Source organism: Lwoffella lincolnii, from assembly GCF_002014765.1.
GTDB classification, from domain to species: Bacteria; Pseudomonadota; Gammaproteobacteria; order Pseudomonadales; family Moraxellaceae; genus Psychrobacter; species Psychrobacter lincolnii.
The window spans coordinates 115,343-346,028 of the sequence record NZ_MUYT01000004.1 but is presented as its reverse complement, the minus strand read 5'-3'; the positions used below and the strand labels follow the sequence as shown (position 1 = coordinate 346,028).

The 230,686-nt window shown below is 42.6% G+C and carries 189 protein-coding genes, 4 tRNA genes and 1 pseudogene (2 of these 194 cut by a window edge); 97 read left to right on the top strand and 97 right to left on the bottom strand.

Annotated elements, in window-relative coordinates:
- A protein-coding gene (locus tag B0682_RS03745; protein ID WP_078306725.1) for an NAD-glutamate dehydrogenase crosses the window boundary here: on the top strand, nucleotides 1-3,593 show its 3' portion. Its footprint begins 1,246 nt before the window's first position; 3,593 of the gene's 4,839 nt are visible here — the last part of the coding sequence; its start codon lies beyond the left edge, outside the window; the stop codon is at nucleotides 3,591-3,593.
- A gap of 121 nt (nucleotides 3,594-3,714) precedes the next feature.
- Nucleotides 3,715-4,965, top strand: coding sequence for a carboxynorspermidine decarboxylase (locus B0682_RS03740; RefSeq protein ID WP_078306724.1), 1,251 nt, complete (start codon nucleotides 3,715-3,717; stop codon nucleotides 4,963-4,965).
- A gap of 37 nt (nucleotides 4,966-5,002) precedes the next feature.
- On the opposite strand, the gene B0682_RS03735 is transcribed toward B0682_RS03740, so the two are convergent.
- The 7 genes from B0682_RS03735 to B0682_RS03705 all read right to left on the bottom strand — a co-directional run bounded on the left by B0682_RS03735 (nucleotide 5,003) and on the right by B0682_RS03705 (nucleotide 14,542).
- Nucleotides 5,003-7,165 (bottom strand): DNA primase, encoded by a 2,163-nt coding sequence (locus tag B0682_RS03735; protein WP_078306723.1) that lies wholly within the window; start codon nucleotides 7,163-7,165, stop codon nucleotides 5,003-5,005.
- Nucleotides 7,166-7,354: 189 nt separating this feature from the next.
- On the bottom strand, nucleotides 7,355-8,509 hold the full coding sequence (locus B0682_RS03730) for an outer membrane protein assembly factor BamD (RefSeq protein ID WP_078306722.1): 1,155 nt from the start codon (nucleotides 8,507-8,509) through the stop codon (nucleotides 7,355-7,357).
- A gap of 182 nt (nucleotides 8,510-8,691) precedes the next feature.
- Complete coding sequence (gene infA, locus B0682_RS03725) at nucleotides 8,692-8,916, bottom strand: translation initiation factor IF-1 (protein WP_078306721.1); 225 nt, start codon at nucleotides 8,914-8,916, stop codon at nucleotides 8,692-8,694.
- 119 nt (nucleotides 8,917-9,035) lie between these two features.
- The gene (truA, locus tag B0682_RS03720) at nucleotides 9,036-9,926 is read right to left on the bottom strand and encodes a tRNA pseudouridine(38-40) synthase TruA (protein WP_078306720.1); all 891 of its coding nucleotides are present in this window, start codon (nucleotides 9,924-9,926) and stop codon (nucleotides 9,036-9,038) included.
- A gap of 39 nt (nucleotides 9,927-9,965) precedes the next feature.
- Nucleotides 9,966-11,093, bottom strand: coding sequence for an asparaginase domain-containing protein (locus tag B0682_RS03715; RefSeq protein WP_240494840.1), 1,128 nt, complete (start codon nucleotides 11,091-11,093; stop codon nucleotides 9,966-9,968).
- 164 nt (nucleotides 11,094-11,257) lie between these two features.
- On the bottom strand, nucleotides 11,258-13,012 hold the full coding sequence (locus B0682_RS03710; RefSeq protein WP_078306719.1) for a FimV/HubP family polar landmark protein: 1,755 nt from the start codon (nucleotides 13,010-13,012) through the stop codon (nucleotides 11,258-11,260).
- A 27-nt stretch (nucleotides 13,013-13,039) separates the two neighbouring features.
- Nucleotides 13,040-14,542 carry a type IV pilus assembly protein FimV gene (locus tag B0682_RS03705; RefSeq protein WP_078306718.1) on the bottom strand — a complete coding sequence of 501 codons (1,503 nt, stop codon included), beginning with the start codon at nucleotides 14,540-14,542 and terminating at the stop codon, nucleotides 13,040-13,042.
- 337 nt (nucleotides 14,543-14,879) lie between these two features.
- Here B0682_RS03705 and B0682_RS03700 point away from each other — a divergent pair, with 337 nt between their 5' ends.
- Nucleotides 14,880-15,443, top strand: coding sequence for a hypothetical protein (locus B0682_RS03700; protein ID WP_143823256.1), 564 nt, complete (start codon nucleotides 14,880-14,882; stop codon nucleotides 15,441-15,443).
- 49 nt (nucleotides 15,444-15,492) lie between these two features.
- On the opposite strand, the gene accC is transcribed toward B0682_RS03700, so the two are convergent.
- The 5 genes from accC to B0682_RS03675 all read right to left on the bottom strand — a co-directional run bounded on the left by accC (nucleotide 15,493) and on the right by B0682_RS03675 (nucleotide 20,412).
- Complete coding sequence (accC, locus tag B0682_RS03695) at nucleotides 15,493-16,839, bottom strand: acetyl-CoA carboxylase biotin carboxylase subunit (RefSeq protein ID WP_078306716.1); 1,347 nt, start codon at nucleotides 16,837-16,839, stop codon at nucleotides 15,493-15,495.
- Between the two features lie 12 nt (nucleotides 16,840-16,851).
- Nucleotides 16,852-17,283 (bottom strand): acetyl-CoA carboxylase biotin carboxyl carrier protein, encoded by a 432-nt coding sequence (gene accB / locus B0682_RS03690; protein WP_078306715.1) that lies wholly within the window; start codon nucleotides 17,281-17,283, stop codon nucleotides 16,852-16,854.
- 199 nt (nucleotides 17,284-17,482) lie between these two features.
- Nucleotides 17,483-18,037 carry a hypoxanthine-guanine phosphoribosyltransferase gene (locus tag B0682_RS03685; RefSeq protein ID WP_078306714.1) on the bottom strand — a complete coding sequence of 185 codons (555 nt, stop codon included), beginning with the start codon at nucleotides 18,035-18,037 and terminating at the stop codon, nucleotides 17,483-17,485.
- Nucleotides 18,038-18,047: 10 nt separating this feature from the next.
- Complete coding sequence (locus B0682_RS03680; RefSeq protein ID WP_078306713.1) at nucleotides 18,048-18,722, bottom strand: hypothetical protein; 675 nt, start codon at nucleotides 18,720-18,722, stop codon at nucleotides 18,048-18,050.
- A gap of 247 nt (nucleotides 18,723-18,969) precedes the next feature.
- Entirely contained in the window at nucleotides 18,970-20,412 is a 1,443-nt protein-coding gene (locus B0682_RS03675) for an APC family permease (RefSeq protein WP_078306712.1), read from the bottom strand.
- A 273-nt stretch (nucleotides 20,413-20,685) separates the two neighbouring features.
- Here B0682_RS03675 and leuA point away from each other — a divergent pair, with 273 nt between their 5' ends.
- A complete protein-coding gene (gene leuA, locus B0682_RS03670) occupies nucleotides 20,686-22,458 on the top strand; it encodes a 2-isopropylmalate synthase (RefSeq protein ID WP_078306711.1) in 1,773 nt (590 codons plus the stop codon).
- 40 nt (nucleotides 22,459-22,498) lie between these two features.
- The gene (locus tag B0682_RS03665; protein WP_240494839.1) at nucleotides 22,499-22,849 is read left to right on the top strand and encodes a DUF4298 domain-containing protein; all 351 of its coding nucleotides are present in this window, start codon (nucleotides 22,499-22,501) and stop codon (nucleotides 22,847-22,849) included.
- A gap of 64 nt (nucleotides 22,850-22,913) precedes the next feature.
- On the opposite strand, the gene B0682_RS03660 is transcribed toward B0682_RS03665, so the two are convergent.
- Both B0682_RS03660 and B0682_RS03655 read right to left on the bottom strand, forming a co-directional pair.
- On the bottom strand, nucleotides 22,914-23,366 hold the full coding sequence (locus B0682_RS03660; RefSeq protein ID WP_078306709.1) for a threonine/serine exporter family protein: 453 nt from the start codon (nucleotides 23,364-23,366) through the stop codon (nucleotides 22,914-22,916).
- A 26-nt stretch (nucleotides 23,367-23,392) separates the two neighbouring features.
- Complete coding sequence (locus tag B0682_RS03655) at nucleotides 23,393-24,211, bottom strand: threonine/serine exporter family protein (protein ID WP_078307036.1); 819 nt, start codon at nucleotides 24,209-24,211, stop codon at nucleotides 23,393-23,395.
- A 341-nt stretch (nucleotides 24,212-24,552) separates the two neighbouring features.
- Between B0682_RS03655 and B0682_RS03650 the strand changes: the two genes are divergently transcribed.
- On the top strand, nucleotides 24,553-25,842 hold the full coding sequence (locus B0682_RS03650; protein WP_240494838.1) for a saccharopine dehydrogenase family protein: 1,290 nt from the start codon (nucleotides 24,553-24,555) through the stop codon (nucleotides 25,840-25,842).
- A gap of 181 nt (nucleotides 25,843-26,023) precedes the next feature.
- On the opposite strand, the gene folE is transcribed toward B0682_RS03650, so the two are convergent.
- Nucleotides 26,024-26,599, bottom strand: coding sequence for a GTP cyclohydrolase I FolE (folE, locus tag B0682_RS03645; protein WP_078306708.1), 576 nt, complete (start codon nucleotides 26,597-26,599; stop codon nucleotides 26,024-26,026).
- Nucleotides 26,600-26,867: 268 nt separating this feature from the next.
- Here folE and B0682_RS03640 point away from each other — a divergent pair, with 268 nt between their 5' ends.
- The 10 genes from B0682_RS03640 to B0682_RS03600 all read left to right on the top strand — a co-directional run bounded on the left by B0682_RS03640 (nucleotide 26,868) and on the right by B0682_RS03600 (nucleotide 38,604).
- Complete coding sequence (locus B0682_RS03640; protein WP_078306707.1) at nucleotides 26,868-27,677, top strand: enoyl-ACP reductase FabI; 810 nt, start codon at nucleotides 26,868-26,870, stop codon at nucleotides 27,675-27,677.
- Between the two features lie 159 nt (nucleotides 27,678-27,836).
- On the top strand, nucleotides 27,837-31,052 hold the full coding sequence (gene putA, locus B0682_RS03635) for a bifunctional proline dehydrogenase/L-glutamate gamma-semialdehyde dehydrogenase PutA (protein ID WP_078306706.1): 3,216 nt from the start codon (nucleotides 27,837-27,839) through the stop codon (nucleotides 31,050-31,052).
- Nucleotides 31,053-31,129: 77 nt separating this feature from the next.
- The gene (locus tag B0682_RS03630) at nucleotides 31,130-31,849 is read left to right on the top strand and encodes a 1-pyrroline-5-carboxylate dehydrogenase (RefSeq protein WP_078306705.1); all 720 of its coding nucleotides are present in this window, start codon (nucleotides 31,130-31,132) and stop codon (nucleotides 31,847-31,849) included.
- Nucleotides 31,850-31,933: 84 nt separating this feature from the next.
- Nucleotides 31,934-32,284 carry a hypothetical protein gene (locus B0682_RS03625; RefSeq protein WP_143823255.1) on the top strand — a complete coding sequence of 117 codons (351 nt, stop codon included), beginning with the start codon at nucleotides 31,934-31,936 and terminating at the stop codon, nucleotides 32,282-32,284.
- 269 nt (nucleotides 32,285-32,553) lie between these two features.
- Nucleotides 32,554-35,226: a DNA gyrase subunit A gene (gene gyrA / locus B0682_RS03620; protein WP_078306703.1), complete on the top strand. Its 2,673-nt coding sequence runs from the start codon at nucleotides 32,554-32,556 to the stop codon at nucleotides 35,224-35,226.
- A gap of 30 nt (nucleotides 35,227-35,256) precedes the next feature.
- Nucleotides 35,257-35,916, top strand: coding sequence for a glutathione S-transferase family protein (locus B0682_RS03615; protein WP_078306702.1), 660 nt, complete (start codon nucleotides 35,257-35,259; stop codon nucleotides 35,914-35,916).
- A 38-nt stretch (nucleotides 35,917-35,954) separates the two neighbouring features.
- Nucleotides 35,955-36,776 carry an exodeoxyribonuclease III gene (gene xthA / locus B0682_RS03610; RefSeq protein WP_078306701.1) on the top strand — a complete coding sequence of 274 codons (822 nt, stop codon included), beginning with the start codon at nucleotides 35,955-35,957 and terminating at the stop codon, nucleotides 36,774-36,776.
- A gap of 143 nt (nucleotides 36,777-36,919) precedes the next feature.
- Nucleotides 36,920-37,669 carry an orotidine-5'-phosphate decarboxylase gene (pyrF, locus tag B0682_RS03605; RefSeq protein ID WP_078307032.1) on the top strand — a complete coding sequence of 250 codons (750 nt, stop codon included), beginning with the start codon at nucleotides 36,920-36,922 and terminating at the stop codon, nucleotides 37,667-37,669.
- A 97-nt stretch (nucleotides 37,670-37,766) separates the two neighbouring features.
- Nucleotides 37,767-38,003, top strand: coding sequence for a metallophosphoesterase family protein (locus B0682_RS09610; RefSeq protein WP_240494837.1), 237 nt, complete (start codon nucleotides 37,767-37,769; stop codon nucleotides 38,001-38,003).
- Nucleotides 37,957-38,604, top strand: coding sequence for a metallophosphoesterase family protein (locus B0682_RS03600; protein WP_240494836.1), 648 nt, complete (start codon nucleotides 37,957-37,959; stop codon nucleotides 38,602-38,604). The genes B0682_RS09610 and B0682_RS03600 overlap by 47 nt, the downstream gene beginning before the upstream one ends.
- 22 nt (nucleotides 38,605-38,626) lie before the next feature.
- On the opposite strand, the gene B0682_RS03595 is transcribed toward B0682_RS03600, so the two are convergent.
- The 5 genes from B0682_RS03595 to B0682_RS03575 all read right to left on the bottom strand — a co-directional run bounded on the left by B0682_RS03595 (nucleotide 38,627) and on the right by B0682_RS03575 (nucleotide 45,521).
- Nucleotides 38,627-41,086 carry a site-specific recombinase gene (locus tag B0682_RS03595; RefSeq protein WP_078306700.1) on the bottom strand — a complete coding sequence of 820 codons (2,460 nt, stop codon included), beginning with the start codon at nucleotides 41,084-41,086 and terminating at the stop codon, nucleotides 38,627-38,629.
- Between the two features lie 243 nt (nucleotides 41,087-41,329).
- Nucleotides 41,330-42,877: an amidophosphoribosyltransferase gene (gene purF / locus B0682_RS03590; RefSeq protein WP_078306699.1), complete on the bottom strand. Its 1,548-nt coding sequence runs from the start codon at nucleotides 42,875-42,877 to the stop codon at nucleotides 41,330-41,332.
- A gap of 226 nt (nucleotides 42,878-43,103) precedes the next feature.
- A complete protein-coding gene (locus tag B0682_RS03585; RefSeq protein ID WP_158077854.1) occupies nucleotides 43,104-43,649 on the bottom strand; it encodes a CvpA family protein in 546 nt (181 codons plus the stop codon).
- Between the two features lie 63 nt (nucleotides 43,650-43,712).
- Nucleotides 43,713-44,771 carry a quinone-dependent dihydroorotate dehydrogenase gene (locus tag B0682_RS03580; RefSeq protein WP_078306697.1) on the bottom strand — a complete coding sequence of 353 codons (1,059 nt, stop codon included), beginning with the start codon at nucleotides 44,769-44,771 and terminating at the stop codon, nucleotides 43,713-43,715.
- A gap of 201 nt (nucleotides 44,772-44,972) precedes the next feature.
- Nucleotides 44,973-45,521 (bottom strand): DUF4870 family protein, encoded by a 549-nt coding sequence (locus B0682_RS03575; protein ID WP_078306696.1) that lies wholly within the window; start codon nucleotides 45,519-45,521, stop codon nucleotides 44,973-44,975.
- 297 nt (nucleotides 45,522-45,818) lie between these two features.
- Between B0682_RS03575 and B0682_RS03570 the strand changes: the two genes are divergently transcribed.
- The 3 genes from B0682_RS03570 to B0682_RS03560 all read left to right on the top strand — a co-directional run bounded on the left by B0682_RS03570 (nucleotide 45,819) and on the right by B0682_RS03560 (nucleotide 50,495).
- On the top strand, nucleotides 45,819-46,832 hold the full coding sequence (locus tag B0682_RS03570; RefSeq protein ID WP_078306695.1) for a 16S rRNA (uracil(1498)-N(3))-methyltransferase: 1,014 nt from the start codon (nucleotides 45,819-45,821) through the stop codon (nucleotides 46,830-46,832).
- Entirely contained in the window at nucleotides 46,829-48,574 is a 1,746-nt protein-coding gene (locus tag B0682_RS03565; RefSeq protein WP_078306694.1) for a GGDEF domain-containing protein, read from the top strand. The genes B0682_RS03570 and B0682_RS03565 overlap by 4 nt, the downstream gene beginning before the upstream one ends.
- A gap of 145 nt (nucleotides 48,575-48,719) precedes the next feature.
- Entirely contained in the window at nucleotides 48,720-50,495 is a 1,776-nt protein-coding gene (locus tag B0682_RS03560; RefSeq protein WP_078306693.1) for an acyl-CoA dehydrogenase C-terminal domain-containing protein, read from the top strand.
- A 66-nt stretch (nucleotides 50,496-50,561) separates the two neighbouring features.
- Here B0682_RS03560 and B0682_RS03555 read toward each other — a convergent pair whose 3' ends face one another.
- From B0682_RS03555 to yajC, 4 genes are all read right to left on the bottom strand, one after another.
- Nucleotides 50,562-51,950, bottom strand: a complete 1,389-nt coding sequence (locus B0682_RS03555) for an MATE family efflux transporter (RefSeq protein ID WP_078306692.1) — start codon at nucleotides 51,948-51,950, stop codon at nucleotides 50,562-50,564.
- A gap of 186 nt (nucleotides 51,951-52,136) precedes the next feature.
- The gene (secF, locus tag B0682_RS03545; protein ID WP_078306690.1) at nucleotides 52,137-53,360 is read right to left on the bottom strand and encodes a protein translocase subunit SecF; all 1,224 of its coding nucleotides are present in this window, start codon (nucleotides 53,358-53,360) and stop codon (nucleotides 52,137-52,139) included.
- Between the two features lie 10 nt (nucleotides 53,361-53,370).
- Complete coding sequence (gene secD, locus B0682_RS03540) at nucleotides 53,371-55,248, bottom strand: protein translocase subunit SecD (protein WP_078306689.1); 1,878 nt, start codon at nucleotides 55,246-55,248, stop codon at nucleotides 53,371-53,373.
- Between the two features lie 94 nt (nucleotides 55,249-55,342).
- A complete protein-coding gene (gene yajC, locus B0682_RS03535) occupies nucleotides 55,343-55,681 on the bottom strand; it encodes a preprotein translocase subunit YajC (RefSeq protein WP_078307030.1) in 339 nt (112 codons plus the stop codon).
- Between the two features lie 490 nt (nucleotides 55,682-56,171).
- On the opposite strand from yajC, the gene B0682_RS03530 reads away from it, so the two are divergent.
- The 3 genes from B0682_RS03530 to B0682_RS03520 all read left to right on the top strand — a co-directional run bounded on the left by B0682_RS03530 (nucleotide 56,172) and on the right by B0682_RS03520 (nucleotide 61,010).
- On the top strand, nucleotides 56,172-57,284 hold the full coding sequence (locus tag B0682_RS03530; RefSeq protein ID WP_078306688.1) for a CNNM domain-containing protein: 1,113 nt from the start codon (nucleotides 56,172-56,174) through the stop codon (nucleotides 57,282-57,284).
- 16 nt (nucleotides 57,285-57,300) lie between these two features.
- On the top strand, nucleotides 57,301-57,855 hold the full coding sequence (locus tag B0682_RS03525; RefSeq protein ID WP_078306687.1) for a YybH family protein: 555 nt from the start codon (nucleotides 57,301-57,303) through the stop codon (nucleotides 57,853-57,855).
- Between the two features lie 248 nt (nucleotides 57,856-58,103).
- The gene (locus B0682_RS03520; RefSeq protein ID WP_078306686.1) at nucleotides 58,104-61,010 is read left to right on the top strand and encodes a LysM peptidoglycan-binding domain-containing protein; all 2,907 of its coding nucleotides are present in this window, start codon (nucleotides 58,104-58,106) and stop codon (nucleotides 61,008-61,010) included.
- 78 nt (nucleotides 61,011-61,088) lie between these two features.
- On the opposite strand, the gene B0682_RS03515 is transcribed toward B0682_RS03520, so the two are convergent.
- Nucleotides 61,089-63,119 carry a UvrD-helicase domain-containing protein gene (locus tag B0682_RS03515; protein WP_078306685.1) on the bottom strand — a complete coding sequence of 677 codons (2,031 nt, stop codon included), beginning with the start codon at nucleotides 63,117-63,119 and terminating at the stop codon, nucleotides 61,089-61,091.
- Nucleotides 63,120-63,550: 431 nt separating this feature from the next.
- Here B0682_RS03515 and galE point away from each other — a divergent pair, with 431 nt between their 5' ends.
- Complete coding sequence (gene galE, locus B0682_RS03510) at nucleotides 63,551-64,546, top strand: UDP-glucose 4-epimerase GalE (RefSeq protein ID WP_078306684.1); 996 nt, start codon at nucleotides 63,551-63,553, stop codon at nucleotides 64,544-64,546.
- A 15-nt stretch (nucleotides 64,547-64,561) separates the two neighbouring features.
- Here the strand turns inward: galE and B0682_RS09340 are convergent.
- Nucleotides 64,562-65,518: pseudogene (locus B0682_RS09340) on the bottom strand (capsular polysaccharide synthesis protein).
- 172 nt (nucleotides 65,519-65,690) lie between these two features.
- The gene (locus B0682_RS03495) at nucleotides 65,691-66,113 is read right to left on the bottom strand and encodes a WlaTC/HtrL family glycosyltransferase (protein WP_240494835.1); all 423 of its coding nucleotides are present in this window, start codon (nucleotides 66,111-66,113) and stop codon (nucleotides 65,691-65,693) included.
- Nucleotides 66,114-66,290: 177 nt separating this feature from the next.
- Here B0682_RS03495 and B0682_RS03490 point away from each other — a divergent pair, with 177 nt between their 5' ends.
- The 4 genes from B0682_RS03490 to B0682_RS03475 are packed head-to-tail and all read left to right on the top strand — an operon-like array spanning nucleotide 66,291 to nucleotide 69,979.
- Nucleotides 66,291-67,103 (top strand): glycosyltransferase family 25 protein, encoded by an 813-nt coding sequence (locus B0682_RS03490; RefSeq protein ID WP_078306681.1) that lies wholly within the window; start codon nucleotides 66,291-66,293, stop codon nucleotides 67,101-67,103.
- Entirely contained in the window at nucleotides 67,104-67,940 is an 837-nt protein-coding gene (locus B0682_RS03485; RefSeq protein WP_078306680.1) for a glycosyltransferase family 25 protein, read from the top strand.
- A gap of 46 nt (nucleotides 67,941-67,986) precedes the next feature.
- A complete protein-coding gene (locus B0682_RS03480) occupies nucleotides 67,987-68,817 on the top strand; it encodes a glycosyltransferase family 25 protein (RefSeq protein ID WP_078306679.1) in 831 nt (276 codons plus the stop codon).
- Nucleotides 68,807-69,979, top strand: a complete 1,173-nt coding sequence (locus B0682_RS03475; RefSeq protein ID WP_158077853.1) for a glycosyltransferase — start codon at nucleotides 68,807-68,809, stop codon at nucleotides 69,977-69,979. The genes B0682_RS03480 and B0682_RS03475 overlap by 11 nt, the downstream gene beginning before the upstream one ends.
- On the opposite strand, the gene B0682_RS03470 is transcribed toward B0682_RS03475, so the two are convergent.
- The 8 genes from B0682_RS03470 to aspS form a co-directional block, all read right to left on the bottom strand.
- Nucleotides 69,976-70,746: a polysaccharide deacetylase family protein gene (locus tag B0682_RS03470; protein ID WP_078306677.1), complete on the bottom strand. Its 771-nt coding sequence runs from the start codon at nucleotides 70,744-70,746 to the stop codon at nucleotides 69,976-69,978. The two genes, B0682_RS03475 and B0682_RS03470, sit on opposite strands and share 4 nt — an antisense overlap.
- Before the next feature lie 64 nt (nucleotides 70,747-70,810).
- Complete coding sequence (locus B0682_RS03465; RefSeq protein WP_078306676.1) at nucleotides 70,811-71,845, bottom strand: hypothetical protein; 1,035 nt, start codon at nucleotides 71,843-71,845, stop codon at nucleotides 70,811-70,813.
- A gap of 3 nt (nucleotides 71,846-71,848) precedes the next feature.
- The gene (locus B0682_RS03460) at nucleotides 71,849-72,601 is read right to left on the bottom strand and encodes a hypothetical protein (protein ID WP_078306675.1); all 753 of its coding nucleotides are present in this window, start codon (nucleotides 72,599-72,601) and stop codon (nucleotides 71,849-71,851) included.
- 45 nt (nucleotides 72,602-72,646) lie between these two features.
- Nucleotides 72,647-74,242, bottom strand: a complete 1,596-nt coding sequence (locus tag B0682_RS03455; RefSeq protein ID WP_078306674.1) for a glycosyltransferase family 2 protein — start codon at nucleotides 74,240-74,242, stop codon at nucleotides 72,647-72,649.
- Nucleotides 74,239-75,561, bottom strand: coding sequence for a phosphoethanolamine transferase (locus B0682_RS09480; RefSeq protein ID WP_276206619.1), 1,323 nt, complete (start codon nucleotides 75,559-75,561; stop codon nucleotides 74,239-74,241). The genes B0682_RS03455 and B0682_RS09480 overlap by 4 nt, the downstream gene beginning before the upstream one ends.
- Before the next feature lie 282 nt (nucleotides 75,562-75,843).
- Nucleotides 75,844-76,602, bottom strand: a complete 759-nt coding sequence (locus B0682_RS03445) for a glycosyltransferase (RefSeq protein ID WP_078306672.1) — start codon at nucleotides 76,600-76,602, stop codon at nucleotides 75,844-75,846.
- Nucleotides 76,603-76,605: 3 nt separating this feature from the next.
- Nucleotides 76,606-77,541 (bottom strand): lysophospholipid acyltransferase family protein, encoded by a 936-nt coding sequence (locus B0682_RS03440; RefSeq protein ID WP_078306671.1) that lies wholly within the window; start codon nucleotides 77,539-77,541, stop codon nucleotides 76,606-76,608.
- Nucleotides 77,542-77,571: 30 nt separating this feature from the next.
- Nucleotides 77,572-79,377 (bottom strand): aspartate--tRNA ligase, encoded by a 1,806-nt coding sequence (gene aspS, locus B0682_RS03435; protein WP_078307028.1) that lies wholly within the window; start codon nucleotides 79,375-79,377, stop codon nucleotides 77,572-77,574.
- Nucleotides 79,378-79,807: 430 nt separating this feature from the next.
- Between aspS and B0682_RS03430 the strand changes: the two genes are divergently transcribed.
- From B0682_RS03430 to B0682_RS03415, 4 genes are all read left to right on the top strand, one after another.
- Nucleotides 79,808-81,586 carry a potassium/proton antiporter gene (locus B0682_RS03430; RefSeq protein ID WP_078306670.1) on the top strand — a complete coding sequence of 593 codons (1,779 nt, stop codon included), beginning with the start codon at nucleotides 79,808-79,810 and terminating at the stop codon, nucleotides 81,584-81,586.
- A gap of 242 nt (nucleotides 81,587-81,828) precedes the next feature.
- Nucleotides 81,829-82,806 carry a protease SohB gene (sohB, locus tag B0682_RS03425; RefSeq protein ID WP_078306669.1) on the top strand — a complete coding sequence of 326 codons (978 nt, stop codon included), beginning with the start codon at nucleotides 81,829-81,831 and terminating at the stop codon, nucleotides 82,804-82,806.
- A gap of 84 nt (nucleotides 82,807-82,890) precedes the next feature.
- A complete protein-coding gene (hrpA, locus tag B0682_RS03420) occupies nucleotides 82,891-87,213 on the top strand; it encodes an ATP-dependent RNA helicase HrpA (RefSeq protein WP_078306668.1) in 4,323 nt (1,440 codons plus the stop codon).
- Nucleotides 87,210-88,211 (top strand): ribonuclease HII, encoded by a 1,002-nt coding sequence (locus B0682_RS03415; protein WP_240494834.1) that lies wholly within the window; start codon nucleotides 87,210-87,212, stop codon nucleotides 88,209-88,211. The genes hrpA and B0682_RS03415 overlap by 4 nt, the downstream gene beginning before the upstream one ends.
- Nucleotides 88,212-88,215: 4 nt before the next feature.
- Here B0682_RS03415 and B0682_RS03410 read toward each other — a convergent pair whose 3' ends face one another.
- From B0682_RS03410 to B0682_RS03385, 5 genes are all read right to left on the bottom strand, one after another.
- On the bottom strand, nucleotides 88,216-88,587 hold the full coding sequence (locus B0682_RS03410) for a hypothetical protein (protein WP_078306667.1): 372 nt from the start codon (nucleotides 88,585-88,587) through the stop codon (nucleotides 88,216-88,218).
- A gap of 523 nt (nucleotides 88,588-89,110) precedes the next feature.
- On the bottom strand, nucleotides 89,111-89,629 hold the full coding sequence (gene pal / locus B0682_RS03400) for a peptidoglycan-associated lipoprotein Pal (protein ID WP_420845501.1): 519 nt from the start codon (nucleotides 89,627-89,629) through the stop codon (nucleotides 89,111-89,113).
- Nucleotides 89,630-89,828: 199 nt separating this feature from the next.
- Nucleotides 89,829-91,124 carry a phosphoribosylamine--glycine ligase gene (purD, locus tag B0682_RS03395; RefSeq protein ID WP_078306665.1) on the bottom strand — a complete coding sequence of 432 codons (1,296 nt, stop codon included), beginning with the start codon at nucleotides 91,122-91,124 and terminating at the stop codon, nucleotides 89,829-89,831.
- Between the two features lie 24 nt (nucleotides 91,125-91,148).
- Complete coding sequence (locus tag B0682_RS03390; protein WP_078306664.1) at nucleotides 91,149-92,246, bottom strand: alpha/beta fold hydrolase; 1,098 nt, start codon at nucleotides 92,244-92,246, stop codon at nucleotides 91,149-91,151.
- A gap of 121 nt (nucleotides 92,247-92,367) precedes the next feature.
- Complete coding sequence (locus tag B0682_RS03385; RefSeq protein ID WP_078306663.1) at nucleotides 92,368-92,532, bottom strand: rubredoxin; 165 nt, start codon at nucleotides 92,530-92,532, stop codon at nucleotides 92,368-92,370.
- Nucleotides 92,533-92,965: 433 nt separating this feature from the next.
- Here B0682_RS03385 and aceE point away from each other — a divergent pair, with 433 nt between their 5' ends.
- The 6 genes from aceE to B0682_RS03350 all read left to right on the top strand — a co-directional run bounded on the left by aceE (nucleotide 92,966) and on the right by B0682_RS03350 (nucleotide 101,531).
- Nucleotides 92,966-95,713 carry a pyruvate dehydrogenase (acetyl-transferring), homodimeric type gene (aceE, locus tag B0682_RS03375; protein WP_078306661.1) on the top strand — a complete coding sequence of 916 codons (2,748 nt, stop codon included), beginning with the start codon at nucleotides 92,966-92,968 and terminating at the stop codon, nucleotides 95,711-95,713.
- 93 nt (nucleotides 95,714-95,806) lie between these two features.
- Nucleotides 95,807-97,936 carry a 2-oxo acid dehydrogenase subunit E2 gene (locus B0682_RS03370; RefSeq protein ID WP_078306660.1) on the top strand — a complete coding sequence of 710 codons (2,130 nt, stop codon included), beginning with the start codon at nucleotides 95,807-95,809 and terminating at the stop codon, nucleotides 97,934-97,936.
- A 269-nt stretch (nucleotides 97,937-98,205) separates the two neighbouring features.
- Entirely contained in the window at nucleotides 98,206-99,174 is a 969-nt protein-coding gene (locus tag B0682_RS03365) for a glutamate/aspartate ABC transporter substrate-binding protein (RefSeq protein WP_078306659.1), read from the top strand.
- 88 nt (nucleotides 99,175-99,262) lie between these two features.
- Nucleotides 99,263-100,012 carry an amino acid ABC transporter permease gene (locus B0682_RS03360; protein ID WP_078307022.1) on the top strand — a complete coding sequence of 250 codons (750 nt, stop codon included), beginning with the start codon at nucleotides 99,263-99,265 and terminating at the stop codon, nucleotides 100,010-100,012.
- The gene (locus B0682_RS03355; RefSeq protein WP_078306658.1) at nucleotides 100,005-100,670 is read left to right on the top strand and encodes an ABC transporter permease subunit; all 666 of its coding nucleotides are present in this window, start codon (nucleotides 100,005-100,007) and stop codon (nucleotides 100,668-100,670) included. The genes B0682_RS03360 and B0682_RS03355 overlap by 8 nt, the downstream gene beginning before the upstream one ends.
- Before the next feature lie 132 nt (nucleotides 100,671-100,802).
- Nucleotides 100,803-101,531, top strand: coding sequence for an amino acid ABC transporter ATP-binding protein (locus B0682_RS03350; RefSeq protein WP_143823282.1), 729 nt, complete (start codon nucleotides 100,803-100,805; stop codon nucleotides 101,529-101,531).
- Nucleotides 101,532-101,645: 114 nt separating this feature from the next.
- On the opposite strand, the gene B0682_RS03345 is transcribed toward B0682_RS03350, so the two are convergent.
- Nucleotides 101,646-102,383 (bottom strand): TerD family protein, encoded by a 738-nt coding sequence (locus tag B0682_RS03345; RefSeq protein ID WP_158077851.1) that lies wholly within the window; start codon nucleotides 102,381-102,383, stop codon nucleotides 101,646-101,648.
- A gap of 285 nt (nucleotides 102,384-102,668) precedes the next feature.
- Here B0682_RS03345 and B0682_RS03340 point away from each other — a divergent pair, with 285 nt between their 5' ends.
- Complete coding sequence (locus B0682_RS03340; RefSeq protein WP_240494865.1) at nucleotides 102,669-103,970, top strand: solute carrier family 23 protein; 1,302 nt, start codon at nucleotides 102,669-102,671, stop codon at nucleotides 103,968-103,970.
- A 23-nt stretch (nucleotides 103,971-103,993) separates the two neighbouring features.
- Here B0682_RS03340 and thiH read toward each other — a convergent pair whose 3' ends face one another.
- From thiH to thiE, 4 genes are read right to left on the bottom strand one after another with little or no spacing between them, the layout of a single operon-like run.
- Nucleotides 103,994-105,127, bottom strand: coding sequence for a 2-iminoacetate synthase ThiH (thiH, locus tag B0682_RS03335; protein ID WP_078306654.1), 1,134 nt, complete (start codon nucleotides 105,125-105,127; stop codon nucleotides 103,994-103,996).
- Complete coding sequence (locus B0682_RS03330) at nucleotides 105,127-105,927, bottom strand: thiazole synthase (protein ID WP_078306653.1); 801 nt, start codon at nucleotides 105,925-105,927, stop codon at nucleotides 105,127-105,129. The genes thiH and B0682_RS03330 overlap by 1 nt, the downstream gene beginning before the upstream one ends.
- 1 nt (nucleotide 105,928) lies before the next feature.
- The gene (gene thiS, locus B0682_RS03325; protein WP_078306652.1) at nucleotides 105,929-106,141 is read right to left on the bottom strand and encodes a sulfur carrier protein ThiS; all 213 of its coding nucleotides are present in this window, start codon (nucleotides 106,139-106,141) and stop codon (nucleotides 105,929-105,931) included.
- Nucleotides 106,141-106,848, bottom strand: coding sequence for a thiamine phosphate synthase (gene thiE, locus B0682_RS03320; RefSeq protein ID WP_205760093.1), 708 nt, complete (start codon nucleotides 106,846-106,848; stop codon nucleotides 106,141-106,143). Before thiE ends, thiS begins: the two co-directional genes overlap by 1 nt.
- A gap of 283 nt (nucleotides 106,849-107,131) precedes the next feature.
- Between thiE and B0682_RS03315 the strand changes: the two genes are divergently transcribed.
- The gene (locus B0682_RS03315; protein ID WP_143823252.1) at nucleotides 107,132-107,668 is read left to right on the top strand and encodes a hypothetical protein; all 537 of its coding nucleotides are present in this window, start codon (nucleotides 107,132-107,134) and stop codon (nucleotides 107,666-107,668) included.
- Nucleotides 107,669-107,863: 195 nt separating this feature from the next.
- Here the strand turns inward: B0682_RS03315 and B0682_RS03310 are convergent.
- Nucleotides 107,864-107,940, bottom strand: a tRNA-Ile gene (locus tag B0682_RS03310).
- A 120-nt stretch (nucleotides 107,941-108,060) separates the two neighbouring features.
- Here B0682_RS03310 and B0682_RS03305 point away from each other — a divergent pair.
- The 3 genes from B0682_RS03305 to B0682_RS03295 all read left to right on the top strand — a co-directional run bounded on the left by B0682_RS03305 (nucleotide 108,061) and on the right by B0682_RS03295 (nucleotide 110,894).
- Nucleotides 108,061-108,136, top strand: a tRNA-Gly gene (locus B0682_RS03305).
- A gap of 322 nt (nucleotides 108,137-108,458) precedes the next feature.
- Nucleotides 108,459-109,388: a factor H binding protein domain-containing protein gene (locus tag B0682_RS03300; protein WP_158077850.1), complete on the top strand. Its 930-nt coding sequence runs from the start codon at nucleotides 108,459-108,461 to the stop codon at nucleotides 109,386-109,388.
- Between the two features lie 78 nt (nucleotides 109,389-109,466).
- Nucleotides 109,467-110,894: a surface lipoprotein assembly modifier gene (locus B0682_RS03295; protein ID WP_078306649.1), complete on the top strand. Its 1,428-nt coding sequence runs from the start codon at nucleotides 109,467-109,469 to the stop codon at nucleotides 110,892-110,894.
- Between the two features lie 69 nt (nucleotides 110,895-110,963).
- Here the strand turns inward: B0682_RS03295 and B0682_RS03290 are convergent, their stop codons facing one another.
- The gene (locus B0682_RS03290) at nucleotides 110,964-112,013 is read right to left on the bottom strand and encodes a class 1 fructose-bisphosphatase (RefSeq protein ID WP_078307018.1); all 1,050 of its coding nucleotides are present in this window, start codon (nucleotides 112,011-112,013) and stop codon (nucleotides 110,964-110,966) included.
- 306 nt (nucleotides 112,014-112,319) lie between these two features.
- On the opposite strand from B0682_RS03290, the gene B0682_RS03285 reads away from it, so the two are divergent.
- The 3 genes from B0682_RS03285 to B0682_RS03275 are packed head-to-tail and all read left to right on the top strand — an operon-like array spanning nucleotide 112,320 to nucleotide 115,762.
- Nucleotides 112,320-113,396, top strand: a complete 1,077-nt coding sequence (locus B0682_RS03285) for an aspartate carbamoyltransferase catalytic subunit (RefSeq protein ID WP_078306648.1) — start codon at nucleotides 112,320-112,322, stop codon at nucleotides 113,394-113,396.
- Nucleotides 113,397-113,428: 32 nt separating this feature from the next.
- Complete coding sequence (locus B0682_RS03280; protein WP_078306647.1) at nucleotides 113,429-114,550, top strand: SEL1-like repeat protein; 1,122 nt, start codon at nucleotides 113,429-113,431, stop codon at nucleotides 114,548-114,550.
- A gap of 51 nt (nucleotides 114,551-114,601) precedes the next feature.
- Nucleotides 114,602-115,762, top strand: a complete 1,161-nt coding sequence (locus B0682_RS03275) for a dihydroorotase (RefSeq protein WP_078307016.1) — start codon at nucleotides 114,602-114,604, stop codon at nucleotides 115,760-115,762.
- Here B0682_RS03275 and B0682_RS03270 read toward each other — a convergent pair.
- Nucleotides 115,754-117,502 (bottom strand): YihY family inner membrane protein, encoded by a 1,749-nt coding sequence (locus tag B0682_RS03270; protein WP_078306646.1) that lies wholly within the window; start codon nucleotides 117,500-117,502, stop codon nucleotides 115,754-115,756. The two genes, B0682_RS03275 and B0682_RS03270, sit on opposite strands and share 9 nt — an antisense overlap.
- Before the next feature lie 267 nt (nucleotides 117,503-117,769).
- Here B0682_RS03270 and wrbA point away from each other — a divergent pair, with 267 nt between their 5' ends.
- From wrbA to B0682_RS03255, 3 genes are all read left to right on the top strand, one after another.
- Nucleotides 117,770-118,408 (top strand): NAD(P)H:quinone oxidoreductase, encoded by a 639-nt coding sequence (gene wrbA / locus B0682_RS03265; RefSeq protein ID WP_420845500.1) that lies wholly within the window; start codon nucleotides 117,770-117,772, stop codon nucleotides 118,406-118,408.
- Between the two features lie 116 nt (nucleotides 118,409-118,524).
- A complete protein-coding gene (locus tag B0682_RS03260) occupies nucleotides 118,525-118,824 on the top strand; it encodes a BrnT family toxin (RefSeq protein ID WP_078306645.1) in 300 nt (99 codons plus the stop codon).
- Complete coding sequence (locus B0682_RS03255; RefSeq protein ID WP_078306644.1) at nucleotides 118,811-119,038, top strand: hypothetical protein; 228 nt, start codon at nucleotides 118,811-118,813, stop codon at nucleotides 119,036-119,038. Before B0682_RS03260 ends, B0682_RS03255 begins: the two co-directional genes overlap by 14 nt.
- Nucleotides 119,039-119,187: 149 nt before the next feature.
- Here the strand turns inward: B0682_RS03255 and B0682_RS03250 are convergent, their stop codons facing one another.
- A complete protein-coding gene (locus tag B0682_RS03250; RefSeq protein ID WP_240494833.1) occupies nucleotides 119,188-120,000 on the bottom strand; it encodes a DUF3108 domain-containing protein in 813 nt (270 codons plus the stop codon).
- 150 nt (nucleotides 120,001-120,150) lie between these two features.
- On the opposite strand from B0682_RS03250, the gene B0682_RS09475 reads away from it, so the two are divergent.
- From B0682_RS09475 to groL, 3 genes are all read left to right on the top strand, one after another.
- On the top strand, nucleotides 120,151-120,300 hold the full coding sequence (locus B0682_RS09475; RefSeq protein ID WP_158077849.1) for a hypothetical protein: 150 nt from the start codon (nucleotides 120,151-120,153) through the stop codon (nucleotides 120,298-120,300).
- A gap of 102 nt (nucleotides 120,301-120,402) precedes the next feature.
- The gene (gene groES / locus B0682_RS03245) at nucleotides 120,403-120,693 is read left to right on the top strand and encodes a co-chaperone GroES (RefSeq protein ID WP_078306643.1); all 291 of its coding nucleotides are present in this window, start codon (nucleotides 120,403-120,405) and stop codon (nucleotides 120,691-120,693) included.
- 65 nt (nucleotides 120,694-120,758) lie between these two features.
- Nucleotides 120,759-122,405, top strand: coding sequence for a chaperonin GroEL (gene groL / locus B0682_RS03240; RefSeq protein ID WP_078306642.1), 1,647 nt, complete (start codon nucleotides 120,759-120,761; stop codon nucleotides 122,403-122,405).
- A 131-nt stretch (nucleotides 122,406-122,536) separates the two neighbouring features.
- Here groL and yaaA read toward each other — a convergent pair whose 3' ends face one another.
- From yaaA to B0682_RS09765, 3 genes are all read right to left on the bottom strand, one after another.
- The gene (yaaA, locus tag B0682_RS03235; protein ID WP_078306641.1) at nucleotides 122,537-123,310 is read right to left on the bottom strand and encodes a peroxide stress protein YaaA; all 774 of its coding nucleotides are present in this window, start codon (nucleotides 123,308-123,310) and stop codon (nucleotides 122,537-122,539) included.
- Between the two features lie 43 nt (nucleotides 123,311-123,353).
- A complete protein-coding gene (gene purB, locus B0682_RS03230) occupies nucleotides 123,354-124,763 on the bottom strand; it encodes an adenylosuccinate lyase (protein ID WP_078306640.1) in 1,410 nt (469 codons plus the stop codon).
- A gap of 160 nt (nucleotides 124,764-124,923) precedes the next feature.
- Nucleotides 124,924-125,058, bottom strand: a complete 135-nt coding sequence (locus B0682_RS09765; RefSeq protein ID WP_078306639.1) for a transposase — start codon at nucleotides 125,056-125,058, stop codon at nucleotides 124,924-124,926.
- A 519-nt stretch (nucleotides 125,059-125,577) separates the two neighbouring features.
- Between B0682_RS09765 and B0682_RS03220 the strand changes: the two genes are divergently transcribed.
- The 3 genes from B0682_RS03220 to B0682_RS03210 all read left to right on the top strand — a co-directional run bounded on the left by B0682_RS03220 (nucleotide 125,578) and on the right by B0682_RS03210 (nucleotide 127,265).
- Nucleotides 125,578-125,943 carry a hypothetical protein gene (locus B0682_RS03220; protein ID WP_078306638.1) on the top strand — a complete coding sequence of 122 codons (366 nt, stop codon included), beginning with the start codon at nucleotides 125,578-125,580 and terminating at the stop codon, nucleotides 125,941-125,943.
- Nucleotides 125,944-126,050: 107 nt separating this feature from the next.
- A complete protein-coding gene (locus tag B0682_RS03215) occupies nucleotides 126,051-126,467 on the top strand; it encodes a hypothetical protein (protein WP_078306637.1) in 417 nt (138 codons plus the stop codon).
- A gap of 3 nt (nucleotides 126,468-126,470) precedes the next feature.
- Nucleotides 126,471-127,265: a hypothetical protein gene (locus B0682_RS03210; RefSeq protein ID WP_078306636.1), complete on the top strand. Its 795-nt coding sequence runs from the start codon at nucleotides 126,471-126,473 to the stop codon at nucleotides 127,263-127,265.
- A 41-nt stretch (nucleotides 127,266-127,306) separates the two neighbouring features.
- On the opposite strand, the gene mnmA is transcribed toward B0682_RS03210, so the two are convergent.
- Nucleotides 127,307-128,494 carry a tRNA 2-thiouridine(34) synthase MnmA gene (gene mnmA / locus B0682_RS03205; protein ID WP_078307010.1) on the bottom strand — a complete coding sequence of 396 codons (1,188 nt, stop codon included), beginning with the start codon at nucleotides 128,492-128,494 and terminating at the stop codon, nucleotides 127,307-127,309.
- Between the two features lie 217 nt (nucleotides 128,495-128,711).
- Between mnmA and ispF the strand changes: the two genes are divergently transcribed.
- From ispF to B0682_RS03175, 6 genes are all read left to right on the top strand, one after another.
- Complete coding sequence (ispF, locus tag B0682_RS03200; RefSeq protein ID WP_078306635.1) at nucleotides 128,712-129,203, top strand: 2-C-methyl-D-erythritol 2,4-cyclodiphosphate synthase; 492 nt, start codon at nucleotides 128,712-128,714, stop codon at nucleotides 129,201-129,203.
- Nucleotides 129,204-129,435: 232 nt separating this feature from the next.
- Nucleotides 129,436-130,608, top strand: coding sequence for an acyl-CoA dehydrogenase family protein (locus B0682_RS03195; protein ID WP_078306634.1), 1,173 nt, complete (start codon nucleotides 129,436-129,438; stop codon nucleotides 130,606-130,608).
- A 67-nt stretch (nucleotides 130,609-130,675) separates the two neighbouring features.
- Nucleotides 130,676-130,909, top strand: a complete 234-nt coding sequence (locus B0682_RS03190) for an AbrB/MazE/SpoVT family DNA-binding domain-containing protein (protein ID WP_078306633.1) — start codon at nucleotides 130,676-130,678, stop codon at nucleotides 130,907-130,909.
- 5 nt (nucleotides 130,910-130,914) lie between these two features.
- Complete coding sequence (gene mazF / locus B0682_RS03185) at nucleotides 130,915-131,250, top strand: endoribonuclease MazF (protein ID WP_078306632.1); 336 nt, start codon at nucleotides 130,915-130,917, stop codon at nucleotides 131,248-131,250.
- Nucleotides 131,251-131,289: 39 nt separating this feature from the next.
- Entirely contained in the window at nucleotides 131,290-132,690 is a 1,401-nt protein-coding gene (locus tag B0682_RS03180; protein ID WP_078306631.1) for an FAD-dependent oxidoreductase, read from the top strand.
- 40 nt (nucleotides 132,691-132,730) lie between these two features.
- Nucleotides 132,731-132,931, top strand: coding sequence for a PIN domain-containing protein (locus B0682_RS03175; protein ID WP_078306630.1), 201 nt, complete (start codon nucleotides 132,731-132,733; stop codon nucleotides 132,929-132,931).
- Nucleotides 132,932-132,945: 14 nt separating this feature from the next.
- Here the strand turns inward: B0682_RS03175 and B0682_RS03170 are convergent, their stop codons facing one another.
- Both B0682_RS03170 and B0682_RS03165 read right to left on the bottom strand, forming a co-directional pair.
- Nucleotides 132,946-134,259 (bottom strand): CitMHS family transporter, encoded by a 1,314-nt coding sequence (locus B0682_RS03170; RefSeq protein ID WP_078306629.1) that lies wholly within the window; start codon nucleotides 134,257-134,259, stop codon nucleotides 132,946-132,948.
- Between the two features lie 60 nt (nucleotides 134,260-134,319).
- Nucleotides 134,320-136,077 carry an L-lactate permease gene (locus B0682_RS03165; protein ID WP_078306628.1) on the bottom strand — a complete coding sequence of 586 codons (1,758 nt, stop codon included), beginning with the start codon at nucleotides 136,075-136,077 and terminating at the stop codon, nucleotides 134,320-134,322.
- Nucleotides 136,078-136,378: 301 nt separating this feature from the next.
- Here B0682_RS03165 and lldD point away from each other — a divergent pair, with 301 nt between their 5' ends.
- Nucleotides 136,379-137,533, top strand: coding sequence for an FMN-dependent L-lactate dehydrogenase LldD (gene lldD / locus B0682_RS03160; protein WP_078306627.1), 1,155 nt, complete (start codon nucleotides 136,379-136,381; stop codon nucleotides 137,531-137,533).
- A 121-nt stretch (nucleotides 137,534-137,654) separates the two neighbouring features.
- Here lldD and B0682_RS03155 read toward each other — a convergent pair whose 3' ends face one another.
- From B0682_RS03155 to B0682_RS03135, 5 genes are all read right to left on the bottom strand, one after another.
- Nucleotides 137,655-138,890, bottom strand: a complete 1,236-nt coding sequence (locus B0682_RS03155; protein ID WP_078306626.1) for a cytochrome-c peroxidase — start codon at nucleotides 138,888-138,890, stop codon at nucleotides 137,655-137,657.
- A complete protein-coding gene (locus tag B0682_RS03150) occupies nucleotides 138,859-139,860 on the bottom strand; it encodes a sterol desaturase family protein (protein WP_078306625.1) in 1,002 nt (333 codons plus the stop codon). The genes B0682_RS03155 and B0682_RS03150 overlap by 32 nt, the downstream gene beginning before the upstream one ends.
- Nucleotides 139,860-140,921, bottom strand: a complete 1,062-nt coding sequence (locus B0682_RS03145; RefSeq protein ID WP_078306624.1) for a hypothetical protein — start codon at nucleotides 140,919-140,921, stop codon at nucleotides 139,860-139,862. The genes B0682_RS03150 and B0682_RS03145 overlap by 1 nt, the downstream gene beginning before the upstream one ends.
- A 38-nt stretch (nucleotides 140,922-140,959) precedes the next feature.
- Nucleotides 140,960-142,249 carry a di-heme oxidoredictase family protein gene (locus B0682_RS03140; protein ID WP_158077848.1) on the bottom strand — a complete coding sequence of 430 codons (1,290 nt, stop codon included), beginning with the start codon at nucleotides 142,247-142,249 and terminating at the stop codon, nucleotides 140,960-140,962.
- 109 nt (nucleotides 142,250-142,358) lie between these two features.
- Nucleotides 142,359-143,735 carry an imelysin family protein gene (locus tag B0682_RS03135; protein WP_078306622.1) on the bottom strand — a complete coding sequence of 459 codons (1,377 nt, stop codon included), beginning with the start codon at nucleotides 143,733-143,735 and terminating at the stop codon, nucleotides 142,359-142,361.
- Nucleotides 143,736-144,055: 320 nt separating this feature from the next.
- Between B0682_RS03135 and B0682_RS03130 the strand changes: the two genes are divergently transcribed.
- The 3 genes from B0682_RS03130 to mnmG all read left to right on the top strand — a co-directional run bounded on the left by B0682_RS03130 (nucleotide 144,056) and on the right by mnmG (nucleotide 147,857).
- Complete coding sequence (locus B0682_RS03130) at nucleotides 144,056-145,174, top strand: RNA-guided endonuclease InsQ/TnpB family protein (protein ID WP_078306621.1); 1,119 nt, start codon at nucleotides 144,056-144,058, stop codon at nucleotides 145,172-145,174.
- A 239-nt stretch (nucleotides 145,175-145,413) separates the two neighbouring features.
- Nucleotides 145,414-145,749 carry a Grx4 family monothiol glutaredoxin gene (gene grxD / locus B0682_RS03125; RefSeq protein ID WP_078306620.1) on the top strand — a complete coding sequence of 112 codons (336 nt, stop codon included), beginning with the start codon at nucleotides 145,414-145,416 and terminating at the stop codon, nucleotides 145,747-145,749.
- Between the two features lie 209 nt (nucleotides 145,750-145,958).
- Nucleotides 145,959-147,857, top strand: a complete 1,899-nt coding sequence (mnmG, locus tag B0682_RS03120; protein WP_078306619.1) for a tRNA uridine-5-carboxymethylaminomethyl(34) synthesis enzyme MnmG — start codon at nucleotides 145,959-145,961, stop codon at nucleotides 147,855-147,857.
- A 113-nt stretch (nucleotides 147,858-147,970) separates the two neighbouring features.
- Here the strand turns inward: mnmG and B0682_RS03115 are convergent, their stop codons facing one another.
- The gene (locus B0682_RS03115) at nucleotides 147,971-148,360 is read right to left on the bottom strand and encodes a CZB domain-containing protein (RefSeq protein ID WP_078306618.1); all 390 of its coding nucleotides are present in this window, start codon (nucleotides 148,358-148,360) and stop codon (nucleotides 147,971-147,973) included.
- A gap of 463 nt (nucleotides 148,361-148,823) precedes the next feature.
- Here B0682_RS03115 and B0682_RS03110 point away from each other — a divergent pair, with 463 nt between their 5' ends.
- Complete coding sequence (locus B0682_RS03110) at nucleotides 148,824-149,861, top strand: AEC family transporter (protein WP_169832900.1); 1,038 nt, start codon at nucleotides 148,824-148,826, stop codon at nucleotides 149,859-149,861.
- 54 nt (nucleotides 149,862-149,915) lie between these two features.
- On the opposite strand, the gene B0682_RS03105 is transcribed toward B0682_RS03110, so the two are convergent.
- From B0682_RS03105 to B0682_RS03095, 3 genes are all read right to left on the bottom strand, one after another.
- The gene (locus B0682_RS03105; RefSeq protein WP_078306617.1) at nucleotides 149,916-150,923 is read right to left on the bottom strand and encodes an LLM class flavin-dependent oxidoreductase; all 1,008 of its coding nucleotides are present in this window, start codon (nucleotides 150,921-150,923) and stop codon (nucleotides 149,916-149,918) included.
- A 95-nt stretch (nucleotides 150,924-151,018) separates the two neighbouring features.
- A complete protein-coding gene (locus tag B0682_RS03100; RefSeq protein WP_078306616.1) occupies nucleotides 151,019-151,969 on the bottom strand; it encodes a LysR substrate-binding domain-containing protein in 951 nt (316 codons plus the stop codon).
- 50 nt (nucleotides 151,970-152,019) lie between these two features.
- Entirely contained in the window at nucleotides 152,020-152,409 is a 390-nt protein-coding gene (locus tag B0682_RS03095; RefSeq protein ID WP_078306615.1) for a type II toxin-antitoxin system HicB family antitoxin, read from the bottom strand.
- Between the two features lie 347 nt (nucleotides 152,410-152,756).
- Here B0682_RS03095 and B0682_RS03090 point away from each other — a divergent pair, with 347 nt between their 5' ends.
- The 5 genes from B0682_RS03090 to B0682_RS03070 all read left to right on the top strand — a co-directional run bounded on the left by B0682_RS03090 (nucleotide 152,757) and on the right by B0682_RS03070 (nucleotide 160,302).
- On the top strand, nucleotides 152,757-154,322 hold the full coding sequence (locus B0682_RS03090; protein ID WP_169832902.1) for an AmpG family muropeptide MFS transporter: 1,566 nt from the start codon (nucleotides 152,757-152,759) through the stop codon (nucleotides 154,320-154,322).
- A gap of 32 nt (nucleotides 154,323-154,354) precedes the next feature.
- Nucleotides 154,355-155,305, top strand: coding sequence for a peptide chain release factor N(5)-glutamine methyltransferase (prmC, locus tag B0682_RS03085; protein ID WP_078306613.1), 951 nt, complete (start codon nucleotides 154,355-154,357; stop codon nucleotides 155,303-155,305).
- Nucleotides 155,306-155,488: 183 nt separating this feature from the next.
- Nucleotides 155,489-158,254 (top strand): aminopeptidase N, encoded by a 2,766-nt coding sequence (pepN, locus tag B0682_RS03080; RefSeq protein WP_143823251.1) that lies wholly within the window; start codon nucleotides 155,489-155,491, stop codon nucleotides 158,252-158,254.
- 181 nt (nucleotides 158,255-158,435) lie between these two features.
- On the top strand, nucleotides 158,436-158,873 hold the full coding sequence (locus B0682_RS03075; protein WP_078306612.1) for an HIT domain-containing protein: 438 nt from the start codon (nucleotides 158,436-158,438) through the stop codon (nucleotides 158,871-158,873).
- 97 nt (nucleotides 158,874-158,970) lie between these two features.
- The gene (locus B0682_RS03070) at nucleotides 158,971-160,302 is read left to right on the top strand and encodes an adenylate/guanylate cyclase domain-containing protein (RefSeq protein ID WP_078306611.1); all 1,332 of its coding nucleotides are present in this window, start codon (nucleotides 158,971-158,973) and stop codon (nucleotides 160,300-160,302) included.
- A gap of 31 nt (nucleotides 160,303-160,333) precedes the next feature.
- On the opposite strand, the gene fdx is transcribed toward B0682_RS03070, so the two are convergent.
- From fdx to B0682_RS03035, 7 genes are all read right to left on the bottom strand, one after another.
- A complete protein-coding gene (gene fdx, locus B0682_RS03065) occupies nucleotides 160,334-160,672 on the bottom strand; it encodes an ISC system 2Fe-2S type ferredoxin (protein WP_078306610.1) in 339 nt (112 codons plus the stop codon).
- A 99-nt stretch (nucleotides 160,673-160,771) separates the two neighbouring features.
- The gene (gene hscA / locus B0682_RS03060) at nucleotides 160,772-162,712 is read right to left on the bottom strand and encodes a Fe-S protein assembly chaperone HscA (RefSeq protein ID WP_078306609.1); all 1,941 of its coding nucleotides are present in this window, start codon (nucleotides 162,710-162,712) and stop codon (nucleotides 160,772-160,774) included.
- A 151-nt stretch (nucleotides 162,713-162,863) separates the two neighbouring features.
- On the bottom strand, nucleotides 162,864-163,385 hold the full coding sequence (gene hscB / locus B0682_RS03055; RefSeq protein ID WP_078306608.1) for a Fe-S protein assembly co-chaperone HscB: 522 nt from the start codon (nucleotides 163,383-163,385) through the stop codon (nucleotides 162,864-162,866).
- Nucleotides 163,386-163,397: 12 nt separating this feature from the next.
- On the bottom strand, nucleotides 163,398-163,718 hold the full coding sequence (gene iscA, locus B0682_RS03050) for an iron-sulfur cluster assembly protein IscA (RefSeq protein ID WP_078306607.1): 321 nt from the start codon (nucleotides 163,716-163,718) through the stop codon (nucleotides 163,398-163,400).
- Nucleotides 163,719-163,816: 98 nt separating this feature from the next.
- Nucleotides 163,817-164,200: a Fe-S cluster assembly scaffold IscU gene (gene iscU / locus B0682_RS03045; protein WP_078306606.1), complete on the bottom strand. Its 384-nt coding sequence runs from the start codon at nucleotides 164,198-164,200 to the stop codon at nucleotides 163,817-163,819.
- A gap of 102 nt (nucleotides 164,201-164,302) precedes the next feature.
- Nucleotides 164,303-165,526, bottom strand: coding sequence for an IscS subfamily cysteine desulfurase (locus tag B0682_RS03040; RefSeq protein WP_078306605.1), 1,224 nt, complete (start codon nucleotides 165,524-165,526; stop codon nucleotides 164,303-164,305).
- Entirely contained in the window at nucleotides 165,523-166,053 is a 531-nt protein-coding gene (locus tag B0682_RS03035; protein WP_078306604.1) for an Rrf2 family transcriptional regulator, read from the bottom strand. Before B0682_RS03035 ends, B0682_RS03040 begins: the two co-directional genes overlap by 4 nt.
- Before the next feature lie 374 nt (nucleotides 166,054-166,427).
- On the opposite strand from B0682_RS03035, the gene B0682_RS03030 reads away from it, so the two are divergent.
- Complete coding sequence (locus B0682_RS03030; RefSeq protein WP_078306603.1) at nucleotides 166,428-166,538, top strand: MerR family transcriptional regulator; 111 nt, start codon at nucleotides 166,428-166,430, stop codon at nucleotides 166,536-166,538.
- Nucleotides 166,535-167,707, top strand: coding sequence for an RNA-guided endonuclease InsQ/TnpB family protein (locus tag B0682_RS03025; RefSeq protein WP_078306602.1), 1,173 nt, complete (start codon nucleotides 166,535-166,537; stop codon nucleotides 167,705-167,707). The genes B0682_RS03030 and B0682_RS03025 overlap by 4 nt, the downstream gene beginning before the upstream one ends.
- A 201-nt stretch (nucleotides 167,708-167,908) precedes the next feature.
- Here B0682_RS03025 and B0682_RS03020 read toward each other — a convergent pair whose 3' ends face one another.
- Complete coding sequence (locus B0682_RS03020) at nucleotides 167,909-168,616, bottom strand: hypothetical protein (RefSeq protein ID WP_078306601.1); 708 nt, start codon at nucleotides 168,614-168,616, stop codon at nucleotides 167,909-167,911.
- 537 nt (nucleotides 168,617-169,153) lie between these two features.
- Here B0682_RS03020 and B0682_RS03015 point away from each other — a divergent pair.
- Both B0682_RS03015 and B0682_RS03010 read left to right on the top strand, forming a co-directional pair.
- Nucleotides 169,154-169,429, top strand: coding sequence for an HU family DNA-binding protein (locus B0682_RS03015; protein ID WP_078306600.1), 276 nt, complete (start codon nucleotides 169,154-169,156; stop codon nucleotides 169,427-169,429).
- Between the two features lie 387 nt (nucleotides 169,430-169,816).
- Nucleotides 169,817-171,724 (top strand): SurA N-terminal domain-containing protein, encoded by a 1,908-nt coding sequence (locus B0682_RS03010; RefSeq protein WP_078306599.1) that lies wholly within the window; start codon nucleotides 169,817-169,819, stop codon nucleotides 171,722-171,724.
- 137 nt (nucleotides 171,725-171,861) lie between these two features.
- Here B0682_RS03010 and purH read toward each other — a convergent pair whose 3' ends face one another.
- The 5 genes from purH to mrcB form a co-directional block, all read right to left on the bottom strand.
- Nucleotides 171,862-173,427, bottom strand: a complete 1,566-nt coding sequence (gene purH / locus B0682_RS03005) for a bifunctional phosphoribosylaminoimidazolecarboxamide formyltransferase/IMP cyclohydrolase (protein ID WP_078306598.1) — start codon at nucleotides 173,425-173,427, stop codon at nucleotides 171,862-171,864.
- 471 nt (nucleotides 173,428-173,898) lie between these two features.
- Nucleotides 173,899-174,192 (bottom strand): helix-turn-helix domain-containing protein, encoded by a 294-nt coding sequence (locus B0682_RS03000; protein ID WP_078307004.1) that lies wholly within the window; start codon nucleotides 174,190-174,192, stop codon nucleotides 173,899-173,901.
- A gap of 111 nt (nucleotides 174,193-174,303) precedes the next feature.
- Nucleotides 174,304-175,350, bottom strand: coding sequence for a DUF3426 domain-containing protein (locus B0682_RS02995; protein ID WP_158077847.1), 1,047 nt, complete (start codon nucleotides 175,348-175,350; stop codon nucleotides 174,304-174,306).
- A gap of 110 nt (nucleotides 175,351-175,460) precedes the next feature.
- On the bottom strand, nucleotides 175,461-176,390 hold the full coding sequence (prmA, locus tag B0682_RS02990; RefSeq protein WP_078306596.1) for a 50S ribosomal protein L11 methyltransferase: 930 nt from the start codon (nucleotides 176,388-176,390) through the stop codon (nucleotides 175,461-175,463).
- A gap of 144 nt (nucleotides 176,391-176,534) precedes the next feature.
- Nucleotides 176,535-179,036: a penicillin-binding protein 1B gene (mrcB, locus tag B0682_RS02985; RefSeq protein ID WP_078307003.1), complete on the bottom strand. Its 2,502-nt coding sequence runs from the start codon at nucleotides 179,034-179,036 to the stop codon at nucleotides 176,535-176,537.
- Between the two features lie 342 nt (nucleotides 179,037-179,378).
- On the opposite strand from mrcB, the gene B0682_RS02980 reads away from it, so the two are divergent.
- A complete protein-coding gene (locus B0682_RS02980) occupies nucleotides 179,379-182,039 on the top strand; it encodes a heavy metal translocating P-type ATPase (RefSeq protein WP_240494862.1) in 2,661 nt (886 codons plus the stop codon).
- 37 nt (nucleotides 182,040-182,076) lie between these two features.
- On the opposite strand, the gene B0682_RS02975 is transcribed toward B0682_RS02980, so the two are convergent.
- Both B0682_RS02975 and B0682_RS02970 read right to left on the bottom strand, forming a co-directional pair.
- Nucleotides 182,077-183,408: a JmjC domain-containing protein gene (locus B0682_RS02975; RefSeq protein WP_240494832.1), complete on the bottom strand. Its 1,332-nt coding sequence runs from the start codon at nucleotides 183,406-183,408 to the stop codon at nucleotides 182,077-182,079.
- Between the two features lie 69 nt (nucleotides 183,409-183,477).
- Nucleotides 183,478-184,923 carry an L-serine ammonia-lyase gene (locus B0682_RS02970; protein ID WP_078307000.1) on the bottom strand — a complete coding sequence of 482 codons (1,446 nt, stop codon included), beginning with the start codon at nucleotides 184,921-184,923 and terminating at the stop codon, nucleotides 183,478-183,480.
- A gap of 234 nt (nucleotides 184,924-185,157) precedes the next feature.
- Here B0682_RS02970 and B0682_RS02965 point away from each other — a divergent pair, with 234 nt between their 5' ends.
- Nucleotides 185,158-185,751 carry an adenine phosphoribosyltransferase gene (locus B0682_RS02965; RefSeq protein WP_078306594.1) on the top strand — a complete coding sequence of 198 codons (594 nt, stop codon included), beginning with the start codon at nucleotides 185,158-185,160 and terminating at the stop codon, nucleotides 185,749-185,751.
- A gap of 339 nt (nucleotides 185,752-186,090) precedes the next feature.
- Here the strand turns inward: B0682_RS02965 and B0682_RS02960 are convergent.
- The 4 genes from B0682_RS02960 to B0682_RS02945 form a co-directional block, all read right to left on the bottom strand.
- Nucleotides 186,091-186,177, bottom strand: a tRNA-Leu gene (locus tag B0682_RS02960).
- A gap of 34 nt (nucleotides 186,178-186,211) precedes the next feature.
- Nucleotides 186,212-186,285, bottom strand: a tRNA-Cys gene (locus B0682_RS02955).
- Nucleotides 186,286-186,387: 102 nt separating this feature from the next.
- A complete protein-coding gene (gene metG, locus B0682_RS02950) occupies nucleotides 186,388-188,493 on the bottom strand; it encodes a methionine--tRNA ligase (protein ID WP_078306593.1) in 2,106 nt (701 codons plus the stop codon).
- 143 nt (nucleotides 188,494-188,636) lie between these two features.
- A complete protein-coding gene (locus B0682_RS02945) occupies nucleotides 188,637-190,049 on the bottom strand; it encodes a GntP family permease (RefSeq protein WP_078306592.1) in 1,413 nt (470 codons plus the stop codon).
- Between the two features lie 213 nt (nucleotides 190,050-190,262).
- On the opposite strand from B0682_RS02945, the gene B0682_RS02940 reads away from it, so the two are divergent.
- The 5 genes from B0682_RS02940 (at nucleotide 190,263) to rpiA (ending at nucleotide 195,118) form a co-directional block, all read left to right on the top strand.
- Nucleotides 190,263-191,675, top strand: coding sequence for a short-chain fatty acid transporter (locus tag B0682_RS02940; protein WP_240494831.1), 1,413 nt, complete (start codon nucleotides 190,263-190,265; stop codon nucleotides 191,673-191,675).
- A 91-nt stretch (nucleotides 191,676-191,766) separates the two neighbouring features.
- Nucleotides 191,767-192,468, top strand: coding sequence for a CoA transferase subunit A (locus tag B0682_RS02935; protein WP_078306997.1), 702 nt, complete (start codon nucleotides 191,767-191,769; stop codon nucleotides 192,466-192,468).
- Nucleotides 192,469-192,604: 136 nt separating this feature from the next.
- Nucleotides 192,605-193,234 (top strand): CoA transferase subunit B, encoded by a 630-nt coding sequence (locus B0682_RS02930; RefSeq protein WP_078306591.1) that lies wholly within the window; start codon nucleotides 192,605-192,607, stop codon nucleotides 193,232-193,234.
- Nucleotides 193,235-193,403: 169 nt separating this feature from the next.
- On the top strand, nucleotides 193,404-194,201 hold the full coding sequence (locus tag B0682_RS02925; protein WP_078306995.1) for a 3-hydroxybutyrate dehydrogenase: 798 nt from the start codon (nucleotides 193,404-193,406) through the stop codon (nucleotides 194,199-194,201).
- Between the two features lie 221 nt (nucleotides 194,202-194,422).
- A complete protein-coding gene (gene rpiA, locus B0682_RS02920) occupies nucleotides 194,423-195,118 on the top strand; it encodes a ribose-5-phosphate isomerase RpiA (protein WP_078306590.1) in 696 nt (231 codons plus the stop codon).
- A 16-nt stretch (nucleotides 195,119-195,134) separates the two neighbouring features.
- Here rpiA and B0682_RS02915 read toward each other — a convergent pair whose 3' ends face one another.
- The 4 genes from B0682_RS02915 to B0682_RS02900 form a co-directional block, all read right to left on the bottom strand.
- Nucleotides 195,135-195,926, bottom strand: coding sequence for an ABC transporter ATP-binding protein (locus B0682_RS02915; RefSeq protein ID WP_078306589.1), 792 nt, complete (start codon nucleotides 195,924-195,926; stop codon nucleotides 195,135-195,137).
- Nucleotides 195,927-195,928: 2 nt separating this feature from the next.
- Complete coding sequence (locus B0682_RS02910; RefSeq protein WP_078306588.1) at nucleotides 195,929-196,915, bottom strand: FecCD family ABC transporter permease; 987 nt, start codon at nucleotides 196,913-196,915, stop codon at nucleotides 195,929-195,931.
- Between the two features lie 95 nt (nucleotides 196,916-197,010).
- The gene (locus B0682_RS02905) at nucleotides 197,011-197,811 is read right to left on the bottom strand and encodes a heme/hemin ABC transporter substrate-binding protein (protein ID WP_078306587.1); all 801 of its coding nucleotides are present in this window, start codon (nucleotides 197,809-197,811) and stop codon (nucleotides 197,011-197,013) included.
- A 67-nt stretch (nucleotides 197,812-197,878) separates the two neighbouring features.
- Complete coding sequence (locus B0682_RS02900; RefSeq protein ID WP_078306586.1) at nucleotides 197,879-199,078, bottom strand: ChuX/HutX family heme-like substrate-binding protein; 1,200 nt, start codon at nucleotides 199,076-199,078, stop codon at nucleotides 197,879-197,881.
- 323 nt (nucleotides 199,079-199,401) lie between these two features.
- On the opposite strand from B0682_RS02900, the gene B0682_RS02895 reads away from it, so the two are divergent.
- Together B0682_RS02895 and B0682_RS02890 are read left to right on the top strand one after the other, a co-directional pair.
- Entirely contained in the window at nucleotides 199,402-201,624 is a 2,223-nt protein-coding gene (locus B0682_RS02895; protein WP_158077846.1) for a TonB-dependent receptor plug domain-containing protein, read from the top strand.
- Nucleotides 201,625-201,691: 67 nt separating this feature from the next.
- Entirely contained in the window at nucleotides 201,692-202,918 is a 1,227-nt protein-coding gene (locus B0682_RS02890) for an HmuY family protein (protein ID WP_240494830.1), read from the top strand.
- 38 nt (nucleotides 202,919-202,956) lie between these two features.
- Here the strand turns inward: B0682_RS02890 and B0682_RS02885 are convergent, their stop codons facing one another.
- Complete coding sequence (locus B0682_RS02885; protein ID WP_078306584.1) at nucleotides 202,957-203,406, bottom strand: DUF2254 family protein; 450 nt, start codon at nucleotides 203,404-203,406, stop codon at nucleotides 202,957-202,959.
- 41 nt (nucleotides 203,407-203,447) lie between these two features.
- Nucleotides 203,448-205,934, bottom strand: a complete 2,487-nt coding sequence (gene pdxA / locus B0682_RS09750) for a 4-hydroxythreonine-4-phosphate dehydrogenase PdxA (RefSeq protein WP_338044633.1) — start codon at nucleotides 205,932-205,934, stop codon at nucleotides 203,448-203,450.
- Nucleotides 205,935-206,208: 274 nt separating this feature from the next.
- Between pdxA and dnaB the strand changes: the two genes are divergently transcribed.
- From dnaB to B0682_RS02860, 3 genes are read left to right on the top strand one after another with little or no spacing between them, the layout of a single operon-like run.
- Nucleotides 206,209-207,714: a replicative DNA helicase gene (gene dnaB, locus B0682_RS02870; RefSeq protein ID WP_078306583.1), complete on the top strand. Its 1,506-nt coding sequence runs from the start codon at nucleotides 206,209-206,211 to the stop codon at nucleotides 207,712-207,714.
- Entirely contained in the window at nucleotides 207,704-208,615 is a 912-nt protein-coding gene (gene rsmA / locus B0682_RS02865; RefSeq protein ID WP_078306582.1) for a 16S rRNA (adenine(1518)-N(6)/adenine(1519)-N(6))-dimethyltransferase RsmA, read from the top strand. The genes dnaB and rsmA overlap by 11 nt, the downstream gene beginning before the upstream one ends.
- A 49-nt stretch (nucleotides 208,616-208,664) precedes the next feature.
- Nucleotides 208,665-209,534 carry a symmetrical bis(5'-nucleosyl)-tetraphosphatase gene (locus B0682_RS02860; RefSeq protein WP_078306581.1) on the top strand — a complete coding sequence of 290 codons (870 nt, stop codon included), beginning with the start codon at nucleotides 208,665-208,667 and terminating at the stop codon, nucleotides 209,532-209,534.
- A gap of 59 nt (nucleotides 209,535-209,593) precedes the next feature.
- Here the strand turns inward: B0682_RS02860 and B0682_RS02855 are convergent, their stop codons facing one another.
- The 4 genes from B0682_RS02855 to tusD all read right to left on the bottom strand — a co-directional run bounded on the left by B0682_RS02855 (nucleotide 209,594) and on the right by tusD (nucleotide 211,305).
- Complete coding sequence (locus B0682_RS02855) at nucleotides 209,594-209,941, bottom strand: TusE/DsrC/DsvC family sulfur relay protein (protein WP_078306989.1); 348 nt, start codon at nucleotides 209,939-209,941, stop codon at nucleotides 209,594-209,596.
- Between the two features lie 82 nt (nucleotides 209,942-210,023).
- Nucleotides 210,024-210,491, bottom strand: a complete 468-nt coding sequence (locus B0682_RS02850; protein WP_078306580.1) for a hypothetical protein — start codon at nucleotides 210,489-210,491, stop codon at nucleotides 210,024-210,026.
- Between the two features lie 98 nt (nucleotides 210,492-210,589).
- Entirely contained in the window at nucleotides 210,590-210,901 is a 312-nt protein-coding gene (locus B0682_RS02845; RefSeq protein ID WP_143823250.1) for a hypothetical protein, read from the bottom strand.
- Between the two features lie 11 nt (nucleotides 210,902-210,912).
- Nucleotides 210,913-211,305, bottom strand: a complete 393-nt coding sequence (tusD, locus tag B0682_RS02840; protein ID WP_078306987.1) for a sulfurtransferase complex subunit TusD — start codon at nucleotides 211,303-211,305, stop codon at nucleotides 210,913-210,915.
- Nucleotides 211,306-211,540: 235 nt separating this feature from the next.
- Between tusD and glnE the strand changes: the two genes are divergently transcribed.
- The 8 genes from glnE (at nucleotide 211,541) to msbA (ending at nucleotide 222,043) form a co-directional block, all read left to right on the top strand.
- Nucleotides 211,541-214,534, top strand: coding sequence for a bifunctional [glutamate--ammonia ligase]-adenylyl-L-tyrosine phosphorylase/[glutamate--ammonia-ligase] adenylyltransferase (gene glnE / locus B0682_RS02835; protein WP_078306578.1), 2,994 nt, complete (start codon nucleotides 211,541-211,543; stop codon nucleotides 214,532-214,534).
- A 149-nt stretch (nucleotides 214,535-214,683) separates the two neighbouring features.
- Nucleotides 214,684-215,616 carry a branched-chain amino acid transaminase gene (locus B0682_RS02830; RefSeq protein ID WP_078306577.1) on the top strand — a complete coding sequence of 311 codons (933 nt, stop codon included), beginning with the start codon at nucleotides 214,684-214,686 and terminating at the stop codon, nucleotides 215,614-215,616.
- Nucleotides 215,617-215,803: 187 nt separating this feature from the next.
- Nucleotides 215,804-216,676, top strand: coding sequence for a 16S rRNA (guanine(527)-N(7))-methyltransferase RsmG (gene rsmG, locus B0682_RS02825; protein ID WP_143823249.1), 873 nt, complete (start codon nucleotides 215,804-215,806; stop codon nucleotides 216,674-216,676).
- A gap of 45 nt (nucleotides 216,677-216,721) precedes the next feature.
- Nucleotides 216,722-217,543 (top strand): ParA family protein, encoded by an 822-nt coding sequence (locus tag B0682_RS02820; protein WP_078306983.1) that lies wholly within the window; start codon nucleotides 216,722-216,724, stop codon nucleotides 217,541-217,543.
- A gap of 53 nt (nucleotides 217,544-217,596) precedes the next feature.
- Nucleotides 217,597-218,715 (top strand): ParB/RepB/Spo0J family partition protein, encoded by a 1,119-nt coding sequence (locus B0682_RS02815; protein WP_078306576.1) that lies wholly within the window; start codon nucleotides 217,597-217,599, stop codon nucleotides 218,713-218,715.
- A 259-nt stretch (nucleotides 218,716-218,974) separates the two neighbouring features.
- Nucleotides 218,975-219,667 (top strand): MotA/TolQ/ExbB proton channel family protein, encoded by a 693-nt coding sequence (locus B0682_RS02810; protein ID WP_143823248.1) that lies wholly within the window; start codon nucleotides 218,975-218,977, stop codon nucleotides 219,665-219,667.
- Nucleotides 219,668-219,718: 51 nt separating this feature from the next.
- Entirely contained in the window at nucleotides 219,719-220,180 is a 462-nt protein-coding gene (locus B0682_RS02805; RefSeq protein ID WP_078306981.1) for an ExbD/TolR family protein, read from the top strand.
- Between the two features lie 159 nt (nucleotides 220,181-220,339).
- Nucleotides 220,340-222,043 (top strand): lipid A export permease/ATP-binding protein MsbA, encoded by a 1,704-nt coding sequence (gene msbA, locus B0682_RS02800; protein ID WP_411350838.1) that lies wholly within the window; start codon nucleotides 220,340-220,342, stop codon nucleotides 222,041-222,043.
- A 214-nt stretch (nucleotides 222,044-222,257) separates the two neighbouring features.
- Here the strand turns inward: msbA and rpsT are convergent, their stop codons facing one another.
- Nucleotides 222,258-222,524, bottom strand: coding sequence for a 30S ribosomal protein S20 (gene rpsT, locus B0682_RS02790; protein WP_078306574.1), 267 nt, complete (start codon nucleotides 222,522-222,524; stop codon nucleotides 222,258-222,260).
- 362 nt (nucleotides 222,525-222,886) lie between these two features.
- On the opposite strand from rpsT, the gene B0682_RS02785 reads away from it, so the two are divergent.
- Complete coding sequence (locus B0682_RS02785; RefSeq protein ID WP_078306573.1) at nucleotides 222,887-223,624, top strand: NAD-dependent epimerase/dehydratase family protein; 738 nt, start codon at nucleotides 222,887-222,889, stop codon at nucleotides 223,622-223,624.
- A 67-nt stretch (nucleotides 223,625-223,691) separates the two neighbouring features.
- A complete protein-coding gene (locus tag B0682_RS02780) occupies nucleotides 223,692-224,987 on the top strand; it encodes a tRNA nucleotidyltransferase/poly(A) polymerase-related protein (protein WP_078306572.1) in 1,296 nt (431 codons plus the stop codon).
- A gap of 122 nt (nucleotides 224,988-225,109) precedes the next feature.
- Here the strand turns inward: B0682_RS02780 and B0682_RS02775 are convergent, their stop codons facing one another.
- The 3 genes from B0682_RS02775 to B0682_RS02760 all read right to left on the bottom strand — a co-directional run bounded on the left by B0682_RS02775 (nucleotide 225,110) and on the right by B0682_RS02760 (nucleotide 228,551).
- Nucleotides 225,110-225,937, bottom strand: coding sequence for a tetratricopeptide repeat protein (locus B0682_RS02775; protein WP_078306571.1), 828 nt, complete (start codon nucleotides 225,935-225,937; stop codon nucleotides 225,110-225,112).
- A gap of 561 nt (nucleotides 225,938-226,498) precedes the next feature.
- Nucleotides 226,499-227,173 (bottom strand): 2-polyprenyl-3-methyl-6-methoxy-1,4-benzoquinone monooxygenase, encoded by a 675-nt coding sequence (gene coq7 / locus B0682_RS02765; RefSeq protein WP_078306570.1) that lies wholly within the window; start codon nucleotides 227,171-227,173, stop codon nucleotides 226,499-226,501.
- 46 nt (nucleotides 227,174-227,219) lie between these two features.
- Nucleotides 227,220-228,551 carry an MFS transporter gene (locus tag B0682_RS02760; protein WP_078306569.1) on the bottom strand — a complete coding sequence of 444 codons (1,332 nt, stop codon included), beginning with the start codon at nucleotides 228,549-228,551 and terminating at the stop codon, nucleotides 227,220-227,222.
- 210 nt (nucleotides 228,552-228,761) lie between these two features.
- On the opposite strand from B0682_RS02760, the gene B0682_RS02755 reads away from it, so the two are divergent.
- Nucleotides 228,762-230,686, top strand: the 5' portion of a protein-coding gene (locus B0682_RS02755) for an autotransporter assembly complex protein TamA (RefSeq protein ID WP_158077845.1). The gene runs 1,264 nt beyond the window's last position; only the first 1,925 of its 3,189 coding nucleotides appear in the window; the start codon lies at nucleotides 228,762-228,764; its stop codon lies beyond the right edge, outside the window.

The following is a 230,686-nucleotide window of genomic DNA, read 5'->3' as shown; positions in this document are numbered from 1 at the left end:
CTCGTGTTGATCATTATCAACGTTTTGTCTCTTGTTTGGTTTATATCCCAAGAGATAAATTTAACACCATGTTGCGTATTAAAGTCCAAAAAGCCTTGGTTGATGCCTTCGGTGGCACATCTTCAGGGTTTAGTACTCAGATGAAAGAAGCCTATCATGCACGGGTGCATGTGCATGTTCGAACCATTCCAGGGCGAATCAATCACGTGGACATCAGCAAATTAGAGCATAAGCTTAGCCTATTGATGCAAGATTGGTCAGATGGTTTTGCTAAGGCATTGCTTGATGATTTGGGTGAAAATCAAGCCAATGGTTTGCTTAATCGCTATAAATCTGTCATTCCTGCGGCGTATCAAGAAAATTTTGACCCACGCACGGCGGTAGAAGACATCAAACGCCTAAATGGGCTAAGTGATGATAACCCCATGCAGTGGCACTTATTCCAATCCACAGGTGATGCTGATAACGAGCTACATTTAAAGTTATATGGCACAGACCGTCCTGCCATTTTATCTAATGTGTTGCCAATTTTAGAAGATTTTGGTGTGGCAGTCATCTCTGCCAACACGTATGAGATTGCCACTCAACCGACACTGTGGATGCAAGAATATGCGTTACAATTACGCCATGTGGATACGGTGAATTTGTCAGTGGTACGTGGTCAGTTTGAAGACAGTCTACAACGTATTTGGCAAGAAGAAGTTGAAAGCGATCGCTTAAATGAGCTGATTTTGGTCAGTAAATTAGACACCTATGATGTGGTCGTGTTGCGTGCGTTATCACGTTATATGCTACAAGCAAAAGCCCCGTTTTCTTATGACTATATTGTGCAGACATTGGTGGCACATGCCTCCATCACCGTGAAGTTGGTAGAATTATTCCATGCTCGCATGTCGCCAGAGATGACAGAACGTGAGTCTGCCATCAAAGAAATTCAAGCCCATATTGATGAGCAATTAAAGCAAGTGAGCAGTTTGGATGAAGACCGCATCATTCACTGGTTGTTAGATTTACTTCATGCGATGTTGCGCACCAACTTTTATCAACGTGATGAAGCTGGTAAACGCAAAGACCGTTTGTCGTTTAAGTTTGCTGCCAATGCCATTCCACACCTGCCTGAACCTAAGCCAATGTTTGAAATTTATGTGTATTCACCCAAAGTAGAAGCGGTGCATTTGCGAGGTGGTAAAGTCGCTCGTGGCGGTTTACGTTGGTCAGACAGAATGGAAGATTTTCGCACTGAAGTGCTTGGTCTGGTCAAAGCACAAATGGTGAAAAATGCGGTTATCGTGCCAGTTGGCTCAAAAGGTGGCTTTATTGTCAAAACTCGTCAGGCAGGCATGGACAGAGAAGCGTGGCTAAAAGAAGGCATCGCTTGTTATCAGACCTTTATCCGAGGCATGCTTGACATTACCGACAACATTATCGATGGGCAAATTGTGCCACCAAATGACACCATGCGTCATGATGACGATGACCCTTATTTGGTGGTGGCAGCCGATAAAGGCACTGCCAGCTTTTCAGACATCGCCAATGCCTTAGCGGCAGAATATGATTTTTGGTTAGATGATGCCTTTGCATCTGGTGGTTCGGTGGGTTATGACCATAAAGCCATGGGCATCACCGCTCGTGGGGCATGGGAGTCTGTCAAGCGACACTTCCGCTTAATGGGTAAAGACATTCAACATACCGATGAATTCACTGTGGTGGGTATTGGTGACATGAGTGGCGATGTCTTTGGTAACGGCATGTTATTATCAGACAATACCTTGTTGCAAGCGGCATTTAACCACCTACATATCTTTATCGACCCCACTCCAGATGCCAAAATCAGTCATGCTGAACGTGAGCGTCTGTTTAATTTGCCACGCTCAAGCTGGCAAGACTATGACCCACAGCTGATTAGCCAAGGTGGCGGTGTGTTCTCAAGACAAGCCAAGTCCATCAGCATCACCGATGAGATGAAACAAGCCTTTGCCATTGAAGAAGACAGCTTAACCCCCAATGAGCTGATACATGCGTTACTTAAAGCCCCTGTTGATTTGATTTGGAATGGTGGTATTGGCACTTATGTCAAAGCCAGTAGTGAGACGCATGCTGATGTGGGTGACAAAGCCAATGACAGTTTGCGAGTCAATGGTGATGAAGTGCGTGCCAAAATTATTGGTGAAGGCGGTAATTTGGGGTGTACCCAATTGGGTCGTATCGAGTATGCTCAACATGGTGGACGCATTTATACCGATGCCATTGACAACTCAGGTGGGGTGAACTGCTCTGATCATGAAGTTAACATCAAAATTTTGCTGGGTGATGTGGTCAAGCAAGGCGACATGACCATGAAGCAACGCAATGAATTGCTTGAGTCCATGACCGACAGTGTTGCTGAATTGGTGTTACGCCAAAACTACCTACAACCACAGACCATTGAGTTAAGTGCCTATCAAGCGGTGGAACGCCTTAATGAACATCAGCGATTTATGCAAATGCTAGAAAGCAACGGTCGCCTTGACCGTACCATTGAACGACTGCCCAATGACACCGTGATGGCAGAGCGACAAAAATCAGGTAAGGGTCTGACCAATCCAGAGTTTGCCATACTGCTTGCTTATGGCAAAATGTGGGTATATGACAATCTGCTCACATCAGACTTACCCGATGAAGCTTACTTTACCAATGAGTTGCGTAAATACTTCCCTGATGTGTTGGACACGCCTTACTTTGAACAGATGACCGAACATCGTTTACACCGTGAAATCATCAGTACTTATCTCACCAATGGACTGGTTAATCGACTGGGCATCGAAAATGTTTTTCGCTTAACCGAAGAGACAGGGCAAGACGTCCCAACCATCACTCGAGCCTATGCCATCGCCCGTGATGTTTATGATGTGTATCACGCATGGCGTGTGCTAGAAGAGTTAGATAACCAAGTGGCTGCCCAAGAACAAATCAGACTTGAGTTAAAAATCCGTCAAGCACTCAAGCAGGGCATGGCATGGTTTATCAATGCCAATGGGCAAAAGCTGTCCATTACCGAGATGACCGATAAGTTCAAAGCCACTGTGCAACAATTATTGGCAGATGAAGAGCTGATGAATGTTCATTTTGCTAAGAGTTTGCAAGACAGCCGTGATGAGATGTTAAATGCTGGTCTCAGTGCTGAGCAAGCTGATGTCTTTGCCAAATTGCCAATTTATCCGTTTGCCTTAGATGTGGTTCAACTGGCACAGCAAGCAGACAGTGACATTCGCACAACCGCCCAAGTATATTTCGCTGTTTACGATGCTTTAAATGTGGGTTGGTTATACGCTCAAGTAGCGTCTTTGCCACAACAAAGCCATTGGGACAGACGTGCCAATAATGCGTTAATCCATGAACTCAACAAGACCATCAAGGCGATTGCTTTGCCACTGCTTGATGAAGACAATCCTGTCATTGCCATCAAACAATGGCAAGAGCAAAACCACGCAGAGCTTGAGCGTTTGCAACAAGCCAAAGATGACCTAAGCGGTACTGATGACGTAGGGCAGGTCAGTTTATCAGCGTTATCTGTGTTGTTAAGTGAGATGGGCAGTTTGAATTTATCATCTTGATAAAACGCTTTTTTAGAGAATGTGCCTAATCACTAAAATACCTAACTTAATGCCTATCTTAATGGATAGGCGTTTTTATTGAAATATTTGTTCATTGAATGCAACCTGTAAGGAAAATCCCATGTCCAGTCAAAAAATCATTGAATCAACAACACCCAACTTACCCACCCCTTATTATCTGATAGATGAACAAGCCATTGTCAACAATTTAACCATCATCAAACGCATTTGCGACCTATCAGGGGCAAAAGCATTATTGGCACTCAAATGTTTTGCCACTTGGGGGGTGTTTGATGCCATGAAACCTTATTTACATGGAACAACGTCATCATCACTCAACGAAGTGCGATTGGGGGCAGAAAAATTTGGCGGTGAAACCCATGCCTACAGTGTGGCGTACGCTGAACATGAAATCTATGATGTGGTGAGCCATGCTGATAAAATCATTTTTAACAGCTTCAGCCAGCTGAACGCCTTTCGTCATGTTGCTGATGAAAAGGGCATTCCCATTGGTCTGCGTGTCAACCCAAAAACCAGCAATTCCTCTTTCATCATTGCCGACCCTGCACGCCCATTTAGTCGTTTGGGTGAGCATGATGTGGATAAAATCATGTCAGTGATTAATGACATCAGTGGCATCATGATACATAACAACTGTGAAAATGATGATTTTCATGCTTTTTGTGCCAGTTTAGATGACATTGAAAATAAATTTTCTGATGTGTTGCCATGTTTGGATTGGGTGAGTTTGGGTGGTGGCATTCATTACATTGCTCAAGATTACCCTGTGGAAGCGTTTGCTAAACGGCTAAAACAATTTTCTGATGACTTTGGCGTGCAAGTTTATCTTGAGCCGGGAGAAGCAAGCATTCACAATGGTGCGTTACTGGTAACCAGCGTGTTGGACACCATGCACAATGGTAAGCCTTTGGCAGTGGTTGATGCCAGTATTGAAGCGCACATGTTGGATTTATTGATTTATCGAGAATCTGCCTCCTTGGTTGGTATCAATGACCAAAACATCAATTTATTCCCCATTAGCCAGCTGCAGGACAACAATGATGGCATAAATAATGATGGCATAAATAATGATGACACAAATGTTTCTGACAATAAGACCAATGACAGCAATACCATCATCTATGGTAAATCCTGCTTGGCAGGGGACATTTTTGGTGAATACGCATTGAATGACATTGAGCTAAAAACTGGTGATAAAGTTGCCTTTGGCAATGCCGCAGGCTATACCATGGTAAAAAAGAATTGGTTTAATGGTGCTGCCATGCCAGCGATTGTGATTAAGCGGTTGAATGGACAAATTGAAACACAACGACAATTCACTTATGAAGATTTTAAATCCAGTTTGTCTTGATTAAAGTTGAATGACAATGTAAAACTTTGTTATGGCATTAAAACTTTGTTACAGCATTAAAACTTTGTTGCAACATGGATAGCCAAGTTTTCAGCTGTTGGCGTTGTTTATTAATCAATTCACGAGCATATATGGACTGATAATCTTGCATTTGTTGTTCAAATATCGCATCTAACTGTTGATATAACAACTCTTGGAACAATAAGGACAAATCGCTCACCGTTTGTTGACTAAAACTGTGATAAAAATTTGCCCAATGTGGAATGATGTCAGCATACAAAGAAGATGGCAGGCTTGCCAGTAAATGATGAAAGGCGTGGTTGGGTGATGTGAACAGCACCTTGTTGTCTGACTGTGATAATCGCAACTCAATCAGTTCAACCAATTTGGGTAACGCCATGTCTTGTTTTGTGTCATTGTTGTCGTTTGGTTGGTCATCTTTTTGTCTGTCCTCTCTTTTTCTGCCAAAATCTCTCCATGTGGGCAGTGGCGGAATGGGCAAGTTGTTGTTGGTTAATTTGCTGATTTCATGGCTGATTTGCCGATAAGCATGGATATTAGATGTCCGCCAAATCTGCTCAAGCGATACCACATCTATGAGTTCAGGTTGGTAAAATAAGCACAGTTGAAGGTGGTGGTGAATTTGTAAAGGGCTATTAAAGTTAAGCAACGCATCTTTAACGGCTTTGTTTTGGTTGCGTCTGCCCGTTAACCGATAATAGATGTCGTTGTTGAGCAGATGGCGAAAACTACTGCCTTTGGGCAATAAAGCAGTCAGCTGTTTGACTTGAGACATCATCTTGGCTTTGCCTTCAGGTGATTCTGAGTCAATCTGCGTGCTAAGATAAGCAAACACATAATCTGAGAGTATGGTGGCATTGTCTATTTGCTCAACCATGCTGTCTTTGCCAAACATTTTGACATAACTATCAGGGTCATGCCCTTGTGGCAGTGTTAAAAATTTTAATGTCTGGGTGTCTTGTAAAATGGGCAAGCTTAGTTGTAGCGTTCGCCATGCCGCCGTTTGCCCTGCGGAATCACCATCAAAGCACAAGGTTAAAGTGTCGTTAAATTTGAGTAACCGCTGGATTTGTTTCTCATTGGTGGCAGTTCCCATTGAAGCCACTGCCCCATAGATGCCTGCTTGATACAAAGCAATCACGTCCATATAACCTTCCACCACCAACCAGCGACTGGCTTTTTGCTGACGTGATTCATAATAGCCATACAGTACTTGTTGTTTATGAAAGACAGGTGAATCAGAAGAATTGATGTATTTTGGCTTAATCTCGTTGTCTAATGCTCGCCCTGCAAACCCAATGACCCGTCCTTGATTATCACGAATGGCAAAAATGACCCGTTCTCTGAGCAAATCATAATCACGTCCGCCATCAGATTGGCGAATAAGCCCCAATATTTTCAATCCTTCTATGTCATCAGGAAACGCCTGTGATAAGTGTTGCCAACCACTTGGAGCATAGCCAAGCCCAAAGGTGGCAATGGTCTGCCAAGTGAGTCCACGACTGATAAAATAACGCTGAGCGGTGGGAGTTTGTTGTAATTGATGTTGATAAAACTGTTGTACCCGTTGTAACAGTTCATATAAATCACCATCGGCATGTTGGTTGGCGTGATCATCAGCAGAATGAACAAGGTTAGAATGGTGCCAATCGGTGAATGATGATGTGTCAATCAATGATGTGTCAGCCAAAGCATTCATTGCCAAGGTAGTATCCAGCAATGGCACATCATGATAAGGTGGCATGCCATGGTCATGATGTGTGATGCCATGTGTTTGATGATTGCCTACTTGCTTGGCTTGGTGGTTGCTTGCTTGCTTGGTTGGTTTGGTGGTTGACTGAGTGGTTGACTGATGACCACGGCGATAGCGGGTATGTTGTTTGTCATTTTCTGGAATGGTAATGCCTGTCTGTTTTGACAGCTCATGCACCGCTTCAATGAACGTTAAATTTTCATAATCCTTTAAAAAACTGATGGCGTTACCACTGACCCCACAGCCAAAGCAGTGATATAGATTTTTACTGGGATTGACATAAAAGGACGGCGTTTTTTCACCATGAAAAGGGCAACAGCCCTTAAACTCATTGCCTGCTTTTTTTAGTTGCGTGTGCCGACCGATGATGCCAACCAAATCTGCCTGACTGTTTAGCTGGTCAATGATATGATTGGGTATGTTCATGATGATCCATTGACAAGACGATAAAAGACAGCACTAAAGCGTCAATTGATGATTAACAGGTTCTAAAGCCATTAGACAATCATTGAAGATAGTCATTGACCAAAATGTTTGTGGTTTGATAAGACCACCATCATTTGGTGTTGCTATTAGGGTATTGTTATTTAAACATTGTTATTTGAACATTGTTATTTAGTTGGTGGTTGGCATCACAATCGGTTCAATGGCAACATCAGCCAGTGAGGGCATTGGAGTGGTGATTGCATTGTCTTGGTCAGTGTTTGCAGGGATAACATCATCATTGATGCGACGCTCATCTGCCAGACCAAAACGGATACCATGATTTGTGGCAGAGTTATTAAAGTCATTTGTCTTAGTGCTTTGTGTTGTTGTCATATTAGCACTGCTGGGCAGTTGTAGCTGTGATGCTTGACTGATGATTTGTTCTTTGGTGGCTTGTGTATGACTGCCTGTGGTTTGAGACTGTTGTGGTGTGTTTGCCTTACCCAGTTTGCCAAAACTGATTTTATTTAGCCAAGATTGTTTGGTGGCACTGGGCAGTAGCACTTGTCCTTGATGACCAAGCAAATTAGGATAGTTAATTTGTAATAAGGTTTTATAGTCTTTGGCGGTATCGGTCATGCCCAGTTGCTCATAGGCATATGCCATGGTGGCAATGGCATGAGGGACAGAACTGCTTTGAGGATAATACTGAAATACCCATTTGGCACGATTGGCGGCTGCCAAATAAGCTTCACGCTTAACATACCAATCTGCCACATACATCTCGTGAGCTGCCAGCTCATTATAAATATAAGTCATACGCTGAGCCGCATCAGGTGCATAAATGCTGTTGGGGTAACGGCTGACCAAGATTAAAAAATCATAAAATGCCGCTCGATAATAAGCAGTGTCACGTTGAGATTTATCCAGATTAAACACATTAAGCAATCCAGATTCGCCCTGCATGGTGGCGACACCCTTGACATACTGAGCATAATCGACTCTTGGGTGAGTGGGATATAACGTGATGAATTGATTGGCATAATCCGTTGCTTGTTCATATTCGCCCTGCTGATAAGACGCATATATCAAATCCAACAATGCTTGCTCTGCCAACCGCCCAGCAGGATAAAAGGTTCTTAGATTATTTAAGTTTTCTGAGGCATGATTGTAATTGCCTTTTTTAATCGCTTCACTGGCAATGCGATAATATTCTTCAGCACTATTTTCGGCAGTGGCAATGGCATCTGTTGATTTATTGAACCAAGATAAAGATTGGCAACCGCCAAGACTTAGTGCCAAACAAGTCAGCGTAACGGAACAAATGGCTTTCATATGAGACATGGTAACAATCCAGAGCAATCCAAAGAAAAGATGAACAAAACAATTCACCAACTTTAGCACAAGTTATCAATTTTAATCATCAACTTTAACATAAATTGGCTTTAAAAAACCACGCTTAAGGCGTGGCGATCATGTTGATGTGATTGTGCATGATGATGAAGTCAGCAATATAAAATCAGCAATCAGTTTTTACCACGATAGGTGATGCGACCTTTTGACAAATCGTAGGGAGTCATCTCAACCTTGACTTTATCCCCTGTCAAAATACGAATGTAGTGCTTACGCATTTTGCCAGATATGTGAGCGATGATTTCATGCCCATTGTCCAAACGAACTTTAAACAGTGTGTTTGGCAGAGTATCAATGACCTCGCCTTCAAATTCGATGATGTCGTCTTTTTTTGCCATAATGATGTCTTAATAAAAAATAAAGCCAAATTATACGCTTGTGGGGTGAGTTTTTCAAATGCTTTATTATGTCAAAACCATTATGTTAAAACCGTTATGTTAAAACCATTGTGGCAAACTTATTGTGGCAAACCTAGCCAAACAGGGGTTTTATCCATATTTGGCAGATGTTGTTGTAAATGCGGTGGATAAATGGCATCAATGAAATATAAGCCATCAGCCGCCGCTGTGGCAGGGGCTTGGGTACGGTCTTTGGCAGTGATTAAGGTTTCAATGGCATCGGTTGGCAATTCACCTTGACCAATGGCGAACAATGCCCCCATTAAATTACGTACCATGTGGTGCAAAAAACCATCTGCCTGAATATCAAATACGATAAATGCACCATGACAAAACAGCTTGGCATGGCTGACACAGCGGACAGGTTGGCGTGACTGACATGCCGCTGCTCGAAAACTGCTAAAATCATGCTGACCCACAAGACAATCGGTTGCTTTTTGCATAGCTGTGATGTCAAGTTGCTTGGTTAAATGAGTTACCTGTCCATAAAGCAGAGCAGGCGGGTATGGTTGGCATAAAGTAACATAACGATAACGTCTGGCTATCGCAGAAAAACGAGCATGAAATTCGGTTGGCATCGGTTGTATCCAGCGTAACGTGATGTCATTGGGCAGCAAACTGTTGATGCCCCGGAACCAGCCATATAACGGACGCTTGGCTCTTGTCTGAAAGTGTGCCACCATATTGCCAGCATGAACGCCAGCATCAGTGCGACCAGAGGCAACCACTTCAATAGGCTCATTGGCAATGCGACCAATGGCTTCTTCCACCACTTGTTGGATACAGATAACCTCTTGTTGGCGTTGCCAACCTCGGTATGCTGTGCCGATGAATTCTAACCCAATGGCATAGGTAAAAGATGTGTCTTGTGACTCTTTATCAAAGCTTTTAGGGTTGATGTTGTTTTGTTGGGTTTGTGTTGTGATGATTGTTGTTATGATTTCAGACATGGTGATTGCTGGCCTTTTATGAAATTTAACTGACGGTGATTAAACTTGACTGACCGTGTGTTGCCAACGTTGGCGACGACGTTTGGGCGAGTCGCAGGTCAACAGCAACCATAAAAGGCGAGCATAAATGGCTGGTAGTGTCAGACGACCACCACTGATGACATGACAATCAGCCAACCAACTGCCAGCGGCATAATTATCACTGACACCGCCCAGCAAAGCTTGACTGCTATTTATCACCATGATGCCTGCTTGATAAGCAAGATTTAACATCGTCTGCATGGCATGTGACTTTGGAAAATTACCTTCACCATAGCTCATTAAAATCACAGCCGTTGGTGTGTTGTTTTTTTCCGCTTGGGTGATGATGTGCCTTAACTGGCTGGCATGGATATTCATATGTTCATCAGCATGGTCATCAATATGGCTGGGTAGGGCATAGATAACTTGCACACAGCATGGCTTTTTTAAGAGTGATGACTGACCATTGTGGTTGTGGTTGATTTTGCCAATGTTTGATTGATGATGCTGTTCTAGCCACATGGTCTTTGTTGTCTGACTTAATCGGTCTTGATAACTGCTGGCAGGATAGCCCACCTTTTGATGACCACTAAAAGCCAACATGTCATGACTGTGCAGTTTTTGCACTGTTTGAGCAGGCCAGACATCGTTGCCAATGGCAACATAGACCCCTGCTTTATCTTTAAGCAGTTGTCCGATTGCCAAGTGAAAGTTATCCTTGGCATCAGATTGGGGATTGATGACATAATCTGTCAGTCGTGTGGGGTCGAGTAGCGGCCGCATACTGGCGGTTAATACCAAACGTATGTCAGAATTTGCAAAAGCTTCTGCCAAAAAAGCCCCCAAATAGCTTAAGGTATCTGTGCCTGTGATGAGTAAGAAATACCGCTGTCCTTGAGCATAATGCTTTAATATCAGGCGATAAAACGTGAGAAAGTCTGGAACATCAAATTGACTGCTGTCTTTGATTAGCGAATTGTCAACCATGTTTAACGTGATGTCTGTGGTATTTGGCATGATTTGATGGAGTATTGGTAAAAATGCCTTGGCGGATAAAGGAGCAAGCGGTTGCCCAAAGCTACCAAATGTGCCTCCAGCATAGATAACGTCAATATGACTGATGGAAGAAGACAAAGGTTTTTTCATGAATGACACCAGTAATCATCGAATAAAATTTTTCATAAACAATCACCATAATAACAACCACCATAATAAAAAAAGGCACAGACTTAAGCGTGCCTAATTTTTTACTTTAATCATGGTCTGGTAGTGCCACAATCGTGGTTATGGCCATACCAGACCAACAGTGGTTAGTTGATTTGTGCCAACAGCTCTTTGGCTTGATTTAAATACGGTTCATTGGCAGATTGAGTAATCTCATTTAACAGCCGACGAGCACTGTCATACTCACCAAGCTCAATATATTGCCCAGCCAAATCCATGGTGATTTGTGCGTTATCCAAGTCAGACACATCAAGTTCAGATAAATCCACTAAATTTGACTTATCTGATGCCACATTGGCATCATGGTCTGTGGGTGTTAAATCACTGATGCTAGGCTCTTGAGCTTTAACATCAGATTGAACGGGTGAAATATCAGCCGTATCAAAATCTAAATCCATGCCCAAGTCAAACGCTTGTCGATCATCGCTGTCTTGTTGGCTTGGTTGTTGGGGTTGCTGATTTAGCGGTTGGCTTGGCTGGGACGAATCATCTTGTGTTATCAGATCATCATCAAGTCCAAAATCACTTAAGTCAAACTCATTGCTAAGTTCTGTTGTGTCATCAAGATGTGTGGTGGGCGAATCAGAGGCAACTTTAGAAGCATCATCATCTAAACTGCCTAAATCAAAGTCCAAAGAGTCATCTAATGATGAATCATCTTCGTTACCTTGGTCAGTTGTCAGGGCATCAGCACTGATTTCACTAACATCATTCACAACCACTTCATTTGCATCTTGAATATTTGCATCTCGGACAACGGCAGATTCAGTGGCATCAACTTCTGTGTTCAAGTCAAAATCAGATTCAATATCAAAGCTTAAATCAGCAGATTCAACATCAGACACAAGATTGTCAGACACAACATCATCTTCTGATAAGTCAAATGACAAATCATCTGATGTGTCTAGAGTGTCAGTTAGAACGGTTAAATCATCGTTTGTGTCCGTCTGTAGGCTGGGTTGGTCTGATTGAGTGGCAGTGGCGTGGTCTTCTTCTGTGCTTTCTATGCCAAAATCAAAATCCAAACCATCATTCTCAGCTGTGGTAGGTGATGTGATTTGATCAGATGTGGGCTTGCTGTCATCTAAATCAAATGTTAAGTCGTCATCACCAGTTAAGCCTGCATCATCATTGGTGTCTAAATCTAAAGTAGACGTGGTGTCTAATAAATCGGCTTCTAAATCTTCTAAGCTAAACGCATTGTCGTTAAACGCATCGTCACTTGTTTGTGCCACCGTGGTTTGTGCCATGGGCTGTTGTGCCACAGGTTGCTCGTTGCCAAAGTCAAGGGCATTATCAATATTACCAGCATTAAAATCTAAAGGTGTGTCATCATCTGATGTGACAGATTGGACTGATGGCTCAGGTTTAGACTCAGATTGATGGCGTGTTTGTATCTCTGCGTCTATTAAAGATTTAAGGTGTTTGGCTTCACTGATGATGCCAGTATCACCAGATTGTTGAACTTGAGCATATGTCTGATTGAACTTGTTGATGTTGGAGGTCTGGGCATATAAATTGAGTAAATCAAGTTTAAGCTGAGTATTGTTAGGTTGGGAGTGTATGCCCCTAAGTAATTCGGCTTCAGCATCGTCAAAACGCTGTTGTGCCATCAACTGTTTAGCCACCACGCCAAACTGTGGCGATGGCACGTTTTGCTCGGCTAAATCCATGGGTGTTGGCTGATTTGCCATGGCAGAATCGGTGTGTTCTGTCTTTGATGGTAGAAGTGGTTCATCTTCGAACACATCAGCATCAGCTTGATTGCGACGCATCAACATAAAAACCAGTGCCAGAATAATGATTAAAACCACAATGGCAATAAGAGCGATGTTTTCCATAATAATTCCTATTTTATATGTCAATATTTATTGTTTAAGCTCTTTTAGCTTGGCTTCAAGCTGAGCAATTTTTTCATTTTGTACTTCAAGCTTTTTGGCATAGTCGCTAAATTTATGATTCAATCCATTGACCGAACGCACCGTACTGGCGGTTGATTGGCGAGTGTTTTTTAAACGACCAACAAGGTCTGTGGAAGGAGCATTGTTTGAACTGCTGGCTGATTGGTTGGTGATGCTGGGAGCAACCAGTGCCACACGGTTGGCAGCTTTGGCTGTATTTTTAGCTTGATAACGTTTCTTAGTGGTTGAAGAAGTGGTGCTGGATTTTTTGCCACCAGAAGCGGTTTGTTCATTAGCAAGCTGTTCTCGTTTTGCCGCCAATGCTTTTTCTAAGCTGTTTTGACTGGGGATAAACTCATAATCAGGTAAGATAATCTGTGCATTGGCAATGATGCGACTGGCTTTACCGTCGATAAAGGCATCAGGATTGTCCTGTTGGATTTGTTTCATCACTTGATAAACGCTGACATTGTTGCGTTTGGCAATGTTGTTAGAAATCATCCATAGATTATCATTGCGTTGCACGACATAGGTTTTGCGATGATGAGTTTCAGGATCATTGGCATCAACCAGTGAGTCAGTTGATGATGCTGTCGGTTGAGGCTGAGACTGTGCCATCACTGTGTCAGTCGCTGCGCCTGTCATATCAGTTGTGTCCACACCAAGAGCATTGAGTAGGATATGGTCTGATGCCAATTCACCGATTGGTGGCTCATCTAAAGTCGTAAAAGAATGGGTACGATTTGATGCCAATGTTGTGTTTGATGTTGTGTTTGATGCCAATAATGACGCATCATCTTTTAGCGTGTGTTTGGCTGTACCAGCATTTAAAGCTGAATCACTGCTGGCAACTATGTTATCATTAAAAACAACGTTATCATCAAGAACCATGTTACCATCAAAGTTACTATCAGCTGGAACATGGCTGATTGGCAAATTGACTTGGCTGGCATTGGTAACTTGGTAATCATCATACTGGTTATTATATTGGTTATGATGTGTGGACACATCAGACATGTCTGCCTGTATGTCCACTTGTGTTTTGGCTTGTTTTATATTAAGTTGTTTGACATCATTGGTTGCTACCAATAAAGTTTTTGGCAAAAAGGTATTTTGCCCCCTTTCACTCAAGTCTAAAACAATGTTTTGATATGGGTTTTGCACAGGTCTGGCAGAGGTGATGACCAATTTGCCCGAGGAGTCTGATGTTCGTACAAAATTCACATTCAAACGGTTGCTGTTTTCTAGCCCCATCTGCTCAAAGACTCGGTTGTCTGCAATTTTGGCAGAAAAGTCATCAGGGTTAATGTCTTTAATTTCAATAACCGCATTCAGTGGTTCGTATTGGGCGGAGTTGATTTGTGTTGAGCCGACCGTCACCGCATGGCTAATACCAGCACTGCCGATAAGCATAAAGGTCATCGCAGAAGAAAGTAAGGTTTTTTGTGTCGAAATCTGTTGCCAAGCCATGACAATCCCTTAATTAAAATAAGTTTTGGAAAAAAACAGCCACAATAATGTGTCATTTATATCAAAAATATGGCTTTATTGCCAGTTTCTTTCATTGATGACAACAAAAGATAAGATAAAAATCGCTAATATGTGCCAAAAAATACAGAGAAGCCCACAAATAACGAAAATAAACAACAAAAAGTTAAGCTGTTTTGGTCATCAAAATGCCATGAAAGTGCTATGATGGTTCTCTTATTAAAGTTTCTTTTTGTGTTGTGTTTGATTTATTTTACATTGGCTTGTTTTACGTTGGCTAGTATTGGTATTTTAAGGAAATGGTATGGAAACAATAAGCATGACGTCTTTAACACTGGCTGCCTTATTAAATGCAGGAATCAGTGGCTCTGGCACTCATTTAACTAAAGAAAATACATATATTTTGCCTAAAATAGCAGGGCAATGGCAAGCAGTATTAGATGAACAAGATGATAAAGTGGCTAAAATCCATGCCAATGCAAACATCAGCAGAACCAATGACAGCATGGACAATGACATCAAGATTCCTGATAAAACGATTGATGGTCATAATAATCATGACGGTCGCATTGCCACATGGCAAAAACCCAGCAAAATCTGTCGGGAGTTATATGCCTTTGATAGGGATAATTTTATGCGGACAAGCAGTGCCAATGAAGTGACTTATGGCAACTATGTGGTGCTAACGCATGAAGAGGGATTGCCAATATTGATATTAAAAACCATCTATGATAACAATGAAGTGGATTGCTCGGGCAATCAAGTTGACCAAACTGGTGAGCAAGTCATCGCCTATATTAAAGAAGATGGCAACACCATGCAGTGGTGTGGTGATAAACTGGGTGAGAAATGCCACATTCGTTTTGAAAGAGTGTTGCCTTAAATGCTTTTTTAACCGTAATTTGTTTAACCTACGCCATTTAACACGTCATTTAACCTGACTTATTTAACAAATGCTTTTCTAAATGGTGAATGTTCTGTGCTTCTTTTTTAAAGTTTTTATCTGCCAAAATCACATCTCGATGCAGTGGAATGTTGGTTTTGATGCCTTCAATAATTAATTCATCTAAAGCATGGACACATTTGCTGATGGCTTGCTGACGAGTAGGGGCATGACAAATGAGTTTACCAATCAAGGAATCATAAAAAGAAGGAATGGTGTAGTGTGGATAAAGGTGCGAATCAAAACGCACACCTGCACCACTGGGAGCAAAAAATCGCCCCACTTGCCCTGGTGATGGCATAAAGGTGTGGGGGTCTTCAGCATTAATGCGACACTCAATGGCATGTCCACGAATGTCTATCTCGCTTTGACGATAAGACAGCCCCAAACCAGATGCCACACGCAACTGCTCAACCACAATATCCACGCCTGTAATCATCTCGGTAACAGGATGTTCAACTTGAACACGGGTGTTCATCTCAATAAAGAAAAATTCGCCATTTTCATACAAAAATTCAAATGTGCCTGCCCCCCGATAGCCAATCTGCTGACAAGCTCGAACACAAGCTTGGAGTATCGGCTCACGAATGTCATCTGGAATGTCAGGGGCAGGTGCTTCTTCTAGCACCTTTTGATGACGGCGTTGTAGTGAACAGTCTCGGTCATATAGATGAATGGCATTGCCGTTGCCATCTCCCAACACTTGCACTTCCACATGGCGTGGGTTTTGTAAAAACCGTTCCATATACACGCTGTCGTCACCAAAACTGACCTCAGCTTCTTGCTTGGCAGCTTGTACTTGTCCGATGAGTTGGTCAAAGCGTTCGACAATACGCATGCCACGTCCACCACCTCCAGCAGCGGCTTTAATGAGTAATGGAAAACCGATTTGTTGGGCCTGCTCTTCGGCATTGTGTATGGTGATTGTTCCGACAGAGCCTGGCACAGTTGGTACGTTGGCTTGTTTCATCGCATGAATGGCAGAGATTTTATTGCCCATTAGGCGGATATGGTCAGGGTGTGGACCGACAAAGGTCAGACCTGTATTTTCGACTTGTTCGGCAAATTCGGCATTTTCAGATAAAAAACCATAACCTGGGTGAATGGCATCAGCTCCTGTGATTTCAGCAGCAGTCAGCAGTACATTGGTATTTAGATAGCTGTGATTGGCATTGGGTTTGCCAATGCAGACTGCTTCGTCAACAAATTTTAAGTGCATAAGATTGGCATCGGCGGTGGAATACACGCCAACGGTTTTGATTCCCAGCTGTTTACACGCTCTGACGACACGCAAGGCTATCTCGCCACGATTAGCGATGAGTAATTTTTTTATCATAATAAATGCCCATTAAGACTGGTATCGCACCACAGGTTGACCAAACTGAACCACATCGCCATTTTCTACCAAAATCTCAGCAATCACACCACTTTGTGTGGCTTCAAGTGGGTTCATGATTTTCATCGCTTCAATGATGCCCAAAGTATCACCTGCTTGGACAGTTTGCCCCACTTTGACAAATGGTGGCTCATTGGGACTTGGGGCGGAGTAGAACACGCCAACCATGGGCGAGTTTTCAACGTGTCCTGATTGCTTGGCAGAGCTTGGTTCTTGAGGTTGAGATGATGTTGGCAAGGCGGTGGGAACAGCACTGATGGTGGACGCAATCGGTTGGTAATAACGGGTCAAACTGACTTTGTCATCACCAGAGCAGACTTCTAAAGTCAATAAGTCTTTTTCTTCCATTAAATCAATTAATTGGCGAATGTGTTCGATGTCCATAATGACCTTTTTTTATCAATACCATATGTAACCATATGTATGGTGGTGAGTTAATTTAACCCAATATGTGACAGATATTGTAACAAAAATTTTCAAACACACCCATAGCAAAACCTTTTAAAATTTCAGTGAACAGTTGTTTTTATGTAACTGTCTTTATCCATAAACTATGGCGTTGTTGTGTTATTGTTGAAGTGATTCATTCTTTAATGGCATAAATTCCGGGTAAATGACGCAGATAGCCATGATAGTCCATGCCACAACCATAGACGTATCGATCTGCCACATCCAGTCCCACAAAGTCAACTGAAAAGTCTGCCACTTTACGGTTGTGTTGTTTGTTTAGTAGCACACAGCAGTTGATAGATGCTGGGTTTTCTTGTTTTAGTTCTTCCACCACCGCTTTTAAGGTGATGCCTTCATCGAAGATGTCATCAATCAGTAAAATGTGTTCCCCTGTGATGTCCACATCAGGCTTGTATTTCCACACCAAATCATTGGTGCTTTCATTGTTACGGTAGCGTGTGGCGTGCAGGTAGTGCATGCGATGATAAAAGGTAAGATGGGTAAGCAGTTGTCCTGCTGGTATCAGACCACCATTCATCACCACCATGACAATGGGGTTTAGACCGACATAATGTAGATTAAGCTGGGCTGCCAGACGTTCATAAGCAGCGGCGACCTCAATGCTACTGATGAGACATTCTGAATTACGTAAGGTTTTTTCAATGTCTTGGTTGCTGATTTGGGTCATGGTGTGAACCTTATTTTTGGACGATTAATTGTTGATAGTGATGATATAAGCGTTCGGTTGCTGTTTGGGGCATGTCAGGCATGATTTTATGAATGGCGATTTGAGCGCTTTTAGAAATGGCAGTTTCTGCAATGGGAATGGCACCTCGTTTGAGTAATCCTAAATGCAAGGTTTGGCCAAAATCATGCAAATAATGGTGCAAAGTGGCATTGATGATGGTTTCTGATGCGTTCTGTAGGTAGGTATGCGGGCGTTTGGCTTGGGTGATGGCGGTTTGGATTTTGCTAAAGTTATCATTGATAAGTTGAGCGTCTTCATGGGGTAATTCATATCCCACTCTCATCTGTTCATCATTATCAGTAAATAGGCTATGATTGACCATAAAGTGATAGCTGTCGATGACTTTATCATTGCTCTGCTTGCTTAAGATACTGCCAAGTAAGGTATCAACTGTGCCATGGACAGTTTTGACCACTTTTTCAAGGCGGTGTTTTCGCTCTGGATCTTGTATCAAGGTAACCAAATCATTGAGCAAGTTATCAATCAGTTCATGAGCGATGAGTTTGGTAACTTCATCACGGTGGGGATAATAGTCGGTTTTTATGTTGTTTTCGATGATGTGTTGGATTTCTTCAATTTTAGTTTTAAGCTGGTCGCTGGGCAAAAATCCAAAGTAGGTAGTCATGGAGTGTCTCTAAAGGCATAAAATGTGAAATAAAATAAATGGGCTAAAATAAGCCAATTATCAGTTAATAACAGATTAAATAAGTTAGTAATATATTATAAATTGGTTAATAAAAAATTAATAATAAGCCAACAACAAGACGTGATGGCTGCTTAATACGCCTTAGAGTAATGGCTTTTGTGTCAATCGTCAACTTGATTTGTTTTGCTGGGCGTTTTGCCAAAATAAAGCGACCTTTTTAAGCAGGTTAAGCAGGTTCATTAACTTTAGTTTGTTTGCTTGCTTGTTTGCCATAGACATACGCCATGCCCAACACCAACGCGCATATTGGCACACACACAGGCAAGAACATTGGGTTTTGTAGCCCACCGAACAACACAAATACCGAGCCAAGCGTTGCCAAAATAGGGGCAATCAGACCAAAAAAGAGGCTTTTTATCACCCCTTGTCGCCATAACTTAATCACCGCAAAATAAAGCACCACATACAGCACATAGCTTACGACAATGGCAATCTCTGAGATGTCCATGTTGCCTAAAATGCCTGTTTTCATGGTGATATAATGTGTCATAAACCAAAATAGGGCAATCGCCAGTGTGAACCAAGCTGAGTTATTGGGCAGTTGGGTTTTTGCTGATATGACGGATAAGCTTTTTGCTAAGGGAATGCGACCTGCCAACGCCAATGAATAGGGCAAACGAATGAAACCCAATACCAGACCGTTGACTGTTCCCATCACCGAGATTATCACAAATGCCAAAAATACCTTGCCTGCCGTTGCCCCAAATAAGGCTTGTGTTACCGCATCGACACTGGCATCACCCATACTCATCAACTGACCTGCTCCCAAATAGGCAGAAATTCCGACAAAATAAATCAAATAGCCCAGTAAAATCAAAATTGGTGCAACAATCAACGCAATCGGTAGGTTGCGTTTGGCATTTTTTAGTTCACCTGAAATGCTGGTGGCAACAATCCAACCATCAAATGTAAACGCAATCGGCCCGACTGCCCCAAGCCATGCTAATGTGGATACCGACGTCATGACATCATCATTAGCAACCACTTGCTGAGCGGTATGCAACATGGTGGTGGTGTCACCCTTAATAAAGGCGAGTATGCCAATACAAAATAACGGTATCAGCTTGATGACGGTCGATAATATTTGAAACCTACCTGCCCAACTGGCAGAAAACACGTTCATCATATAATTGATGATAAGCCATGCCAGCCCAATCACCATTTGTAGCTCAAGGCTGGCATTGTCTATCCCAAGCAGTAGCGATAAAAAGATGCCCACCACCCATGACACCACCACGCCGATGGTGGGAAAATACAAAAAAGTCTGAAACCAGCCCACCATGGTAGAAAATTCTGGGCCAACAAATTCATCAGCATAAGCGATGATGCCACCATGATTATCACTGCGACTGGCAAGCTGAGCGATGGTCAATGAACCAAAGATGATGGCGATGGCTGCTAAAACAAACACCACAATGCCAAGACTGACACTGCCACCCGTGTGTTGCAAAACGTTGTCTGCTTTAAAAAAAATGCCCGACCCAATGACAATGCCCACCAACATGGCAAGTGCGGTCATTAGATTATATTTGGGGGTAATTTGGACACTATTTGTGTGGTTATCTGTGTGGCTATCTGTTTGGTTATGGGGGGGGTTGATGGCAGGCATGGCACAAACTCAAAAAAAACTTAAAAAAAACAGCGACGAATATTAGCCGTTTAAGCCTTATTTTGCAACCGTTTAAAATGCCATCATATGGGGAATTTTAATGTTAGGGCATTTTGCCTAGCCTAATCTTAATATTGATAATTTATATCATTATCTTGATGAATTAAAAGGTAAATTACGAATGTCTACTCAGCCATTTTTGCTATTATGATTTTTATGATTATAATGGCTAATATAAACCTTACATAAACTAAGCACTTTTTAGGATTGATTATGACCACCAATGACACGGTCAATAAGACCACTGATGCCATCAATGATAAGCAACGTAAACCCCAAAAAAATACCGCTTTTGATTATCGTAAATATCAACCATTTGCCTTTGCTCCCAAGCTGACTGATCGCACTTGGGCGGACAAACAGCTGACCAAAGCCCCAATTTGGGCAAGTGTGGATTTGCGTGATGGCAATCAAGCTTTAATTGACCCCATGACCATTGAGCAGAAACTCAAATTCTTCAAACTGCTGGTTGATGTTGGGTTTAAAGAGATTGAAATCGGCTTTCCGTCAGCCGCTCAAGTAGAATATGATTTTACTCGCAAACTGATAGAAGAAGGGCATGTGCCTGATGATGTAACGTTGCAAGTGTTGGTACAGGCTCGTGAGCATCTCATTCGCCGAACCTTTGAGTCTTTGCAAGGGGCAAAACGTGCCATTGTTCACGTTTATAACTCGACCAGCAAGGTCCAACGTGATAAGGTATATCAAAAAAGCAAACAAGAAATCAAAGACATTGCCTTATTTGGTGCAACCATGCTTAAAGATTTGGCAAAAGAGTATCCTGATACAGAGTGGATATTTGAATACTCACCAGAGAGCTTTAGCCAGACTGAGACCGACTTTGCCATTGATGTTTGTGATGCGGTCTGTGAGATATGGCAACCAGAGCAGGGACAACAAGTGATTTTAAACCTACCTGGGACGGTAGAAGCCTCCACACCCAATGTCTTTGCTGACCAAGTGGAGTATTTTTGTCGTCACCTTAAGCATCGTGAGTATGTAACCATCAGTCTCCACACCCACAACGACCGTGGTACAGCAGTCGCTGCCAGTGAATTGGGGTTGATGGCAGGGGCGGACCGCATCGAAGGCACCTTACTTGGTAATGGTGAACGCACTGGTAATATGGACATCTTGGTGATGGCCATGAATCTATATAGTCAAGGTGTTGACCCAGAACTTGACTTTAGTAACATCAGCGAAATTGTTCAGGTGGTTAGCGAATGTAATCAATTACCTGTGCATCCTCGCCACCCTTATGTTGGTGAATTGGTGTTCACCGCCTTTAGTGGCTCACATCAAGATGCGATTAAAAAATCATTGGATTATAACGAGCAACACTTGGAACAAACGCAAGGCATCTGGGACGTGGCGTATTTACCCATTGACCCTGCACACATTGGGCGTGGTTACCAAGATGTGGTACGCATCAACAGCCAATCAGGCAAAGGCGGAGTGGCGTATATTCTACAACGTGAATTTGGCTTTAATCTGCCTCGTTGGATGCAAATTGACTTTAGTAAAGTGGTACAAATTGAAGCTGAAAAACAAGCTCGAGAGTTGCAAATTGATGAAATTTTATCCGCTTTTAAACGCACTTATTTGCATCAAGAGCGGTTGCGTTTATTGGATTATAGCGTCAGTAATAAAGGTGGTGATGTGCATTTTGTTGGGCAAGTGGACATCAATGGCACGGTGGTGGACATTCAAGGCACGGGTAATGGCCCACTGTCGTCATTCATTGATGGTATTGGCACGCATTTTAGTAAAGCCATTCATGTTACCAACTATTCCGAACACGCCATCAGCCAAAATCATCTGGACGATGGCAACAACAGCGATGAAAACAAAACCAATGCAGATGCGGTGGCGTATATTCAGCTGAGTATTGATGGACAGATTTACTCAGGCATTGGTACTTGTACCAGTACCGTATCTGCCATGCTAAAAGGAGCGTTATCAGCCCTGACTCAAATCACTCAATAATCACTTTTTTTATACTTCCTATTTTATTCACGGTATGCTTATGTCTTATGCTTCTAAACAACATCACACTGTGTTAAACCGACTCATCGAAATGCAACAATTAAATGATGACATTCAGGCTCAAACACAACAACTTAAAATCATGCTCAAACAAATCAAACAATTGCAAAAACAGCATGCTAGGTTAGATGAATTTTATCAAAAAGAGTATCAATCTCTTTGTTTGGCTTACCAAAATGGGGACATCAGTGAGCAAGATTTGGATTATGTGAACGAACAAGCAAAAACCAAAGGTTATTCTGTCTTAAGTGAAGATGGCATTTGGAATGTGTTGATTGATGCTGAACAAACACAAAGGGCATTGATTAAACAATTGGTAAACGCATTATGAACCATAAGTATTCTCAATTACTAATCATGACTAATCAGCCACACACAGCCAGCCACACAATTCACTACACAATCGGACGACGGCGATAAAACACAATGCTGGGAATGGACAAACCCAATACCAAGCCTGAAATGACGAATATCGCTTCAAAAAAATACCGCATCATCTGTTCAAATAACGCCATACTAAAGCCAGCATAACCAATCTGCACCATGCTTATCATGGCCTTATAAGCCACAATGCCGGGCATTAAACAGATGATGCTTGGAATAATCAGCGTCTTGGGCGGTAGAATGTACCGCCTGGACACCGCCACCCCCAAAAAACTTGCCACCATTGCCCCACAAAATGTCGCCAACACCAAATGCACATCATGGTTTACCAACAGCGTCTTTGTGCCAAAGCCACTGACTGTCAGTAGCAAACACACCCCAATAAAAGATTTAGGGACATTCAGCATTAATGTCCAACCCAAAGTAATCAGACATGCCAATATCAAAGCGGTCAAAAACGTCATGATAAATTACCTGCCATCATCTGTTATTATAATCCCCAATTTGGCAAGCCAAGCAACAATAATGCCATGACAATGCCCACACAAGCCGATAGCGTCAACATAGAAGCATACACATAACGACCGATGCCCATGCTGATAAATCCCTTTAATATGTCATACAACGCATTGATGATGGGAAAGCTTGGCACAAGAAGCAACACGCTAGATGCCACCGCCACCGCAGGGTCATCAGTAAATGGTAAAAAATAACTGCTTGCCCCCATCAATGATGCCACAAAAGCCGTCATAATCACCGCTATAAATGGATTAAAATGCCAGCGGGCGAGCATCAACCGACAACCCATCGCCAAAAAACCCGCCACAAACGTGATGGCAGTGATGGCAATATTACCACCATTGAGATGAGCAAAACTGGCACACGACCCCCCAACAAAGGTTGTTACCAACCATGGTGAATACACCTTGTGGTCAAGCTCATCAAAGCATAAGATGGTTTGGCTGATGCGTTCTTGTAGATGGTCAGTGGTTTTGTCATTAAAATCAGGTGTCAGCTGACGTTCTGCTTGACTGACAATGCGTTGAATTTGTATCAGCATATTGACATTGATGGCTTGGCTCACGGTGTCTCGGGTGGTGGTAATGCACCTTTGATTGTATACCGTCGTCAGAGTAATGGCATTAAAAGACAACGCACATTCCACACTGCCTACCCCCAACGCCAGCCCCAAGCGTTTGCTTAAATCCGTTACCAATAAAGACTCACCCCCATATTGCATTAGCAGCAACCCACAGCGGACACACAAACGAGTGATTTGTTGTTGCTGTTCGTATGCCATATAGGGCATGGATTTTGGCTTGTTTTGAGCAGTTGTCTTGTTGGCAGTTGTTTTGTTGCCAATCATGGTTGTCGCTAATGTTGTTTGGGGCAAATTTGAATGCGTTGGGGTTGAGTGTTTCAAGATAAACTCGCTCAAAATGATTTATGCTGATTATTTATGCTTATGATACATAAAGACACTTGAAATGTCGCCATCCATCACCATCATTAAGCATGACTCATTGAGGTGTGCCAGCACATCTCTTAAACTTAACGGGTGTGTCTGTTTTCCTTAGTCTTCCTTTTTAATGGACACACAAAATTCATCCGTGCCAATCACATACCAACGCCCACAGTCAAGGTTTGGTCATGATGGCACACCAAGGAGGATGCCCCATCATGACTGCTCATCAATCCCATAAAAAAAATGTACTCATCATCGGTGCAGGTGGTGTGGCACAAGTGGTTGCCCACAAATGTGCCATGAATAATGACATATTGGGCGAAATACACATCGCCAGTCGCACATTATCAAAGTGTGATGCCATTTACGATAGCATCGTAAAAAAAGACAGCTTTAAACTGCCTGCTGTCTTACACACGCATGAAATTGATGCCATGGACGTGTCTGCCCTAAAGGAGCTGATACAACAGCTGAACGTACAAATTGTCATCAACGTTGGTACGGCATTTATCAACATGACCGTATTAGAAGCCTGTATTCAAACAGGCGTGGCATACATCGATACCGCCATTCACGAAGACCCAAGCAAAATTTGTGAAGACCCACCTTGGTACGCTAACTATGAATGGAAACGCCGAGACCGCTGTGCTAAGCACAAAATTACTGCCATCTTGGGAGCAGGTTTTGACCCTGGTGTGGTCAATGCTTACGCCCGCATTGGTCATGACATGATGGATAAAGGGTCAGTTACTGACATTGACATCATTGATATTAACGATGGTAATCATGGTAAATATTTTGCCACTAACTTTGATCCTGAAATTAACTTTAGAGAATTTACAGGAACTGTGTATTCTTGGCAAGATGACCAATGGCATTCAAATAACATGTTTGAGGTTAAGCGTACCGATGATTTGCCTGTGGTTGGCATACAAGACAGCTACTTAAGCGGGCATGATGAAGTGCATTCACTATCTGCTAATTTACAAGTACCTAATATTCGCTTTTGGATGGGTTTTGGTGAGCATTATATGAATGTGTTCTCAGTACTCAATAATCTTGGACTGTTGTCAGAACAACCTGTGATGACCGCTGAAGGACAAGAAATTGTGCCATTAAAAGTGGTTAAATCGGTACTGCCTGATCCAAGTTCGCTTGCCCCTAACTACACAGGAAAAACGTGCATCGGTGATAAAATCAAAGGCAAAATCAATGGCAAACCTGCTGAAATATTTATTTATAATGTCTCTGACCACAAAGAAGCGTTTGAAGAAGTGGGCAGTCAAGCCATCAGCTACACCGCAGGCGTGCCAGCTGTCGCTGCTGCCATGCTGGTGGCAACAGGGGAATGGGACGTACAGCGTATGGTCAATGTTGAAGAGCTAGACCCCAAACCATTTATCAACTTGCTCAATGACATTGGTTTACCCACTCGGATTAAAGATGACCACGGAGATAGGGTATTGTCTTACTAAATGGGCGATATTTTGTGAATTTTTTCAGGATAAAACCCCACCATGTGGTGGGTTTTTTATGGTCAAGATTTTACACTGAATCCCAATAGACTTCTTTCACCCAAAAGGTATTGTTAATTTTGAGAATGTATTATGATTTTTGCAAGAGATTTATTATCCATCGATATTAAATCGGTTGTTATTAAATCGCTTGTTGTGTTGGCACAACCGCCAAAAACTCTTGACGAGCTGCCTTATCAGTCACAAAATCACCAAGCATCGCATGGGTGCGAGTGGTGGAATTTTGTTTGGACACACCACGCATCATCATGCACATGTGTGATGCGTCCATCACCACCGCCACGCCACGGCAGTCAGTCAGTTCATTGATGGCTTCGGCGACCTGTTTGGTTAGATTTTCTTGGATTTGTAAGCGTCTGGCGTACATGTCGATGATGCGAGCGACCTTAGATAACCCAAGTACCTTACCATTGGGTAAATAGCCCACATGTGCAACCCCATAAAATGGTAATAAATGATGCTCACACATTGAATAAAATTCAATGTTTTGTACCAGTACCAGCTCATCATTGTCGGTAGGAAAAATGGCGTTGTTGCTCACTTCTGTTAGGGTTTGGTTATAGCCTTGCGTCAGATAGTCAAATGCTTTGGCTGCTCTTACGGGGGTATCGATTAGCCCTGCTCGAGACAAATCTTCGCTGGTGGATTCAATTAATTGACTGTACAAAAACGCATTGGGGTGTTCGGTGTGTGTCATAAAATACCTAAAGCCAAAAATGACCTAAGCAAAACATCGCTTTGGTTAGCGACGAATTTTGATTGCCGACTAACAGGTCATCTTTTATGTTGCAAAAATTAAGTTTACAGTTGTGCATTTATTTGCCATTTGCACTATACTAAATGGCCGAATACTAAAATGGCTTAACCAAAACAGCTTATTATTTAAAACCTGCTATTTTTAAAACCTGCTATTTTTAAAACCTGCTATTTTTAAAACCTGCTATTATAGTCAAAAGGAAGAATTCATGCTATTACAAGGTAAACGATTTGTGGTAACGGGCATCGCCAGTAAACTATCCATTGCTTGGAGCATCGCCGAATCCCTACACCGTGAAGGGGCGTCGCTGATACTCACTTATCCAAATGACAAAATCAAAAAGCGAGTGGACATGGCGGCCGATGCTTTTGACGCAGATAAGGTGATTGAGTGTGATGTCGCCAGTGATGTGTCCATCACCGCTTGCTTTAATGAGATTGCCAGTCATTGGGGAGATGGCATTGATGGGGTGGTGCATGCCATTGGTTTTGCACCTGCCGACCAGTTAGATGGTGATTTTACTCATGTGACGACTCGTGAAGGCTCACAAGTGGCACACGACATTTCAAGTTATAGCTTTGTTGCGCTTGCTAAAGTTGCTCGCCCACTGCTTGCCAAGCGTCAAGGTTCATTGTTAACGTTGACGTATGAAGGCAGTATTTCGGTCTTGCCTAACTATAACGTCATGGGCATGGCAAAAGCCAGCCTTGAGGCAAGCGTTCGCTATTTGGCGGTGTCATTAGGTGGTGAAGGGATACGAGTAAATGCCATCTCAGCAGGTCCTATTCGCACCTTGGCAGCCAGTGGCATCAAATCTTTTCGTAAACTGTTGGACATTAATGAAAAAATTGCCCCATTACAACGCAATGTCAGTCAGCAAGAAGTGGGTAATGCGGCGTTGTTTTTGCTATCACCTTGGGCATCAGGCATTACAGGTGAGATTTTGTTTGTTGATGCAGGGGTCAATACCGTTGGTATGAGTGAGCAGTTGTTACAGTTGGCAGATACAGATGATTAGGGTGTATTGATGGGTTGTCTTTGTGGCTACAATTCCCTGCCATTACCCTACCATTGGCTCTATTTTTTCATCACAGACTTATGATAAGATAAGCCTGTGCATTATCTTTAAGCCCAGCATCACCCTATAATAGGGCAACCATTTTAATAAGGATAAACGATGAAATCTGCCCACCCATTAACCCCTTTTTTACCCAGCAATCCCATTGGCTTTAAACCCACAGAACTGCTCAATCCTGACCACATCAATCAGCAAAGTCATGCCTTATTTAAGTTGATATCACCGTTATACAGTGTCGATGAGTCGACATTCATGCGTGAATTGTTGCCACTTGCCAAGCCGTCTGATGCTGAGAAACAACAAATTGCCACCCAAACGCATCAATTGGTTGAGCATGTGCGTCAAAATGGTGATGCGGTCAAAATGGTTGATTCGCTGTTATTGGAGTACAGTTTAGACACCAAAGAAGGCATCTTATTGATGAGCTTGGCAGAAGCCTTAATCAGAGTGCCTGATAATGCCACCGCTGATGCACTTATCCGTGATAAGATGAGCGTGGCAGATTGGAAAAAACACCTAAAAGACGATAACGCTTTTATGGTCAATGCGTCAACTTGGGGCTTGATGATGACGGGTAAAGTGGTGAGTATCGATAAAGACACCACCGCCACAGGCTTTTTGGATAAAATGACCAAAAAAATGGGTGAGCCAGTCATTCGCAGTGCCATGCAAAAAGCCATGAAAATCATGGGGCATCAGTTTGTGTTGGGTGAAAGCATCGAAAAAGCCCATAAAAACAGCCAGTCGTATCGTAACAAGGGTTATACTTATTCGTTTGACATGTTGGGTGAAGCTGCCATCACTAACAAAGATGCTGAAAAGTATTTTAATGACTATTTGCATGCTGTCAAATCCGTTGCCAACATCAAAGTTAATGATGGCATGCCCAAGCCGTCCGTGTCTATTAAGCTGTCTGCTTTGCACCCACGTTATGAAGCCACCCAAGAAGCACAGGTATTAGGTTTGCTTAAGCAACGCTGTTTGCTCCTTATTGAAGCTGCCAAAGAAGTCAACGTGGATATTAGTATCGATGCTGAAGAAGCTGACCGCTTGGAGATATCTTTAAAATTATTTGAAGCCCTTTATACCGATGTCATCTTACAAGATTGGGACGGACTTGGCATCGTGGTGCAAGCGTATTCTAAACGTGCCATTGCCGTGTTGGCTTGGCTGGCAAGTCTTGCCAAAACGCATGGCAAACGCATTCCTGTGCGTTTGGTGAAAGGGGCGTATTGGGACAGTGAAATCAAATTGGCCCAACAAAAAGGCTTATCAGGCTATCCTGTGTGGACACGAAAAGAAGGCACAGACACCGCCTATTTGGCATGTGCCAGATTTTTATTATCAGAGCATTTGCAAGGGCTGATTTGGCCACAATTTGCCACACACAATGCCCATACGTTGGCATCAGTCATGACCATGAGTACGCATAAAAACTTTGAGTTCCAACGTCTGCATGGCATGGGTGATGCTTTATATGACCACATTTTACAAGCTTATCAAATCCCTGTCCGTATTTATGCGCCTGTGGGTGCTCACAAAGATTTGTTGCCATATTTGGTGCGTCGCTTATTAGAAAATGGGGCAAACAGCTCTTTTGTGCATCAGCTGCTTGATAAGTCTTATCCGATTGATAAGCTGACCGTACACCCCTTTGATAAGCTAACGGCACATGCCACTTTGCATAATCCCAAAATCCCACTGCCCATTGATATGTATCCTGACCGTCAAGCCAGTGTTGGGCCTAATATTTTCATTGAGTCGCAGTGGCAACCGTTTAAGCAAGCCATTGATGCGTTTGCCAAAACGCAATGGCAAGCCAATAGCTTGGTCAATGGCGAAGATGTTCAATCAAGCGACGATGTCATAACAATCACTGCTCCTTATGACCGTAGCCATCATGTTGGGCAAGCACGGTTTGCCAATGCTGATATTGCCAAGACCGCCATTGATGTGGCAGTGCAAGGGCAACAAGCGTGGGCAGAAACACCAATTGTCGAGCGTGCCAATATTGCCAGACAAGTGGCAACATTGTATGAAGACAATTATGCTGAATTTATGGCGTTGTGCCATCATGAAGCGGGTAAGACCATACAAGACAGCATCGATGAATTAAGAGAAGCGGTGGATTTTTGTCGCTTTTATGCCAACGAAATTGAACGCATTGGTGATGATGTCAATGAATTTGTTGATTTGACAGGACAACATCATCAGCAAAAACGATTTGCCTTAGGCACGGTGGTGTGTATTAGCCCATGGAACTTCCCATTAGCCATCTACACAGGACAAATCATCGCCGCTTTAATGGCAGGCAATACCGTGGTGGCAAAACCTGCTGAACAGACCAGCTTAATTGCTTATTTTGCCGCCAAGCTTATGCACCAAGCAGGCGTGCCAAAATCAGCGTTACAGTTGGTGTTGGGTGCTGGTGATGTGGGGGCAACGTTGACTGGCTCACCACAAATAGACGGGGTGATTTTCACTGGCTCTACTCAGACAGCTCAGCTGATTAACCAAAGTTTGCACAAATCAGCGTTAAATAATGACAAACCAAAACTGCCCGTATTAATCGCTGAAACGGGTGGTCAAAATGCCATGATTGTGGACTCCACCGCTTTGCCAGAGCAAGTGGTGCGTGATGCGGTGATGTCTGCCTTTGGGTCAGCAGGACAACGCTGTTCTGCTTGTCGCATCTTGTGTGTGCAAGATGAGATTGCTGATGGCATCATTGAGTTGTTACAAGGAAACATGGCAGAGCTGGTGGTGGGTGATCCAAGCCAAGTAACCACCGATGTGGGGCCTGTCATTGACATGGAAGCTCAAGAAAGTTTGCTGGATCATATTGAGCGTATGAAAAGTGAACCAACTGCCAAGCTGATTGCTCAAGCCAATGTCAATGCCCAAATCAATGCTCAAACCAACGCCACCACATCAACACAAAACGCATCAACACAAAAACAAGCAACGTTTGTGCCACCAACTGCCATTGAAGTCAGCAACATCGATGTCATTGGTGGTGAGCATTTTGGTCCGATTATGCACGTTTTACGCTATCGTAGTCAAGATTTGGACAGCCTTATCGACAGCATCAACGCCACAGGCTATGGGCTGACCATGGGTATTCATAGTCGCATCGAAACAGTTGCCGACCGCATCGAACGCCGTGCGTTGGTGGGGAATACCTACATTAACCGTAACCAAATCGGAGCGGTGGTCAATGTGCAACCCTTTGGTGGCACAGGGCTATCTGGCACAGGGCCTAAAGCAGGCGGACCACATTATATGGCTCGTCTGATGCAATGGCAAGCCAAGTAGTTTTATGACGTGTGTCATTAATACTTTATAATGTATGTTATTAAAAATTGACAGATAGGATAATAAAGAGAACGACCATGGCCCAATTTAAAATCAATCAAAGTAATGTAAGCGAAACATGGCGACTGATGAGCGTTCAGGCTCGTTCAGACATACTCAAGAATGCGTTTGAACCCCTGTCAGCATTGACTCATGATGACAAGGCAGCAATGCAAGTATTTAACCATTTGCTAGAGCAGGGCAAGCACCTTGATGATTCTGTGATGTTGGCAGGAGCGACAGGTGAGTCGAATGAGTTGTATATTCAAGCTCGTGGTAAAACCTTGGTGGTTGGTTGTGAATCTGCTCACCCCATGAGCATATTGGCACAGTTGCTGGCAGGACTGCTGACAGGCAATGAAGTGCATTTGCATGCCCCAACTCACCAAGATTTTTGTCAACAAGCGGTGGACATTTTGCATGGTGTGGGCATATCAGAAGATGTGCTGACCATTGCCAATGATTCACAGACTAAGGTACTGCTTCAGATGAACAACTTGGCTCAAGTTGCTGTGGCGGGCACACTCCTTGATGTTAAAGAAGTGGCAGCACAAGTGAGCCAAGCCGATGGCGTGTTGACGCAAGTGATAGCCTTGACGGACTTGGCAGGATTAAGCGATGTGTTTAACCCTGATTATCTGCATAGATTTACCACCGAACGAGTCAAAACCATCAACACCACCGCCATCGGTGGTAATGCCAGTTTGTTAGAAATGAGTGTTGAACAGACTGAGGTTGAACAGACTAAAACGGTCTGATAATGTTTTTATTTTTGAATTGATGGGGCGATGATGATGTCAAATTCTTTATTTATGACAGCCGATTGTAACCAATGTGAACTTATGGTAAAGAGCATCGAATGCACCGATAAAGCCAAGGCATTGCTTGCTCAATTCCCAAGCCCCATTGTCGGTCGCAACCGCCAATTTTTAACGTTGTTAAATTGTGCTGACGGTATTAGCCAGCAGGCCTGTACCGCCATCATTCGTAAGGTGGATTTTGGTTTGTTGATGGATAACGAACTAATTGACTTTAAAGAAGGGGCAGATATTGAATATCTGTTACAAATCATGCACAATCAGCTTGATAACGACAGTATTCAGCATGAGCCTGAGCCTGTTGGTGGCTATTTACAGGCTGACAATGATAATACCGTGCCAGAAGTACTGCGTCTGGCAGCTGGGCAGTTTTGATTAACGGTTTTGATAAACAGCTTTGATAAACAAGTGTCAGTGTGGGTAATTCTTTGCCACAGTCCATCTTAGTGATGGGCTTTTTTTATGTTTTGATGCCAGCATTTTGTAAAATCATCAGTTTATCAGGCGTGATAAGGTGAATTGTGTTAAAATGACTGGTCTATTATGTGCCGATGTTGTCAGATGTCGTTACGGTCAGATGATGATTTTGTTAGATGAAGTTGTCAGATAACATTGGTATCCGTTGCGATGTTTAAGGAGAATCTATGAGTGGTTCGGTCAGCCCCATTGCCATTGTTGATGAGTTAAAACAATCTTATATGGATTATGCGATGAGCGTCATCGTCTCACGGGCATTACCAGATGTGCGTGATGGGCTAAAACCTGTGCATCGCCGTGTCATGTATGCCATGCACGAATTGTCCAACGACCATAACAAACCCTACAAAAAGTCCGCTCGTGTGGTGGGCGATGTCATCGGTAAATACCACCCCCATGGTGATACGGCGGTGTATGATGCCATTGTGCGGTTGGCACAAGATTTTAGCATGCGGTATCCGATGGTTGATGGTCAGGGTAATTTTGGCTCAATTGATGACGACCCAGCCGCTGCCATGCGTTACACCGAAGTGCGCATGACCCAACTTACCCATCAGATGCTCGCTGACCTTGAAAAAGACACAGTGGATTGGGAAGATAACTATGATGGCTCTGAGCGAATGCCCAGTGTGTTGCCTGCCAGAGTGCCTAATTTATTGATTAATGGGGCAACGGGGATTGCTGTGGGCATGGCAACCAACATGGCACCGCACAATCTGACTGAGGTGATTAATGCTTGCCTTGCCTATGCTGAGAATTCACAAATCAGTAATGAAGAACTGATGACGCATGTTTTAGGTCCTGACTTTCCCACAGGGGGCATCATCTATGGACGAGCTGGCATCATTGATGCTTATCGGACGGGTAAGGGACGCTTACACATTCGTGGGCGTCATCACATTGAATCGATGGGCGAAACAGGGGCAAACAAAGATCGTAAACGCATCGTTTTTACCGAAGTGCCTTACCAAACCAATAAAGCCAAACTGATAGAACGCATTGCTGAATTGGTTCGAGATAAAAAGTTAGATGGAATCAGTGAAATTCGTGATGAATCAGATAAAGACGGTCTAAGAATCGTCATTGAGTTGCGTCGTGGTGAAGTGGCAGAAGTCATTGTGAATAATTTATTTTTACAAACGCCACTACAAACCAGTTTTAGCATCAATATGGTTGCTTTAGATAATGGTCAGCCTAAGATGATGACTTTGCGTGGCTTAATCTGTGCCTTTGTGCATCACCGTCAAGAAGTCGTTACACGCCGTACCATTTATGAATTATATAAATCTCGTGCCAGAGGGCATCTGTTAGAAGGTTTGACCGTGGCGTTGGCAAACATTGATGACATCATCGCCACCATCAAGACATCTGCCAGTCGCACCCAAGCCAGAGAAAATTTGCTTAACCAGACTTGGCAATCAGGCAACGTGGTTGCCATGCTAACCGCTGCTGGCAGCGTGGCGGTGCGTCCAGAATTTATCGAAGGCGAAGACCCTAACAAACCCTTTGGTTTGATTGACGAAGACTCACGCTATCGCCTATCACTTGAGCAGGTCAATGCCATCTTAGAGATGCAGCTGCATCGCTTGACAGGGCTTGAGCAGGACAGACTTACCGATGAATACCAAGACATCTTACAGCAGATTGTCAAACTTGAGCAGATATTGGCAGATTTTGATAAGCTGATGCAAGTCATCAAAGATGAGCTGATTGCCATACGAGATAATTTTGGTGATAAGCGTCGTACTGACATCGTTGAGTCTAAGGTAGATTTTAACCGTGAGGATTTGATAACAGAACAAACGGTGGTACTGACGGTCTCTCGCACAGGCTATGCCAAGACTCAGCCCATTGCAGATTATGTGGCACAAAAGCGTGGTGGCAAAGGCAAATCTGCCACCAGCATGAAAGAAGATGACGTGATAGACCATTTGGTGGTGACATCGACTCATGCCACGGTGCTTTGCTTTACCGATTCAGGGCGGGTGTTTAGTTTGCGAGGCTTTGAAGTACCCATTGCTAGCCGTGGCTCCCGAGGTCGCCCACTGGTCAACCTAATGCCATTAAATGCTGATGAAGCGGTTACCGCCATTTTACCCATACCACAGACCATTGATGATGTTGGCAGTCGTTTTGTATTTTTTGCCACCGCCAATGGTACGGTTAAGCGAGTGGCACTTGAACAATTTAGCAATATCCGCTCCAATGGTTTGATAGCCATTGGGTTAGAAGACAATGACAGATTGGTCAGTGTTCGCATCACCACAGGTAATCAGCACGTGATGTTGTTCTCTGCCAGTGGCAAGGCAATCCGTTTTGATGAAAATGACGTACGCAGTATGGGGCGTACTGCTCGAGGTGTGCGTGGCATGCGAATTGAGGACAATGATGCCATCAAGTCGTTGGTGGTCATCGAAGATGATGACGAAGAGCTGTTGATAGCGTGTGAAAATGGCTTTGGCAAACGCACTGTGGTGTCAGAGTTTAATGCTCAAAACCGTGGTGGTGGTGGGGTCATTGCCATTAAGACCAGCGTGCGGAATGGTAACTTGGTCAGAGCCACCAAAGTGCATGAAAATGATGACATCATCTTAATCTCAAACAAAGGCACTTTGGTACGCACCCCCGTCAAAGATGTGGCACAAGCAGGACGCAATACTCAAGGCGTGACTCTCATTCGTTTAACAGGAGAAGAAAAACTGGTTGCCATGGCACGAGTGGAATGTGATGATGAAGACGATATGGAGCTGAGTGAAGCACTTCAGGCTGATGGTCTGCTCACAGACAGCCACAGTACCGCTGACGATAATGTCAATGATGTCAACAATAGCCAACAATAGCAACGATGCCAATATACAGAGAGCCGATTGATGACGACTTTACATCTATATCATCTAAATAATTCTCGTTCATTTCGTATTTTATGGTTATTAGAAGAATTGGGATTGCCATATGAACTTACCCTTTATCAAAGAACGGCTGAATATTTAGCACCCAAGGCCTTGCAAAACATTCACCCAATGGGCAAAGCCCCCATTTTGCAAGTCGATGACAAAACATTGATAGAGTCGGGTTACATCATCGAATATTTGCTCAAATATTATGATGACAAAGGGCTTGCCCCTCACAATGACGATGATTGGAAGCATCATACTTTTTGGCTTCACTTTGCTGAAGCCACTGCCATGCCTGCTTTGGTGATGCGATTGGTGTTTAGCAAAGTTGCCACAGAATCACCATGGGTTATCAAACCAATGGCCAAAGCCATACAAAAACAAGTCGAACGCCGTATGATTACCAGCAATATCAATAAGGTTTGTCAATTGATGGAAGAACATTTGTTAAAACATGCGTGGTTTGCAGGGAAAACATTTGGGGCGGTGGACATTCAAATGCACTTTGTTGCTGTGGCTCTACAGGCAGGTGGCACACTTAAGGGGTATCCAAAAATTTTAGACTGGTTGCATCGTTGTGAGTGTCGCCCTGCCTTTGAACAAGCGGTGAAAAAAGGTGGGCGACTGGCATTTTAATGGGGCTGGCGTTTTAATGGGTAAGTAAGAGATTTGATATGCAACGCTTTGTGAGTTTTAACATCAATGGCATTCGAGCAAGACAACATCAACTAAAGGCTCTGACTGACAGCATCGCCCCTGACGTGATTGGGCTACAAGAAACCAAAGTTGATGATGCACAGTTTCCACTGGCTGATGTACAAAAGCTGGGCTACCATGTGGAATTTTTTGGACAAAAGGCACATTATGGTGTGGCATTGTTATCAAAAATTGCCCCCATTTTTGTCCAAAAAGGCTTTATTGGTGATGATGATGCTGCCCAAAAGCGGTTTATCCATGTCCGATATGACTTTGATGGTCAGCAAATAGATGTGCTAAATGGTTATTTTCCGCAAGGTGAAAACCAAAAACATGCCACAAAATACCCAATGAAACGTTGGTATTATGCCAGTTTGACTGATTATATCACCAAGCTTATCAGTGAGGGTAAATCCTTAATTGTCATGGGAGACATGAACATTTCACCCACCGACGCAGATGTGGGCATTGGTGAGGTGAATGCCAAACGCTGGCTAAAACAGGGCAAATGCTCATTTTTACCAGAAGAGCGTGAGTGGTATCAGAAGCTGTTGGCAACAGATTTGCACGACACTTATCGTTTGCATTACCCTGATGTTCATGACACGTTTAGCTGGTTTGATTATCGCAGTAAAGGATTTGATGATGAACCAAAACGTGGGCTTCGCATCGACCATATTTTATGCACATCTGACATCAAGGACGCTTGTACCAATGCTGGCGTGAGCTATCCTTTAAGGGCAATGGATAGGCCATCAGACCATGCGCCGATTTGGGCAAGTTTTGAATTTGACAAATAGCATTAAAAAGCAACCAAGTAGCATTAAAAAGCAACTTTGAAAAATAACATTAAAAAATAAGTTTGGAGAGATGACTTTGTCATCATCTTTTTTATCAGATTTTGGAACAAACCCTCATGTCTAGTCAGACCAAACCACCCCAAATGACATTAACAACAGCAACATTAACAACAGCAACATTAACAACAGCAACATTGACGACATCATCAAAAATTATTGTCGCTCTTGATAAAAACACCCAAGCATCAGCATTGTCATTAGCAGATACCCTAGACCCTAAGCTCTGCCGGGTTAAAGTTGGCAAAGAGTTGTTTACCCATGCAGGGATAGAAGTGGTCAAGGCGTTGCACCAGCGGGGTTTTGAGGTTTTTTTGGATTTGAAGTTTCATGACATTCCCAACACCACCGCCCAAGCGGTATTGGCAGCAGCAGAGATGGGGGTGTGGATGGTTAATGTTCATGCCAATGTTGGTAGGCGTGCCATGAGCCTTGCTAAAGAGCAACTGATGAAAGGGGGGTATGACACGTTATTGATTGCAGTTACGGTATTGACATCAATGACCCAAGCTGATTTGACTGAACTTGGCATCAACACGCCCATTGAGGAGCAAGTCAAGCGATTGGCGATTCTGACACAAGATGCTGGGCTTGATGGGGTGGTATGTTCAGCTCGTGAAGCGGTCATGTTAAGACAGGTTGTGGACAGCACATTTAAGCTGGTTACCCCCGGCATTCGTTTGCCCGAAGACAGTTGTGATGACCAAGCACGCATTTGTACCCCCAGCGATGCGATAACCAATGGAGCGGATTATCTGGTGATAGGTCGCTCAATCACAGGAGCGGATAACCCAATTGCCAAGTTGCAACAGATTTTAGCAAGCATAAAAGCGTGAATGTATTAAAGCGTGAATATATTAAAGCGTAAATGTATTAAAGCGTAAATGTATTAAAGCGTAAATGTATTAAAGCGTAAAAGCAATCAGATGGGAGATGATGTTGATTTGCCAGATTTTATCCGATTTACACATTGACAGCCATGACAAACAGCAATTGCCATTGGGTGAGATACCCATGACTGACGCTGATGTCATCTTGGTGGCAGGGGATACTGCCAATGGTGATGCAGGCATGTTATGGTTACAAGAGCAAAGTCGGCGATTAGGCAAGCCCATCATCACCATTGCAGGCAATCACGAAGTACTTTTATCAAGATGTGCTAAGCTTTGATAAGGTGCTACAAAGTTATGACAACTTAACTGGCATAGATGACCTTGACAGTCAATCCCATCAGTCTTATCAGGGAGTCAGATTTTTACAATGTGGTTCGGTGGATTTTGGCTCAGTGCGGATTCTGGGCTGTACCTTCTGGACAGATTATCAGTATCAACGCACTGATGACACCATACACACCGCTTTAAGTTTTATGCGAGATTATCGTTGTATTTACTGTGGAGATGACACACTGAATTTATTCACCCCACAGATGTCGGTCATGTTGCATCAACAACAACGTGCTTGGCTTAAACAAGCGTTAAAACAAGCCCATGATGACGGTCAAACTGCCATCGTTATGACGCATCATAGCGTCAGCCCCTTATCCGTGTCGGATAAATATCGTTGCTTATCCAGTAATGCGGCGTTTGTCAGTGATATGTCAGCGTGGATGCACATGCCATGGTCGCCAAAGCTTTGGGTTCATGGTCATACCCATGAAGCCTTTGATTATCAATTGGGCAACACTCGTGTGGTGGTCAACCCAAGAGCCTATCCGGGAGAGGTCAGTAGCACGTCCTTGGTATTTGATTGGCACAAGACAGTCAGGGTTTAAGCTTGACTGTCTGTTGTTTTGCTTATTTTGTTTCTTGTTTTTTTACTTCTTGCTTTTTTGTTGGCTCATTTTTTTGACTTTCTGATTGATTTTCTGCATTAAGCCTTTCTTCAGCTTTGCCTAAGTCTGCCAATTTGCTTTTTTCTTCACCATTTTTTTTGATTTCGTTTGGTTGTTGTTTTTGCTGTTGCAGATGAGCAACTTTTTCATCCATTAAGGTTTTGTCATTTGCCACATTGGTGGTGGTTGCATTGGCAGTTGGTTTATTGGTTTTGGATTTATTCAGCTCACGTTTTAGCCGACGCATGGCAACCGATGAAGGATAAGCAGATTGTTTGCGTTGATGGTCTTCATAGATAAGTTGCCCCATGTTGTTGATTTTGTCATAGGACATGGGTAGGGTGCGTGGATAAAAAAAGTCCATTGGGTGAGTAAAAAAGTGTCCCATGATTTGTTTAAACAATCTGCCCCATTCCATAAATTGCACATCTTTGGAACGCAGTGCCACCATCAGAGCCAGCGAAAAGCTGACCATAAGATTTGCCAAACCAATCAATGCCACGCCTAATAAACTGATGAATAAGATGCTGATGGTAAAATCTTGTGCTGGCATATTAAAAATACCATGAGCAAAATTTGCTGAAGAAAAAGCAATGTGGCGAATGTCCAAGGGCAAACCTAAAAAGTAGCCGATGGTGGCGGTTGAACCCAAAAACACCCCAAATAAGAAGTTACCCATGATGGCACCAAGGTTGGCTTCGATAAAATCGCCCAAACGTTCAACCTTAGCTTGAGGTAACAATTTAACCAATAGCCATTGGCGTTTAAGGCGTTCACCAATTTGGTTAAACACCGCCATGTTGTCATAATATCCAGCTATCAATCCTGCCAAAAACAGATAAATGCCAGCAATGGCAGCGTGTGGAATGGCAAGCGACAGCAAAGGGTTTAATTCGTGCAACAGATGGTCTGCCATGTCAAAGCTAATCATCGGACTGCCTGTGTACCATAGCCAAGCCCATGAGATGGCAAATGCCAGCGGTATGGCAACCAGCACATTGCCCATGATGGCAATAAACTGTGTACGCATGATGTCAACAATCAGCTCAGACAATTTGGTCAGCTGATGACGACGTTTGCCTTTGCCTTTACCTTTGCCATCTGAAATGGTGGTGGCGATGGCGGCGGCAGTCATGGCAGGCTGTTTGGTGGCAACCGTGCCATGAATGATGTGGATAAGCACAAAGCCCAAGCCATAAATCATGCTATTAATAAACATGCGTCCAAATGGTGCAAGGTCTATGTTGTATGCCAATACTTTCATTGTCGCCATAAACGCAATCAGAACCCCACCGATGGCGGCTTTTTTGAACATTTGATGGTAGCCATGTTTGTCGGTGCTGATGTAATGCTCACCAACCATGCCTGAATTTTCGGTGACCTTTCTGGATAAAATGCGTGTATTTTCTTCCAATAAGTACCGAATGCTATAACGGTTTTGACTGGTGCTGACCAATGCCTGCATCATTTGTGCGATGCCTTTATCACGTTCTTTATGATGGTCTGCCAATAAAGCAACCAAAATTCTCATTCGCTCAAGACTTTGTTCAAGTCGCATCAGCAAGTTGGTCATGCGGATAGACACCCCTGTTTTATAGATGCGTTTATCCATATAAGTTGCAATGTCTTCGCACTGCTCAACCATCACCAATAGGGGTGCTGAATCGGCATCGGTCTCTGGGGTAGTGTCAAGCAACTCATCTAGCTGATGCTTACTGCGATAGTCATCGACAAATTTTATCGTCTCTTGATTCAATGCCACAAAAGCAGAAGAGAAATTTAGCTGTTCTGGATAACGATTGAGCAGTTCAGGGTTAAGGCCTAAAGCGGTGATGCGGTAGGATAAAAATACCATGGCGTTTAAGATGTGGTTCTTGCTGGTGGCAACCAAATGCTGATGTTCATCATCAATTCTGATAAGGTCAGTCAGCGTGTCAAAATATTCTTGGTCAATGCTATTGAGCCACCGTCCATCATGACGTTTGTTGAATAAATAGGCAACCAGTTCAGTCACCGATTCTTTATCAGGCAGTAACGGAATGAATTTATGTCCAAGCAGTTTTTTGATGCCGTACCAAAATTCATGCTCAACAGCGATGCCTGTCTCACTGTACATGCGTAATTGGCGATATTGACTTAATAAATTTAAACAGAACAATGCCAAGTCACTGGCAAGTTTTGGGTTTTTTTTAAGAATGTCAATCAGCTCTTGGATTTTTTGATTGGCAGGATTGGGGTCTTGGTCTTTATTTGTGCTATTTTTGCTCTCAGATGCGTCACTTTGTAAGTATTCTTCAAGCTCTTTTTTTGGCACACGCAAGGCATCTATCAGTCGTTTTAGAGCAAATGGCTCAGGAATTTCTGATAAGGCAGATATGTGGGTCAAAATTTGATATAAATCTTGTGACGGTTGTTGAACCAAGGGTCACCTCAAATATTAAAAAGACAAGGCACAATCATCATCAATCATGCCCTAAGAAACAGAAGTTGGCGAATGTTAGCCTGGCAGATTTTAACTTGACGGATTTTAACACAGACAGCTGATGGATAGCGACATGTCAATCAACAACCAATCAATAATCAATCAATAACCATCAATGCCAAACATCAACCAGTAAACACATCAACTAAAACACATACGCCAAAGACAAACAACAGTCATCGTTTAGGTTGTTTTCATGATTGTGTCAATCCCTGTCATGTCCACAGGGGTATCAGCGATGATTTGTACTCCTTGTTTGTGTGCTTTGGCGGAGTCATTACGCTTATTTTGTAGTTGGTCAAGGTAGGCTTGATTAATTTCACCTGTGATATAACAGCCGTTAAACACCGCACAGTCAAAGCCATCAACTTGGCTGTGTTTGGTGTCCTGTACTGCTTCTATTAGGTCATCTAAGTTTTGAAAAATCAACCTGTCTGCTCCAATCATTTGTCGCACTTCTTCTACGCTATGCCCAGAGGCAATCAACTCTTTGGTTGATGGCATGTCAATGCCATAGACGTTAGGGAACTTAACTGGAGGAGCAGCACTGGCAAAAAACACATTTTTTGCCCCAGCATCTCGGGCCATTTGAATGATTTCTTGGCAGGTTGTGCCACGCACGATGGAATCATCAACCAACAACACGTTTTTATTTTTAAATTCTAGGGGAATGGCACTGAGCTTTTGTCGAACTGATTTTTTGCGTTGGCTTTGCCCTGGCATGATAAAAGTGCGACCGATATAGCGATTTTTAATAAAACCCTCACGGTATTTAATGTTCAACTTTAATGCCAGTTCCGTGGCAGAAGTGCGTGAGGTATCAGGAATGGGAATAACCACATCAATATCATGGTTTTTACCCCATTCGGTTAGAATTTTATCCGCCAGTTTTTCCCCCATTCTTAAGCGAGCTTTATACACAGAAATGTTATCAATGATGGAATCTGGACGAGCAAAATACACATATTCAAACATACAAGGCGTGTGGGCTTGTGGCTTTGCACATTGTTGACTGTGTAAGTGGTTTTGTTCATCTATATAGATGACTTCCCCTGGTTTGACATCTCGCACAATTTTAAAGCCAGAAGCGGTCAGTGCCACCGATTCAGAAGCAACCATGTATTCTGTGTTGCCATCATCGCTGATGCGTTCACCATAGATTAATGGACGGATACCATTGGGGTCACGAAATGCCAACAAACCATGACCAGTAATTAATGCCACCACGCCATACGCCCCTTGAATACGAGCATAAACTTTGCTACATGCAGTAAAGATGTCTTGCTTTGATAATTTATTTTTATTTAAAGAGTTAAGCTCGTGTGCCACGATATTGAGTAACACTTCTGAATCTGAGTCAGTGTTTAGATGACGGCGGTCTTCTTGATACAATTCATTGGCAAGCTCATTGGCATTGGTCAAGTTGCCATTGTGTGCCAAGGCGATGCCATAAGGTGAGTTGACATAAAATGGTTGAGCTTCAGCACTGCTTGATGTGCCAGCGGTGGGGTAGCGGACATGCCCAATCCCAACATTGCCAACCAATCGCATCATATGATGGGTCATGAACACATCTCTGACCATGCCATTTTCTTTACGCAGATAAAACCGACCATCTTGCAAGGTGACAATGCCTGCCGCATCTTGTCCTCGATGTTGTAAGACAGTTAAGGCATCATATAACATTTGATTGACAGGTTCGTGAGCAGCAATGCCAACAATTCCACACATATAGGACCTCAAGTAAGTGATTGACCATTTTTTATACTCAATATTTTTATACTAAGAAAACAATAAATATTGAATATTGGGCTAATATGGTCAATTTCAATGAATGATGGGATTATGATGAATTTCATTCAATGATTGAACAAATTTATCATAAACAGACAAATCTGACTTAAACGCATCACAAAGAAAAGCATCGAAAAAAATCGTAAAAACAAAAAAAGACAGGCTAATTCACATCAGATAAATCCTGTCTGCTGTTGTTTTCTGTTAAGTAATCATAGGTTTTACCAGCCATCTGTTGCGTTAATACTGTGGCAATCGGAGCATAAGGCATTAACGATTGTGTCAATTTAGACGTTGACCACCAAGGTAGGTATTGTAATAAAGGAGCAGTTACATTAAGTACCACAAGGACAATCAATAGGTTTTTTGCCCCACCCACCGCACCGCCAAGCATTTTATCGAGCAGTCCAAGTCGCAAGCTGTGTATCGCATGGGTAATCAGATAACCCGCCACATGCACCAAGGTCAGCACCATCAGCACAATCACCAAAAAGGCAAGCCCAAGCTGTAAGTTTGGCTCAGCCACCATTTTTGACATCAAGGGGGCAAATTCAAATGCCATGCGACTGCCAGCAATCAGGGCAAATAACCAACCCAATAAGCCGATGACTGTCTTTACCAATCCCAAGCGAAAGCCACGCCAAAGACCCAGCGCCACACTCAGCAAAATAATAAAGTCAAAACCACCAAAAGTGGTCATCAGTGTCATGGTCATCACAATCTATCAACCATAAAGTGTATCAACCATAAAGTGCATCAACCATAAAGTGCATCACCCATCAGTTGATGATGTGTCTGTCAATGACAACACATCAAAATAACCGCCAATCGATGCTAAGCAGTCGTGAATAAGATGCGGTCCTTGATAGACAAGTCCAGAGTAAAGCTGAATAAGGTTTGCCCCTGCTTGCAGTTTGCGTATGGCTTTATCCCCACTATCAATGCCACCAACACCAATGATGGCAACTTGGTTTTGTAAAATATCAGCAAACTGCTGTAATATCACCGTGCTGAGATGGCTGATGGGTCGTCCAGATAAACCGCCAGTCTCTTGCCCAAACGGCAAATCTTCCACCCCAACTCGGCTGACGGTGGTGTTGGTGGCAATCAATCCATCAACCTCAAAATCAATCAATTGCTTGGCAATGAAAATGACTTCATCTGCTGATAAATCTGGGGCAACTTTAAGCACCAATGGCACATAAAAACCGTATTCGCTTGCCAACTGGCTTTGACGGTTTTTTAGGTCGTATAACAGATAAGATAAGGCATCACCTGATTGTAGGGTGCGTAAATTTTTGGTATTGGGAGATGAAATGTTGACAGTGATATAAGATGCGTGTGCATAGACTCGTTCAAGACAATACAAATAGTCATCAACGGCTTGCTCAACTGGGGTGGTGGCGTTTTTACCGATGTTGATGCCGATTATCCCTTTATATTTACATCGCTTGACATTATTCACCAAATTATCCACACCAAGGTTGTTAAATCCCATGCGGTTGATAATGCCATGAGCATCTTTGAGACGAAATAGCCTGGGCTTTTCATTGCCTGCTTGTGGTCTTGGCGTTACTGTGCCAATTTCAATGAAACCAAAACCCAATTCTCCCAAGGCATCGATATAAGCCCCATTCTTATCCAATCCTGCTGCCAAGCCCACAGGATTATCAAAGTGCATGCCCATACAACGCACAGGTATGGATTGACTGGGTGAGCCAAAACCCAACAGCTTGGCATGATGGGCTTTATTAAGTAATGACAAGGTTAGGTCATGAGCCCGTTCAGGTTCTATGCCAAACAACACAGGACGTAAAAACGCATAAGACATGGTAGCAACCTGTAGCCTATGGGGGGGGGGGTATCAATCAGTCAACATTAAGAAAAAAATAATGGCAGAAACAATTAATGGCAGAAACAATGATGTCAAAAATGTTCGCATCACAGACATTAAGATTATACCATCATCACCTTTTATCGCAAACTCATACATATTTATCTAACTTATCCAACATATTTATCCAATAAATTATCATGGCACAGGCTGATTATTTGACAACGCAACCCAGCCTCTGATGATGCGATATAAATGCCACAGCACTGCAAACACCAGTAATAAAAAACCAACAATGAATAACAGCCCTGAACCCACCCCAATATTGACATTCTCGGTAAATATGGTGGCAAATCCGCCCACAAAAGATAACAACATCACAACAATGGCAACCACACCATAAATTAGCCCATACCAAAACGTCTTAATCTGCCAATCAAAATGTGTGGCAAGCCACGTGCCAGAAGCCTTATCTCGTTTAAGGTAATTGATGATGATTGGCACAACCCATAATAACCCTGCGGTAAAATAGCTCAAAACGTACAAAAAATACGTTAAGTGATTCAGTTTGATTAAGTCAGACAAATCCGTACCATAAGATGAATGCTGAGCAACTGACTGATGGGACAGATGGTTTGGTGTGGGATTGACAGACATAAATGGATTGTCATTCATTGGTTTGCCAGTGATGTGGTCGGTTGTGTGGTCAATTGTGGGTTGTTTTTTTAAGTTTGGTTGCTGATTCATAAAAATCCTTATATGATGGTGGTTATTTTATGGTTTCATTAATGATGGTCTCATTGAGACTCTCACTCATCAAGGCGAATTGTCCTTAAATGGCATTGTTAACACTTAACACTGTACTTAACCTTGTGCTGTTAACAGCATATTTAATATTTAAAAACAGTGTTTTTAAAAACAGTGCTTTTAACCTTTTCATGCCAATTTATTTTGATGCCAATTTAATGGTTAATGTCTTATTATTTCTCTCATTGGTTATCTAATTTGTAGTTATCTTATTAATTATTGTATCGAGACTGTACCGTGCGACGTTTTTTTTATTCTTATCAGTCAGATGATGTGGCTGTTTATCCGATGCTATATTCATTAAAAGTAGGTGATGACGTGGATTTACCAATGGACATCTGTCATCATTGGTGTCAAGTGTTGCGAGCAAAAGTGGGCGATGTTGGTGTGTTATTTGATGGTTTGGGCGGTGAATATCAAGTATGTTTAAGTCATATTGATAAAAAATCTGCTCAAGTTACGTTGCAAGGGTTTGATAAGGTTGACAGAGAGGCTAATATACATGCCAAACTGGCTTTGGTGATGAGTCGTGGTGATCGCATGGATTATGCCATTCAAAAAGCCACTGAGCTTGGCGTGGTTGCCATTCAATTACTCAGCAGTCATCATGGTGAGGTGCATCTTAAGAGCCAACAAGTGGATAAAAAACTGGCACATTGGCAACAAATTGCCATCAGTGCTTGTGAGCAGTGTGGTCTGAATCGTCCACCTTTGTTGCTTGCTCCCATGCCCATTGCTGATTATTTGTCATCATCTGCTGATGTTAGCAATGACAAGCACAATACAAATGACAAGCACAGTATCAAGGTGAGTAACAGCGTGGCACGATTGATTGATGAGCCTTATTATCAGAGATTATTGATGCCAAGCATGCCCACCAGTATGCTCATAACTCCGACTGATACTGACAATGATGGCATGAACTTTTTAAAATCAGAACATATCAAGCTGATGCTAAGTGTGCCAAATGTTGATAATGCTGGTGTGGATATTCGAGCAAAAGGGTTGCTGACTGTGCTTAATCATATCAAAAGCCATGTCAAAAACCATGTCAAACCAACCATTGAATTGCTGATTGGTGGAGAAGGGGGGGTAAGTTTGGCAGAACAAAAACAAGCATTGGCAACAGGTTGGCAAGCATGGCAGATTGGTGAGCGTGTGCTAAGGACAGAAACCGCCCCAGTGGTGGCATTGGCAAGCTTGCAGGCACTGTATCAGTCTCAGTGTCTTAATAATGAGTGTGTTTTATGATTGAAAAAACAGTAAAAGATGCCTTATTGCTCAAACTCATTACCCATACTCAGCTGGGCATGTTTATCTTGGACAGCCAGTTTCGCTATCTGTATGTTAACCAAACTTTCACACATACCCTTGGCATCAGTGAAAACTATGTGCTGGCTCGACCTTTTAGCATTTATGAGTTGCCATATTTATTGCCAGAATTGCAAGAGATGATAAGCAAGATATATGACAGTTTGTTAAATACGGGTGAATTTAAAGGGGAGATGGGCTTTTTTACCCACAGTCAACATCGCATGGTATTGCAGGTGGCGATTTATTCTGAGGTCATAGAGGGTGAGTTGTATTATGTTGGGAAATTTCAAGATGTGAAGATTAAAGCAAAATCAGAACTCACGGCTGGCGTGTTAAGTCATGACCCATCAACCAAAATTCCCAACCGTCAATTTTTTTTGATACAAGCCAATGACCTCTTACTCACCACGGTCAAAGAGTTGGTGTTGGTTCGTCTCAACATTGACCGATATCGTTTATACCAAAGCACTTTGACCAAGGAGCAATGCCAAAAGCTATTGACAGATTTTGTTAAACGGGTAACAGATTTGCATTTGGTGGGTTTAAAGCTGTTTGCCCGTTTTGGGGGTGATGATTTTGCCTTGTTGTTTGAAGTTAATGACGCACAAAGGGTGCGTCAGTCGTTAGACAAATTGATGCAGTTGTGTGAATTGCCGTATTTGATTGATGAAGATGTGGTTTATTTAAGGTATTCGGTTGGGGTGAGCCATTATCCCAAACAAGGCAATCAAATTGATTTGCTGATTGAAAATGCTGAAAAAGCCATGCACCATGTTAAGCTTCATGGTGGTGGTGATGTGCATTGGTTTGATAAACGCATCAACGTGCTGTCGCAAGATGATTTAAGATTAGAAAATGAGCTAAGGCAAGCGTTAGATACTCGTCAGTTTTCCCCATTTTATCAGCCGAAAGTTCGCCTTAAAGATGGACGCATTGTGGGTTTTGAAGCCTTGGTACGTTGGCAACACCCCACACGGGGCATGGTGTGTCCCATTGATTTTTTAACAGGCATCATTGAGCATAAGCTTACCTTTGAGCTGTTTACCCAAATGGCAGAGCAGGTCTGCCAAGATTTACAGCGTTGGAGAGAAATGGGCTTTCATGACATTTCTGTGGCGATTAATGCAGAAGCCAGTGAATTAACACACGCAGGATTATTGCCTTTTTTACGAGAGTTGCTTGCTAAGCACACCATCAATCGTCATTGTCTGCACATCGAAATCACCGAAATGACGCTCATGCACCATCGTCAAACGGTACAAGATGCCATTCAAGCCATTAAGGAGATGGGCATTTTAATCTTGCTTGATGATTTTGGCACAGGTTATGCGTCACTTAATTATCTGCAACAATATGAATTTGATTATCTAAAGATTGATAAATCGTTTATCAATCACATCAAAAATAATATTGTACAACAGCACATCGTTGAAACCATCATCAGTTTAGCAAAAAGACTGGGGCTTAAAACCGTGGTTGAGGGTGTGGAAACCAAAGAGCAAAGTGAGCTGATGCAACAGTTGGGTTGTGACTTTGCCCAAGGCTATTATTATGGCAAGCCGATGCAATATCAACAAGCGATTGAATTTATTACCGCTCACCTAGGACACAAAAATAGCGACAAAAAACAGCCAAACAAAAAACAGCCACACAAAAATCACTCTGTGACTTGTAAGTAAGATTTGCTGACTTGTGCAATGTTAATTGACTGGTTATCTTAACTGTTGAATTGATGTTGTTTAAGTTTTATTATTTAAATAATTTTTTAACTGATTTTTAAGATTTATTGTACTGATGTGCTGATTAGGAAGGGAAGGATAGGTGATGGCAATTTATACCGCCCCATTACAAGACATGCGTTTTATTTTAAATGATGTGTTTGATGCTCATAATTTTTGGCAAAAAAATGCCAATTTGGCACATGTGGACATGGATACGGTCAACATGATATTAGAAGAGATGGCTAAGCTGTCGCAACAAGTGCTGTTGCCACTGAATCGTAACGGTGATGAAGAGGGAGCAAAGTATCTGGGTGATGGCAAAGTCGCCACCCCCACAGGGTTTAAGCAAGCTTATCAGCAATATGCTGAAGCAGGGTGGATAGGTTTGGGTGGTGATCCAGCATATGGCGGACAGGGTTTTCCTAAAATGGTGACCATGCTTATTGAAGAGATGATGTTTTCGGTTAACCAATCATTTGCCTTGTATCCCAACTTGACTGTTGGTGCAACCTTGTGCTTGTTGGCTTCAGGTTCTGAAGAGCAAAAACAAACGTACCTAGAAAAAATGTATGCTGGTGAATGGTCAGGGACAATGTGCCTAACTGAGCCACATGCTGGTACGGATTTGGGCATCATTAAAACCAAAGCTGTGCCAAACGATGATGGCAGTTATGCCATTTCTGGTACAAAGATTTTCATCACCGCAGGCGAGCATGATTTGACCGATAACATCATTCATTTGGTGCTGGCAAAAACCCCGAATGCTCCTGAAGGTTCTAAAGGCATTTCATTGTTTGTTGTGCCTAAGTTTTTGGTTAATGATGATGGCAGTCTTGGTGAGCGCAACGATGTGTGGGCAGGCTCTATTGAGCATAAGATGGGCATCAAGGCTTCTGCCACCTGTGTGATGAATTTTGATGGGGCAAAAGGCTGGATTATCGGTGCAGAAAACACAGGTTTGGCATCTATGTTTGTGATGATGAACTATGAACGAGTAACCATGGGTTTGCAAGGCTTGGGTGGCACAGAGTTGGCGTATCAAAATGCAGTCGCTTATGCCAAAGACCGCACGCAAGGACGCAGTGATACAGGCATCATCAGCCCACAGACTTCTGCTGACCCCATCATTCATCATGCCGATGTGCGTCGTATGCTCTTAAACGCCAAAGTCAATAGCGAAGCATCACGCTGTTTTGCCATGTATGTTGCCAAACAGTTAGACACGGCTAAGTTTGGCACAGATGCTGAAAGTGCCAAAGTTGCCACGACTCGTGTGGCATTATTAACCCCGATTGCTAAGGCATTCTTAACTGACAAAGCATTCACCGCCACTGTTGATTGTCAACAAGTGTTTGGTGGTCATGGTTATATTCGAGAGTGGGGCATGGAGCAAATCGTGCGTGATACTCGTATCTCGCAGATTTATGAAGGCACGAATGGCATTCAGTCACTGGACTTGCTTGGGCGTAAAGTCGCCAAAAATGGGGGTAAATACATGCAGAGTTTTTTGACAGAAGTGCGTGAGTTTATCGCAGGCATGACCGTTGACCATGCCATTAGGCAAGCCACATTAGATGCTGTCAGTATCATCGAAGACTTAACCAACACCGTATTATCAAACATTGGCAAGAGAGAAGATGAAATCAATGGCTGTGCGGTGGATTATCTACATGCCACAGGCCATCTGTGTTACGCTTACATGTTTGCGATGATGGTGCAGGCCACTGATGGTAAAGACGGTGAGTTTTATGCCAATAAAATCAAGCTGGCAAATTACTTTGTTGCCCGCATCTTACCACAGATAAACGCTCATGCTGATATGGTCAAAGCAGGCAGCACATCGATGATGGATTTTGATGTGGCGTATTTTATTCAATAGAATACAGGCTTCAAATAAGCATTGACCCTAAATTTGGCTTAATAAGCATCTGTCTAAAAACAGCACTCATTGAGTTACTGTTTTTTGCTTTTTATTAAATGGGTGATGACGGTACCGACGCAAAAACCAACCCAACACCGCCAAACGCAATAACAACAATACCCAAACGCTCAGCCAAATGCCTGCCACCGCAAAGGCATGATAGAGCCATAGACTTAGCGGAAAAAACAGCACAGCCACCATCAATGCCGCTTGGCGAATTTGTTTGCCTGCTGTCATACCAAAAAATATGCCATCAAGCCAATACGCACCCACGCCAACCAAAGGCAACATGATGGCGTACCAACGGTATTCATACGCCAACGTGGCCACGGCATTGATGTCAGTCATCATGTCAAGATACGCATCAATACCAAGCCACCAAAATAACACCAACATCACCGCCAAAGCATGGCTCATGATGCCAGTTCTTCTTACCACCAACCAAAACTTTTGTTTGTTGCCTTGTCCATGACTTTGTCCAGACAGATTTTCTGCTGCCACTGCCAAGCCATCTAGGGCAAACGCCGATAAATTTAAAATCTGTAACAACACCCCATTTGCCGCCAGCACCACATCGCCACTCATGGCAGATAAGCGTGTAATCCATGCAAAGCTTAACGTCAGTACCAAGGTGCGGATAAAAATGTCTCGATTGAGTGAAAATAGCCTAAGCATTTTATCACCACCAAACTCATCATAACGCCAGTAACACAGCTGTCGCCATGACAATGTCAGCTCTGAACAGATAAAATACAACGCCAAGCCCACCGCCAACCAATAAGCAATCACTGTTCCCAATGCCACGCCTGCCAAGCCCATGTCAAATACATAAACCAACAATAAAGTCAATATAATGTTGCTAATGGCAATAAAACTCTGTAAATACAGCATGTGGCGAGTTTTACCCATGCCTGCAAAAAATCCCAAAAACACAAAGTTCATCAGCTCCGCCACAATGCCCCATAGGCGTACTGACAGATACGTTTTGGCTTCAATCACCGCACTGGCACTGCCACCGAGCCAAGATAGTCCCACATTGATGGTCAATGGTTGTGTCAAAAACACCACCATGCCAATGACCATGGCAAGCAACATTGCTCTGTGTAAAATGGGGATTAATGGGTGAGATGGGGCGGTGGCATCATCATCTAAATTGGCATCTGTCTGAGCAGATGACTGATATTGACCAACCGCTTGGGCAGTCAGACCAGAAGACGCATACTGTAAAAAGTTAAAATTGACGAGCAGCAAGGTCAAAAGCTGAATTGCCAACATCATGCCTGCCAATTGGCTACTGCCTTGCATGTGTCCCACCACCGCCGTGTCAATCAGACTTTGTAAAGGCATGACAATGTTTGCCAAGGTGACAGGAATGGCAAGATGTAAAATATGACGGTAGCTAACAGACATCATGATGTTTGAATCACAAAACTTAACATGCTTATAAAACCTAAAATGCTTATCCATTCAGATAAGGGCATACGCATAAAATAGCCCAAGTAAAAATTTATCATCACCATTGGTTTAAAAAAAGCACCTAAGTTAGGTGCTTTTATATGACCATGACAAAAAAACATGACCATGACAAAAAACAGTGGCTTATTCACTAAACGCTTTTGGATCTTGAAAGCTAACCACTTCTTCTTCAAACTCAGGTTTCACTTTCACCACAAAATCATCTCGTGATAAACCCATACGCAGTGGAATGGAGCTGGCAATGTAAATTGATGAGTATGTGCCTGCAATCAAGCCAATAAATAAAGCCACCGAGAACCAATATAATCCTTCTCCCCCTAAAAACATCATCGCCAACACCACCACCAACACCGTCCCCACAGTCATAAAGGTACGGCGTAGGGTTTCGGTCAAAGATAGGTTCAATACCTGTTTTGGGGTCAAATCACGTACTCGGCGAAAATTTTCTCGTATGCGGTCATAAACCACAATGGTGTCATTCAATGAATAACCAATGAGTGCCAACACCGCTGCCAATACCGTTAAATCAAATGGCCAACCGAACAAGGCAAAAACACCCAAAGTTACCACCGTGTCATGGAATAATGCCAATACCGCTCCCAACGCTAATTTAAATTGGAAACGAATGGCAACATAGACCAACATACACGCCAATGCCAATGCCAATGCCATGACCGAGTCGATATAAACATCATTGCCCACTTGGCTGCCAATGATGTTGATGTTGGCAATCTCGGCATTATTATTGGGCAAGTCCAAGGCATGATTCAAAGCAACTTCCAGTCCATCGGTGTTGTCATCTTGTGGTGGTAGACGCACCAACAAGTCTGTGTTTGCCCCCACATATTGCACCACCGCATCGGTAAAGCCATTTTGTGCCAACACATCGGTAATTTGAGCCTGCTGCACGGGCTGTTCATAGACCACATCGGCAGACACCCCACCAGTGAAATCCAATCCGAGATTTAACCCATTAAAAAAGATGGCAAATAAGCCAGTAAATACCAATAAGATTGACAAAATCCCCATGGGTTTTTCAAACTTCATAAAGTCAAGCAAACGTTGATTGCCAACAGTTTTTAGACCACCTTCAGCGATGGCGGCCTCATCTGCCACAAGGTTGGTGGTGGCATTGTTGTCAGTGGCATCGGTGATAACATCATGCTGAGCATCGACTTGCCCAGTGATTGTGGTGATGTTTGATGAAGATTGGTTACGATGACGAGCCACATTACTGCCTTTACCATCACGTCTTGGGCGGCGGCGGTTGCGATGAGTTTTTTGCCCGTTAATTTCTGTCGTGTTGGTGCTTTGTGAGTTAGGGGATAGCTGGTTGTCATTTTGCATGTTTTGTCTCCTAACCAATGCTTAAATGTTTGATGGATTTACGTTTACCATAAAAAATTTGCACCAAGGCACGAGTTACCATCACTGCCGTAAACAGCGAGCTGATGATGCCAATGGCAAGTGTGATGGCAAAGCCCTTAATTGGGCCTGTGCCAATGGCAAATAAAATAAACGCCACAAGCAGTGTGGTTAAGTTGGCATCAAAGATACTGCTATAAGCACGGTCAAATCCTGCCACGATGGCTGATTTGGCACGCACGCCGTTGGCAAGTTCTTCTCGTATGCGTTCAAATATCAAAACGTTGGCATCTACCGCCATACCAATGGTCAGTACAATGCCTGCGATGCCCGGTAAAGTCAGCGATGCACCCATGATGGACATGATGGCAACGATGATGATGACGTTTAATGCCAAAGCAATATTGGCAATCACTCCAAATAGGCGATAAAACACAATCATAAATAAGAACACCAGCATATAGCCCACTTGAGTTGAAAAAAGACCCTTGTCAATATTTTCTTGTCCCAATGATGGACCGATGGTGCGTTCTTCAACAAAATACATGGGAGCTGCCAATGCCCCAGAACGCAACAATAACGCCAATTCTGCTGCTTCAGCACTGCTGTCGAGTCCTGTGATGCGAAATGACGAACCAAGCACGGCTTGAATGTTGGCACGATTGATGACTTTGGTCTCAGCATACGGCGTGCGGATTTCTTTACTTTCACCACTGACAGCGTCTTGTTCATAGCTGATGCGTTGTTTGTTTTCAATAAACAGCACCGCCATTTGTTTGCCAACCGCTGTGCGAGTGGCATTTTGCATCAGTTTGCCACCTGCATTATCCAGGGTGATGCTCACTTCTGGGCGACCATTTTCGTCAACACCAGTTTGAGCATTGCGGACTTTGTCTCCTGTAACAATGGCTTGACGCTCAAGTAACACAGGTGGACCATCTAATGTGCCAAAGGGGAAGCTTTCTGTTCCTGCAGGGGGCAGACTACCTGTGAAGGTCTCTGCGCCTTCTGCCACCATTCTAAACTCCAAGTTGGCAGTACGACCCAATACCCGTTTGGCTTGGGCAGTGTCTTGCACCCCAGGCAACTCAACAACGATGCGATTTGCCCCTTGTGATTGTACTAAGGCTTCTGCCACGCCAAGTTCGTTGATGCGATTGCGTAGGGTGGATAAATTTTGTCCCACGGCGTATTGATTGATTTCGGTTAAAGTGGCATCGTTATAGGTCAAATTTAAAGCAGGACCTTGCTCATCATAGCTTGCGTTAAAGTTAAAGGCATGACGCATGGGTAAGCCAAGTACCTGCTGAGCTTTATCACGAGTGGCGGTGTCATTAAAATGCAAAAGCATGCCTTGTTTGGTCAGCTTTTGACTGACAACGGCTATCTGCTCTGCTCTTAAATGACGACGCACTTCACGACTGGCATCTTCCAGACGGCTTTGTAACGCTTTATCCATGTCCACTTCAAGAACAAAACGGACGCCCCCACGTAAATCCAGACCAAGCTTCATGGGCTTAGCTCCGATGTCACGTAGCCATTGAGGGGTGGTTTGGGCAAGGTTTAATGCCACCACATAATCATCTCCCAGTTTTTGTCTTAGCACTTCTTGTGCTTTTAACTGGGTTTCAGAATTATTTAAACGTAACAAAGCACTGTTGCCTGTTAACGTCGCACCATGAAAGTCAACACCAGCTTGTGATAGCAGATTTTTTGACTCCTCAAGCACACTTTGGCTAAGTTCAGTGCCTGCTTGACTGCTGGTGATTTGTACCGCAGGTTCATCAGGATAAAGGTTGGGTAGGGCGTACAAGCCAGCGATGACAAACACGATTGCAATGATGATGTATTTCCAAGAGGCGTATTGCATAATCACTTCTTATCTATAAAAACGTTTATAAAAACGCTGATTTAAAAAGCTAAAACAGCAAACATTCTAAAAGTCTGCCTTTATGGGCAGTGTGTTAAGCACCTGTGGATACGTTGTCAATCGTACCATTGGGTAACACAGAGATGACCGAGGCTTTTTGTACCATGACGTTGTTTTTGGCATTTAATGCAATCACGGCATAATCACCATCAATGGATAACACCTTACCCATCAAGCCCCCTGCAAAAATCACTTCACTGCCCACTTTTAAATTATCAATCATCTGCTTGTGTTCCTTGTTGCGTTTGGATTGTGGGCGGATAATCAAAAAATAAAAAATGGCAAAAAAAGCAATGGGCAACAGCAACTGGCTAAACATCGCCACACCAGTCGGTTCACCAGCAGCATGGGCGGTTTGAATAAAAGCAATCATACACAACTCGATATTTGATAGAATTGATAAAATTGATAAAATTAATGTCATTTAAAATGAATGTCATTAAAGTCATTTCACATTAATGTCATTCAAAAGTCATTCACACTCAAGGAATTTACTGACAATAAAAATTATAAAAAATAATAATGGGGCATACTACCAAAAAATAAACGCTTTGGTAACAATTAATTGATAATAAAGCGTTCAATCACCCAAGAAGTCATGCTAAGATGATGGGGTTTATCGTTATTTTATCATCACATTCCCCATATTATATGAGTCATATTAGTTGCTAAGGTTGCTTTTGTTTACGTTCATCAAATGCCTAACTGTGCCAAGCCTGTCAAGGTCATCAAACATATTGGAACGATTGCTTTATTCATCATCATTCAAGCCTGTTACTTCGGTTTGTGGTGCTTGGTGGGATGTTTGGGTTTGTGGTGCTTTGGTTTGTATTGGCGCTGGGTTACCCAGCACCGCATTTGCCATGGATGCCACCACTGATGCCAGCACTCATAATGTGGTCTTACTGGTGTTATTTGTGTTTATGGCAATTGCGGTGTCATTTACTTGCTCAGCGGCTGAATCGACGCTTTTGAGCATCACCCCATCTTATATCGCTGACATCAAAGAAAGTGATGCCAAGCGTGCAGACATGCTCAAACGGTTAAAACAAGACAATGTTGACCAATCGTTAGCCGCCATCTTAACGCTCAACACCATTGCCAACACTTTAGGCTCTATCGGAGCTGGTGCTCAAGCCAATTTGGTATTTGGCAGTGCGTGGTTTGGGGTGTTCTCAGCGGTGATGACCTTAGTAATTTTGACCTTCTCAGAAATCATTCCCAAAACTTTGGGTACGGTATACTGGCGACAACTCAGTGGCATGGTGGCATATTTTGTCTTTGGCGTTATCAAACTGTTGTATCCTGTGATTTGGTTATCCGAGCGATTGACCAAATTTTTGGTCAAAGGTAAAGATGCGCAGGTATTTAGCCGCCGAGAATTTGCCGCTTTGGCAAGTGTGGGCGAAGAATCAGGGCAAATTAACCCACTTGAATCACGCATCATTCGTAATATGTTGGCATTTGGGGCAATCAAAGTCGAAGACATCATGACCCCACGTTCGGTCATCATGGCATTTGAGCAAAATGCCTTGGTCAGTGATGTGTTTGCCAATCATAGCAAAATTGGCTTTTCTCGCCTGCCTGTGTATGATGAAGCATTAGATAACATCACAGGATTTGTGCTAAAGACTGACCTGCTACTGAGCAGAGCCAATGGCAATCTTAACCAGCCGATTAGTAATTTAAGCCGTGAAGTCAGTTTTGTGTTTAATAAAATGAAGCTGTTTGATTTGCTTGATTACATGTTAAAACAGCGTATTCACATTGCCATTGTGGTGGGTGAATATGGTGAGGTTAAGGGGCTGGTTAGTTTAGAAGACGTGCTAGAGACGCTACTGGGTCTTGAAATTGTTGATGAAATTGACAAAGTAGAAGACATGCAAGAGCTTGCTAAACAACTGATGCACAAGCGTAGTCAACGGCTTGGCGTGAGCTTAACTGATGATTTAACCGAACAACGGATATCAAACTAAATAACGAGGTTGATTTATGTCTTTATTGCATGCTTTTATCCCATCACCCAATGACAGATACCATCGCAATGGCTCAGTAAACAAGCGTGTGTTAAATTCTGTGTTAAGCCGAGCGTTGAAATATGCTTTAATTGGCTCTATTGCAGGCGTTGGCATTGGTTTGATGACCAGCACCGCACAAGCGGTCTCCCCAACCCAAAACGATGTGTATCAGTATGCTGCCGCCATGGAACAAGCCGTTAACAGTAAAAATATCAGTGGCGTTAGCAGGCTGATTGATGATGATGCCATCATTGTCATTAACCGTAATGGACAGGCCAACCTTAATAAAGATGCCTATCTTAAGCAGCTACAAAAAAGCTGGCAGTCATCTGGTAACTACCGCTATGATATTGACGTACAAAATGTCATCATCGCAGGAGATGAAGCCAAGGTTACCATCAAAACGGTAGAACACTTTGAAAAAGATGGCAAACCTGTGGTACATACCACCATTTCACGCACAACATTGTCATTGGTGAATCATCAAGCCATGTTGTTAAAAGCAGTGTCGCAGGTAACCATTGAATAGGCTTGTTCATCTGTATTCATCAATCATTCATCTTAAATTATTCATCTTAAGGCTTTGCATTTATGTGTCAGTTATCTTAAGATAAGCCATTAATTAATGAAACGATGAATTAATGAGACGATGAGCCACCAGACGATGTGTTGAGCATTGATAAGTTTTTCATTTATCAATCTGATTGTCTGTCGATGTGATTGTCGTGAATGATAATTCCGTGTTGTGAGTGATAGTAAGGTAAGGATAAAGAGCGTATGCGACAACCACAAATATTACAACCGCAAATGTTGGCCGTGTCAGTATCAGCATTGATGCTGGTGGCCTGTGGCAGTACACCCAGCACATCAACACCAACATCAACAACAAAGCCCACCGTCCGCCCTGCCCCTAGCCATACAGTACCCACCGCACCCAGTCAAGCACCTGTCATTATCAGCCCTAACACCACCAACCCCAATGCCATCAGTCCTAACCATCAGGCTGAGGCACTGTTAGATGAAGAAAGTCTGGAAGAATTGGCAGATTTACTAGAAGCCACCGACATGAAAATGGTGGAGAATAAAAAGCAAGACATTATTCGTTATGGTGATTTATGGGATAGGGTGCGAGCAGGATATAAGCTGAACCCAACGCCAGCATACAACCCACGCATCGAAGCTCAAAAAACATGGTTCATTACTCGTCAAGATTATTTAAATCGTTTAACCGCTCGTGCCAGTCGCTATTTATATCACACCACCAAAGAGGCTGAACGTCGTGGCATTCCAACCGAACTTGCGTTATTGCCTGTGATTGAAAGCTCTTATGACCCAAATGCCACCAGTAATGCCAATGCAGCAGGTCTGTGGCAGTTTATTCCCAGTACAGGCTTGGCATATTCTTTATCACAGACATCAGATTACGACGGTCGCCGTGATGTGATTGAGTCCACTCGAGCTGCTTATGATTTTTTAAGCACGCTTTATACTCAGTTTGGCAGTTGGGAGCTGGCACTGGCTGCCTATAATGCAGGTCCTGGGCGTATCAGTCGTGCCATCGTTGCCAATCAAGCACAGGGGCTTCCAACCGATTTTTGGTCATTACGCCTGCCCACAGAAACCATGAACTATGTTCCCAGATTTTTGGCGGTGGCTGATATTGTCAAAGACCCCAGTGCATATCATGTTTATCTGCCAGCCATCGCCAACCAACAGCACTTTAGAGAAGTGTCAGCTGGTGTGGGGGTCAATCTTACCGATGTGTCTAAAGTAACAGGGGTGGATTATCAAGAGCTGATTAGTCTAAATCCGGGGTTAAAAAATGGTGTGCTATCAGCTTCTGCACCCCAACGCATCATCATTCCAAACTCGGTGGATTATAACAAAGATAAAACAATCCAGACCTTAGGCACATCAAGTTATGTGGCAAGCAGTGTCCAGCCAATTGGTGATGTGCCAACGTCAGGCGATGCACTGGCGGCTTTTGCTCAGCGGGGCAATCGACCCACCGCCATTAACCCCATACCAAGTACACCAACGCTAAGCACGCCAATACCAAGTGTCTCCGCACAACACCCCACCCCACCTATCCATTCTGCTAACATCAGTCATACAGAGCCACCGCTGTCCGCTCAAGAGCTGGCGATGATTAGCAATCAAGTACGTCAAGAACAATTAAATAAAATCATTACTACAAATACTTCAGGTTCGGTTGAGCTTGCTTCGCTAGAAACTCAGCAGTCTGTGCTTGAGTCATTGGGTCAAGAAAAACGCCTAAGCTATGGCACAGCTAATAACACAGCAAATTTAGAAGCAACCCGTGGTAAACGCAGTATCTATCGAGTTCAACCCGGAGACACACTGAGCAACATTGCTACCCGAGCAGGAGTCAGCTGGCGTGATATTGCAAAATGGAATCAAATCAACCCAAGTGATACATTACTGGCAGGGTCAAGTTTGTATCTTTATGATGCCAAACCAATTTCGCCATCAACTCCGTCAGCTTCTTCTGCAACCAAGCCAACCAGCTATGTGGTTCAGCGTGGTGATACTTTGATAGAGACGGCTAATCGCTTTGGGTTATCGGTCAATCAGTTGGCAAGTTACAATAACTTAAATACAAATGATAAGCTGTTAACAGGGCAAACGCTATGGCTTATCCCTGATAAGACCAGCAGCACCAGTAAGAGTAAGCTTGGTTCTCTTGCGACAAGCCCAAGTCCATCTAACATGACCACGCAAAATTACCGTGTGCGTCGTGGTGACAGTTTGATTGGTTTGTCAAATCGTTATAATGTGCCTGTCAGTACCTTGGCAACACTCAATGGCATCAGTGAAACAGATGGGTTATTGTATGATACCATCATCAAGTTGCCTGCCAATATCAATGTTAATATCAACGCTAGGTCAGACAACAGTTCAACAACTTCGACCGCTTTGGCATCGACTGATGATAATGTATCAAGCAGTTACAAAGTACAAAGTGGCGATACGCTCATTGGCATTGCAAACAAGCTGGGTGTGAAAGCAGAAGACATAGCAGCCATCAACCGTTTTAATGCCAACCATCTGGTACAAAGGGGACAAACCATCAAAGTCCCTGCCTCTCAACAAGCAGTTGACCGCAAACTAAACAACGAATCCATCTTGCACAAAATCCAGTCAGGCGATACTTTGATTGGGCTTGCTAACCGTTATGATGTGTCTGTGTCTGATTTGGCAAGTGCCAATGGCCTTAGCACCACCAGCACCCTTATCCGTGGTAAAACGTTAACCATTCCAGCTGCAGATGGTGGCACGTCGTCTGGTAAGCTTGGCAGTTCAAGCACCAGCAGTGGCCGTTCTGTTAAGACCAACACCGCCAGTACGCCAACATCTGCCACCGAAACTTATGCCGTTAAGCGGGGGGACAACCTAATCAGTGTGGCACGCCTATTTGAAACCAGCACCCAAAACCTAGCGGCATTAAACGGCATTGCCAGTAATGCTCGATTGCAAGTTGGGCAAAAGCTGATTGTTCCTATGGCGACATTAAGTTATAAAGTCAAATCAGGCGATAACCTAATCAGTTTGGCAAATAAATATGGCATCAGCCCATCTGAGCTTGCCAAGATGAATGGATTGGACAATAATGCCATGTTGGTGATTGGGCAAATATTAACCGTGCCTAATCCTAACAAATAACGCCCATTTATCCATAAAATATGACCAAAAAACAAATATAACCAAAAAGCAAATATGACCAAAAACTCTCTAAGAGCCTTACTTTTTGAGTAAGGCCCTTAGACTTGCCATGTAATCATCAGCAACCTTTTGTGGGTCTTTTTGGGCTTGTTGTTTTTTGACTTTGCTGGGCCAATCAAGATGCTCTTCGGGCAGCTCTTCTAAAAATCTTGATTGTGTGGTGGTTTTCATTTGTCCGCCATGACGTCGCTGGGTTGCTATGGTCATGGTCAGCTCCTTTTTGGCACGGGTGATGCCCACATACATTAAACGGCGTTCTTCTTCTATGGTGTCAGACATGATGGCATTGCGATGTGGTAACAAATCTTCTTCTAGCCCCATCATATACACATACTCAAATTCAAGCCCTTTTGCTGCATGTAAGGTCATTAAATTGACTTTATTGGTGTTCTCTTCTTCTTGTTGCTGTTCTAACATGTCAAGCAAAACCAACTTGCGTATCACCGCATCGATGGTTCGATTGTGGTCATCTTCAGCACGGTTAATCAGTGCTTGAATGCTGTTATATAGCATCTCGATGTTGTCTAGGCGGTTTTTTTCTTGTTGAGGGGTTTTGCATTCTTGACGCAAGGCATCAATGTAACTGGTTTCATCAATCATCTGGCGAATGATGGGCACAGGGTTGTCATGACCATCGAGCTTTCGAGTATGATGCTCAATAAAATCAGCAAATGCCTTGAGCGTGCCATATGCTTTATTAGGCAAAACGTGAGCCAACCCATTATGCCCACATGCTGTCAATAACGATACCCCATGTTCGGTTGCAAACAGCCCCAACTTTTCTAAGGTGGCAGGCCCCATACCACGTTTTGGTGTATTGATGATGCGTAAAAAAGCCGCATCGTCTTCAGGGTTTAAAATAAGCCGTAGATAGCCCATGATGTCTTTGATTTCTCCACGAGCAAAAAATGAAGTGCCACCAGAGAGTTTGTAAGGTATCTGTAATTGCCTTAATTGTGCTTCTAACATGCGTGCCTGAAAGTTACTTCGGTATAGCACGGCATAATCTTCCCATTGGTTGCCATGTCTGAGTTTATGGGTAAGAATTTCTTTGGCAACCCTTTCGGCTTCATCATCATCATTACGGCAGTTGATTATCCGAATCAGTTCACCATGCCCTTTTTCACTCCAAAGTTTTTTGGCAAAAATATGCTCATTATTGGTAATCACCGAGTTAGCAGCAGATAAAATTCGATTGGTTGAACGATAATTTTGCTCAAGCTTGACCACCTTTAACTTAGGAAAATCCTGTTGTAGCAGTGCCATGTTTTCAGGTTTTGCCCCTCGCCATGCGTAGATGGACTGGTCATCATCACCCACCACCGTGAAGCGGGCTTCGATTCCCACCAACAACTTAATCATCTCATACTGGGCGGTGTTGGTGTCTTGGTACTCATCGACCAACAGATAACGGATGCGAGCTTGCCATTTATCACGCACGGTGCTGTTGTCTCGTAATATTTTGGTTGGTAGGACAATCAAATCATCAAAATCCACCGCATTATAAGCACGTAAATTGCGTTCGTATAACGCATACAAGTTGGCAAAAATCAAATCTTCAGGATCGTTTAACGTGTCTGCTGCATGTTCAGGGTCAATTAACGAGTTTTTCCAATCACCGATAAATTTCATCGCCTTAGCAATCAGCTCACGACTTTCTGCCCCAGACAGATTATCACGCATCATCAGTTCCATCAGTAGGCGTTTGGAGTCATCACTGTCCATGATCGAAAAATTGCCCTTAAGCCCAGAATGTAACAGCTCATGGCGTAAAAACTGTAAACCAAACTGGTGAAAAGTCGACACAGTTAAACCACGACTACGCTCACTGGGCAATAACTTTTGTACTCGAGCCTTCATCTCTCTTGCTGCTTTATTGGTAAAGGTAACAGCAGTGATACGCTCAGCTGGAATTTGGCACTTCTCAATAAGATAAGCAATTTTTCGTGTGATGACCGAAGTCTTGCCAGAGCCTGCCCCTGCCAGTACCAGTAATGGACCTGTGGTGTATTGCATGGCTTCTTGTTGGCGCAGGTTTAGCTTACTCATAATAAATGACCGACTAATGACAAAAAATGAATGACAAAGAAATGACAGAAAAAACCCATCATTATAGACACATACATGACTTTGACAAGGAAAAAAGCACAAAGACCACCCACAAGCTTAATGATTGATGATAAATAAGCTTTAGAACTGTATAAAAAATAAACAATCTTAGCTTAGCCTTGTTTTGCAAGGCACACACCCTGTTAAAACCCTGCTTATCCACAAAGTTATCCACAGGTAATGGGGATAACTCACTGGGTTGCTGGTTTATAAGTTGCTAACTTTTAAGCTTTTGAACTGTTATCATCGGTTGTTTCAGTTTTGCCTTTTTAGTTTTGCCTTTTCAAGATTTAGCAAAACTGATAAACTTAGCTTGGTTAGTTATTGAGTTAGTTGAGTTATTGATTTTAAGTCATCAAAGGTAATCAGTCATGTTATTTGTTACAGGTGGGTTGGGCTATATTGGCAGTCATTTTGTGGTATCAGCATTACAGGCAGGTCATGATGTGTTGGTGTTGGATAATCTGAGCAATAGCCATGCCGATGTGCAAGCAAAAATAGAGATGATTTGTCAACGTTCATTTATTTGCGTTCATGGTGATGTGCGAGATGCAGCTCTATTGAATAGATTGTTTAGTGAACATGACATAAAAGCGGTGGTGCATTTTGCAGGGTTAAAATCAGTGGCAGAATCTGTGGCTAATCCACTGAGTTATTACGATAATAATGTCTATGGCAGTCAGATTTTATTACAAGCCATGCTCAAGCATGGTGTCTATCGATTGATTTTTTCATCATCTGCCACTGTCTATGGTGAACCGCACTATTTGCCTTATGATGAACAGCATCCAACCAATCCTGTGAATCCATATGGTCATAGCAAACGTCATGTTGAGCAAATGCTGGCAGATGTTTGTGTGGCACACCCTAACTTTACTGCCATATCTTTACGATATTTTAATCCAATTGGGGCACATTCGTCAGGGTTAATCGGTGAAAACCCAAAGGACATACCCAATAATCTCATGCCCTATGTGCTAAAAGTTGCCAAAGGTGAATTACCTTATTTGCAGATTTTTGGTGATGATTATGATACTAAAGATGGCACAGGTGAACGTGATTATATTGACATCATGGATTTGGTGGCAGGTCATATGGCGGCGATGGCATACCTTGCTAACACAGGTCATCATGTCTTTAATCTGGGAACAGGTAAAGGCACAACTGTGCTTGAGTTGGTCTCGGCATTTGAATTGGCAAATGATTTGAATGTTAATAAAAAAGTGGTGGCAAGAAGAGAAGGGGACTTGGCAAAAGTATGGGCAAATTGTGGTAAAGCTCAAGAGCAACTTAAATGGTCAGCTCAAATTGATGTGAACACAAGTTGTGTGATGGCATTTGGGGTTTTAGCTGACTTGAAAAGATAATTTTGTTAAACAACCTTAACCATATACATTTTTTAAAAAATCAAAAAAACAATTATCTGGCACTTCAGTGGTGTAGGTTAGTTTATGTATACTGATGGTATCGGTTATCTGATTAAATTTATCCTTATCAAAAGTATTATGAAGTTCACTGGCTAATAGATGTGGCAAAGTGTCATCAAATATCTCGCAATTATCGTTTTTTAAATAATTTTTTATTAAAACATCAAACATGATTTGAAATAAAAAATAATGTGGGATGCTGTGAGAGTTTTTCCAGAAATTAAGCATGATGTTTAAGCAATGTTGTACTACTAGATTTTGCTTATCTGCCACTATAAAGCTATTCATAACATTCACAAAGTGACTGTCATGTCAATTAAAATATTTGGAGTTATGGCTTACCCAAAAATCTTTTCTATCCGCATTTTTATCTCTTTGAAACATAAAAAAACTTTTTCCGCTAATATTGTTGTCGATGGTTGCTGTCAATAATATGGTTGCATCTATCCAAATACCACCGTAATTATTTAATAAAGCCAATCGAAGAATGTCTGAAAAAAAAGCTGGTTTAAAAACTCTGGCTTTTTTTTCTATAAAATCAGGTATTTCTAAGTAGTCATGGATATTGCCATTATCAAGGCGAATAACGGTATAATCTCCTTTGTGCATATTTACTGAGTTAAAGCTCATAGTGACAATATCAGGTAATTTATTGTTAATGCCTTGTCCCCAGTACTGCCAAATGACTTTTTGCGTATTTAGTTGCTTTTTTGCTTTAATTTCAATCTTTGGAAATTTTCCTGAAAAATAAACTGAAATAACTTTATCCCAACACTTAGCCAAATATTCTTGATGGGTCAGTTCTGCTTGCTGCAGTTTTTGTAGTCTTATTTTTTTTGGTATAAAAGTTCGATAAAGCCCTTTATAGGGTTTTTGATTAAAAAAGATGATTTTTTGTTTTTCTTTTGGCATGCTAGAAAAGTCATCAAAAAGTTCTACGTTCATAATCATAATCCAAAATGGTCTTTTATCTTTTCAGTAATAGACACTCTTGATGTTTCATCATATTTTTTGAATAATGAAAACCATTGATTTCTCCCTAAGTAGTTAATTTGGAATAATTCAGGTTGTTTATATAAGCACATCATAAAAACACCTTAGTCATCATCAACAATATTATTGCATAATTTACAAAATAGGTCTTTAGGTTGGTTACTAAAACATATTGACTGTTCCAGTATTCTATGTTTTTTGATAGTTCTTGAGAGATGTTTGATAAAAACTCATGGTTACTCTGTATGTCAGCAATTTTTGCTAATATATGATTGAATTTTTTAAATATATTAAGACAAATCACCGTTGTTGGTCTGCTTTTCCGCATCGTCAGTATTTTTTCTTTGAATTTTTCTTCGGTAAAAATCACCATGTTATTATCCAAAGTTGCCAAATAAGAAAAGTATTCAAAATAAGTGTTTGTCGTGCGTTTTAAATAACTTGGATAATGTTCGGTCGAAATGTTTCCACGTCCAATATCGAAAAAAGCAGTTACTATTGTAATATCGTTCATCGATTTACTCAAGCTTGATGGGACAATCCATATGGATTGCATTTAAATTTTGAGAAAAATACTTTATAATGCCGCAAAGTTTATCAAGTGTGTGGATGGTTCTGGTTAAGCACAAGATGATTTTTGTTTGCATGATTTTATCATACTATTTTAATTTGCCATACTTTTTTAGAGAATATGAAACATATTATTCAAATTATCAGTCTTATCACGGCTAAACAGCGTAGAGAGCACATCAGCTCTCATTTTGCTCATCTTAATATGCCTTTTAAGTTTTTTGATGCGGTGAACAAAGAGACTTTGCATTTAGTACTAAGCAAATATCCGCTGAATTTTACCAAAGATGGCTTGACAGACGGTGAAAAAGCATGCTTTTTAAGTCATTATCTGCTTTGGCAGCGTTTGTGTGCTAGTGATAACAACTACCTGATTGTCTGTGAAGATGACGTTGTATTAAGTCCAGATGTTGGTAAATTATTAGAAAATCTACCTGCCATTATGCAAGATTGTGATATTTTAAAATTTGAAACCATGCTTAGACCTGTGGTGATTGAGCCTGATTGGCAAAAAACATTTGAAGGGTTTGTGCTAAGAAAACTGAAAACCGAAAATATGGGGACAGCAGGCTATGTTGTCTCAAAAGATATGGCTTGCCATTTGGTTAATTTTTTTAAAGATGCCCGTATTCATCAACCCATTGATCATTATTTATTTAGGGATTTTTTATCAATGGATAAAAAAATCTATCAAACTGTACCCGCATTTGCCATTCAAGATGATGTGCTAAATTCCGACAAAAATCATTTGCGAAGCGATTTGCATGACGAAAGAATAAAAAGAAGAAATAATAAAAGACTGCATTCTAATAAATTGATTAGAGAGTTTTTGCGATTATTTCAACCTTTTAATACAAGATATCGTAAAGAAAAGAGAGATGATAGGCTTATTGTCAATTATGGTCAAATTATCATGTTTAAAACGGATGATTAAATGCTTAAAATTTTCTTGATTAATCTTGATTCTCGTCCAGACAGATTGGCATATGTGTCTAAACAATTAGATGAACTGGGTTTGGATTTTATTAGAATTTCGGCAGTGGTGGGTAAGGACTTGAACTTAGAAGAGCAACAACTCTTTGATAAACGGGGCTTTATTCTAGAACAAAAAAAAGAACTTGTGTTAGGTGAAATTGGTTGTGCCATGTCGCATAGATTAATCTGGCAAAAAATGCTTGATGAAAATATTGACCATGCACTGATTTTGGAAGACGATGTTAATATTGATGAATATTTGGTGGATTTTTTAAAAAAAACAATACATTATCAAGAATTTGATTTTTTAAATTTATCCTTTACCAAACCCTATGAACTTAATGAGCAGGCACTTCATTTTTTGCAACAGAATGGCATTACGGAACGTCCAAAATTATGGCAATCACGAAAGATTTGGAAAAAAATTGAGTCTAAAAATGGATTTCGTATTTTTAAATTGTATTTTTTTAAAAAGTTTACACTTTGTGAATGTGATTTTGCTCCATCTTTGGGTAGTGGGTATATTATATCTAAATTAGGTGCTGAACATTTTTTACAAGCAAGTGATGTGATGACATTTCCAATAGATTTGACATGGCGTTTTTCTGCTGGGTTATTAAGACAAGGATTTGTATCAAATGTATTGATAGAGCAATGTTTGGATACGGACATAAAAGGAAGATATGTGGGTTATAAATTAACGCCATTGCAAAAATTACAACGTATTTTTAAGAAAAGTCGTTTTTTAAAACGTCGAATCGCTGTATTAAAAATGTATGGATTGGAAAAAATGTAGTGAAATAAATGTGGTGAAACAAATGTGGTAAAATAAAGGAATGTAAATGCTTAAAATCTTTTATGTCAATCTTGATGATAGCCATGATCGCAATCAACAGATGATAAAGCAGTTGGATGGTTTGGGTCTGACTTATGAACGTATTTCGGCGGTTTATGGTAAGGATTTGACGGATGAGCAAAAATCTTTTGTTAATTATCATGATTTTTTACTGCGTATGAAGCGCCCAATGCAAGATGGTGAAATTGGCTGTGCCATGTCGCATCGGCTGATTTGGCAAAAAATGCTTGATGATAACATTGAGTATGCGTTAATTTTGGAAGATGATGTGGTGATTGATGAAGATGTGTTGTCTGTCATTCATTGTCCCTCTTTTTATCAATCGTTTGATTTTTTAAATTTATCCTCAAATTTTCCTTACAACCCAAACAGGGCGTATTTAACCCAATTGCTGGCAAATCAACCAACCGCCATTCGCACTGAGCAGAATAACAATTTATGGTCAAAAATTGACTGGGGTAAGCATTGGAAAATCTACAAACTGCATCAACATCAAAAAATCATTGCCTGTGAATGCGACCCTGCACCAGCATTGGCCAGCGGCTATCTGCTGTCAAATAAAGGGGCGAAGTCTTTTTTGCAAGCAAGTCATGTGCTTGATGTGCCGATTGATAATGTGTGGCGACATGCAGACGGTGAGTTGCGTCAAGCATTTTTGCCAAAACCATTAATTATACAGTCAGATATTGATAGCAATATTGGCGATAGAACAAAAACGGTACAATTAACACTCATGCAAAAGCTCAAACGGGCCATGCTTAAACGAAAACCAAACCCACGTCATGCTGATGTTAGGCGAATGTATCATGTTAAATAACGTTACTGTAAATGGCAACGTCAATGGTGATTTAAAATCCAAGCCACTGGCGTCAAAAACCAAGCCAATAATTGTGTTGGCAACGTTTACTTTGCAAGGGGGTGGGGCAGAGCGATTTGTGTTGACATTGGCAAAAGCCTTTTTCAAACTTGGGTTTGATGTGCATGTTATTGGTTTTAAAGCCCAAGTAGATTATGAGTTAACCAATGATGTGACGGTGCATTTTTTGAATTATCAACAATATCGTTGGTTGCCAAAATCATTGCGTTATCCCTTATTTGCCAAAATTTTTGATGGTTTTGTTAAAAAACACATTGGCACGCCAACTCTTATTTTATCTAATTTGTATCAAGTAGATTGTGTTTTACATCACAGCAAATTGGATAACATCGTTTATGTGATACACAATACTTTATCGATGGAATATAAGCTGATGACCAGTCATTTTGATGGCAATCAAAAAAAAATCAATGACTTAAAACAGCTTTATGCCAACCACCCTGTGGTGTGTGTCAGTCATGGTGTGAAAGATGATTTTGTGCAATATTTGGGGCAACACCCCAAAATGACCGCCATTCACAATCCCATTGCACAAGATGACATCAAGAGACAAGCCAATGCCTTTGACGCTCATGCCAAACTGCCGAAATCCTGTGAGCAGGGTTATCTTATCCATGTGGGTAAGTTCAAACCCCAAAAAGACCATAAATCGTTAATACAAGCTTATGCACAAAGTACGCAAGCATTGCCATTGGTATTGCTTGGCATGGGGGGTGAGATGTCCGCTTGTGAGCAGTTGGCTGATGAGCTGGGCGTTTTAGATAGGGTGATTTTTATGGGGTTTCAGTCCAATCCTTATCCTTTTATTAAGTCTGCCACTGCCATGATATTGGCATCACAATTTGAAGGGTTTGGCATCGTCATTGCAGAAAGTTTAAGCTTGGGTGTGCCAGTGATTTCAACCGATTGCCCACATGGTCCTGCTGAATTGTTGCCAGATAATTGCTTGGTAGAGCTAAATAATCTAAGTGCGTTGACGGACAAAATCAATCAAGTCATGAATAAGCCACAAGACTTTATCACACCGTTTGCAACGCATTTATTACCCGAGTGCGTTGCTCAGGCGTATTTGGATTTTATGAGAGTAAGCAGGGTGGATTAATTGATATTTGTTTGTTGCAACCGCAACTTTGCCCCTTTTTTATCTTCATAATTGGTGAGCAACTTTGCCAAAAAAATGTGTGGATAGCAGTTGTTGTTTACCGTCACTCTTGGCAAAGTCAGTAATTCATCGCTGGTTAATCCTCCTTGGGGTACTTCTGTTCTGCCACGATACATGGCGGTGGCGGTATCAAACCTTTGTTGTTTTAACATCGCCACATGGCTTGAGTGAAATTTACCGTATGGATAACAAAAATGTCTCATCGGTACGCCAAGCAACTCTTCTAAAAATTGTTTGCTGTGTGTGATTTCTTGTTCTGCGGTGGCATCGTCAACATCGATTAGGCTGATATGACTGTGTGTATGTACGCCCACTTCCATGCCTGCATTTAGCCACTGTTTAAGCTCAGCATCTGACATGAGTAGATTTTTGGGAATGCCTTTGGCTTCGTCCCATTGATTATGGCCGCCAATGTGTCCGCTCACCACATAGCAGGTGGCTGTAAATCCATGGCGTTGTAAAATCGGTAAGGCCTGCGTTAGGTTGTTGCGATAACCGTCATCAAAGGTAATGCCGATGACTTTGCCCTGTTTTTCACCTTTTAGATAAGGGGTGAGTTCATACATGGATAAGCCTTGATAACCAAGCAATTTGAGTATTTTCATTTGTAGAGCAAACCGTTTGGGTGGCAAGTGCAAGCACTTAAACGGAGCATTTTTGATGGGGTGAGAGATGCTGTGATACATTAAAATTGGGATTTTTTGCATGATGATGGTTTCTTATGAGATTGTTTTATAAAGTTGTTTTGCAAGATTGTTTTTATGTGGTTGGTCATCGTATCGGTTCTGGTTTAAAAATACGCTTAATGGCTTGGGCAAGCGTCAGCCAAAACGGTCGTTGAAAATTGATGGCATGAATGTTTGCACATTGAACGGCAAAATCACTGTCATCAAACTGTTGCCAAAATGGCATCATTTGGCTCTCCACATAAGCTTTTTGTCGTCTGCGAGAAAAATGACGCACGAACTCTTTGCCTTCGATGATTGTGTAATGCTGTTTGAAAATTTCAGCAAAACAGAACTGTTCAACAGTGCGAGCATTGGTCAAGGCCCTGATGGGATACATCAAGTTGCAAGCTTGTAATAAATAAATAACGGCATGACTTTTTACGCCCATGATGAGTGAACTGTACATGGTTGCATGGTCTTGTAAGCGGTAGATGAGCGGTGAGCCGTCTGCTGGGTTGATGTGACTGATGTCCTTGCCTTTTAAGCCGTTGATGCCTGCTTTATTCGCTTCACCATAAAGATAATTGCGATATTTTTTATGAGTAAAAATTGCAGACTCTTTTTTGTACATGACCACATGTTTATCATCAATCTTGTCATATAAAGGCATGGGATTGGTTAAAAAATAGGTATCGCTGTCAAAAAATAAAAACTTGCTATGATTATCAGCAATGTGATGCTTGATGAGCAGCGCCATGATATGGGCAAGCCCTAAGGTTTTTAGGCGGTAGTAATAATTATCCTGTGTGGCTATGTGAAATAATTTATCCGATAGGGTTAAGTTAATCAACTCTAAGTCAGTTTGTTGTTGCCAGCTGGCAAAAAAATCAGGGCGTTCAGACAGCACAATGACGGTGGGGCGCTCATGCCCATCAATCTGAGCAAAAAAGCTCAAAATACTCAGTTTAACACCATCATAATACATTTCGTCATCACCATAAACCACATAGCATAAAAAATGCGAACGTGGTGTGGCATGTTGGGCAAATTTTAACGCTTGCCAATCTTGGCTTGGCAAGTCATTTGGTTCAACCAAGGTGTTAAAAGTCTGGACATCTAACATGACATTGTTTGGCATGGGTCACCACCAACGTGTGCGTTCACGGGTATGGCGATTTTTTGCACGGCTATATATGTTATTGTTGCTGTCTAATTGCAACCGCTCAAACACGTCAATGACGATTTGTCCCAACTCATGTTCATCGCACAGTTTGTCCAGTCTCCATCGCATGTTTCTTAGCGTGTCATCTGTTCCAACTGCCATGGCAGATATGCCATCAAATAACGCCACTCGTTTGGTTTGTAGGGTTTGTTTGATGTGTTCGTTTTCTGTTAAATCTGTGCCATTCACTTGGCAAAGAAGCCGTTCGGTTTCGTAAGATTTTATGGTATTGATAAGCATCACAGCGTTCATCAACAATGCTCTTAAGCCAAAATCATCATCACAATCAATAAAAGTATCACATGCAGAAATCAACCAGCGTGTGTTTAATGATTTTAATAAAAAGTCCTTTTCGCTTAACCATAAGGCTTTGAATTTCTCATAATTATCCACCACATCAATGTCACGGCGAATCAGTACAATCAGCGTGGCATGATAATGATTGATTTTAGGCTCACCGATAAACTCATGGCGTAAATTGTCGATATGTTCGTGCAAATTTTTGGCAGAACCGAAAGTATAAGTTTTGTCTTGGCCGTTGATGATGGTGGATTTTAGTTCGTTAATATCAATGTCGGTGAGGGTGTCATAGAGCTGGCTTGCCCCAAAACGGCGTTGATGGCGGCTAAACGAAAACCATTGTTCAAGACGAGATTTTTTTCTGGGTGGCATGATACATTCCAAAAGTCATTGATAATTATTGACTGTCATTGACTGTCATTTTTGATGATGATAAATCCATAATAATACATATTTATCCAAGGTATAAAACATCAACACCACTGAAGCCATCCACCCATAACGCCCTGCTAAAAATTGTCCACGTAGCCAATATTCTCGAATGAATGAAAACACACTTCGCAACCCTGCTGTCAATAAAGAGCCGTGCTTGCCTTGCTGGTGGTTATCTATGGCCCAATCATTGGCATAGCGAATGCGTTTGACAAGATAATGATACAAATCATCGTTGGTGTGATGGTGTTGCAAACCGTTTAGTTTGACGATTTGAGCATCTTGGGTATCAACCGATTCATGCACCTCCAAATCATTATAGCCCAGATGGCTGGGATAAAGGCGATTTTCCCAATCTCGATACCAACCATTTAAATGGGTGGGAATGCCACAAAAATAATTGACCCGAGCAAACGCATAAACCTTATCACGTTGCACAGGCTTTTTAAGCACATCGGTAATGGCTTGTCGCAAGGGTTGGTCAAGGCGTTCATCCGCATCAAGTACAAGCACATAATCGCCTGTGGCATAAGCTTGGGCAAGCTGTCGCTGTTTGCCAAAGCCTTGCCAATCGGTATTGACATGCCATTTTGCCCCATGACTTTCGGCGATTTGGCGAGTGTTATCAGTACTGCCACTGTCTAACACAATGATTTCATCAACGATATCATGCACCGTCTCTAGACATGCTTTTAGGTGTTTACTTTCATTTTTACAAATCATCACCAATGACAGCGTGGATTTTTTTTGTGAAACATCAATGGGTTTTAAGTTTTGTGCCATCGCCACAGAATGTAAAAAAGCGTGTTCGGCTTGGTTGTGGGTTAAATCATACAGACAAGCATATTTATTAAATGTATATTGGGTAAAAAATAATGAATAAATCAGCCCATAACGACCTTGTAAGAATCGACCGTCAAGCAGGTATTGTTTAATAAATGCCCATAAAGGATTAACCACAACTTTATAAAATTTACCCTTTTTGCCTTGAGCGTGCCTGTCATCTGCCCATGCTTTGGCATAATCTAAGCGTTTATTTAGCCAAAACAGCGGCGTGGGGGCGGTGTGGTGGTGTAAAAAACCGCTTAATTTTTTGGTTGTTGCGTCATTTAATATCACAGACTCATGCACTAGGTTATTGTCATATTGAAACTTTTTGGGATACAGTCGCCAATGGGCCTTAACCCCCCATAAGGCATTATCAATTTGATGCCCAAAGACAAAATCAAGCCGTTTGATGCCATAAACCGTATCGGTAGGGGGGTTTTTGATGACCTTTAAAATGCTGTTTTTGAGCTGTGGCGTCACCACTTCATCAGCGTCCAATGCCAAAATCCAGTCGCCTATGGCATAAGCTTGGGCAAGCTGTCGCTGTTTGCCAAAGCCTTGCCAATCGGTATTGACATGCCATTTTACCCCATGACTTTGGGCAATTTTTTGACCATCATCGGTACTACCGCTGTCTAAAATGATGATTTCATCTACCCAATCGGCAATGGCAGGTAAAGAAACCTTAAGATTGTCAGCTTCGTTTTTGACAATCATCACGACAGATATCGTATAATTTGATGATTGTTTCATTTTGGAGATGCCTGTATCTCATCAGCTTTTGGCATCAGTAATTGCCCATCAAAAGGCGTTAGATTACCATATGCTTGGGTATGCTCAAAAAATATGGGTATGTCATCTGGGTTTTCTTGTTCGGTTCTTGATAAAAAAGTATTACGTGTTTGATTATGTGTTTTAATGCCTAACCAATCAGCTAAAAACCAGACAAAGCCATGGCCTGCTTGTGGTGTATTATTCTCTATACGTTCGCTGTCATCACTGGATAATTTAAACAATGGTGTGCGTAAAGTAAATTGTGTGTCATCATGTTTGAGTTTGGTTTGGTGTAAGCCATGGTCAGATGTATAAACCATACTAAATGGTTGGTTGTTGTTTTTATTGGCAGTATGTAATAGTTGATAAATTTCTTTTAAAAACATATCAGTTTGGTAGATGGTGCTTAAATAATCTGCCAAATCGTCATTATCAAAATAAAAACGTGGGCGTTTATTATCTAAGCGTTTAACAAAACGAGGGTGTGAACCCATAAGATGTATGGCAATGAATTTGGGCTTGTCTGATGGAGAGTTTATCGCTTTTTCTATTTCTGCTAACATTTCATGATCAAATCGGTGAGTCTTGGTTGGAGCGTGGTCTCCATAAAAATACAAGTGATTGGCTTGATTAGCAATATATGAAACTTCATTATCAAATACACCCACATGATCTTGATTAGAAATCCAATAAGTTTCAATACCAACTTGGTTTGCTAAGGAAAAAATACTGTTTTGAAATTCCACTTTTTGTGGGTTGGGAATGGTTAAAAGTCGTGGCACTGATGTGGTTGTATGACCTGCTGGTGAAATAAATTGATTGTATTTAATTCCGTTGACATTATCTAAAAAAGGTGTGGTTTTGACAGGATAACCATATGAAGACATATAGTATTTAGACATACTTTCACCCAAGACAAACACATGATTTTTATATTTTGGCACATAAGCAGATACTTTCCAGTCAATTGGTTTTTTAGAAAGTTCTTGCAGATTATTTTGATAATTTTTATAAATATGATAACTTGTGGTGGTATAGGGAATAAGATTTAGGATTTTAGAAAAATGCCATTTAAAATATGAATGCTTGATTGGTATGATACTGCCAATAAATACTAAGATTAAAATGATAGAAAACCAATAAAAAAATTGACGCTGTTTATGTGTTGCTCTAATTTTTTTTGTTAAAAAAAGTATGATGAGTGTTAAAATGATAATACCAAGATAAATCCATAATGTAAATGGGTCAAAAAATTCCGTTACTTCATTGCGGTTAGTTTCCAAGGCAGAAAAAATCATAGCCGAGGTTGGATAGCCATATTGTAAACCAATCGGAAAAAACAATATCCACGCTAAAAATAGTGGGCTTAATAATTTAAAAACAATTGGTTTTAACCATAAGAAATTGATAATGACCCAAATAAGTAAGATGTCATGTACGTGAGGCTGATTACCTGATACGCCCCAACATAGCAACGTTGCGAATAATAACGTTGCGATGAATATGAGATAATTATAATATTGAAATGGTTGATTATGATGGATTTTCATATTTATTAGCTTCATCTCTATTTTTTTTAATCATTGCCAATAATCCTTAATCCAAGGCGTTGGCAATACTTTACGATACCATTTGCCACTTTTACCGACAATCGCATCAGGTGGATTAATCTCTCCATGAAAAATGACGATTTTTGCTGTATCTGGCAGTTGTGGCGGTTTGATAAAACTGATGGGAAAGGGTTGTACGCATTGGTATTTAAAGCTGACGCACCAACGGCTGTCCCAATATTCTAAATGATGATGTGTTTGTAGATAATTGGATAAAAATGCTTGTTCGTGGCGGAACTGCTGACGAATGGTATCAAAATTTTGTTCAAAGTGGCTTAATAAGTTAGGATACGTGTTTTGCCCAATGTCAAAACGATATACTGAGCTGTTACCCACCATTCGCCAAGGTTTTTTCCAATCACGAATGATCATCACGCTGTCATCATGCTGTGCCTTGTGGGTAAAAAAACAGTCGATGTTATCAACAATGACGATGTCAACGTCTAAAAATAATGCCACACCTTTTAAATCATAAAGCTGTGGTTTAAATGTGGTGAGTTTTTTCCAACCACGTTCGGGTAGATGACTGGGTATGCTTTTGGCAAATTGTAAATCAGGGATTGGATAGCAGTGAATGTTTGGGTCAATGCCTTGGTCATCATCGGTTAAGCACACCATTTGAAATGGTAAGGTTAAATTTTTTTTAACCATCTTGTACAGTCGGTTGACGTATTGTGCAGGGTATTTTGTACCCCATTTCATACAGATGACGTAGCGAGTTTGGGTCATGGTTTAATCTTTTTTGTTGTCAGATTTGTTGTCAGAGAATTTGCTTGTCAAGGCATTGAGTTGTTTGCTGTTGGCTTGATAGACATCATCAATGTTTGGGACATATTTAAAACGCCGATAACCCCACATATAATGCTCAGATAAAGGGGTTATCATGGTTTGCATGGCATGATTAAGAGCGGTGGTTGCGACGGTACTGTCTTTATCGTATAGCGCAGGTTGGTTGAGTTCATAACAATGCACATCAAAACCGTTCCCGTCAGTACGGCGAATGCAGGCCAGTCCCACCAAGGCACAACCTGTTTTACTGGCAAGTTTGGGGGCAAGGGTACTAGATAGCGTGGGAATGCCAAAAAATGGCACAACCACTCCGCCAGTTGGGTCTGGTACATGGTCGGGTAACACAATGCTAAATCCACCTTGTTTTAGGGTTTTAAAGATGGATTTGACGCCCGTGGCATCGGTGGGAACTAAGGTGGCATTGAGACGTTGACGACCTTGTAGCACAAATTCATTGCTCAGTCTTCCCTTAACAGGTTTGTACATGATGGTGGGTGAGCCAAATTGATTGAGCCATGCGTTCATGATTTCCCAGGTGCCTAAGTGCGGTACGATGGCAAGCATGCCATTGGGGTTCTTTAATCCTGCTTGTAGAATATGTGGGTCATGTACTTGCTTAATTTGCTGAATGCTCCAGTTGGGTGGCATTGCCCAAGATTTGATTGATTCGACACTGCTTAGGGCTTGGTTGGTAACGATGGCATGATGCAAGGCTTGTTTTTGCTTTGGGCTAAGATTGGGGTATGCCAGTGAAAGGTTGGTGTTGATGGTGCGATGCAGTTTCAGGTTGGGAAATTGCTTCATTCCCCAAGCCACTAAATGTGCCAATGCCCGTAATACGGACATTGGCACATATTTAAACAATGAATAGGGGTTCATGATGTCAGTGTCAGCAAGATGGGATAATGGCTATTTCGCTGATGCCAGCTCTTGCTTTTGCTCACGTAAGCGAATACCCAAATCACGCAACTGCTTGTTGTCCACTTCAGCTGGGGCCTGGGTTAATGGGCAGTCAGCGGTTTTGGTTTTGGGGAAGGCGATGACATCACGGATAGAACCTGCCCCAACCATCAGCATGATTAGACGATCCAGACCAAAAGCAATGCCCCCATGTGGCGGTGCACCAAACTTTAACGCATCTAATAAGAAGCTAAATTTTTCTTCGGCTTCTGCTTGGTTGATGCCCAATGCTTCAAACACCGCTTCTTGCATGTCGACGGTATTGATGCGTAGGCTTCCACCACCGATTTCTGTGCCATTTAGCACCATGTCATAAGCGATGGATAGGGCAGTCTCGGGTGAGTCTTTTAGTTCTTGCACACTGCCCTTAGGTTTGGTAAAGGGGTGGTGCATCGATGTCCATTTGCCGTCATCTGTCTCTTCAAACATGGGGAAGTCCACCACCCACAGTGGCGCCCATTCACAAGTTGCCATGTTCATGTCATGACCAACTTTGACACGCAATGCTCCTAAAGCATCATTAACCACACGGGCGTTGTCTGCCCCAAAGAAAATTAAATCACCATTTTGGGCGTTGGTGCGTTCGATGATGGTTTTTAGGGCATCGTCATGGATATTTTTGATGATTGGGGATTGTAGCCCTGACTCTTTATCCACGCCGTTATTGATGTTGGTGATGTCATTAACTTTGATGTATGCCAAGCCTTTTGCCCCATAGATGCCCACAAACTTAGTGTATTCATCAATTTGTTTGCGAGTCAGCTCATTGCCATTAGGAACACGCAACGCCACCACACGCCCTTTGGGGTCGTTGGCAGGACCTGCAAAGACTTTGAAGTCCACATCTTGTAACACATCTGCCACGTCAATCAGCTTTAATGGAATGCGTAAGTCAGGCTTGTCAGAAGCATAATCACGCATGGCATCGGCATAGGTCATGCGTGGGAATTTGCCCAAATCCACATCTAACATGGTCTTAAATAAATGCTTAATCATGCCTTCGTTGATGTCCATGATTTCTTCATCGGTTAAAAATGACGTTTCAATATCCACTTGGGTGAATTCTGGTTGGCGGTCGGCACGTAAGTCTTCATCACGAAAGCATTTGGCAATCTGATAATATCTATCAAAGCCCGACACCATCAGTAATTGTTTAAATAACTGTGGCGATTGTGGTAAAGCAAAAAAGTTACCTTGACGTGTGCGACTGGGTACAAGATAATCTCTTGCGCCTTCAGGAGTGGCACGGGTCAAGATGGGGGTTTCGACATCTAAAAAGCCATGTTCATCTAAATAGCGACGAATGACAGAAGTGGCTTTAGCACGAAATATCATGCGTTCTTGCATTTCTGGGCGACGCATGTCCAGATAGCGATATTTTAAACGCAATTCTTCTGAGACGTTTAAGTTGTCATCATTGAGTGGAAATGGTGGCGTTTCGGCTTTTGCCAGTACCGTGATTTGTTTGCCCAACAGCTCAACCTTACCACTGGTCATGTTGGGATTTTCAGTCCCTTGATAGCGACCTCGTACTCGTCCTGTGATTTGTAAAACATACTCTGAGCGAGCGGCATCAGCGGTGGCAAAGGCCTCTGGGGTATCAGGGTCAATGACTACTTGTAAAAGACCATGGCGGTCACGCATGTCTAAAAAGATGACCCCCCCATGGTCACGACGACGGTGTACCCAACCCACCACGGTGATGGTTTGGTCGATAAGCGCTTCGCTGACATTGCCACAATATTGAGTACGCATTTGACTGCCCATAAAATTCACTGCCTTAAAATCAAGATAAATAACATTGAGATAAATAAAATTGAATATCAATCATCGAGTAAAAATAATTTAATGGCTAATTATGCCTTTTTGTGGCTTGGCTGACAACCTTACTGTTTCACTTGTGGTTAAAAATATGTTAAATGTGGTAAATGATGGGTCAACGTGAGATAAAATAAACAGTTAAGAGCAAACAATCAAGAGTAAGCCTAAGTAATTAAGCGTAAGTAATTAATAAGCATAAGTAATTAAGCGTAAGCAGTTAAGAGACAGTGGCATTATATGCTATGATAGGCAACACAAAAAAACGCTGTTTTACTTGATGTGTTTGACCCTTTGTATGTTACCCATTTAAGTCAGTTTTCCATTAAATCCGTTCTCCATTAAAACAAAAGGATAAACCCCAGTCATGGATTCATTAAATGTCATCAACATTTTATATCTGGTGGGTGCGTTGCTGATATTTTTTAGCATCATGGCAAGTACGGTATCAGCACGGCTTGGCATGCCATTGTTGCTGTGTTTTTTGGGTGTGGGCATCTTGGCAGGTGAGCAAGGTGTGCTGGGCATTCATTTTGCTGAGTATGGATTTGCCAATTTTATTGGGCAAGCAGCACTGGCGTGCATCTTGCTTGATGGTGGTCTTAGGACATCGTTTCAGTCGTTTAGAGTGGGTTTGCGTCCTGCCATTACTTTGGCAACGTGGGGAGTGTTTGCCACGGTTTTGGTGTTGGGTTTGTTTGTTACTTGGCTGATGGATTTAGATTGGCGACTGGGTCTATTGATGGCTGCGATTGTTGGTTCAACCGATGCAGCAGCGGTGTTTTCCTTACTGAGAAATGGTGGTGTCAAACTCAACGAACGGGTACAAGCTGCTCTTGAATTAGAGTCAGGGGCAAATGACCCATTAGCAATTTTGTTGGTAACAGGACTAATAGCGTTAAATGTTGACCCTAATGGGCTGAACATGGCTGGCTTTATGCTGTTGTTGTTGCAGCAAATTGGGGTGGGCTTAATCATGGGCATTGCTGGGGGGTATTTGCTGTCTAGACTATTGCCAAAATTGGCATTGGCAGAGGGCATGTATGCCATTTTGATTATGTCGGCAGGTCTTGGCGTGTTTGCTGCCACCAATTTGCTGGGTGGTAGTGGTTTTTTGGCAGTGTATTTGACGGGTATTTTAATTGGTAATTATAAAGTGCGTGCCACCGAACATGTGCTTAGGGTGATGGACAGCTTTGCTTGGCTGTCACAAGCGGTGCTGTTTGTGGTGTTGGGTATGCTGGTTACGCCATCAAATGTGCTTAATGTCTGGTATTATTCACTTGCCATTACCGTATTTATGATTTTTGTTGCCAGACCTTTGGCGGTGTTCACAAGTCTTAAACCATTTAAGTTTAAAAACCGTGAGATTGGTTTTATTTCTTGGGTGGGGCTAAGAGGGGCTGTGCCAATTACCTTGGCCATTTTACCCATCATGGCTCAGGTAGAAGATGCGTTTTTATTGTTTGACATCACCTTTGGTGTGGTGGTGTTGTCTTTGCTTGTGCAGGGCATGAGCATTCCATTTATGGCAAGTCGTTTTAATGTGCGATTGCCAACCAATGACGACCCTGAAGCTCATTTGGAGATATGGGTATCGGACAAAGAACGCATTAATTTGTATAAGTTTGTGGTAAAATCTGGCGCGTTTGCCGTTGGTCGCCACCCAACCAGCATCACCAACCGCCTAAGTTCAGATGACATTCAGCTGTTCGCTTTGGTGCGTGGTTCTCATTTTTTACCTGTTCATGCAGACACGGTCTTAAAGCCCAAAGATGAGGTGTGGTACGCTTTACATGGGGATTATGCCAAAAAAATTGCCACCATTTGTAATGACAGCAACATCAATTTACAATCACATGATGACTTTTATGGTGATTGGTTGGTGTCGCCACATGCCAAATTGGTGGATTTGCCATTTTTAAAGTCTTTGCTAGACCAAGATTGCCCCAAATCTACCTTACCAAAACACATCAATAACCAAACTGTGGCAGAGTACATGCTTTTTGAGCTAGAGACCAAACCTGTGGTTGGCGATACGATAGATTTGGGCAGTGAATGGGCGTTAATCATTCATCAAATGAATGATGATGGCAGTATTCGCAGTATCGGTCTAAAGCATTTACAAAGTAAAGACGTTGATTAAAAAATGGTTAAAGATAAAAAGATGTAAAGATAAAAAGATTGTAAAAATGCTGATGATGCCCCATATTAAGGTTTTGGGACAGACCCCAATGTCCCAATGCTCCAATGTCCCAATGCGACGTTGCTGACATGCTGTTCCTAATACGTAAAGTTTTTAACACATAAATTCTTAACACGTAAAACAGTGATGTTATTAAAAAAAGTAACGTTATTAAAAAAATAGAAAATTGACGGAAATTAAATATGTTATTTCATTCGGATAAAACCCCCATTGAGCTTAAAGTCATTCACCTAAACCAAAAACAGCAAAAACGTCGTGAACAGCTGTTGGCAGCCAAAAACGACAAAAATGGGCTAAAACAGCTCAAAAAAAGCCTGGCCAAACAAGCCAAAAAGGCACTAAAAGATAACCTAAAAGGCAAAAATAAAGGCAAAAAAAGCGTCTATGTCATTGATTTTGATGGTGATATCAAAGCATCAGCGGTCAAACATTTGCGTGAAGAGATTAGCACCATTTTAAGTTGTGCTGAGCAAGGTGATGAAGTGGTGGTGCGTTTGGAGTCCTCTGGTGGGCTGGTGAATGGTTATGGCTTGGCAGCGGCTCAGTTGGTACGCATCAAAGATGCCAACTTACATTTGACCATTTGTGTGGATAAGGTGGCAGCCAGTGGGGGCTATATGATGGCGTGTGTGGCAGATAAAATCTATGCCGCCCCCTTTGCTGTTATTGGCTCGATTGGTGTGGTGGCTCAGCTTCCTAACTTTAATAAGGTATTAAAAAATCATGACATTGAATATGAAATGTTCACCGCTGGCGACTACAAACGCACCGTCACAATATTTGGTGAAAATGATGATAAAGACCGTGCTAAATTTCAACAAGAAATTGAGCAAACCCATCAATTATTTAAACACTTTGTAACCACCTACCGTCCCAAACTTGACTTAGATGCTGTGGCGACAGGTGAGCATTGGTATGGTGAGGATGCCCTAAATTTGGGCTTGGTTGATGAGCTTAAAACATCTGATGCTTATCTGTTAGAAAAAATGCAAACGCAAGAAGTCTATGTCTTGCATTCGCAGACAAAACCAACGCTTGCCCAAAAACTTGGCTTTGCTGCCATGGCAGAGCAGTCTGCCAGTTGCTTAATTGACATGGTAAGCGATAAATTACCACAAGTCATCACTCAGCTAAACAATGGCAAACGCAGTTGGTTTTAACCAGTTGGTTTTAAAAAAGTGAGTTTTAACAGCATGTGAGCCATATTAAGCCACATATCACAAGGTCATACCATAAGAACGTCAATGCCTATTTCTGTGTTAACACTTCTTCCCCCAGTCCTTGCCAAAGATCGCCATTTTTTAGAGCAACAGGTGCGTCAAGCCGCCTCGCAACTTGTCTTTGAGCAAGGCAACTTTGAGCAAGGTAAAAAGCAGGGAAAATCAGCTCAAGCCAATCAAGCTGATTTAACTTTTGATGGCTCACCTTTAACTCTTGACGATTTGCCAGCCAAACTTGTTGATAAAATCAGCAAATCACATGAGGCAGTACAAGCAAGGAAAAACAGCGTGCCAATCATCACACTGAACGATGATTTGCCCGTGAGTCACTCTGCTGATGTGTTGGTTAATGCCATTCAAAAACATCAGGTCATCATCGTGGCAGGGGAGACAGGCAGTGGTAAAACCACCCAACTGCCTAAGATTGCTTTGCTTGCTGGGCGTGGGCTGACAGGACAAATCGGACATACTCAGCCAAGACGGTTGGCAGCTCGTAGTGTCGCTAATCGCATTGCTGATGAACTTGGTGAGCCATTGGGTCAGTCAGTGAGCTTTAAGATTCGTTTTAATGAGACAGGCTCGCCCAAGTCATTGATTAAGCTGATGACTGATGGCATTTTGTTGGCGGAGCTGTCGCATGACCGTTTTTTGACTCGTTATGACACCATCATCATTGATGAAGCCCACGAACGCAGTCTAAATATTGATTTTATCATGGGATATCTTAAAAACCTGTTACCCAAACGCCCTGATTTAAAGGTCATCATCACATCAGCGACGTTAGATACCCAGCGGTTTAGCCAGTATTTTAGTCAGTATGACCCTAAAACTAAGCGGTTAACACCTGCCCCTGTTTATCAGGTTGAAGGTCGCAGTTATCCTGTGGAAGTTCGGTATCGCCCACTGACTGATGAGCCTGTGCATGGCAGTGATGATGATGCTTTTGATGAATTTGAAGACAATCTGCCCCGTGCGGTGGTGGCGGCAGTGGAAGAATGTTTTGCTGATGCCCATGATAAAGGACATGCTGACCAAGCGGATATTTTAATTTTTGCAGCGACAGAAGCTGAAATTCGTGATTTGCAAGAGGTGCTACAGACACATGGACCTAAGCACACGCAAGTATTGCCTTTATATGCACGGCAAAGTTATCGTGAGCAGCAACGCATTTTTAACCCATCAGGGGGCAGACGCATCGTCATCGCCACCAACGTGGCAGAGACTGCCTTAACCGTGCCAGGTATCCGTTATGTGATTGATTTAGGATTTGCACGCATTTCTCGCTATTCACATCGTTCACGCATACAAAGACTGCCCATTGAAGCAATTAGCCAAGCGGCCGCCAATCAGCGAAAAGGTCGTTGTGGGCGTGTTGCCCCTGGTGTGTGCATTCGTTTGTATGCTCAAGAAGACTTTGAATCTCGTCCTGTGTTTACTGACCCTGAGATTTTGCGAACCAATTTGGCATCTGTGATGCTACAGATGGCAAATTTACGGCTTGGGTCGGTAGATGACTTTGATTTTATTGAACCGCCAGATGGTCGCTTGGTCAATGATGGGCGAAAACTGCTTGATGAACTTGGAGCAATCAAAACCATTGCCAATAAAACCATTGCCAATAAAACCATTGCCAATAAAACCATTGCCAATAAAAACAGCCGTCATCAATCCAAGCGTCAGCAGACGCTTGATGACATTCAACTGACTGACATTGGTAAAAAAATGGCACGCATGCCCATTGACCCCAGACTTGCCCGCATGTTGGTGGCAGGGGCAGAGTTTGATTGCCTTCCCCAAATGCTCATCATCGTGTCAGCGTTGGCAGTGCAAGACCCAAAAGAACGCCCATCGGATAAACGCACCCAAGCCGACCAAAAACATGCCCTGTTCCGAGTGGAAGATTCGGACTTTTTATTTTATCTGAAACTTTGGCAGGCGATATTTGCCAATGATGATAACGGCTTGTCTAATAATGAAATCAAAAAGTTTGCCAAAAAGCATTATTTAAGCTTTCCAAGGCTCAGAGAATGGAAAAAAACCCATGGCCAATTGACACAGATGGTGGCAGATTTGCGTCTGTTAAACAATCCTCATGGTAAAACTGACCACAGCCATGATGACGGTACTGATATCATGGCTTTATTAACCCAACAGACCCAAGACAATCCTGTCAAGGTCAGGGCCAATGACAAAACCAATCATAAAGCCAATGACAAAACGAATGATAAAGATAACCCAAGAGCCTTACATTATGCCAATTTGCATCGTGCGTTATTGACAGGCCTATTAAGCTTTATTGCCCATAAGACGGATACTCGTGGTGAGTATTTGGCAGCAAGGCAACAAAAAACTCGTATTTTTCCTGCCAGTGTGTTGTATAAGCAAAATCCGCCCTGGGTGATGGCGTTTGAAGTGGTGGAGACATCGCAAGTCTATATGCGAACCCTTGGCAAGATTGAGCCTGAATGGATACTTTCAACAGCAGGTGAGTTGCTAAAATATCATTACTATGAACCACATTGGTCAAAAAAAACAGGCAAGGTGCAAGCTTATGCTCAAATCAGCTTGTTTGGTTTGATTATTGTGGGCAAACAGCTCACCAATTATGAACAGGTCAATCTGACCGAATCTCGTGAAATTTTTATTCGAGATGGGTTGGTCACTGGTGATTATGGTCGGAATCCCCCTTTTTTACAGCATAATATGGATAAGATTGCCGATGTTGCTCGCATTGAAGACAAGCTTAGACGCAAAGATTTGTTGGTTGATGAAGAAGCGTTGTATCAATTTTATGACCGTAAAATCCCACAACATGTTGCCAGTCGTAAGACATTTGAAGACTGGCGGGCAGAAATTGAAGCCAAAGACAGCCAGTTTTTGTTTTTTACTGATGATGATGTTCTGACCCAAACCGCACCAACCACAGGCGATTTTCCTGAGAATTGGCAGTTGGGGGAGTTAAGATTGCCCTTAACTTATGTGTTTGACCCTGCCAGTGATGATGACGGTGTGAGCATTCGTGTGCCATTGGCTGCCTTACCACAATTAGATGCTGTTGAGCTTTTGTGGGGCATTGCAGGGTGGCGATATGAATTGGTGTTGCAGTTATTAAAATCTTTGCCTAAAGAGATTCGTCGTCAAATTGTTCCCATTCCTGATACTGCTGATGAATTGTATGATGAACTGGAGCATAATCATCAGCAAGGTTTGCTAAACCAGCTATGTCAAGCCCTGAACAGTCGTGGCATCGCAGTCACCCCAAAAGACTTTGATTCCAGCAAAGTAGACCGATATTTGCAACCACAAATCTGTGTGGTCGATGACAAAAACCGCCTAATCGAAAAAGGGCGAGACTTACAAACCCTACAAATTCGCCATGCCAGCGAAACCAGCCAAGCGGTGCATGAGCAGGCAGGGCGACATGATGACTTTCCTGAGCATTTTAAATTTGCCATTATCCGTCACCGTGCAGGCGTGGTGATGAAAGAGTTTTCTGCCTTAGTGAGTGATGATGCTGGCATGGCGGTGTCCATTCATCAATTCACTGATTTAAATGTTGCGTTACATGCCCACCGTCAAGGGGTATTGACCTTAATCAAAAGGAATTTGGGGGCAAAACAAAAACAGCTCACCAGTCAGATTGACAAGTCGTTTAAGCTGGCGTTTGCCCCATTGGGTGAGCTTGATAAGCTAAAAAATATCGTCATTGATGCCACTTTAGATGCGTGCCTAAGTGGTGCATCAGGCGGTGCATCAGATGGCATGTCTCAGACACAAGTCGCCAAATTTATTCATGATGATGTCTTGCCACAATCCATTGATGACAGACTGTATCAGCTGGCAAGTCATTTGCCATTGACCCAAGCTCAATATGAACAAAGCAAAAAAGCGGTACTCAATGCCTTTTTGCCAATGGGACAAACGGTGTTAAAACTGTTAAAAGAAGTCTATACTCGTTGGCAACGCATTCGCCAAACCTTGTTGATGCTAGACCGTGATGTGTTTGCTGAGTCGATAGATGACATCGAAGACCAGCTAGATGACTTGCATTTGGCTGATTTTGTCTATCGCATGGCGTATGACAGGTGGCAACAATACCCCAGATACCTTGAAGCCTTGGAAATTCGGCTAGAACGCTTGCCACATAATTTAGAGGGCGATGTCGATGCGGTGTATGCGTTAGATGAACATATGGAGCGACTGGCAGGGCGAGCCGATGACCCTGCCATTAGCGAGTACCGTTGGTTGGTGGAAGAATACCGCATTCAGCTGTTTGCCCAACCGATGAAAACCCACACGCCAGTGTCTGGCAAACGGCTTAAAAAACTGTGGGAGTCGCCATATTGAACAAGCAAGTGGTTCTAGGCCCTTTAATCACAGATGAACACCTAACCTTTGAGCAGGTCAATGCCATATATGGTTTGTACACGGCTGATATGGTGAACAGCATCACTCATGTCGCATCTGAGTATGAAACTGACCAAATCAGCATCACAGGTTATCTTTATCCAAACAGACTACAAAAGGAGCTTAACAGCCCAAAATCCAGTTTTATTGATGGTAAAAGCCCGAATATGCCAAACACACACACGTTGAGCATTGGCATTGATGAAGCAGGTAGAGGCCCATTGCTTGGTGGAGTCATGGTGTCAGCGGTGCTGTTGCCAACCATATTATCGGGTACGTTTGTTCAATTATCTGATGACATTAACTTTAAGAGCAGTCCATTGGCAGGGCTTAACGACTCAAAAAAATTGACTGCCAAACGTCGTGAGCAATATGCTCAAGCCATACAAGACACCGCCATTGGGTATGTGCTGGTTGATGTGCCAGCAGTGGTGATAGATGGCATTAATGTTTTGCAAGCATCATTATTAGCAATGCAGTTGGCAAGTGATACGATGCTTAAGCAAATCAGTGCTGGTGTCTATGATGTCTATGGATATGGTGATGGTGGTGGCGTTGGCGACAAAAGCATCATAAAGCGACTACAAATCAAGCCATTGGTTGATGGCAATCGCTTACCATCATTAATGATGGCAGACCACCATCACTTATGGCAACCACTGATACAGACTTATGATTGGTCAGTCAGTCAGCTATGTCCGCAAGCCATTATCAAAGGTGATATGTTGCATAGTAGCATCGCTGCTGCCAGCATCTTAGCCAAAGTCAGTCGAGATAAGCAGATGCTGGTCTTAGCCAAGCGTTATCCTCAGTATTTGATTGACAAACATAAAGGTTATCCAACCCAAGCCCACCTGCTTGCGATTGCTGAGCATGGCATACTACCAGAGCATCGGCGTAGCTTCGCTCCCATTTGCTTGTATCGTAAGTCCCATTAAATCCCTAAGGCATTTGATAGAGGGTGTTTAATTTAAGGGGTGAATGATTGTCTAAAATTTTTAGTTTAAAATAATCATGTTTGTCAATTTTTTCTAAGGAAAAATGAAACATGTCATGTTCATTGTTTTTATGGAGCAGAAGAAATCTTGCAAAAAATAATTGTTTAGACTGTTTGCTGTAATTGTCTAGCAGTTCAATTAACTGATGATGAATGTAATACACATCATCTTGTATTGTCTGACAAAGACTTTCGTCATATCGATAATAACCATACTTCTTAGATTGATGGTCATTCATATGACGAAACTTTAAAAATCTTTCTTGGGTAATTTTAAAGATGTCATCATCAGAAATGATTAGGTAAATATGAGACATAGATGCACCTCAAAATTGAACATTTGTCATTAATAATGGTTGCCATTAATGATGGATACTAAAACTCATCTAAATTCTCAAATAATCAAGCATGACGTATGACACACTACCAATCAACGACATAACCAATGACATGAAAAATACGCTTAGAGAAAACCCATTGAGTAAACCAAATAGCACAAAGTTTAGGATTAACATGATAAAAAAGTAGATAAGACATTTTTTTATCATGCGACTAATCCCTGCTAACGTTTGTTTAATATCCAATGTGAGCATGTCATCATAATCCATTTTTTGACCACCTGCTTGTTGAGTAAAAAAAGTTAAAAGTTAAGTGAAATCAGTGATTATCTATGTTTTACTCAACAATAGATATTTAACAATAAGACTTTTTTATTCATTAAAAACACCCCAAAGGTTGTCTCACTTTTGGGGTGTGGTTTAAAATCATCGATGGGCTTTTTTAACCATTTGCAACATTAAAAATGGCAACATTAGATATTAAAAATTGTCATGCTAAAAATTAGTACGATAACTCAGCACGGCGGTTTTGGGCATGGTCAGCTTCAGTACTGCCAGTGGCGATGGGTTGTTCTTCACCATAGCTGACCACTTGAATATTGGCAGGGTTTACGCCTTGAGATGTTAAGTAATCACGCACTGCTTGGGCACGACGCTCGCCTAATGCCATGTTGTACTCACGGCTACCACGCTCATCAGTATGCCCTGCAACCATCACACTGGCATTTGGGTTGTTAGACAGTAAGTTGGCATGTTGGTCAAGTACGTTGGCAGATTCTGTTGTGATGACACTTTGGTCAAAGCCAAAATACACCACTGTTTGTAGGTTATCAGCCGTGGTGGTAACAGCGGTGCTATTAGAAACCAGTTCACCACCCATATAGCCAACATCTGCTCCACTTGGAACACCAAGCGGGGCAACCAATACTGCAGATTTGTTAGGCTTGGTAGAACAACCAGACAATACCACCGTGCTTGCAACCACTAAAGCGGTTAAAAATTGATAAGAAGTACGCATCATAATAAAACCTTATTGATGATAAAGAAGCCACATTGGCATATTAAAAAACCCAAATGCTGACTTTGACAGATTTGTCAGCATCATGCTACCTATTGGTAAACAAAGTTTGCTTAAATGTAAGACTTAAGCAATTTTGCTAATAATCGCAAAGTTTATCCATAATAACAAGCATTTTTTGCTTATTTGGTTGCTTGTGGGCTTAACGATGAATGGCTCGATGCCCAATGTCATGTCGGTAGTGCATGCCATCAAATGTGATGCGTTTGATGGCATCAAGTGCCGTTTGCTGGGCGGTGGTAATGCTGTCAGATAAAGCGGTCACACACAATACCCTACCGCCATTGGTAACCAGTTGTCCATTGTCCATGGCTGTCCCTGCATGAAACACTTTGACATCAGCAAACTTATCATCAGCAAACTTGCCTTCAAGTTGCGTTAATCCTGTGATGATGTCGCCTTGAGATGATGATTCTGGATAGCCTTTAGATGCCAACACAATGCCCAATGCAGCTCGGTTATCCCAATCAGCGTTTAATGGCAGTTGTCCTTGTAATCCTTGTGCCACAAGTTTGGGCAGTGATGACTGCAATCGCATCATGATGGGTTGTGTTTCTGGGTCACCAAATCGACAGTTAAATTCAATGACCTTTGGGTTACCTGCGTTATCTATCATCAACCCAGCGTATAAAAATCCTGTATAAGGATGCCCAGCATCTTTCATGCCAGCAACCACAGGTTTGATGATGTGGTTGATGACTTTATGATGCACATCATCGGTTACCACAGGGGCAGGGGAATAGGCGCCCATGCCACCTGTATTAAGTCCAGTGTCTGCCAGCCCCACCCGTTTATGGTCTTGACTGGTTGCCATTGGTAAGATGTTGTCGCCGTCAATCATACAAATAAAGCTGGCTTCTTCTCCTGTTAAAAACTCTTCAATGACCACTCGACTGCCTGCACTGCCGAACTTGTTGTCTGACAACATGTCATCAATGGCAGTGTGAGCATCAGCCATGTTGTCTGCAATGATCACCCCTTTGCCTGCCGCCAATCCATCTGCTTTGATGACGATGGGGGTGGTTAATTGGTTCACATGGGCTTTGGCATCATCGGCATTGGTAAAGCTTTGGTAGCTGGCAGTCGGAATGCCATGCTGTTGCATGAATGCTTTGGCAAAGGTTTTTGAGCCTTCAAGCTGGGCACAATAAGCACTAGGGCCCCATATGTGAATGCCTGCTTGACGACAATCATCGACAATGCCTGCCACCAAAGGGGCTTCAGGACCCACAATCACTATGTCCACATCATGGTGTTGACAATAATCAATGACAGCAGTATGGTCGCTGATGTTCAAATGAATATTTTGGCATTTGGGCTCGTTGGCAGTGCCTGCATTGCCCGGAGCAACCAACACTTGTTTGACGGCTTCGTCTTTGGCACATTGCCATGCCAGGGCATGTTCACGCCCACCTGAGCCAAGTATCATAATTTTCATCATGTTCTCCTTTAAAAAGACGTGTTATTTTTGATGCAAATATTGACTGATGATGTGGCTTAAATAAGGGATAAAATATCCTGCCAAATCATGCCCCAACCCTTTAATGAGTTTAAAATCAGCATTGGGGATATGGTTAGCCACGTTGCGTCCATGATGCCATGGCAATAGTCCGTCTTTATCACCATGCAATACCAAGGTTTTTGCCTGAATTTGTTGACTATAGGCACGGATATCACCTGTTGCCAATATCGCCTGTAATTGTTGAATGATGCCAAGCTGGTGAACATTACGCAGGTGTTTTTTGGTGATGAGGCGTTTGACTGGTTCATCATCTATAAATCCAGGCGAACCAACCATGTGCATGAACCACACCCCATGAGCCACAGAAGCCTGTAAAGAGGTGTTGTCTGGCTTGGTAAATAAGGCATTTAACTGTTTGAGTTTTGGTGGTGGCAACAGACGAGCATTGGTCGAGGTGAACAGCAAAAGCAATCTGTCGATATGATTGGGATAATTAGCCGCCAAAATTTGGGCAATCATACCTCCCATAGATGCCCCAAGCACATGAAACTGCTTAAAACCAAAAATTTGCCTTAGTCGATTTAGCAAGCCTGCTGTGTCGTCTGCCATGTCTTGTAACCTGTAGGCGACAGAATGACGATTTTTTAAGCCCACCTGCAACCTAAGCATCATCTCTAAACGGTTAAAAGAAGACAAATTAGGTAAAGATGGATTGATGATTTTACTCGATAGGCCAATGTCACGGTTATCAAAGCGAATCACAAAAAAGCCAGCCGCCACCAATTGCTTGATTAAGGCATCTGGCCAGAACAGCATTTGTGACCCCAAACCCATGATTAACAATACTGGTGGGTGATTGGGATTGCCACCTGCTTCCACACTTAAGGTAATCTCTGGTGAGATTTGGATAAACGCATGATACATGCCTTGGGTCAAATCAGAGATTGTCCATTCAATGGCTTTTGCGTCATTACCTTTTGCGTCATTACCTTTTGCGTCATCGCTTTTTGCATCATTACCTTTTGCGTCATCATAAGTTGCGTCATCATAAGGTTGCTGTTGCCACTGACTGGCAGGTACAAAATTGGCTGATGTCATAAATACTCTTGGCTAAATGGGCGTGTCATATTTAAAGCTCATTTAAATTTAATGGTCATTTAAAGCGTGTTTACCGTGTTGTTAGAATGGTGATAAATCAAGCGTTGGCCTTGCAGGTGTTTTAAATTTCCAGCATTTGAAAATCCATCTTACCCACGCCACATTCAGGACAGCTCCAGTCATCGGGAATGTCTTCCCATTTTGTTCCCGGTTCGATGCCTTCTTCTGGGCAACCCAATGCTTCATCATATATCCAGCCGCAGACGATACATTCATAGCGTTTCATTCATATTCCTTAACCTTGAGATTTTTTAACTTTTAGAGCATGGTGTTAAGCTTGATGGCAAGTTTGCTGGTGGCAAGTTTGTTAAAAACAGACATTATGCCTTAAATTTGTGTGGCTATCCACAATTACTGCCCACAATTACCGCCACAACCCACCACCCACAACTACCGCCACAACCCACCACCATAATCCCAATCATCAAAACAAGCCAAACATTCAACAGTCAGACTCAGTTGCTTGCATTTAAAAAAATTTATTCACATTTAACAATTTTAACAATTTACTCACATTGTAAAATCTTTGTATTTATTAAATAAATAACAAACATGCCATTATTCATATCAATCTATATCCTTATTGCTCAAACTGTCCTATAATAACCAAACAGTCACTAAAAATTAACTTCAATTCACCCAACCAAAAGGACACGTCGATGAACTATTATAATGATACAGACAGCAACGAAACCCAAGAGTGGTTGAATGCGTTTGATTCTGTCATCAAACATGCTGATAAAGAAAGAGCCCAATTTTTATTAAAAGCCTTATATGATAAAGCAGTACAAGAAGGACTGCCATTTAACCGTCTTGATACCGCTTATATTAACAGCATACCAGCCGAAGATGAGCCTGCTTATCCTGGTGATTTACATATGGAGCGTAAAATTCGGGCGTTAATTCGTTATAATGCTTTGGCGATGGTGATGCGTGCCAACCAAAATGATGATGATTTGGGTGGTCATTTAGCGACATTTGCATCCAGTGCCACTTTATATGAAACAGGATTTAATCACTTCTTTAGAGCTGCTAATGACCATTTTGGCGGGGACATGATTTATTATCAAGGACACTCTGCCCCTGGGATTTATGCTCGTTCATTCTTAGAAGGTCGCTTATCTGAAGAGCAGTTAGAAAATTTCCGCCGTGAAGTGGGTGGTAAGGGATTATCAAGCTATCCACACCCTTATTTGATGCCAGATTATTGGCAGTTTCCAACTGTGTCGATGGGCTTAGGTCCTATCATGTCCATTTATAATGCTCATGTGCAAAAGTATTTGATTAACCGTGGGTTGTTAGAAAATCAAGACCGTAAGATTTGGTCATTCTTAGGCGATGGTGAGACCGATGAGCCAGAAAGCCTAGGGGCAATCTCTTTGGCTGGGCGTGAGAAGTTAGATAACTTGATTTGGGTGATTAACTGTAATTTACAACGCCTTGATGGGCCTGTGCGTGGTAATGGCAAAATCATTCAAGAGCTTGAGTCAGTGTTCCGTGGGGCAGGCTGGCGGGTCATCAAAGTAATATGGGGTGGCAACTGGGACCCACTATTAGCCAAAGATGACAGTGGGGCATTAAAACATCGCATGATGGAAGTGGTCGATGGTGAATATCAGCTATATGAAGCTCGTGACCAAAAGTTTGTGCGTGAGCAGTTCTTTGGTAAATACCCTGAGCTTAAAGAAATGGCCAATTCACTGACTGATGAAGACATCGCCAAACTCAACCGTGGTGGTCATGACCCTGTTAAAGTGTATGCTGCGTTTAGCGAAGCCATGAAAACCAAAGGACAACCAACTGTCATCTTGGTAAAAACCGTTAAGGGCTATGGTCTGTCTGAGCAAGCACAATCAGTCAATAAAACCCACCAAATCAAAAAATTAGATCCAGAGTCTTTGGTGTATTTTAGAGATCGCTTTAACTTACCGTTCACAGACGAGCAACTGACGGCGTTGCCATTTTATCGACCAGAAGAGGATTCTGCGGAGATAAAATATTTAAAAGGTCGCCGTGAAGCTTTGGGAGGGCATCTGCCTAATCGTCGCAGTGGTCATATCCCTTTACAAATTCCTGAGCTGTCCATCTTTGATAAAGTATTACAAGGCAGCAATGGTAAAGAGCAGTCTACCACCATGGTGTTTGTGCGCTTATTGTCTGCCATGCTTCGCAATAAAGACATTCAAGACCGTGTTGTCCCCATTGTGCCAGATGAAGCTCGTACTTTTGGCTTAGAAGGCATGTTCAGACAACTGGGCATTTATTCAGCATCAGGTCAAACCTACACACCAGAAGACAGCGAAGCATTAATGGGCTATAAAGAAGCCAAAGATGGACACATGCTAGAAGAAGGCATTAACGAAGCAGGAGCGATGAGTGCTTGGATTGCATTGGCAAGTAGTTACTCCATCAATGCTTTGCCGATGATACCCATGTACATCTACTACTCCATGTTTGGGTTTCAGCGTGTTGGTGATTTGGCTTGGGCGGCAGGCGATTGCCAAGCACAAGGATTTTTATTGGGAGCGACCGCAGGACGCACCACACTAAACGGTGAGGGGTTGCAACATCAAGACGGTCATTCACATATTTTATTTGGTACTGTGCCTAACTGTGTGTCTTATGACCCTTGTTATGGCTATGAGCTGGCAGTCATCGTTCATGATGGCTTACGTCGTATGTACGGTGAAGGTGAGCGTGTGTATTATTACATCACCTTGATGAATGAAAATTATGAGCAACCTGCCATGCCAGAAGGTGTGGAAGAAGGCATCAAGCGTGGCATGTATTTATTAGAAGACAACAGTGATGGTGCAATGCCTCAAGTGCAGTTACTTGGCTCTGGTGTCATCTTAAGAGAGGTACAAAAAGCGGCAAAAATCTTAAAAGATGACCATAACATCACCTCTCATGTGTGGAGCGTAACCAGCTTTAATGAATTGACTCGAGATGGCATGGCATGCGATGATTATAATCGTTTGCACCCTGCCAAAGCTCCTAAAGTCTCTTGGATAGAAGAGCAATTTAAAGGTTATGAAGGCGTGATTGTCGCATCGACTGACCACATACGCAACTATTCAGAGCAAATCAGAGCATGGCTTCCCAAAGAAGTCAGTTATGCCACATTGGGTACTGATGGTTATGGTCGCTCAGACAGTCGTCAGCAGTTGCGTCGATTCTTCCATGTGGACGCCGAGCATGTGGTGGTCGCCACCTTAAAATCATTGGCAGACAGAGGTGAAATCAGCTTAGACGTGGTACAAAATGCCATCAATAAGTTCAATATTGATGTTGACCATCCCCCTGCGTGGCAACCACAACCGCATTATGACCATTTTCCTGATGCACCAGCACCTGAAGTCATCAACCCAAATCCAGTGCCAGAACTGAAAGAAGAAGATGAATAAAGCCATCTAATAAAATTGAGGCACGACCTTGGCAAACGTCCAAGGTCTGTTATTTAGAATCATTCTTATGACAAATAAAAAGTAGGTGAAACAATGGAAATCAAAACCCCAGATTTAGGCGTAGACAGTGCTGAGGTCAGTGAAATTTATGTCAATATTGGCGATGTGATTGCTGTCGATGACAACATCGTTCTGTTGGAGTCTGACAAAGCCTCTGTGGAAGTGCCAAGCACCATTGCAGGTAAGGTTAAAACCATCATGGTCAATGTTGGGGACACGGTCAGCGAAGGCGTGGTGCTGTTAGACGTTGAATCTGAAGACACTGAATCTGAAGGCACTGAATCTGAACAAGCACAAGAGATAACACAAAACGCAACTCAAACACAAGATTCAACCCAAAACCCTGTGAGTGCCGATGCTAGCGGTCAGCAAAACAGTGATGAACACGGCGATGCTCAATCTGTTCAAAGAGCTGGTGAGTCAGTTACCCATGCCTTGCCAGACTTGGGTGTCGATGAAGCTCAAGTGGCTGAAATCATGGTCAATGTAGGGGACACGGTCAGTGCAGAACAACCGTTAATTTTGGTTGAATCAGACAAAGCATCGGTAGAAGTGCCCGCCCCAACCAATGGCGTGATAGAAAAAATCTTGGTATCAGCAGGTGATACGGTCAAAAATGGTCAAGATTTTATCGTGCTATCATCCTCTTCTGCTCAATCTTCTTCCCAACAACCAAGCCTTGCCCCAACTGCTGATGAACGGCCTAAAAACACATCAGACAATCAGCCAACTGACACCAACGACCAGACCCAAAAAACCGCCGTGCCAGAGACCAACACTCAGCCAGCAGAGCAAACCCACGCTTTACCAGATTTGGGCGTAGAAGAAGCTCAAGTGGCTGAAATTATGGTTAATGTCGGTGATGAAGTGACTGCTGAACAGTCAATTTTGTTGGTTGAGTCGGATAAAGCTTCGGTGGAAGTGCCAGCCCCTGTGTCAGGTAAAGTTGTCAAACTGTTGGTTAATGCAGGCGATACAGTCAGTAATGGCCAAGATTTTATTGTCATTGCCAGCCAAAGCTCACAATCTTCAGCTTCAGCTTCATCTTCTCAAAGTACCAATGCCAACAAGCCAAGTCAGCAAACTGAGCAAGGCAAACCGAGCGTTCAACAAGGGCAACAAGGGCAACAACAAGGACAACCAGCAAAAGCACAGACTTCTGTTGCTCAAACGTCTCCACAAGTGAACACAGCAAAACTGACCGAATCCCAAGTGAATGCCAAAGCAACCGACGTGTATGCAGGTCCTGCGGTGCGTAAATTGGCACGTCAGTTGGGTGTGGACATCACTCAGGTCAAAGGCAGTGCTGTTAATAACCGCATCATCAAAGAAGATTTGTTTGCCTTTGTCAAATCTGCCATGCAAAATACTGGCAATATGACCAGCAATGCACAAGCGAATGTAACCACCACCCCTGCCGTGTCATTACCAAAACTTCCTGACATGTCAAAAGTCGAGCTATGGGGTGAAATAGAGCGTCAGCCATTAAGCCGATTGCAGAAAGTGTCCATTCCACAGCTTAACCATAACAACCACATTCCCCAAGTGACTCAGTTTGACTTAGCAGACATCACCGACACCGAAAGCTTCCGTGGTGAGCTAAAAGCAGACTTTAAAAAACAAGGCATTGGTTTAACCATTTTGGCATTCATCGTCAAAGCCACCACATACGCCTTGCAACAGCATCCTAAGTTTAACAGCCATCTCAGCGATGACAACACTGAACTGTTGGTGCGTAAATCAATCAATATGGGCATTGCTGTTGCCACAGAAGACGGCTTGGTTGTACCAGTCATTAAAAATGCCCAAGATAAAGGCATCAAAGAGTTGGCGGTTGAAATTGGCGAATTGGCTGGTAAAGCCCGTGATAAAAAGCTCACCCCAAAAGACATCACAGGGGCAAGCTTTACCATTTCTTCACAAGGTAACTTAGGTGGTACGGCATTCACCCCACTGGTTACTTGGCCACAAGTGGCAATCTTGGGTGTGTCTGAAGCAAGCATGCAACCCAGATGGAATGCAAGTAAGCAAAACTTTGAACCAAGACTGATGTTGCCATTATCTTTGTCATATGACCACCGTGTCATCAATGGGGCAGATGCCGCTGTCTTTACCCGTTATGTGGCACAGCTGTTGGCAGACCCTCGTAAAATCTTGTTATAATCCACATAAGTCATTATCCACACAAAAAGCAGTCTTTGGACTGCTTTTTTTATCATTGATGACAAATGAATGGTAATATGATTGATGGCAATATTTGTTTGGGGATACACCTCCCTAAGCGGTTTTATAAAAATCTTATAAAAATCTTATAAAAATCTGTCTGATAAAAATTTAAATAAGCACTTGCATTTTATTCTTTTTTTCAATATTGTAACAATATCATTTATTAAATGATTTAAAGGATTGTTAAATTGTTAAAAGGAATTTATATGCTTCAATTAAAACCCATCTCTTTTGGCTTGGCGGTTGCCACCATCATTGGCTTGAGTGCATGTAACAAACCAGCCAATCAAACCGCCCCAGCCGATGCCGCCGCATCCACCGATGTGTCTGCTGACGGTGTGTCTCAGGGGACTTTGGATAAAATCAAACAATCAGGCACCATTGTTCTTGCACACCGAGATTCATCCATTCCGTTTTCTTATATTGCAGATGACCCAAATCAGCCTGTTGGTTATGCTCATGACCTACAATTAAAGGTTGTGGAAGCGTTAAAAGAAAAGCTACAAATGCCTGATTTAAAAGTACGCTACAATCTTGTCACTTCTCAAACACGCATTCCTTTGGTACAAAATGGCACGGTTGATTTAGAATGTGGGTCAACCACCAACAACGAAGAGCGTGCCCAGCAAGTTGATTTTTCAGTGGGGTTTTTTGAAATTGGCACCCGTCTATTAACTGCAACCGATTCGGGCATCAATGGGTTTGATGACCTTGCTGGTAAGACTTTGGTTACCACTGCTGGCACAACTTCTGAACGCTATATCCGCCAATTTAATGATGACAAACAATTAAACATCAACATCATCTCAGCCAAAGACCATGGCGAATCATTCTTGATGCTTGAAAATGGCCGAGCCCAAGCCTTTATGATGGACGATGTGCTGTTGGCAGGCGAAAAAGCCAAATCTAAAAACCCCGATAAATGGCATATCGTCGGTGAACCACAATCTTTTGAGATTTATGGTTGTATGGTTCGTAAGGGCGATGGTGAGTTTAAAGCGGTTGTAGATGATACCCTAAAAGCCGTCTATGCGTCAGGTGAGATTAACAGCATTTATGATAAATGGTTCATGCAACCAATCCCACCAAAAAACATCAACATGGCATTCACCATGTCTGATAGCTTAAAAAATCTTTTGGCAAATCCAACCGACCAACCAAAACAAACTCAATAGGATTGATGCCCCAGCAAAGATGGCTGGGGGTGGTTGGCTGTTGCGATTGTTGTGTTGTTATGTGTGATATTTGATAAAGGGAATGACTTTGAATTATCAATGGAATTGGGGCGTACTTTGGCAATCCACAGGCATTGGCAATGAACTGTATTGGCATTGGTTGGTCATCGGTTTTAAATGGCTGCTCATTATTGGTGGTACAGCTTGGCTGATTGCCATGGTGATAGGGACGATACTTGGAATCATGCGTACCCTGCCCAATCGCAAGACACAGAGCATTGCCAAGATTTATGTGGATTTTTTTCGCAACATTCCTTTATTGGTTCAGCTGTTCTTTTGGTTTTATGTGATGCCAAATCTGCTAACCGAAGGGTTTCGCACCTTTTGGTATCAATCACTTGAGCCAAACACATCGGCAGCCATGTCAGCGGCCATCGGTCTTGGGCTATTCACTGCCGCTCGCATCATTGAGCAGGTACGAACAGGCATTCAATCACTGCCAAAAGGTCAGGCGAATGCAGCGGCAGCCTTGGGTTTTAACACAGCACAAGCGTATCGCCATGTGATTTTGCCCCAAGCCTTTCGTGCCATCTTACCACCGCTAAGCTCTGAGCTGACCAATTGTTTTAAAAACGCCTCCATTGCGTCTTTGGTTGGTGTTACCGAGCTTATCAGCCAAACCAAAACCATCAGCGAATACACACAAAACAGTTTTGAAATTTACACTTATGCCACAATCATTTATTTGTTGTTTAATTTAACCTTAATTTATGGCATGACTTTGCTTGAAAATAAGTTACGCATCAAAGGTCAAATCAGTGGGGAACAGCATGTTTAATGACATTCAAACCGCTGCCCCAATTTTGTTATCAGGATTGTCAATTACCTTTAAGGTGCTGTTTTTTTCTGTTTTAGGTGGGTTATTACTCGGTACGCTGCTTGCTTTGATGCGTCTGTCGGGGAAAATCATTTTGGCATTGCCTGCCAAGCTTTATGTCAATTATTTTCGCTCAGTACCGCTACTGTTGGTGTTGCTTTGGTTTTATTTTGCTGTTCCCATGATTTATACCATGATAACTGGCAAATATCTCACGATTGATGCCAAATTTATGAGCTGTGTCATCGCTTTTGTCATGTTCGAGGCGGCTTATTTTGCTGAGATTGTGCGTGCTGGGATTCAGTCCATTGGCAAAGGGCAAGTCAATGCAGCAAAAGCACTTGGCATGACTTATTCACAGACCATGCGTTTGGTCATTTTGCCACAAGCGTTTCGTAAAATGTTGCCACTGGTACTCCAACAATCCATCATTCTTTTTCAAGACACCACTTTGGTTTTTGCGGTGGGTTTGGTGGATTTGTTTCGTGCCGCCTATGTGCGTGGCGAGCTTATGGGACTGCTTGAATTTTATATCTTAAGTGCAGGGGCGGTGTATTTTATCATCAGTTTGATTGCGTCTAAGGGCGTGGCAAGACTTCAAAAAAATCTGCGTGTATGACATGTATGACACAAAAGGCAATAAAGCCAATAAGGACAAATGATGGCAATCGTAACCCAACTTGATGACAAATCTTATATTAACGAATTTGGCGGCTTGGTCACTGACAGTGGTCATAAATCTGATGACATCATGATTAAAATTGATGAAGTCAGCAAATGGTACGGCGATTTTCAGGTATTGACGGACTGTGTCGCACATGTGCATAAAGGCGATGTTACCGTGGTTTGTGGTCCTTCTGGCTCAGGAAAATCAACCCTCATCAAAACCGTGAACGGACTTGAGCCTTTTCAAAAAGGTAAAATCACCATCAATGACATCAGCGTCGGCGATAAACAGACCAATTTGCCCAAACTGCGTAGCCAAGTTGGCATGGTGTTTCAGCATTTTGAGCTGTTCCCTCATTTATCCATCATCGATAACCTAACCCTTGCTCAACAAAAAGTACTGGGGCGTAACGCTGATGAGTCCACCAAAAAAGCCATGAATTATTTGGACCGTGTGGGTTTGGCAACACACGCCAAAAAGTTCCCCTCTGAGCTTTCTGGCGGTCAACAGCAACGAGTGGCCATCGCTCGTGCTTTATCAATGGATCCGATTGCCATGCTGTTTGATGAACCCACATCCGCACTTGACCCTGAAATGATTCAAGAAGTGTTAGAGGTGATGGTGGATTTGGCCAACGAAGGCATGACTATGATGTGTGTAACGCACGAAATGGGATTCGCTCGTCAAGTGGCAAGTCGCATCATCTTTATGGACCAAGGGCATATTGTGGAAAATTGTAGTAAAGACGAATTCTTTCAAAATGCCAAATCAGAAAGAGCCCAAGCGTTTTTGGGTAAAATTCTAAGTCATTAAACTGCCAAGCCATTCAATTTTTTATCAGTATTTATTGACAATACCCCATGACAAACGGACAGATTTAACCCTTAATTAACCACGTCATGTTAGCCATCATGTTTTAAACAGCCATCATGTTTTAAACAACCATTGTCCGAGTAATGTCGCCAAATTTTTTGCATCGTGATTTTTTGGCAGCTTCGCCATCATCTCAGACAGTGGGTTGTCGCCATTGTTGATATGAGTATGGTGTAATTTTAACCGCCAGTCAAAACCATGACGAGACAAAGTCGCTACCCATAAGGTGTGGGAATCATGGGGTAGGGCAGTTAGGTCAATGTGCTGCAGGGTACTCCCCATGCTGTCTTGTAAATGAATACTGCCTTCACTGACGGCATTTAGGGGGGCATGGTTGAAGGTGCTGGCGGTCAAAGTGATGTGGCGAATATGGGTTGGTAAGTGTTGTAATCGCATCTCAATCGATTCCAGCTCATCTGTTTGCTGAGTAGCGTCTGTTTGTAACGTAGAATCGGTGCTGATGGGCTTTTTTTTACCCAGTCGTTCATCACCGTGATGGCGAATATTCTGTGAGATGTCACGTAAGTTTTTATACCACACCATCTCGACCAGTTGGCCTGCATCATCATACAAAAACGCATGCAAGTCGATGTCTAACGGCACGCTGGTTTTTTTTATTTGATGAATCAGTCCAGATTTGTTAACAAAGGTGCGTTGATAATCTAAAGTAAAATAAATCGGCAAAGCATATTGTGCATTGCTTAAGCAAATATCGTCTTTTAAAACATGACCCTTTGGGTCGTCATTTTGTAAGGATTTACTAAAGACATTTAAATTGGGTTGACGCATCATTGACATTCTCATCGAATTATGGATAAGTTATAAATAACAAAAAATAACAATTAGAACCATGATAATGATAGCCATGATAACACAGACGGACTGTGAGCAAATGATTATTGAGAATATTTTCATCTGTGGGTAGAGCGACTATAATACCGCAACAATACCGTAACTTTAGGTTTTATATGTTTTATCGTCAGTTTTTAAGGATAATCCCACATGCCAAAGTCAATGCCAAAGCCCACTTTATCCAATCAAGATACCAATCAAGATGCCCAACAGTCAGCCAGTGCGATGGCATTTAATAACGGTCGTTGGTTCACTGACTTTTTGCCCTTTTCTGGTCGCCTAGAGCAAGACAACGTTGGTATCAATGAATATTTGCCAATCAGTCAAAGTGTGTTGATGGCAGTGCAACATGCGTTTGCCATGTTTGGGGCAACGGTATTGGCACCGTTACTCATGGGGTTTGATGCCAATTTGGCAATTTTACTTTCTGGGGTGAGTACCATTTTATTTTTTGTCATCACAGGTGGGCGTATGCCAAGCTATCTTGGCTCAAGTTTTGCTTTTATTGGGCCTGTGTTGGCAGTAACCGCTTATGCTGGCAGTGGGTTAAACCCCAATTTGTCAGTGGCATTGGGTGGCATCATGGCGTGTGGCATTTTGTATGCTCTTATTGGCTTGGTGGTGATGAAAATAGGGACAAGTTGGATTGAGCGGTTGATGCCTCCTGTGGTAACAGGAGCGATTGTGATGATTATTGGTTTAAATTTGGCAGGGGTAACGGTCTCTGGCGTATCAGGCAATGAGTTTGATAAATGGATGGCGGTTATGACCGTATTGGTGATTGCGTTGGTGGCGGTATTTGCCAAAGGCATGTTTAAGCGATTGCTATTGTTGCTTGGGTTGTTATTGGCGTATGTTTTGTATTGGGTGGTAACAGCGGTCATGGGTCTGGGTACGCCGATGAATTTTACAGAAGTGGCAGCGGCTGATTGGGTAGGGTTGCCAACTTTTTATGCCCCAAGTTTTGATGCCAATGCCATCATCATGCTTGCCCCTGTGGCGTTTATTTTGATTGCTGAAAATTTAGGGCATTTTAAAGCCGTGGAAGCCATGACTCAGCTTAAAGTAACGCCGTTTATTGGTCGGGGGGTTGTGGCAGATGGTTTGGCGACGACATTATCGGCAGGGCTGGGCGGTACGGGTGTAACCACCTATGCTGAGAATATTGGCGTGATGGCAGTTACCAAAGTATATAGCACCATCGTGTTTGTGCTGGCAGGTGTGGTTGCGATATTGCTTGGACTGTCGCCAAAGTTTGGGGCAGTGATTCATACCATTCCAACCGCTTTGCTTGGTGGTGCGTCGATGGTGGTGTTTGGTCTTATTAGTGTGGCAGGGGTACGGATTTGGCAAGATAATCAAGTGGATTTTTCTGATAATCGTAACTTATTGATAGCAGCCATCACCGTCATCATGGGAACAGGGAATTTTAGTTTAACCTTAGGTGGCTTTGACTTAGGGGGTATTGGCACAGCAACATTGGTGGCGATTTTATTGAATGTGTTATTTTATCAAAAACAGGCTTAAACGTTGGTTTTGATTTTTAAGATTCATTCTCTGCCCAAATAGCTGTCCCAATCTTTCCATATGGGTTGCAATCCTTGCTCTGTGAGTTTGCGTACAACTGCCTTAGGGTGGCGGTCATCATCAATGCTAAATTGCTCCAATGTGTCATCTGCTGTTTGGTTATCTGCTGCTGAATATCCGCCCGGTTTGGTCTGTGAATAGGCACTCATTTGTGTTACCATCAAGGGTATCACATGGTCTCTAAATGTTGGCGACTCTCTGGTAGACAGCACAATGTCCACCTCAGGGGCGAACAGACGCAATGCACATAACACTTGAACAAGCTCTTTATCGCTCATGGTACAATGTGGCGATATTCCTCCTGCACATGGTCGCAGGCGTGGCACAGCAACACTAAACCGACTTTGCCAATGGGTTTTTTGTAGGTAGCGTAGATGTTCTGCCATCATATAGCAGTCTGTGCGAAAATTGTCAGACAACCCCACCAACACCCCAAGTCCAATTTTATCAATCTTGGCTTGTCCGATTCTGTCAGGTGCATCTAATCGCCAGTTGAAATTTCTTTTTTTTCCCTTTAAATGATGATAAGCATAGCTGGGCTTATGATAGGTCTCTTGATAGAGCATGACACCATCTAGCCCCCATGATTTTAGCTGAGCGTAATCATCGGTTGATAACGGTTGCACCTCCATCAACAAAGATGACACATGCTCTCGCACTGTTTTGATGTGTGTTTTAAAATATGGCATGCCCACTTGACTGGGGTATTCACCTGTTACTAACAACACTTGACTAAACCCTAAGCGGTTAATGGTTTGACATTCTGCCACAATTTCATTATGCGTGAGCGTTTTTCTGGTCATCGGATTGGACAACGAAAACCCACAATAGGTACACTCATTGGCACATAAGTTAGACAGATACATGGGGATAAATAGCCCCACGGTATTACCAAAGCGTTGACGGGTGATTCTTTGTGCCTTAACTGCCATTGCTTCTAGATATTGACTCGCCGCAGGTGATAATAACGCCATCAAATCATTCATGTCTGGCTTATCTTTGGTCAAGGCAATTTTGACATCATGGTCAGTTTTACCATAGATGGACAGGCAAATCTCGTCCCAATTAAGCGTGTCTAAATGGGTGCTAAACGTCATCACGCCTCCAAAAATCCAGTCAAAGGGCTGGTTGGCATGGCAGTTTTGCTCACAGTGCCACGCTTAGCAAGGCGTGTCATCATGCCCACTTGAACCGCCCAAGCAAACGCCTTTGCCATCAGCACAGGGTTGCCTGCTGTTGCGATGGCGGTGTTAATCAATACCGCATCTGCCCCCATCTCCATTGCTTGGGTTGCCTGACTGGGTGAGCCAATGCCTGCATCAATGATGATGGGAACGTTGGCCTGTTCTATGATAATCTCTAACATGGCTTTGGTTTGTAGTCCTGCATTTGAGCCAATGGGTGCTGCAAGTGGCATCACCGCATGACAGCCCACATCTTCTAATCGCTTGCACAGAACAGGGTCAGCCCCACAATAGGGCAACACAACAAAACCCTCTTGAACCAATGTCTGTGCCGCTTTAACGGTCTCTATTGGGTCTGGCATCAGCCATTTGGGGTCGGGGTGAATTTCTAACTTTACCCAATTTGTGCCAAGAGCTTCACGAGCAATGTGTGATGCAAAGATGGCTTCTTTGGCATTTTTTGCCCCAGACGTATTGGGCAGTAAAGACACCCCCAATTCTAATAAAGGGGCTAGGATATCATCATGTTTGTTTATCAAATCTATGCGACGCATGGACAGCGTAACCAGCTCACTGTTTGCTGCTGTGATTGCTGATGTCATCTGTTCTGGGGTGGCAAATTTGCCTGTACCCATCAGCAATCTTGTTGCAAATTGTTTGTTGGCAATGACCAGACCATCATCTTGTTGATTTTGCATCTCAATCTTTTGCATTTCAACCTCCTGCTATCGCACCAAATATGAGCATGGTGTCATTGGGCTTTATGATTTTTGACCAATCGTCTTGTGATAAAATATGTTCATTGAGTGCCACGGCGACATTTTGGCTGTCTGTTATTTTAGTAACAATTTCCGCCACACTTGTTCCCATTTGACAATCAAAGGGCTTATCATTAAGGGTGAACTGTATCGTTTTTTTGTCAATCATCAATCATCTCCTGCTCCTACCATCTTTAATAGCTGACAAGTTGCCTTTTGCCAATCATCGGCTTGGGTGATGGCACTGACTACCGCAATGCTTGGCACGCCTGTCATCAGCACCTGTGGCACTTTATTGATGTCAATGCCTCCAATGGCGACTGTTGGATAATCGCCCAACTGTTTGACTTGCTGTTCTAACGCAACCAAACCTTGTGGTGATGATGGCATGTCTTTGGTTTGGGTGGCAAATATATGCCCCAGTGCAATATAAGATGGAGAAATTCCAAGAGCGACATTCACCTCTGCCATATGATGTGTTGAGATGCCAAGTCTAAGACCTGCCTCGGCAATGGCATCAAGATTGGCACTTTGAATGTCCTCTTGCCCCAAATGCACGCCATACGCCCCATGATGAATGGCCAATTGCCAGTAATCATTAATAAACAGGCGAGCTTGATATTGTCTGCCAAGGGCAATGGCTTGCTTGACCGTTGTCGTTACTTGTGCTTTTTGAGTGGCAGACAGTGTGTCCCAATCGCCTGCTTTTAGCCGTAATTGAATGGTCTTAACACCCAAATCAAGCAGTCTTTTAATCCATATGATACCATCAACCACAGGGTATAACCCCATACGATATGGCACAGTGGCGAAGATGGGGTTGTAGATAACGTTGTTTTTAATGTTAACGCTGTCTGTAAGGTCATCAGACATCATGATAAAGCCTGCTTATGTGTTATTGTTGGTGATAGATTAGAGTATCATAAAATTAAGACACATATCATGAAGACATTATAGATGACTTACGTAACTTTAGTAAGATAATTTAGGTGAGATAAACAGTAAGATGAAACCTTAAAATGTGGTAAATTACCCACTGTATCAACGCAGAAATCCACCTCAAGCGTGGTAGACAGCGACCAGTCTAAAACATAACGCCCATACCAATCACTGGCACGTCTTAATGTGGGAGCATCTGATAAAGGCATCAGATGATGATATGGCAAAGAGTAAAGATTTAACCATACCTACGCACATCAAGCCTACACTTCATCGTCAAGATGTGGGAGCATCTGATAAAATATCAGATGGTGAAAGTAGAGTAGGTGGATATACTTCTACCCCTACGCACACTAAGCCTACAATGACACGTCTTAATGTGGGAGCATCTGATAAAAGTAAAGACCTTGTGGCAAATATGGTAGCCACAGACTTCGCCAATGACGAACTGACTTCTAACCGCTCTCACAAGGTCTCTATAGACAGTCTAATCCAAGACATCAAACAATTCAACCAACCAAGGCATTCAACCCTACCTAAAACCACCACAGAGCTACTTAAAGGGTTGGATAAAGGCAGTGTATCAGATGGTTTTAATATGTTGGGGGGGCTCATGATAAATTTGATGCCGTTATGGGTACTGTTTATTGTTGCTTTATTTTATAGTTCTGTTTGGAGTATGTTTTTTGTTGTTTTGGCTTGTAGGATAGTAACCATATTGGTCATAACAGCAATTGGTGCAACAAGCAGTGGTTGATTGGTATGAGTGTTTAATAAAAAGACAAATCTTGATGATTTGTCTTTTTTTATTTATGGAAGTATGTGGTATCAGACAAGGCACAAACGTGTGCGAATGCACACACATCACACATATTGAATAATAAATCTTGCCCAAACCTACATAAAAAAGGCTTTCAAAACGTTTGAAAGCCTTGATTGACATGGGGGTATTTGGTGGGCCCAGTAGGACTTGAACCTACGACCAAAGGATTATGAGTCCTCTGCTCTGACCAACTGAGCTATAGGCCCTATCAATAGGGACAAAATATTAACGCATTTAAAAAAAATATGCAATAGCTGAAATTCTATCATTTAAGCTAAAATGTGTTGACAGTCAAAAATTAATCTATATAATAGCCCCCCATCTATGCGGGAATAGCTCAGTTGGTAGAGCACGACCTTGCCAAGGTCGGGGTCGCGAGTTCGAATCTCGTTTCCCGCTCCAATCATGCTTAGTTTCAAGCTAAAAAGCCTAACGTAATCGTTAGGCTTTTTTTATTGCCAATAACGCCACTTGCATATGAAGGCTTTCATGCTTTGCTTTTTTTCTAAAAATATTTTATAAGTAATATTATAGAAATAAAAATTACAAAATTAATATATAAAATTCTCAAAAAAAAACGATTTGTTGACACTAATTACATTTTGTTAGAAACTAATCGCAATTCAATACGTTCATACACATTAATATGGCATTTGATAAGAAATTTGTATGATTTGTATGAATGGTTAAGGCGTGTCATTTTCTCATTTTCAAAGGATCAATCATGAAAGTCAAACAAATTACCCTAGGTTCTTCAACGCTTGTTCTTGCGGCACTTCTGACAGCGTGTGGTGGCAGTAGCAGCTCTGGCGTGCAAAAACCAACACCTTTGGTGGCTAATACTAATAATTCTGGTAACCACGGTACTACCAACCACGGTAACCACGGTGCTACCAACCCAGCACCAAAATGGGATGCAACTGTCCGTTATGCTTCATTGAGAAATAATGCAATTAAGGAAGCGATAGATTATGTTAAAAATGATGCTGGCGTCATTCCCAAAATTGATGGCTATGCTCTAACCATAGATGGTCGTACACAAAATGGTGATATCGACCTTGGTGGTAATCGTAAGGGACATCATAAATTTTCTGTCCAAGAAAGGGTAACTGGTAGTGCTGACGGAGTTCAAGGTTCTATCACAAGAAACTCTGATGTTTATCTTTTTAAACAAGATTATTCATTAATCGCAGGGATTCATAATAAAAATATGACCGTAAAATTGGGCAATGAGACGGAAGTAAATTTTATTGGTTACATAGACTATCTTGTTCGGGGAGTGCCCACCGAAAAATTACCAACCACAGGCAAGTTTAATTACTCAGGTTCAGGTAAGATTAGGTCGCAATTTGGGGCTCAAGATGCCAAGTTTAGCTATGATGTGGATTTTGCTAACAAAACAGGCAGTGGCAGCCTTGGTAATATCACCTTATCAAAAGGCAACATCACCACACAAACACTCACAAGTGAGATTGATAATAGCCCTATTACCACCCCAACCATTGAAGGGAAGGCAACTGATGGTAGCCTTAATGGTGATTACGGCCTTGCTTTCTTTGGGCCAAATGCCGATGAGATTGTCGGTTCAGTGGAGCTGGGCAATGATAAAGAACATGTGATTGGCATGTTTGGTGGTACTAAGCAAGCCAAATAAGCGCTTTGATTGATTGTATGACAAAAGGCCGTCATCTGACTGACGGCTTTTTGTGTGTTTTGTTTTAATGGAACATTTATGAAAAAACTTGGCTTTTTTATAACCAGTCTCATGCTGATGTCTATCATGACGCATGCCAATCATGCCAATGTGGTGCATACCCAAGGCGTTGATATGCCATTAGAAAAAACCCCTGACATCACACCGATAAAAAAGGCAGGCTCTGAGATTAACATGGGCAAAGTAGGTACGCTAAACCTAGGTGATGGGCTGACAGGACAGATTAATCGGGCGATTGTGGCAAAAGATTGGCAATCGCTTGATGAGCTGCTACACACCTATCAATCATCAGCAGAATATGACCCCATACTGTATCAATATGCACTGGGGGCATGGCATCGCTCACAATTTAATCATCATCAGGCGATAGCAGTGTATCGGCAAATGCTGGCGGACAATCCTGATTTTCATTATGTCCGTTTTGACCTTGCGCTCATGCTCTTTGAAGATAAGCGCTATGATGAAGCCAAATCAGAGCTGATGGCGGTTAAGCCTTTGCTAAATGCTGACATGCAGGCATTGACCGAACGTTATCTTGACCAAATTGATAAACGCAATAAAGCGAACACAAGTTTTAATGTCAATTATGAAAAAACCGATAACGTCAATAACGCCTCACCTGCCACCCAAGTCAGATGGCAAGGCAAGACATGGAAAAAAACCGCTGAGAGTCTGCCCCAAAAAGCCACAGGGGTGCGATATGGTTTTGACATCGCCAAAGACAAACAGCTTAGAGCCAATCATTACCTAACCGCCAATGCAGGCATTGATGGGGTGCATTATTGGAATAAGCCTGAATATGATGAACAAACCGCCACGCTTGGGCTGGGATATAAATACCAGAACGTGCGTGGTAATGTCAGCGTCGTGCCATTTTTGAATCATACATGGCTTGATGATAAGCCTTATCAACATGAAACAGGCATCAAAGCAAACATCAATCGCCGTATCAGCTCCAGCTCAAAACTTCATGTGGGGGCAGGCGTGCAATACGCCAAACGATACTATGATGAGAAGCGACTGGCAGAGCGTTATGGCAGCGATGTCCGTCGTGTGAGTGCCAGTTATCGCTACGTATTAACGCCGAGCTTGATGGTTTTTGGTGGGGTGGATGTAACCGATGATGACACTAAGGATAAAGAGGTTGCGTCTGTGCGTCATGGCATAAATTTGGGTGTGCTAGGTGAGATGGATAATGGCATGGGCGGACGTGTGTCGGTGCGTTATGCCAAACGAAAATTTGACGCGCCCGAACAGCTGCTTTATGGTTTTGTCCGTCAAGATGATGAATATTATCTACAAACAGCGCTGTGGTATGATAAGTGGCAATACAAAGGCTTTGTACCAAATCTTAATATTAACTACCGTAAGATAGACAGTAACATGGCAGATTTGTATTCTCGTGATGGTGTGCAGTCATTCATCAGCGTTGAGAAAAAGTTCTGATGGGTAAGGTGGTTGTACTGGGTGGTTGTATTGTGTTGGGTGATGACCACTGCCTTAAGGACTTAAACCTCAATCATTCGTCCATTCATCGCTTCGTGCATTCGTCGCTTCGTGCAACTTTTTGATATGCGCCACTTCATTTTTGGCGCCCAGCACCACTGGCACACGTTGATGAATGTCGGTCGGTATGATGTCTAAAATTCGCCTGATGGCATCGGTACTTGCACCGCCTGCTTGTTCAATCAAAAAGCTCATCGGATTGGCCTCATACATCAAACGTAACTTACCAGCCTTGTTGGGGTTTTTGGTATCAAATGGGTAGCTAAATACCCCGCCACGGCATAAAATCCGATGCACATCGCCGACCATCGCCGCCACCCAACGCATGTTAAAATCTTTGCCACGCACGCCATTTTTACCATCGACAAGCTCATCTACATAACGTTGCATTGGTGCCAACCAATAACGGTAATTTGACGCATTGATGGCGTATTCGTTGGTATTGGGTGAGATGGTGATTTTATTTTTAATCAACACAAATTGGTCAGTGGTGGGGTCTAGGCTAAACATTGCCACGCCATTGCCTGTTGTGAAGGCAAGCATGGTTGATGTGCCATAAATCACATACCCTGCTGCCAACTGTTGTGTGCCTTTTTGCAAAAAATCGGTGTCGGTTGCTTGCTTGCCTTGGTGATGATACGGCAAAATTGAAAAAATCGTTCCCACCGTCATGTTGATGTCAATGTTGCTTGAGCCATCTAGTGGGTCGAACAACACCAACACACTGCCTTCTGGATTGGTTGGGGTGATGTCATCAAGCTCTTCTGATGCCACGCCTGCACAGTAACGATTGCCAGTTAAGGCAGACAACAACAATTCGTTGGCAATCACGTCCAGTTTTTTTTGCTCTTCATCTTGTACGTTTTTATTGCCTGCGTCTCCTAAGATGTCTGCCAATGCCCCTTGGCGTAATAACGCATTGATTTGTTTTGCCACTTGAGCGATGCTATTGATGGTGTCGATGGTGGCATCTCGATATGCTTCATTGACTGTGGGTGAGACTGTGTTTGGCTCAGACAGATATTGCTTAAGGTGGGTGGTGTTTGGGTGTGTGAGCATGACCATGATTGTTCCTTTAACGGTTTTTTTAACTGCTTTTTTATGAAACGTGATACGTAAACTGTGATGCAAGTAATGGCGATGATGTTTGATTGTATGTGGTTAAGGAGTGCAAAATAACCCCAATGTTAGCATAAATTGCCTTTAGCCTTTAAAAAATTTACGCTAAAATATGGACAAAATTCAGCAAAATGAGCAAACGTAAAACGCAAATAAGACGCTTTTTTCATTGCTGTCCATCTCAGTCCATTGCAGCCCATCGCATGGCATGTCTGACAATGCCATCTTAACCAAAAGGCAATTTTTATGAACATCGCTTCTACTAACGCCACCTCTCAGCCTTTGCCTTTTCAATCATCACAACAGATTTTAACCGATATTGATGCCCGTCTAAATGCGTCATTAAGCCGTCCACAGTTGACCGATGATGGGCAACTTCGCCATTTTTTGGGGGTAGAAGGGCTAAACCGCCAACAGCTTGAGAACATCATTGAAAAAGCCATGGGGTTTTTTGATGTCCATGGTGGTTTGATGACCAGCAATGAATTAGAAGGTTGTACGGTGATGAATTTGTTTTTTGAAAATTCCACCCGCACACGCACCACCTTTGAAGTCGCCCAAAAACGCTTAGGGGCAAATGTCATCAACCTAGACATTGCAAAATCCAGCACCAAAAAAGGTGAAAGTCTGCGTGATACCCTTTGGAATTTACAAGCCATGTCAGCAGATGTGTTTGTGGTGCGTCATTCTGCCAGTGGGGCGGCTCATTTTATGGCGACCGAGGTTACCCCCAATGTTGCCATCATCAACGCAGGCGACGGCTGGCACGCCCACCCAACGCAGGCGATGCTTGACATGCTCACCATTTACCGTGAAGCAGATAAGCCCTTTGATGAACTTTCTGTGGCGATTGTTGGCGACATCAAGCACAGCCGTGTGGCCCGTTCGGACATTTCGGCTTTGACGACTTTGGGGGTGCGTGATATTCGTGTCATCGCCCCCAAGACTTTGTTGCCAAAAGGCATTGAACGCCATGGCGTCTTAGTATTTGATGACATTGATAAAGGTGTGGCGGATGCTGATGTGATTATTGGCTTACGCATTCAAAATGAACGCATCGGCTCACCCTTGTTGGCATCGTCTGGTGAATATTTTAAACACTACGGCATCACCGAACAACGGTTAAAACTTGCCAAGCCCAATGCGTTGGTCATGCACCCAGGCCCTATGAACCGTGGCATTGAAATCGCATCAAGCGTGGCAGACGGTGGGCAATCGGTGATTTTAAAACAAGTCAATAACGGCATTGCGGTGCGTATGGCGGTATTGGCATTGGCGATGGCAGGACAACGACAAGCAGGTGATTTTAAAGCTTACAACTAAGATGGATTTTTATTTTTTATAAGGATAAAGTCATGTTAACAAAATTCACAGCACTAGCCATAGGTGTGTTGTTGTCGGTATCGGTATCGGTATCGGTATCGGCGGCGGATATGGCAACTTTGACACGCCAAGCCCAAAATGGCGATGCAGCTGCTCAATCTGATTTGGCTCATGAGTATTATCAGCAAGGTAACCATGCCAAAGCATTTGAATGGATCACCAAAGCTGCCAATCAAGGCGATGCAGTTGCTCAATATAATCTGGGCTGGATATATGCCCTAGGTAAAGGCGTACACCAAGATGATCAAAAGGCGGTGGAATGGTACACCAAAGCCGCCCAGCAAGGGTATGCAGTTGCTCAATTTAATCTGGGCGTGATGTATGAATTCGGTAAAGGCGTACACCAAGATGATCAAAAGGCGGTGGAATGGTACACCAAAGCCGCAGGTCAAGGGTATGCAGCAGCCCAATATAATCTGGGGCTGATGTATTACAGCGGTGAAGGCGAACGCCAAGATTATCACAAAGCGGTGGAATGGTTCACCAAAGCTGCCAATCAAGGGTATGCAGATGCTCAAAATAATCTGGGGTGGATATATGAGAATGGCCATGGCGTGAGCCAAGATTATCATAAAGCGTTTGAATGGTACACCAAAGCCGCAGGTCAAGGCAATGCAAAAGCCCAATCTAATCTGGGTGTGATGTATGACAAAGGTCAAGGCGTACGCCAAGATTATCAAAAGGCACATGAATGGTACACCAAAGCTGCCCATCAAGGTGATGCAGCAGCCCAATATAATCTGGGCTTGATGTATTACAATGGTCAAGGAGTGCGCCAAGATTATCAAAGGGCAGTGGAATGGTACACCAACGCCGCCCATCAAGGGTTTGCAGAGGCTCAAAATGATCTGGGGTGGATGTATGAAAAAGGCCTGGGCGTGCGCCAAGATGATCAAAGGGCAGTGGAATGGTACACCAACGCCGCCCATCAAGGGTTTGTAGAGGCTCAATATAATCTGGGCGCGATGTATTACAATGGTAAAGGCGTACGCCAAAATAAAAGCACCGCCAAACGCTACTTTGGTCAAGCCTGTGATAATGGATATCAGTCAGGCTGTGATCACTACCGAATACTAAATGAACAAGGCTACTAGGTGCTGATGATGCCCCGTATGACCCCAAATCAAGCAAATCAAGAGAATGCGATGAAAAATCTACTTCCCCCCAACTGGCAATTTGACACCGCCCAACTCAAAGGCATAAGCACAGATGGCAAATGGCTATTACCGCCCCTTGTTGATCTGTGTGCCAGATTGCGAGAACCGGGGCATCAGTCGCACGGCACACTGGCAAGCGAGGGGCGAGCGGCACGCCAAAATGGCTTTTTGCATGTGGTCATGCCACCTGATACCAGCCCTGTGCTAGAAAACGGCTCTTTGTTAAAGGGTCTCAAACAAAAAGCATGGACAGACGGTGGCATTTACTTGCATGTTTTGGGGGCATTGAGTGCAGGCTTAGAGGGCAAACAACCTGCCAATCTGGCAGGACTAAAACAAGGCGGTGCTATCGGCGTGAGCAATACAGCGGCAGGTTTTGAGAGTGATTTGGTATTGTTACGCTGTTTAGAATATGCAGCGACCTTTGACATCAAAGTCTTTTTCTACCCTGATGAACCCAGTTTATCGGCAGGGGGCGTGGCTCACGATGGCTACATTGCTTCTTTTCATGGATTGCAAGGCATTCCGTGGCTGGCTGAGACCATTGCACTGTCTAAGCAAATTTTGATGACCGAGGAGACAGGCATTCATGCACATTTTAGCCAAATCACTTGTCGCACCTCGGTAGAGCTAATCCGTCATGCCAAACAAAAGGGCCTGCCCATTACCTGTGATGTTGCCATGCACCAGTTGCACCTGACCGATGATGACCTACAAGGCTTTAACTCACTGGCTTATGTGTTGCCTCCTTTGCGTAGCAATACTGACCAACAAGCACTCAGACAAGGATTGACCGATGGCACGATTGATGCCATTTGTAGTCATCATGAGCCTTTATCAAAGACCGCCAAACAAGCCCCCTTTGCCCAATGCCAACCAGGCATCAGTAACTTTGACACCTTTATGGCACTGGCGGTGCGATTGGTTCATGAAGGGGTATTGACTGGCGAACAGTTGGTAGAAAAAATCTGCCTAAATCCTGCTCGCATTGCCCAGATTGGCGACTTTTATCAAGACAAAGGCGGAGCGGTGTTGGTTAATCCCAATTTGTCTTGGCAAGTGACAGAAGACACCATGCAATCAGCGGGTAAAAACACCCCCTTTATCGGACAGACGCTGATGGGTAAAGTAGAGCAAGTGTTATTCTGACCTTTGTTCATCTGCTGATGGCTTATCACTTTCGGTGATGATGGCGGTGTTTTTATCAGCAGAATCAGCGGATTTACGCTTGCTGATGGATTTAACGCCAGCTTTCATACGCTCAATGAGTTGCCCCATCATGGTGGTTTTTGCATTGGACGCATCAATATTTGCTCGAATGTTTTCAGGGTTGGCTTCAAAAGTATCAGAATAACCATTTCTGATATGGCTATTTTGAACATCGCCATTTTGAACATCACCATTTTTAACATCAATGGCATGGGCATGATGGTTTGTTTTTTGATGGGTTGAATGGTCATTGGCAGGGTGGGTATGTGCCTGATGGGTTGAATGGTGGGCTGATTGATGGGCGAAGCTGTGCCTTACTCTTGATTCATCAATCTTATCGGTATTCTTGTCATTCTTATCAAGGTTATTATTAATATCATCAACGTCATCAGCGTCATCAATGAGGTTGTCTTGTGCCGATTCACGCATCTGACTGTTTTCAAATAAGCTCAACAGACTGATGTTCATCTGCTCTTTAACCAATTGCTGGCCATGTTGTAAGCGATTGGCGATAAGACCCAACCAAGAATCATGGTCAAAGGGTTGCATCTTGGCAATCTCGCCTTTGATGGGTAAGGCGTAAGGCAGACTTTGATATAATTGCCATAGGCTGATTTGGCTTAAGTCTTTTTTTAGCAGGTAATCGCCCTTATCTGTGTTGGCAATTAAATCATTGTCTTTGAGTAAATTGATGTATTGATACCATTTGGGTAACTCTTTCCGTCCAAGAATGTTACGCAGTTGTTTTTCTGGTGTGCTTTTACCAACTTGATGATTCTTAAACACCAAATTTAACATGTCTAATAAACTAAAAAATGGGTGACGAGGGTTCACTTCATCGCTATCAAACACGGTTAAAATGTAACTGATTTCTACCCCCAACAAAATTATATTCCATGACAAATGTATCCATAACAAAAATACAGGCAATGCTGCAAATGCCCCATAAACCGCCTCATAACTGGTAAAATTGGTCATTGCTGTGCCAAAAACCTGCTTTAACCCTTCAAACAAAATGGCAACAATCCCGCCTGCAATCGCAGCATGTTTGATAGGGACATTGGCTTTAGGAATAAACCAATACATACCCACAAAACCTGCAATGGTGATTAAAAAAGACACCAACTGCACCCAAAATGACCAATCAATGCCATAACCCATAAACTGCTGATTCAAAAAACTCAGACTTTGCACTGTGCTTGAGACAATGAATGCTGTTCCCAATACCAAAGGACCTAAGGTGATGATTGTCCAATAACGAATGACACTTTTAAGCCCACCACTTCGGTCTTCTACTCGCCAAATTTCGTTAAAAGCAGTCTCGATGGTGGTCAACGTCATGATGGTGGTAACAAACAGAATCAACACACCGATGGCGGTCAGATTGGACGATTTTTCAGCAAAGCTGTTGATGTATTGACTGACCTGAAAGCTTGATGATGGCATCAAGTTACTATAAACCATGTTATAAATTTGCTCACGCACTTCCGATAAGGCAGGAATGGACGAGAGCATCACCAGCATAACCGTCAAAATGGGAACGATTGATAACAAAGTGGTGTAGGTCAAAGAAGCTGCTTTTTGTTGGCATTTGTCTTCAATAAAATTTTTGACCAAAAAGAACAAAAACTCAAACCAGCGACTGTCATAAAAAGGCAATTTCTTAAGTAAATTTGTCATTTATAAGTCTCATCAATTACAATGGTAACAATAATCAGCTTTAAATAAAACAAAGTTGAACAGTAAGGCAAAAATTATTGACAATGTAATGTAAAATCAGTCAATTAGCAATAAGTAAACGCATTTTGCCACACTGATTGCCACATTGTGTTTGCCATACGATGGCTTGATGCGATTGATGATAAACTTAATCTGACCCATCACCTTTGACAAACCACTCAGATAAAAAAACCCAGATAAACAACCCATAGACAAAACGGACACCATATGATGACAACCACATCTACCACATCTGCCCCTTATATTTTGGTCTTATATCACTCTACCTATGGCACAACCAAGCAGCTTGCTTATCAGATTGCCCAAGGGGTGCAAGAAACGGGTATGATGGTGAAAATTCGCACCGTACCAACCGTTTCTGCTGACACGCAAGCCAGCAAGCCTGCCATTCCTGATGACGGTGATTTGTATTGCACTTTTGATGATTTAAAGCACTGTTCAGGTTTGGCATTGGGCAGTGCAACTCACTTTGGCAACATGACCGCTGCGATGAAATATTTTTGGGACAATACCGTAACGTTATGGATGGCTGGAGATTTGCAAGGTAAGCCAGCGTGTGTGTTTACCAGCACAGGCAGTATGCACGGTGGGCAAGAAAGTACTTTATTAACCATGATGTTGCCACTTTTGCATCATGGCATGTTGCTGTTGGGTTTGCCGTATGCCAATGCAGAGCTAAACCGCACCAATCAAGGAGGCACGCCTTATGGGGCAAGTCATGTCAGTGGGGCAACGCATAATAATGTGATGACACAAGATGAAAAAATCTTGGCAGTGGCTCAAGGTAAGCGATTGGCTCAGGTTGCCCAAAAGCTGTTGTTGCCTAAAGCTGTTGCCCAAAAATGATAAATGGTGAATGGCCATTGACATATGAATCATGATTAGTTTGATTTTTCTATGTGATAAATATCTTTAGTTTGCTATCATGAATTTAAAGTTAACCTTTATTTTGGATTGTAAAAATGCCAGTGCTTAGTTTATTTGGGTTGATTTTTGAGTGGCATGATGACAAATTTGAACTTGTTCATAAAAAGCGTGGCATTACTTTAGACGAGGTAGCAAGCGTATTTTTTGATAGTAATTCGCTTGAAAAAGAAGATTTTGGTGCTTATTCTGAACAAAGAACATTGATAATTGGCATGAGTAATCAAGCAAGATTATTGGTAGTGGTTTGGACGCAGCGAGATGAAACTTATCGCATCATCACCGCCTTTTTCCCAACCAAACATCAAGAAAGGGAGTACGCCCATGCAAGACACTAAATATACAGATATCGAGTATGAACGCTACAAAGATTTTGATTTTAGCGGAGCAAAGCCCATACAAAATCCAAAAATTTTAGAAGCCAGAGCAAGAAAACAAGCTCATGATTTAAGCAAATTTTTTGATTATGATGTTATTGAAGCCATCAAAAAACACGACAACGAACACGACAGACAAAGAGCAAACACGATACTAAGAGCATTATTCACCTAAAAAAATCCACCACTTAGGTGGATTTTACCTAAGTCATCAACAAGCACTTATATTTTAAAGCCAAGTTCAATCAAATACGGCCTGTAAAACTCTTTACCTTTTTTGTCTTAGTCAGCATGCGTCATAGACAAAATTGACAGTAAAAACGCTTATTTGACCGCTGATAACGCCATTTGCATCTGTGTGCTGTCATTGTTTTGTATGACTTTGACAGGCAGATAATTCAGACTTGGGGCAAGCCAAAAAGTGGTTTGGCGGTCTTTGTCATCGTGTACCCTGTCAATGCGTACGGTGTCATAACTGCCAGCAGGTACGGTGATTTTAGCCCTGCCAGACTGTTTAAATTGAGTGGTTTCGATTTTATCTTTTTTGACCAAATCATATTTGCCCGTAAACTTGCCGTTAAGCAGTTCTTGGCGGATTTGCACTTCCAAACTAAGCTCATCAAATGCAGGTTGTGTTGTGTTTAACGTGATGCTTTTGCCTTTATAAGAACTGACCACCTTGTCATTGGCAAAGCTGACTTTATGCAGATTGCCCACGCCCAAAATCTTATAAGCGGTGCTGGCAGACTGGGGCTTTACTTTGTCATCTATGATTTTAAAAGAGCTGGTTTGCTTGGCAGTGGCAGAACCCAGCATGGCAGTTCCAGTCACCTGATACGTCCAGTCATTCCCATCGTGGCTTAAGGTGCGAGTGGCACTGCCCTTGCCACTGACTTTATCTTTGACCAAAAACGCATAAGTGGCGGTAACAGGCTCAATGGTACGGGCTTGGCTGTTCATGGTAAAAGCTCCCATCGATAAGACACAAATAAATAAAGCACGCAGGTGCTTGGGCAGGTGCATGGTGTGTTGAATATGTTGAGCTGACTGTGTTAATTGTGCTAAAACAGTGTTTTGATAAAAAACTCGCTTTTGATAAAAAAGCGGACAAAAAAGTGGGCGTGTGCTGTGGGGCATGATTTGCTCCTAATTCATCAGTGTCATCTTCATCATTGCCAATTTGGCATCATAATGGTCATATTTTGTTACAATTTCAAGGGTAATTTTATTATTTTTGTTGGGGCAACCACACATGGGATAACCACACAATGGCAATGAAAGCTGAAAATGAAAGCTGAAAAAGCAATGAATGATGGAAAAATTGATAAAAAATCATCAATCAACCTTGAATACAAACCACATAATCCCCATTCTTGCTACAACCCCAAACACACCCACAAACAGTCTACAGACCATCTTATAGATGAATCGCTGTGATAGACAATGTGGTAGGGCAATGAAAGATGAAAGCATGCCATCAATGTTGGTGTGATTGGGTACAAAAACCTAATAATGTTAACGTTAAATTGGAGTAAAAAGATGAACATTCGTCCTTTACATGACCGCATCGTGGTTCGCCGTGTGGAAGAAGAACAAAAAACCGCAGGCGGTATTCTTTTGCCAGGTTCAGCGCAAGAAAAGCCCCAGCAAGGTGAAGTGCTTGCCGTGGGTAATGGTCAAATTCGTGATAACGGTGATGTCCGCCCCTTAGATGTCAAGACAGGGGACAAAGTGCTGTTTGGTCAATACGCTGGTCAAACCGTCAAGGTGGACGGTGAAGAATTGCTTATCATGAAAGAAGCTGACGTATTGGGTGTGCTTGAGAGCTAAATTGGTAATCTAACCAGTAATCTAAACAATAAACTTAATAAATTCAATAAATGGAGAATAATCTCATGGCTAAAGATGTGAAATTTGGCAGTAATGCCCGCAAAAAAATGATTGATGGTGTCAACGTATTGGCAGACGCTGTTAAAGTGACTTTAGGTCCTAAAGGTCGCAACGTGGTGATTGATAAATCTTTTGGTGCCCCAACCATCACCAAAGATGGCGTATCAGTTGCCAAAGAAATCGAACTTGAAGATAAATTTGAGAATATGGGTGCTCAACTGGTGCGTGAAGTTGCCAGCAAAACCAATGATGTGGCAGGTGATGGCACCACCACCGCCACTGTATTGGCTCAAGCCATTTTGCAAGAAGGCATGAAATCGGTTGCTGCTGGTATGAATCCAATGGATTTAAAACGTGGCATTGATAAAGCCGTACGCAAAGTTGTGGAAGAAATCCACAACATCTCAACCCCTGCCGATGACTTTAAAGCCATTGAGCAAGTGGGTGCCATTTCTGCCAATTCAGATGCCAAAGTTGGTGAACTTATCAGTAAAGCCATGGAGCAAGTGGGCAAGCAGGGTGTCATCACCGTTGAAGAAGGTTCAAGCTTTGAGGACACGCTAGAAGTGGTTGAGGGCATGCAATTTGACCGTGGTTATATCAGCCCTTATTTTGCCAACAAACAAGACAGCCTAACCGCTGAATTTGACAACCCATATATCCTATTGGTTGACAAAAAAATCAGTAACATTCGTGAAATCGTGCCATTACTTGAGCAAGTCATGCAAACCAGCAAGCCATTGCTCATCATTGCTGAAGATGTCGAAAACGAAGCACTGGCAACCTTAGTGGTGAATAACATGCGTGGCGGATTAAAAACGTGTGCGGTTAAAGCCCCCGGATTTGGTGATCGCCGTAAAGCCATGTTGCAAGACATCGCCATTCTAACAGGTGGTACGGTCATCTCTGAAGAAGTGGGCTTAAGTCTAGAGACCGCCAATGTTGAGCAGTTAGGCACTGCCAAAAAAATCACCGTGGGTAAAGAAAATACCGTTATTGTTGATGGTGCTGGCAATAAAGCTGACATCGATGCTCGTGTGGAATCCATCCGCCGTCAAGTTGAAGAGTCTACTTCTGACTATGATAAAGAAAAACTACAAGAACGCATCGCCAAGCTATCAGGTGGTGTGGCTGTCATCAAAGTCGGTGCTGCAACCGAAACTGAGATGAAAGAGAAAAAAGACCGTGTGGACGATGCCCTACATGCCACTCGTGCGGCAGTAGAAGAAGGCGTGGTTGCTGGTGGTGGCGTTGCTTTGGTGCGTGCATTGTCTGCTCTTGACAAGCTGACAGGCGACAATGATGATCAAAACGCAGGCATCAACATTCTTCGCCGTGCCATGGAAGCCCCACTGCGTCAAATCGTCTCTAACTCAGGTGATGAAGCGTCTGTTGTGGTCAATGAAGTTAAAAATGGCTCTGGTAATTACGGCTATAATGCCGCCACTGGTGAATATGGCGACATGATTGAAATGGGTATTCTTGACCCTGCTAAGGTAACTCGTTCAGCCCTAGAAAATGCTGCTTCGGTTGCAGGCTTGATGTTAACCACGGAAGCGATGATTACCGATTTGCCTGCCAAAGATGACCCCATGGCAGGCATGGGTGCTGGTGGCATGGGCGGTATGGGTGGCATGGGCGGTATGATGTAAATCGTCGCCCCATCTTTATCTAACCCTTTTTTATCAAACCCTTTGCTTCAAAAAAAGCCCTTTTTATTAAAAGGGCTTTTTTTATTGGTGAATGATTGGTGAATGATTAATGAATGGTTAATAAATAAACATCATTCATTTCTTCTAAACACCCAAGTTTTATCATCTGACGCATCTTTAACATAATAATAGCCGTCCCAATCAAAACCCTTTAACTCGTCAGGATTGCTAAGTTGGTTGTCAGCGGCGTATCTTACCATCATACCACGAGCTTTTTTGGCATAAAAACTGATGACTTTATATTGACCATTTTTATGGTCTTCAAACCTTGGGGTGATGATGTTGGCATTGAGTGTCTTTTTATCGACGGCTTTAATGTATTCGTTCGATGCCAAATTAATGACGGTATTGTCGTCAGACAGACGCTGATTCATCAATTCGCTGATTTGACTGCCCCAAAATTCATACAGATTATTGCCTTTGGTGTTTTTCAGCCTTGTTCCCATTTCTAGGCGATAAGGCAATATCAAATCCAAAGGTTTTAACAACCCATACAAACCTGATAAAATTCCCACATGCTCATTAAGATACATCACCGCTTGTTTATCTAGTCCATAAGCATCTAGCCCTGTATAGACATCACCATCAAACAAATAAATGGCGGGTTTGGCATTATCTGCACTAAAAGGTGTTTGCCAGTCTTGGTTTCGCTTGGCGTTGAGTTGTGCCAGATTATCAGAGATGCCCATCAGCTCCATCAGTTCGATGGGCTCAAACTGTTTTAACTGCTTCATCAGCGTTTGCGATGCGTTTATCAATGCAGGTTGGCTGTAATGATTGCCCACATTGATGGGAATGTCATCAGTTTCATTTAAGCTTTTGGCAGGCGATAATAAAAAGTACATGGATTTTCCTTGCTTTTTTAAAGGTAGGAATTCAAATTTTTATTTATGATTTGTTTGATTGTTGTTGGCTTAACCATGTGTGAATGGCGATTGCCTGCTCATTGGCATTGCCAATATAGGTGGCGGGGGTCAAGTCTGCCAAGCGTTTTTTCTCACTTGCTGGCACGGCATTTAGCTCATCACCATGAATAAAATCCAGCATCATCTCACGGGTCATGGCTTGTCCACGGGTTAGGGCTTTTAATTTTTCATACGGTTTTTCTATGTTATAGCGACGCATGACGGTTTGAATGGGTTCAGCAAGCACTTCTTGCGCATTGTGCAAATCTTCATTAAGACGATTGGCGTTTATCTCCAACTTGCCAATGCCTTTTAAGCAGGCATCAAAGGCAATCAAACTTTGGGCAAAACCCACGCCCATGTTGCGAAGGACGGTTGAATCGGTTAAATCTCGTTGCCAGCGTGAAATGGGCAATTTTTCGCCCAAATGAGCCAAGACTGCATTTGCCAGACCAAGGTTGCCTTCAGAGTTTTCAAAATCAATCGGATTGACCTTGTGGGGCATGGTTGATGAGCCAACCTCGCCATCTTTAAGTTTTTGTTTAAAGTAACCAAGCGAAATATAGCCCCACACATCACGGTTAAAATCGATTAAAATCGTGTTAAATCGACGCAGGGCATCAAATAACTCCGCCATATAATCATGTGGTTCAATTTGGGTGGTGTATGGATTGAATGTCAAACCAAGACTGGTAACGAATTTTTGGGCATGGTCTGCCCAGTCAATGTTGGGATAAGCGGATAAATGGGCGTTATAATTACCAACCGCACCGTTTATTTTTCCTAATAATTCCACATGATTAAATTGGGTTAATTGGCGGTGTAGGCGATAGGCAACATTTGCCATTTCTTTGCCCAATGTGGTGGGGCTGGCGGTTTGACCGTGTGTGCGTGAAAGCATAGGTTGGTTGGCGTGCGTTTGGGCAAGCGTGGCGATGGCGTCAATGAGTTGTTGCATGCTGCTTGCCAGCACATCACGACTTGCCTTTAGCATTAAGGCATGTGATAAGTTGTTGATGTCTTCGCTGGTGCAGGCAAAATGGATAAACTCGCCCCCGTTTTTAAGCTCGTCAATATCAGCGATTTGCTCTTTTAAGAAGTACTCCACCGCCTTGACATCGTGGTTGGTGGTGCGTTCAATCTCTTTGATACGCAGGGCGTTTTGTTCGCTAAAATTTTGCACAATTTCATCAAGGCGTTGGTTGGTTTTGGCAGAAAATGGCTGAATTTCTATCATCTGTGGGTGATTGGCAAGGGCTTGCAACCAACGAATTTCAACGGTAACCCGAGCGTGGATAAGTCCAAATTCTGACAGATACGGACGCAAAGCATCGCATTTAGAAGCATAGCGACCATCAAGTGGGGAAAGGGCGGTAAGGGTGGATAACGGCATGAAAATTCCTAATAAAAAAATAACTAAAATAAATCACCAAATCATCATGGCGAATAATTAGACGCATTATAACCAATTTGGTCGCTAATTTCTTTAACTCATCCTGCGTAATTCTCCACCTTTAATCTTTGATTTAGGTGGAGATGTAAGCACAGGCGACCTAGTCAGGGCGTTCTTGTTTTTCGATATATTGTCTGATGGCATCAATCATAGCACCACCAGTAGAGAGTAAACAATATGCCCTAGTCCAAAGTACAGGCTTCCAGTAAAACTCTGCTATTAGTTGATTATTCATAATTGACACTTAAATAAAAATAATGCTGAATGATACCCATATTTCAAAAAGTTAGTTGTTGCTCGTATTCATGAAAAAGTACGCAACCAGCGTTTAGACTGACACCATATAAACATAAACACCATAAATTCACCCATAAACTGATTTGCGAAAACCAAGCTACCAGTCATGCGATTGAAGATTTAGGTGTAAAAAACATGGTAAAGAACCATAAAAAGCAGGCATTAGCTGATGTGGCAGGACTTGCTACTGTGTAAAGAGTTCCCTCATGCCGATACTATTCAGCGATGGTGGCATGACGAAAGGTAACAACTCAATCTAAGCTTAAGTTGTTATGGGTCGCAAGAATTCTCACGCCTACCGCTAGGTTTGGTGGTGGGAGTATGTCAATGAAACTGATTGATAAATATATTGATGTTTTATTAAAAAATGTCTTGCTTAGTTTGTAATTTGTTATTATATTATAAGTATAGTTACTATTTTAACCCAACCCATACACGCTCATACAAGGACACGCTTATGAAAGCATTATTTACAACCACCATGCTGGCTGCTGCCATGACTTTAACCGCTTGTGGTGGTGGCAGTTCGGACAGCTCTGGCGAACAAGTGGCAGTAAAAAAAGACACCATACCCACACCTACCACTCCAACAACTCCTGCTCCTAAAAATCAAACAGGCAAGAAATCTAATGTATGTGAGACTAATGGTTCAACAGTCTATGCAACAGCAACTGGGTGTATTTATTCTGTACCAAGCTTCAATAATGGGGCGGACATAACTTACACTTGTAGTAATGGTCGAGTAACTTCAACTTCAACTTCAACGCTCATTTCTGGTAAGAACATCAATCTAAATGGCATCACCATTACTTGTAAACCATAAGGATTAATTTGGTAGGGCTAATAATTGTTTAGAACAACGGCTTATAGATATAAGCCGTTGTTTTAATAAGCCGTTGTTTTATGTTTTTTATTATAGGTAGGGTTAGAATGAAATCACTTCTTAGTACCAGTCTGTTGGCAGTGGTTCTATTATTGAGTGCCTGCGGTGGTGGCAGTTCGGACAGCTCAGGCAGTCGTGCCATGAATGACATGAAAAAACAATCAGAAGAGTTTTTTAAAAATTCTTACGAAAAATCATATGTCAATTACCCTGACTGTCAAATTGATCAGAGCAAGGGTATTATTTATGTTGGTAGAAGACAACTTAATGCCATTGTTCCACAAGAATGTAAAGTTAAATTACCCAATCTAAACGGTGGTCTGACTTTTAGCCTAAAATGCCATACCAACCTGAGTACCAACAATTTGCCTTATATTTATATTAAGGGAGAGTCTAGACATATGGGCGAACTAAAAAATATGATAAAAACAGGCAAGCCTTATTTGGTAAGTTGCTTAAAATAACACATGAAAAATAAACTGTTTTTATTGATTTATACCCTAGTGGTATTTGCGTTTGGGTCATTGGTAACGTTCTTACTGATGACTCGCTCGCATATGGCTCAACTGGCACAGCTCAAAGCAAAAACATCAACCAATATCCATGATTTGGCCAACCCTTTACCACACAAATTACCACAGGGTGAAAACATTGAGCAAGCCTCAGAACAACCACTCATCATTGAATCACTTGCCATTGAGCATGGCCTAACTCAAGCACAGACCAATCAGCGTAACTTTTCTACACAAGATTTTAATGAACAATCTGCCAAAGCGGTGTTAAACAGCATTCCCAACCGTCAACTTGATGCTTATGTGGAACGGTTTATGACGGATAAAGATGCCGAGTTAATCAAAGACAAACGTCAATTTGCCAACCGAGCGATTGAAGAGTTGTATCGACCTAATGACAATCAGCCGTTGACAGGGCAGATAATCATGTCCATTAGTCCCAATTTTACTCAGCAGTCCATAAATACCAACACCTTATCCAAACGGCAAAAGCTCTATGCCCATCTAAATACCTTTGGCAAAGTACCATTGGGGGCAAATGTTTTTATAAAGTGGACAAACCGTACCACTGGAGAAGTGTTGCTGTTTGAAAAAAAACTGATATTGCCAAACTCAAATACCAATTGGGTCAGCTATCAACCATATGATTCATGGCAAACAGGCAGTTATGATGTGAAATTCTATCAGTTTACTTCTGAATTAACGCCTGTGGCTCAGTTAAGTTATGATGTTTATCAAGTGATTGATTAGGTGGTTGATTGGTGGATTATGCTAAATTGATGACCTTAAAACTAAAACGAAACTGACGCATTTGTCCCATCAATCACCCCACCCCCTAGGCAAATGTCGCCATCATAAAACACAACCGATTGCCCTTGTGTTACCGCACGCTGAGCTTCATCAAACACCACTTTGACTTTATCGCCTGTGTCATCAAGGGCAAACACCGTACAATCTTGGTCAGGCTGGCGATAGCGGGTTTTGGCGGTGCATCTAAAACCTTGCTTGCCAAAAATCTGAGCAGGCGGAGCAATTCCCCAATCCAGTTTATAAGCGGTGAGTTCGTCAGATTGTAACATGGCGTGGTCATGCCCCTGTCCGACGATGAGACGGTTATTTGTCAGGTCTTTGTGTAACACAAACCACGGCTCTTCAGAGCGATTTGCCACACCGCCGATGCCAATGCCGCCACGCTGTCCGATGGTGTAATACATCAAGCCATCATGTGTGCCGATTTTTATGCCATCATCGGTGTAGATATCGCCTTTTTGGGCGGGCAAATACTGTTGTAAAAAATCTTTAAACTTGCGTTCGCCAATAAAGCAAATCCCTGTGGAGTCCTTTTTGTTGGCGGTGATAAGGTCATATTTTTGGGCAATGGCTCGCACTTGTGGCTTTTCAAGCTCACCGATGGGAAAAAGTGTCTTAGCGATTTTGTCGCCCCCCACAGCGTGTAAAAAATAACTTTGGTCTTTATTGGTGTCCAAACCACGCAGCAACTGGGCCCTGCCATCTTGACCAAAACCACGGCGTGCATAATGTCCTGTGGCGATAAAATCCGCCCCAAGTCCAAATTGTGGCCCAGACGCATAATCCAAAAAGGCTTTAAATTTAATTTCTTTGTTGCATAAAATATCAGGGTTTGGCGTGCGTCCTGCTTGATATTCTGCCAAAAAATGTTCAAAAACATTGTCCCAATATTCCATGGCAAAGTTGGCAGTGTGTAATTTAATACCGATTTTATCCGCCACCGCTTGGGCGTCGGCAAGGTCAGTCATGGCGGTGCAGTATTCACTGCCATCATCTTCTTCCCAATTTTTCATAAACAAGCCTTCAACATGAAAGCCTGCTTGTTGTAACAAAACAGCCGATACCGAGCTGTCCACACCGCCAGACATGCCAACGATGACTTTAATGTCTTTGGGGGGGGTATTTAAAGTGTTGGCAACATCAGCCAAAGTAAAAGCAGTGGTTATCATAATCAAAACTAATTCAAAATTGATGGTTATTGGTTGTGTTTTTATGGGGCTGTTGATGGGTTTTGCAAAATGCAATGTGCCATTATAACAGAGTTTGATAACAGAGTTTGTGGCTGATATTGATGGCTGATGTGGATAAAAGATACTATAATGACACAAACAACAATGACACAAACAACGACACAAACAACGAATTGGTTAAAGGAAGTCATGCGACATGATAAAAATTGGTCAAGGGGTGGACATTCATGCCCTACACAATAACGGAAAAGCCAACCAATTTGTGAAATTGGCTGGTGTGGAGATTGAACATCATCTCAGCCTACAAGCCCATTCTGATGGTGATGTGGTGCTACATGCTTTGGCAGATGCCTTGCTTGGAGCAATGGCATTGGGTGATATTGGTGAGCATTTTCCTGACACTGACCCAAATCACGCAGGGCTGGACTCTGGTGTGCTGTTAAAAGCGGTTTATAAAAAAATCACCGATGCAGGATACCGCATTGGCAATGTGGACGTTACCATTGTGTGTGAACGCCCAAAAATCAGCCCTTATAAAATTGCCATGCGAAAAAATATCGCCCATCTTTTGAACACTTCGGTAGATGACATCAGCGTCAAAGCCACCACCAGCGAAAAGTTGGGTTTTACAGGACGGCAAGAGGGCATCATGGTTACAGCCGTGGTACTTTTAGTCAGGCATGAATAAAATAAGGCATGATGCTAAAAAACGCAGACAAATTCATCAAAGCTCAACCTTAGCACGTTGGGCTTTTTTGTGTTGGGTATTTTTATATTGAATCTTTTTATATTGAAATTTGGCATTACGATAGGCGAAATTTGCACATTATTTTGATGACAGTTTATTTACAATATCTGTCTGATTGTTAAGATAAAATCAATCAAAAATAATACTTGATTTATGATATTTAGGTAATGCCATGACCCAATTTGACAGCCACTACCCACATGATGTGCAAGCAAACACCGCCTTACCCACCATCAACCAATGGCAGGATAAGCCAAATTTTTTTAATAACATCAGCCAACTGGCAACACAAATTCTTGACCCCATCGCCATTGATAAAGGTCATTATCCTGTCAAAGAAATGGCTGAGCTTGCCAAACTGGGGGCATTTGCCCCACATTTATCCAGTCAAGGTGGACGCTTTGACCAAGCGATTGCCAGTACGGCAAAAATTGCCCAAGTCTGTGGCACAACAGGATTTTTATCTTGGTGTCATCAAGTAATGGGATTGTATCTTGACCAGTCAGACAACACCCAACTCAAACATCAGATGTTAGCCAATCACACACTGGGCAAAACGTTTGGCGGAACGGCGTTATCCAATCCGATGAAAACATGGGCAAACATTGAGCCGATGATTTTGCGTGGCAAAAAAGTGGCAAATGGCTATTTGGTGTCAGGCACATTACCATGGATCAGCCACATCGCCCCAAATCAGTATTGTGGAGCAGTGGCGACGGTTGAGCATGTTGAGACAACACCGTATGATGTGTTCTTTTTATTAAGCTTCGATGATGACCGTCAAACACAATGGAAGCTCAATCCATGCCCAACATTCAGCGGTATGGAAGGTTCAAGCACGTGGCAAATTGAACTCAATGATTATTTTGTGCCAAATGAGACCATCATCGCTGACCCTGCCAAACCGTTTATTGAGCGAATTCGTGGGGCATTTGTGCTGATGCAGATGGGAATTGGTGTTGGGATTATTCAAGGGGCAATAGATGACATTCGTGCTGTTGAAGCCCAACTGGGGCATGTCAATCAATTTTTGGAAGACCAAGCAGATGGTTTGCAACTTGCCCTTGATGGGGCAGTGGCACGCACGGCCGAACTTGCCAAAACACCGTTTGAGTCCAGCAAGGATTATCTGCTTGATGTGTTGGATTTACGCATTCAAGGGGCAAAATTGTCTTTGCGTGCCACTCAAGCAGGCATGCTGCATCAAGGAGCAAGGGGCTATTTGATGACGGCACACCCACAGCGGCGGTTGCGTGAATCCCAGTTTGTGGCGATTGTTACCCCAGCAATCAAGCATTTGCGTTATTTATCGCATCAATTGATGACGGAAGTGACGCCAAACTGAATTGGTTGTGTGTTTTGAATTATACAATATATAATTTTCATTGACATAAGCGAAACAAGGAGTTGTGATGGAAGTTACCATAATACAATGGGACAATGGTGTTGGTGTCAGAATTCCTGCTGGTATTTTGGCAGAATTGAACTTGACCAGTGAACGGCGAGTTGATATTCGTGCTGAAGCGGGAAAGATTATCATTGAGCCAATCCTTGATAATCAAGAAACCCTTGATAAACTATTAAGCCAAATCACACCAAATAACTTACACGATGAAATTGATTTTGGGCAATCTGTTGGCAAGTAACGGTTATGAGTTATGTTCCAGATGTTGGTGATATTGTTTGGTTAGAATTTGACCCGCAAGCAGGGCGTGAGCAAGCAGGACATCGCCCTGCGGTGGTATTAACACCAAAAAGTTATAATCAAATCACAAACTTACTTATCTGTTGTCCATTAACCACAAAAATCAAAGGTTATCCATTTGAAGTGATGATTGATGGTGTGCCACAAAACGTGGCATTATCCGACCAAATCAAAAGTTTAGATTGGAAAGTTCGTCATGCCAAACTTAAAGGTAAAGTAAGTCAGCAAGAATTACAACAGTTGAAAGATAAACTTGCCTTGTTGTTGGACATATCAAACTAAGTCTCCAATATCACTCAAGCCAATAAACAAGAGAAAACAATGAACATAGACAAAGATGGCAACCCAACAGATGGACGTGGCGAATGGCAACAATTTCTTTGCCGAGCGTGTGGTTGGATATATGATGAAAAATTAGGTGACCCAGATGGGGGATTGCCTGCTGGCACACGATTTGATGACATTCCTGATGATTGGCAATGTCCGTTGTGTGGTGTTACCAAGCGAGATTTTGAACCATTTACCCCACGCAATGTCGCCATTGTCAAACCTCAAATCAACCCAACAGGTGATGTGGGAGGTTTGGTGGTCATTGGGGCAGGGTTGGCAGGTTGGGCGGTGATTGAAGCGGTGCGAGCATTGGATTTTGAGTATCCGATTACCTTAATCACCGCTGACACTGGCGACCGTTATCATAAACCACAATTATCGGTGGCAATCAGTCAGCATAAAACTGCTGATGGGTTGATTAACCAATCTGCCATTAGCGAAAAAGACCGCTTAAATGTGGGCTTGGTGGCAGATACTTTTGTCATGCACATTGATGCTGTCAATAAACAAGTGCGTACCACACGGGGTGATTTTTATTATGAATCTTTGGTGTTTGCGATTGGGGCAACGCCTATTTTACCAGCCAGTTTATCCCCTAAATTTGTTTGGCGGATTAACCATATCGACATGTTTGCCAAATTACACAATAAACTTGCAGACAAACCCAATCAGTCCATTGCCATCATTGGTGCAGGCATGGTGGGCAGTGAATTGGCAGAAGACATGGTCAAAGCAGGGCATCAGGTTACTTTAATTGACCGCAACCAATTGCCCCTTGCTGATGTGTTACCAATCAAAGCTGGTCAAATGGTTAAAGATGCACTTGAGCGGACAGGCATTCGTTTTTTAGGTGGTCATGTGGTCAGTGGCATAAAAAAAACCGCTCAAGACCAATATGACATAAGTTTTGAAAATGGCAATCGTATTTTGGTGGACGAAGTGGTGGCAAGCACAGGGTTGATGGTCGATGAACGATTACCAAAACGAGCAGGGATTCGCTTTAACCCACAGCAAGGCATTTTTGTTGATGGTCAAACATTACAGACATCACAAACCGACGTGTATGCCATTGGTGATTGTGTGGCAATCGGTGGGCAGGCGTGCCGTTATGTTGCCCCATTGAGGGAGCAAGCCAATACCATCGCCCATCAAGTGTTGCGTCTTAAGCATTCAGGTTATGCCCATCAATCTCCCATCATTCGTTTAAAAACCAAATCAGTTTCGGTAACGATGACTGGAAATCCTTGCAAGCAAGCACATTGGCAAACCTTGGTAGATGATGGTCATGCCTTAATCATGCAGCAGCCCAAAGAGATGGGCAATGCAAGGGTGGAAATTATGGTGAATGCCAAAGCAGGTTTGATGACACCACATGATGACATGACGATTTAATCATCTCCGCTACCAGCATTGAAGATTGGGAGCTGGATTCATGCTGGTTTTGGCCACGCATATTTGGATTTATTGGCAAAACAAACAACCTTTGCCAAACAAACTGCTTGAAGCCATTCAAACTGCAGACAAACTTGCGATTAGTGCCATTTCTTGTTGGGAATTGGCTCAATTAATTTGTAAAAAGCGAGTAAAATTGTCAATTTCAGTTGCAGGGATTTCCAAACATATCAGTAATTAATGACGGTAATGGCATTATGGTAACGGCACAATACCAACAGCAATGGCACTAAATAAGGTTAATAACGACAACCCCCAAATCCAAAAAAATGAATGGCGAATGTGTTTGCCCATTGATAAATCAGCCAACCCAAGCCCCATCCATAAAGCAGGTGATAACGGTGTCACAAATGTCCCCACAATACTGCCAATAAGCATGGCATAACCTGCTGATGTTGAAGCAACACCTGCTTGGGTGGTGATTTGTTCTACCACAGGGAATAATCCAAAATAATACGCATCTGTACTTAATACCAACTCAAGCGGAATGCCAATAATACCGATGATGATATGTAAATAGGGTAAGCTTGAATTTGGCAGTATCTTAACCAAATCATGAGAGATGGCATCGAGCATGCCTGTGCCTTTTAAAATCCCCAAGAATGTGCCAGCGGATAAAATAATGCTTGCCATAACAATCGCACCACCTGCATGGGCATTGATGCGAGCCAGCTGTTGTTTTGGGCTATGATAATTGGTCAACAATAACACAGATGTGGCAATCATAAACACATACCCAGGTGGTAGCATGCCTGAAAATAATACGGCCATGGTCAGCACAAAAATCACCACATTAACCCAAAATAACTTAGGGCGTGCTAAACTTTGTTCTTCTTCACTTAATTTAGCAGGTTTGATGAGTTCGCTCACATCAGGCAGTACTCCAAACTCTTTCACAATGCGTCTTTTTTCCTTGATGCCCAAAATCACTGCCAAAGCGGTGATGTATGTTAAAGCAATGACTTGCACACCAAATAATGGGCGATACAACTCATTAACATCCATCTCTAACACAGTTGCCACACGTCCTGTCGGTCCACCCCAAGGAAGCATATTTACCACGCCTGCACTTGCTGCTAATAATAAAAATAGCATATAAGGATTCATGCGAAGCTTTTTATACAGTGGCAACAAAGCAGGAACAACCAATAAAAAAGTGGTTGCACCTGCCCCATCAAGCTGTGCCACTACTGACACCAGTACCGTACCGACACTCACGGCGATGACATTGCCACGAGTGAGTTGAACCAACTTATCAATTAAAGGGCGGAATAAACCAACGTCACTCATGATGCCAAAGAATAAAATGGCAAAAATGAACATAATCACAATCTGAATGACTGATTTTGTCCCTTCACCATAAAAATCCTTGATTTGTGCCAAATCAAAGCCTGCCACCATCGCACCGATAATTGGCACAAGCGCCATGGCAATAATGGGCGATACTTTTTCTGTTAAAAGCAAGCCAACAATCACAAGAATAATTGCCAAACCAATGAATGTTAACATAGGATATGTCCCTTAATGTCATGTAATGACATGCCCAATTTTTTATTCATTTTTTATTTGTCAATTGGCTTTTCTACCACTTAGCTTACCCATCGTCAAGAAAAATCCAATTGGCCAAACAATGGCAGGAATAAACCAAATGGGATTGAAAATAAACGCCATGCCCAGTAAGCCTGCTTGTATCACATAATAGCTCATGCTGATTAAAGTAATGCGAATAACCGCCCCTTCACGGTTAATTAAACCAACCACCGCAGACGCTGCCACCACATTATGCACTGATACCATATTACCTGCTGCACCGCCCACCGCTTGTAATGCCACCACCTTACTTGCCATGGCGGTATCCAAGCCAATTTGGGTGGCGGTTGACCATTGAAACGATGAAAACATCATGTTGCTTACCGTATTTGAACCAGCAATAAACGCTCCTAACGCCCCAATGCTTGATGCAAAGAGTGGCCAAGCATCACCAAATGCCCCTGCTGCACTTTGGGCAAGCATCACAGGCATGGCAGGCAATACGGTGGCGGCATCGGCTGCTGATGCTGAATTGATAAACACCTGCACCATTGGAATGGAGCATAATAACGCAGGTGCTGCTGCCAACATGGTTTTAGCGGATATTGACCAGCTTTTTTTAACTTGAGCTTGGTTCATGCCAAAGATAAAAATACAAATAATTGATGCAATAAGCAGGACAGAAGCAGGCGAATACAGTAACATCTCTTTTGTGCTGATGGTTGTGCCAAACAGGTTGTCAAACTTTAAGGTTAAAGCATCACTGGTTAATAGACCTTTAAGTCCAATGGCTGGAATGCGAGTCATAATCAGCAAGATAATGACAATCAAATAAGGTGAAAACGCACGCAATACCGAAAACTTAGGTGCAACGCTGTCATCGTGTTTGTCATGTTGTAATTCACCCATCCATGACTCATGCCATTTTGACGTTTGTGGAAAATCAAAGGTTTCTTTGGGTTGCAAAAATCCTGCTTTGGCAGCAGGCACAACAATCGCCAAACCAATAAAACCACCGACCAATGATGGGAATTCAGGTCCTAAAAATTTAGCGACCAAAAAGTACGGCACAGTAAAGGCAATCCCTGCAAATAAAGCAAAGGGAGCTACTTGTAATCCTTGAGTAAAGGAGCGTTTTTCACCAAAAAATCGTGTTAAAAAGCAACATAAAATTAAAGGGATTAATACCCCAATCATCGCATGGAACATACCAACATTGGCGGTGGTTTGTAGAATATAATCATCTAAGGTGGCAGGGGTAATGGCAGAGATGATGTCTGCATTGTTATCCAACCCATTTTTTACCCCAATCAGCAGTGGTGTCCCAACCGCACCATAAGACACAGGGGTAGATTGAATGATAAGCATTGCCATCACTGATGCCATGGCAGGAAATCCCAAGGCAAATAACAACGGTGCTCCAACAGCAGAGGGTGTTCCCCAACCAGAAGCCCCTTCGATTAAAGAGCCAAATAACCATGCCACAATAATCACTTGAATGCGACGGTCAGGTGAGATGTCCATAAATCCTTTACGAATGGCTAAAATTGCCCCACTTTCTTTGACAGTGTTTAACAATAAAATGGCGGTAAACACAATAAACAAAACGCTGATGGCGGTGATAACGCCTTTGGTGGTGGCAGCCAAAACTTGGTTAATGTCAACATGCCATGCAAATATTGCCAAAGCTGCTGTGATGAGGTAAGTTGCTGCCATTGCATATTTGGCAGGTAATCGCATGATGACCAGCAATAACAGCACGATAAGGATTGGTAATAATGCCAAAAAAGTATACATGGGCAAACGCTCCTTGTTTATAATATTTACAATAACTTTCTTAAATCTTGTTTGTTAACATACATATATGATAGCTTAACAATAATTATCTTAAAGAAATAAAATAATACTCTATTATCCAAAAGTCATTCAATACCATTTATTCAAAAAAACCAGAAAAAACTAGAAAAGATGCGAAAAATGACTGAAAATATGTGTCAAACAGTTTGTTGTTTTCTAAAATTTTATTACTTTTAATTATGAATATTTTGTACAATACATCACAAAGTTACTGGTTTATACTTTACTAAAGGACAAACATATGATTATCTCATCTGGTAATGACTACAAAGAAGCGGCACGTCGTCGCCTACCACGGTTTTTATTTGACTACATTGATGGCGGTGCTTATGCTGAATACACCCTAAAGCGTAACGTCTCAGACTTATCGGAAGTGGCATTGCGTCAACGGGTCTTAAAGGACATGTCAAGTTTGGATCTGTCCACCGAGATTTTTGGTGAACGTCTCTCCATGCCTTTGGCGTTATCGCCTGTGGGATTAACAGGCATGTATGCCAAGCGTGGTGAAGTGCAAGCGGCTAAAGCTGCTGACAAAAAAGGCTTGCCATTTACCTTATCAACGGTGTCTGTGTGTCCGATTGAAGAAGTTGTGCCAGCGATAAACCGCCCAATGTGGTTTCAGTTGTATGTGTTAAAAGACCGTGGCTTTATGCAAAACGTGCTGGAGCGTGCCAAGGCGGCGGGGTGTACCACCTTGATATTTACTGTGGATATGCCTGTGCCTGGGGCAAGATACCGTGATGCTCACTCAGGAATGAGTGGGCCAAATGCTGCCATGCGTCGTTACCTGCAAGCCACATGGCACCCACATTGGGCAATTAATGTGGGTTTATTGGGTCGTCCGCATGATTTGGGTAATATCTCAAAATACATGGGTAAAACCATTGGTTTAGAAGACTATATCGGTTATCTGACCGCCAATTTTGACCCATCGATTTCATGGAAAGATTTGCAATGGATACGAGATTTTTGGGACGGCCCAATGGTGATTAAAGGCATTTTAGACCCTAAAGATGCAAAAGATGCGGTGAGCTTTGGTGCAGATGGCATTGTGGTGTCTAACCATGGCGGTCGTCAGTTAGATGGTGTGCTGTCCACCGCCAGAGCCTTACCAGCGATTGCTGATGCGGTAAAAGGTGACATCAAAATCTTAGCAGATTCAGGCATTCGTAATGGTTTGGATGTGGTGCGCATGCTTGCCATGGGGGCAGACTTATGTATGATTGGTCGGGCGTTTGTCTATGCGTTGGCAGCAGAAGGGGAAGCGGGGGTAACCAATTTGTTGGATTTGTTTGAAAAAGAAATGCAGGTGGCAATGACCTTAACCAGTTCAGCATCGATTAAGGACATTAATCATGAGTGTTTGTTGGATTTTTTAAAGTCATCAAATTCATAAAGTCATCAAACCAAAGTCATTAAACCTGTCAAATGATTAAAATCCATCATCTAACCTAACGTTAATGGGCGATTGGAAGAGACTAAAAAGCATGTCTCTTCCCATTTATTTTTAATTTTATTTATTTTTTAAGCAGATGTTCATAGCGTTTGTCAGTAAGTGTCTCCATAAAAGCGACAAGGGCTTCTACTTTCCTGTCGGTCAGCTTTTGAGCTTTGAGTTCTTCTAGACTGATGTTTTGCGTGACTTCAGCATCATTCCATGGCTTATTTGTTTCAGGATTGATGCGGTTATCTGGGTTATTATATTTATCATAAAATAAGACGACAGTTTTTAGGTCTTTAAATACCCCATTGTGCATATAAGGAGCGGTAACAGCAACGTTTCTTAAAGTTGGCGTTTTGAATTTGCCCTTTTGGTTGGCATCGTGCGTCAGTTTTGGGTGATTCATCAATCCTAAATCAACAAAATCAGTGGCCACTTTCGTCAGTGCCAACATCTGTTTGTTACTGGGTACGCCAATATTGTGGTATTGATAATTGGTGAACGTTTCATATTGGTCATCTTCTTTTGACTGAGGCAATTTGTGGCAACGATGACAATTAACATTGTCGTTGGAGAAAAATAACGTTCGTCCTAAATCTTCTAAGGGTGTTAATTCATATTCACCTTGTAAATATCGGTCATATTTTGAATCAAATGGTGAAAATAGGGGTGTTGTCTCAAAAGAGGCAATGGCATCAGTCATGGCATCATAGGCTTTATCTGTGTCCTGCCAAATGCCTTTACCATAAATATTGGCAAACGCATGCAAATAGTGGGCATCTTGTTTGAGTCGCTGAATGATGGTAGATTTATCCGTACCCATTTCTATGGGGTTCAGTGGTGGCTGGCCTGCTTGAACAATTAGGTCATCTGCACGACCGTCCCAAAATTGTCCACCGACGTATGCTTGATTGATGTCATCAAAATAAAAATTGGGAGAAAAATGGGCATAACTTGCCGTTGGGGTGTTGCGATTGCCAAAAGAATGCCCATCATCTCCTAAAGACACCATGCCTTTAGCAGCGGTTTGTCTGCCATCTGTGAATGCCAAATCAGGATTGTGGCAAGTGGCACAACTCATGGTTTGATTTTTAGACAAACGGGTGTCAAAAAATAACATTTCCCCCAATCGTTGTTTATTCTTTAGTGGTTGCCCATCAATCTGCATTTGTCCATCAATCGGCTTGCCTTTATTAAAGGCATGGGACATCGATGTGCTGGTCAGAGCCATAAGCACGGTGATGCTAACTGCCGTTAACGTGGTCAAAACATATGGAATGTTATGATTTTTTTGCGTGTTGTTTTTTTGCATACCATGCTCCACAATCAAAAAATGGTTGTAACAACAGATTGCCAATACTGCGATGGTGTTTGTCAGTTTTCTTTGTCAACCCAAAAGTGTCTGGCGGTGCATAATCTTGACTAAAAGCTTGCGTGTTGTGCCAATTATCAAAAACACTTAAATATCCACCATAATTTTTATGACCACAAGACACACTGTGATGCAGTTGATGCTGAGCTGGTGACATAAACCACATTTCAAGCCATTTGGGGTATCCAAGATAAATGTGCGAATGTCGCAAATTACCACCAATCAGGGAAAACATCGCCACCAAAGCATTTACCCCAAATATGGTAATGATATTTAACTGTGCGCCAAAAAGCCATAAGCAAATGCCCGTAACCATACCAACACTGAGTGCGTATCGCAAACCAAATAACAAATTTTCCAATGGATGCACCCGATAAAAAGTGATTGGGTTTAATAACGTTGCACTGTGATGAACCTTGTGAAATTGCCATAAAAATGGGTTGGTATGTAGCCAACGGTGTAGCCAGTAGCGACTAAATTCACCAAAGATAAATATCATCAACGTATAAATGGTGGCAATCGTCCAATTTGGCAGTGGTAGGAGCAAAGGGGCATGAACGTAAGTCAAGCCATTAAAAATCAGCGTGGTAACCGTCTTTGCTGATAAAATTAGGGGCATCAAAAGATGGGTTTTAATCAACCAAGCCACCACAAAATATTTGTAATCCAGTATGGACTGTGGGTGTAGCCAGTATTGTCGAAGGTGGTTTTTAACATCGTGATATCTAACATCGTGATGCCTAACATCGTGATGCTTAACATGCTTGTTTGATGATGGTTTGTGGTAAAGCCAATACACCATGGTTAAGATACCAGCACCACACAGATAAACCCAATATAATCTTTGGTTGGGATTAACCAAATATTCATTGACTAAAGGCAGGTCGATAAACAGCATATTGGCTTGCATCAATCACCATCTGCTTCAAGAATGACTGGCTGTATTGGTAAGGCATGGATTAAGTGCTGATAATAGCCAATTTGTAACTGGTGAATGGTGTCATACAGTTGGGTGCTTTTATGGTTGTCCATTGCAAGTTCATCAATGGTTAGGTGTTGTATTTGATGACGGGCATCTTTTAGCAACTTTTGGTTGTCATTTAATGGTTTTTGGGCATGGTATAACTGAGTAATGTCAACCAAATTGAAGTAATCTTGTTGGTCAATCAGCTCAGATTGAGCTTGCAAAATGGCATCAATGGCATTCACACTCAACCCACTGAGATAAAACTCTGCCCGTTTTTTATCTGGATTGTTTTGATATTTTTTGGATAATCCAGCCACATCAGCAATCCGCCATTCTTTTAAAAAATGGCTTTGATTCGCCAGCGTGTTGATTATCTTGGATAAAGAAAGTTTGGGCTGATTTAAGTAATCCACTCTTTTATGTTGATAGGTGTGTTTGATGGTGTCCAGATGTTGACAAATATGTTGGCTGATGGCGTGAGCAATGTGTAAGTCTCGTTGATTAAGATGCTCGTCTTGATATAAAACGACTTCCAGAGCATTGATGGTTTTGTAAGAGTTTTTAAATAGAGCAACTTCAGGTTTGCTATGACTGCTCAATACTTTTTGCATCTGCTCATGAATGTTTTCATTACCAATATGAAATATGTCAATATAACGTGGGGTGTCAATGACATGCACATCAAAATCACCTGCAATGTAAGTAGCTTCAACTTTTTTCCAGTTTAATGCCAAATCTTTAAAATGCTCATCAATCGTTTGGGAACGCACCCCAGCTGTTGACTGTTGTAGTGTTGTTGCCAGTTGTTGACAGCTGTTCAAGGCGATATTGGCATTTTTTTGCAAAACATTATCATAAATACTGGCCAGTGCTTGTTGTTCTTGTTCATGATGCTTTTGTTCATGTTGTTGATGACTGTCTTGTTCTTGTTGGGCAATGGCGAGGGTGCTTAAGCCAACAGCGATGATGATGATGAGTCCGAGATGTTTTATGGCGTGCGGCATCAAACTGCCCTTATGTTGGTGATGGTGAACATGGTTAATTATAACGTGTTTAAGAAGTCCAACAAATCATGACGTTGTGTTTTGTTCAGTTGGATAAATGCCTGTTTTGCCTGTTCTGCTTCACCACCATGCCATAAAATGGCTTCAGTAACGGTGTTGGCACGTCCATCATGTAATAATGGTATGTTAGCACGGCTTTTTGCACCCAATCCCCATAAAGGCGTGGTTCGCCAATGCTGTGGGGTGGCATCATATTCTGGGCGGGCATCAGCCAAATCCGGCCCCATGTCATGCAACAATAAGTTGCTATAAGGTTGAAATATGATGCCATCATGAGTTTTTTGTATGGGAGTATGACAAGTGGCACATTGTAATGTTTTAAATAGAGCCTGTCCGTTACGTTTGCTGTTGTCTGCGATGTTTTTAGGGGCTTTAAGATGTTGTAAATAAAAAGCAATGGCTTGTAGGCGACCCATTGGCAAGTCCAAATCTCCTTCTGGGGTTGGGCGTGGACGTGGGGCATTGACACAGGCAGTTTGTTGCCAAGTACAGTTTTCATTAGGGTGCAAAGGGTTGGTCAGTCCCATGTCGTTAATGGCGGCATCAGCGGTTTGCATCAAAACGCTGGGCATAGATGCTTTATGTCCAAACCGCCCAATGGCAAGGCGGTTATTGCCAACATCGTGATTGCCAATGTCAGGGGCATAATTCACTTTGCCATAAATACCATCTTGATTGCTGTCTTTTTCATCAACTGCTGACAGTATGTCTTCATCAGGAATTTTCTGTAAAAGACCAAGCCCCACTAATAAAGGAGCAATTCTCAAGCTAATGCGTGTTTGTGAATTGGGTGTGCCATATTGCCAATCACTGACCTTGGGTATGGGTTTGCGTAAATGAACCACCGTGCCATCTGCTAACGTTTGTTGACCATATTGCCACACAATGTCTGTTTTGGCTTCAAAAGGAACACCATGAATGCCATTAACCGCTAATTGACTGCCATAAATGGAATCGGTGGGAGTCATTTGTTGGTACTGACCATAATGGTGTTTGTTGGGTTGTGATAACTTAAATACCAAAATGCGACTGTGATTGCCGTCATCGTTAAAGCTTTGTTTATGTCGAGTGGCACGATGACAAGCAACACAAGCATTGGCATTAAATAATGGGCCTAAGCCATCTCTTGCTGTGGTGGCACTGGGGGCAGCAACCCAAGTAATGGTAAAAAAAGAGCGTCCAAGCATGAATTTATCCATATCAGCATCAGACAGCCCATCTATGGGTTGATTACTGGGTAAATGCTCACGAGTCTCTGACCATGGCATTGATAGTAAGATTGGTAAGATTTGGGCATGGCTGTTGGTGATGAAGCACCAACAAATCGCATATAAAATCTTTATACCCCAAATCTTTATGTTTCCCAAAATCTTTGTTTTACCCCTCAATTTTGGTCTCTTCTTGGTCGGTAACATCATCGGTTGTCAGATTAATTTGATAAGCTTTGGCAATGTCAACCATTTTATCTCCCAATCGGCGTAGCTCATTTTTTAAACTGACAATATTCATGGTTGATGCCACATTTTGTGGTTGTATTTGATAATCAAAGTGCATGCTGGTTTTTGCCAAATGATCGATTGTGGCAATGCGTTTATCAATGCTTGCAATCATTTGATTGATTTGTTTTTGTTCATTGGGACTTAAGGTGTCAATTAAGGCGATACGTCCAATTTTTTTACCTTGATAAGTGCCATACAAAACATTTTTAAATCCAGCAAAATTTTGCATGATGTCTCGGTGGGTATTATCAGAAAAACAAGAATGTTCATCTTCTTCACTGGGTGTTAGCACAGCAACGGCGATGCGTTCGTTGGCAAGCTCAGATTTGATAAAAACCCCCATGCCTGTAAAAATATCTTTTAAGGCAGTTTTTTTATCTATATTTTTATCCGCATGTTTGCCCATAAGTCTGCCATTTAGAGCGTTGTAATATAAGCCATTTGGTTGCCATGCTTGGGTTACGGTATGTAAGTCGTCAACCAATTTTTGAGCCGCCGCCGTCAGATACGCCAAACGTCGTTTTGCATTTTTGTCAGTTGTGAAGTCGGTTAATGGACGTTGCCCAGCTGTCATTGGACCATGGGTGATGGTGTCTTCTATAAAATTATGATAGTCTTGGTCTTGCCCCCATAATAAAAATTCAATGGCATGGTAACCTGTTGCAACATTGGCCTCGCCGCCATTTTCATTAAGTTCGGTCAATACTTCAGGGGTGATGTCAGTGATATCAACCGCTTGGGCATTTTCTCCTATTGGTGTGAATAGACCCGTGGCATCAATGATGTTGCCCTGTGTGCGATTGCCATCGGCATCGATGGTATAGTCAATCATGTGTTCATCTAATGGCCACGCATTGATTTGCCCCTCTAAATTGCCATAAATCTCTGCCACCCAACCTTCCTCAGCATCGATAGGACCTTGTGATAGGCGAAAAATTTCTGTCAAACCATAACTTTCTCTGGCCTGTAACCATGCTTCTTTGGCGGCATTTAAGTTTTGTTGAGTTGGATATTTGGCAAATCGCTCTAAAGCTTTTTGCAATATTTTGGCATCGTTTAGGCTGGCTTGATAGCTTTTTTGTGCCAACACGCTGTAGTTTTTTAGAAAGTTTGTTGCCTGTTTTTGTATGTTGATGGATTGATTGAGTTGGACAGCTTGTGTGTGAGCTTGTGTATAAGCTTGTGTGTGAATGGAGGATAAACTTGCAAACGTTGTGGCGATGATGGCAAGTGCGCTAAAAGAGAGTTGTTTCATGATGTTGTCCTGTACTGGGTTGGTTTTACGATATCTTGTCAGCTTTACAATATGTTGTCTTACAGCAAGTTAGCCATATGGACTAATAAGCCAATCTTAGATAACAGTAAAAGAAGATGATGACTGAGTTAAACTGGTTTGATGAGTTACATTTAAGAAACATGTTAGATAAATAATAATCATTTTTATTTATAAATGCAACTTTTAATTTAGCTGGTTCATCAAATCCTCCTAGCGTGGAAACCATGCACTTTAGGGCATGGAGGAAGTGCTGTGTTGTTAAATTGATATTTCACATTTTTAATGATAAAATGTGAGCTATGAAACATCGTGCCTACAAATTCCGCTTTTACCCAACTGATGAACAAGCCAAACTGCTTGCTCAAACCTTTGGCTGTGTGCGGTTTGTCTATAACACGATTTTGCGTTGGCGTACTGATGAATACTACCAAAGCAAAACTAAAATTGGCTATATTCAAGCCAATGCCAGATTGACTTGGCTTAAAAAACAACCTCAATTTGCTTTTTTGAATGATGTTTCGTGTGTTCCCACCCAGCAAGTACTTAGACACCAACAAACCGCCTTTAAAAACTTCTTTGAGGGTCGTACTAAATACCCAACATTCAAAAAGAAAACTCACAAGCAATCGGCTGAATTTACCAAAAGTGCTTTTAAATACACAGACGGTCAGCTTTTTATTGCCAAAAGCAAACAACCGCTTAATGTTCGTTGGTCTAGGCATCTGCCAAGCAAGCCAAGTACCATCACAATCACCAAAGACTGTGCAGGACGATATTTTGTATCGTGCCTGTGTGAATTTGATAATCAAATTTTGCCAAAATCTGATACCGCCATTGGTATTGATGTTGGCATTAAACATATGTTTGTTACCGACAGTGGTCTTAAAATTGACAATCCTCGCCTAACAGCCAAATACGCCACCAAACTTGCTAAGGCTCAAAAAGCCTTGAGTCGCAAAAAACTCGGCTCGGCTAATCGTGCCAAAGCGAGAATGAAAGTAGCCCGTATTCATGCTAAAATCTTAGATTGTCGATTAGATAACTTGCACAAGTTATCTCGCAAATTAATCAACGATAACCAAGTGATTTGTGTTGAAACGCTGCGTGTAAAAAACATGATTAAAAATCCCACGCTTGCCAAGCATATTATGGACGCAAGTTGGGGTAGGCTTATCCAACAATTAGAATACAAAGCTGATTGGGCAGGTAGAAGCTTAGTCAAAATAGACCAGTTTTTCCCAAGCTCTAAACGCTGTTGTAATTGTGGATACACTTTGCCTTTTTTAAGCCTTGATACTCGCCATTGGGATTGCCCTGAATGCAAGACTACCCATGACCGTGATGTCAATGCTGCCAAAAACATATTAACCGCAGGGCTTGCGGGGCTTGCCTTTGGAGAGAATGTCAGTCTTGTGTAGTTAGTCTGCATAAGCCAATCTCGTTGAATTAGGAAACACCCAGTAGCGATATTGGGAATCCCCTTGCTTTAGCTAGGGGAGAGGGTCAAATTGAAATGGTTAATCAGTCGGTCAATTAACCATGGTGAGTTGTGCTTGATGGATTGCAATTTGTGTTGAGATTAGATATGATTGTCAAGGCTTTAATAGACATTTATACAGTTTTCATAAAATACATTTGCCATCAATTTGGAATCATCATGAATGACATCAATCCAGAAATCAAATCACTCATTGAAAGTCAAATTCAAGAACATAAAGTGTTGTTATACATGAAAGGCACACCACAATTTCCACAATGTGGATTTTCTGCTCGTGCCATAGAGGTATTGACGCAAATCGGTCGACCATTTGCTTTTGTTAATATTTTAGAAAATCCAGAAATTCGTGCCACTTTACCCTTGATTGCCAACTGGCCAACTTTTCCACAGTTATGGATTAACGGTGAGTTGATAGGTGGTAGTGATATTATTTTACAAATGTACCAAGCAGGTGAGCTTGCACCCATGGTAGAAGCACATAGCCCAGAAGCTTAACCTTTATCTTAACTCACAGGCCTCAATCTGGTGATTGGGGTTTTTTTGTTTAAGCTTATGTCTGTTTAAATTTAAAAAACAGTCATGTGTCAATTTTTCACAAAATTGGCGATAAAATTGACTATAATGAGCGGTTTTTTCTTTCATAACAATTTTTTTTATAACAAATTTTTTCTTTCATAATAAATAAGCAACAAACGAGGTAACCCATGCGATATCCTAAACATTATGATGTCATTGTCATTGGTGGTGGTCATGCAGGCACAGAAGCGGCATTGGCATCGGCACGCATGGGAGCAACCACATTGTTGCTCACCCATAATATTGAAACTTTGGGGCAGATGAGTTGCAATCCTGCCATTGGTGGCATTGGTAAATCACATTTGGTGCGTGAGGTGGATGCTCTGGGTGGGGCGATGGCATTGGCAACGGACAAATCGGGCATTCAATTTCGAGTACTTAATGGCCGTAAAGGGGCAGCGGTACGAGCAACCAGAGCCCAAGCGGACCGTATTTTGTATAAAGCTGCCATTCGTCATATGTTGGAAAATCAGCCCAATCTTGACCTGTTTATGCAGGGAGCAGACGATATTTTGATGGATAATGGTAAGGCGGTGGCCGTGGTGACTGCCACGGGCATTGAGTTTGGTTGTGAGCAGGTGGTGCTCACATCAGGGACGTTTTTGGGTGGGGTTATTCATATTGGTTTACAAAATGCCAAGGGTGGGCGAGCAGGTGATCCGCCATCGATTCGATTGGCTGACCGTTTGCGTGAACTGAAGTTACCTGTGGGACGCCTAAAAACAGGCACGCCTGCTCGCATTGATGCTCGTACGGTGGATTTTAGTGTGATGACCCCACAGCCTGGAGATACACCTTTGCCTACGATGAGCTATATGGGCAATGTTGCCATGCACCCGCGCCAAATCAATTGTCATATTACCCACACCAACGAGCGAACACATGACATCATTCGCAATCATCTGGACAGAAGCCCTATGTTTAGTGGACAGATAGAAGGAGTAGGCCCCAGATATTGCCCGTCCATTGAAGATAAGATTCACCGTTTTGCGGATAAAGACAGTCATCAAATTTTTATTGAGCCTGAAGGTTTAACCACGCATGAATTGTATCCTAATGGCATCTCAACCAGTTTGCCGTTTGATGTGCAACTTGAATTTATCCGTACAATGAAAGGTTTAGAAAATGCCCACCTAACTCGCCCTGGCTATGCCATAGAATATGATTATTTTGACCCACAAAATCTTAAACCCACTCTTGAGACCAAGTCCATTGATGGGTTGTATTTTGCAGGGCAAATCAATGGCACAACAGGCTATGAAGAAGCAGCAGCTCAAGGTTTATTGGCAGGGTTAAATGCTGCTTTGGCAAGCTTAGGGCGTGAACCATGGACACCAAGACGAGACCAAGCTTATCTTGGTGTGTTGGTAGATGACCTAATTACCAATGGCACAAAAGAGCCATATCGCATGTTTACCAGTCGAGCAGAATATCGCCTACTATTAAGAGAAGATAATGCAGACCAACGTTTAACTGCCATTGGGCGACAACTTGGCTTGATTGATGATGTCCGATGGGATTCATTCAATCGTAAAATGGATGCCATTGCCCAAGAATCATCACGACTAAAAGAGTTGTGGGCAACGCCACAAAATGAACTTGGTGAACGCTTTGCTCAGCAAACAGGTGAACATCTGTCTAAAGAAGCCACTGCCTATGATTTGCTAAAACGTCCCCATGTAACCTTTGCTGATATTGCCAGTATTACTGATGGCCAAGTGGATAAACAGGTGGGGGAGCAGATTGAAATTACCGTTAAATACGCAGGTTATATCGACCGTCAACAAGATGATATTAAGCATATGAAACGTCTTGAGAACACAGCATTGCCTGTGGATTTTGACTATGCCAGTATCTCTGGGTTATCTCATGAAATCATTCAAAAATTAACCCAAATTCGCCCTGCCACATTGGCTCAAGCCAGTCGCATCAGTGGCGTTACCCCTGCTGCGATTCAATTACTTGCCATGACGGTAAAAAAACAGCGTAAAAGTCAGATGGCTTTGATGTCGTCTGAACATGACTAGGGATAACGTATGGGCTTGGTGTTTTAGTATTTTTAGATTTTATCTATATTTGAGACCATGAGCATCATCGTATATTATGCTCATGGCTTTTAGGGTTTATTCAAAAAAATATCTTAAGATACGTTAGCATCTTTTTTCAACTGGTGTAATGATAGTGCAATATCAGTACTGATATCAGAATATTCTGAACCTGCACCAATCATTTCTTTGGCTTTATCAAAATTTTTTCGATTGATTTCTTTTGCTACTTTACCGATTTCTTTGTGGAATTCTGCATGTTTTTGTTTGCAGTGGCGATAACTCTCAAGAGCAGCCAAGGCGTTTACGTTATCTTCATCATAAAGCCAAACACCTAAGACACATAAATCATCACGAGACACTTTGGCTTCATCTAGGGTCTCTTCATTATTAATGGCTTCTCTTAATTTGCCTTTCCAGTCTGCATGAGCTTTTAATGCTGCACTAAAATCTAGAGGTTGAATGGTTGTGCTGGGATTACTCATAAAGAAATATCCTAATCAAAATAAACATGGTTAATTTGCTTATGTGACTTGTTAATTTTTATCAATAGATGTTACTTTTTTTATTAAAAAAACTAAACAAATCTTTGCTATTTTATCAAATTTAAGGGGGGGGGGCAACCTTTTATAGCCATAAAATCCTGTGTTTACAAATCATGGTTTGTAATCGTATTATGTGGTTTTTTATCAAAATGGGGGGCATATTTTAATTTGGCATTAGGATAGATGAATTATGCACATGATTTTATAAGAATGTTCTTTACAATACGCAATTGATTTATGGCGTATTTATTATTTATTCGTGCAACCGTGTGTTGGTTTCGTCGTTTTATCAAATGTTATGTGTGATTTGTAAAGTGCCTGCCATTGATGAAATACATTGATAAAAAATACATTGATAAAACACCATGAAAACAAGACAGGGTTTAAAATGATGTGAGAAGTTATGTCTGTTTTAATCAGTTCTGCCAGCTTTGCTTTTTCTATTATGTTGCCAAGTTTGTTGTTAATGGGATTGGGGTTTTTCTTACGATGGCATCATAAAATCAGTCGAGAGTTTATTAATGACGCATCACATTTGGTGTTTCAATACAGTTTGCCATGTTTATTATTTTTAAGTTTATTCAATACGCAGGTGGACATTAAAGCACAGTTACCATTAATAGGGGCTGGGGTGGTGGTAACATTGCTGTTGTTTGTTGGGGCTGAAGTGTATGCACATTATTTTATCACCAAGTCAGAAGATAAAGGTGTGTTTGTGCAAGGGGTGTTTCGCAGTAATATCGCCATCATTGCTTTGGCAACGATACATAATGCTTATGGGCAAGTGGGTTTGGGTATTGGGGCGGTATATATGGGGGTGTTGATGGTGCTGTTTAATGTGTTGGCGGTCATGACGTTAAGCCATCATGGCAGTCGTCAGTTTAACACTCAATCTAAAACCACGGCACAAACCTTGTCTTTGCTTGGGGTTAATCTTATTAAAAACCCACTGAATATTGCTTTATTGCTGGCGGTGATTGCTAAGGCATTAGATGTACCAACACTGCCAGCATCTGTTGTCAATGTGGGTGAATTATTGGCAAGGGTTGCTTTACCGCTTGCTCTGATTTGTGCTGGGGCAACCGTGAATTTTAAAGACATGTTAAGTTTGTCTGGTGTGTCGATGCAGGCAAGTCTGATTCGTATTTTTATTGCCCCTATGTTGGCGATATTGGTCGGTTGGGCCTTTGGCTTGATAGGGGGAGTGGCGTTTATTCCCCATGCCAACGAGACCGCTGACATGGTTGATATGGCAAAGGTACAAATGGGGGTGTTATTTTTGATGGTATCTGCCCCCACAGCAGTGGTGAGTTATGTCATGGTAAAGGCCATGGGTGGTAATGAAATTTTAGCCGCCAACATCATCGCATTTACCACCATATTTAGTATGATAAGTATGGCGGTGGGGTCGGCGGTGTTAAGGGCAATGGGGTGGATGTGATGCGATATGGTTTAACTTGCTGAGTGCAACGCAAACATCAGTGCAACGCAAATATCAGTTTAAAGCAAATAATTCAAGCGTGCTGGTCAGCTCAATGGACGCAAGACGCATGTCTTGTTCCCAAATATTGGCAGCGACAATCAGTTCATCAGGACGATATGTGTCAATGAATTGCCTAAGCTTGGGTCTGACGTCATCAACACCACCAACAAAAGAGATTGCTTGGCTTTGCTCTACAAATGCCTGCTCTTGTGGGTGCCACAGTGTGTCCATATTGGCAACAGGTCTTGGCACTTTACCCAAATTACCACGCACCAGTTGTAAAGCACTTTGTTGAGCCGATGTGAAGTGATAATGGGCTTCGTCAGCATCATTTGCCAGCAGTAAGTTGGCGGCAAGCATGACATATGGCTGTTGGCAATGGGTAGATGGCTGGAAGTTTTGTCGATAATGGGCAATGGCATCACCCATCATTCTAGGGGCAAAGTGGCTGGCAAACGCATAAGGTAAGCCCAATTTGGCCGCCAAATTGGCCCCAAACAGTGATGACCCTAATATCCACACTGGCACACGACTGCCCATACCGGGGTAGGCGGTAACATCATTGCTGGCATCGCTGGCGTACAGATAACCCATCAGCTCTTGCACATCTTGTGGGAAGCCATCAGCACTGTGCATGGTACGCCGTAATGCTCTAAATGTTGCCCCATCAGAGCCGGGGGCTCTGCCCAAACCTAAGTCAATGCGGTCGCCATACAAGGCTTGTAATGTGCCAAACTGCTCAGCAATCACCAATGGTGAATGATTGGGCAACATCACACCACCTGAGCCGATGCGAATGCGACTGGTTTGAGAACCAATGTGCGACAGCAGTACAGCGGTGGCAGCACTGGCAACGGCAGGCATGTTATGATGCTCTGCTAACCAATAGCGATGCAACCCTGCTTTTTCAGCTGTTTTTGCAATGGCAACGGTTTGTTTAACCCCATCAGCAATCGAACGCCCTTCAGCGATGGGAGCTAAGTCCAGATAAGATAATTTTGGTGTTGGCTGATGATTCATTTTGGCACTTTATCCTTAAAATAAAAACAGTTATTAAAAAACAGTTATTAAAAAACAGTCATTTGAAAATTGGTCGCAAACACATCGCATACAAATCACTTGCCAACCCCATCAAACTGTTGTTGACATAAGTGAATAAACGCCTGTCCAAATTCACGCACTTTGGCATCATCACGCACGGCTATCCAACTGGTAAATCGCCCAAATGCGTCAATGTCCAGTGCGGTTAAATTGGCATAATGCGTTGGTTCATAAGCCATCTGGGCAATGATGCCTACCCCAAGCCCTGCTGCCACATAGGTGCTGATGACATCAGCATCGAGTGCTGCCAGCACAATATCAGGCGTTAGTCCAGCATTTAAAAAGGTGTCATCAATCACCCCACGTCCTGTAAAACCACCATGATAAGTGATGATGGGATAGCTTGCCAAAGTTGGTAAGTCTAGGGGCAAACCCAAGCGGTCTTCTGTGGCTAATGGGTGATTTTTTGGCACAATCACCTTATGCGACCAGTCATAATAGCGAGTGCATCGTAAATAGTCGTTGTTTAGCAAAGCTTCGGTGGCAATGCCAATGTCGGCTTGCCCACGAATGACCATTTGGGCGATGCTCTCTGGGTCGGCTTGTTGCAGCACCAAATTGACCTTGGGATAGCGATGGCGAAATGCCATGACTATCTGGGGCAACACATAGCGTGCTTGCGTGTGGGTGGTGGCAACGGTCAAGGTGCCTTCTAGTGGATTGGTGTGGTCTAGGGTAATGTTTTCGATGGTGCGAATTTCGGTAAAAATTGTTTCGATATGTGGCAGTATGGCTTGTCCAACTTCGGTTAAGCCTGTCAGTCGTTTACCTTGACGGATAAAGACATTGGTTTTTAATTGACTTTCAAGAGCGGAGATGTGTTTGGATAAGCTAGATTGGCTGGTATGTAGGACGTTGGCAGCTTGGCTTAAGTTGTAGCCATTGATGACGGTGTGCCAGACGGTTTCTAGCTGTTTTAGCTGGATTTGTAAATGACGTTGATTGATGATGATGTCAAGGGACATGAATGTGTGGTTCTCGTATTTGGCTGGCTGTATTTGGCTGATTGATGCGTTTATTTTAGGGCATCTTTGATGGCGTTGATTAAAAATGCTTGTAAATCGTCATCACTGTTTTTTATGTGTTCACTGATTTTATCATATAGACGTTGGCTAACATTGATGGTCAGTTCGATGTCTTCACCGACTAAGCTGTGTTTATTCACACTGATGATTGCCCATGTCCAGCCTGCGTATTTTGTATCAACCAAATGAGTGTTAATATCACTGGCTTGAGGCAGGGCGTTGTCTTGGTCGATGCAATCGCTTAGATAAGCAAATACCGCTTGGCGGGCATGGGCGATGGTGTCTGCCATGCTGTTACTGGTAATCTCAAGTGAAGGAATGTCAGGTAATTTAGCGACAAACTGACCGTCATGGGGTTTGATGGCAACAGGATAAAGCATGTGATGTCCTTATTATTTTATTAAAGTGGTGTTTTATAAAAGTGATGTTTTACCATGACCATGAAAATAGCCATAAAAAAATGGCTGTTTCAATGAGAGTTTATGCAGATAACGCTATCCATGTATGGCATTATAATATGATTTGAATTACCATAACACACTTAATTATAAATTGCTCAATATTGCCATGGCGTTATTGAGATGTTTAGATTTGATTTTTGAGAACTTGCATGAACCATACCGACAAGCAACCTTCCAATCAGCCACCCAATCCAATCATCGAATCTGTGCCAGCCAAGCAAATTTCAGACCAGCAAGCGTTAGACGTACCACACATCACCACCACCATGACAAAAAAATCATGGCAACAGGCGATGATGGCTTATCTTGATTGCCGTGCGTTGATCATGCTGTTTTTGGGTTTTTCTGCTGGCATTCCCATTTTGTTGATATTCTCAAGTCTGTCATTGTGGTTAAGAGAAGCTGGGGTTGATCGCAGTGTGGTAACCATGTTCAGTTGGGCAGCTTTGGGCTATTCGTTTAAGTTTATTTGGGCGCCTTTGATAGATGCTGTGCCATTGCCTGTGCTGACCGCTAAAATGGGACGCAGACGGGCGTGGATGTTGATATCCCAAATTGGGGTGGTGTTGGCCATTGTTTTGATGGCAAGCATTAACCCTGCTGAACAGTCTTTGCTGCCGATGATGGCAATGGCAGCGGTGCTGTTGGGCTTTTCTTCTGCCACCCAAGACATTGTGATTGATGCGTATCGCATTGAGTCAGCACCCCTTAATATGCAGTCGGTGTTGTCTGCCATGTATACGGCAGGTTATCGGTTGGGCATGATTGTGGCGGGAGCAGGGGCGTTATATTTGGCAGACAGTTTTGGTTCAACCGAAGCGGTTTATCATTATCCTGCTTGGCGTAACACTTATTTTATCATGGCGGCGGTGATGGGTGTGGGCATATTGACCACATTATTGATAAAAGAGCCACTGATAAAAGAACCATTGATAAAAGAGCCGATGCTAACAACAGAACCCATTAACCAAGAAATACGCCAGATGGGTCAAACCAGTGATTATGTGCGTTTGGTGGCGGTGTTTGTGTTGTCAGTGATGGCGTTTATCATGGTGTTTAAGCTTTCTGGTTCATTGTTACCAAAAGTGGACAGCCCATTGATGGGATTTTTGTTGGAAGTGGTGCATTTGGTGTTGGCGTTGGGGCTGGCGTTGGTAACAGGTTATGCGTTGGTACAGGCCAAATTGGTGGATAAGCAGGTGGCATTTGCCACTTGGATTGAGCCAGTACTGGATTTTTTTCGTCGTTATGGCTCACAAGCGATGTTGCTCCTTGCATTGATTGGGTTGTATCGCATTTCTGATATTGTTGCAGGGGTCATCTCCAACGTGTTTTATCAAGACATGGGCTTTAGTAAAACTGACATTGCCACAGCGGTGAAGTTGGTGGGTGTGGTGATGGTGATTGTTGGGGGGTTTTTGGGTGGTATTTTGGCACAAAAGATGCGTATCATGCGAGCCATGATGGTGGGTGCGATATTGGCATGTGTTACCAATTTATTGTTTGTTCTGTTGACCTTACACCCAGGTGAGCTGATGTACATGTATGTGGCGGTGATATTTGATAATTTGGCTGCTGGGCTTGCCAGTGCCGTGTTCATTGCTTTTTTATCGGCATTGACTTCCATTCGTTTTACCGCTGTGCAGTATGCCATTTTTAGTTCATTGATGACGCTGTTGCCTAAGGTGTTGGGCGGTTATTCTGGGGCGATTGTGGACAACATGGGTTATCTATTTTTCTTTATCTTTACCTTTGCCATTGGCATACCCATTTTGGGGCTGATTTATTGGGTAGATAAGAAGATGGACATTGCTGAAGTGCCAAAAAACTAAAACCAAAAAACCAAAAAACCAAAAAACCAAATATGTCATTAACCATCAAACAACTCAAAGCTCAGTTCACCAGTATTTATGCTGATTTGCCGACACATTGGCAAAGAGATTGGCTGCTGCATATTATTGACAAGCCCAGTGGTTTTTTAATCAGTGATGATGACCATTTGCTCAGTGATGATGAATACACACGTTGGCAGGTAGGCATGAATAAGATGCAAGCAGGCACACCTTTGGCATATTTGACGGGGGTTCAGGCGTTTTGGGGGTTGGATTTTGCAGTCAATGAACACACGCTGATACCTCGTCCTGATACGGAAGTGTTGGTTGAGCAAGTGTTGATATGGATTGAGCAACAGTCGCAAGATGCTCAACATCGTTGGCAAACAAACCAGCATCAGCCATTGAAGCTGTTGGACATGGGAACTGGCTCTGGTTGTGTTGCCATCAGTCTGGCGTTTGAGCTTAATCAACGTCAACACAAAAAACATCAGCAATATTTTAACAGCCAATCATGGCAAGTATTTGCCACTGATATCAGCCCACAAGCATTGACCATTGCCAAAAAAAATAGCCTAAGCAATTTGAATGATTCAAAAAATTTAGATTTAACCCAAACATCAATCACATTTTTACAAAGTCATTGGTTCAATGATTTGCCAATACCCCAATATGATGATGATAAGTTTATGGTGATTGTCAGTAATCCTCCCTATATTGATAAAGCCGATGCTCACCTTGCTAATTTAACTGCAGAACCCATCACCGCTTTGGTGGCAGATAAGCAGGGTTTGGCAGACATTGAGAGCATCATTATGGGAGCAAGGGCATATTTGCAGGTCAATGGACTGTTGGCGATTGAGCATGGGTACACACAGGCGAAAGCGGTTAGGAACATATTTGATACTTATGGTTATCACAATGTCCGCACCGTACAAGATTATGCTGGGCAAGATAGGGTAAGTTTGGGTGAGCTTGAATGAATTGAAATGAGTTGAAGCAAACGTAGCGACAACACAGCCACTTAATAGCCACTTAAATCTAGCAACTTAAATAACTTAAATATAGCCACTTAGCCATTGAGTAAAATGACCTTGTTTTTAGTTTGGTCATTTTTAGTGATTTGTTTATTAATTTTTATAAAAATTTTATCAAAAGGGTATGTTATGTCAGAAACCACCAGCAAAACCACCAATGACATTGAAGTCATCAACTCACAACTGCCTGATGCCCCAACAGGCAGTTCAGACAATATGTCAGCAGATGCGTCATCTGCTCAAGCATATCAAAAAATATATTTGCAAGATTATCAAGCCCCAGCATTTAACATTGCCCAAGCGGACTTGACCATTCAAGTGTATGACCAGCACACATTGGTAAGCAGTCATCTACACATTCAAAAGCAAGATGCTGATTATCAAGGGGGTTTAACCCTTGATGGTGTGGGGCTTGAGCTGATTGACATTGCCATTGATGGGCAAACACTGCCCAAAGAGCGTTATCACACCGATGCCACCAGTCTGATGATAACCGATGTGCCTGATGATTTTAGTTTATTCACTCGTGTCAAAATCGACCCCAATCACAACACCGCCCTAGAAGGCTTGTATCGAGCAGGAGAGGGTGATGATACCATGTATGTAACCCAGTGTGAGCCTGAAGGCTTTCGAAAAATCACCTATTTTATTGACCGACCAGACGTGTTATGTGAATACACCACTCGCATCGAAGCAGACAAACGCTATCCTACCTTGCTTGCCAATGGCAACCTTATTGAAGCAGGTGAGATTAGCGATGCCAATTCTGGCAATGCTGGCAATCGTCATTATGCTGTGTGGCATGACCCCACCAAAAAGCCCAGCTATCTGTTTGCTTGTGTGATTGCTGATTTGGCGGTATTAGAAGACAATCATATCACCAGTGAAGGCAGAGATGTTTTGTTGCAAATCTATGCCAAACCCAAAGACATCAGTAAGTGTGATGTGGCAATGACTGCCTTAAAAGATGCCATGCGTTGGGATGAAGTGAACTATGGGCGAGCTTATGACTTAGACCGTTATATGATTGTGGCGGTCAGTCAATTTAATATGGGGGCAATGGAAAATAAGGGCTTGAACATCTTTAACACCGCTTGTGTGTTGTCTGAACCTGCCACCACCACCGATGCCAGAAGCTTTAGAGTCAAGGCAATCATTGCTCATGAATATTTTCATAACTGGACGGGCAATCGCATTACCTGCCGAGATTGGTTTCAGCTGTGCTTAAAAGAAGGCTTGACCGTCTATCGTGATCAGTCTTTTTCTGCTGACCAACAATCTGCCAGTGTACAACGCATCGAAGATGTGGCGATATTGCGGACAAGCCAGTTTGCTGAAGATGCCAGCCCATTGGCTCATCCTGTCCGTCCAGAGAGTTTTATTGAGATTAACAACTTTTACACCGCCACCGTGTACGAAAAAGGGGCGGAAATTGTTCGAATGTTGGCAAACTTACTTGGTGAACAAAAATACCGTGCAGGCATGAATGAATACTTTAAGCGTTATGATGGTCAAGCGGTAACGGTAGAAGATTTTTTGTCAGCCCTTGCCACCCAAGATGTTCACGTTCTTGACTTTATGCCATGGTATCGTCAAGCAGGCACGCCTAATGTTCACATTGAACAAGACTTTAATCCCACCACCGCTCAGCTGAATTTGAGCATCAAGCAACACACTCGAGCAGTAACAGGACACCCCAAGCCTGTTGCTTTGCCCATTCCTATGGACATGGCGGTGTTTGATAGGCAGACAGGCAACCTTGTGTTTGAACAGACGCTTTTGATAACCCAAGACAACCAAACGTTTGAGCTTGACTTATCGACTGTGTTGCCAACAGTCGATAAAATGCTTGACCCTGTGTTATCAGTATTTCGCAATTTTAGCGCACCTGTAACGGTGGACTTTGCTCAATCCACTGATGATTTGTTATTTTTAATTGCCAATGAAACCAATGGCTATAACCGTTGGCAGGCAGGGCAAGGGGTGGTTAATCGCTTACTCAGACATGGCAATGATGATGGTATTCATGGTGGTGGCAACGTGGTTGACGCACTTCGTGATGAACACCAGCGTTATTTTGCTACTTTAAATCAGGTCTTAGCAGAGTTGACGCAGTCAGATCCCATGTTGGCATCTTATATGCTTGATGTGCCAAATGAAAATGAGCTGGCAACTGGACTTAGCCATGATTATGACCCAATGCTTATTAAAAACAAACGAGATGCCTTTATTAAACACATGGCAACTGCCTTACAAGACACTCTGATAACCGCATATCAACATAGCCAAGCAGAAAGTTATGTGGATAGCCCCAACGCCAGAGGCAAGCGAGCATTACGCAATGTGTGCTTGTACCTTCTTGGCTTTATTGAGCAAAAACAAGCCATGACATTTGCCACCCAACAGTACGCAGATGCCCACTGTATGACTGAGCGACAAGGGGCATTACAAACCCTAATTAACATGAATAACGCCCAAACACAACTGTCGCATTTTTATCACACATTTTCAGATGAACCGTTGGCAGTGGATTTATGGTTTGCCGTGCAAGCAGGCAAGCATGATGTGTCTGTGGCAGAAATCCAAGCCCTAATGCACCATGAACAATTTGATTGGCATACGCCCAACCGAGTGCGTGCGGTATTGACAAATTTTGCCAATCGTCCAGTGGCATTTTGGTCAACCGATGGTATTGAGCTGTATTGTCAAGCCATTGGTAAGCTTGATGACATCAACCCAGTTTTGGCTTCAAGACTGCTACAAAGTGTCTCTCACTGGCACACATTGATAAACTCGAAACAAGTCAATGTCAAAGCACGCCTACTTGAGCTAAAAACCAACATTCACTCTAAAAATGTCAGTGAAAGCTTAGATGCGATTTTATCGGTTGAATGACTAAAATGACTAAAATGACCAAAACATAATGACCATGCTAAAGTCATCTTCATCATGACTTACTGACCAGAAACTTAAGACCAGAAACTTAAGATTAGGAACTTAAGCAGATAGCTGTTAAAATAACGGCTGTCTTTATTTGATGTTTAATAAAAATCTGATACTTGAGAAAAATTGCAATATGTTTCAATTACATGCCACACTTGCCAAAGACACTTTCTATGTTGGGGAATTTCCCTTATCCACTTGTCGTCTGATGAATGACTGTCAATTTCCTTGGCTAATACTTGTGCCAAGGATAGCAGGAGTGAAAGAAATCTATGAACTCAGCCCAAATGACCAAGTGCAGTTTTTACGTGAATCCAGTTGGTTATCTAGCCAACTTGCTAAGACATTTGGGGCGGACAAAATGAACGTGGCTGCCCTTGGCAACCAAGTGCCACAATTACATTTTCATCATATCGTGCGATACCAAAACGACAGCAAATGGCCAAATCCTGTTTGGGGAACACCTGCCATTCCTTACAGCAATGCGGTGCTTGCCAACATGCAGCAGGCATTGATGATGGCACTTAGGGGTCATCATGAAATGCCATTTCAATGGCGTTTTGACGTGTAAAACGTTGATGGCATACCAATCACCCCATATCATCCATATCATATGGTGGCAATGTTTAGTTAGAAATGTTTAGTTAGATTAGGTGTCGCTGACAAAAATGCCCACTGAACGCTCTTGTACTTATCCGCATGTCGAGTTCATACCGATATTGGTATCAGCATTGTTGTTGGTGCTTTGGGGTCAGCTGGACATGTCATATCATCATGCCGATAACATTCATCTGTTAACATGGCTGTTTGTCGCCTTGATGGCAGCAGTAGGTATGATGGGCTGGTCTTCAAACAGAGCCAACCAGCATCAGCCGTTAATCAATGATGGTTTAGATGTGCTTAGCTTGTTTACTTTGGGGTCTTTAATATTATCAACGGGGTTGTATTCGTTGGTGAATCTGCTTTATGTTGCCATGATGCTGATACGTTTGATAAAAATTCAACCGTCAACTCGCTTGGTCAAATTGCTGGTTGCCTTATTGCCATTATTGACGGCTTATGCGTTATTCACACAGGTGCATAATCCTGTTTATGATGTGTATTTTCCGATGTTGCCTGATGTGATGCAAGCGGCGCTGTTGGCACTTGGGTTAATGGGCATGGTGGCAGATGGGTATTATTTACTCCATGATGCCAATCGATTAGATAAGCAATCAAGTAAGATGGGCATCAATCATACCACTGATAACAACACCGTACTTAACGAACGCATCAAAGAGCTTGGCTTGGTCATCAACAGTTTAACCCGCTATGTGCCTTGTCAGTTACACTCATCGATTATTCGTGAGCATCATACCCCCATCATTTATAACAAACGCACCGAATTGACCTTAATGTTTGCTGACATTGTTGGCTTTACCCAATTGTCTGAAAGCTTAAGTGCTGAGCATTTGGCAAATGTTTTAAACACCTATATGGCAGCCATGACACGCATCAATATCCAGCATGGGGCGTTATTGGATAAATTCATCGGTGATGGCATGGTGTGTTTTTTTGGTTATCCTAAGTCCAATGATGTCCGTGGTGATGCTGTGGCGTGTGTGGCAATGGCGTTAGACATGCAACAACAAATGCACCTACTTAGCAATCAGTGGCAGATGATGGGGATTGATGATGTTCATATCCGCATTGGCATCAACACAGGTTGCTGTCATGTGGGTAATTATGGCAGTAAAGACCGCATGAGCTTTACCGTGATAGGGCGAGAGGTTAACTTTGCCGCTCGTCTGGAAGCGGCTGCTCAACCCAAAGAAATTTTAATCAGTCAATCAACTTATGACTTGGTCAAGCATAAATTTCATTGCCAAAAAGCAGGCAGTCTAAAAATTGCAGGATTTCAGGACACATTACCCTGCTATCGAGTGATGGCAAACCCTCAAGAAATCCAGAAATCTGAGGGGGGGGGGGCATGCTCAGAACACTTATGTCATATAGAATAAGGCAAGCGGGGTAGGACGCATATTACGCATATTAATGATTCTCTGATGCGTGATTAATGGTGTATTTGGGAATTTCGATTTGTAAATCCGTGTCGTCTAAGATGACTTGACATGATAAACGGGAATCAGGCTCAAGCCCCCAAGCACGGTCTAGCAGGTCGGCTTCAATGTCGTCCATGTCATCAAGACTGTTAAATCCCTTTCGCACAACCACATGGCAAGTGGTGCAAGCCTTTGACATGTCGCAAGCGTGTTCTATTTTTATGTTATGTTCAAGCAAGCCTTGACATAAATTATCGCCTTCATTAAGTTCAATCTCCGCACCATCTGGGCAGATTTCGTGATGGGGCAATATGGTAACTTTGGGCATGATGACTCCAATTTGGGTTTGCTTTGTTAAAGCGTGTTTTTATTCAAACAATGACTTGATGTGATGTCAATATGACATGACATCAAGTCAATATGTCATCTATGATTGCCATTGACTGGGTGTTGTGCCTGTCATGCTTTGGCGAACCGCTTGGTTCATAATCACACTGGCAAAGTCATCGCTGATGCCTTTTAGGTTGCTAACAGCGGTGTGCAGATGGTTTTTATTACCCATACTAATGGCATTTTCAACGTGTTGCATGGCGGTTTTTAGTGCTTGTGTTTGCGTGCTGTCCAATAAATGGCCAAATTCAACCAACGCCGACTCAATCGCCAACAGCTCCCGTTTGGCTTCTACTTGACTTTCAATCAGGCTACGTTGGTCTTTATCTGACTGAGCATTATCAAACCCTGCTTGTAGTAGCTTTTCTTGGTCAGCGTCAGACAGTCCATAAGATGGCTTAACCTGAATGTTGCTTTGTTTGCCTGTGGTCAGCTCTTGGGCGGTTACGGTCAGTTGCCCATTGGCATCAATGGTAAAACTCACTTCGATGCGAGCCAATCCTGCTTTCATGGCAGGAATGCCAGTAAGTTTAAATTGCCCTAACGAACGATTGTCCGCCACCGTATCACGTTCACCTTGCACCACATGAATAATCATGGCGTTTTGATTGTCTTGATACGTGGTGAAAACCTGCTTTCGACTCACTGGAATGGGGGTGTTGCGTGGAATGATGACTTCCACCAATCCACCCATGGTTTCAAGCCCCAAAGATAAAGGTGTTACGTCCAATAACAGTACTTGTTTATCTGATTGTTGATTGATGAGTTGGTTGGCATATCTGGCAGCCCCCAACGCGACCACTTCATCAGGATTGATGCGAGATAAGGGCGTTTTGGCAAAATAATCCGCAACCAACTGTCCAATGATGGGCAGTCGGGTTGAACCACCCACCAGCACCACATCATCAATGGCGGATTTATCCAGTTTGGCATCTCTTAATACTTGCTCACACACTTGTAGCGTGCGATTGGTAACGGGCAATATGATTTGTGCCAGCTGTTCTGCATTCAATGTGCCTTGCCAATGTGTGTCATTTAAGGTAACAAAAACATCAATTTGGGCTTGGTGAGATGCTTGTTGTTGGAGTTGTTGGCTAAGCTGCTCTTTATATGTTTTTGCCAATATGTTAAGCCGTTGTTTTTGTAGATTGTCTATCTGTTTTGGCTCAAATCCAGCTTGTTTTATTAACCAATTTGCCAAAAGTCTGTCTATGTCATCACCACCCAACGCACTGTTACCCCCTGTTGCCACCACCTCATAGATGCCTTGATTGAGCTTAAGCAATGATACATCAAACGTGCCACCACCCAAATCATAAATCAGATGATACGCTTGTTGCTGATTTTGGTCTAAACCATAAGCCATGGCGGCGGCGGTAGGTTCATTAAGCAATCGCAAGACATCAAGACCAATCAGTTGAGCGGTGTCTTTGGTGGCTTGGCGTTGGGCTTCATCAAAATAAGCAGGAACGGTAATCACCGCCCCAACAATGCTGTCATCAGGTAGGGCTTGTTTGGCTCGCTGATATAACTGCTCAAGAATCATGGCAGAAATTTCAACAGGATTTTTGTTGCCTTGTGGGGTTGCGATGCTTGGCATAAAACCGTCATCACCAACCAGCTGATAAGGGTGGTTAAAGCGAATGTCTGACTGAGTGCGACCCATAAAACGCTTGATGGAGCGAATGGTATGCTGTGGATATTGTTCTGCCATGGTTTCAGCAGGATTGCCAACCAAAGTGGTGTCTTTACCAAAATACACCACCGATGGTAATAGTTTTTGGCAATCCACACTGTCTTGCACAGATTTGCCATCACCTGATTGGCATTGGCTGACTTTATCACCAATAACTTGGGGCTCACCTGAGCGAGTAACTGCCACCAATGAGTGGGTTGTCCCTAAATCAATGCCCAAGGCAAAACGGTGGGCGTGAGGTTTGGCACTGTGATGGGGTTCAGCAATTTGCAATAATGACATAGTTTATTAACCACGAACGTTTATTAACCACTTATTAACCACTTATTAACCACTTATTAACCACTACGTTGATTAAAAACCACCAAATAGTGATTAAAAATAACACATATTATAAAGAAAACGGGATAATAGGCACAGCCCAAACCAGAGTCTAAACGTATAAATCATCATCTAATGTGTCTATTTGCGATGACTTATCCATCTTTTTGCTGATGTCTTTATCAATTTTTACCAAAAACTGAAGTTTTTGCGTGGCATCGATTGCCGACTGCCAATCCTGCTGATGGTAAGCTTGGGTAAAATCATTTGATAATTGTGCCAACCAATCTTGCATTTGCTTTTGTAATGAAGGTAATTGTTGGGCATCTGCATCATCAAGCCTAATACGAAAATCCATCGCCAAATCTAAAAAATCCAAATCATAAATGGAATCTTGAATGTGTGCGTCTTGCCCAACCAAGGCCAACAAATGGCTGGCACGGCTATCTGGGTATCGTAGGGTTTGGTAGCCTTGGTTAATCACCGCAGACATTTGTTCACTTTGTCTGTTGTTGGTTTTACTGTCAATAACATCTGGGTGATATTGAGTTTGCAAGGCACGCAGTTGGCTGTCCAATACGGATAAATCAATCTCAAAAGCAGTTGGTAGTTTAAATAAGCTAAAATAATTCATTAATAAATCCGATTAAACTGTAAACGATTCACCACAGCCACATTCGCCTTTTTGGTTGGGGTTGGTGAATTTAAACCCTTCGTTCAAACCTTCTTTGACATAATCCATTTGCAAGCCATTTAGATAAACCATGCTTTTTGGATCAACAAAAAGATTCACGCCTTGACTTTCAAAGCGTTCATCATTGTTGTCAGGCTCATCAACAAACTCAAGCACATACGCAAGCCCCGAACAACCAGCCGTTCGCACACCCACACGTATGCCTTCGCCATGCCCACGATTGGCTAAAAAGTTACGGACGTATTCACCTGCGCGTTCGGTCAGTTGTATCATGTTATGTTCTCGTCAGTTTTATTCACTCTTATTTGTCAGCTTACTTAGCGTTATCTTGCTTAGCGTTATCTTGCTTAGCAAGCATTATCTCAGCAATCTTAAGCACCCACTTTAGTTTGATAATCGTCAATCGCCGCTTTAATGGCATCTTCTGCCAAAACAGAGCAATGGATTTTAACAGGGGGCAATGCTAACTCTTCAGCAATGTCTTTATTTTTAATTTCACGGGCTTGGTCAAGTGTTTTGCCTTTAAGCCACTCAGTAACCAGCGAGCTTGATGCGATTGCTGAGCCACAACCATAGGTTTTAAACTTAGCATCTTCTATCACGCCATCATCGCTGACTTGGATTTGTAATCGCATCACATCACCACAAGCAGGGGCACCCACCATGCCTGTGCCAACGTTTTTGGCATTTTTGTCAAAATTACCGACATTACGAGGATTTTCGTAATGGTCAATCACTTGGTCTGAATAAGCCATTTGGTAACTCCTTTATTTTCTTTATTTTGGCTAATGCGTTGGCATCGGTCAATCAGTCATCGTTCATCATTTATTAATCATCAAATTGGTCAAACACATCAATCAATGCTCTTGCCATTCTACTTGGTTTAAATCAATGCCTTCTTGGTACATGTCCCAAAGTGGCGACAGCTGACGCAATTTGTCCACCGCTTCGTGAATTTGTGTGATTACCAGTTCAATATCAGCTTCGGTGGTGTAACGACCCAAGCTAAAACGAATGGAGCTATGTGCCAACTCATCAGGTCTTCCAATGGCTCTTAACACATAAGACGGCTCAAGGGTTGCTGATGTGCAAGCTGACCCTGATGATACCGCCAGATTTTTTAGCGACATCATCAATGACTCTCCTTCCACAAAGTTAAAGCTGATGTTGACAATGTGTGGCACAGAATGCTCAAAATCACCGTTAAGATAAATCTCTTCAATGTCTTGCAGTCCTTGCCAAAGCTGTTGGCGTAGTTTTGTAACATGCTCAAAATCTTGCTCAAACCGCTTGGCAACCAAATCAAACGCCTCTCCCATGCCAACAATCTGATGCGTGGGCAGAGTGCCTGAACGCATGCCTCGTTCATGTCCACCGCCATGCTGTTCAGCTTTAATGCGTGCTCTTGGTTTGCGACGCACAAACAACGCCCCAATGCCTTTAGGTCCATAGGCCTTATGTCCAGAAAAGCTCATCAAATCTACTTTTAGCTCAGATAAGTCAATGCGTGTTTTGCCAATCGCTTGAGCCGCATCAACATGGAACAGCACACCTGCTTGACGAGTGATGTCGCCAATACTTGCCACATCAGTGAGTGTGCCAAGCTCATTATTGACCATCATCAAACTGACCAAAATGGTGTCTTCTCTTAACGCTTCTTTCACTTGCTGGGGCAAAATCATGCCAGTGCCTTGTTGTGGCTCAAGATAGGTAATTTCAAAACCCTCTTGCTCAAGCTGTCTGCAAGTATCTAACACCGCTTTATGCTCAATCTGACTGGTGATGATGTGTTTGCCACGACTTTGATAAAAATGTGCCGCCCCTTTAATCGCCAAGTTATCAGACTCGGTTGCTCCAGACGTAAAAACAATCTCACGAGAGTCAGCATTGATAAGCTCAGCAATCTGCTCACGTGCGGTCTCCACCGCTTCTTCTGCTTGCCAACCATAACCGTGTGAGCGAGAAGCAGGATTGCCAAACACCCCATCAAAAGTCAGGTACTGTGCCATCTTTTTGGCAACCTCTTCGGCAACAGGTGTGGTGGCGGCATAGTCAAGATAAATCAGTTTGGATTGGCTCATGATGCAGAGACCTCTTTATGGTGATTACGAATATTAATGGTATGAATGGTGTGATGACCATCGACTTTGTTGTCGTGTCTTGTGGTTAGAAATCTTTGTCGTTCTGCTGTGCTATGCACATGTTCCATATCAAGAAGTTGTAGCAGTGTGATGTTTTTTAGGTATTGTTCAATGTGCTTAGACAACGCATACCATAAGTCATGTGTTAAGCACATTGCCCCACCTTGGCAGTCGCCTTGACCTTCACACAGCATGGCATTAACCGACTCGTCAACAGCGGTAATGACGCTCATGACATCGATTTCATTTAAAGGCTTGGCAAGATGATAACCTCCTGCTGCCCCACGAGTGCTGACGACAAATCCTTGCTTACGCAATTTGGAGAATAATTGTTCTAAATAAGAAATGGATATGGACTGACGCTTGGCAATGTCAGATAATGACACGGCAGTGTCTTGCTGGGCTTCTTGCAATGCCAAATCCAGTAGGGCAGTAACCGCATATCTGCCACGAGTTGTCAGACGCATGGGAAATCCTCATATGTATAATCGGTATGTATGTTGGTGCATATGTTGGCATCATTATTGGCACAATGGCTTTTATTGACTTTTTTTGTTTGCTGATGTTTGTTCGATGTCGATGACATTGATGATGAATAAAAGCCATGCTCATTAAGACCTAAGACCGCTTAGGTGAACACACGCCATTATATTAATCTTGACTAATTTAGTCAAGATTAAAAATGACCGTGAGATGTCCATAAAAAAATAGATTTGTTAATAAAGGTAACCGTAACCACATGTCCATAAAGGGGCAGTTAACAAAAGTGGTTGTCAGGGGTGGTTATTAGGGCTTTGAACTGTTTCTTGAAATCTAACTAAATCTATCTTATAATATCCAAATGAATAGATTAATCAGTATCAACGAAGCTTCCAAACAACTTGGCGTGTCCATCTCAACCTTACGCAAATGGGAACAAATAGGTGTGCTTGTCAAGGCAGTACTACAATGACCACCATTCGTGGACACATCATAGAGCTAACCCCCAACAACACCCAAGCCACCCATCTCAAAAAAGCGTGTGGCGTTGCCAGATTTGCCTATAATTGGGCGTTGGCAGAATGGAAAAAGCAATATGAACAAGACAAAAACTACCGTGATGAATGTCAAGCAAAAGGCATAACCATTGACGAAACCAAACTTCACAAACCATCACAAGGTAAACTAAGAAAACAGCTTAATTCTATCAAGCGTGAACAATTCCCCTTTATGCTAGAAGTAACCAAGTGCAGTCCACAACTTGCTATTATGCAGCTAGGCAATGCCTTTAAACGCTTTTTTAAGGGTGAAAGCAAATATCCCCAATTTAGAAAGAAAGGCGTCAATGACCGCTTTTCTCTTTCCAACGACCAATTTAAATTAAAACTTAAAAAAGACAAACCACACATTCAAATCCCCAATCTGGGCTTGGTTAGAATGACCGAACATCTAAGATACAATGGCAAAATCCTATCCGCCAAAGTTTTTACTAAGGGCGGTAAATGGTTTGTGTCTATTGCTGTTGAATTAGATGACACTCAAAAACCTTTACCCAAAACAGGTAAATCAGTCGGTTTAGACTTAGGCATTACCGATTTAGCCACGCTTTCAGATAGTACAAAAATCCAAGCCCCAAAACCACTTAAAAACAAACTTAAAAAACTGCAAAGATTGTCAAAACAACTTAGCCGTAAACAAAAAGGCTCTAAAAATCGTGAAAAAGCGAAAACCAAGCTCTCACGATTGCATTATAAAATCAGTTGCATTAGAAAAGACTTTTTACATAAACTCACGACAGACTTAGTAAAAAAGTTTGATGCGATTTGCCTTGAAAACCTTAACACCAAAGGTATGGTAAGAAATCGCAAATTAAGCCGTGCCATCTCTGATTTGGGATTTTATGAATTTAAACGGCAACTCATCTACAAAGCAAATCAATGGGGCAAGAGCATCAAAGAATTGGACAGGTTTTACCCAAGCTCTAAAACTTGTTCAAATTGCGGTTTTATTATGGCAAAAGAAAACTTGACACTTGCGGCTAGACATTGGATTTGTCCTAGTTGCCATGCCAATCATGACCGTGATATTAATGCAAGTATCAATATTTTAAATCAGGCAGATAAGGTTTTAACTTTATCTTAATATTAATCGTTGGTGGGTAAGTTCTATCCCCAATTAAAAACGCCTATGGAGTTGATGTAAGTCCAAGTTCAAACGAATAAGGCAAACAACGTTGAAGTAGGAATTAAACGCTAAATTTGCCTTTGGGTAGATTTAGGTAGGTTTTAAGGAACGGCAGTGGTGAGTTGCAAAGGTAATTGTTAAGGTGGTTAAGACAAGCTGTTAATTCATCATCAGCATCACCACCGCCACCAAACAAATGACAGCAAGGGCAATTGATAGGTAGGTATAAACATTTTGCCGACTTTTTAATTCTGCCAGTTGTGTGGTCAAGCGAGCGTTATCAGTCATCAGCTGGTCATTACTTTGCTCAAGCTTGGCAATTTTTTCTTGATAATCCGTTATCTTCTGTTGTTTGTTGGCTTCTTGCTCTTCTTGGCTGGGCGTTTCTTTTTTATTTTTGTCAAATAATGCGAGCAGTTGAGCCAACAAATGGCTGACGCTTAAAGTTTGTAAAAAGTGCTTAAGCCATTGTACTTTTTGTTCATCACCCAAGTATTGTAGTGCATCAATCTTTGCTTCTTTATCAGATAATATTGCCAAAATGACCTGAAAACTATAAGCATTCACCATGATGTCTGCTTGGTCTTTTTGTATGGGCAAGTCAGCATCTAGCAAAATGCCTTTGGTGCTAAAGGACAGATAAATCCGCTCATTAGGCAAATAGGTGTTTATCTCAACCACCACTTGAGCTTGTGCCAATGGATATGCTGCCTGACGCAGTTGGGCATCAAAGCGTAAAATTAGGGTGAGCATGGATTCGGCGACCACCAAAAAGAAATCCAGCACACGCTGGGACCAATAACGAGACTCAGACCACGATTGAGAAGACGATGATTGCTTAGAGTCTGTGTGGAATTGTTGCGTCATGTCGTTACCTTATGGTTGGTAATAAATGGTTGGTAATAACGGCTAGCAATGCTGGGTAACATGCTCAGATTATTGTGATTGCTCGCTGAATGATAAATGCTCAATATTCAATACTCAAGGGTGAAATGGTTGATGGTAGATGATAGCATCTTTGACAGTGTGTTTCATCATTCATTTGTTGTGCAACATTGATTTGAATTTTAATCGCATTCTTGACATGCTGCTAAGCATTGCTGTCATTCATCAGTAAAATTCCTTTTTAACTTGACCTATCTGATAAATTTGATTATTGTCTGTTCATCGGCGTGTGTTTATGGTTTTTTTTATGGTTTGTGTTGATGGTGTGTGGTCATTTGGCTGTTACACTGAAATTCACTCAAGCCTACTTAAATCTGCTTAAGCCCACTTAAGGCATCAGATATGGACACACCTTAATGTAGCAAAAGCTAATGTAGCAAAAGCATTGCTTTCTTACCCCTGTGGCGGTACAATGTTTCACCCTATGATTTTAAAGACCATCATTTTTAAGGAACTGTTATGAATAAATCTGAATTAATCGACAGCATCGCAAAAAAAGCTGACATCAGCAAAGCTGACGCAACCAAAGCGTTGAACGCTTTTATTGACACCGTTGGTCAAGCACTAGAAGAAGGCGACAGTGTGTCATTGGTTGGTTTTGGCACGTTTAGTGTGAAAGAAAGAAAAGCCCGCACAGGTCGCAACCCAAAAACTGGCGAAGAAATTCCCATACCAGCCAGCAAGATACCGAGCTTTAAAGCAGGTAAAACGCTAAAAGAGAATACCAATAAATAATCAATAATAAAGAATAAAGTGGCAATAAATCATGTCATTTGCTTATTTTGCTTAAAGTTTTAGTCAGTCAAATACAGATAAAAACGCACCCCAAGTCGGTGCGTTTTTGTTATGTTGGCATTGGCTTAAGGTGATAAGGTGAACCATGGGTTAACGTTAAAACAATGGGTTAAATGCAGGTGAAACGTGGGTTAAATGATGATGTCCAAATGAGCAGACTTTATGACATTGCTTGTTTATGATATGAAAGATGATATTAAAGGCATTTCTTGCTTAGTCATTTCAAGGTATAATGTGATGTTATTGTCTGTTTGATGTCGTTTTAAATGAAAGAACCAATTAAAAACCAAGTAAAAAACCAAGTAAGAGAGCTAAGCAGTTAGGCATATGGATAAATTAAGAGATTTTTTAAAAAGCTGGCCGGGTCGTATCATATTGATATTGGTGCTATCACCCATGGCATTGTTGGGCATTGAGTCTTATATTCATGGCTCAGTTGACCCCAATGAAGTTGTCAGAGTCGGTGATAAAAGCATTACCAGCTCTGAATTGCAGGCAATGATGACAAGACAGCGACAAACCATCTTAGACAGCGGTGTGGATTCTGGTCTTATCCATGAAGATGTGCTACAAAGTCAAGTGCTTAAAAGCTTAGTGGACAGAGCCATGCTAGAGCAACAAGTGAACAAATTGGGCTTGGGCGTGTCTGATGCCACCATCACTCGATTGCTACAACAAAACCCCAACTTTTTAGATGCAGATGGCAATTTTTCTAACCAATTATTTGAAAATTTTTTACGTTCGCAACACATGAACAAAAATCAGCTGTTTGCTCAATATCGCCAACAAATCGTATTGGATCAGCTAAATAGAGGCATTGTCAATACTGCCATTTATCCCATCAGTGCGGTACAGCGTCTGATTGGCTTACAGATGGAGAGTCGTGAAGTTTGGTTAAAACGCTTTGCTTGGCAGGATTATCAAGACAAGGTGCGTGTTTTAGATTCACACATTCAAGATTATTATCAACAACATCATAATGACATCAATAGCGTGGAGACCGTAGATTTAAGCTATATTAAAATCACCCCACAAGATTATGCCAATGTGCAGGTTACCAAGGCAGACATTGAGCAACAATATGAGCGGTATCAGCAAGAATATGATGCCAATAGACAGCGTCATTTAAGCCAAATCCTACTGACTGGTAAAGATGCACAAGCACGAGCCAATCAGCTGAAACAACGAATCGATGCAGGAGAAGACTTTGCTAAATTGGCAAAAACCGCATCAGATGACCCATCAGGAGCAGATGGCGGTGCGATTGGGAATTTCAGCCGTGCGTTGTTTGCTGATGATGGTGATAAAGTGGCTAAAGTCCTTGATGGGCTGGCAGTGGGCGAGGTCAGTGAGCCAGTACAGACTCAATTTGGTTATCATTTGTTTGTCATTACCTCAGACAATCAACCAAATATGCCAAGTTTTCAGGAACTTCATCCCAAACTTGAACAACAAGCCAAAACTTATAAAGCCAAAATGGCTTATGATGATGCGTTAATCCAAATTAATCAGCTGTCTGCCGATGGCTATGGCATCAATGACATTGGCAAACAGCTGAATATCAAGGTCAATCACATCAAAAACTATCCCAAAGAAGATAACCAAACAGCATTGGCACAACCTGTGGTGATAAAGACGGCCTTTGATGAATTTGCCCTACAAGACCAGTCGGTATCGACCAGCATTGAGCTTTCTGATGGCGTGGTGTGGGTACAATCAAGCAATCATCAACCTGTCAAGCCATTAACCTTAGCACAGGCAACCCCGCTTATCAGACAAACGTTGACGCAACAAAAAGCCAGTGAGCTGGCATTGGCAGATGCCAAACAACTTGCTGCCCGCATCAATCAATCTTCAACAGATTTGGCAAATATGGGGTTAATGGCATTGGGTGATGTTACCAGACAAACCCCATTGTTAAACGTTCATGAAAAGCAGTTGGCATTTTCTCAAGGTAAATCAAACATTGGGCAAGCACAAGGGCAGGCAAATCAAGAACAGACAAACGATGTCATGGGCGTGGCAACCATGACGGACACAGGAGCCAGTGTGATGGCATTAGCTCCCATGCAACAAACCAATGTCAGTCAACTGGGTGAAGAGGAAACGCAAGCTGTGGCGATGAATGTCCGTGATAACGTTGGGCAAGACCAAATGCAGGATTATTTGGAATATCTGCGTTTAAACCACAAGATTACCTATCATGATAATGCGTTGCAGCAACTGGTGCATTAACCGTCTAATAAGCCGTCTAAGTCTAATGAACAGTTTGATGTGGACATCGCTAAAAAATGGTTAAAAAAAAGGACAGCAATTTGCTGTCCTTTGACTTTTTAAGATGGGTTAATGGGTTTGGTTGATGGTAGATGGTATTAGTGGCGAAAATGACGCACCCCTGTAAACACCATTGCCATGCCATGTTCATCAGCCGCTGCAATCACATCATCATCACGTATTGAACCACCTGGTTGAATGACTGCTGTGATGCCCACTGCTGCCGCATTGTCAATGCCATCTCTGAACGGGAAAAACGCATCTGATGCCATGACTGCTTGCTTGGTGGTTAGATTGGCGTGTTCTGCTTTGATGCTGGCAATGCGGGCGGCATTTACTCGACTCATTTGTCCTGCCCCAATGCCAATGGTGCGTAAGTCTTTGGCATAGATGATGGCATTGGATTTGACATATTGACAGACTTTCCAGCCAAACAGCAAATCTTGTAATTGAGCGTCAGTTGGCTTGACTTTACTTACCACTTGCAACTGATTGATGCTGATGTTATCAAGGTCTTGCTCTTGTACCAAAAGCCCCCCTGTTACCCGTTTATAATCCAGTAAAGCCAAGCGTTCGTGTGGAATTGGTAAAGCACCACAGGTGAGAATTCGCACGTTTTTTTTACTGGCGGTGATGTCTAACACACCGTCTTCTAAGCTTGGGGCGATGATGACTTCCACAAACTGATTGTCAATGATGGCTTGGGCGGTTACTTTGGTCAGTGGGCGATTAAAAGCGATGATGCCACCAAAACTTGACTCTGGGTCAGTGGCAAAAGCCGTCTGATACGCACGAAGTTGGTCAACATTGACCGCAACGCCACAAGGATTGGCGTGTTTGACAATCACGCAAGCGGATTGTGTGAATGACTTGACACATTCTAAAGCGGCATCGGTATCGGCGATGTTGTTATAAGACAACTCTTTACCTTGCCATTGTTTGGCGGTGGCGATACAAGCTTCATTGGCTTCATGCTCAACATAAAAGGCGGCTTGTTGGTGGGGATTTTCGCCATAGCGTAGGTCTTGTGCCTTGAGAAATTGCAGGTTTAACGTGTTGGCAAAGGGTTTTTTATCATGACCATCGTGTGAGCGACTGCCCAAAAAGCTGGCAATCATGCCATCATAATGGGCGGTGTGTTCAAAAGCTTTAACCGCTAATTGATAACGAAAGGCTTCATCTAAACCCTTGTTTTTGAGCTGATTGATGACGTTGTCATAATCGTTGGGGTTAGTGATGATGGCGACTGACTGATGATTTTTAGCGGCCGCTCTGACCATGGTAGGGCCACCAATGTCGATGTTTTCGATGGCATCGCTCATGCTCACATTGGGATTGGCAATGGTTTGGGCAAAGGGATATAAATTCACCACCACCAAATCAATGGCATCAATGCCATGCTGAGACATCACCGCATCATCAATGCCACGCCTGCCTAAGATGCCACCGTGAATGATGGGGTGTAAGGTTTTTAACCGTCCGTCCATCATTTCAGCAAAACCTGTGTGTTCAGAGACTTCGGTAACCTTGATGTCGTTTTGTGTTAACAGTTTTTGTGTGCCACCAGTGGATAAAATGCGAAAGCCAAGTTGTTGCAACTGCTTGGCAAATTCAACAATGCCTGTTTTGTCAGACACGGATAACAATGCGATGGGTTGGGTCATACCGTTAATTGCCCTTTATTGGAGTGATTGACTTCCTCCCCTCCCTATTGTTCGGGGATTCCTTCTGCAAGACGGTCAAGCCCGACCGCAAGCCTAAGATAGTGGCAACCGCCCGTACGACACACCGTACATCTTAGGTTCTTATTTTAAGCTAATCCTACCGTTAGGATTGTCATAGACACGAATTAGCTTAAGTGTGTGTTTGGAAACGTCTTACCAGTTTTAAGTTACTGCGTACTCGCAATTTAGTCTTAACTTAACTGTGGAATGTAAGACATTGAATATAGTGAGATGAGTATAGCAAAACTTATCACATTTAACAATTGCCTTATATCCACCGCCTGAAGTCGCAGGTTTACGGCAACGGAGGATAAAATAACCGCCAAGTGGCGGTAAAATAAAAAAACCGAGATAAAAAAATTAAAGTTAAAATGAAAACTAAAGTTAAAACCAAGCCCCATGGTATCATGTTCATAACATGCCAAACAACGCCATTTTTTTTCTTAATGTGCCACGACTGATGCCAAGAATTTTAGCAGCTTCGCTTTGGTTATTATGAGTTTGTTGTAACACCACTTTGATGAGTGGTTGCTCAACTTGTTGAATGACCATCTCATAAAGTTGGCTGGGCTTGTTGCCATCAAGTTGTAAAAAATAATCCTGTAACCGCTGTTCGGTAAAGCTTGCCAGTGTGGTGGCCTGAACAATGGGCGGTGTGCTGGTGGTGTGTTGGTTAAATAAGGCAGTGCTGATAGAGTCTGACATGTCCATAACTACTTTAAATATGATTGTTTTGAATACAACTGCTTTAAATATAACTGCTTTACATACAACTTTAAATGTGCCAATAAGCGTGTGTTAACAAAAAATAGTGTGTTAATAAAATGGCTCAACTTGTACCTCACCGACACCACTTGCAGGGATAGGTACGGTAAACATGATGACTTTACTCTGCTTAGCGCCCATGCGTTTTTGTGCGATGGTGAGATAATCTTGCGGTGTGGCAATAAACTGTCCAAGCAGTTGCTCACCGTTTGACAAGGATACTTTCACATTGGGATAAATCAACTCGTTATTGGCTTGGTTTTCTAGACCAATTAACACATCGCTGTGTTGAGCGGTGGTGTTGACGCTACTGGGTCGAAAACCACTTTGAATATTGAGCTGGCTTAAATCTGTGCTGGGTAAACTGCATGATAACGCTGAGCATAGCCCTTGAATTTTATTGGCGTAATCTGGATTGGTCATTAGCCTATCGACATTGAATATCAGATATTGTACCCACATAAGGGCAATTAACAACAGACAACCAACCCCCCATATCAACTGCGTTAGCAGAGGTTTGCCCATGGTGGGTTGAGCTTTTGGGTTAGAAGCAAGGCGTTCGTTGATTTTATCAAGCACATCATCATTATTCAGGGCTTGTTCGTATTCGGTATCTACACCGTATTCTGCCATCAGGTTGGATAAGTCGTCGGCATCTGGTGCAATGTGTGGGTGTTTTTGTTGGTGGTTGTCATCAGATAACAAGGCCTGTAGCCAATCATCAGTGCCATCAGAGTTTGTACCATTGCCATGGTTAAATAAATCATTGGGTTTGTCTTCACTGGCAAAGCGGACAACTTTTTGTTTTTTTTCTGTTTGTGTGTTGATGTTGGGAGTATCTTCTTTGGGTTCTTTGGGCTGTAGCTGTCGTTTTTGTTGTTCAAGCCATGCGTCCATGTCTTCTAAATCACCAAAGCTGTCTTCTTCGCTGTCGTATGGCATTTCCATGTCATCGGATATCATGTCATCAGATATCATCATGTCATGGTTGTTGCCAGAAGATGATGACGCTGATTTTGTCGTCTTTGTCGTGGCGGCAATGTCAGCATTGGTAATGTCAGTATTAATGGGGCTGTGTTTTTGTGCGTCTTGAGTCATATGAATACAGTTTCCCAACAAATGCCTATTAAGAAAATGACCATTCGCCATAAAATATCAAGCGAATATAGCAAATATCCTAACAGATGTTAAGCAATGTTTCTAGTATGTTAAACAATTATCTGACCAGACACCCTTGCCCAATGTTTATCTTCCTCATTATCGAAGCGGTAAGCATCATCTAAATAAAAATATGGAGCATAAGCGGTCTGAATTTGCTCAACTTGTTCATATAACAAGCCAGATAAGACCACCTGTCCTTTGTCGCTGAGCAGGTTGGCAAAATAACCACTTAATTCGATTAATGGTTTGGCAAGGATATTGGCGGTTATCAAATCACCCTTAAAGTCAGTGTTATTTTCACAAAATGTAACAAATTGTTGTGGTAAAAAGGCACTGATACGCCCATCAACATGATTACGCTTGGCGTTTTGTTGGGTTGCCAGTACTGCTTGTGGGTCAATATCCACCGCATAAACATGTTTTGCCCCCATCATCAAAGCGGTGATGCCTAAGATGCCAGAGCCACAACCATAGTCAATCACCACTTTGTTATGTAGCGGTTGTTGGTTGAGCCAATCAAGACAAAGTCGGGTGGTGGCATGATAGCCTGTGCCAAATGCCAAACCAGGGTCCATCATGATGTTGATGGCGGTAGGGTCTGGGGGGGTAAGCCATTCAGGGACTATCCATAGCCCTTCACAGCAATGAATGGGCTCAAACTGGCTCATCCATTCACGCTCCCAGTCTTTATCTGCCAGTAAGTCCACCCAAACTCTGCTGGCGGTCAGATGGCTTGCGATTTTTTGGGCCAAATCTTCAAAATCAGTAGGATTGGTTAAATCATCGGTGGGAATGGCAAAAATACCTGAAATGATGACGTTGTCCCACAAGGGGGAGTCACCTGGTAATGGCTCAAACAAAGGCTGATCGCCTGCGTCATTGAGTAAAATAGACAATGCCCCTGCTTGCATGAGTAATGCTTCGGCAATGTCGGTGTCAGATTTTGGGCATTGAAAGTTGAGTTGTTGCCAAGGCATGAGATGTCCTTATATGAAAAAAAATATGAAATATATGAAAAAGAAATATAAAAAAATGTATAAAAAAGCTTAAAAAATGGGCATGGTTGGGCTGATGCTCTGTTTTTATTTTGATAAATTTTGACAACTTTTGATAAAGTTGGACTAAAACCATTCTAACGCCTTGTCGTACCAAGTATCCGTTGCTGATGAGGTATTGGTCTTTGGGTCATCGTTGATTGGTGCGTTTTCATTATCAATGACATCATTGTTTTCATCATTACCTGCTTGCTGCTCTTGCCTTGCTTCATCTTGCTGTTCTTGTAACCATTGCTGTTGCAGTTGTTCTTCTTGGTATAGATTGACGGCACATTCGCTGGCGGTTGTGGGAATGTATTTGCTTAAAGCGGGCAAGTAGCGAGCGTTGGCACATTTTTCGTTAGATAAAGAGCCGTCGTTATTTTCTAGCCAAACCCATTCGATGTTGTCAGGTTGTGGTAAGTTGACAGGGGTTAGTTTGAGTCTACCCATGTAATCTGTCCATAATGGCAACGCGCCAGAACTGCCACTTAACCCAATGGGTTGGTTATCGTCCCGTCCAACCCACACCACAGTAACATAGTTGCCACTATATCCTGCAAACCACGCATCACGATGGTCGTTGGTTGTGCCTGTTTTGCCTGCTAAATTTAGGTTTTTGCCAAGCTTATTGACCGCTTTGGCTGTGCCATCTTTGACCACTTGCTGTAAGGCATAATTGGTTAAAAAGCTGACATCTTGAGGAATGCTTGGTCTGGTTTTTAGGGTGTTGCGTTGTAGAATGCGCCCTTGTGCATCGGTTACTGAGCGAATGCTGTGTAGCGGTGTTTGAAAACCACCAGAGGCAAACACTTGATACACGCCAAGCATGTCCATGGGGCTTAAGGTTACTGACCCCAATAGCGTAGATGGGTAGTCAGGCATCTGTTTTTTAATGCCTAAGCGTTGTAGCTGTTTAAGATAAGTATCGATACCAAATTCCATGCCCAATCGCACGGCAGCTTGATTGTATGAATTTGCCAAAGCACTGGTAAAAGCCACCTGTCCGTGGCTTACACCGCCATGGTTTTTTGGTGTCCAAGTATCGCCATTGCCAAGTTTGATGGAGATGGGTGAGTCGTCTACTGAACTTGCCAGATTGTATTTGCCACTTTGTAGAGCGGTCATATAGATGACAGGTTTTAGCAATGAGCCAACTTGACGATTGGCATCAACCGCACGATTAAAGCCTGTAAATTCACTGCCACTGCCCACAACAGCAACCACTTCACCTGTTTGTGGGTTGGCACTGACCAATGCCCCTTGTAATTCTTTGGTTTTTTTTGAAGATTTTCTTAAGGTTTTTAGCTGTTTGCTGACCGCTGTGTCTGCTGCCGTTTGGGCAATGGGGTCTAAGGTTGAGATGATGCGTAAACCTTCGTTTTTTAAATCTTTGGTATGATAGACGCTATTTAACTCACGTTTAACAATGTCTAAAAAATCAGGAAACTGACTTTTGCCCACACTTGGCTTATCGACCACATCGAGTGGTTGGTTAATTGCTTTTTCATAATCAACTTGTGACAGTTTGCCTGTGATTAGCATGTTATTTAGCACCACGTTGCGACGCTTTAAGGCAATCTCTGGGTTGCGTCTTGGGTTGTAGTGGCTCGGTCCTTTTGCCAAACCAACCAGTAGGGCGTACTGGTCAACTCGGATTTCATTTAACGGTTGATTAAAATAAAACTGCGATGCCAAGCCAAAGCCATTGATTGAGCGGTTACCATTTTGCCCTAAATTAATTTCATTGAGATAGGTTTGTAGAATCTCATTTTTGTCATAATGAACTTCTAACAACACCGCCATTAACGCCTCGGTGGCTTTACGGCTTAAGGTGCGTTCTGAGTTGAGATAGAAATTTTTTATCAACTGTTGGGTGATGGTTGAGCCACCTTGCATCGACTGTCCAGAAAAGTTATTGACCACGGCTCGGGCAATGCCACGCAAAGACACACCCTTGTGCTGATAAAAACTGCGGTCTTCGGTACTGATAAGTGCATCAATTAAGGGTTGTGGCACGTCTTGTAATTTTATCACCACTCGGTCTTCGTTGTTGTCAGGATAGATGCCACCGATATTGACAGGTTCAAGGCGTATGATGCCTGATTTATTGGGTAGGGTGCTTTGAATGTTGTCAATCTTATTGCCATTGATACGCAATTTGATGATTTGTGGTTGGTCTTGGTCACTGCCACTGTAGCTAAATCCACGAGTGTGAATGACATAGGTATTTTTATCTTTATGATAGGTGCCTGTGCGTTGATGGTTGGTGTTGCTTTGATAATTCAGCAACTCAAGCCATTGGTCAATCACGTCATCAGCAACCGTTGCCCCTTGATATAATTCTAAGGGCTTAGAATACACCTTAGCTGGAATATTCCAACGTTTGCCTTCAAATTTAGCAGTGATGGTACGGTCAAGGGTAATCATGTAAAATACAAACAGCACCATCAACACAATCATGCCAATCAACAGCAAAAATCCAATGACCATGCCCTGCTGTTGTTGTGGTAAGTGTGGGTATGGGCGTTTTGGGTATGAAGAGTGTATGAGCGGTTTTGATTTGAATTTTGGTGGTTTTAATGTCATGGTTTTAATGTCATGGTTTTGGGCTGTGGGTTTTTCGGTGTTATGATGACGCAATTTGGCTTTTATTTCAATGTGGTTTGTTGTGGTTTGTATTACCCTGTTGATTTTATTGACAAATTTAATCAGCAGTTGCTCAACAATCGTTTTTATCACCCCTGTTTTTATTGATTTGATGTGTCCATTATGTTTCAGTTTTTTTAAGCCCAGTCTTTTAATGTTAATTCTAAGAATTTTAACCCCAATTTTAACCCCAATCGTCATGTCATTGTGAATTGCACCGTGAATCGTACCATAAATAGCACCGTCCAAACCAGCCAAACGGCCTTAAGCCAACATGACCCAGTGAAATTGCAAGGCTTGATATTGCCTGATGATGGGCATTGCTTTCACTGTGGTGAGCCTCTGCCAACACCACCGTTTATCGCCCATGTGTTGGGTGAAAATCGGTTAATGTGTTGTTTGGGGTGTCAGTTGGCTGCTCAAAGTATTGTTGAAGCAGGGCTTGAGCAGTATTATCTTGATCGCAGCGAAATCAGCCGTACCGCCAGTTTGCCCAGTGAGTTGTCTCGCTTGCAAGCTTATGACCATGACGACGTTAAGGCACAGTTTGTTTATCAAGAAGATGGTTTGTCAGTGGCACAGTTGTCGGTTAGTGGGCTTAGGTGTGCAGCCTGTGGCTGGTTGATTGAAAGTCGTTTGGCAGAGTTATCAGCGGTAAAACGCTGTCAGGTAAATTTGACCAATCAACGAATGCAGGTGGTGTGGAATGAAGAGGCCATCGCCATCAGTGATATTTTACATCGCATTCATCAAATCGGCTATGATGCCAAACCTTATCGCCAAGACACCCACGAAGCGATGTTGGCTCGGCAAAATAAAGCAATGATGATACGTCTTGGCATTGCTGCCTTGGGGGCAATGCAAGCGATGATGTTTGCAGTGGCGTTGTATTTTGGTGAATATCGTGGCATGCAGTTGTTGCAACGGGATTTTTTACGTTGGGTGTCGTTATTTGTCAGTGTGCCAGTGTTCTTTTATGCGGGTTTGCCATTTTATCAGTCGGCTTATTCGGCGCTTCGGCTAAGGCAAGTGAACATGGACGTGCCTGTCAGTATTGCGTTGGTGGTAACGTTTGTTGCCAGTTTTTATGCAACGGTAACAGGTACAGGGCAGACGTATTATGACTCAGTGAGTATGTTTGTGTTCTTTTTGCTGGCAGGTCGTATGGTTGAGCATAATGCTCGCCTAAAAGCTGTTAACATGAGCAATGATTTGGTGGTGATTGAACCGATTGTGGTCAGAAGGTTGGGGCAGGCAAATGAGCTGACATGTGCTTATTTAGAGCAACTTGCGTTGTCAAATGCTCAGCACAATACTCAACAAAACAGTACTCAACAAAACAATACTCAACAAAATGCTCAAATCAGGGCATTGACAGACCGCTTGGTTAAAAATATTTTGGCAAAACCATCAGCTGGCAACAAAATCACCACTGTCTTTGCTGATGAAGTGATTGAAGTTACAGATAAAAGCTTGCAAATTGGTGATGTGATTGAAATTGATGCTGGCATGCAAATCATCGCAGATGGTCTGTTATTAAGTGATCATGCCAGTGTGTCGCAAAGCTTGCTCACAGGTGAGAGTGATTTAATTCATAAGCATCAAGGTGATGACATCATCGGTGGCTCACAAAATGACAGCCAACCTTTTAAAATGTTGGTAACCGCTTTACCACAAAACAGCCAAATCAGCATCATTGACCGTTTAATGATGCGAGCGATGAGCGAAAAACCCCAAATTGCTCAAAAGGCAGACCAATGGGCAAGGTGGTTTGTGTCTCGGGTGTTGGTGTTGTCGCTGTTGGTGTTTTTTGTGTGGTATTGGATAGACCCTGCTCAAGCAATATGGGCAACGGTGGCGGTGTTGGTGGCAACGTGTCCCTGTGCCTTATCATTGGCTACCCCCATCGCTTTGACTGTGGCAACCAATCGTTTGGCACAACTGGGTTTTGTGAATTCACGGGGGCATACGCTTGAGACTTTAGCAAATGTAACCCATGTGGCCTTTGATAAAACTGGCACACTCACCATGGGTAAGCCCAATCTGATTAACGTCATCTTAACCGATGTTGCCCATCGTCAAAGCTTGGACAAAATGGCTTTGGTGAGCATGGCGGCGGCATTGGAGGTGGGCAGCCGCCACCCCATTGCTCATGCTTTATTGACCGTCGCCCATCAACAACATCTGCCTAAGACAGACAACCTGCAACACCATGCTGGTGGTGGGGTTGAGGCGATGATTGAGGGTGGTTTGTATCGCATTGGTCATGTTGCTTTTGTGCTGGATAAACATGATACAGATGACCATCATCTTGCTCAAGCCATCAAATTGGCTAATCCCAATGACTTGATGGGCAATCATCAAGTCATGTTATCACAAAAAATAGACAATCAGTGGCAGTTACTTGCTTGGTTTGATTTTAATGACACCTTGCGACCACAGGCAAAAGACAGCATACAAAAGCTACAACGTTTAGGATTACAGGTGCTGATGTTGACTGGAGACCCCAATGATAAAGCATTGGGCATTGCTCAAGAGCTTGGTATGGATAAGGTTGCTCATGGCTTAAGCCCAACCGATAAAGTCAGTCATCTACAAGCCATTCAAAAGCAAGGTGGTAAGGTGTGGATGATAGGCGATGGCATCAATGATGCTCCTGTGTTGGCAGCGGCTGACGTTTCTACCGCCATGGTGGGGGCAGCAGATTTGGCTCAAGTGTCTAGCGACAGTTTGTTATTGCAAGGGGATTTGGCAGTTTTGGTTGCTGCCAAAATGATGGCGGACAGCACACAACGCAAGATTAAACAAAACCTAACTTGGGCAATTGGCTACAACACGATGGTACTATTGCCTGCAGGATTGGGCTATGTACCGCCTTGGTTGGCTGCCATTGGCATGTCAGTCAGCTCATTGGTGGTGGTGGTCAATGCGTTAAGAAGATAAATAAACACCTATCTAAAGATGTTTTAATCCACATGTTTTAATCCACCCATACCCAACCATTATCTAACCATTCCTTGAGTTTGCTGGTGGGTAGCTCTTTTAACTGTTGCCAGCTTAGGGGTTTGCCATCAGCAAGATGTTTTAACAGTCTGATGTCGCTGTCGGTTAAATCGCTTAGAGCTTGTCCGTTGGCGTATAAGGTGATGTGGCCATCATGATTGTTATGATTGCCACTGCTATTAAGACTGCCACTGTTATCATGCTCATGACACACATAAATAAGACGGCTGTTTTGGTCAGGCTTAAGCAGATGACCTTGTTGTAGCAGGGTTATCAGCTCATCTATTGAGATGTCATTTTCCATGCCAAGCAGGTCATATTGGCGACGGCTGACCAATTCAGCGATGCTTTGGGTAAACGCAGCACTGCCTTGTTCTGATTTTAGCCACTCAATTAAGTTGGTTTTTAAAACATGGATACTGTCTTGGCTTAGCTCACCGACGGCTTGGGTTGATTGTGGCATGATAAAAGGTGAAGATAAATTCAATGATGATGGGCTGGCATGATAAGCATCAAGTGCATCAAAATCCGTTACCACATCGGCTAAGTTGTCTAAAAGTTGCGTCATGTTGGGTCGGCGAAAGCCAAATGAAAATGTTAAACTGTCAGACATTGCCACGCCATAATGTGATAGCTTGGGTGGCACATACAGCACATCACCAGCTTCTAGTATTTGGTCAAAAATAATCTCTCCCATGTCCGTTAATAGACGAATGGGTTGGTTGGGGATAAATTTATCATCAACTTGGCACATCTTACCCAACTGCCATCGCCGTGTGCCATAACCTTGGGCTAAAAACACATCATATTCATCAAAATGCTTGCCAACACTGCCACCAACAGGGGCATAAGAAACCATAATATCATCACGTTGCCACTGTGGAATGAAGTCAAACGCTTGCCACATCTCACCAAGCTCATACGACCATTGTTCCATGTTTTGTACAAGTAGCGTCCATAGCGTTGGTAATTGTTCAAAATGCTGGTCGGTGAGTGGACTGGTGTCTAGCGTCCAATGATGGTCTTGACAGCGTAACTTGTCAGATGTATTTGGGCTGTCTGACTGTGCTTGCTTGGGATTTTGCTTGGGATATTGACGGATAAGCCGAGCATTCACCCCATCACATTGAGCCAATTCTATGATGTCATTTGGCTCATATTTGCCCATTAAAGCAGGCAGACCACCTTTGATAAGCAGGGGTTTTTTTTGCCAATATTCGTGTAAAAATGTGTCAATGCTCATGCCTTGGGGTAGGCAAGGTGGCAGGTTAGGTGGTGTGTTTTGGTGGTTGGGCATGGTATTGGGCATGGTGGCTTCTTGCATTAATTAATATCAGATTTTGGGTGAGTTTTTAACTGGGTTTTAACTTTAATTAAATCAACACGCACTATAATTCACAGTTACCCCAACTGTTGCCGTTGGAATGATGTTTTTAGCAAGGCTTTTGGCATGGATGGCAAGCCCACCCTTGGCGGTTTCTTTATATTTATCACTCATGTCCGCCCCAGTTTGCTTCATGGTTAAAATGGCTTTATCTAGGGACACAAAGTGTTGACCGTTGCCTCTGAGTGCCAAGCGAGCGGCATTGATGGATTTAATAGCCCCCATGGCGTTGCGTTCGATACAAGGTACTTGTACCAGCCCATCTATGGGATCACAGGTTAAGCCCAAATTATGCTCAATGCCAATTTCAGCCGCATTCAGACATTGTGAAACATCGCCCCCCAGCACTTGAGTGAGACCTGCTGCTGCCATGGCACACGCTGACCCCACTTCCCCTTGACAGCCCACTTCCGCCCCAGAGATGGACGCATTTTGTTTTATCAAGCTACCAATGGCGGTGGCGGTCAGCAAAAAGTCATGTACCCCTTGACGACTAAAGCTTGCGATGAAATCACGATAATAATGCAGCACCGCTGGAATGATGCCAGCAGCCCCATTGGTTGGGGCAGTAACCACTTTGCCACCATTGGCATTTTCTTCATTGGCAGCGATGGCGTATAAATCCACCCAATCCATCGCCACAAGCGAGTCGTTTTGGTTGTGGTTTTGTTGTTTTTCTTGCTGTAGCTTATCGTGTAAGGCCTTGGCACGGCGTTTGATTTGTAGCCCACCTGGCAAGATACCTTCATCTTGGTAGCCATTTCTGACACATTGCTCCATCACTGCCCAGATGTCATCAAGATAAGATTCTATTTCGCCACGGTTACGGTAATGCAGCTCATTTGCCATGACCAACTCACTGATGCTCATGTGATGGGTTTCACAAAGCTGTTGTAAAGTCTCAGCCGTACTAAAAGGATACGGATCTTGGTTGGCGTTGTCTTCGATGACTGTGTCGTTGGCGTGGGAGATGTCATCAGCATTTAGCACAAACCCACCACCGATTGAATAGTAAGTTTGTTGATATTGCTCACCATTGGCAAGTTTGGCGGTGATGGTTAAGGCATTGGGGTGATAGGGCATCACCGTATCATCATGCCAATGTAAATCTTGTTCGTAGTCAAAGTGAATGGCTTTTTGTCCTGCCAGCAATAAAACTTGTTCACGCATCACAGGAGCAAGGTATTCTTCTTTTCTTAACGTATCAATGGTTTTAGGTTCATGCCCAAGCAATCCAAGCAAAATGGCGGTATCGGTGGCATGCCCTTTGCCAGTCGCTGCCAATGAACCATATAAATCAATGAATATGTGGGTGATGTCATCTAAAAAGTTTTTGGCTTGTATCTGTTGTAAAAATTGATTGGCAGCAACCATAGGTCCGACGGTATGCGAGCTGGAAGGACCAACCCCAATTTTAAATAAATCAAAAACTCGTATCATAAAGCCACCTTGTCCTTTGTGTTGCAAGAATATTGATGTTGTCAAAAATTTGTCCATATCAACTGAGCATATTAGCATAAGCTTACTGAATGCACATAACAAGTTTTGTGAACACAAACCTATGAACACAAACCCTTGAATTAACAAAATTACTGTGAATGATTGGTTTTTGCAAATTTGCTCAAATGCTTTATCATAGCGTCTAATTTTAAATGGTGTTTATTAGGAATCATTATGTCGCCACAATCACCACAATCACCACAATCACAATCGTCATCACAATCAAACACAGTCGTTTTGGACAACATCAGTAAAGATGATGGCGGTCATCTTTTTTGGAACATCATACGTATCGTGCCTGATTTTCCCAAACAAGGCATTGACTTTTATGACATCACCCCCTTGTTAAAAACACACATCAACGAAGTGATTGATGCGTTGCTGATGGCTTTGCCTGATGGTTTGTTAGATGAAGTTGATTATTTGGCAGCGATTGAAGCAAGAGGCTTTGTGTTTGCCAGTTTATTGGCTGGTCGCTTAGGCATGGGCATGATATTGTTAAGAAAGCCGGGTAAACTGCCGCCACCAGTCGCCAATAAATCTTACGTTTTAGAATATGGACAAGACACCCTTGAAATGCAAGATAACTTAACCCCTGCAAAGGTGTTGCTGGTCGATGACATCTTAGCAACGGGTGGCACACTAAACACCGCATATCAGTTATGTAAACAAGCAGGGCATGAGGTGGTATCAGCGTTGGTATTGCTTGACTTAACAGAATTGCATGGTTCGTTCCCCATGCCTGTGCATGCGGTATTAAAAGCATAAAAAATTAAAAGCATAAAAAATTGACGGTAATCTGCCCAAAAGCATGCTCAATTCATAAGTACGCTCAATTAATCATGCTGAATTGACCATGCTTCATTAACAATGCCTTGTTTTTTACCATTTTGTTTGGTTTTTTGGGTGTTTAGTTTTTGGGGATTTTTAATTTTGGAGAGCGATGAAAATCAAGCAACAATATTGGATTTTGTGCTGTCTTTATCTAAAGAGTAATATAATGGGCTTATTGTGATGACAAGCACATGATGACAGCAACATTTATACACTAAAAAATATACACTAAAAAAGCCTTAAAAACGCAACGTTTTTAAGGCTTTTGATATATGGTACCCGGAGCCGGACTTGAACCGGCACGATATTGCTATCGAGGGATTTTAAATCCCTTGTGTCTACCAATTTCACCACCCGGGCAAAACTTTTAATGTATTCATCATTGGCAATTGCATGGAGGCTGGAGTCGGAATCGAACCGGCGTACACGGAGTTGCAGTCCGCTGCATGACCACTCTGCCATCCAGCCAATCAAGGCTCACTATAATAACAAAAAAAAATAAAAAGGCAAGAATTTTTTTTAATAATTTGTTACTGTTGTTAAATGGCCATGTCTTAAGCAATCATTTTTTTAAGCAATCGTTGAACCAATGGGAGCATCATCTGGCAAAGTGATGACAACCAAGGCAGTTTTTGGGTCGCCTGCTGATAATATCATGCCTTCAGATATCCCAAACTTCATTTTGCGTGGGGCAAGATTGGTAACGCAAATGACCTTTTTATCCTGCAACTGCTCAGGCTCGTAAAACTTACGAATGCCACTAAACACATTGCGGGTCTGTTCTTCGCCAACGTCTAAAGTGAATTGCAACAGTTTATCCGCCCCGTCCACATAATGGCATGCCAATACCTTAGCAACTTTCATTTCTACTTTGGCAAAGTCATCAATGCTGATGTGTTTGGCATCATTTTGGGCGTTATTGTGGGGGTGGTTTTGTGTGGTTGGGGTGTTGGTTTTGCTGTTTGTTTTTGCTGGCATGGACTCTTTAGATGCGTTAATCATGGCGGTAATTTGACTGTCTTCAATGCGTTGCATTAAGGGTTTGAATTGATTGATTTTGTGATTAAGTAATGACTGATGACGGCTGGCAAAGTTTAAATCTGCCACATTTAAAAATGCTTTGGCATTATCAGCCAATTCTGGTAAGACTGGGGCAAGATAGATGATAAGCTTATGGAATATGTTGATGGCTATCGAACAGATGTCTTGTACTTCTTGCTGGCGGTTGGCTTGTTTTGCCAATAACCACGGTTTTTTGTCATCAATGTATTCATTGGCTTTATCGGCACATTGCATGATTAATCGCATGGCTTTAGCAAAACTTCGGTTTTCATAGGCAGCTGCGATTTGCTCACCCATTAGGTCAATTTCTTGGAGTAAAGCAGGTTCAGTACAGGTGGCTGATAACACCCCGTTATGATTTTTAAGCAAAAATCCTGCACTGCGACTGGCGATATTGACCACTTTGCCCACCAAATCGGAGTTGACTTTTTGCATGAAGTCGTCCATGTCTAAATTAATGTCTTCAACATGTTCGCTCAATTTACTGGCAAAATAATATCGCAAATATTCAGGGTGCAGATGTTTGGTATAAGTCTCAGCTTGGATAAAAGTCCCACGAGACTTGCTCATTTTTGCCCCATTAACGGTCAAAAATCCGTGAGCAAATACCCCTGTTGGTGTGCGAAATTCACTGCCAGACAGCATGGCAGGCCAAAATAAGGCATGAAAATACACAATGTCTTTACCGATGAAGTGATACACTTCGGTTTTATTGGCATTTTCTTGCAACCAGTAATCATCAAAGTTTAAATCTTCACGGCGATTGCATAGGTCTTGAAAACTTGCCATATAGCCGACAGGTGCGTCCAGCCACACATAAAAGTATTTATCATCTTCATCTTTGGGGGTGTCGGGAATTTTAAAACCAAAATATGGTGCATCACGGCTGATGTCCCATTTTGCAAGCCCTGCATCAAACCATTCTTGTAACTTATTTACCACAGATGGTTGTAAGCGATCATTGTCATGCACCCAAGATTTTAAAAAGGCGTCAAAATTTGGCAAATCAAAAAAGTAATGCTTAGATGTCTTTAAGACAGGGGTTGCCCCTGATAAGGTAGAGTGGGGGTTGATAAGTTCAGTGGCGTTATAGGTGCTGCCACACACTTCGCAGTTATCACCATATTGGTCTTGGGTGTTGCATTCTGGGCAAGTGCCTTTGACAAAACGGTCTGCCAAAAACAGCTCTTTTTCTGGGTCATATAATTGCTCAACGTCGCTGGTGCTGATGTGTCCAGCATGGTTTAAACGGCGATAAATCAGTTCGGAAAATTGGCGATTTTCTTCACTGTGGGTGCTGTGGTAGTTGTCAAAATGAATCAAAAACTTGGCAAAATCAGCTTCGTGAGATGCTTTGACATTGGCGATTTGCTCTTCTGGGGTGATGCCATTGTCTTGGGCTTTTAACATGATGGCTGTGCCATGAGCATCATCAGCACAGACATAAGTAACCTTATGACCTAGGGCTTTCATGGCACGCACCCAAATGTCAGTTTGGATATATTCCACCAAATGCCCCAAATGGATAGGGCCATTGGCATAAGGTAGGGCAGATGTGACTAAAATTTGTCGAGTTGAAGATACAGAGGGGTGTTGGGTTTGGGTTGTTTGCACAAATCACCTATGAGCTTTAAACGATGAATTAAATGATGCGTTAAACGATGAATTTTAAAAAGGAATAACGACTTATCCCTATGATAACGTAATTTTCTGAATTTTGTTAATGGATTATGTGGCAAGGCTGATGCTGGGCCAGGCTAAAATGAGCCGAACATCGTTCCCAATATCATGACCACCACGGTGGCAACAATGGGAATTACCATGGTTACCATCGCCAAATTGACATAAGACTCCTTATGCGTCAGCCCACAAATGGCAAATACCGTGATGACTGCCCCGCTATGCGGTAGGGTATCTAAACCACCTGCTGCCATAACGGCCACACGGTGCATCAGCTCTGGATCAATGCCAGCATTTAATGCCATTTGATAATAATCTTCTCCCAACGTCTTTAGGGCAATGCTCAAACCACCCGATGATGACCCTGTAATCCCTGCCAGCGTGGTCATGGCAACCGCTTCAGAAATGAGTGGGTTATTGGGACTTAAATTTAAAATATTGTCTCGAATCATCGCAAAACCTGCCAAAGTGGCAATCACCGCCCCATAACCCACTTCAGAGCCAACATTAAACACGGGTAACATGGCATCATACGTGCCTTTATTGATTGAGCCTTGTAGATTGTTCCAATGGCCAAACCGCATCACAATCAACACCAAACAAGCAATCATCAACGAGATGATGATTGACCAAAGACCCAATGCCCCTGCAATCGCAAGATTTGGGAAAGCGGCTTGTAGACCACTAAAATCCATGGCTGGGAACACCACATAAGTCAACAACGCATTGACCCCAATGACCAATATCAACGGTATCATTGCCATCATCATTGACATGTGTTTATTGGACACACCGTTTGTACCATCATTTGTGCCATCATTGATGACGATGTCATCATCAGCATGTGTGCCATAACCTTCACCTGCTGCATTTGCCTTTGTGGCACGGCTTTGTAACCATAGCCAACCACCGATGAACATGATCATACCACCAATGATGCCAAGCATGGGGGCAGCAAAAACATTGGTGTTGTAATAAGGAATGGGAATGGCATTTTGAATGGCAGGCGTACCAGGCAGAGCGGTCATGGTAAAGGTAAATGACCCCAAAGCAATGGCAGCAGGGATAAGGCGTTTTGGCACATCAGCAACTTTAAACAAATCTTTGGCAATGGGATAAATGGCGAATGCGACCACAAACAAGGAAACCCCACCATACGTTAAAATGGCACACACCAAAATCACCGCTAAAATGGCTTTATTTGCTCCCAACTTGCCCACCACCGTGCGAGCAATGGCAGCTGCCGCTCCTGAATCTGCCATCAGCCGACCAAAGATTGCCCCCAATAAGAATATGGGAAAAAATTTAATCAAAAAGCCACCCAACGCACTCATAAACACGTCAGTATAAGCAGGAATGGTGTTTAAAAAATCACCTGATAGCACCACCGCCAACATCGCCATGATGGGGGCTAAAATCAGGACGGAATATCCACGATAAGCAAAAAACATCAGCAAAAATAACGTGGTGATGATGGCAAGAGTGCTCATGGGCGTTATCCTTATCGTCCTTAAAACATCAGTAAAAAAATCTGACGCAGTGATGATGCAGTGAATTTGGTGTTTTGGTTTTTTAGGTTTACAAGTTTAGCAAAAAATGCTTATATGGAGATGAGTTTTTTGATGCGTTTTCACCCTGATGCGTTTACATTCTTATGTTAACTCTGATACTCATTAAAATGATGTTTGTTAAAAGGATTTCCCATGAGCATGGATGCCCAAAATTCTTCCATCAATTCTAATTCGCCCAACCAAAAAACATCTGAGCGTTTGGGATTTTTTGCCATGTTAACCAACGCCAGTGTGGCGTTGGTGAATCGCTATTTACCATCACCGTTTGTTTTTTCCATCATGTTAACACTCATTGCCTTTGTTGCTGCCATATTGGTGACAGGGCAAGGAATCATTGATGTGGCAGGATCTTGGGGTAAAGGTTTGTGGTCTTTACATGGGTTTGCCATGCAGATGGCGTTAATTTTGGTAACAGGTTATGCCTTTGCCAATGCCCCATTTATTCAAAAACTGTTGAATGGCATCGCCAGTCAGATCCGTTCACCAAACATGGCAATCATGATGGCAACCTTGGTTGGGTTGGTTGGCTCATGGTTAAACTGGGGTTTTGGTTTGGTGATTGGGGCGGTGTTTGCCAAAGCACTTGCCAAGCAAATTAAGGGCGTGGATTATCCGTTATTGGTGGCGGCCGCTTATTCAGGGTTTTTGGTGTGGCATGGTGGTTTGGCAGGTTCAATTCCATTGACCTTAAGCACAGGCGGTGAGACCTTAGCCAAGTTGTCAGCTGGGGCGATGTCTGATGCGGTGCCAATTTCACAGACGCTTTTTGCAGGGTATAATTTATTCATTGTTGGGTTATTATTGCTGGTTTTGCCGATGTTAAATCGATTGATGCACCCAAAAACCCCCACCGTCATTGATGCCACATTGTTAAAAGACAGCGATGATGCCTTACCAGCAAAAGACACCCCCGCTCAAAAATTAGATGACAGTCGATGGATTGCAGGGGTGCTGTTGGTGTTTGCAGGCATGTATTATGTCAGTGAATTTGGTCAAAGTGGCTTTAGCTTGGGGTTGGATATCGTCATTGGTCTGTTTTTATTCATTGGTTTGTTGTCACATGGCACGCTAGAGCGGTATTATCGAGCCGTGGGTTCTGGTATTGGTGGCATCACAGGGATTGTGTTGCTGTTCCCATTTTATGGTGGCATCATGGGGATTATGACAGCGGTAGATGCTGATGGTGTGTCTATTAGCACACAGGTAACGCAGTTTTTTGTTGATTTTGCATCGGCAGAGAGTTTGCCTGTTTTGGCGTTTTTAAGTGCTGGGTTGGTTAATGTGTTTGTGCCATCAGGTGGTGGTCAGTTTGCGGTACAAGGTCCTGTGATGTTGCCTGCCAGCATTGAGCTGGGTATTGACCCTGTGGTAACGGCAATGGCAATCGCTTGGGGCGATGCGTGGACGAATATGATTCAGCCATTTTGGGCGTTGCCATTATTGGGCATTGCTGGGCTAGATGCCAGAGCAATTATGGGTTATTGTTTGATTATTTTGTTGGTGTCAGGGATAATCATCAGTGGGGTGTTTTGGTTGGCAGTTTGACCCTTGGCCAGACCGATTTTTATCGTTTAAACAGGTTTTATTGTTATCTTTTATCATTATTATCATTTATCGTTATAAAAAGGAGCAAATTATGAAACAATATAAAGTCTATGACAATGCCAAAGATGCGTTGGCAGATGTGGTTGCTGATGGGCAAACGCTTGCCATTGGTGGTTTTGGGCTTTGTGGTATTCCAGAAGCTTTAATCACCGCTTTGCGTGATAGTGGTGTCAAAAACCTAACCTGCATCAGCAACAACGCAGGCGTAGATGATTTTGGGTTGGGGTTGTTATTACAAACTCACCAAATCAAAAAGATGATAGCGTCTTATGTCGGTGAAAATAAAGAATTTGAACGCCAGTTTTTATCAGGTGAGCTGGAAGTTGAGTTGACCCCACAAGGCACATTGGCAGAGAAATTGCGTGCTGGTGGGGCGGGCATACCTGCTTTTTATACCGCCACAGGGGTCGGCACTCAGGTTGCTGATGGTAAAGAGACTCGAGAATTTAACGGCAAACAATACATCATGGAACACAGCTTGACCGCTGATGTGGCATTGATTAAAGCCCAAAAAGCGGATAAAGCGGGTAATCTGGTATTTAATAAAACCGCACGTAATTTTAACCCTGATTGTGCGATGGCAGGTAAAATCACCATTGCTGAAGTTGAAGAATTGGTAGAGATTGGCGAGATTGACCCTGACCACGTGCATCTGCCAGGGATATTCATACAAAGAATTGTGGTCAATACCGCTGTTGAAAAACGCATTGAGAAAATCACCACAAAAGATTGATGTTGATGTGTGATGACAGACAGCATGGACTACACAAACCATGGATAACAAAACCATGGATAATACAAACACAGATAACCTTAACCACATATCCTTTAATCACATCTTTTTCACACACTCATAAAAGGACAATAACATGGCTTGGAACAGAGAACAAATGGCACAGCGTGCCGCCAAAGAATTGCAAGATGGTTTTTATGTTAACTTAGGCATTGGCCTACCCACACTGGTTGCTAACCATATCCCTGATGGCATGAATGTTTGGTTACAATCAGAAAATGGACTGCTGGGTATCGGCGAATTTCCAACACAAGACACGGTAGATGCTGATTTAATCAATGCAGGTAAACAAACCGTTACCGCACAGACAGGAGCAAGTTTTTTTGACAGCTCAACCTCTTTTGCCATGATACGGGGCGGTCATGTCAATTTGGCAATCTTAGGGGCGATGGAAGTGTCTGAAAAAGGGGACCTTGCCAATTGGATGATACCAGACAAGCTGGTCAAGGGCATGGGTGGTGCGATGGATTTGGTCGCTGGCGTACAAAGAGTGATTGTGTTGATGGAGCAGACCAACAAACACGGTGAGCCAAAGATATTACCTAAGTGTGAACTGCCGCTGACAGGCATTGGTGTGGTTGACCGCATCATCACTGAGCTTGGTGTGTATGATGTTACCGATAAAGGGCTAAAACTTATTGAGCTTGCTGATGGTGTCAGTTTTGAAGAGGTGCAACAAAAAACGCCTGTTACGGTTTATCAATAGCAATTTATCAATAGCAGTGTATTACAATAGCAGTGTATTAATAGCAACGTGATTAGCAGGTAATGATAACCAGATGGTGATAACTAAGTTTAACCACAGTTTAACTACCAAGTTATTAAACAATCAACTGTATCAAAAAACTGCATCACAAAAACTAAGGATAACGACAATGACTCAAATCAAGCATGATTTAACAGGTAAAGTGGCACTGGTTACAGGCTCAGCCAGCGGCATCGGTAAAGACATTGCTCAAACCTTTGCCAAAGCAGGGGCAATCGTTGCCATCGCTGACATCAATATTGATAACGCTCAAAGCGTGGTTGATGAAATCCAAACTCAGGGCGGGCAAGCCATCGCCATTGAGATGGATGTTACCAACGAAGAAGCGGTCAATAAAGGCGTACAAAAATTGGTGGATACTCATGGCACAGTGGATATTTTGGTATCCAATGCAGGCATTCAAGTGATTAATCGCATTGAAAAAATGGCGTTTGATGATTGGAAAAAAATGCTTGCCATTCATTTAGATGGGGCATTTTTGACCACCAAAGCTTGTTTGCCACACATGTATAAAGACAACAAGGGCGGTACAGTGATATATATGGGGTCAGTGCATTCGCATGAAGCGTCATTATACAAAGCCCCTTATGTCACTGCCAAGCATGGCTTACTTGGGCTAAATCGAGTACTTGCCAAAGAAGGGGCAGAGCATAATGTGCGTTCACATGTCATCTGTCCTGGGTTTGTCAAAACACCATTGGTAGAAAAACAAATCCCAGAACAAGCCGCCGAAAAAGGCATCAGCGAAGAAGAAGTGATTAATGACATCATGCTCAAACACACTGTGGATAAAGAATTCACCACCGTTGATGACATTGCTCAGTTGGCACTATTTTTGGCAGCATTTCCAAGCAAAGTATTCACAGGACAATCCATTGTTGCCAGCCATGGTTGGTTTATGAACTGATGTTAATTGATGAATTGCTGATGGACAGATAAATCACATCAATCCATCAGCGTATCAACTCAAAGCCCTTTTTTTTTAAAGGGCTTTTTTGTATCTTCTACTGCGTCTGTTATTGGTACTGCATCTGTTTGGCACGGTATTTGTTATTGCATCTGTGATTGATAATGTGGTTAAATGACGGATTATGGCTTATCAATACTTATCAAATAAGAAAAATCACCATGACCGATGTCAACACCAATACCGATCCAGCTTTAACCCAAAAACAAGCCGCCGCCAAAGCCGCCTTAGATTATATTGAAGAAGGCATGATTTTGGGAGTGGGAACAGGCAGTACCGTGAACTGTCTGATTGAGCTATTGCCACAGATGAAGCTAAAAGGTGCAGTGGCAAGCTCTCAGATAACCGAAAATAAGCTAAAAGCATTGGGCATTGATGTGCTGGATTTAAATTTTGTTGGTGAACTGGATTTGTATGTTGATGGGGCAGATGAAGTGAATGATGCCTTGCAATTGGTCAAAGGTGGTGGTGGGGCATTAACACGAGAAAAAATCGTTGCTGCGGCATCAAAGCGGTTTGTCTGTATGGTTGATGCCAGTAAAAGCGTTAAGCAGTTGGGGGTTGATTTCCCCATTCCCATTGAAGTGTTGCCACAAGCACGCTCATACGTTGCCAGAGAATTGGTTAAAATGGGGGGTGAGCCAATTTATCGTGAAGGGTTTGTTACCGATTATGGTAACGTCATTTTAGACACTTATGACTTAGATGTGAGTGAGCCACCACACATGGAACATGTTTTAAATAATCTTGTGGGGGTGGTGTGTCATGGTATTTTTGCGGTTAATCATGCCGATGTGGTGTTAAAAGCCACCTCAACTGGCATTGACATTCTGTCATTCACAGAAACAATCAAATAATATCAATCAAATAATATCAATAAAACAGTTTGCCTGCGTTTGTCATGACAGAATGAATGGGCGTTTCATACATCGTGGTTAAATTTTGCTCAGTCATGACAACGTTTGGTGTGCCTTGTGCCAATAAATTGCCTTGATGTAAGGCAATGACCCAATCTGCACACTGATAAGCATGACTTAAATCATGCAGCACCATGATGATGGTTTTTTGTTCATCTTTTTGTAATCTTTGTAGATGGGTCAATAAAAAACGCTGATATTTAATGTCCAAATGATTGGTTGGCTCATCTAATAATAAAATATCAGTATTTTGCATCAATGCCCGAACCATGGCCAAACGTTGCTTTTCACCGCCTGACAGCGTTTGTAAACGGTTATTTTTTAAGTGAATCAAACCAAAATCGGCAAGTGTTTTCTCAGCTTGGGCAAGCATGTTGCCATCAGGCATTTGATACCATGCAAGATGTGGTGTTACGCCCAATGTGGCGTATTCTAAGACGTTTAATGGCAATTCAAATTGTTCATGTTGTCCAACCCATGCAATTTTTGCCTGTTTGACCAAATCATGCAGGGGTTGTTTGTTGATGTGAATGTCTGAATTGATTTGACAATCAGCTTTTTGACCCAAAAGTGCATGAATAAATGTGCTTTTTCCTGCCCCATTTGCACCAATAATCACCGTAATCTGCTGATAAGGCAGGCGGACATAAGTCATGTTAAGTAGGCTTCTTTTGCGGTTTTGTACTGACAGATGGTTGATAATGATGTCGCCAGATGTCTTATTGGCAGATGTGTTGATGAATGGCATGTTTATGCCCACCTTCTTTGAACAAACAGCCATATGAAAAATGGTGCGCCTAACAGTGCTAAGATGATACCGACAGGCACATCGACTGGATAAGCGATTTGACGTGCAATACTGTCAACAACCAATAAAAAGATTGCTCCCAACCACCCTGAGTAAAACATAATTTTTTGCCGACCACCCCCTAAAGCCCCAACCAGCAGATTGGGGACTATCATGCCAATAAATCCGATTATCCCTGATAATGACACAGCAGCCCCTGTCAATAAGGCACAAGCGATGATTACCCACATTTGAGTTGTAACAACGGTCATTCCCATGGAGATGGCGGTGGTTTCACCGAGCATTAATATGTCCAGCTTTCTACCAAGACCCAGTAACATCAAAAGACCAATCAGCATACAGCTGATGGCATAACGTAACGGCACAAAACCTGCTTCTGCCAGACTTCCTGCCAACCAATTGGTGGCACTGCGTAACACCATGTCATCGGATAAAAACAATATCAAACTGACCAATGCCCCACAAAAGGCACTGATGATAAACCCTAAAATCAAAAGCCCAATTTTTCCACCTTTGAGCCAGCGATGGCACACTAAAATCAATAGGCATACCAATAAACTACCAATAAATGCAGACATGGACACAGCAAAACCACCCAAACTTAAGCTTAGGCTTAACACCACGCCTAACGCTGCCCCGCCTGATGTGCCAATCAAACTGGCATCTGCCAATGGATTTTCAAATAAAGCCTGTAGTGCAGCACCACCAACGGATAATGCCAAACCAACCAATAGCGACGTTAATACTCGTGGATAACGAATTTGCCAAACGACATCATCAAGTTGTAGTGGGTTTGACCATGAACCAAAGCCAATCCCCAAACAAAAAAAAATGATGATGACACTCAATAAGATTGCCAAAATATGGCAAGATAAAGGTGATATGAGTGCTGTTTGCTTGGTGGGTTTTAACGACTGCGGTTGATACATGTCCTGCCTTTGTGCCTGCCTGCTGTTTGGCTATTTATTATTTAATGATTTTATTATTTGATGATTGGCTGTTTAACCGCTGATGGTTTAATGGCTTATTTTGCCAGTTTATTGAGCTTGTCAATCACAGCAGGAGAATCTAAGCCATAACGCAAAAAATCATTGGCAGGCCAAAATTGAATGTTGTTATTTTTGGCAGCAGGATTGATGGCGATTTCAGGGCGTTGTTTGTATTGTTCAAGTGAACCCAAAGTGGCTTTATGATGGTCAGCAATGATGATGACATCGGCTTTGGCAGCAAGCCAACCTTCACGAGACATCGGCACAAATCCTTTAACATTCGCAGCGTTAATGCCCCCAGCACGACGAATCAATTCGTCAGCAACAGTGCCTTTGCCTGCCACAATGCGTCCATCATAACTGAGCAAATAGCGTTTTTTGGTGGCAGGTCTTGTGTTCATGCCAGACAGCCATTCATCTGCCATTCTTTGAGCAGCCATAGGCTTACCCATCAATTTGCCAATCTTGACAATGCTGCTGGCATAAGTCGCCACTTTTTCGTTGGGGGCAACATTGATGGCTTCAATGTTGAGTTGATTAAGACGTTGAAAAATACTGGAAGGTTGTGCCATATAACTGCCCAATACCAGGTCAGGTTGGGTGGCCACAATCGCTTCAGGGGTGATGTTGCGGTGCATGCCCACAACGGCGGCGTGTTTTAAGGCGGGCGTTTTGTTGGTGGTGTCTTTACCAACGACTTTATTGGCATCACCTAAGGCAACCATGATGTCAGCAACATCTGGGGTTATGGTAACCACACGTTGATAGGCAAAAGCTGATAAGCTGATGGTTAAGCTTGTTAGCAATAGGGTGAGTTTTTTGATAAATGGTGTCATGGTTATTCCCATCAGGTTGTTCTCATCAGGTTAATCCCATCAGGTCATGGTTATTTGGTCATTGTCATCAAGCAGGGTGTGCTGATTGGGCAGTTTGGGCAATCGGTTTGGCAAAATCTTGTATGAGTTTGTCTGTTACCTGTCGCCAACTTGCCAGCTCAGGTTCTCCCTCTAAGCGTTGTCCAAAAAAGCTGACAATGGTTTTGCCTGATTTGTCAAAAGCTTCCACACAAGTGATGATGCCATCTGATGTTGGGCGTTTGACCACCCACAGTTGAGTAATTGCCACATCGTGTAAGTGTAAAGTAAACTGTGTGCTGTCTTTATCTAAAATATTTATCCAATCACCCGTGCGTTTAATGTGGTGAATGTTACCTGTTTGGATTTGTACCACGCCTGTATTGCCAACAAAGGTCATCAGTGGGCAGTCATGTTCTTTAACGAGTTGAAATAACGGTTCAATGGCATCAACTTGCAGAGCCACGGCATGTTTTTCGGGGGCATGGTGGTAACTACTGGCTCTATCAATCCCCAACTTTTGAATGATGAAATGAAATTGGTGAATGTTGTTCATGTTTAGCCATTGTTGTTGAAAATCAGCAATGGTCTTTTTATCTAAGGCTTGTAATTGCCAATCACCATCATGTTGTTGTGATTTTTTAAGACAGATTTCTTGTGGTGTGTCATCGTTTATCTCATCGGTATCGTTGTTCACAATGTCAACATAGGTATTGGCTTGTTTGGCATACCCATCGATGAGTGCCTGCCATTTTTGTACTTGGTCATCACTGGTTGATTGTAAGAATATTTTGTTAATGGCGTTGCCTTGCTCATCAAAAAATTGCAAGCTGTAGGAGGGTTTATTGTGGTTGCTGTTGTCATTGCCATGAATTGAAATTGCCAACATGTGTTGCCACTGATTGATAAAATAACGCAAATCCAAACCACCCACATTCACCATCAGTGCCATATTTGTGCTGATTTTTAAATTTTGATACCGCCCTATTTTTTCATGAACAGCATGCTCATTACGCACAATGCTCAGTAGCTCATGAAACTGCTCAAGTTTGGTTAATATATCTTGGCATTGTGTCCCAAGATATTGCGAATGTGGTGAAGCCAATAACAACGCAAGTTCACTGACTCCCAATAATTTTGCCCCTTCGGTAGGAAATAGCATGGGTGTTTTGGCTTTTTCTCGTTGATAACGTTGCCAAAGTCGAGCATCTTTATGGCGAATGTCAATACAATCTTGATTGTTACACATGGCTATTGTTCCTTTTAAGTTTTCAATGAAAATTCCAAAACATCAATACCAAGCTGATGTGTCTGTGGTATTTATTTAACAGTACCGCCTGTTTAACAACATCGCTGTTGCCTATTATGGTTAGGTTATGGTCAGATTTTGTTTGCATGGTGTTTGTGTGATTTTTGGTATTATTTTTTGGCGTTGTTTTGGTAGGGTACGGCTAAAAATAACACTTGCAAACGATAATTATTATCATTATTATAAATTAATACTTATCATTTGCAAGTGTTATTGTTAAATAACAGCCATCAGCCATGCCAATCATGTGAATTATGCCAATCATGAAAACATCAGCATCAGTATTAACGTCCTGCTTATCCGCCATCAGTTTGTCTTGGCAAGCTAAAGATTTACAAAAACAGTACGTACAAAAAAATCATAAATCAATGGGGTTTTTTTGTCTGTCGCTGATGATGGGCGTGTGGGTGCCACTGGCGTATGCTGATTATGGGTTTAATGATGTGTCTAATACGTCCATCAATACGCCCATTACCATTCTTGAGCCAATCGTCATCTCCGCCACTCGTAGCCAAAAAACACTGACCGATTCCCCCGTGACTGTTCAGGTGTTAGATGCTCAAACACTTGCCAAACACCATGCCCATACCCTAAAAGATGCCATTGCCTTATTGCCCAATGTGAATTTGCGTCCAATTCATGGTAAGGCAGGCTATGAAGTCATCATGCAAGGCATGGGGGGAGATCAGGTTTTGGTATTGATTGATGGTTTGCCATTAACCGCAAGCACAGGTTCAACCGTTAACCTAAATCAATATCTGAATGCTGAAGTTGCTCAAATTGAAATCATTCAAGGGGCGTCATCAGCTCAGTATGGCAGTTCTGCAATGGGTGGCGTTATTAACGTCATCACCAAAAAAATACACAATGACCAACCCATTAAAAAACATCTTGACATACAGCTGGCAAGTAATGGCAAACAAAACCCATCACAAAAAACAACAGATAACAATGTGACGCATCTTGAAGCCAGCATTGATGCCAAGCTTGATGACAAAGGTCAATGGCTTGGAAGGATATTGGCATCGTATCATGACGATAAGGGGCTAGATGACGACATGACAACTTGGGAACGCATCAAAGATGCCAGCAAACAAAAACAGATGACAGCCAAGCTGGTGTATCGTCCCGATGTTCATAATGATAAAAAACAAGCATGGTTTGAGATGACCAAATATGACGAAGACAATATCAGCAAATTTAAAAGACAGGCTGGTCAAAAGCACGTACAACAGCAACGAGAAGAAAACATCGACAAAACACGTCATGTGTTGGGATTTTTGTATCAATTTGACCCAAATGAACAAATTGACCCAAATAAACAGGGTCAGCATGACAAAAATCATCTCGCTCATCATGTGCTTGCTGGCAGTTTACAAGGGTCATTGTTGTTTGAAGATTATCACAGTCATGCCAATACGTTTGCCTTAAATGCCGACAATGACATCATCAGCACCCCAGTGTTACAACGTCAAGCAAACATTGGTACATATTTGGCTCAATTACAATACAACCTACCAAAATTAACGATGAATAACAGCACCCACTTATTACAAGTTGGCACGCAATGGCAACAAGACAAATTGTCTCAAAGGCAAAATGGCAACAGTGAATTGATGGCAGATAAGGTCAAGCGTGATGCCATAGAAGCTTATGTACAAGATGATTGGCTGCTGGGTGATGATTGGGAACTGTTAACAGGCATTCGTTATCAATATGACAGTGATTTTGGCAAACACATTGTGCCTAAGACAGCGTTAAGGCATACCCATATTGATGATGACGGACGCAGGCATGTTTGGCGAGCCAGTATCGGGCAAGGCTATCGTGTGCCAAACCTAAAAGAACGCCATTTTTTATTTGACCACAGTGCCTATGGTTATAAAGTGCTTGGCAACCCTAATTTACAACCAGAGACGTCCACCAGTTATCAGCTTGGCTACCAGCGACAACTCAACGACCATGCTGATGTGGCATTTAATCTTTATTACAATGACATTAAAAACTTAATTGGAACTGATTACTCTGCTCAAGATGGTAACATTAAAACATTTCGTTATGAAAATGTCAGTGATGCACTCACCTTTGGCGGTGATGTGAGTGGCAATTGGCAGATTGACCAGCACAATCTGTTGGGAATCAGTTACGCTCACACAAAGACAAAAAATAAGCAAACAAAAGCCCAACTTGTGGGGCGACCACAGCACACAGCAATGCTGACATGGCTTTTTCAATTAAACAAAAATCTAGAATTCATCAATCAATTAAAATATGAATCCAAACACCTTGTGGACAGCAAGAAAAAAACCCACTCACCAGGCTGGTTTGTGGTTAATAGCAAAATAAATTATCAACTCAACCCAAATGTCAACGTACATGTGGGCGTGAACAATCTTTTTGACAGACAAAAAGATGCTGATAATGACAATGACTTCAGCCCTGTTGATAACCGTCAATGGTTGGCTGGAGCAAGTTTTAACTTTTAACTTGTTTTAACCAGTTTTTAACTTAACTTTTCACGTTTTTAAGAGCATACTCGGCTCTAAGGAGAAAATGATGCGATTATTGGCTTTAAAATCACCGTCAACTTTGATGGTATTTACTCAAACTTTGTTGGTAAGTTCACTGTTGGCAGGGTGTGGCAATGACTCAAATAATCATGTCAGCTCACAACATAACCCACCATCTGCTAAGCCATCTCAAGGTTTTAGCCAAACTGCCCAATGGCATGTGAATACCCAAAAGGCAGGGGAAAGCTGTTATGATTTTGACAGCAAGGCAGAAGTGGCATGCTCCAGCGATGTATGGGATGTTAAGCTTGAGCATAAAAATCGTGCTTATAAGTTATGGACAAATGGTGGCACAAGTGGCAATGGTCATGGTGGGGCATTGGGTCTTAGGGATTGGCAGACCTTAAAAACCTATCAATATGCGTCCTATGATCCTAAAACCAATCAAGACATCAGTCGCTTTTATCAACAAGATAAGCCAGCTGGTCTTTTTGCAGATAAGCCTTGGTATGTTTACAACCTAAAAGCAAAACATCAGCTTTATCCCAATAATCGTGTGTATTTAATCACCTTAGACTCAAGCAATCGCACAACAACAAGCAGTGTCCAAGCCCCGGTGTATGCGTTACAAATCATCGGCTACTATGATGAAAAAGGCACATCAGGTTACCCCACCATTCGTTATATCGACGTGGCAAACCCTAACAACGTCAACACCAAAACCATTGATGCCAGTGCCACAGATAAATGGGCATATTTTAATCTAAAAACCAATCAAATAACCAGCGAAAATCAAGAGTGGCACATTGCGTTTAATCGCATGAATGTGAAATTAAATGGTGGCGATTCTGGTCAGGGTAAGGTTGGGGCTTATTTGGCAAAAACACCAACTGGCTATTATGATGAAAAAAATCAGCCCATCACCAACAAGTTTGCCTCTGATAACAGCAAAGAAGCACTTAAAGAGTTAACGGATATCCAAGCATATGATGTCAAAGATAATCAGGTTAAATGGGTACAAGACACATTAAGTTCTGTTCTTAATCCTACCCATAAAGGCAATTTCCCCGTGTTGGATTTTGGTTGGTATACCTATGATGGTAGAACACATAAACTGTCAGCAAAACCTGAAAGTGTGGCAGAAGGGGCATTAATTCGCTCAGCAGAGGGCAATAGCTATGCTCGAATGCGACTTAAGGAGATAGGCTATGCTGATGGCTCACCCTTACCAACAAACTTTGTCTATCATTTTGACATTCAACCAAAATGATGCTTAACATGCCGTCGATGGCATTGATGTGTTCATCATCAAACGCCTGTTCTCGATACAAAGCAAACATTGGCATGCCATTGTTCACAAAATCCCCCTTGCGTGCCATAATACTGCATTCCCAATGCCACTCGTGCGATGATGGCATAAATAAACGCTGACACAAAACTTGCAATGGTCAAGCGAGTGCTGTCATCAGCAACCACAAATACCCTTGCTCTCGGGGTGGCGTTATCAGAGGTTGAACCAAGAGCGGTTACCATGATGGATAGGGAAAATGTGGTTACTGTCAACATGCTTGATGCGATGATGTCAAGTAGACTTGATAATGTCTCAGCGGCGATGCTGGGTACAGCATCTTCTGCCAAATAGCGGTTGCCTATGGCAGCGGCCAGAGAAAATACCAAGGCGAATATCACCCCAATTGTGGGCATGATCCAAAGATTGCGATCTGGGTCAGTGAGCCAAGCTTTGATGCGATACCACATAATTTTCCTTAAAAATCAAATAAAATAATCATAAAAGCCAATCAGACCGTCAGGCGTGTTGGTCTTAGCCCAAGGCGACACATCAATTCATAACTGATGGTGTTTGCTGACGTTGCTATCGCATCAATGTGAGGGGCGTTGGGCGGTTGTCCCCATAAGACGACATCACACCCTATCAACTCTGATAAGTCAACAAAAGTCTGTTTGTCATCAGTAAAATGTCTCGCCAAATGACTGACATCTATCATCATCATGTCCATGGCAATCCGACCAATGATGGGGCAGGCGATGCTCAAGGTGTCATTTTTAGCGTTTTGGTGGTGAGGGCGTTTCATGTTGGGTGGCAACATCACACAAACATAAGCGGTCTTATCCACCACCCTAGGATAACCATCACCATAGCCGACACTGACCACCGCCACATGGCAGGGGTGTTGGGCGGTCCAACAACTGCCATAGCCGACACATTCGCCTGCCTGCAAGTGATGCACCGCCATGATGCGACTGATGAACGTCATGACCGTACGCACATTAAGCGACTCAGCACAGATGTCATTAAAAGGAGAACTGCCATATAACAAAATACCGGGGCGTACCCAATCATGGTGCTGGTCAGCAAAACGAATGATGCCTGCAGAATTACATAATGACGCTTGAATGTTTGGGCTAATGGTTAGCCTAAGCAAATCAAGCAAATCATTAAAACGTTGAATTTGGGATTTACTGCTTATCCAATTATGTTGGTCATTCAGATTAATCCGCTTAAAGCTGTCTGCATTGGCAAAATGGCTCATCAGTACCACATCAAATCCTGCGGCATATAACTGGGCAACCGCCACTTGCGTTTGTCGTGCATCAAAACCCAAGCGGTTCATGCCTGTGTTGTACTTAACCCAAACAATGGGGCGTGGGTCATCTGTTGCGTGATTGGCGATATTGGCGATGCTGTCGTTGCAACTGGCATTTGTCATTCTGGGCAGTAAATGCACTTCTGCCCAAGACAATGCCCATTGTAATTGTCTGTGCTGATGAATGACGCACATCATGCCCTGATTTTGACAAAGCAGCCATTCATCATAGCTAAATGCCCCTTCTGTCAATAAGATGGGCTTATTCCAACCTGCTTTTCGACAGTCCATGGCTTCTGCCAAACATGCCACTCCGATGGCATCAGCATCTATTAGGGCGGGCAAACACACATCAATACCATGCCCATAAGCATCTGCCTTAACCATGGCAAGCACTTTGGCTGTTTTGCTCAGGGTCTTGATTTGTTGTAAATTATGACAAAGGGCATCGGTGTCAATATGGATGCTGGCATGACGGGCAAATACCTGATCGCCAAAGGCAGTCAAAGCGGTAGACAGTGGGTTTAAAGCAGGTTTATTGGTCATTATCATAGGGTGGGTTTCGGTGGGGTTCATATTAACGTGAGTGTTAGGGTTGATGTTAAAAGAATAACGTGAGTTTATGTCAGTTGTCATGTTGGTTGTCATGTCAATGGCACTCACCAAGGCTTGAGCCAAACTGCTGGCTGATGCTTGTCCTGTGCCAGCCAAATCCAATGCCGTACCGTGGTCGACAGATGTTCTGATGTAGGGCAGTCCTAAGGTGATGTTGATGGAATCGCCAAAACCATGTGATTTTAACACAGGTAACCCTTGATCATGATACATGGCAATGATGGCATCACACTCTTGCAAATACCGCTGAGTAAACAAGGTATCAGCAGGCATCGCCAAACTGATGTCGTGTCCTTGTTGTTGTAGCTTGGTGAGTACGGGATTGATGATGGTGATTTCTTCTTTACCCAGATGTCCACCTTCACCTGCGTGGGGATTAAGACCACAGACCAATATTTTGGGCTTGGCAATACCAAACTTATGTATCAGGCTATCTAATACAATGTGTGCCGTCATGTGTACCTGCTTTGGAGTGATGGCGGCTGGCACAGCGTGTAAGGGCAAATGGGTAGAGACAAGGGCAACTTTCATTTTTTGATTGGCAAGCATCATCACCACTTTATTGTTAATACCATCAATGCCATTCATCTGCATAAAATACTCGGTATGTCCACTAAATGGCGTGCCATTAGGTAAGGTCAGCTTGGCATCAATTAAGGCAGATTTTTGTAAAGGAGCGGTTACGATGCCAGCCACCTTTTGTTGACTGGCAAGCGTGTGTGCCAGTCGTAACTGTTCAAGCACCATGGCAGAATTATGGATATTGATGATGCCTGGCTGAACAGGCTCGGCGGTGGCGATGGGTAATACCAAAAAATCTTGGGTTTGCCAGTCTTTAACAGTGGCTAAATTAATGACTTGCCAATTTGGTTTTCTGTCTAATGTGTTGATAAGCTGTGTTTGACGCTGTTGTAAGGCTTGCGGGCAGGCAGTTACCAAAAATGGGGGCAAATGATGGCGATGACGCAGGCGATTGAGTGTGCCATCGGAGGCAAGTTGTAATATAATATCCATACCGATGCCAGCTGGCTCACCTGTGGTGATGAGTAAGGGGCGGTGTGTCATAGACGTTCCTACACTGATATTGCGACACTTAGCTTATAAAAGCCACATAAAGCATGGCTAACATCATTCATCATTTAAGTTAACATCAATGACGTTAACATCATTTAAATGCTTGGTTAGACCTTACTGACACGTCATTTTATAAGGTTATGGGCATTTTCGCCATATCTGATGACCAAAACACCAATTAAATACCAATTAAAAATCAATCGCACAATCAACCACACAACACAATCAACAAAACACAATCAATAAAACGCACTTTAGGTTAATCATGACTGAATCACAACTCAACATTCCCCAACAAAGCTTGCCATCAAAACAAGAATCAGCAACCAACACAAACTTGCATCAAGCACATGGTTCACATGGCTTAAACGGTTCACATGGCTTAAACAAAGAAGGGTTGCTCAAACAACTGCCACCGCATAACATGGAAATTGAAAAAGCACTGTTGGCATCGTTGATGAGTGTCAGTGAATCGTATGACCGCATTGCTGATATTGTGCGAACACAAGATTTCTATGCTGTGCGACATCAGTCCATATTTAATGCCATCAGTGCTTTAGCCCACGCCAATGAACCGTATGACAGCGTCATGGTTTATGAATGGTTAGAGCGACAAAAAAAGTTGGACATGGCAGGCGGTGAGCAGTATTTGGGTGATATTTTATCGCAAAGCCCTGCCACTTTATTTAACTTAACTGGCTATGCTGAGAGAGTCAAAGAACTGTCCACCTTACGTCAACTGATTGACGCTTGTAATGAGGTGCTTAATTTGGCATATCAGCCCAAAGAACAAAGCATCAGCGAGATACTTGATAAGGCTGAGTCAAGTATTTTTGCCATCAATGAGCAATACAGCAAGCGAGCAGGACAAAAAGGCCCAACGGCGGTTAGCGACATTCTTCCCAGCGTGGTCAATCAAATTGATGAACTCAGAAAAACCCCAGGTGGCATGATTGGGCTTGAGACCACCTTTGTGGAATTAAATAACAAAACACAAGGGTTACAAAATGGTGATTTGGTGATTGTGGCGGCACGTCCGTCCATGGGGAAAACCACCTTTGCCATGAATCTGGTAGAGAGCGTCTTATTTAAGCATGATTTACCTGTGGTGATGTTCTCCATGGAAATGCCGTCTGAATCCATTGTCATGCGTATGATATCATCATGGGGTATGGTCAACCAAGCCCGTTTGCGTTCAGGGCAGATGAATGAAGAAGAATGGGCAAGAATGATAAATTCGGTTGAACATATCCAAAACACCAAGCTATATATTGACGACTCACAAGCCCTACCACCATCAGAAGTGCGTTCACGCTGTCGCCGTATCGCTAAGGCTTATGATGGCAGGCTTGGGTTGGTTGTGGTGGATTATTTGCAATTGATGAAAGTGCCAAGCATGGACGGCAATCGAGTCGGTGAAATCTCCGAAATTTCTCGTAGCTTAAAAGCATTGGCCAGAGAGATGAATTGCCCTGTGATTGCTTTATCACAGTTGAATCGTAGCCTAGAAAACCGCCCCAATAAACGCCCCATCATGTCAGATTTACGTGAATCTGGGGCGATTGAACAAGATGCAGACTTGATTATGTTTATCTATCGAGAAGAAGTGTACAATGAACATACCGATGCCAAGGGGGTTGCTGAGATTATCATTGGCAAACAGCGAAATGGTCCTATCGGCACAGTGCGGTTAGAGTTTGAAGGGCAATACACTCGCTTTAAAAACTTGACGAATGAGTTTAGCATGGACATACCATCTTATGAAGAATGATACCCTTACCCACCTTATCAATGCCCACCAATTCAATGCTCACCAACCACGCAAACGCTTTGGGCAGAATTTTTTACATGACCAATCCATCATCGCTCAGATTGTTGATGCCATTTATCCACAAAAAGATGATTTATTGGTGGAGATAGGTCCGGGTATGGGGGCATTGACTGAGCCGATGCTCTCACAAGTGGATAACATGACGGTGATTGAATTGGATAAGGACTTGGCAAGCAGTTTGCGGTTGCGTATTGGTGCGCACAGCCATGGTAACTTTACCATTGTGCAAGATAACGCCATGACAGTGGATTATCGCTTGCTGCATCAGAACTTAACTCAGAGCAAACAAGCCACCAAACCAGCTAACAAGACATTTGTTGTCAGTGCCAGCGATAAGTTACGCATTGTTGGCAATTTGCCTTATAACATCTCCACGCCCATTTTGTTTCATTTGCTTAACTTTACAGACATTATCCAAGACATGCACTTTATGCTACAAAAAGAAGTGGTTGACCGAATCACGGCTGACGTGGGTACAAAAGCCTATGGCAGACTATCGGTGATGATGCAATATCACTGTGAGCCACAATATTTGCTCACCGTACCAAATGGGGCGTTCAACCCACCGCCTAAAGTTACCAGTGCGGTGTTTCGTTTAACACCTTATGTTAAAAAACCTGTTACCGCCAACGATGAAGCACGATTTGCCATGGTGGTCAGAGAATGTTTTAATCACCGCCGTAAGACTTTACGAGCGATTTTCAAAAAAAATGCCCTATTACCAACCCTGCCAACCACTGCTTTTGATGACATCGGAGTCGATGAAATGGCACGCCCAGAGACGCTGACGGTGGCAGACTTTGTGGCATTGAGTCATGTTTTGTACGACAGTGGTCAATAAGCAATCCTAACTGATATGTATTAACCAACATAAAGCAAAAGGAGCAAAAGTGGCTTTCCGACATCAATACGTCATTGGTGATTTACAAGGGTGTTACCAAGCTTTTAATTTATTATTAGATAAACTAAATTTTGACAAACGCCAAGATAAGTTATGGCTGGCAGGTGATATTGTTGCTCGTGGAGAAGATTCACTTGCCACCTTACGACAAGTCAAAAAACTGTGCGAACAAGGGACGGCAGACATTGTGCTTGGCAATCATGACATCAATTTAATTGCTGCATGGCGTGGCGTGGTCAAAGTCAAAGCCAAAGACAAAACCCAACCGATACTTGACGCGCCAGATGTTGATGAGTTGATGAACTGGCTTAGACATCAGCCAGTATTGCAGTATCCTGATGCCAATACGGTCATGGTACATGCAGGCATTCCTCCCCATTGGCACATCAAAGACGCTGATGGCCATGCCAAAGAGTTAGAAGCTCAACTAAGAAGTGGCTTAAAATATTTAGACAGGGTGCTGCTACATCTATACAGTAAACAAGCCGATGATTGGTCAGATAAGTTGCATGGCTACACACGAGTGCGTGCCATCTGCAATTATTTCACTCGCATGCGACTTTGTAAGCGTGATGGCAGTTTAGAGTTTCATTTTAAAGGGGATTTAAAGCAAAAAATGCCCAAAGATTTTTGTCCTTGGTTTGACTGGCAGGTGCAAAGAAAGCGTAAGATTTTATTTGGGCATTGGGCAGCGTTGCAAGGACAGATTGATTTACCCCATGCTAGGGCGTTGGACGGTGGCTGTGTGTGGGGAGGGCAGTTGTTGGCGTATCATTTGGACAGTGGTAAAGTAACGGCAGTGGATAATCCTGTTGTCAATGCTGTCAATTCCACCCATTCTATTAAAGACAGCCAGTAGCGAATGGCTGATGAGCTGTGATGACAGTCGGTGATGACTGTGTGGTTATGGCATGTGGTTTATAGGCAGTTAGGCGGTTTGGGTAATCCTGCAATGCGATTGACGTGCCTTGCCACCAGCCCTGTGTTAAACAGCTGTTGTAAAAGTTGGTTACTGATGCCCTGCTTGGGCAGTTGTTGTTGTAGATATTTAATCAATGCACGAGTGGTTGGCGGGTGATGATAAGTGGCATAAAACTGCCTAACCGTCGCTAAGATGACATGATGAACATCGGTTAAGGTGATGCCCAAGGTATCTGCCAGTTGTTGAGCCACTTGTGGTGTCCACTGATGATGATTGAGCAAATGACCGTCATCATCTAAGGGTAAGTCATCTAAGGGTAGATTTAAAGATGCGTTATTTGCCATATTTTTAAGCCGTTTGGTTGCTGTTGATTGTTTTTTTTTTGAATTATTTTTTGATTTGTGGGGGGTGTTAGGGGGAGGCATGTCATTGGCTAATGGTGATGACCTTATCTGCCTGATTCACCAAATCCACCCACATCAACTCGTCAATTAAGTTGATGTCATGACGTTGCAATGTTGTTTTGACGGCTTGTTGAGCAGTTGGGTTCATGGCATCAAGGTCGGACTTTAAGGCAAACCAGCTAATTTGCCTCATCTTGCTTTGTTCGGTGCTGGTTTCGGTGCTGGTTAAAGACAAGCAAGTTAAGGGCGTATCATCTGGCAGATTGCCATTCATTGGCATGTCCGTGTCTGCTGTCATGTCGCTGATAAACGTTTCTAGGTAAGTAAACAGCCAGTCTGCATAAGCTGCGGTTTGGTTAAGCAATAAAACTTGTGTGTGAATGTTGGTCGGTTGAGTGTTGGTCGGTTGATGGATAAATGTCATCAGTGTGGCGGTATTTTTCTTTAATTTATCCAAGTTACTGTGCAATAAAATCAGTTGGGTGTGCATATGAACTGGCTCTTAATCGGTAAGGTTTCATATATGGCATGGTTTTTATGTCATGGTTTTATGTCATCATCATTATGGTTTTTTTGAATTTGAATGGGCTATAGTGATAACACTTGCTCAAATTTTGTATAATCCACATTTTCAGGAACGAACATAAACCGCTCTGCCAAAGTTGGCTCAAGCATGCCAAAAAGCCAACCTGTTTGTACGCTGTCTTGAAGCCACACGGTGGGCAGGTCATACAATGGTAATGATTCAATCATACCTGACACTCGTGTGTTTTTTGCCAATAATTGCCCATAAGTGGTTGGGTTAAGCAGTAACTGCACCCGATGGTCAAAACTTGCCAAGGTCAAGGCCAAAGCCAATGCTTCGTATAACAAAAGCTCACTGGGTGCGTGAATGTCCATAAGAATGTTCATTAAAAAGTCACCACTTTATGCGAGTCCATCAGTATGGCAAGCTCACTTAAACCCACCAATTTAAAACCTGTTGCCAAACTGTCCCCTGTCAGTTGATGGCGTTTGGCATTGTCTGCATCACATACCCCACGTGCCAACGCTGTGCTGACGCACACAGGCAAGGTCATGCCATGCTGATGAGCAAATTTTTGCCAATCTTGGGTTAGATTGATTTGGTCATCAGGTTGCCAACGCAATCGGTTGGCAATGCTGGCAGCATCGCCATAAAAGAATATTTTTAATTCCGTGGATAATGTGTTATCAGCATACATTTGTTTGGCATAAGCTTGGCAAAATTGTAGTGCTTTATGTGCCAATGAATGTGTCGGTGGGCGAGTCATCAAGACAAGCATGGGGGTCGATGTGGGGAGAAATGTATCAGTAACAGCGTGTGACATACAAAACCATCTGGTTTAAACTTATGGTCAGATAAGTATAGCAAAACTTATCTTCTTTAACAAATTGTCTGTGTGTTGCTGATTTCTGTGTGTCAGTGCCATCGATTAATGCCATCGGTCAGTACCAATGCCAAGCCAATGCCAAACAGTCGTTGCCAAAAAGCCATTACCAAAAAATAGGTAACATCATATGTCCAATGAAGCAATCCCCAATAATTTAGCCCCCCAAAATTCAGCCCCCACCTCTGAGCAAAAAAAAGCCTTAGAGCAAGCCAGTGAGTTTGCCCATCAGTTATATGCCAAGCAGTCTGGCGTTTGTGATGCCTTTTTGCGTGGTTATCCGCTGTTTGGCACGCTAAGCAAACAGCAAATCGAAGACCTTATCCAAGATTACACTTTAGATGCAGAGTATCAGCTTGCCGATGAGCAAGGGGTTATGAAAGGTCTGCGTCAGTTAAGAAACCTACTGATGATGAGATGGATATGGCAAGATGCTTTACATCTGATTGGTCTTGAGAAGCTGACTGAAGAGCTGTCAGCTTTTGCTGATGGTTGTGTCAAGTTTGCCAAAGATTATGTGTACAATCAGCTGGTGCGTCGTTATGGTGAACCGATGGTGTTGGGGGCGAATAACAAACCAAATAACAAACCGAATAACAAACAAAGAACAGCTGTCAAAGATGATGTGGCAATCTTTGCCATGGGCAAGCTTGGGGCAAATGAGCTGAATTTATCCAGTGACATTGATTTGATATTGGTGCATCAAGGTCAAGGAGAGACTCAACCGCCAAAGTTGTCAATTCAATCATCAGCTGATGTATCAAGCACACACAAACAAAATTACAAACCGATTGATAATAAACGGTTTATGACTCGCTTGGGGCAAGGCATCATTAAGCTATTGGACAGCAACACGGCTGATGGGTTTGTGTTTCGAGTAGACATGCGACTTCGACCATGGGGCGATGGCAGTGATTTGGCAATTCATGAGTCGGCGTTGACGACATATTTTAGCAAACATGGGCGTGATTGGGAACGGTTCGCTTGGTTAAAAGCACGGGTGATAAATGACATTGATGCTGGATTTGCCAAGCGATTAACCAGCATCATTAAGCCGTTTGTGTTCCGTTATTATGTGGATTATAGTGCGTTTTCGGCATTAAGGGAAATGAAATCGATGATACAAAGCCAAGTGGCTCAGCGTGAGGATTTAAGCAATATCAAGCTTGGCGCAGGGGGTATTCGAGACATTGAGTTTATTGTGCAAGCGTTTCAGCTTATTTATGGGGGGCGTTATCCACAGTTACAGGTCAAGCCGTGTTTGCAGGCGATGAAGCGGTTGGTGGAATTTGATTTGTTAAGTCAAGAGCATTACCAAGCATTGCAGTCTGCTTATCGGTTTTTACGGCGGTTGGAGCATGGCATTCAAGCCATTCACGATCAACAGACCCAACGGCTACCCACAGATGACCAATGGCAACACAATTTGGCAATGACGTTGCGGTTTGATGATTGGCAAGCATTGTTGGCACAGTTAGATGAGCATCGCCATCAAGTGATTGTCCAATTTGATAAAATGGTAACCTACCGCCAATCTGCCCATGAGCAGGCATTTTATCCTGACAAGCAAGATGTGGGTAAGCTAAATGTCATCTTGACTGCTGATAATGAACGACGGCTCAAAGACTTTTGGGCAAGTAAAATGGTGGCATCATTAACCGATGAAGCACGAGAACGGTTAAATCGTGCTTATCCTGTCATGGTGTCTGCTTTATTGCAACACGAGCAAAGACAACAAGGGGCAAATGACGCTTTGCCCAGATTGTTAGATTTGCTTGAAGCCATTTGTCGGCGGTCGATTTACTTGGTGATGTTGGCAGAAAACCCCAATGCCACATTTAACCTAATTCCCATGCTGTCCGCCAGTCCTTGGATTGCCAGTGAGTTGGCACGTTATCCTGTGTTGCTTGATGCGTTTTTACAACAACGCCATCATCATTTGCCAGATAAAGCCAAGTTGCGTGATGTCTTACAGCAACGTTTGCTTGGGGTTGAGCCTGATGATGAAGAAGGACTGCTGAATGTCTTAAGATTGTTCAAAAAAATACAGGTAATGGCGGTGGCAAGCAGTGATGTCATTGCCGAACGCCCCATCATGAAAGTGTCAGACTCGCTCACCTTCATTGCTGAGGTGGTGCTGGAAAAAGCCTTATATTTTGCCTTTACAAGTTTGGTGAAGCGACACGGTTACCCCATTAATCAGCAAGGTGAACCTGTTACAGAATCAGCATGTGGTTTTGCCATCATTGGCTACGGTAAATTGGGTGGTATTGAGATGTCATATTCATCAGATTTAGACCTGGTGTTTTTGCATCAAATCAATGAACGTGCAATGACCACAGGAGAAAAATCCATCAGTGGCATGAAGTTTGCTGCCAGACTTGCCCAAAAATTGATGAACTATCTTAGCACCCAAACTCGTGATGGGAGAGCCTATGAGATTGACATGCGACTAAGACCGTCTGGTAATGCTGGTTTGATGGTGGTTTCTGCCAACGCCTTTGAGCAATATCAGTTAGAAAAAGCATGGGAATGGGAGCATCAAGCCTTGGTGCGAGCCCGTGGCATTTGTGGTGATGGGCAGGTGATGGGTGTGTTTGAACGCATTCGCAGGCAAGTGTTGTGTTTGCCCAGAGAATCACAAGCGGTCAAGCAGGCTGTTATTGAAATGCGAGCAAAGATGCAAACCCATTTGGGCAGTCAAACAACGCTTAAAGACCAAAGCAAAGTGCATCTTAAACAGGATACTGGTGGCATTGTGGACATTGAATTTTTGGCTCAATATGCGGTGCTTGCTTATTCTCATCAATACCCTGAATTGGCGAGATGGTCAGATAATGTGCGTATTTTTGAGACCTTGGAGCAGACCCACATATTCACCAGCGAACAGTGCAAAATCTTGACGGACAGCTATTTATTGATTCGAACAGCCACGCATCAACTGGCATTGTCTGAAAAATCGCTTGTGGTTGATAAAGATAAATGGCAACAAATCCGTCAAGCAGTTAAAGACATTTGGTATGAAATCTTAGGCTCACGACAAAGTGATGCTGACACGCCATCATTAAAAAAAGAGCAGTTGCCGTTGCCATTATATGAGCATCACAGTATGGGAATCACATAAATAGCCAAATCAAAAATAGAAAAGTTGCTTGTAAATGGTGCTATAATCCAAGACATACCATATGCTGTTTATCATGGTATTTGTAACATCGCATTTAAACAGCGATATCATAACCGTTATTTGCAACAAAATTGAAAAAGGAATGAACCATGAACATGGCAGAACAAACAGGAAAACTTTGGCTAAACGGTACTTTTGTTGAGCAACCAGATGCCAAGATACATGTGTTTACTCACAGTTTACACTATGGCATGGCGGTGTTTGAAGGTGTGCGTGCTTATCAGACCGATGATGGGCGTACAGCAATTTTTCGCTTACAAGATCATACCGTGCGTCTGCTTGGTTCGGCCAAAATTTTGCAACTTGATGTGCCATACAGTCAAGATGAACTTGAGCAAGCACAAAAACAAGTCATTGTTAAAAATGCACTGGCTGAAGCTTACATTCGCCCTTTAATATGGGTTGGGGCAGAAAAATTGGGCATCTCTTCTTGTGGCAACAGCATTAACGCCATGGTTGCTGCTTGGCATTGGGGAGCATATCTGGGCGAAGATGGCATAAAAAATGGCATTCGAGTCAAAACATCTAGCTACACACATCACCTGCCCAACGTTACCATGTGTAAGGCAAAGGCAGCGAGCAACTATCCTGTCTCCATCTTAGCCAATCAAGAAGTTACCAAAAATGGCTATGATGAAGCCGTTTTAATGGACCCCCAAGGATTCGTTTGTCAAGGTTCTGGGGAAAATTTATTTTTGGTCAAAAATGGTGAATTACACACCCCAGATTTGGCAGGTGGGGCATTAGATGGCATCACTCGCCGTACCATCATGCAGTTTGCCCAAGATTTAGGCATTAAGGTGCATGAGCGTCGCATCACTCGTGATGAGTTTTATCTGGCAGATGAAATTTTTATGACAGGCACAGCAGCGGAAGTTACCCCCATTCGTGAATATGATGACAGAATCATCGGTAATGGCGGTCGTGGTGAGCTGACTGAACAATTACAAAGCCTATATTTTGATGTGGTGCATGGCCGCAATGATAAATATGCTCATTGGTTGAGTTATGTTAATCAATGATGTGGCTTGTTAAATGATGTGGTGTGTGATTGTCAGCAGTCTGCAAAAATAGGCAAAAACAACATACAAAAATAAAAAGACAGCTTTAGGGGTGTCTTTTTTTGTTCATTCCCTGCCTGTGTCATGTTAAAATGGTTTTTTGCATCATTTTGATGGCCATTTATGACATCGCTTATAAGCACATTCTATGACTAATCAAAAAGCCAATCATTCTGTGAGTATCGGTCAGCTGTCAGATTTGACAGCGTTAAAAGGCGATGCGGTTGTTATTAGCAACATGCTAGATAATGCACTCAAGCAATTTTCCAAGCTTGAGTTATCAGCAGGACAACGGTGGCAGTTGTTAAGCTATCTTAATATGCTGTTGTTTTGGAACAAAGCCTATAACCTAACTGCCATCAGTGAGCCAAAAACCGCTTTTATTAAGCACATTGTGGATTGCTTGGCAATGGTGGCACATTTGCCAGCTGACCGTTTGGCGGTTGATGCTCTTGATGCCCCCATTCGTTTGTTAGATGTGGGAACGGGAGCAGGATTGCCAGCGATGATTATCGCCATTTGTCGCCCTGATGTGCAGTGTGTGGCATTGGACAGTAACCAAAAAAAAATACGCTTTATCAAGCAGGTTGCCAGTGAGTTGGGCGTTCGTAACTGTTTGCCAGTGGCGGCACGCATTGAAACCCATATTGAAACCCACACGGACAGTTATGACTGGATAACCTCAAGAGCATTTGCCAATTTGCAAACGTTTGCTGATGTGGCCATGCCTTATTTGACAGAATCTGGTCATCTTTTGGCAATGAAAGCACGCCTGCCAGAGCTGTCGCATTTAAAGATGGATTTTGTGGCAAAAAATGATGATAACCAATATATTCATAGCCAATCTCAAAATAATCACCAGAGCATGGCAACCAAAACTGATGCCAAAACCGATATGATGTTATCAGAGACTGCTGAACAGTATGCGCAGCTATCACAAAACTGGCGCATCAAACTTATCGAACTTGACGTACCCTATTTAGATGAGCCACGACATTTGGTTACCATGCAGTCATACTGACCTAATATTCAAATTATTTGTAGCAAAGGTGTCATATTTCTTATGATGGAAATCATTGCAATCGCCAATCAAAAAGGTGGTGTTGGCAAAACAACCACAGCGGTTAATTTGGCTGCAAGCCTACATGCCAAACATAAACGAGTTTTGTTGATTGACTTAGACCCACAAGGCAATGCCACATCTGGCACAGGCTTGGACAAATCAGAGTTACAATTGACCATGGCAGATGTGTTGCTTGAAGGCGTGCCTGTACAACAAGCGGTGGTAACATCACCATCGGGGTTTGACGTGGTGGGAGCAAATAAAGACTTGGCAGGCATGGACATTACTCTTATGGGTAAAACCGACAGCCATAGGCTATTAAAGACTGCCCTTGACCGCTTAAAAGACATGCAAGAAAATCAAGCAAAACCTTATCATTATGTTCTTATTGACTGCGCTCCAAGCCTAAATCTATTGACCATCAATGCCTTGGTGGCGACACAAGGAGTCATCATTCCCATGCAATGTGAATATTACGCATTAGAAGGATTGGCGGATTTATCCAGTACTCTTGATCGCTTAACTGAGCTAAATCCAGAGCTGCATATTAGGGGAGTGGTGCGAACTTTATTTGACAGTCGCAATACCTTGGCTAATGATGTTTCTGATGAATTAGATGCCCACTTTGGTGATATTATGTATCGCACTTGCATTCCTCGTAATGTTCGCTTAGCAGAAGCCCCAGCTCACGGCATGACCGCCATTGATTATGAAGCCAATTCTAAAGGGGCTAAGGCTTATCAAAAACTTGCTAACGAAGTCATCAAACAAACCAAGCAAAAAACCAAGCAAATATCACTTTCTTTGCAAACAAAAACGCCTTAATTTAATGTGGTTATAAATTCATTATTCATATTTTGACTGAATAGGTAGTATTCATGGCAAAAAAAAGAGGTTTAGGCAGTAATCGAGGGTTAGATGCCTTGCTAGGCTCAATCAAGCGTGAAAAAACCATCACCACTGCATTGACAGACACATTGACAGACAATGCGTCATTAAATTTGCGTTTGGACACATCAAGCGATGACAATGCTCAAAGCACTGTTAACAGCGATTTTGTTACCAACGATTCTGTTAAAAGCGAGGTTGCCACCAACATTAAGCCATCGCTGGGCAAACGCAACAACTCTGCCAACGTCATCAACACCCCCAGCACAGATGTGGTGAATGATGCTGACATCAGTCTTATCAAAATTGACATCAGGCGATTACAGTCTGGCAAATATCAGCCCAGACGAGACATGAGTGAGCCTGCTTTGGCAGAGCTTTCTGAATCCATTCGCCAACATGGCATCATGCAACCCATTGTCATCAGACCGCTATTAGCCAACGAAGACAAAACCGATGGGCAAGTTACTCACGAAATCATCGCAGGTGAGCGACGTTGGCGAGCAGCAAAAATGGCAGGTGAAACACACATACCTGCCATCGAGCGGGTATTGTCTGATGAACTTGCCATCGCTTTGGCACTCATCGAAAACATTCAGCGAGAAGACTTAACCATCATGGAGCAGGCCGAAGCTTTGCAACGGTTTCATAGTGAATTTGACATGAGCCATGCCATGATTGCTGATGTGGTGGGAAAGGCACGCACCACAGTATCTAACTTACTGCGACTTAATCAATTACACGATGACATCAAAGTATGGCTAAACCAAGGTGATATTGACATGGGTCATGCCCGAACCTTGCTGTCATTATCACAAGAGCAACAACCCATCATTGGCAAAAAAATCATCGAACAAGCCATGACTGTCAGAGAAGCTGAAAAATTGGTGAAGTCGATTTTAAAACCAGAACGCAAATCTTCTGAACAAGCCCAACAACAACGGCATGGCCATGATATTGAACGGTTAAATCAACGTTTGTCTGACCATTTTGGGGCGGTGGTGAAACTGAAACAAAAAGCCAATGGTAAAGGCAGTGTGGAGATATTTTTTGATAATGCTGAAGAATTATCACAACTGCTGAGTCAAATGCACTACCAAGAAAGCTAGCAAAAGCTCTGGCAAAAAGATTGACAAGAATACTGACTAAACATGAAAAAACAGCAACACACTCTGTAACATTGGTTTATTCATTCACCAAAATACTTTATAATGCCATGTTTTAAAGCCTGTATTTGGCACAAAATGCTGTGAATGAAAAATACTGTGAATAAAATATGGGCATTGAATGCTGTGAATATATAAGCATTCATATTAAGCGTTTGATATTAAATCTATTGGGTTTAATGGGTCGTTAGGGTTTGGCATTATGTGGGAGTTGGTAAAAGCGGGCGGTTGGCTGATGACGCCTATTGTGTTGTGTTCAATATTGGCACTCATCATCATCATTGAGCGGGCAAGTCAATTACAGATGGATAAAGTTGCTCCTAAACGTTTGCGTGAACAATTGATTAATCGGCTTAGAGAAGCTGATGACATCAGTCGCACTCAGTTGATGAATGTTAAAGAAAAAAATCCGCTTGGTGATATCTTAGCCACAGGTCTGTTATATCGGCATTATGGTGTGGAATCGATGACCATGCACATGCAAAACCGTGCCAGTGTGCAAATCCATGCCCTAGAAAAAAACATCAATATGCTAGGAACAATAGGGGCGATTGCTCCGCTATTGGGGTTATTAGGGACGGTGCTTGGCATCATCAGCTCATTTTTAGCAATCAGTGATGTTACCATGCAAGACCCAACCATGCTGGCAGCAGGCGTGTCGCAAGCGTTGATTACCACAGCGGCAGGCATGATTGTTGCCATTCCTGCGTTGGTGGGTTATCGATATTTTCAGCGTCGCATCGTGGACATCAATGCTGAGTTTGAGACCCAAGCTGGGCTGATGATGCAAGAGTTGTATGATTTTAACTTGATGCCATCTTATGAACACCGCAGTTCAATGCCCATTGGGGCAGATCCTTTGTATGTCAGACCTGCTGACGCATCACACCATTAGTCAATCAATCATGATGAACCAATCATGACAAATCAGTTAAAAGGATGGCGTATGCGTTTTCGTAAACCTATCGTTGAACCTTTAGAAGTCAATTTAACGCCAATGATTGACTGTTTGTTGTTTTTGATTGTATTTTTACTATTGGCAACGTCATTTAATCACTTTAGTAAGCTGAACATCGTTTTACCCGAAGCACAGGGTGTGCCAATTGTGGAAGATGACAAACGCATTGAAGTGGCGGTACAAGAAGATGGCAGTTATTTGGTCAATGGCATCTCCTTGGCAGTCAGTAACGAAGCTGAGCTGATAAACATGATTCAGCAAGAAGCAGGAGATGATCGCAAATTGTTGTTTGTCATTGCTGCCGATGCCAATGCCACCCATCAATCGGTGGTCAGTGTCATGGATGTGGCGGGTAAAATGGGGTTTGTGAACATGAATATCAGCACCGTTGTGCCAGTCGGACAACTGCCAACCAGCACAAACCTCACTCCAACAACATCAACACCATAAACAAAACCGCCAATGCCATAAATTGCTGGTTTTTGTCGGTTTATGCCATCATTGGCTTATATATCATTGGGTTATATTCAGTCATCTATGCCACAGTTACCCCCTAAGATAAACGTTTTATATCGCTTAAGTTCTCCCAAACACCCTTTTCGTCGCTTGATGCGTTACGTCTATCCGTATTGGTGGGCAATGCTTCTTGTTACCCTTGGCTTTATCATCAACTCTGCCACAGAAGTCAGTATTGCCAAAATATTACAGCAAATTATTGATGCCATCGGTCAAAACAATCAAGCACAAATGTCATTGTTGCCTTTGTTGGTCATTGTGTTATTTGTTGCTCGTGGGCTAGGGGCGTTTTTGGGTAATTACTTTTCTGCCTTGATTTCTCGCAATTTGGTCTATGAACTTAGGGTGGCAGTTTTTAATAAATTATTGCGTTTGCCAAGTGGCTTTTATCTTAAAAATCCTGCAGGAACAATCTCGTCCAAACTGATTTTTGATGTGGAGCAGGTTACCGCTGCCAGTACAGACTCACTAAAGACCCTTATCCGTGATGGATTTACCATCTTTGGGTTGTTGGTCTATTTGTTGTATTTGAATTGGAAGCTCAGTTTGCTGTTGTTTTTGGTATTGCCGCCCATCATGGTGTTGGTGCGTTATGCCAGCAAACAGTTTTTAAATTTATCCAAAGGCATTCAGCAGACCATGGGTGAAGTTAGCCACATCAGTAATGAGGTCATTCATGGCTACCAAGTGGTTAAAAACTATGGTGGACAAGACTATGAACAGCGACGCTTTAATAAGGCATCTAAAAGCAACCTTGAGCAAGGGCTAAAAGTGGTGGTGGTTGCAAGCATCAACACCCCAATTATTCAGCTATTGTTGGCGATGGCTCTGAGTGCCATCATGTGGATTGCCATGCGTCCACAAGTGTTAAGTGGCATCAGTGCAGGTGAGTTTGTGTCCTATTTGGTGGCAGCAGGGTTAATCGTCAAACCTGTACAGAACTTAACCGACATCAATCAACGATTACAACGTGGGGTTGCTGCCGCTGAGTCGATTTTTGAGCTATTAGACCACCCTGAAGAAGAAGATTTGGGCAAACAAAGTCGAACCATAAAGGGAGTGATTGATTTTGATGGGGTCAGTTTGGTCTATGAAGACGGTACGACCGCCATTGATGAATTCAATTTACACATTGCTGAAGGAGAAACAGTCGCTTTTGTTGGGCGGAGTGGGGCAGGCAAGACTTCATTGGTCAACTTACTGACTCGCACGTTGCAACCGAACACAGGCAGTATCCGTATTGATGGTGTCTTGCTTAATGACTACAGTTTGGCATCACTTCGAAACCAAATCGCCATGGTCAATCAACAAGTGATTTTGTTTAATGACAGCGTCAAAAATAACATCGCTTATGGCAAACTTGCTGATAAAAGTGATGCTGAGATTCAGCAGGCGATTAAAACCGCTTATGCCGATGAATTCATTGCAAAGTTACCGCAGGGCATTGATAGCCAAATTGGGGCAGAAGGGTTGCAGCTGTCAGGAGGGCAGCGTCAACGTTTGTCGATTGCCAGAGCCTTGTTAAAAGATGCTCCGATTTTAATTCTGGACGAAGCCACCAGTGCATTGGACAATGAATCTGAACATTTTATCCAACAGGCGTTAAACAACGTCATGAAAAACCGCACCACTTTGGTCATTGCTCACCGTTTAACCACCATTGAAAAAGCGGATAAAATTGTGGTCATGGAGCAAGGCAAAATCATTGAGATTGGCTCGCATGACACTTTAATGAGCCAAAATGGCGTCTATTCCCAGCTTTATCGACGTAATTTTGATGAAAATTTGCCTGTTTAAATAATGTGGTTGATGTCAGTGGCTGATGACTGATGAAAAGTGTAAGTGTATTGTCATACTAAAAATACCAAAAATAACATAAAAATAGCCTAAGCAATTTTTAATATAACCAAACTCAAATTTACCATCAGAAAAAACGAAACCAAAATAAAATCGCCACAATAAAAAGGCTAACTCAAAGTCAGCCTTTTTGTCATACATCAAAAAATTAAGCTTACGATGCCAATGCTTTAACCGCTTTATTCAAGCGACTCTTATGACGAGCGGCTTTATTTTTGTGAATAATGCCTTTATCTGCCATGCGGTCGATGACAGGCACTGCTTTATTAAAAGCTTCTGTCGCCGCTGCATGGTCTTTATTGTCAATGGCAGCATTGACACGCTTGATGTATGTACGCACCATAGAGCGTTGTGATGCAGTATGCTGACGACGTTTGGTATTTTGACGGGCACGTTTACGAGCTTGTGCAGAGTTTGCCACGAGCGTCTCCTTTAAAGAATGAATGTGAGCATCTAAAAATAGATGGCAAAATAAAAATGATGCGATTGCTAAAACAGCAATGATAAACAAAGTGGTCATTTGCCAAGATTGTCGTGATATTGGTTTGATTGGGAATAATTCAACATCAAATCAAACACCAGCAACAATCAAAGTGGGTGATTATAACAAATTTTATACCCATCAACAAGACAGCCATCTTGTTTTTATTTTTAAGGTTGACACATTTTAAACGTTTTCATTTCAAAGCCATCAAATATGCGATACAATAATCTCTAACGGTTTTAGTCATTCAACAGCTTTAATCATTCATAGTGAATTAATTATAGTGAATCTTTTTTGTCATGCAAAAAAAAGCCATTATCATCGGAGCAACAGGGCTGGTCGGTGCTAAGTTGGTTGATCAGCTGATTGCTTTATATCAGACGGTGATTGTCATTGCTCGTACACCTCCCAAAAAAATGACCCCAACCACACATTTTTATCAGCTTGCCAACTTTGATCATTTGTCAGAGTTGTTTGCCAGTTTGAATGTTGATGGCAATACTGATGCCTTTAGTTGTCTTGGCACTACCAAAAAACAGGCAGGCAGTCGTGATGCTTTTTGGGCGATAGATTATGACATCAATCTGACTTTTGCCAAACTATGCCAACAAAAAGGGGTGGCACAATTTTTTTTGCTGTCATCTATGGGAGCGGATAAAGACAGTCGTTTTTTTTATAATAAAGTCAAAGGTGAGCTGGAAGATGCCATTAAACAGCTTGGGTTTGAATGTGTTTATGTGTTTCGCCCAGCACTGTTACTTGGTAAGCATAAGGGTCGTCCATTGGAGGCCGTCAGTCAAGGATTGTTTAAAATGGTGTCGCCACTTGTGCCACAAAACCTTGCCGTACGTCCCATTTCAGCAGGTCGAGTGGCAGCTGCCATGGCGATTACGGCACATCAATCGCATCAACGCTTGTCAAAACACAGACATCAAAACCAAAATGGCAATGGTGGTAATGGTAATAATGCACAAACCAATGGTTCAATAACTGTCATCAATAATCAGCAAATGCTGATGATGACCCATTTAAATTGATGGGTTTAAATGCAGGAGGCATTTAACCCCATGTTTTTAACCCGTGTTTTTAGGTTAGGGCAAATCCATGCAAGTGTATTTGGTTGGTGGGGCAGTGCGTGATGCTCTGCTTGGTCTTGACAATCAAGACCAAGATTATGTGCTTGTTGGTGCAAACGTTCAGCAGATGTTGGACTTGGGTTATTTACCCGTTGGGGCAGATTTTCCTGTGTTTTTGCATCCACAGAGTAAAGCAGAATTTGCCCTTGCCCGCACCGAACGTAAACAAGGCATGGGTTATTTGGGTTTTGAGGTGGACAGTCGTCCTAGCGTGACGTTGGCAGAGGATTTATTAAGACGAGATTTGACCATCAATGCCATGGCAATACAGCTACATGGGCTTGATGACTTAACTCCGATTGACGGCACAATCATTGATCCTTATGGTGGAAAGCAAGATTTGCAAGCACGTCGCCTTAAGCATGTGTCTGACGCATTTGCTGAAGACCCGTTGCGAGTGTTGCGAGTGGCACGCTTCTATGGGCGTTATAAAGGCATGGGCTTTGACGTAGATGACAGCACTTTAATGTTAATTTGTACCATGGTGGCATCAGGCGAATTAAACAGCCTTACCCGTGAGAGAGTGTGGCAAGAGACCAGCCGTGCGATGATGCAAGATTATCCCCATGCTTACTGGCAGTTGTTACAACACACCAATGCCATGCAAGTGATTTTTTCTGGCACATTCCCCACATTGGTTGATTTGAGCGATGATGGGTTGTTGGCGGTTGCTTTACGGTTGTGTGCTGATAGGTGCTTGAATTTATCACAGCGTTGGGCGGTGTTCACAGCGATGATGGCAAAAAGCCATGACGAGAAAACACATGACAAAACGTATGATAACAGCCGATTGAATACACAACAAAATCAATCTTTTAACCACAATACAGATGTCGATGCGTGGCAAATGATGATCCAAAAGTTGGATAAAAGCATCACAATCCCCAAAAAAATCAGCAAATTTGCTCAACTGACGGCTAAAAATGCCCTTATGATGGACAAACTGCTGATGCACACTCTACAGTCTGTTGCCATGACAGACTCATCAAATGTCAATACAAACGCAAAGTTATCCAATCAAGCTCAGATAATGACCGAATTTATCAACACCACCAAAGCCAATAAGGACGCTAAAACTTGGCAACAAATATATGATGTGCTGGCATTGATGAAACAAGCACAAATGATGGTACAAATGCAACATGCCATTAACGCATTTTGTGCGGTGGGCATGAATGACATTGAGCCAAATTTAAGCGGACAAGCCATTGGCAAGGCATTAAATGAAAAGCGGCAACAGCGGATAAGACAAACTTTGTCCTAACCTTTTTATAATAGACATGTTCATGTTCATGTTCATAAAAAATGGGCTTAATATCATGCGATGTTTTTTATAAACTGACGTTTCTTATACAACCCCAGTGATTAAAAAGTCAATTTTTAAAATCAATTAATTGGTTTGACATTGATGTCTGGAGCAGGGATATCCCAAATGCGAAATTTGCCCGCATCAACAATGGCAATTTGTTGAGCGATTTGGGCATTATTGGGGTGTTTTTTTTGTAGGCGATGTAGACGCTGTAAACCAGCTGACACATTATCTGCCATGATTTCTGCCTGTGCCATGGTCTGTTCAGCTTCCACCGACCCTTGATTGGCGGCGATGTCTAAGTATTTTTTGCCTTGTTTATATGCCCCACCTTCTGACAACAAAATACCATAAAGTAGATTGGCATCGACATCATTGGGTTTAAGTTTAATCGCTTTTGCCACGTAATTACTGGCAGCAACGGCATAATCTGACCCCATGTCTAAGTTGCGAGCCATTCCGTTAAGTTTGGCTGCACGCATCAACACATCATAAGACGCATTGGGAGCATCAGCAAATTGAGCAATCCATGTGGCATAAGCTTTAATGGTTTGACTGGTATGGTATTGTTGTGAGCGGTTGGGGAAATTGGGGGGATAGTGGCGAACGTTTGGCTCAATGTCTGCCAAAAATTCATCTAACAGCGACACGTCAATTTGAGCATTACCCGTGGTGCTTTGGTTTATCAATACTGTGGGAATAAAAGCCAAATCAGAGACGCTAACAGATGGTGTGGGAATGTTGGGCAATGTGCTGGGGTTAAGGGGCGTGCCTAACATTTGTATGGTTTGTGCGTTGGCATGGCTGGCGGTTATGGGGGTTATGGACACCAACAATGATAAAGCAGAAGCCGTTATCAACGCATTGATTTTATGAGATGTCAAGTTAAAAACTAAAAAGGGCATAAAAAAGTTGTCCTATTATCAAGATAAAATAAATGTCCAAATGAAAACAAGCCTCCCATTAAACACAAAAATGAGTGGGTTTTCCATTGTTAAGCTGTTACAAAACTGTATTCATTACTGTGTTCATTCTCTTAAGTTAAATGCTCTTGATTTAAGGCTCTGAATTTGACATACTCCCACCACCAAACCTAGCGGTTATGATGGGGGAATCTTTGCGACCCATAACAACCTCAATTTAGATTGAGTTGCTACCTTTCGTCATGCCACCATCGCTGAATAGTATCGGCATGAGGGAACTCTTTACACAGTAGCAAGTCCTGCCACATCAGCTAATGCTTGTGCTTTTTATGGTTCTTTACCATGTTTTTTACACCTAAATCTTCAAGTGCATGACTGGTGGCTTGGTTTTCGCAAATCAGTTTATGGGTGAATTTATGGTGTTTATGTTTATATGGTGTCAGTCTAAACGCTGGTTGCGTACTTTTTCATGAATACGAGCAACGGCTAATTTTTTGAAATATGGGTATAATTTAGCATTGTTTTTATTTAGTGTCTATGACATTAAAAATGATACGCCACTTGCTTCATGCGATTTGCCAGCCAACGCATGGTGATGCGGACAGGTAAAGACAGCTGACTGCCCCCATTTTCTAACGCCATGTGCCGATGCTCCAATTCTTCTTTATCCATCTGTTGTAAAATTTGGCGGCTGCGGTGGTCATCAATGGGCAGTTGTGCCACATGCTCTTGTAAATGTTCGCTGACTTGAGCTTCTGTCTCTGCCACAAATCCCAAACTAAATTCATTGGAGATGAATCCTGCCACTGCCCCTAGGCCAAACGAAAGCCCATACCAAATAGGTGTGAACACGCTAGAATGACTGCCAAGCTCGTCTAGGCGAGTTTCACACCAAACCAAGTGGTCAACTTCTTCTTGGGCAGCATGGTTCATGGCAGACCTGACCGCATCATTTTTGGCACTAAAGGCTTGTCCATGATATAGCCCTTGAGCGCATACTTCACCAGTATGATTAATACGCATCAATCCTGCCACATGGCGGGACTCTTGGTTACTAAGCTTAGGTAAGATGTCATCACTGACAGGCAAGGCTCTGGTGTGCAAATTGCTATGGGGAATGATGGCTCTTAGCGACTGGTCAAATTTTTGTATCAGTCGGTCATGTCCATTTAACTGACGCTTAGGTTTTGGTGAAGTTGTGCCATGATTGGCTGTCATAACGCCCCCCTTTAAAATCACTTAAAATCACTAAAATCACATCGATTTAAAACACATCGTCTGTGGTTTGAATGTTCATGCTACCAGCGTGTTTGTGGAGTTTTAGGTATAAAAACCCACCAAAAATCAAGTTTAACACACCTGTTATCAAAAACAACTGGGGCAGACTTAACGACAGCACTGATAAGACCATGATGGCAACAATGGCTGACGTTACCATAAAAATGGCGTTAAAAATATTATTCGCCCCAATCACACGAGCCCGATGACTTTTGGGGGCATAAGCCTGCATATAGGCGTATAACGGCACAATATAAATGCCCCCACTAAAGCCCAAAAAAAATAAATCCATAAATACTCGCACGCTGCCATCAACCGCCAAAAGCTCAGTGATGCCAAGTAACTTATCAGCAGAAATCTGAATGTCGCCAATGCCCCTTAATGAAAAAAACAAATTAATGGCAAACACACTCAAGCCTGCAATACCAAACGGCAACAACTTTAAGCTCACTTGGTTTTTGGTGAATTGCTTACAAAGCAATGACCCAATCGACACCCCAACCGAAAATAACCCCAACATAAAAATAACCACCACTTCATTGCCATGCAAAATCGTTTTACTAAACTCTGGCACTTGCGTTAAAAAGGTTGCCCCATAAAACCAAAACCAACTGTTGCCCAAAATGATAAAAAACAACAGCGGAAAACCATATAAAAATTGAATGGTCTGCCAGCTGGTGGTGATGATGTTCCAATTCACTGTCAAATTGGGCTGAGTGGCAGGTGTGTGAGGAATGTTTTTAGCACCCATCAACCCCACGATTGCCACCAGCACCACGGTGGTGCATATCCACACATAAGCATTGGTTAATTGGGTTAAAACCCCCGCCACAATCATGCCAAGCAGTATTGATAATGATGTTCCCATTTGGAACAAACCATTTGCCCCCACCAGCTCATCTTCGTGCATGACTTGGGGCAAATAGGCGTATTTAATTGGACCAAAAAACGTTGATTGTGTGCCTAATAAAAACAACGCCACAAACAACAACCAATACAGCTGCATAAAAAAACCAAAGACAGCAATCACCATGATGACAATTTCTAAAATTTTAATGTTTACCGTCAATTTGGACTTTTCGTATTTATCCGCCAACTGTCCTGCCAGCGCAGAAAATAAAAAATAGGGTAAAATAAACAACATCGCTGCCAGATTGTTTAAGGTGCTGATTTCCATGCCCATTTGGCTTGCGACATTGTAGGTCAACACCAACAGCAGGGCCTGCTTAAACAAATTATCATTAAATGCTCCCATAAACTGGGTAATGAACATGGACGTAAAGCGTTTTTTGGAAAATAATGCAAACTGACTGGACATGGTTGCCCCTACTGAATCAAACCAATGACGACACAAAAAACCAAATGAATTTTGAGAACATGAATAAAGCCAAGTAACCTGATGCTCAAGGTAGCATAAAGGTGGCTTTTTGGCTATGTTATCATGATGATACCTGTTAGAATGCAGACGTTTTATGCTTAAAACACTGATGCTTAAATACCAAAATCTCTAAACGATATGACTGATGCCATGACCAAACACCCACTTTATTTAATCATGAATTATCAACGACTTTCACGCCTTTTACCCACTTGCACAACAGGGCAATCATCAAGGCAGTTACGGTATGTGGGTATTGGTGTGCCTTTTGTGTTATTGGCAGTCATGCCAATCTCTGCCGTGGCAGTCATCGATGTGGCACAATCAGCAAATTTTGAACAAAAAACGGTAGAATTTAACCAGTTATTCACCCAAAATGATGGACAACAAAAGCCATTGTTAGATGATGCTCACGTTGATGAAACTTTAACGGCACTCAGGCTAAAACAAGCCGTTGAAGCAGGTATCATTGATGAAAAAGTGCTCGAAGACTATCGCAAAAACACATTAAAATCGTTGCAAAGCACTCAAACCGTCAGTCATGATGACGTGAATGCTCATAATGACGTGAACAGTAAAACCAATCAAGGGCAACTCATCAACATTGATGATAAGGGTGATGACAACGACAATAAGTATGGGCAAGACGATGATTTAAGCAACGACCTGCCAGCCGATGGTTTACCGCAAGCCAGCAGTTGGCAAGACTTACAACAAGCTGCCAAACACGCTCAAACTCAGCAGTATCACATGCAAAGCATTCAAGAGCTTGAACAACATGCTCAGCAAGTGGCGACTTATACACAAGGTTTGCTTAATTCGCCTAAGTCAGTGCCAGTTGCCAAACTTGATAATACAACACCCAATGTTCAACTGATAAAAGAAGACACATCAACCAATAAACTCTCTGAAACGGCTCAACAGATTAATGATGTTGTTGAGCAAAACCAACAAGACGTACAAACTTCTTTAGGACAATTTGGCTTTGAGCAAATCCAAGCTCACACTGAGCAAATTGAGCAACAGCCCCCCACAAACGCACCAAATCAAACAACACCAACAATAAATGTCTTTAAACGCTTATATGCCAATCTGTTTTCAGATGGTTATTTGCCGTTACCTAAGCTAGATGCCAATATTTATCTAAAAGTGCCCGCCAATGATGGCAACCCTGATAATGACCGATTGGTTAAAGTTGATACCAATAGCCAACCTGCCAAAAACATCAAGGCATCATTAGAAGATTTGTTTGTCGAATCGGTTGCTGATTTTAAAGCAGCATTACCCAAAATCAGAGAAACCGCCAAAAGTGCTGCCGAAGCGGTTGGCTATTATGACGTGCAGATGCAATTTGTGCAGACTGACAGCAACAGCATCGATGTCATCATCGACTCAGTGGGTGAACCTGTCATCGTTGATAAACGAGTGGTCGAAGTACGTAACATTGATGGCAGTGGTAAAGAGCCTTTAACTGCCATGCAAGATTATTTGCCGCCATTACAAGGCGAGGTATTCAATCATGGTATTTATGAAGCCAGTAAACAGGCAATTTCTCAGATGGGAAGTCGTTTTGGTTATTTTGATGCCAGCTGGCTAAGTCATTCTGTTGATATTGTGTTGCCTGATAACACCGCTGACATTGCCTTGCTATATGATGCAGGACAGCAATACGACTTTGGCGATGTGGTTTTTTTTACTTATGATAAAGACAGCCAAAAGCTGACCACTGACCCCAATAAATTGCCTGTAAAACCAGAATTATTACAACAGTTGCTTACCTTTAAAACAGGGGAAAATTATCATGCACCAGCGATAACCAAGTTTAGCAATGACTTGTCTGCCACCCGCTATTTTAATACGGTTAATGTGGAGACAGTGTTGCCACAGCGTGGTGTACAGGCTGGCATGCCATCGGAGACGACTACAGATGATGACAATTTAAATTTAGATGGTTTAAATCATGATAACTTGGATAATGATGCCCCAGATAATGGTAACTCAGATAACTTAGATGGCTTGGATGGCTTGGAAAACATTGCCCCCATTGAATTTGAAATTGACACTGACATCGAAAA

Bases quoted from the DNA above. Each gene is read 5' to 3' on its own strand.
- B0682_RS03740 (WP_078306724.1), top strand. From the start codon at position 3,715: ATGTCCAGTCAAAAAATCATTGAATCAACAACACCCAACTTACCCACC.
- B0682_RS03735 (WP_078306723.1), bottom strand. From the start codon at position 7,165: ATGAACATACCCAATCATATCATTGACCAGCTAAACAGTCAGGCAGAT.
- B0682_RS03730 (WP_078306722.1), bottom strand. From the start codon at position 8,509: ATGTCTCATATGAAAGCCATTTGTTCCGTTACGCTGACTTGTTTGGCA.
- infA (WP_078306721.1), bottom strand. From the start codon at position 8,916: ATGGCAAAAAAAGACGACATCATCGAATTTGAAGGCGAGGTCATTGAT.
- truA (WP_078306720.1), bottom strand. From the start codon at position 9,926: ATGTCTGAAATCATAACAACAATCATCACAACACAAACCCAACAAAAC.
- B0682_RS03715 (WP_240494840.1), bottom strand. From the start codon at position 11,093: ATGAAAAAACCTTTGTCTTCTTCCATCAGTCATATTGACGTTATCTAT.
- B0682_RS03710 (WP_078306719.1), bottom strand. From the start codon at position 13,012: ATGGAAAACATCGCTCTTATTGCCATTGTGGTTTTAATCATTATTCTG.
- B0682_RS03705 (WP_078306718.1), bottom strand. From the start codon at position 14,542: ATGGCTTGGCAACAGATTTCGACACAAAAAACCTTACTTTCTTCTGCG.
- B0682_RS03700 (WP_143823256.1), top strand. From the start codon at position 14,880: ATGACGTCTTTAACACTGGCTGCCTTATTAAATGCAGGAATCAGTGGC.
- accC (WP_078306716.1), bottom strand. From the start codon at position 16,839: ATGATAAAAAAATTACTCATCGCTAATCGTGGCGAGATAGCCTTGCGT.
- accB (WP_078306715.1), bottom strand. From the start codon at position 17,283: ATGGACATCGAACACATTCGCCAATTAATTGATTTAATGGAAGAAAAA.
- B0682_RS03685 (WP_078306714.1), bottom strand. From the start codon at position 18,037: ATGACCCAAATCAGCAACCAAGACATTGAAAAAACCTTACGTAATTCA.
- B0682_RS03680 (WP_078306713.1), bottom strand. From the start codon at position 18,722: ATGACTACCTACTTTGGATTTTTGCCCAGCGACCAGCTTAAAACTAAA.
- B0682_RS03675 (WP_078306712.1), bottom strand. From the start codon at position 20,412: ATGCCTGCCATCAACCCCCCCCATAACCAAACAGATAGCCACACAGAT.
- leuA (WP_078306711.1), top strand. From the start codon at position 20,686: ATGACCACCAATGACACGGTCAATAAGACCACTGATGCCATCAATGAT.
- B0682_RS03665 (WP_240494839.1), top strand. From the start codon at position 22,499: ATGTCTTATGCTTCTAAACAACATCACACTGTGTTAAACCGACTCATC.
- B0682_RS03660 (WP_078306709.1), bottom strand. From the start codon at position 23,366: ATGACGTTTTTGACCGCTTTGATATTGGCATGTCTGATTACTTTGGGT.
- B0682_RS03655 (WP_078307036.1), bottom strand. From the start codon at position 24,211: ATGCCCTATATGGCATACGAACAGCAACAACAAATCACTCGTTTGTGT.
- B0682_RS03650 (WP_240494838.1), top strand. From the start codon at position 24,553: ATGATGGCACACCAAGGAGGATGCCCCATCATGACTGCTCATCAATCC.
- folE (WP_078306708.1), bottom strand. From the start codon at position 26,599: ATGACACACACCGAACACCCCAATGCGTTTTTGTACAGTCAATTAATT.
- B0682_RS03640 (WP_078306707.1), top strand. From the start codon at position 26,868: ATGCTATTACAAGGTAAACGATTTGTGGTAACGGGCATCGCCAGTAAA.
- putA (WP_078306706.1), top strand. From the start codon at position 27,837: ATGAAATCTGCCCACCCATTAACCCCTTTTTTACCCAGCAATCCCATT.
- B0682_RS03630 (WP_078306705.1), top strand. From the start codon at position 31,130: ATGGCCCAATTTAAAATCAATCAAAGTAATGTAAGCGAAACATGGCGA.
- B0682_RS03625 (WP_143823255.1), top strand. From the start codon at position 31,934: ATGGTAAAGAGCATCGAATGCACCGATAAAGCCAAGGCATTGCTTGCT.
- gyrA (WP_078306703.1), top strand. From the start codon at position 32,554: ATGAGTGGTTCGGTCAGCCCCATTGCCATTGTTGATGAGTTAAAACAA.
- B0682_RS03615 (WP_078306702.1), top strand. From the start codon at position 35,257: ATGACGACTTTACATCTATATCATCTAAATAATTCTCGTTCATTTCGT.
- xthA (WP_078306701.1), top strand. From the start codon at position 35,955: ATGCAACGCTTTGTGAGTTTTAACATCAATGGCATTCGAGCAAGACAA.
- pyrF (WP_078307032.1), top strand. From the start codon at position 36,920: ATGACATTAACAACAGCAACATTAACAACAGCAACATTAACAACAGCA.
- B0682_RS09610 (WP_240494837.1), top strand. From the start codon at position 37,767: ATGATGTTGATTTGCCAGATTTTATCCGATTTACACATTGACAGCCAT.
- purF (WP_078306699.1), bottom strand. From the start codon at position 42,877: ATGTGTGGAATTGTTGGCATTGCTGCTCACGAACCTGTCAATCAAATG.
- B0682_RS03585 (WP_158077854.1), bottom strand. From the start codon at position 43,649: ATGACACTGATGACCACTTTTGGTGGTTTTGACTTTATTATTTTGCTG.
- B0682_RS03580 (WP_078306697.1), bottom strand. From the start codon at position 44,771: ATGTCTTATGCGTTTTTACGTCCTGTGTTGTTTGGCATAGAACCTGAA.
- B0682_RS03575 (WP_078306696.1), bottom strand. From the start codon at position 45,521: ATGAATCAGCAACCAAACTTAAAAAAACAACCCACAATTGACCACACA.
- B0682_RS03565 (WP_078306694.1), top strand. From the start codon at position 46,829: ATGATTGAAAAAACAGTAAAAGATGCCTTATTGCTCAAACTCATTACC.
- B0682_RS03560 (WP_078306693.1), top strand. From the start codon at position 48,720: ATGGCAATTTATACCGCCCCATTACAAGACATGCGTTTTATTTTAAAT.
- B0682_RS03555 (WP_078306692.1), bottom strand. From the start codon at position 51,950: ATGATGTCTGTTAGCTACCGTCATATTTTACATCTTGCCATTCCTGTC.
- secF (WP_078306690.1), bottom strand. From the start codon at position 53,360: ATGCAAAATGACAACCAGCTATCCCCTAACTCACAAAGCACCAACACG.
- secD (WP_078306689.1), bottom strand. From the start codon at position 55,248: ATGCAATACGCCTCTTGGAAATACATCATCATTGCAATCGTGTTTGTC.
- yajC (WP_078307030.1), bottom strand. From the start codon at position 55,681: ATGATTGCTTTTATTCAAACCGCCCATGCTGCTGGTGAACCGACTGGT.
- B0682_RS03530 (WP_078306688.1), top strand. From the start codon at position 56,172: ATGGATGCCACCACTGATGCCAGCACTCATAATGTGGTCTTACTGGTG.
- B0682_RS03525 (WP_078306687.1), top strand. From the start codon at position 57,301: ATGTCTTTATTGCATGCTTTTATCCCATCACCCAATGACAGATACCAT.
- B0682_RS03520 (WP_078306686.1), top strand. From the start codon at position 58,104: ATGCGACAACCACAAATATTACAACCGCAAATGTTGGCCGTGTCAGTA.
- B0682_RS03515 (WP_078306685.1), bottom strand. From the start codon at position 63,119: ATGAGTAAGCTAAACCTGCGCCAACAAGAAGCCATGCAATACACCACA.
- galE (WP_078306684.1), top strand. From the start codon at position 63,551: ATGTTATTTGTTACAGGTGGGTTGGGCTATATTGGCAGTCATTTTGTG.
- B0682_RS03495 (WP_240494835.1), bottom strand. From the start codon at position 66,113: ATGAACGATATTACAATAGTAACTGCTTTTTTCGATATTGGACGTGGA.
- B0682_RS03490 (WP_078306681.1), top strand. From the start codon at position 66,291: ATGAAACATATTATTCAAATTATCAGTCTTATCACGGCTAAACAGCGT.
- B0682_RS03485 (WP_078306680.1), top strand. From the start codon at position 67,104: ATGCTTAAAATTTTCTTGATTAATCTTGATTCTCGTCCAGACAGATTG.
- B0682_RS03480 (WP_078306679.1), top strand. From the start codon at position 67,987: ATGCTTAAAATCTTTTATGTCAATCTTGATGATAGCCATGATCGCAAT.
- B0682_RS03475 (WP_158077853.1), top strand. From the start codon at position 68,807: ATGTTAAATAACGTTACTGTAAATGGCAACGTCAATGGTGATTTAAAA.
- B0682_RS03470 (WP_078306677.1), bottom strand. From the start codon at position 70,746: ATGCAAAAAATCCCAATTTTAATGTATCACAGCATCTCTCACCCCATC.
- B0682_RS03465 (WP_078306676.1), bottom strand. From the start codon at position 71,845: ATGCCAAACAATGTCATGTTAGATGTCCAGACTTTTAACACCTTGGTT.
- B0682_RS03460 (WP_078306675.1), bottom strand. From the start codon at position 72,601: ATGCCACCCAGAAAAAAATCTCGTCTTGAACAATGGTTTTCGTTTAGC.
- B0682_RS03455 (WP_078306674.1), bottom strand. From the start codon at position 74,242: ATGAAACAATCATCAAATTATACGATATCTGTCGTGATGATTGTCAAA.
- B0682_RS09480 (WP_276206619.1), bottom strand. From the start codon at position 75,561: ATGATTTTTTCTGCCTTGGAAACTAACCGCAATGAAGTAACGGAATTT.
- B0682_RS03445 (WP_078306672.1), bottom strand. From the start codon at position 76,602: ATGACCCAAACTCGCTACGTCATCTGTATGAAATGGGGTACAAAATAC.
- B0682_RS03440 (WP_078306671.1), bottom strand. From the start codon at position 77,541: ATGAACCCCTATTCATTGTTTAAATATGTGCCAATGTCCGTATTACGG.
- aspS (WP_078307028.1), bottom strand. From the start codon at position 79,377: ATGCGTACTCAATATTGTGGCAATGTCAGCGAAGCGCTTATCGACCAA.
- B0682_RS03430 (WP_078306670.1), top strand. From the start codon at position 79,808: ATGGATTCATTAAATGTCATCAACATTTTATATCTGGTGGGTGCGTTG.
- sohB (WP_078306669.1), top strand. From the start codon at position 81,829: ATGTTATTTCATTCGGATAAAACCCCCATTGAGCTTAAAGTCATTCAC.
- hrpA (WP_078306668.1), top strand. From the start codon at position 82,891: ATGCCTATTTCTGTGTTAACACTTCTTCCCCCAGTCCTTGCCAAAGAT.
- B0682_RS03410 (WP_078306667.1), bottom strand. From the start codon at position 88,587: ATGTCTCATATTTACCTAATCATTTCTGATGATGACATCTTTAAAATT.
- pal (WP_420845501.1), bottom strand. From the start codon at position 89,629: ATGATGCGTACTTCTTATCAATTTTTAACCGCTTTAGTGGTTGCAAGC.
- purD (WP_078306665.1), bottom strand. From the start codon at position 91,124: ATGAAAATTATGATACTTGGCTCAGGTGGGCGTGAACATGCCCTGGCA.
- B0682_RS03390 (WP_078306664.1), bottom strand. From the start codon at position 92,246: ATGACATCAGCCAATTTTGTACCTGCCAGTCAGTGGCAACAGCAACCT.
- B0682_RS03385 (WP_078306663.1), bottom strand. From the start codon at position 92,532: ATGAAACGCTATGAATGTATCGTCTGCGGCTGGATATATGATGAAGCA.
- aceE (WP_078306661.1), top strand. From the start codon at position 92,966: ATGAACTATTATAATGATACAGACAGCAACGAAACCCAAGAGTGGTTG.
- B0682_RS03370 (WP_078306660.1), top strand. From the start codon at position 95,807: ATGGAAATCAAAACCCCAGATTTAGGCGTAGACAGTGCTGAGGTCAGT.
- B0682_RS03365 (WP_078306659.1), top strand. From the start codon at position 98,206: ATGCTTCAATTAAAACCCATCTCTTTTGGCTTGGCGGTTGCCACCATC.
- B0682_RS03355 (WP_078306658.1), top strand. From the start codon at position 100,005: ATGTTTAATGACATTCAAACCGCTGCCCCAATTTTGTTATCAGGATTG.
- B0682_RS03350 (WP_143823282.1), top strand. From the start codon at position 100,803: ATGATTAAAATTGATGAAGTCAGCAAATGGTACGGCGATTTTCAGGTA.
- B0682_RS03345 (WP_158077851.1), bottom strand. From the start codon at position 102,383: ATGATGCGTCAACCCAATTTAAATGTCTTTAGTAAATCCTTACAAAAT.
- B0682_RS03340 (WP_240494865.1), top strand. From the start codon at position 102,669: ATGGCATTTAATAACGGTCGTTGGTTCACTGACTTTTTGCCCTTTTCT.
- thiH (WP_078306654.1), bottom strand. From the start codon at position 105,127: ATGACGTTTAGCACCCATTTAGACACGCTTAATTGGGACGAGATTTGC.
- B0682_RS03330 (WP_078306653.1), bottom strand. From the start codon at position 105,927: ATGCAAAAGATTGAGATGCAAAATCAACAAGATGATGGTCTGGTCATT.
- thiS (WP_078306652.1), bottom strand. From the start codon at position 106,141: ATGATTGACAAAAAAACGATACAGTTCACCCTTAATGATAAGCCCTTT.
- thiE (WP_205760093.1), bottom strand. From the start codon at position 106,848: ATGATGTCTGATGACCTTACAGACAGCGTTAACATTAAAAACAACGTT.
- B0682_RS03315 (WP_143823252.1), top strand. From the start codon at position 107,132: ATGGCAAAGAGTAAAGATTTAACCATACCTACGCACATCAAGCCTACA.
- B0682_RS03300 (WP_158077850.1), top strand. From the start codon at position 108,459: ATGAAAGTCAAACAAATTACCCTAGGTTCTTCAACGCTTGTTCTTGCG.
- B0682_RS03295 (WP_078306649.1), top strand. From the start codon at position 109,467: ATGAAAAAACTTGGCTTTTTTATAACCAGTCTCATGCTGATGTCTATC.
- B0682_RS03290 (WP_078307018.1), bottom strand. From the start codon at position 112,013: ATGCTCACACACCCAAACACCACCCACCTTAAGCAATATCTGTCTGAG.
- B0682_RS03285 (WP_078306648.1), top strand. From the start codon at position 112,320: ATGAACATCGCTTCTACTAACGCCACCTCTCAGCCTTTGCCTTTTCAA.
- B0682_RS03280 (WP_078306647.1), top strand. From the start codon at position 113,429: ATGTTAACAAAATTCACAGCACTAGCCATAGGTGTGTTGTTGTCGGTA.
- B0682_RS03275 (WP_078307016.1), top strand. From the start codon at position 114,602: ATGAAAAATCTACTTCCCCCCAACTGGCAATTTGACACCGCCCAACTC.
- B0682_RS03270 (WP_078306646.1), bottom strand. From the start codon at position 117,502: ATGACAAATTTACTTAAGAAATTGCCTTTTTATGACAGTCGCTGGTTT.
- wrbA (WP_420845500.1), top strand. From the start codon at position 117,770: ATGATGACAACCACATCTACCACATCTGCCCCTTATATTTTGGTCTTA.
- B0682_RS03260 (WP_078306645.1), top strand. From the start codon at position 118,525: ATGCCAGTGCTTAGTTTATTTGGGTTGATTTTTGAGTGGCATGATGAC.
- B0682_RS03255 (WP_078306644.1), top strand. From the start codon at position 118,811: ATGCAAGACACTAAATATACAGATATCGAGTATGAACGCTACAAAGAT.
- B0682_RS03250 (WP_240494833.1), bottom strand. From the start codon at position 120,000: ATGCCCCACAGCACACGCCCACTTTTTTGTCCGCTTTTTTATCAAAAG.
- B0682_RS09475 (WP_158077849.1), top strand. From the start codon at position 120,151: ATGAAAGCTGAAAAAGCAATGAATGATGGAAAAATTGATAAAAAATCA.
- groES (WP_078306643.1), top strand. From the start codon at position 120,403: ATGAACATTCGTCCTTTACATGACCGCATCGTGGTTCGCCGTGTGGAA.
- groL (WP_078306642.1), top strand. From the start codon at position 120,759: ATGGCTAAAGATGTGAAATTTGGCAGTAATGCCCGCAAAAAAATGATT.
- yaaA (WP_078306641.1), bottom strand. From the start codon at position 123,310: ATGTACTTTTTATTATCGCCTGCCAAAAGCTTAAATGAAACTGATGAC.
- purB (WP_078306640.1), bottom strand. From the start codon at position 124,763: ATGCCGTTATCCACCCTTACCGCCCTTTCCCCACTTGATGGTCGCTAT.
- B0682_RS09765 (WP_078306639.1), bottom strand. From the start codon at position 125,058: ATGAATAATCAACTAATAGCAGAGTTTTACTGGAAGCCTGTACTTTGG.
- B0682_RS03220 (WP_078306638.1), top strand. From the start codon at position 125,578: ATGAAAGCATTATTTACAACCACCATGCTGGCTGCTGCCATGACTTTA.
- B0682_RS03215 (WP_078306637.1), top strand. From the start codon at position 126,051: ATGAAATCACTTCTTAGTACCAGTCTGTTGGCAGTGGTTCTATTATTG.
- B0682_RS03210 (WP_078306636.1), top strand. From the start codon at position 126,471: ATGAAAAATAAACTGTTTTTATTGATTTATACCCTAGTGGTATTTGCG.
- mnmA (WP_078307010.1), bottom strand. From the start codon at position 128,494: ATGATAACCACTGCTTTTACTTTGGCTGATGTTGCCAACACTTTAAAT.
- ispF (WP_078306635.1), top strand. From the start codon at position 128,712: ATGATAAAAATTGGTCAAGGGGTGGACATTCATGCCCTACACAATAAC.
- B0682_RS03195 (WP_078306634.1), top strand. From the start codon at position 129,436: ATGACCCAATTTGACAGCCACTACCCACATGATGTGCAAGCAAACACC.
- B0682_RS03190 (WP_078306633.1), top strand. From the start codon at position 130,676: ATGGAAGTTACCATAATACAATGGGACAATGGTGTTGGTGTCAGAATT.
- mazF (WP_078306632.1), top strand. From the start codon at position 130,915: ATGAGTTATGTTCCAGATGTTGGTGATATTGTTTGGTTAGAATTTGAC.
- B0682_RS03180 (WP_078306631.1), top strand. From the start codon at position 131,290: ATGAACATAGACAAAGATGGCAACCCAACAGATGGACGTGGCGAATGG.
- B0682_RS03175 (WP_078306630.1), top strand. From the start codon at position 132,731: ATGCTGGTTTTGGCCACGCATATTTGGATTTATTGGCAAAACAAACAA.
- B0682_RS03170 (WP_078306629.1), bottom strand. From the start codon at position 134,259: ATGTTAACATTCATTGGTTTGGCAATTATTCTTGTGATTGTTGGCTTG.
- B0682_RS03165 (WP_078306628.1), bottom strand. From the start codon at position 136,077: ATGTATACTTTTTTGGCATTATTACCAATCCTTATCGTGCTGTTATTG.
- lldD (WP_078306627.1), top strand. From the start codon at position 136,379: ATGATTATCTCATCTGGTAATGACTACAAAGAAGCGGCACGTCGTCGC.
- B0682_RS03155 (WP_078306626.1), bottom strand. From the start codon at position 138,890: ATGCAAAAAAACAACACGCAAAAAAATCATAACATTCCATATGTTTTG.
- B0682_RS03150 (WP_078306625.1), bottom strand. From the start codon at position 139,860: ATGCAAGCCAATATGCTGTTTATCGACCTGCCTTTAGTCAATGAATAT.
- B0682_RS03145 (WP_078306624.1), bottom strand. From the start codon at position 140,921: ATGCCGCACGCCATAAAACATCTCGGACTCATCATCATCATCGCTGTT.
- B0682_RS03140 (WP_158077848.1), bottom strand. From the start codon at position 142,249: ATGCCATGGTCAGAGACTCGTGAGCATTTACCCAGTAATCAACCCATA.
- B0682_RS03135 (WP_078306622.1), bottom strand. From the start codon at position 143,735: ATGAAACAACTCTCTTTTAGCGCACTTGCCATCATCGCCACAACGTTT.
- B0682_RS03130 (WP_078306621.1), top strand. From the start codon at position 144,056: ATGAAACATCGTGCCTACAAATTCCGCTTTTACCCAACTGATGAACAA.
- grxD (WP_078306620.1), top strand. From the start codon at position 145,414: ATGAATGACATCAATCCAGAAATCAAATCACTCATTGAAAGTCAAATT.
- mnmG (WP_078306619.1), top strand. From the start codon at position 145,959: ATGCGATATCCTAAACATTATGATGTCATTGTCATTGGTGGTGGTCAT.
- B0682_RS03115 (WP_078306618.1), bottom strand. From the start codon at position 148,360: ATGAGTAATCCCAGCACAACCATTCAACCTCTAGATTTTAGTGCAGCA.
- B0682_RS03110 (WP_169832900.1), top strand. From the start codon at position 148,824: ATGTCTGTTTTAATCAGTTCTGCCAGCTTTGCTTTTTCTATTATGTTG.
- B0682_RS03105 (WP_078306617.1), bottom strand. From the start codon at position 150,923: ATGAATCATCAGCCAACACCAAAATTATCTTATCTGGACTTAGCTCCC.
- B0682_RS03100 (WP_078306616.1), bottom strand. From the start codon at position 151,969: ATGTCCCTTGACATCATCATCAATCAACGTCATTTACAAATCCAGCTA.
- B0682_RS03095 (WP_078306615.1), bottom strand. From the start codon at position 152,409: ATGCTTTATCCTGTTGCCATCAAACCCCATGACGGTCAGTTTGTCGCT.
- B0682_RS03090 (WP_169832902.1), top strand. From the start codon at position 152,757: ATGACAAAAAAATCATGGCAACAGGCGATGATGGCTTATCTTGATTGC.
- prmC (WP_078306613.1), top strand. From the start codon at position 154,355: ATGTCATTAACCATCAAACAACTCAAAGCTCAGTTCACCAGTATTTAT.
- pepN (WP_143823251.1), top strand. From the start codon at position 155,489: ATGTCAGAAACCACCAGCAAAACCACCAATGACATTGAAGTCATCAAC.
- B0682_RS03075 (WP_078306612.1), top strand. From the start codon at position 158,436: ATGTTTCAATTACATGCCACACTTGCCAAAGACACTTTCTATGTTGGG.
- B0682_RS03070 (WP_078306611.1), top strand. From the start codon at position 158,971: ATGCCCACTGAACGCTCTTGTACTTATCCGCATGTCGAGTTCATACCG.
- fdx (WP_078306610.1), bottom strand. From the start codon at position 160,672: ATGCCCAAAGTTACCATATTGCCCCATCACGAAATCTGCCCAGATGGT.
- hscA (WP_078306609.1), bottom strand. From the start codon at position 162,712: ATGTCATTATTGCAAATTGCTGAACCCCATCACAGTGCCAAACCTCAC.
- hscB (WP_078306608.1), bottom strand. From the start codon at position 163,385: ATGAATTATTTTAGCTTATTTAAACTACCAACTGCTTTTGAGATTGAT.
- iscA (WP_078306607.1), bottom strand. From the start codon at position 163,718: ATGATACAACTGACCGAACGCGCAGGTGAATACGTCCGTAACTTTTTA.
- iscU (WP_078306606.1), bottom strand. From the start codon at position 164,200: ATGGCTTATTCAGACCAAGTGATTGACCATTACGAAAATCCTCGTAAT.
- B0682_RS03040 (WP_078306605.1), bottom strand. From the start codon at position 165,526: ATGAGCCAATCCAAACTGATTTATCTTGACTATGCCGCCACCACACCT.
- B0682_RS03035 (WP_078306604.1), bottom strand. From the start codon at position 166,053: ATGCGTCTGACAACTCGTGGCAGATATGCGGTTACTGCCCTACTGGAT.
- B0682_RS03030 (WP_078306603.1), top strand. From the start codon at position 166,428: ATGAATAGATTAATCAGTATCAACGAAGCTTCCAAACAACTTGGCGTG.
- B0682_RS03025 (WP_078306602.1), top strand. From the start codon at position 166,535: ATGACCACCATTCGTGGACACATCATAGAGCTAACCCCCAACAACACC.
- B0682_RS03020 (WP_078306601.1), bottom strand. From the start codon at position 168,616: ATGACGCAACAATTCCACACAGACTCTAAGCAATCATCGTCTTCTCAA.
- B0682_RS03015 (WP_078306600.1), top strand. From the start codon at position 169,154: ATGAATAAATCTGAATTAATCGACAGCATCGCAAAAAAAGCTGACATC.
- B0682_RS03010 (WP_078306599.1), top strand. From the start codon at position 169,817: ATGGATAAATTAAGAGATTTTTTAAAAAGCTGGCCGGGTCGTATCATA.
- purH (WP_078306598.1), bottom strand. From the start codon at position 173,427: ATGACCCAACCCATCGCATTGTTATCCGTGTCTGACAAAACAGGCATT.
- B0682_RS03000 (WP_078307004.1), bottom strand. From the start codon at position 174,192: ATGTCAGACTCTATCAGCACTGCCTTATTTAACCAACACACCACCAGC.
- B0682_RS02995 (WP_158077847.1), bottom strand. From the start codon at position 175,350: ATGACTCAAGACGCACAAAAACACAGCCCCATTAATACTGACATTACC.
- prmA (WP_078306596.1), bottom strand. From the start codon at position 176,390: ATGCCTTGGCAACAACTCAACTTTCAATGCCCAAAATCTGACACCGAC.
- mrcB (WP_078307003.1), bottom strand. From the start codon at position 179,036: ATGACATTAAAACCACCAAAATTCAAATCAAAACCGCTCATACACTCT.
- B0682_RS02975 (WP_240494832.1), bottom strand. From the start codon at position 183,408: ATGCCCAATACCATGCCCAACCACCAAAACACACCACCTAACCTGCCA.
- B0682_RS02970 (WP_078307000.1), bottom strand. From the start codon at position 184,923: ATGATACGAGTTTTTGATTTATTTAAAATTGGGGTTGGTCCTTCCAGC.
- B0682_RS02965 (WP_078306594.1), top strand. From the start codon at position 185,158: ATGTCGCCACAATCACCACAATCACCACAATCACAATCGTCATCACAA.
- B0682_RS02945 (WP_078306592.1), bottom strand. From the start codon at position 190,049: ATGAGCACTCTTGCCATCATCACCACGTTATTTTTGCTGATGTTTTTT.
- B0682_RS02940 (WP_240494831.1), top strand. From the start codon at position 190,263: ATGAGCATGGATGCCCAAAATTCTTCCATCAATTCTAATTCGCCCAAC.
- B0682_RS02935 (WP_078306997.1), top strand. From the start codon at position 191,767: ATGAAACAATATAAAGTCTATGACAATGCCAAAGATGCGTTGGCAGAT.
- B0682_RS02930 (WP_078306591.1), top strand. From the start codon at position 192,605: ATGGCTTGGAACAGAGAACAAATGGCACAGCGTGCCGCCAAAGAATTG.
- B0682_RS02925 (WP_078306995.1), top strand. From the start codon at position 193,404: ATGACTCAAATCAAGCATGATTTAACAGGTAAAGTGGCACTGGTTACA.
- rpiA (WP_078306590.1), top strand. From the start codon at position 194,423: ATGACCGATGTCAACACCAATACCGATCCAGCTTTAACCCAAAAACAA.
- B0682_RS02915 (WP_078306589.1), bottom strand. From the start codon at position 195,926: ATGCCATTCATCAACACATCTGCCAATAAGACATCTGGCGACATCATT.
- B0682_RS02910 (WP_078306588.1), bottom strand. From the start codon at position 196,915: ATGTATCAACCGCAGTCGTTAAAACCCACCAAGCAAACAGCACTCATA.
- B0682_RS02905 (WP_078306587.1), bottom strand. From the start codon at position 197,811: ATGACACCATTTATCAAAAAACTCACCCTATTGCTAACAAGCTTAACC.
- B0682_RS02900 (WP_078306586.1), bottom strand. From the start codon at position 199,078: ATGTGTAACAATCAAGATTGTATTGACATTCGCCATAAAGATGCTCGA.
- B0682_RS02895 (WP_158077846.1), top strand. From the start codon at position 199,402: ATGAAAACATCAGCATCAGTATTAACGTCCTGCTTATCCGCCATCAGT.
- B0682_RS02890 (WP_240494830.1), top strand. From the start codon at position 201,692: ATGATGCGATTATTGGCTTTAAAATCACCGTCAACTTTGATGGTATTT.
- B0682_RS02885 (WP_078306584.1), bottom strand. From the start codon at position 203,406: ATGTGGTATCGCATCAAAGCTTGGCTCACTGACCCAGATCGCAATCTT.
- pdxA (WP_338044633.1), bottom strand. From the start codon at position 205,934: ATGACACACCGCCCCTTACTCATCACCACAGGTGAGCCAGCTGGCATC.
- dnaB (WP_078306583.1), top strand. From the start codon at position 206,209: ATGACTGAATCACAACTCAACATTCCCCAACAAAGCTTGCCATCAAAA.
- rsmA (WP_078306582.1), top strand. From the start codon at position 207,704: ATGAAGAATGATACCCTTACCCACCTTATCAATGCCCACCAATTCAAT.
- B0682_RS02855 (WP_078306989.1), bottom strand. From the start codon at position 209,941: ATGGCAAATAACGCATCTTTAAATCTACCCTTAGATGACTTACCCTTA.
- B0682_RS02850 (WP_078306580.1), bottom strand. From the start codon at position 210,491: ATGCACACCCAACTGATTTTATTGCACAGTAACTTGGATAAATTAAAG.
- B0682_RS02845 (WP_143823250.1), bottom strand. From the start codon at position 210,901: ATGGACATTCACGCACCCAGTGAGCTTTTGTTATACGAAGCATTGGCT.
- tusD (WP_078306987.1), bottom strand. From the start codon at position 211,305: ATGCTTGTCTTGATGACTCGCCCACCGACACATTCATTGGCACATAAA.
- glnE (WP_078306578.1), top strand. From the start codon at position 211,541: ATGTCCAATGAAGCAATCCCCAATAATTTAGCCCCCCAAAATTCAGCC.
- B0682_RS02830 (WP_078306577.1), top strand. From the start codon at position 214,684: ATGAACATGGCAGAACAAACAGGAAAACTTTGGCTAAACGGTACTTTT.
- rsmG (WP_143823249.1), top strand. From the start codon at position 215,804: ATGACTAATCAAAAAGCCAATCATTCTGTGAGTATCGGTCAGCTGTCA.
- B0682_RS02820 (WP_078306983.1), top strand. From the start codon at position 216,722: ATGGAAATCATTGCAATCGCCAATCAAAAAGGTGGTGTTGGCAAAACA.
- B0682_RS02815 (WP_078306576.1), top strand. From the start codon at position 217,597: ATGGCAAAAAAAAGAGGTTTAGGCAGTAATCGAGGGTTAGATGCCTTG.
- B0682_RS02810 (WP_143823248.1), top strand. From the start codon at position 218,975: ATGTGGGAGTTGGTAAAAGCGGGCGGTTGGCTGATGACGCCTATTGTG.
- B0682_RS02805 (WP_078306981.1), top strand. From the start codon at position 219,719: ATGCGTTTTCGTAAACCTATCGTTGAACCTTTAGAAGTCAATTTAACG.
- msbA (WP_411350838.1), top strand. From the start codon at position 220,340: ATGCGTTACGTCTATCCGTATTGGTGGGCAATGCTTCTTGTTACCCTT.
- B0682_RS02785 (WP_078306573.1), top strand. From the start codon at position 222,887: ATGCAAAAAAAAGCCATTATCATCGGAGCAACAGGGCTGGTCGGTGCT.
- B0682_RS02780 (WP_078306572.1), top strand. From the start codon at position 223,692: ATGCAAGTGTATTTGGTTGGTGGGGCAGTGCGTGATGCTCTGCTTGGT.
- B0682_RS02775 (WP_078306571.1), bottom strand. From the start codon at position 225,937: ATGCCCTTTTTAGTTTTTAACTTGACATCTCATAAAATCAATGCGTTG.
- coq7 (WP_078306570.1), bottom strand. From the start codon at position 227,173: ATGACAGCCAATCATGGCACAACTTCACCAAAACCTAAGCGTCAGTTA.
- B0682_RS02760 (WP_078306569.1), bottom strand. From the start codon at position 228,551: ATGTCCAGTCAGTTTGCATTATTTTCCAAAAAACGCTTTACGTCCATG.